Source organism: Synechococcus sp. MEDNS5 (genome assembly GCF_014279875.1).
Lineage (GTDB): Bacteria > Cyanobacteriota > Cyanobacteriia > PCC-6307 > Cyanobiaceae > Synechococcus_C.
Genome location: NZ_CP047952.1, coordinates 837,486 through 1,044,331, shown reverse-complemented (window position 1 = coordinate 1,044,331; position 206,846 = coordinate 837,486). Strand labels below are relative to the sequence as shown.

Below are 206,846 nucleotides of genomic sequence, written 5' to 3'. Positions count from 1 at the left end.
TGCACCTGGATACCTGCGGATCGGTTTGGCCTCGGGCCTGATCCTGGTGTTCGGCAGTGTGGCCAGTGCGATTGGATTGGCGCCTGCTGCGAGTCGCTGCCAGCGACCCGCAGCGACGCATCAGGCTCTCATCCCTCAGCTGCGCAGCCTCAAAGCCAACGGACTGTTTCTGCGGGTGGTGGCGATGTACCTGCTGGGGTGGGGAGCCCTTCAACTGATGCAGCCTGTGTCGATCATCTACCTCTCGGATGCCCTGCATCTCCCCCATCGCTGGAGCACGTTCTTGCTGATCCCGTTTCAGATCAGCGCCATGGCAGGACTCTGGATCTGGAATCGGGTGGCCGCACAACGAAGCCGCTTGCTGGCGCTTCAGGCCGGTGGTTGTGGCTGGATCGTGTTCTGCATCATCGCGATGGTGCTGCCGGCGCTCCCCATCAGCGGAAACGCGCTGGCCGCTGCCAATCGAACCCAGCTTCTCGCCTTGCTGGTCACCCTCGTGCTGCTGGGTCTCTGCGCTGCCACGGCCTATTTGCTTCCTTGGGCCTTTCTGCCGGAGGCTGTAGATGCGGAGCCGAACCATCCCGCCGGTCTGATCACAGCCTTCATGGTTCAGATCCAGAAGCTTGGAAGTGCCGTTTCAGTGTTCCTGCTGGGCCTGATACTCAGCTGGAGTGGCTACGAAGCAAGCCTGGGAGAAGCCCAGCCTGAGCGAGCCCTGGTCATGATCCGCATGAGCATGGGGCTGATTCCCGCTGTTCTGGTGATGCTCTCGCTCTGGGTGATGCGCGATTGGAACAGGGTGCGGTCGCGCCTCTTGCATCGCTAGCGATTCGCCAGAAGCCTGGACTCCAGACTCTCCGCCGCACCCGCCTCGAGGCCGATCACGACGAGCTCAAGACCGGAGCCTGCTGCAGGCGTCCAGGCATGGTCTGGAGCTGCCTCAAACCAGCTGTCCAACCTGGGACCCACCATCTGGATCTGCAGAGGGAGGGTCTTCCCTGGAAGCCAGACACGACCCTTGAGGCGGATCACATGATGGGTGCGGACAAACTCCGGCAGGAGCTGCTCAAGCGTTATGCGATCAAAGGGTCCTTCCAGACGGATCTGACCACTGATGGCCTCCACATGGCTGTGGTCGTGATGGCTGTGGTCGTGGTGGCTGTGGTCGTGGTGGCTGTGGTCGTGATGCCCGGCTTCGTCAGCGTGCTCAGCGCGATGGCTCGATTCAAGGGACTCAAGGCCTAGCACCAGAGCCGGATCAACCTGTCCACGACTGACGGCCAGGGTGCCCGCACCGGGACGCAGCCGCGGCTCGATCGCCTGCAAAACGGTTTCCAGTTGGGAAGGCTGCAGACAATCGGAACGGCTGATCAGCACCAGATCTGCTGCTTGGAGCTGGTCTTCGAACAGATCCTCGATGGCAGTGAGGTGGTCAAGGCTCTGATCCTCTTGCCGCTGACGTTCCAGCGCCTCAGGATCACCCACGGGACTGCCTCCACTCATGGCTTCACCATCCACCACGGTGACGACCCCGTTCACATGCACACGGCGGCGGATGGCAGGCCACTCGAGAGCCTGGAGCAGGGGACGGGGAAGAGCCAAGCCACTGGTTTCAACGACAATGCCATCAAGCTGATCGGATCGTTCCAGAAGCGTTTCCATCGTTGGCAGGAAATCGTCCTGAACGGTGCAGCAGAGGCAGCCGTTATTGAGTTCCACAAGACGGCCCTCCACCTCCTCTTCTGGACAGAAACCACAGCTGCGAATCAGATCTCCGTCCAAGCCAACGGTTCCGAACTCATTGACCATCACGGCAAGTCGTTGACCGCTCTGGGTGAGCAGGTGCCGCAGAACTGTGGTTTTGCCGGCGCCGAGGAAGCCGGTGATCACCGTGACGGGAAGTCGCTTGGCCATCAACGGCATCCCAGTGATTCTCTGGTGCTCACACCACTGAGACTGTTCACACCGCTGGCGCGTCCACAGAGAGCTTTGAGCTGGGGAAGATCGATCACGGCATTCGTGAAATCGGTTCCATCGATCTGAGCGTCGTTAAAACGGCTCTGCATCAACATCGCGTTGGTGAAGTTCGCATCGCGCAGGTCGGCCCCATCGAAGCGGCTGGAGAAAGCCACCACATCTTCAAGATCGGCACCGCGAAGATCAGCCCCCTGGAGTTGCGAGGTATTGATCACAGCCCCGCGGAGATCGGCATCCCCAAGGTCAACCTCGCGCAGGTCGGCTTTGAGAAATTCCTTTTCCTTCAGATCCCGACCGTGCATGTTGGACGAGATGTCCTGAACCGCACGCTGACCGCGCAGCTCCGGGGCGGTGATTGCCTCTACTGAGGGTCCACCGACAAGAACGGCAGAGAACACCAGCAATCCGGCAAGCAAGACCGTGGTCAGTTGGCGCAGCGAATGGCGAAGAAACGCGGAGACAGGCATGGGGGGAGAGACCTCGGCGGGTGCCGGAAGCAGCTGCCGTAATTTGAACGGTCACGTTATGGCAGAGATCTGCCCAGCCACGTGTCATGGCCAAGACTCTTCGGGTGGTGGTTCCGCCCCACCCACTCATTGCCCACTGGCTGACGGTGCTGCGCCATGAGGGAACTCCGGCAGCTCTGTTTCGCACAGCCATGGAGGAGCTCGGCCGATGGCTGAGTTACGAAGCGCTTCGCGACTGGTTGCCGCACCGAAGGGAGGTGGTGAAGACACCTCTGGCGAGCACAGAAGGAACGATGATTGAGGCGAACGTTCCCCTGCTTGCAATCCCGCATCTCCCTGGAGGCCTGCATCTCTGGGAGGGTGCACGCCAGGTGCTTCCGAATGCTGATCTATGCCTCGATGGCGTGCCCTCCGGCATCGAGGCCCAAGCGGGTGTTGTGTTGCTTCTCGATCAGATCAATGATGGTGAAACTGTGCTCTCGATCCTGAATCGGTTGCAGCAAGAACAGGTGGATGGGCGTCGCTTGCGTGTGATCACCACGATTTGTGCAAGCCCGGGGTTGAAGCGCATTGGTGAGGCCTTCCCTGACATCACTATTCACACCGCCTGCATCGATGCTGATCTCGATGAACAGAATCAGATTCTTCCGGGAATCGGTGACCCCTTGCAAAGGCTGGGGATCAGATCAACGCAGGCCACCTAGGGTTCAACGAGGAATTAGAGGGCCATGGCGCGTCAGCAAGACTCAACCTCAGCAACACTGGCGACACTCGTCAGCGGAGCTGTTCTGGGCGCAGCAGGGCTTGGCTGGTGGCTGATCTCGGAAGCAGACCGTCGCCGGCGTCTGCGCTACAAGCGCTCGATGTTGTATGCCCCGCGCATGCAGGACGGCAGTGAGGCTCTTGGACCAGGAGAACTCCAGCCTCTTGATTCCGACAGTCAGCTGGAGGCTCGGGTAGAGCAGCTGAATGCCGCGATCGCGGATGTTCGCAAACAGCTTGAAGACCTTGGCTCCAAAGGGTGACCAGCGCGGCCGGTAGGTTGATTTCAATTTCACGCCGGAAGACGGCCTGATCCATGCTCCGCTCCGATGCCGTCACCAAAGGGATCCAGCGCTCACCCAACCGGGCGATGCTGCGGGCCGTGGGTTTCGGCGATCAGGACTTTGGCAAGCCGATCATCGGCATCGCCAACGGCTACAGCACGATCACGCCCTGCAACGTGGGGCTCGATGACTTAGCCCGGCGTGCCGAAGAGGCGGCCCGACTGGCTGGCGGAATGCCGCAGACCTTCGGAACCATCACCGTCAGCGACGGCATCTCGATGGGAACCGAGGGGATGAAATATTCCCTGGTGAGCCGGGAAGTGATCGCTGACGCCATCGAAACGGCCTGCAATGGCCAGAGCATGGATGGCGTTTTGGCTGTCGGCGGCTGTGACAAAAACATGCCTGGGGCCATGCTCGCGATGGCGAGGATGAACATCCCAGCGATCTTCGTGTACGGCGGCACCATCAAGCCGGGAAAACTGGGCGGCTGCGACCTCACCGTGGTGAGTGCTTTTGAAGCGGTGGGTCAGATCACCAGCGGCAAGATCGACGAAGAGCAGCTCACGGCCATTGAGAAAAATGCCTGCCCCGGTGCTGGCAGCTGCGGCGGCATGTTCACCGCCAACACCATGAGCGCCGCCATCGAAACGATGGGGCTCAGCCTTCCCCGCAGCTCCACGATGGCCGCTGAAGATGAGGAAAAGGCCGACAGCGCAGCCAGATCGGCCGAGGTGTTGGTGCAGGCCATCCAATCCGGCATCCGCCCCCTCGACCTGATGACCCGAGAGGCCTTCGAAAATGCCATCAGCGTGATCATGGCGGTGGGTGGCTCCACCAATTCCGTGCTGCATCTGCTCGCCATTGCCCGCACGGCCGGCGTTGAACTGGCCATCGACGACTTTGAACAGATCCGCCAACGCGTTCCGGTGATCTGTGATCTCAAACCCAGTGGCCGTTACGTCACCGTGGATCTCCACCGCGCTGGTGGGATTCCCCAGGTGATGAAACTGCTGCTGGATGCCGGTCTGCTCCACGGAGATTGCCGCACGATCGAAGGCAAAACCCTCAGGGAACTGCTCGCGGATGTGCCCTCCACGCCGCGCGCGGATCAGGATGTGATTCGACCACTTTTCAATCCCCTCTACGCCAAAGGCCACCTGGCCATCCTCAAGGGCAACCTGGCCAGCGAAGGAGCTGTCGCCAAGATCAGTGGTGTGAAGAATCCGGTGATCACCGGTCCAGCCAGGGTGTTTGAAAGCGAAGAAACCTGCCTGGAAGCGATTCTCGACAACCAGATCCAAGCCGGTGATGTTGTGGTGGTGCGCAACGAAGGCCCCGTCGGCGGTCCAGGCATGCGCGAAATGCTCAGCCCCACCTCCGCGATCGTGGGTCAGGGGCTGCTCGACAAGGTTGCGCTGATCACCGACGGACGCTTTTCAGGCGGTTCTTATGGTCTTGTGATCGGCCATGTGGCTCCTGAAGCAGCCGTGGGTGGAACCATCGGCCTGATCAAGGAAGGAGACAGCATCACCGTGGATGCCAATCAACTGCTCCTGCAACTCAATGTAGACGACACGGAATTGACACGTCGACGTAACGCCTGGGTGCCGCCAACGCCGAAGTACCGGACGGGGATTCTGGGCAAATACGCGCGACTGGTCAGTTCCAGCAGCCAGGGCGCGGTCACCGATCAGCCCTGATCAACCAAAGCCAGTCACCCTCAGCCAGGGCCCCCATGGGTTGAGCGTTCCTCGCAAGGCCGTGGGCGTTGGCCCCTTCACGGTGGTCATCCAGGCCTGAACCGATGGTTCAAGGGTGATCACAGGCCAGTGATCCCCATCGGTGGTCTCCAGTCGAAACCCTCCATCTGCGCAGGGATGAATACGTCCCCTCAGCACACAATCCGTGTCTCTGGAAGTGGCATGTGCGCCAGTTCTCTCCCCTTCACCCAGCGCCAAAGCGCCAGGCAGTGCACGGTGCTGCGGGGCTTTCCAAAACGGATGGTTCCAGGCCAAGTGCCAGTTCGGAACCACTGCCGAGGGTGCCGTTTGATCAGTGATCAATCGCTCCTGCAGCTGATGCACCGGACAGTTCGCCGGTGGAATGGCCTGGGCAACCGACAGGGCCGCTGCAGCTCCTGCCGCCTGGCCCACATTTAAAACCAACGGTTGAAGGCGGGTGGCGCCATTCGCCATATGGCTGGTGCTGATCGCCTTGTCGGCCGCTAACAAATTATCGATCTCTTCACTGACCAGCGCGCCAAACGGAATGCAGAACGGTGTGCCCGTCCAGCGCCCACCCCAACGGCAGCTCTTGGGTGCCAGGGGCCAATCAGGCCCGGGATAGTGATGGTCATTGGCGTAGTTGCCCACCGCGATCGACTGCAGCGCATCGGCTGAGTCGCGGGGCAAGGCAGCACACGAGGCACCCTCGCCAACCGGCAACAGGTCCTGCTCGAGCACTGTGGCGCGCCCCACCAAGCGCCGCCCCTCGCGCCAGTAAGGCATGGCCGCCAGCCAGGGAGCCGGACTGCCTGATTCCTCGGGAAAAGCCTGGCCGAGCTGAAGCCAGCCGCCGCTCGCCTCCCTCAGGGCTTCGGCAAACCGGAGACTGTGGGCCTGCATCTCTGCATACAGGTCCACTTCCTGCTGGGAGTCTCCGCCAAAGGCCCGTTCCAGCCCCCAGTGCCAATCGTTGCCATGCAAGGGCCAGTTGAGCATCACCAAGCCACCGGGCAGGCGCCCATAGGTGAGGGTGCGCTCCAGGCCGAAGCACTCACAGGCCTTCTCAAAAGGAGCCGGAAGCTGGGGCCTGCCAGCGGGATCGATTCCGCGGGCTGGATCCGCCTGCAGGTGATCGCTTTGCAGCTGGCCCATCACCACCCAGGTGGGCGATTGCACCGGCTGATCCTGGAAAAAGGCCTCTGAATTGAGGCGCTCCCGGCTTGGGGCGCTGGGTTCACCCCACTGCTCCTGCGCCTCCCAGCCGAAGCGGAAGGGAGCCTCTGCCAACGGCAGCAGATCACCGCGGTCGCTGCCATCGATCACCACCTGGCAACGCACGCGCCGGCGTTCAGCATCGATCTCAACCTGCAGGGCATTGATCAGCGATCCTTCCCGCTCCACCTCCAGCAAGCGGCAACGGGGCCACCAGAGCAGATTGGCCTCGGCCCTCACCCAGTCCTGCAAGATCTGCTCTGCCGTTGTGGGCCGGTAGCCGAAGCAGCTCACCCAATTGTGATCCAGCCCTTCCGGTTCACGCCGCTCCAACTCCCGCAGGAAAGCCCCCCAAAGCCCCGTTTGCCAGGGCGATAGTTCGTTGCCATCCGGGCAGCACACTCCAGCTGCGCTCACCATCCCCCCGAGCCATGGGCCAGGTGTCAGCAGAAGCGTGGAGGCACCACCCCGTGCGGCCTGAATCGCAGCAGCTACACCACCGGTGCCGCCGCCCCAAACGAGCACATCGACTGTGTCGAGGGAAGCGCTCATGCCGGGGCGGAGTCTTTGCGGCAGATCCGCAGTTGTTGTTCTTCGTGGAGATGGCCCAGGCAGCGGAAGCGCAGCCCCACGAGTTGGTCGTACAGCGGATTCAGTTTGCACATCGGCGGAATGTGCACGAGTTTGTGGCCAAACAGCACGATGTCTCTCTCAAACGGACATTGCGCAGGGATCAGACTCACGATGAAGCCCGCGACGGCCGGGTCACTGGGGTCAAGCGCATCCAACCACTGCTTCAAGGGTTCAAGCGGATGGATGCTCCGGGCGCTTGTCGAAGCGTCACACGGCTGCAAATCCTTCAGGGGTGACTGATCACAGCCGAGCAGGTCCGCCCAGTGATGGAGCAGATCCAATTCCATCGCACTGAGATGACCATCGGCTAATGACACCACAACGGCAGAGCGAAGAAACTGCTCGGCGAGGGTCCGATCTTCCGCAAAAGCCTCGGCCAGATCACTGTCTTGAGCAGGGGGCAAGCCGTCCCAGTTGAGATCGGCGTCAGGCAGAGTTTTAGAAAGGTGATCGGCCAGCGCTCTGCGCTCACCTTCGCTGAAATCGTCATCAGCCAGAGCCAGTTGGTGCAGGGCCGACAACCAGACACGCCGAACCTCTGCGCGTTGGATTGGGGATGGCATCGAAACCAGAGCGAAGAAAAGGAGGTCGTTAAGATCCAGCCCCAGAGCCAGGGGCCTCAGAGGAGAGCCGACGCGATGACCTACAGCCTCACAACGCCGCTCTATTACGTCAACGCCAAGCCCCACCTCGGAAGCGTGTACACCACGCTCGCCTGTGATGCGCTCGCTCGTTTTCAGCGGCTGGAAGGCCAAGACGTTGTGTTCATTACCGGTGTTGATGAACACGGCCAGAAGATTCAACGCACGGCCGAAACGCAGAACATCAGTCCTGCGGATCATTGCGATCGGATTTCCGCCTTGTACTCCGACCTCTGGGCGCGTTGGGACATCACCAATGATCGTTTCGTCCGCACTACAAGCCCCCGCCATCTTCCCCTGGTCCAGGACTTTTTTCAGCGCTGTGAAGCTGCAGGGCATATCCGCACCGGCCATCAGGAGGGCTGGTACTGCGTGGATTGTGAGGAATTCAAAGATGATCCCTCCGATGCCAACAATCCTGATTGCCCCATCCACCGCAAGCCGCTGGAATGGCGCGACGAGGAAAATCTGTTTTTCTGTCTCTCCCAGTTTCAGGAGCGCATTGAAACGCTGATTGCGGATCCTCAGTTCATCGCACCCACCAGCCGCCGTCGGGAGATTGAAAATTTCGTCGCAGGAGGGCTGCGTGATTTCTCCATTTCCCGGGTGAATGTGTCATGGGGACTACCCGTCCCCGGCCATCCGGGGCACACGTTCTATGTGTGGTTTGACGCCTTGCTCGGATACCTCACAGCGCTGCTGGATGACGGTGGGGCGGCGAACTTGGATCGCCTCGCAGACGTTGGCTGGCCTGCGGATATTCATGTGATCGGCAAGGACATCCTGCGCTTTCATGCGGTGTATTGGCCCGCCATGCTGATGTCTGCGGGATTGCCTGTTCCGAAACGCGTTTTCGGGCATGGTTTTCTCACCAGAGAGGGCCAGAAAATGGGCAAAGCGCTGGGGAATGTGCTGGATCCGGAAACCCTGCTGGAGCGTTGCGGGACCGATGCCGTGCGTTGGTATCTGCTGAGAGACATCCAATTTGGCGAAGACGGAGATTTTCAGCAGCAGAGATTTATGGATCTTGTGAACAACGATCTCGCCAACACGATCGGCAATCTCCTGAATCGAACTGCCTCGATGTCACGCAAGTGGTTCGATGCATCCCTTCCTCCTGTGTCGGATGGAGTTCGCTCTGACCATCCTCTGAAAGACACCACGGAACAAACGATTGTCCGCGTGCGGCAGTCGATCCCTGCACTGGCTTTTCAGAACGCGGCTGAAGCCGTGTTGCAACTGGCGATCGAAGCCAACGGTTATCTCAATGAACAAGCACCCTGGAGCCTGATGAAACAACCAGGCCACGAAGAGAAAGTGGGAGATGATCTCTATGCCGTTCTCGAATGCTGCAGGGTGATCGGCCTGTTGCTTCAACCACTGGTGCCAGGCCTCAGCTCCAGGATCCTGGCCCAGCTGGATCAGCGTCCAAGCGAGGATTGCTGGACCCAGGCGCTGAGCTGGGGCCAACTGGAGCCAGGCATCGGACTTCCGAAACCTGAGCCGGTGATGCAGCGACTTGAGCTTGAGTCCCCCCTCTGATGGCCTTGCTTACACGCCATGCATGGCTTTCAAGCTGTCTACTGGCAGGCCTTCCCTTCCTTGGTGGTTGCGCGGATGAGAACACACCGGTCGCCGTCGAGGCGCCGCCTTTCGTGTTCCGTTCACTGGAGCTTGAACAGAAAGCCAGCAATGGTCAACGGCAATGGAGCTTGTCCAGCCCGGAAGCCCGTTACGAACTGAACAAACGCTTGGTTCGCGCTCGCAGGCCCGTTGGTCTCCTGTTTCGCAATGGAAAGCCATCGTTTCGGATTCAGTCCGATCTCGCCCAAGTGATCAACGATGGGGAAAAGATCCTGCTGGAAGGGAACGTCAAGCTTCAGCAACTCACCGGCGCGAAGCTGCTGATCCAGGGAGATCGACTGCGCTGGAGGCCTGAACAAGGCGTTCTGACCATGGAACAGCGGCCCCGAGCGTCGGATCAGGAGTCGCGTATTTCTGCCCGCGAAGCCGAACTTCAACAAACCACCAATGAACTCACGCTGACGGGCACCGTTCAACTCGACCGTTGGTCCACCGCCGACCGCAGTACCCCCCCTGACAGCTTTTTGCGCAGCGGTCAAGCCCAATGGAATTTGGATTCAGGACAGCTCAAAGCCAAGGGACCCGTTCTCGGTCAGCGCAGAGATCAGGAAGGAACCGTGCTCGAGCAACTCGAGGGCCAATCACTGGATGGAAACACTCTCAAAGGAGAGATCACCGTGCAAGCACCGGTGATTCTCAAAATCCCACGCGAGAAGGGTGTGCTCAGGGCCCAGGCAACAACCTGGTTGTTCCGGGATCAGATCATCCGCAGTGCAGAGCCGTTTGAGGCCGACCTCGAGCGCACCAGAATCACAGGTGATGGCTTCAGGGCGGATCTCGGCGCAACGACCGTCGATGTGAACGGGGCCTGTGAGATCCGTCAGCCGGGGGAAGTTTTGGAGGCTGAACGTTGCCGCTGGAACTGGAACAGTGAAGACGTCTTGGCCGAAGGGAAGGTTCGCTTGCGGCGAGACGAGAACGATCAGGTCACCCGAGCCATGCGGCTTGAGGGAACGATTGGCAAGGAGGGGCGAATTTCCTTCACCGCGCCTGGATCCAAGGTGCAATCGGAAGTCAGGCTCCCTTCTGAGGGAAAGGGTGGGACTCCTGGATCCCGTCCCCAACCGAATCCAGTGTCCTTCTGAGGCGTTCGCTCCATCCCGCCAACCAACGTTCATCCGATCGGGTAAAGCAACGCTCGGACCAGCCGCCGAGCACGACCCACCCCCTGTGGCCGAGGGGTTGCACCATCACTGATGGCAAGCCTGGCAACACGGGATCAAATTCATCGCGACCTGGATAAAGCGCCGTCTTCACCAGAGAGATCAGCTCCTGGCGCTGGCTCGCCCGTTGGCAGATGGCACCGGGCACGAATGCATCCGACGTGATCAGTCCCCGTCGCAGAAGAACTTTCCCATCCCACATCACCAGCATCGAGGCGGCTGAGGTGGCTGTCAGGAACTGATGGCTACCCCAGGCCAGTTCCAAGGTCAGTGCATCATCCAGCGCCTCGTCAATGCGGAGCCCCTGCTCACCGCTGAGTTGCGCTGCTTCAGCCGGCCGGGGAATGGCACGCGTCCAAAGAACGGCAACCAACATCAAACCAACGGCTGCCATCCCAGCAAGCACTTCAGCGCGCTGAAGGGAAGGAGGAAAGTCTCCAGCCGTGAGGGCATTGACGAGCGACAGGCTCAGCACCAAGACCCCGGCGATCAGACAAAGACGAGCGGAGCCAGGCATGGTCTGCAACATGCTGCGGTCAGAACGACTCACTCTTGCTCAAATGAGGAAGCACAGACCAGCCCAAGATGACTGACGCTGAAGCCTTTGCCGCGATTGCGCTCGCCGCGGTGGCCTGTGATGGCACCCTTGGGCGTGATGAGGCCCACGCTCTGCGCCGCTCACTCGAATACCGCACGCCCTACAAGGACCGCAACGAGCAGGAGATGGCAGCACTGTTTGATCGCCTCTTGGCCCAGCTCCGCACAGACGGCGTCGAACGTCTTGTCGACGATGCCCTGCCCGTTCTGACGCCTGTTCAGCAGGAGACAGCTCTGGCGGTGGCTGTTCAGCTCACCCATGCCGACAGGGACGTCACCCCCGAAGAAAAACACTTTCTCAACAATCTGACTGGACGTCTCAATCTTCCGGAAGGACGCGCCGTGATGGTGCTGGAGGCGATCATGGCTCTCAACCGAGACAGCCTGTCCGCCTGAGGGCAGACTAATTCGACGCTGAGCATGACCATGAACCGTTTCACCCAGCTCACCGGCGGGATTCTGGCCGCCACCCTCTGCTTGCTGTTCTGCACGCCGCTGGCGCTTGCTGTCTCTCCCCAGGACTTCCCGACGCAGCCACCCGATGAGCTGGTTCTCGATTCAGCTGAAGTGTTGAGTCGATCGGGTCGCAACGAAATCAGCAATCGACTGCAGGAGCTGGACCGCTTTCACGTGGATGCTCGGCTCGTGACCCTCCGGCGCCTTGATTACGGCCTGAGTCTTCCGGCCTTCGGAGAGGAGCTGCTCAATCGCTGGAGTGAGGCAACTGCTGGATCGGACAGGCCCTTGCTGCTGTTCCTGGAGGAAAGCCAGAGCAAACAGGCCACGGTTGTCGCATCACCGGCCCTGTTGGAACAACTGCCGGAGAGCCTGCTGCGCAGCACGGGGAGAACCACCATGAGCCAACCACTGCGGGACGGGGATCGCTTCCGACAGGCCACCCTCGATGGCGTCGCAAGGATTGAGATCGTGCTCGACGGTGGCGAAGACCCTGGCCCTCCGGTTCAGGCGGAGAGGGTTGCACTACCGACCAATGTGCCAACTGCTGAAGAAACCGAAGAGAGCAATGCGTTTACTTGGGTTGTCGTTCTGCTGGTGGTCGGCACGATAGTTCCGATGGCCACCTGGTGGATTTTCTCCCGGTAACAGCACGATGGCAGGACGCAACTGGCTCGACACCTTCGGAAGGGCCAAGTCCTTCGATGTGAACGCCGATCTTGATCGCGGCTACGAAGCCGCTCTCTTGATTCAAAGCCTGGAACTCGAGTACTACGGAGACCGGCCGATCCGTCCTGATCTGGAACTCTCTGTTCCCAGTTCGGTTCAAGCGACGGTTCTCCGGAAATTCCGGGCAGCCATCAGCGTCTGTCGAGCCTCTCTGGACAAATTGGAGTATCAGCGTGGCCAACTCGATCCACAGGAGTTGCGCCAGCTCCAGCTGATCGAAAGCGTGGTCAACCGCTACAGCCCGCGACGGACGGCCTCAGCTCCCACCATCAGCCGATCTCCTGATCCGCTGCCACGGTCGCTTCTCGGAATCTTCGACACGCTGCGACGGCAGCTGAATCCCACCTCAGAAGCAACGCTGGTGGCTGGATTCCGGCGGCGGCGCGATTCCACCCTGATTTCCCTCAAGGTGCTGCTGCTCCTCATCCTTGTTCCCCTTTTGGTGCAACAAGTGAGCCGCACGTACATCATCAGCCCCGCTGTGGATCGTTTTGCTCCAGATCTGCCGTTTTTGAGTTACCCCAAACCACAACTGGAAGAGCAAGCTGTCGAGAAACTCCGTGTCTACAAGGCCGAGATCGAATTTGATGCACTCCTGCGCGGCGATTCGATTCCAACACAGGAAGAGTTGCAGAAAAAACTATCTGCGAAAGCGGAAGAGCTGAAGCAGGAAGCTGATTCAGAGAGCACCCATGCCGTCAAGAACGTACTCGCTGATCTCGCCGCCACAGTCGCATTTGTTGTGGTCTGTGTGTTCAGCCGAGAAGAATTACGAGTTCTCAGGGGATTTTTCGACGAAGCTGTGTATGGACTCAGCGACTCAGCGAAGGCGTTTGCCATCATTCTCTTCACAGACATTTTCGTTGGTTTCCATAGCCCTGAAGGCTGGACGGTTCTTCTTGATGGAATCGCCAATCATTTCGGATTCCCAGCCAGAGAGAACTTCATCCTTCTGTTCATCGCCACCTTCCCGGTGATCCTGGCGACAATCTTTAAGTATTGGATCTTCCGCTATCTCAACCGCGTCAGCCCATCCTCGGTGGCGACGCTTCGCGGTATGAATGGTGGCGGCTGATCATCCTCAAGGCCTGGTTCTTGTCTCCGGTCCAAGCCGAGGAGGCAAGAGCCGTTGGGCCGAACATTTGATCTCCTTTTGTTCTGAGGTGACGTACATCGCCACCTCACCGTCCTTGCCTGAAGATGCATTGTGGCAGGAGCGACTGCGCCTACATCGTGAACGTCGACCACCCAACTGGAGTCTTCTGGAATGCGATGGAAAACTCACTTCTGCGCTCAAGGAAGCGCCGGACAACCATGGGGTGCTGATTGATGCTCTCGGTGGATTCACGGCCGCCTATCTACAGACCAATGCGCAGCAGTGGAATGCCGCTCAGATCGAATTGCTGACCACACTGAAACAGCGCCGTCAACCAGCCGTGATCGTGGTTGAAGAAACAGGCTGGGGGGTGGTGCCCCCAACAGCCATTGGCGGACTCTTCCGCGATCGCCAGGGAGAACTGGCTCAGCGATTGGCCAGGCAGGCCAATCGAAGCTGGCTCGTCGTTCAGGGCAGAGCTGTCGATCTTCACGTTTTAGGCCAGAGCGTCCCGCTGTGACCCTTCTCAAACTCAAGCCATCCCCGCTCAGAGTGGCTTTGTTCGAACCACGCATTCCTCCGAACACGGGAAACATCGCGAGAACCTGCGCAGCCTTTGATTTGCCTTTGTCATTGATTGAGCCCCTGGGCTTCTCGATCGATGACAGACAGCTCAAACGAGCCGGGCTGGACTACTGGCCCCATGTGAACCTCTCGGTTCATGCTGATTTCAAAGCATTCAAAAGCTGTCTCGCCAAGCCGTCCCGCGTGATTGGCTGCAGCCGTCGGGATGGCGTTGCCCTGCAGAGTTTCTGCTTTCAGCAAGGGGATGTTCTGCTGTTCGGGCGAGAGGACACAGGGCTGCCAGAGCCAGTGCGAGATCAATGCGATCAGATTTTGACGATTCCGATGCCTTGCAGCGCTGGGAGTGACGGCCAGGGTGGCGTTCGCAGCCTGAACCTGTCCGTCGCCTGCGCGATCGCCTGCTTCCAGGCGGGCCTGAAACTGCAGCTGTGGTAATCCATGATCTGCCACGAGCACCCTTGCAGAGGGGTGTTCAGCCCGCTACTTTCAGCGCGATCTGATGCTGTGGCGGCGTCCTCGGATCTGTTCCTCACTTGCGCGCTGAATGAAGCCTCTGCTCCTCGCCGTGACCGCTGTTGCATCCAGCAGCGCCTTGTTCGCGATGTCGCAGGCATCGGGTTTCGCAGACTCCGATCACATCAGCTCAAAGCAACTCCTTTCGGCTCTGTCATCAGAGCCATCACAGATCTGGGTTCGACTGATCGAACCCAGCAATCTGGAAACGTTGGCGCGTGATCTTGACCTAATCCCGAGCCAGCTCGAAGAACTGAATGAGCTCAAAGCCGAGACTGATCTTGAGATCGGAACCTGGGTTGTTCTCCCTTCCACGAGCGCTGAGTCCATCAGTGCATCAAAGGCGATAGACGGAACGCAAATCAGAGACACAGCACCGCTCAAGACCCCTCCGGCTCCCGTAGAAGTCGTTGAAATCAAGCCCCAGCAGTCGCTGATGTCCTTGGTGCGAGACCATGGCATCACTCTGACGCAGTTGAAGACCTTTAACCCAGGGGTCGAACTCTCGAAGCTCGTGGTGGGAAGCAAGGTTCGTGTTGCCAAAGCCAGTGTGCTGGCTGTGCGCCCCTTACGTTCCGGCGGAGCAAGTTGGCCCGAACTTCCTGAACTCCCTGGATCCAAGCAGTTCGATGCGTCCCAGACGTACATCTGGCCCGCAAAGGGTGTTTTCACCTCTGGATACGGTTGGCGCTGGGGGAGAATGCACAAAGGTATTGATATTGCGAACAACGTCGGTACTCCAATCCTGGCGGCCAAGGATGGCGTGATTGCTTACTCCGGCTGGAGCAGCGGCTATGGCTACCTGGTTGAAATGTCCCATGGAGATGGTTCTTCAACGCGTTACGCCCATAGCAGTCGACTGTTGGTTAAAAAAGGGCAATTGGTTCCTCAAGGTGCTCGTATTGCCCTGATGGGGAGTACTGGCCGCAGCACAGGTCCTCATCTCCATTTTGAAATTCGCAAGTCTGGCGGAGCAGCCATGGATCCAATGTCCATGCTTCCATCTCGCAGAGGCTAATAAGGATTCACCCCAATCAAAACAAAATTGCCTTCCAAGCAATTTCACTTGAAGGCTTTGATTTGTTTCTGAAAAATGTCAGAGGAGAGACTTGAACTCTCGACCTCAGGGTTATGAATCCTGTGCTCTAACCAGCTGAGCTACTCTGACGAAAGGGCCTTCAGGCCAGTTGCCATCATACATCTTGAAGGGACATCCTCAGCGCATATCAATAGCGTTGAGCCTCTCTCGGAATGATTTCGGCGACGATGTGACAACAGACTTAGAAAGTGAAGCCATGCCTTCTGGCATCGCGTTGGGCCTTCGCTGTTGACGGACCGGCTGTCCGCGATGCGGTCTGGCCTTGAGCAGCAGAGCCCGGCTGGAAGGATCGCGCACTAAGGGCTGACTGCTGAGCTCACTTCGCACCTGATTCAGCAAGCGGAAGTGGCCAGTGCTGCTGAACTTTCTAAGAAGCGCCTGATCCCAGGCCATGGACGAATGAATCATCAGTACATCCTAAAAGTCGGCGAGTGCGCCATTGGGTGCATCGGGGCACACGGCATGAGCACAGAGGCGTGATAAATTGTTGCCCGCAATTGGAAGTCGTAACGACTTCGAGCTAGGTCCTCACGCTTCCTTGCCTTCCTTCGCCCGTTCATCATGACCGCCAACGGTTGTCTGCGCGTGGGCCATCCGGCCCCCGACTTCACCGCCACAGCAGTGGTTGACCAGGAATTTAAGGAGATCAGCCTGTCCCAGTACCGCGGCAAGTACGTGGTGCTGTTCTTCTATCCCCTCGACTTCACCTTCGTGTGCCCCACGGAGATCACGGCGTTCAGCGATCGCTACGCCGATTTCTCCAGCAAGAACTGCGAAATCCTCGGCGTTTCCGTCGACAGCAAATACAGCCACCTCGCTTGGATTCAGACCCCGCGGAACCAGGGTGGTATCGGTGACATCAACTATCCTCTCGTCGCTGACCTCAACAAGGAAATCGGTAACGCTTTCAACATCCTCGACGACGAGGGCAAGGCACTCCGCGGTCTTTATCTGATCGATCCCGAGGGTGTGATTGTTCACGCCACCATCAACAACCTGCCCGTGGGCCGCAACGTTGATGAAACCCTGCGTCTTCTGCAGGCCTTCCAGTACGTTCAGTCCAATCCTGACGAAGTCTGCCCCGCAAACTGGACACCTGGCGCTGCCACGATGCTGGAGGACCCCAAGGGTTCCAAGGACTATTTCTCCACCATTGATTGATCCGAGATCGTTCAACGAACAGCTCGGATTCAGGACCCTGTCGCCATCGGCGGCAGGGTTTTTTGTATGAGTCGATCAATGGCAACCGGCAGAGTGTCGGCCATCGCAAGGCGTCGCCCATCACTGACAACAACCCTGGTGAGCGTCGGCAATCCTCCTAGACGAGCTTTGAGATAGATCGGCTCCACGTAGAGCAGCGAGTCGCCGACAGGCACCACCAGGAGATTTCCCTGAACAACCTGGGAACCCGCTCTGTCCCACAGACCGAATTGCTGACTGATCTCAGGGTTCTGATTGATCAAGGCCTGAACCTGCTCAGGACCAAAGATCGGTTCATCGCTCGGGAAGCGCAGCAGGATCAATTCGCCGTAGTGATCCCCGTCACTGCGAGCGGCCAGCCAGGCCGACAGATTCGGGCGAGCCAAGGGGGTGAGCGGTTGAAGCAGCAGAAATTCGGAGCGTTCGCTTGCTTCAACCTGGGCCGTAATGTGATAAGGAGCAACCGGAATCTGCTGGCGGCCATAGAGCTCAAGGGGAACCTGCCAGACATCATCACCGCTGTAGAAAATGCGTGGCTCAGTCACGTGATAACGCAGAAGTTGCTGAACCTGCAGCTCAAACTGAGCCTGAGGAACCATCAGATGGCCCCGAAGGTTCGAGGGCATCGCATCCAATGGTTCAAATAATGTTGGAAACAATCGGCTCCATCCACGAATAATTGGATCGTTCTCTTCACTCACATAGAAATGAACGCTGCCGTTGTAGGCATCAACAATCACCTTCACCGAGTTGCGCAGATAACGCAGGGGGCGTCCATCGGGAAGCGTGGCTGCGTAGGGATACGTTCGAGAGGTGGTGTAACCATCAACAATCCAATACTGATGCTGATCCTTTGAATAACCGGAAGGAGGATCCTCAAGGGGCACGGAGACCAGATAAGGATCTCCCATAAAGGTGAGGAATGGAGCTAAAGCCTTGACTCTCTGTTTCACATCGCGCCTTAGAAGCAATTTGGATTGCGGCGTCAATGCACCGGTGTTGAGCAGTCTGGGGTCATTGAGATAAATGGCAGACCTGATGCGCTGCCACAGCGATGACAGTGAGATCCCCGCTGAGCCGGAATAATGGTTGTAGGTGTTCTGATCGCCCTCCGGATAATCGAATTCCTCGATGCGCGTGGGTGCCACGGCGTAAGGCGAAGGCAGCAAGCCGAAATACAGAGCGGCCCGGCCGATCGGCACTTCACGCTTCACATCAGCCTGGGTGATACCGAGAGAAGGATTTCCTTCGATCCTGGTGGAACTGCCCAGATCCTTGATGAAGTATTCAGGAAGACCGTCAAACGCCTTGGTGTTCACAGGGTTGAGGGTGAATCCGAACCCATGGGTGAACACGAAATGTCGGTTCTGCCAGGTTCTGGATCGCCGGGGCAGGGCCGTTTGATCCAGCTCGCGGGCCGCCATGATCACCTGCTGCCGTTCCTTGCGATCAGGGCGCAACGGATAGCGATCCACGGCAGCTCTGGCGAAGCGGTAATAAACCCTGAGCTGTTGAAGTTGCCGATTCGAAGCCAGCAGCGGTTGACTATCCCAGAGACGAATATTCTTTAATGTGCTTTCTCCTTGAATTAAATCCTCAGCTTCGAGTTGCTTTGAAGGATTAATTGGCCGTGTCGTCATGCCGCCGAGTTGATAAGCATCGCGCGTTGCTGTGATGGCATGGCGGAGAAACGGCTCTTCAAGCTGAAATTCTCGGGGGCGGACCACCATCCACTGCACCAGGGGGGCCAACAGCAGTTCGGTGAGCAGAAGCACGATCGCCAGAGCGACGAAAACCCCTCGCATTCCCCGTCGTCGTCGCGAGGGCACCCCAGGCCAGGGGAACAAGGTGGTCGCCAGGAGAACAAGAAGAACGCTGCCCCCAACCCTGAGCGGCAACACCAGATGCACGTCCAACCAGCCTGCGCCCGCCACAACACCGTTCTGGGTCCAGAGCAGCTGATGGCGCGACAACCAGAGCAGTGCAGCAAGCACCAGAAACAAGGCTGCGAGCAGCGGACGGAGCAGACGGCGTTCCTGGGTTGTCCAACCAGGAAAGCCCCAATCACTCAGGCAGGAACTGCGGGTCAGCCGGCTCCAGATCGAAGTGCTGAGAACAAGGAGCAACTGAAGCAAAAGCAACTCCAAAGCCAGAGCAAGCGCTGAAAAACGACCAAGCCCAAAGCTCACATCAGCGCCAAGCAAAGGCTCAAAACGGTTGGCATCAGGAATCGTGAGTGCCAAGGCCCAGAGCCCCCAGGCGCGGGCCGTGATCAGACAGAAACAGGCACTTCCATAGAGATGGGCCAATCCCAGTCGATGACTTCTTGTCAGTCCGATCGTGATCGTCAGGATCAGCAGAATCGAGAGGGTGAACAGCGGCCAGGTGCTCTGGAAGGGAACACTCCACCAATGCGCCAGGAGGAATGGCTGGGATAAGGCCAGCCAGGCCAGGCGGGTGTACACCACCAGCACGCTCAGGAGCACCACAAGCGTGCTGGCCAGACCAAGCGCATACGTTCTTCCCCTCAGGGCAGGAAGTTCACCCTCGGGGGTGGGCTCATAGGCCGCCATCCATCGCTGCCGCCAAATGGTCGTCACACCTACAAGGACAAGGGCGACGGCACCTCCAACACCTTGAAGCCCAAGACGTTTGAGGTACACATCCTCAAGGTTGAACTGTTGGAACCAGGCCATCTCGACCTGAAGGCGGGCCAACAGCACAAACACTGGAACCAGCAGCAGCAGCCAGCGGGCAGATGCAGGATGGCGGGCGAAAAAGGCTCGCTTGGACAGGCTCAAGTCCAGGCCGGCAGTTGCCCCAGGCTAGGACTCCGATCCGGCGGATCAATCCCTATGAGGGCATAGAAGCGATCCGACTGAAGGGTTTCCTCCTCAATCAGAGCATCAACCAGAACATCCATCTGTTCACGCCTGGACTCGAGCAGATGGATCGCTTGCTGCAGAGCCTCGGATGCCAGCAAGCGAACACGGAGGTCGATCTCGCGACCGGTGCGTTCCCCGTAAGAAGGCCGGGTATGAATCAGGTCTCGGCCCAAAAACACCTCCTGGTCCTGTCCCTCGAGAGCAACAGGGCCCAGATCGGAAAATCCGAATCGGGTCACCATCTCCCGTGCCAGTTGCGACACCATCTGCAAATCACCGCTTGCCCCTTGGGTGACCTCAGACGGTCCGAACACGACAATCTCTGCGGCACGGCCACCAAGGGCCATCACCAAACGGGCATGGAGATAAGCACGGGTCACCAAGCCGGAATCAAGCACTTCCTCATCTGGGAAAAAACGCGTAAATCCCCCCACACCACCACTGCGGGGCAGGAGAGTGACTTTGTCGACGGGATCGGCATTGGGCGTCAATGCCGCAACCAGCGCATGACCGATCTCGTGGTAAGCGATCAATCGCTTCTTGGCTCCATCCTGCAAAGGGGCAGCCGTCAGACCCATGGTGATTCGCTCAAGAGCCATTTCCAGCTCTTTGTTGCCCAAAGTTGTGGACTGATAGCGGGCCGTGAGGATGGCCGCTTCATTCAGAAGATTGGCCAGATCGGCTCCGGAGAAACCAGGCGTGCGTCGGGCCCAGTCCGCCAGGGACACGTCTTCAGCCAGTGGTCTTGTGCGGGCATGCACAGCAAGAATTGCTTCGCGCCCTTTGCGGTCCGGCAAGCCAACGGCAATCCGGCGGTCGAACCGCCCGGGACGCATCAAGGCTGTATCGAGGACGTCGGCGCGATTGGTGGCCGCCAGAAGAATGACGCCCGAGTTATCAGCAAACCCGTCCATCTCAGTGAGCAACTGGTTGAGCGTCTGCTCGCGCTCGTCGTTGCCTCCACCAATCCCTGCTCCCCTCTGTCGGCCAACGGCATCGATCTCATCGATGAACACAATGCAGGGTGACTTCTCCTTGGCTTTGCGGAACAGATCGCGCACACGGCTGGCACCCACACCCACGAACAACTCAACGAATTCGGAGGCCGCGAGGGAGAAAAACGGAACGCCAGCCTCCCCGGCAATGGCTTTCGCCAGAAGGGTCTTGCCGGTGCCGGGAGGGCCGACCAGAAGGACCCCCCGGGGAATCCGCGCTCCCAATTTGATGAACGTCTCCGGCTGCTTGAGGAAGGTCACAACCTCCTGAAGCTCGTCTTTGGCTTCTGCGATCCCGGCCACATCTTCGAAGCGCACCGTCACCTCGCTCTGCGGACTGGTGCGCGCCTGGGTACGCCCGAAGCCCATGGCCTTGTTGGCCACCTGAGCCGATCGCCTCAGCAACAGCGACAGTCCAACAACGATCAGCACGATTAACGCCAGATTGCCGGCCAGTCCGGCCAGGGCCTGTTCCTGCCGGACATCCTTGACGCGAAGAGGAGTCCCAGCAGCCTCAGCGGTCCGCAGAATTTGTTGATCGTTGGCCAGGATCGACACCGTTGTGCGACGACCGTCGGGGTAGGTGACAATCACTTCCCGACGGGCCGGTACCAACTGCAGTTCCTTCACCTTCCCCGAGGAGATCTGCTTCAGCAAAGCGCTGTAACTCGGAGGAGGCTCCGAACGGAGGCGAGAGAATGGGTTGCTCGGTTGGTCGGTTCCGATCGGCCTCTGGGCATCGAGGCCCGGCTGCGACTGACTCTTCTGCTCTGGGCTCACACCGCTGTTGCGTTGGGCCAAGACTAGCGATTTGACGGAGGGGCTCCCGAAAGTGGATCATGGCTGTTTGGCAGTAATCAGCCCGAGATGGCCGTCCCGAAGAAGAAAACCTCTAAGAGCAAGCGCAACCAACGGCATGCCGTCTGGAAAGCCAAGGCAGCAACTGCAGCCCAGAAGGCTCTTTCCATTGGCAAATCCGTTCTGAGCGGCCGTGCTCAAGGTTTCGTCTATCCCGTGGCGGAAGCCGACGATTCCGAAAGCTGATTCAGCGGAAACGGACCTCGCGAACGGCCCTTTCGCTCGTGAGGTCCACGATGATCGTGGCTCCTGGAATGCAATCGAGACAACGGCTCGGCAGAGCCACCTGAACCATTCGATTGAAATCAGAGAGTTCGTTCTCAACAAAGTTCACTCCGGTGCTTTCCAAGAGCGTGTTCAATTGCTGACGCTTCCAGCGCGCGGAGGCATCAACGTTCTCGATACGCAGATGCCAGAGCTCATCGAGCATGGACCAGATCGTTGCGTACTCTCTGAGCTTTCTGAGTGCTTTGGGACGCCACTGACGTTCTGAGGGCGTCAGCTGTTGCTGCATTGCCTCATCATTGTGCTCACGCACTACCGCACCGAGAAACCATCCCTCCAGCAACACCACCCGTGGCTTGGAGATGGTTGAACCGCAACGGTCGCCACGTCCTCCCCGAAGAGACTTGTCAAACCGTGGCGCCTCAAGACAGTCTCCCTGCAGCCAAGTCTGCAGGCATCGTTCCATTCCGATGAGGTCATGACTGCCAGGCAAAGCCCGGGGGACTCCCCACGGATTCCCGGCCATGCTGCGTTCCAACTCATCTGCAGGCCAATAGAAGTCGTCGATCGATAGATGCTCCACCGACCAGCCGAGATGGTCGGCAGCATGTTTGATCCAGCTGCAGAGGGTGGTCTTGCCACAACCCGGCAGGGCGCTGACCCCGAGCAACGTCGGGGCATTCTCGGCATGGGCCTGTTCGACTCGGGTCAGAAGCGGAAGAGCCAGGGACGCAATCCAGGCGTCATCGACAGGAACAGCCCAATGATCCCGCACCAGGCTCAAACCGCCACGGGCCTGCCAGTGGCGCCACCAACATTCCGGATCGGGCCAACCCAACAGCTCCAGCAGGGCATGCCCCCCGAGAGGTGCGTCCGGTCGAATGTTACGAGCCAAGCTTGAAAGCCTCAAACACAACGGCGTAGACGGTTCCAATCCGCAGATTGTCGAGAGCGAGCCACCCCAGAGGCCAAGGATCCATCCGCACCCTGCTCCGCAACCGCACCAGAACTTCTAAAACCGCCACCATCATCAGAACGGCGATGGGGCGCTCCTGACCCGATTTCTGGTACCAGTACATCGTGACGTTGCTGCCCACAATGAAACCGAATAGCAAGGCCAGCAGTCCCACACTCCTGCGACGCCAAGGACCGACCAGCGCCTGGGACAGATGAGCTCCCACCCGACGCTGAAGCCGGTCGTATCGCGTGACATGCAGCGTCATTCCTGACCCAGATCAAGCAGCATCTCCAAATACTTCAGCGTGACCCGGCCGCCTTCACAAGGGGGGCCGCTGTGGATCTGACACGAGGTTTCAGCTCCGAAATGATCCAAAACAGCCGTGGCATGGTGATTGTCCATGGGCAGTTCAGGATCCCAAGGGGATGGAGTCAACAGGCAGCGCAGTCCTGCCGCACGAGCCGAACGCAAACCTGGTGCTGAGTCCTCCAAGGCGATCGCGCAGTCTGGATCAACACCACTGAGTCGTAGAGCAAGCTGATAAGGCTCTGGATCCGGTTTTGAACAACGGACATCGTCCGCTGTCACCCAACCGCAGAAAGGGCCTGCGCTGAAACCATGCAGGACCTCTAAGAGCGCCTGAACGGAAGCAAGTCCGCTGCTGGTGACGATCCACTGCTGAACACCAGCCTGCTGAAGGTCCTTGAGAAGCCGCAGCACTCCTGGCCGCCACCGCACTGCACCGGCGCGAATCAAGTCGAGGTAGTGACGCTGCTTGGCCTCACGTAACCGTTGGAGCAGATCGGGCGACAGAGACACAGAGCACCGCTTGGCAAACCGCTGCATGCGCTTGGTACCCCCGGGAATGGTCAAGAGCTCGGCATACAGGTCAGGGTCCCAGTTCCAGTCGATACCCAGCTCGGAGAAGGCACGGTTGTAGGCCACCCGATGGCCGGACATCTCCGTGTCAGCAAGCGTCCCGTCCACATCCCAAAAGACGGCTTGCAGTCGAGACATTGCAGCGATTCAGCATGGGTTCAGCCTGAAGGAACACCATCGGTCGCGGAACCCCCCACAATGCATCCATCGGAGATTGAGGGATGGTTGAGGTCGCCCGACAGCAGCAGTGGCGCCTGCCGCGGCCCATCGATGGCATCCCCCTTGATCGCATTGCTTTACCCCAACCGCTCAGAGCTGTTCTTTATCGGCGCGGCCTCTCAACAACAGAAGACGTGGAGTCTCTCCTGAGCGATCAGGACCCGCCGGCTCCCCACGACCACTTCCCCCAGCTCGCCCCAGCGCTTGCGCGCCTTCAGACGGCATGCCGGACGGGGGAGTCTCTGGCCGTTTGCGGTGATTACGACGCCGACGGCATGACCAGCACTGCCCTGCTGCTGCGTGCCTTCCGCTGTCTTGGTGCCAATCCGAAAGCAGCCATTCCAAGCCGGATGGACGATGGCTACGGGTTAAACCCGGGGATGGTGGAACAGCTCCATGCGGAGGGGATCAGGCTTTTGATCACCGTCGACAACGGAGTAGCTGCAAGGGAGGCACTGGAGCGCGCCGCAGACCTCGAGGTGGATGTGATCCTCACAGACCACCACACCCTTCCGGATCAGCCTCCGAAAGCCAAGGCCCTGATTCATCCGGCCACAACCCCTGAAAACTCGCCGTATCGCGGTCTTGCAGGCGTGGGTCTCGCCTACATCCTGGCCCGCACACTGGCGTTGGAGATGAACAGGCCCGAAGCGATTGGCAGCTCCCGAGACCTCTTCTGCATCGGCACCGTGGCCGATATGGCACCCCTGACAGGGGCCAACCGCAGTCTGCTGAAGGAAGGGTTGAAACACCTTCACCGCAGCAGTTGTCCGGGTGTGCAAGCTCTGCAGCAGCTGGCTGGACTGGGTGATCGCCCCCTTGTCGCCGATGACATCGGTTTCCAGCTGGCACCCAGAATTAATGCGGTCGGCCGCATCGGTGATCCTGTGCTGGTGGTGGACCTTCTCACCGCGGAAGATCAAGACCAGGCCTACGAACTGGGACGCCGTTGTGACGTCCTCAACCGGCAACGCCGCGACCTGTGCGATGCGATCGAAGCGGAAGCCATTGCGTTGCTGGACAGCGACCCATCGCCCTTACCGCCTTTCGTTCTGTTGGCTCAAAGCCATTGGCATCACGGGGTGATCGGGATCGTGGCCGCCCGTTTGGTTGAGCGTTATCAAAGGCCGGCCGCCCTTCTTGCGGCAGATGGGGACGGATTCATGCGGGCATCCGTGCGGGCTCCAGAGGGTTTCGCGGTGGATGAAGCTCTGAAGCACTGCGGCCATCTGCTGGAACGCTTTGGCGGACATCCCGCAGCAGGAGGCTTCACGGTTCAGGTGTCAGCCGTGACAGAGCTCCACGACGGGCTGAACAGGCTGGCCGCAACCTGGATCGATAAGAGGGGTGAGGGGTTGCTGGTGGAACCGGAGGCACTTCTAACGCTGGAGGAGATCAACCATGACCTCTGGGCAGGCCTGCAGAAGCTGGAACCCTTTGGCGCAGGACATCCCAAGCCACTGTTCTGGTCCAGAGGTTGCCGGGTGTTGGAACAACAACCACTGCGCGGCGGGCATCGACGCCTGACCCTGGAGCAGAACGGCACGGAACGTCAGGCCATCATCTGGCGATGGCCCGCCGCCGCTGCGATTCCGCAGACGATTGATCTGACCTACAGGCTCACCCAGAATCACTGGCGTGGGGAGACCCGGTTTCAGCTGGAGATCCAGGCCCTGCGGATTCACCATCCGGTGATGGAACTCAGTCGCGGATCTGGGGTTTACAAGATGCAGCGTTTGGGACCGAAAGCCCTCGAAGTGTTGAATCCCGCCGGTGAGTCTTTGATCTGCAAGATCAACGACATCGGTGCGCTGGAGAGTGAAGACAGTCGGGCCCGGCACCCCTACGTTGCGGGCCTGCTGCAAGAGGCCTGCGTGGGTCTCGGCCTTTGCCCATGAGTCCGGACAGTCGCCAGGAAACCGCCCTGATTCCAGGGACTTTGCGCTCCCAACGCCAGTTGCTGAGCTTGGTGCGTCATTTCATCAGCCTGGTGGTTGTTGGCGTGCTGATCGGCTTGGCCTGCCTGCCGCTCAACCTTGTGGATCGCGTTCAGGAAAAGCTTTATGCCCTGATGCCCACGAATGCAGCCAGCCCATGGACACTGCCCGGTGTTCTTCTGGCGCTGGCACCGCTGGTCGTGATGCCTGTCCTCCTGATGCTGCAGCGCGGTCCGTGGCATGAGGGAGCAGGGTCCGGAATTCCGTCCACGATGAATGGATTAAAGGATCCTTCACTGCTGCCAAGGGCGATGGCGGCTCCAGGCACGGTGCAACGCGGCCTGCTCTGGTCGATCGCCACCGTGGCCATGTTTCCCCTGGGAAGGGAGGGGCCTGTTGTGCAGTTCGGTGCCGCAGTGGCCAGAGCTTGCCATCAGCGTTTCAAGGGTTGGCTGCCGTCTCTGAGCGAACGGCAGATGGTGGCCATCGGTGGAGGCGCCGGCCTGGCCGGGGGCTTCAACACCCCTCTGCTCGGAGCCGTTTTCATGCTGGAGGAGCTTACGGCCGATTACGCCATTGTGACCATCTGGCCTGCTCTGGTGATCAGTGTTGCGGCAGCAGGACTGTCGAACATCGGCGGGCAACCGATGTTCGGCCTTGGCGTTCTCAACATCGTGACGCCGGAGTTGGAACAGCTGATGATGGCGATCCCGATTGGACTTGTGGCCGGCCTTGTTGGCGGCCTGTTCAACAAGGGACTCGTCTGGCTCACCCAGAGACTGTCGGCATCAGTCAGGCAACGGCCTCTGCGCACGGGCCTCTATCTCGGTGGAGGTCTGAGCCTGCTGGCTCTGATGAGCTGGGGAACATCCACCTCCGATGGTGAATCTCTCGTACGCCAACTGATCGAGCAGGGAATGCCAAATCCGCTTGAAAACGAAAGTTACTGGCTGACAGGCGTAACCAGTCTTTGGATCACCGTTGTCCGGGTGATTGCTCCGATGCTGGCTCTCAGCCCGGGAGTTCCTGGAGGCCTGATCGATCCCTCGCTGACCTTCGGAGCTGTTCTGGGTTACACCGTCTGTGCGATCGCCGGTTACAGCGGTCAACTGGGAATCGGATTGGGTCTTGCGGCAGGGCTTTCAGGGGCGACCCAGCTCCCCCTGGTATCCATCATCTTTGCCTGGCGTCTCGCCGGTGATCAGCAGTTGTTCGCCGGCGTGGTGCTGGCGGCTGTTCTCGCCTCATACACGGGGCGCCTGGTGTGCAGGGATCCGGTGTATCACGGGTTGAGCAAGCTCAAACGTCAGAGTGCGCCGCGGCGGTAGAAGAGGATGAAGATCACTGCTGGACCTGCCAGGGTGATCAAGGCCAGTGCACCGAAATTGGCGATCAGGTGGAAATCGATTCCCATGGGTCGAATGCTGGTAAGCAACAGTTTGCCGTGTATAGGTTACGAGCCTTCCGCTCGGCCACAACGCAACCAAAAACAGACCGTCATCATGAGTCGCCATACCCTGAACTGGGCCTGCCTCCAGCACTGCGGCGCCTGCTGCAAGCTGGCCCCGGAGGAACGTCAGGAAGCGATCGAAGCCCTGACACCTGAACAGCAGAGCCAATACCTGGCGATGGTGGGGCCCGACGGATGGTGCATTCACTTCGACAGCGGTGCCAGGCGATGTCGCATCTATGAAGAACGCCCGGATTTCTGTCGTGTCGCCAGCCTTTGCAGCCTCTTCGAGGTTCCCAAAGACCGCGCTGACGCCTTCGCCATCGCCTGCTGCCGCCAGCAGATTCGTTCGGTTCATGGCGGACGCAGTCTGGAACTGCGTAAGTTCGAACGTCTGATTCGATCCACGCCTCCATCGCGATGACCGACGCCGGAAGCTCTCAGCGTCCAGGGTTCACAACCGTTCTGGTCAGTACTTTCACCACTGTGTTCCTGGCGGAACTTGGAGACAAAACACAGTTGGCAACGCTGTTGCTCTCCGCAGAATCGGGTCAGCCTTGGTTGGTCTTCGGTGGTGCCGCTCTGGCACTGATCTGTTCCAGTCTTGTCGGCGTGCTCGTTGGCCGCTGGCTGTCGTCGGTGCTGCAACCAGAACGACTGGAACAGATGGCAGGTCTCCTGATGGTGGGACTTGGCTTGTGGCTCGGATCCCAGGCACTACGTTCGGTCCTGGGCAGCCATCCCCTCTGAACGCACCCGGTCGCCCCTCAGCTCAATCCATCCAACCCAACGATGAACCTCACGCTGCTGCTTTCAACCTTCGTCACCGTGTTTCTGGCTGAGCTCGGCGACAAGACGCAGTTGGCAACCGTCGCCATTAGCGGCACCTCTGATCGGCCGTTGGCGGTCTTCCTAGGATCGTCCAGCGCCCTCGTGATCGCAAGCCTGATCGGAGCGGTAGCGGGAGGCTCCCTGTCGACAATCATTCCAGCCGATTGGCTCCAGCTGCTGGCATCCGTTGGGTTCCTGGTGATCGGACTCCGACTTCTCTGGCCGAAGCTGAAAACAGAGAGCAGCATCATTCCCGAACGGGACTGAACAAAACCCAGGCAGGGCATCGGCCCGTAAGATCAAATGGATAAAGGAGGTTGCGCAGTTCCTCTGCTGCTTGCGCACCTGCGTTGTCACCCTCCCGGTCCTGAAGGCCGGTTCCTGATTCCGTTCTGATGAAATTCACGGTCGCTGATCTGCTCGACCAGGTTCCCTCCGATGGAACCTTGGAAACGGCAAAGCTCGAGAAGATCCTGAGGCTCACCAATCGATCAGAAAAACAGTCTCTCGCGTTGGCACTGCAAGCTCTCACGCGCCTCGGGATCCTGAGCACCGATGACAGCGGAGACATCCAACGCTGCATCTCCGATGACCTTGTAGAAGCCCGCCTTCGTTGCAGCAGCAAGGGCTTTTGTTTTGCAATCCGCGATGATGGCGGTGATGACATCTATATCCGCGATCACCAGTTGAATCATGCCTGGAACGGCGATCGCGTTCTTGTGCGCATCACCCGGGAAGGAGGTCGCCGTCGTTCTCCAGAAGGAGGTGTGCAATGCATTCTCGAACGGGCCACCACGAGCCTTCTGGCGGCTGTCGAACAGCAGGAGGACAAGCTTGTGGCTGTCCCCCTCGACGACAGGATTCTGGCGACCATCGAGCTTCCCTCCGAGGATGCAGGCCACGCGGACACTCCCGCGGATGAAGCGGTCGCCGAAGTCATTCTTGACCGCTACCCCGTCGCGCAGTTCTCTGCCCAGGGCCATGTCTCCCGTGCATTGCCTCTCAATGGCGGAGCTGAGGCGGATCGGGACCTGATGTTGACCAAAGCCAACCTCCATCAACGGCCCAGCCCACCACGCGCATCACTCAAGGCACCCGCAGCCAAAAAGCGGCTGGATTGCACGGATCAGCCGGCATTGCTGCTCACAGGCTGGTCGGCAAGCGAGGCTGTCTCGCTGCCGGCAGTTCATGTCATCCCCCACGAGGGAGGGACGCGTCTTTGGATCCATGCGCCAGCCGTAGCGGAACGGCTGACCCCTGGGAACAGTCTCGACCAGTGGCTGCTGGACCAGTCAGAGAGCATCTGCCTTGGCCAGCAATGGCTTCCGCTTCTGAGCCCAGCGCTAACAAAGGCCAGCGCTTTTCGCGTCGGCGAAGTTCAGGATGCTGTCACGCTTCGGCTGGATTTCGGCCCTGACCGTGAATGGAAAGACTGGGAGTTCTCATTAACCAAGATCCGTCCTGTTGCTGAGATCACCAGCGAACATCTGGCTGCCCTCGAAGCACGCAAACCGAAAGCCCGGGCGATTCCAGCGGCCTTGAAAGCGATCAAAGAGCAGATCAGCCAGCTGGAAACTCTGATCTTCTGTGCCAGAAACGCCCATGAGTGCGAAAAGGCTGCAGGTTTAATTGAACTGGATCTGCCCAGGCCTCAGCTCGACACCCTGGGAGATTTGAATCCGCTCGCCCCAGATGGTGATGCAACCAGCTCGACAGAACCGCTGAATCCTGCCGCTCCGGAATCGGTCATGGCTGTGCTGTTGCGCACGGCCCACCGGGTCTGGAACTCCCACAGCCAGGATCTGCGTCTCCCTGCGGTGCTTCTGAGTGCCCCACCCGCCGACGACTCCGCTCTGACGGATGTCGCCAAAGCGGCCATTGCCCTTGATGTTCCTCTCGAACTCGATGAAGACGGAACGCCGTCCGCAGATGAACTTGCCAAGGCTGTCGCCGGTTGTGAGTCGAGCCGCGTACTTAATCTCCAGCTTCGGCATGCACTGCCCGACAGCACCTACCGACTCAGTGATGCTGCAGCGACGACTGGAAGCCTCCAAACCGATGACAACAGCACTGATGCCGAGACAGAGGTTGCATCCTCAGCAGAGGTTGATGAACCGGCCAACAATGACGCAGAGACATCCGGTTCTGTTTGGGCTCAATCCCTGGCTCCCTGGTGTTGCCCGACTCTTCATTACGCCGATGTCCTGAATCAGCAGGTGCTGTGTCACCTGCTCAACGAGGGCAAGGACCGGCCCAGCGTGCGTCACAAAGACAAGGTGCCGATCGGACGCCAGGGGGCAAGCGATCAGATCACCTGGCCCCTTTTCACTGCCTCGCAGGATCAGAAACTGTCAGAGCTGTTCCGGGAACGGATCGTCCAGCGTCTGAATACAGGCCGACGTCAGGTGGCAGAGCTACGCAAAGACGTGGTCGCCATGGCTCAAGCCAGAAGTGCCGAACCGATGGTGAATCAGGAGCAAACCGGCGTGATCAGTGGTGTGCAGAGCTATGGATTCTTTGTGGAGATCCCTCCATCGATGGTGGAAGGGTTAGTGCACGTCAGCTCATTGAATGACGACTGGTACGAATACCGCTCCCGGCAGAATCGACTCGTGGGTCGACGGAGTCGCAGGGTTTATCAACTCGGCGACCAAGTGAAGGTGAATGTGCTGAAAGTTGACGTGCTGCGAAACCAGATCGACCTGGAGGTGGCGCTCAACGACGATTCTTCGCACGAATCCACGGAAGCCGATCCCCTGCCTGTGGCCGTGTCAGACGCATGAGCGCCCCTTTCGTCATCGGCGTCAGCGGCGCATCGGCCCAGCAATTAGCTGAACGCAGCATTCAATGGCTTCTCCGGGCTGGGCACAACGTGCACGTGATTGTGAGCCGGGGAGCCCACGAAGTTTGGAGAGCTGAACGGGGCATCGCCGTCCCGGTGGATCCCTGCCAGCAGCACCAGTTCTGGCGTGACCATCTCGATGTGCAGAGCGGCGAGCTGATCTGCCATCGCTGGGATGATCAAGCCGCTGTGGTGGCCAGTGGCAGTGTGGTGACCCGGGGAATGGTGGTTGTTCCCTGCTCGATGGGAACCGTGGGGCGCCTGGCGGCTGGACTGGCAGGAGACCTGCTGGAGCGCAGTGCGGATGTGCATCTCAAGGAAGGCAGGCCCCTTGTCATTGCCCCGAGAGAAATGCCATGGAACCTGATTCATCTGCGCAATCTCACAACGCTTGCCGAAGCTGGAGCCAGGATTGCGCCGCCTATTCCAGCCTGGTACACCCAACCGGAATCCCTCGACGACATGCTCGATTTTCTCGTCATGCGCCTGTTTGATGGCTTGGACGAGTCACTCACAGAACAGAACCGTTGGCAGGGACGAAGGCCATGACCGCGCTGCAACGGCTGCTGCTGATTCCATGCCTGTCACCCTTGCTGCTCACATTGCTGGTCGCAGGGCTGAATCTCGGGAAGGGAGGCAGCCTTCGGATCCTCACCTGGCAGCTACCCACCCTGCCCATCGGAGCATGGATGGCTATCGCAGCCGCAACGGGCGCTGCGCTGGGCTCGGGTGGTGCCTTGGCGGCATCTCCCCAACCACCAACGCTCCAGCGGGAGGTGCGACAACCCTTCGAGTGGCCGCCTGAGCCTTCAGAACCGCTGGAGCCCCCGAAGCCTCCCTCTGATGCCGCATCCGTGACATGGCCTGAGCGGGATGTGCGTGACCCAGCGCCGACGGTCTCCGTGCCCTTTCGTGTGATCCGACGGGGCGACTCTGAAGCCGAGACGGTGCCTGCGGCCGGTCCCGATCATGGGGCAACCACGACGGCCGAAGCATCCAATGCAGCAGGAACATCCAATGCAGCAGGAACATCCAATGCAGCAGGCCCGGATGACTGGAATCAGCCTCTTAGTGAGGACTGGTAGCCCGCGGCTGGTGAGGCATCACCTGAGCTGTCTACAGTCCCGCCAGTGACCGACATCCGGTGAGCGAAACCCCTGCCAAGCCGAAAGGCGAGACCAAACCCGCTGGTGAAGGCAAAGCAAAACCTGCCGCCAAACCCAAGCCCGAAGACAAACCCTTCGCCTCCTTCATCCAGGACGACTTTCTGCCTTCGCTCTCGAAGGCTCTGGCTGAACGAGGCCATACTCCAGTGAGCCTTTCCCTCTGCGAAGGTGAGAGGCCCGTGGTGGGAGGTTTGTGCTGGATGGTGAAAGGAGAGCTCAGCAGCGAGCGCAGGTTCTGGGTCTGCTTCGAATCCGAAGCCATCACCTCCGGCAAAACGATTGCCCTTGCCGAGTCCGGAACCGAACCGAGCCTGCTGGAGTCGTTTCTGATCGACGAAAAGCGAATCAACCTGGCGCTCCTGCAATCGAGATTGCTCCAGCGGCTCAACGGTCAGAAATGGCTGGGGGGCAACTGAACGACGCGCTTCACAGAGACCCCATCAAGCTCACGGTGCCACTTACGATAGTTAGCACTGAGCAAAAACAGATGGTGCCTCCAACCGCCGTCAACGACGCACCTTCAGCAGGATCAGCCGTTGCCGTCAAGGACCCGGCCAAGGACACGATCCTCACGCCGCGCTTCTACACAACGGACTTCGAAGCCATGGCCGCAATGGATCTGCGGCCTAACGAAGCGGAACTGGAGGCCATCTGCGAGGAGTTCCGCAAGGACTACAACCGTCATCACTTTGTTCGCAACGAAGAATTTGATGGTGCTGCAGACAAACTCGATCCGGAAACGCGTCGCGTTTTCGTTGAATTCCTCGAGCAGAGCTGCACATCAGAATTTTCAGGGTTTTTGCTCTACAAGGAGCTCAGCCGTCGGATCAAAAGCAGAAATCCACTTCTGGCTGAGTGTTTTGCTCACATGGCCCGTGATGAAGCCCGTCATGCTGGATTCCTTAACAAGTCGATGAGTGATTTCGGCTTGCAGCTCGATCTGGGCTTCCTGACCGCCAACAAGAAATACACATTCTTCAAACCCAAATTCATCTTCTACGCCACTTACCTTTCTGAAAAGATTGGTTATTGGCGCTACATCACGATCTTCCGTCACCTCGAGAAGAATCCCGACAGCAAGATTTTTCCGATTTTCAATTTCTTCGAGAATTGGTGCCAGGACGAAAACCGCCACGGTGATTTCTTCGATGCCTTGATGAAGGCACAACCCGATACTGTCCGTGGTTTACGGGCTCGCCTCTGGTGCCGCTTCTTCCTGTTGGCTGTCTTCGCGACCATGTACGTGCGTGACGTCGCTCGCAAGGAGTTCTACGAAGCCCTTGGTCTTGATGCGCGTGATTACGACCGGTTGGTGATCGACAAAACCAACGAGACCACCGCCAGGGTTTTCCCTGTTGTCTTGGATGTCAAGAACCCGAAGTTCTACGCCGGGCTTGAGAACCTTGTGACCAACAACGCTGCTCTGGACGCTGTGGATGCCAGTGCTTCACCTGCACCGATCAAGGTGGTGCGCAAACTTCCCCACTGGATCGCCAACGGGGCGCAGATGGCGTCCCTCTTCCTGATGGCACCCGTGCGCAGCGAACAGTTTCAACCCAGCGTGCGCTGATGCAAACCAACACGATTTCTGCAGTCGGGATTCCGAATCTTGATCCCGGTTGTTCGCCTTGGGAGCAGCGCCTCAACACGTTGTTGAACGCCGGCTTGGGAGCCGGCGCTGATCTCGTTGAAGTCTTTCTCGAGCGCACCGACCATCTGGGTGTGCTCGCTGAGCAAGACAAGATCACCAGCGTTTCGCCGGCCTTCGGCATGGGGGCTGGCATCCGGGTATTCCGGGGTGCGCGCGATGGATTCGTCAGCACCAACGATCTCAGTGACGCCGGTTTGGCCGAAGCACTCGATCAGGCCTTGGCCATGCTTCAACTGGAACGATCCAGCCTCTCCAGTTCCAACGCCTTTCAGGGTCTAAGCGCCCTCAGAAATTTCGCTGCGACGAAAAACGATTGGTTGGACAGCACGCCCAACCTCGATGTCATCACCCAGCGACTGCTTGAAGGGACGCAATGCCTGCAGCGCCTTGGCCAGCATCTTGAAGTCAGGCGTGGAAGCTTTTCCCGCGACTGGCAGGAAGTGCTCGTTGCTGCCAGTGACGGCACCTTCGCTCGCGACATCAGGTTGCATCAATCCAGCGGCCTCAGCGTGCTGGCTGCAGACGGTGACCACCGGGCCAGTATCGCCCGCCGCTATGGGAGCACTGACAAACCGAATGATCTGTGCGACTGGAACATCGAAGCCTCCGCACAGGAGGTCTGCGGCAGTGCTTCCACCATGCTTCGCGCGGAGTACGTGGACGGTGGCCAAATGCCTGTGGTGCTCGCCAACCGTTTTGGTGGCGTGATCTTTCACGAAGCCTGCGGCCACTTGCTGGAAACAACCCAGATCGAACGCGGTACCACGCCATTCGCTGAGTGCATTGGCGAATCCATTGCCCATCCAGCCGTCACAGCCATCGATGAAGGGTTGAGTGATGGGGCCTTCGGCTCCATGTCCATGGACGACGAAGGCATGGAGCCACAGCGCACAGTTCTGATCGAAAATGGGGTGCTGAAGCGTTTTATCAGCGACCGCGCCGGTGAACTACGCACTGGCCACGCCCGCACCGGCAGTGGTCGTCGCCAGAGCCATGGATTCGCGGCCGCAAGCCGGATGCGGAACACATACATCGCTGCCGGTCCCCACAGCATCGATGATCTGATCGGATCCGTGGATCGTGGCCTCTACTGCAAATCCATGGGAGGCGGCAGTGTCGGCCCCACAGGACAGTTCAACTTCTCCGTTGAAGAGGGCTATCTGATTGAAAACGGAATCCTGGGCAAACCCGTGAAAGGCGCCACCTTGATCGGTGAGGCCAAGGAGGTCATGCCGCGGATTTCGATGTGTGCCGACGATCTCGATCTTGCTGCCGGCTATTGCGGTTCGGTGAGCGGGAGCGTCTTTGTCACCGTGGGCCAACCCCACATCAAAGTTGATTCCATCACTGTTGGAGGCCGCTGATCATGGGAAGTTCACCTCTGAACGTGTCGGCTCTGCGTGATCGGCTCCACCAGCTCGCATCCCGAGAAGGTATTTCTCAATGGGATCTTGGAGCCAGCCGTAGCAACAGTGCATCCGTTCAGGTGGATCGCGGTGAAGCCAAACAGTTGAAAGCTTCACAACGCAGTTCCATCACCGTGCGCGTCTGGAATCGGGAAGGTCTGGTGGGCATCACCAGCACATCAGATCTCTCAGATGCAGGCCTGGAAAAGGCACTGATGGGCGCCCATCAGGCCAGCGCCTTCGGGAACATTGATGAGGTTCCCCACTTCTCTCCATTAGCGAACGCGCCGACCGAACCTCTCGATCGCCCTCTCAAGGATTCCGAAGGCATTCAATCCCTGCTCAAGCATCTTCTCGAGGCTGAAAAGGAACTCCTCAGCCGGCACCCCGCCATCGAGACGGTCCCTTACAACGGTCTCAATGAAGGGAGCAGTGAGCGCATCTACCTCAACAGTGATGGTGCTCTCCGGCAGGCACAACGCACCCAAGCGAGTCTTTATCTATTCGCTCGCGCTGAAGAGCAAGGACGGAAACCCAGAAGTGGAGGAGCGGTGCGACTGGCTCTGGGCAGCGCCGACCTGGATCTCAAGGGATGTATCGATGAAGCAGCTGAACGCACCATCAGCCATCTCAACTACAAACCGATTGATACGGGTCGCTATCTGGTGTGCTTCACACCTGAAGCTTTTCTCGATCTCATCGGTTCCTTCAGCAGCATGTTCAATGCCCGAGCCGTTCTTGACGGTGTGAGCCTGAGCAAGCCCGACACGATCGGCCAACAACTGGCCGTTCCCTTCTTCAATCTGATCGACAACGGTCTTCACCCTGCCCATGTGGGAGCGATGCCTTTCGATGGGGAAGGAACGCCAACCCGTACCCTGCGGCTGATTGGGGATGGGCGTCTGGAGAGTTTCCTGCACTCAGAAGCCACCGCCCGTGCGTTCGGTGTCCAACCCACCGGACACGCCGGTTTAGGAGCCAAGGTGTCTGTCGGACCCGACTGGTTTGAGGTTCATCGAAGTGAAGGCTGCACTCTCCCAGCCGATCACCTTGATCACCGCACAACCAGCGACCCATTCGTTCTGATCGAGAGCCTCAACGCTCTCCATGCCGGCGTCAAAGCCAGCCAGGGATCCTTCTCGCTTCCCTTCGATGGCTGGTTGGTGAATGGGGGTGAGCGCATTTCCGTTGAGGCAGCAACGGTTGCCGGCGATATCCGAGAGCTCCTTCGATCCATCGTTCAGATCGAAGCCGATCCCATCGTCACCCACGAAGGGGTGTGTCCTCACGTGTGGGTGGATGGTCTCGCCATCACCGGCGAAGCCTGATTCACTCACCGCTCAACTGCTTTGGCTTTGAAGATCCTGTTCTGGGGCACACCGGCCTATGCCGTACCAACCCTCGAAACACTCCATGAAGCAGGGCATCAGATCGTCGGTGTGGTGACCCAACCGGATCGGCGCCGAGGTCGGGGCAAACAATTGATGCCTTCGCCTGTGAAAGCCAGGGCTCAGGAGCTCGGCTATCCCGTGTTCACCCCGGAAAGGATCCGACGGGACCCGACCTGCCAGCAACAGCTGAATGCCCTGGGTGCGGATGTGTCTGTAGTGGTCGCCTTCGGCCAGATCCTGCCCAAGGAAATCCTGCAGCAACCACCTTTGGGCTGCTGGAACGGACACGGCTCTCTGCTTCCCCGTTGGAGAGGTGCGGGACCGATTCAATGGTCAATCCTTGAGGGGGATGCGGAAACCGGCGTGGGGATCATGGCCATGGAGGAGGGCTTGGATACCGGTCCAGTTCTCCTGGAGCAACGCCTGCCGATCGGCCTCCTGGAGAATGCCCATCAATTGGGAGAGCGACTCAGCAGGCTCACCGCCGATCTGATGCTGAAAGCCCTGCCTGCCATCGAGACGGCGGGCCCTGGGCCCGAGGCAGAGCGTTGGTCGCGCCTCAAGGTGCGCCGACAGCCAGACCAGGGCACCTATGCCCGCATGCTCAGCAAAGAAGACTTTCAGCTGAACTGGGGGGATTCCGCCCTGACGACCCATCGAACGGTGATGGGTCTGTATCCGGGAGCCGTCACAGTCTGGAAAGAACGCCGCCTGAAGGTGCTGGCAACGGAACCTCTAATCGAACGTCTCTCAGATGCATTAACTGAAGACGCTCGCGCCTTGGTCGGGCAATGGAGCACAGGTGCACATCCCCCCGGCCAGATTCTTCACTGCGCTGGTTCAGGCCTGGTGGTGAGTACCAGTGGCTGTCCAATCCTGATTCGTGAAGCCCAGCTGGAAGGGAAGGCTCGCAGCCATGGGCAGGCCCTCATCCAGCAACTCCAGGCAGTCCCTGGAGACACGATGGGGCTCGCGGCGAACCCTTAACGGTGACGGCTGCGCACGGGTGAGGGTGCGGTGCGCGCTCTGGGTTTCCCTGGTGGGCGCCTGCGGCCACCACTGAGATCCAGGGGGGGAGCTTTGAGCACAGTGGGTTCAAACCCTTCCACGATCTGACGCTTCAGCTCCTCACCCGTGAGCCGCTCGATCGCTCTAAGGAGAAGGGCTTCCTCGGCGGCAACCAGAGATACCGCATGCCCCGTTTCCCCGGCACGACCGGTACGACCGATTCGGTGCACATAGTCTTCCGCCACATTCGGCAGATCCAGATTCACGACATGGGGGAGCTGCTGGATATCGATGCCTCTGGCGGCGATATCCGTCGCCACGAGCACACGGACACCTCCTTGTTTGAAACCCTGCAGGGCTCGGGTCCGTGCCCCCTGACTCTTGTTGCCATGGATGGCCGCCGCGGAAAGACCTTCCTTGTTGAGACGGTCGGCCACCCGATTGGCTCCGTGCTTCGTGCGTGAAAACACGAGCACCTGACGCCAGTCCCCCGCACGAATGAGATGGCTCAGTAAATCGCTCTTGCGCGCCATGTCGCAGGGATGCACCACTTGCTCCACCGACCGCGCCGTTTGATTTTCAGGCGTGACTTGAAGATGGACGGGATCATGGAGAAGGCCTGACGCCAACTTGCGGATCGGCGCACTGAACGTGGCTGAAAACAGAAGCGTTTGGCGCTTCACAGGCATCAGCCTGATCAAGCGGCGGATGTCGTGAATGAAGCCCATGTCGAGCATGCGATCAGCTTCATCAAGAACCAGGCATTCCAGCTGGTCAAAGTGCAGAGCCCCCTGTTGATGGAGATCCAGCAACCGACCGGGTGTGGCCACAAGCAGATCGATGCCACCTCGCAAGCGATCAATCTGTGGGTTGGCCTTCACACCGCCGAACACAACATCGCTGCGGAGAGGCAGATGAATGCCGTAGGCCCTCACATTCTCTAAAACCTGGGCGGCGAGTTCCCTGGTAGGCGTGAGAACAAGAGCGCGAATCTGGCCTCGTCCAGCCCGTTTACCGTGCCGAAGTCTCTCCAGAACCGGCAGGGTGAAACCAGCCGTTTTACCCGTACCGGTTTGCGCAGCTGCCATCACATCCCTGCCATCAATCACCGCCGGGATCGCCTGTGCCTGAATCGGAGATGGGTGGGTATAACCCTTGGCCTGAAGTGCTTCCAGCAGGGGCTCACCCAATCCCAGATCCGAGAACAAAGCCTGAGGATCAGTGGGGACAGAAACTGCGCTGATTGTGGTGCCGCCGCTAGCCACACCCTACGGGGCCACCCAATCAGCACTTAATGATCGGCATAAAGCTGCTGCGCCTGGTTCCACACTTCATCGAGCTGCTGATCACTGAGCACCAGCGCCTGGGGGTGAACGCGTGCCAGCCAGGCGCGGCGTTGCACGGGGGTCTCATTGCTGAAAAAGGTCTGCTGAGCCGCGAGAACGCGAAATTTAAGAAATTCCAGGAGCACAGCTCGAACCCGCAGAGCGGAATGCTGCATCCAAAGGGCCTTCAGAACAACTGCCAAACAGCATTGTCGGGTACTTCAGGTGCGGCATGGAGATCAGTGGGTTCCTGCTGCGTCACTCTCCAAGCAGGAAGCCTGCAATCGCGATAACTCGGATGTTGGATCAGGATGCCGTCCTGATCATCCGTTGAGCCATAAAAACCACCAACCCAGTGCGGCCGTTCATTCAGACCACCTCGGAACCACACCCAGCATCGCTCGCGTTTCATCGATCCACGGTGTTGTTCACCGCTCCATTCTGAAGAACTGGGGCTACGGAGCAGCCTCGCGATGCACACACCGTTCGCAGGGACCCTCCGGGAGCACCGCACAGCGCAGGAGTGGGCTGAGTGCATTGAAGCGGCAACTGGGATCTCCAATCACCCAACCATGACGGAACCAGTGGGCATCCTCCGGTTGCTTCTGTGTCTTCACGAGAAGGACCACAGAACGCAGTTCGTAGCGACCGGAGCGAAGCCTGTAACGATGCCGTCGCTGCATCACCAGGAAACTTCTGGTGTCGAGAGAAAACCAACGGCCAGGGTGGGGAGGATCCTCCATCTCAAGCCGATCGATCGGCTGCTCGCTGCCGAACTGACGGATCTCGATGAGCATGGCTCAGGTCTCCTCAACGACTGGAGGGAGCCGAACCGAAAATCCCCAAATCATTAACACGGTCACCACAAAGAGCGTCAACAGCTCAGGGATATCAATCGTTGGGAAAACAAGCTGGATCAGCAACTTGAATCCAACGAACGCCACGGCCAAATAACCGGCCGATTCAAGTCTGGAATAGATCTTCAGCCAATGGATGAACAAACCCGACGTAAAGCGAAGTGCGATCACTCCGATCAGGGCACCTGTTATCACAAGCAGAAGTTGATCACTGATCGCCACAGCGGCAGCCACGCTGTCGATTGAAAACGCGAGATCCGTAAGGGCGAGGGTCAGAACAGTGCGGCGAAAACGCACAGTCGGTGCAGACTCCTCCAGGGTCTGTGAACCGTCCTCAGTGGCAGCAGGCCGCCAGTGCTGATAACAGAGCCAAAGGAGATAGCCAGCTGCCAGTAGCTGGATCGGCGGGAAGGCCAGCACCCATTGCGCCAGAAGAATGAGAGCAACGCGGAGCACGAATGCCATCAACACACCCAGATTGAGAGCGCGACGCTCGAGAGCTGGATCCTGCTGGGTGCGGGCAATCGCAGCCAAAGCGATGGCATTGTCTGCGGACAACAGCAGTTCCAGACTCACCAGCACAGGCAACAAGGGAAGCAGTTCACCAAATTGATCAACGCCATCCAGCCAGGGGGTTAGGGAAGGCAGTGCAGCTGTGTCCATCAGCCCACCCTAGAAATGGGACGCGCCGACCAGTGGCATGAAAACCCAAGCCCAGCTTTGCCATCACAACGACCAGCGCTGCATTGTTCGCGTGGAAGCCTTTGACGGCGACACGTCACTGGGCAGTGCCCTGGGTGAGGCGCCCACGGCAACCGAAGCAGAAGATCAGGCCATCGCCAGGCTGCGGCAACGCCTGGGAACGCCCAAGGCAACGACAGCCAGCAGCAAGGAGCTTGTGCGCCGCAACGGCCAGGAAGGGGATCGAACTGCACAGAAGGCAACGCCTGTCTCTGAGCCGCAAACTGCCCCTGCGATCAACCCCCCTGAGCAAGACACCCAAACCAGCGCTGTCAACGAAGCGCCCACTGATCCCGACGATTGGAGCGAAGAACTCACCGCAATCGACCTCGAGTTGCAACGCATCGGCTGGGATCGAGCCAATGAATCCATTTATCTGGAGCGAGCATTTGGCCACAGCAGCAGACATCGACTCACCCGCTTCAGTGATCTCGTGGCTTATCTCAAGCGTCTGCGTGAACTTCCAGCCTCGAGCGATGCACGAACGGCGGCGATACCCTTACGCCGCTCAGATCTTGTGAACCAGTGCGATGAGATCCTGAAGCGCCTCAATTGGCAGCAACAGCAAGCACGAGAGTTTCTCCAGAACCACTTCCAGGTGGGATCAAGGCAGCAACTGAGTGATGAACAACTGCTTGGATTCAACATGCTGCTGGAAGAGCAGTTGCTGCCATAGCCGAGAGCCCCAGTAAAAGTATCGAAGAACCCAGCTCCATCGGACGACAACGACCGCCTCATCTTCGATTCAGCGCTAGAACAGCTCTGAGGCAGCCAATGGGTATGCGAATCGCCATCAGCGGAGCCCATTCCCAAGGGAAAAGCACATTGGTTTGGGACTGGGTGAAACGTCATCCTCACTACACGCGAGAAGAGGAACCCTTTCGAGCGCTTCATAGCGAGGGATATGACATTCAATTTCGCCAGGAATGCAATCGCCTGCATAACGGCATTCAGATGTATTACAACGCCAGCCGAGTGAATGCCTATCAATCCAGCGACGAATGCGTGATCTTCGATCGCGCGCCAGTGGATTACATCGCATACTCGCAATACACCGCTGACTACGGCACCACTGACATCAACGATGCATTCGTTGAAGCCATGGTTCCCAGGGTGAGAAACATACTTCAGAACCTGGATCTAATCGTTTTCATCCCCATCAGCGACCAATGGCCTGTGGAGATGGAAGACGATGGAATTCGCCCTATTGACCTGCCCTACCGCAGTGAGGTTGATGCCATTTTCAAACAGATCTACCGCGACCAGCGATTCAATGTGATGCCCTCGCTGAACGCACCGCAACTGATCGAACTTTGGGGATCCCGCGAGGAGCGGCTTGACCGCATTGAAAAAGTCATCAGGGCGTGAAGGCTCCACGCCTCAGGCCGCTTAGGCTGAGGTCGAGCCCGTTTCTGACTCATGCAACGCCGTCTGCTGGCTCCACTGCTTGCCTTGTGGCTGGTGTTCGGCCTCCTGCTTCCCTCCGCTGAGGCAGCGATGGATTACGCCAAACAGGTGCTGATCGGAGCTGATTTCTCCAACCGGGACATGCAGGGGGTGACCTTCAACCTCACCAACCTGCGCGAGGCTGATCTCTCTGGCAGTGACCTGCAAGGGGCCAGCTTGTACGGCGCCAAGCTGCAGGACGCCAACCTCAGCCGCACCAATCTCCGCGACGCCACGCTGGATTCCGCCGTGCTCAACGGCACGGATCTCACCGATGCCGTTCTGGAAGACGCCTTCGCTTTCAACACCCGTTTCATCGACGTCACGATCAGCGGCGCGGACTTCACGAACGTGCCTTTGCGTGGTGATGTGCTCAAAACCCTTTGTGCTGCGGCTGAGGGCACCAACCCCGTCACTGGACGGGACACCCGCGACACCCTGGGCTGCTGATGAGCTTTGACCCGCGCAGCCTCGAACGGCTGAAGAAACTGGGCCGGGAATTGCCGCAATCGCTGCCAACCCCCGCAGAGAAGCCCAAAGACGCCTCGCGCGCCAGCGAGCGTCGTCACAAGGTGGAAACCGAAGACAACCCCCAAGTTCTGTTCCACGAACTGATGAAGGTCAGCGGCGATGGAACCGTTCCAGAGCACCTCATGGATCGTCTTCGCCAGGCGGAGACCAAAGCCGAAGCAGAACGCCGGCAACAGCCACGGGGAACAACACCCAGCTCCTCACCCCATGAGGGAGCTCTCCCTCCGGCCCCAGCGGCGGCTCGCAACGCCGGCTCAGGAAAAAACACCCGTCCTCAACGGCCCGCCGTGGCACCCGGCAGCGAAGAGGAAAGCCTGTATGTGGCGTTCGGGCAGCTTCTGCTCGAAGACGATGACGCCGGCTGAGGCCATCCACAACCTCCAGCAGATCTCATGGAAGGAATGGCGGCAGCTGCTGGCCTCTGGTCATCGCCACCTCGAAAGCCATGGCGTACAGATCCAGGACAGCGTCGTTCCTTATGACCCCTGGCCAAGGGTGATTCATGGAGCGGACTGGGACGGACTCTGCGCAGGCATTTCGCAGCGTCACCGGGCCATTAATTGCTTTGTTGCCGACGTTTACAGCCGCCAACTGATCCTCAAGGACGGCGTCATCGCCAGAGAAGACATTGAAGGATCACCGCTCTGGCAGTCCGACCTGCAAGGTCTCTTTCCACCAGACCATTGCTGGTGTCTGATCAACGGATTGGATCTGATTGGTGGCAGCCGGCAAGGGTGGCGGGTTCTGGAAGACAATCTTCGCCGGGTCGGAGGCCATGGCTACGCCATCCGCATCCGCGAGGCTTCCTTGGCAGCTGGACTGCCACAGAACTCAGCCCAGTCACCCCGGCCAGTTCAGCAAGGTCTGCAGCAGCTCCGCGCTGCGCTGCATCAGCTCTGCTCCCATCAGGATGATCCACTGATCGTTTTGCTCACCCCCAGCACCATAAGCACCGAGATCAGTGAGCACCGCTTTCTGGCTGCAGCCATGGGGATTGCACTGGCGCGCCCAGAGGATCTGTATTGCGATCAGAACCGGGTATTTCTCCGACAAAACGGACAAAATCTTCCCGTTGATGTGATCTACCGCCGCAATGAAGATCGCATCGGCAGGGAGTCCGATGGATCCAGTGCCTGGCTTGGAGTGCCAGGTCTACAACGGGTGGCCGCTGCCAGAAACGTTCAGATCGCCAATCTCCCTGGGGCCGGGATCGGCAGCGACAAAGCTCTGTATCGACACGTTGGCGCCATGATCCGCTACTACCTCGGTGAAGAGGCCCTGATCGAGCAGGTGCCAACGTTCAGTTGCCAGGAACCGAAAGAACTGGAGCATGTGCTTCACCACCTCAATCAGATGGTGGTGAAGCCGGTGGATGGTGCCGGAGGTTTCGACATGCTCCATGGTCCAACCGCCTCCGCAGCTGAATGCGATGCGATGACGGCGTCTCTGCAGGCACACCCTGAGCGTTTCATCGCCCAACCAGCGCAGATGCTGCACACCCTGCCGACGTTGATTGGGGAACAGCTCAAGCACTGCGCCGTTGATCTCCGGCCCGTCTCTTTGCTTGGAAACACGCCCCAGGTGCTTCCAGGAGCGCTCACCCGCGTGGCGCCCCCTGGCTCCTCGATCGTGAATCTGAACCGCGGCGGCAGCCTCAAGGACACCTGGATTCTCGACGACGCGGCATGAACATCTCCCGCTGCCGGATCATTGCTGTTGGCAAGGTGCGCAAGGGCTGGGTGCAGGAAGGGGTGGCCCTTTACCTCAAACGTCTCCAGGGCCTCCAGGTGGTGGAACTCAAAGACAGCACACCCGAGAAGGAAGCGGAGGCGATTCGCTCCTCGCTGCGAGCGGACGAATGGCCGGTGATGTTGATGGAGCAAGGCACACCACTGGCTTCGATCCCCTTTGCTCAACAACTCGAGCGTCTGGGCAATGAACGCCTGGCTTTTGTGATCGGTGGCGCCGATGGACTCACTGATGAGCTCAAAGCTGCAGCCCGCTGGCAACTGAGCCTCTCACCGATGACCTTCCCCCATGAACTAGCTCGGCTGCTGCTGCTCGAACAGCTGTTCCGAGCTCAGACCATTCTTCAAGGGAGCCCGTACCACCGGGCGTGAATGGACTTCAGCTCAAGCGTCCGCGGTCAACGCTTCTGCCCAGGCATCCCGGCAGCGCCACCAACGCAGATACCCCAGCTGACGGACGTGGGGCAACAGTTCACGCATCATCTCGGCAGCGGCGGAACCAGCAGGGTTGGGATGCTGCCGCGCCAGCCGGTAGTTGGCGCAGAACGCACCGAACGTTCCCTTTCTCACTCCTTTCTGCCGCTCCAGATGCGCTTGCAGCAAGGCATCGGAGCGGTGGGTGCTGACCTCAGTGGCGGCGGCTGGGGCTCCGTAATCCTGATCCCCAGGCAGGAGATCTTCACCGGTGAATCCACACACGTCACCGGCGGCGAGTGCCGCCCGATTATCAGCATCAAAGGCTTGCACCGCTTCACCTCCCCGCTGCTCGAGCTCCTGACGGCTGATTTCGGCGATGTCCTGATCACGCCAGTCGAACAGATCACCCACTCCGTTGGAACGCACGATATCGACCATCTGGCGGCGCAGCATCCGTTCACAGGCAGCAGCCTGAAGGCGGTCATGCTCCGTGCGTTGCGGCTGGCGCAGCGCCCATTCCGCATTCAAGAAGAACGCTGAGGTTGTTCCTTTGCGATGCCCTCCAGCGCTCTGCTGGGACGCACCCATGATCTGCTCGGGTGTCACGCAGGGATCAGCACCCATCTCATCGGCCATGGAGCAGCTCCCTTTGTGCTCAGACTCAGGAATTAGAGCCTATGGCCTGTCGGATCTGCAACACCTCCATCAGCAGCTGCAGAACCATCACACCCAGACCGAGCCAGAGCAGCTGCACCAGCATGGATTGGGCCAGAGAAGAGGTTCCCATTGAAAACAACACGAAACCGAGTCCATTAAGGGTGGTGAGCGTGGCCCAGCAGCGCCGCTGCAGATCGGCTGGCACAAGAGCCGGCAATCGGTCCAGGGTGAGCGAGGAGGTCATGATCGACCACAGACCGATAAGGAAGGCTGCCAGCAGGAGCTGCTGCGGCGTGCGGGCGGCGGCATAAAGCCAGGCCCCGGCGGCCCCAATCGCAGCCACCCCAGGCAGAAGCAGAGCTGTGGGCCAGGTACTGGGCAGGGTGAGCACCAACAACGCAGCCACAAGCCCTCCGAATCCCATCACCCCGAAGGAGGCACTGCTCATGGACGCACTGAGCCCGACCCGGCCGGAGGCCACCAGAGGCTCGTACAACGCCATCGGCACCTGAGCCGCCCCGGTTAGCACGAAGCCCAGGGTGAGGGCGATCAGTGGAGCCCAATGAATCCGTCTCAGCCCTGTATCGGCAATGGCGAGCTGACGTTCCTCCCCTCGCAGCTCCATGGCCCGCAATCGCCGCTGCCCCCTGGCGACCAACCAGAGCGTGGGAATGGCCAGTCCGGTGGCGAATGTCGCCATCACCACCCAAGCCCCCGCAGCAGAACGCGGTGCCAGCCAGGCCACGGCACCGGCTCCAAGAAGCGCCACCAGGGCTCCACCGCCAAGAACCACCGCCACCGCCTGACGCTGTCTCCGCGCAGGAACCCCGGCGATCGCCAATCCCGGAAGACCACTCATCAGATGTCCCGCACTCCAGCCCGCCAGCACTCTCAGCCCCCCTTCCCCGAGCTCGCCGCTTTGAATCGCTCCCAACCAAAGGCACACCACCGCTGCAATCAGAGCGATTCGCAGGCTGCGCAACAGCTGAGCCTTGCCCTGCAGCTGCGCCTGATGCACGCACCCGAGCACGTAGCCGACCATGTTGAGAGCGGCCAGGCCTCCAAGATCAGCCTGAGGAATCCAGTCCTGTACAACCATCTCGCGGCCGATCACACCGAAGTCGGAGCGAATCAGGCCGAGACCGATCCCGACACCGCACCCACCCGCCAGCACGCGCAGGAGATGGGGTTCTGGAGGCAGAGGCGTTGATTCAGCGAATACTGAGGGTTTCATCACAGCTCAGACCCTCCATGGCGTCAGGGTCACCGGCTGGAATTTGGCGATGCTCATCGTCCAGGCGCGTCCACACATTGCCCGCAAACCTGCGCGGAAAGCCTCTGTATCGCCGCTGTTCAACCAGGCTGCTTTCAATGCTGGAAGGTCCTCGGGCAAACGCTCCATCGCCAGCTCCACCAGCAACAGACTTTCCTCCGCGCAGGCTCGCTTCAGAACACCGTCATCACTGCGTTGCCAGACGCGCAACAGCAGCTCCAGAGCCAGGCCGTGGGCCGCCTCTGTTGGCTGATCGGCAACGGCTTCATCGGCCTTGAGTGAACGACCAGCGAGTGGGAGCGCTCGCGCCCCTCCCTGTTCAATCAGGGCCAAAGCCACGAGATAGGGAGTCTCAGCCATTGGAGCGCGTGCAATCCGGGCATCCTCACTGATCGGAACCGCATCGGCACAACCCAAGTCCAGAAAAATTAGAACATATGTACTAATATGGAGGTCTGCCTTGCTCGTTGCGTCTCTGTGGCGTTCGATCGCTCCTTCAGCCAATCACCGCAGCCCCTGCGCTCCCAGCGCCATCCGCTTCTCCTGCCCCTGGCTGGCGAACGGGTGGCCGCAGGCTTTCCCTCCCCCGCGGACGATTACGTGGAGGTGGGAATCGATCTCAACGACCAGCTGATCCGCCATCCCACCAGCACGTTCTTTCTGAGAGTGAGCGGCGATTCCATGACCGGCGCCGGCATTCACGACGGCGATCTGCTGGTGGTGGACCGCAGCCTCGACCCCAGACCAGGCCGGGTCGTGGTGGCGGTGCTCGATGGCGGTTTCACACTCAAGCGACTGGCACGCCATCGCGGTCGACTGCGACTGGAGGCCGCCAATCCCGACTATCCCCCCCTGGAGCTGGAGGGCTGTGGCGACATGCAGATCTGGGGTGTCGCCATCCATGTGATTCACCCCCTTTAAACACCATGAGCCGGGTCACTGCCCTGATCGACGCCAACAATTTCTATGCCTCCTGTGAACAGAGCCTCGATCCGTCCCTGTTGGGACGCCCCGTCGTGGTGCTGTCCAACAACGACGGCTGCATCGTGGCCCGCAGCGCCGAAGCTCGGGCCCTCGGCATCGCCATGGGCACCCCCTACTTCAAGGCGAAGCAGGCGCTGGAGGCCCAGGGCGTCGTGGTGCGCAGCTCCAACTACGCCCTCTATGCCGACATGAGCCAGCGGCTGATGAGTCTGCTGGAAAGCCAGGTGGAAGAACTCGAGGTGTATTCCATCGATGAGGCCTTCGCTCGCATCAGCCGTCCTGCGGATGGCGATCTACGACCCTGGGGCCGACGCATGCGGGCCCTGGCACGGCGCAATCTGGGGCTGCCGATTGCCATCGGACTGGGAGCAAGCAAAGGCCAGGCGAAGCTCGCGAACCGACTGGCGAAGGTGGAGGCCAGCCATGCCGGCCTGTTCGATCTCGGAAACTGCGGCGACAGGGATCACTGGCTGGAGACGATCGCCATCGAGGATGTGTGGGGAATCGGCCGCAAGCTGGCCCGCTGGTGTCGCCTGCGGGGCGTCCGCAATGCGCGGGAGCTGCGCGACATGGCCAGTGGGCCACTGCGTGCCAAAGCCGGTGTAGTGGGACTACGCCTGCAACGGGAACTGCAAGGTCACGCCTGTCTCCCCCTCGATCTCACCCCGGCACCCAAACAGGAAACCTGCGTCAGCCGCAGCTTCAGTCGGCCGGTCACCTGTGTGGAAGAGCTGCGCGAAGCCGTGGCCACCTATGTGGTGCGAGCGGCCGAGAAACTACGCCGGCAGAATCAACGGGCCGCAGCCCTGAGTGTTTACACCCGCACCAGCCCGTTCGTACCGGCCTTCTACAGCCGGAGCGCCAGCACCTCTCTCGACCTGCCAAGCAACGACACGCAGGTGCTGCTGCAGGCAGCCCTTCCCCTGGTGGAGCGCATCTTTCAACCCCATCGGCAACTGGCAAAAGCCGGAGTGCTCATGCAGCACTTGCAGGGCACCGAGCAACTGCAGCACCACCTGCTGGCGCCCTGCAACGCTGTGGATCAGGCACGTCGGGAGGTGCTGATGCGCACCATCGATCAGCTCAACCAGCGCCATGGACGGGGAACCGTTCAGTGGGCCGCCTGCGGCCTGCATCCGAGCTGGGCGATGCGGCGTGGGCAGCTCGGCCGCGCTGCCACCACCCGCCTGAGCGATGTGCCGGTGGTCCAGGCCTGAACCGGACGTCAGCGGGGGAGGCGACCACCTTGCTGACTCCATCTTGAAAGTGACGGCCATCGATCGCGCCGGCTCGGGCGAAGCTGGCCTTCAGCTCCTGCAATTGGAACGCTGCCGCCTCAGGGAATACAACAGAACAGAGATGTTGTGACAGGATTTGGCGACACAAATTAGGGGATGAGAGTGCTGCAAAAAGGTTCAGTCATTGCAGCGCTGCTTCTGTTCGGTCAACCAGTTGTTGCTGCTCCGGCTACGAGCGAGCCGCAGGTCACGCTCAAACTCAAGAACGGCGACACGCTGAAGGGTGTACTGCTTCCGGACGAGACCACAGAGGCCATCACGATTCTCCTGCATCCGGTGCTCGGTCGTCTGCGCATTCCGGCCACAGCCCTGATCACCGAACCACCAGCGAAACCATGGAAGCTGAGTGTGTCCGGTGGACTGTCTGCCAACAACACAGACAGCGATCTCTCCGCCGGTGGAACCTTTCAGCTCGACACCAGCTATAGCGAGGGCGCTGACAAGGTGGCCCTGAAAGGACGCGCCACCTATGAGGTGTCACGGGACCAGGGAGAAAACGCAAGCACAACGGACACCAACGAAGGCGATGGTGAGCTGCGCTACACGCGAAGGTTGGGGAATCGCCTGAATGCCTACGCAACAACCACATTCAATTACGACATGCTCAACACGATCGGAACCGACGTGTTTGTGGGGTCCGCAGGCCTGGGCTACGACCTGATCAAGAACAAAACCACAACCCTGAATGTCTCTGTGGGCCCCTCCATTCAGCAGATCTGGGGTGGCCCGGGATGTGAAGCGGATCCAATCTGCGGACAGGCCTTTGCTGCCGGCACCGCCAGAGCACAGCTGGAATGGAAACCGAGCTCACTCGCCAGCATCACAGTCACCAACAGCTACACAGGCGCCTACGTCAATGGCATTGCCACCAACAACACCTTTTCGGTTGCACTGAAGATCTTTCCCATGGGAAATCAACGACTGTTCACGTCACTGAACGGACAGACGATCTTCAACGCACTGCAAAGCCCGAAAATCAACAACAGCGTCTCCATGCAGCTGGGGATCAAGCTGGATTGAGCTCAGGCCTGCTGCAGCAGCTGCACTTTCTGAGCACGACTGCTGTACAGAAGCACCATGCGCTCCCCATGGGCATTCAGTCCTGTCTGCTCCCGCAACAGATCGATGCTGGCCAGCGCCAGTCCACAGGTTTCGCAGAACAGCACCGGGAGCGTGCCGCCATGGCCCGACATCCGCTGCAGATCGAGGGCCTGACGGGCAGCTCGCTGCGCCTTCTCAAGGCCCAAGCGCTCCACCAGTGCCGGCCAGAGCCCATTCACAGGCTCACAGGTACTGAAATCAGTTGAGGAACCCGTCATCAGACCGGTAATTGCTCAATAGCCACCACGATCATCTGCGGCGTCACCGGAATGGTTTCCAGGGCATCGTCGTTGTCGAGGTAGGCCTCGAAAGACGCGAAACGCTCGATGCGAGGTTCAGCACCTTCGACTGCACAGGCCTTGATCCAGTCGTTGTCGTCGGGCTTCACCGCCACGTACGCCTGAAGGGCTTCCTCCACGTCACCACCATCCCCAATGCCCTCCCCGTGCCAGATCGCCTCGAAAAATTCAGACATCTCAAACAGGGAACAGACGACGGTTGCGGTTGGCGATCGCCACCAACGACAGCATGACCGGCACTTCCACCAGCACGCCCACCACAGTGGCTAAGGCAGCACCGGACTGCAAACCGAACAGACTGATCGCGACGGCAACAGCCAGCTCAAAGAAATTCGAAGCCCCGATCATGGCTCCCGGGGCAGCAATGACACGCGGCTGCCCCCAGAACCGCATCCACTGCGCCGTGATCCAGAAGATCAGATAGGTCTGAAGGATCAGAGGCACGGCAATCAGCCCAATGGCCAGGGGATCCGCCAAGATCGAGCCGGCCTGCACCATGAACAACAGCAGCACCGTGCCGATGAGGCACACCACGGTGAGCGGTTTCAGACGCTGCTCAAGCGTGCTGATGCGAGTCGAAGACCGCAGAAAGACCCGGGTCAGCCAGCCGGCCGCCAGAGGAACCACAACAAACAATCCGACAGCCGCGATCAGGGTGTCCCAAGGGACAAGAACCTCACTCACCCCGAGCAGCAGGGCTGCAATCGGAGCGAACGCAAACACCATGATCAGGTCGTTCACCGCCACCTGCACCAGGGTGTAATTGGCGTCTCCATCGCTGAGACGACTCCAAACGAACACCATGGCCGTGCAGGGGGCCACGCCGAGCAGAATCATGCCGGCCACGTACTGATCCCCGAGTTCAGCAGGAATCCAGTGAGCGAACAGGAAGCGGATGAACAGCCAGGCCAGCGCTGTCATCGTGAGCGGCTTGATCAGCCAGTTCACCGCAACGGTGATGAGCAGACCGCGCGGCTGACGGCTGAGACCTCCGATCGCGGAAAAATCCACCGCCAGCATCATCGGGTAGATCATTCCCCAGATCAGCAGGGCGATCGGGAGGTTGATCCCAGCCACTTCAAGCGATGCAATCGCCACCGGCAAGGCGGGAACCGCTGCACCGAGGGCCACACCGGCAATGATCGCCAAAGCGACCCACAGACTGAGATAGCGCTCGAAAACACCCATCAGGCTTTCAGGAGTTCGATGGGATTGTCGCTGACGCCAGGTTTCGCCGAGCAAACCGATGCATGGCTAATCAAAGAAAAGAGTTCCAATCCCCCTATGCAGACCCTCGAGGAGTACTGCCAACCGTTCAAGGGGGCTGAAACGCCTTGGCCTCCACTGCCGCTGCCTGCCGACGAACGGGAAATCTGGTGGAGACGATGGTGCGATACAACACCACCCTCTGAGGTCTGGAACCGGCTGCGTCTTGACCTGCCCCAGCTTCTGCTCCAACCCGGCACAGGAGTGCGAGAGGGAGAGGCCTACAGACGATTGGTGCTGCAGGGGACTGCGCCTCTCGCCGAGGACATGAATCAGGCTCCTGTCTTGAAGGATCCCGATGGCTTGACGCTGGAGATCGCTGAGCATCCAACCGGCGCGATCCCCGTTCTCACCCTCAAGGATCACGACGATTTCGTGCTGATCGTGCGATGTCTCGCCTTTCGCTGTGAAGACGTGCCGGTGTTAACCACGGTGCATGCCCAGGCCATCAGCGGCTTGATTCACTGGGGACTGATCCGCGATCTCAGTGCCAAGACGCGGTGCCAAATCCTGCTGCTGCATCGTGCGCCCTATGCCTCACTTCCGGCAGAGCGCATTCCTGACCATCCCGACCACGATCGTTGGCTGAACCAATCCCAGCAGTGGAGGCGCGAACACGAGCTGGCGCACATCGCCTGCAGGCGACTGGTGGGCGAGATGCGCATCAATTTGTTTGACGAACTGATCGCTGATGCCCTCGGAATGCTGGCCTCGCTCGGAACCTTTGATGCCGATCTCTTTCGGCAGGCGCTTGGACTCTCCGCAAACGGGGCGCCCCATGATCAGGCCAGAGCGCATGTGTATGTGTCGCAGCTGCAGCTCAGTGATCAAGGCGCGGCATGCCGGATGGTGCTCAAGCGAGCACAGGAACTGGAGACACTGCTCAGAACAGAACAGTGGCCAGACGAGTCCATGCCTCTGCTGCAACGACTCTGCAGGAGCCGGTTAAATCAGGCGCTCATGGCTGATGCATCCGAAGCCGCAGGAGCGATGCCGTCGCCGTAGCCAGCGCAGCGCTGTTGATCCAGATGCAGGATGTGGCGGCGTTCGCTGTAATACAGCTCCTGGAATCGCAGTGCTTCGGCATTGAGATCGTCGAACATGGCTTGAATCCGCTGCTCCATGTCGACATTTTGGGGCTGGTGCTGCTCACGCTCTTCATCGATCAGCACGGCAATGCAACGTTCAAGCGTCTGAAGCCGCTGCCCGGCCCAGGCCTCAAGCAGGTGACGGCAGCGCTTGTGGCTTTTCTGACGCTCGAGCATGGCGGCCGTTCCCCGCAGCTGTTCCATCGGCCGGGACAGGGCGACCTTCTGAAGCTCGCCTGGTTCCAGCAGTGGTGTGAGGCGTGTCACGAGGGTGCTGTTTTCCAGAAGCAGTTGATCGGTGAGGAGGCGGGGCAGATCCAGATCAGCCAGTTCATCACCGCGATCCTCACCACGGCTGATTGATTCCAAGCGCACACTGCCAAGGTTTCCTTCCTCCAGCTCCGTGAGGCAAGACCAGAGCAAACGGTGGTGCTGCAGGGCGAAGTCCTCGAGTTCACGTCGGCGCAACTCCTGCCGAATCGCGCCACGGTATGAGGGGCAATGCAGGTAAAGGCGCAGGATCTCCGCTTCACAACGCTCTCGCTGACTCGCTTCCCCGGATTTCTCATGACGGGCTGAGCGTCCATGCCAGCGCTGGCCCTGAACCTGCTGACGCAGGTCCTCCTCCAGCTGAAGAGCCAAGCGCCCCTGACCGCCGCTGAGGCGCTCGGACACCTGCTGGATGTAATGGGTGCGAATCGCCGACTGAGGCAGCTTGCCCAGCAGTTCCACGAGGGCGGAAACAGAGCGTTGGAACTGATCGGCCTTGCTGAGATCCCGTCCCTCCAGCACCTGCTCGATCTGCCAGTCGAGCCAGAGCGGTGCCTGGTCCAGAAGGGCCCTGTAGTCACCGGCTCCATGGTCCTTGAGGAATTCATCGGGATCCTTTCCAGAAGGGAGGTGAAGAACCCGCAGCTCAAGCTGTCCCTGAAGGGCCAGCTGTTCCACCTCGCCAATGGCGCGATTGGCAGCACGAACGCCGGCACCATCAGCATCGAAGTTCAGCACGATGCGCTTGCCATCACAGCAGCGGCACAACTGGGTGATCTGCTGGCTGCTCAAGGCCGTGCCCAGAGACGCCACGGCGTTGGTCACGCCCGCAGCATGCAGGGCGATCACATCGAAGTAACCCTCCACCACAACGGCACGGTCGTCCTTGCGGATTGCTGATGCCGCCCGATCAAGGCCGAACAAGTGCTTGCCCTTCTCAAACACCTCGGTTTCCGGAGAGTTGAGGTATTTGGGTTCGGTGCCATCAAGGCTGCGACCGCCGAAACCGATCACCCGTCCCTGGCGATCTTTGATCGGCACCATCACCCGATGCCTGAAGCGGTCATAGAAACCATTGCCGCCTTTCCTGGGCACCACCAGGCCTGCAGCTTCGAGATGCCCAGGATCCAGTCCCTCCACCTGCTGGAGGTGCTTCAGCAGACCATCCCACTGATCCGGCGCATAACCCAGTTCAAACTGCTCAAGGGTGGCGTCACTGAGTCCACGCTTGTCTTGGAGGTAACGCAGCGCATCAGCACCGGATGCAACCTTCAGCTGGCTCCGAAACCAACCAGCCGCCAACGCCAGCACCCGATGCAACGTGTCCCGACGCGACAGCTGTTGTTTCAGACGCTCCTGCTGGGGACCGTCCACGGTCTCCACAGGCAATTGATAACGACGGGCAAGATCCAGCACCACATCGCTGAAGCTCTGGCGCTGAAACTCCATCAGAAACTTGATGGAGTTGCCGCCGGCACCGCAAGAGAAGCAGTAATAGAACTGCTTCGCCGGCGACACCGTCATCGACGGCTTGCTGTCGTCGTGGAAGGGGCAGATCCCAACAAACTCTCTGCCCTTCTTCTTGAGCACAACGTGCTCACCCACCACATCAACGATGTCGGCGCGCTCCTTGACGGCCTCGATGGTTCGGGGATGCAGACGGGCACTGACCATTGGCCCATTGTGGAAGACCCTGGCGCTGGCGACGAGAAATCCGTTGTTGAAAACCGTTCGACCCGACGGGTGGCAAGGTTGTCGGAGTGATTGCGGACCTGTTGATGCGGAGCCTGCTGGCAGCGATCCGCGGAACGCAGTCGCCCCATGAGTGGAAAGCCTGCACCTATCTGCTGGGTGCAGCTCTGGCCTTCAGCTTGATGACGGTGTGCGTCAAGCACCTCGGCGGCCGTTTGCCCGTGGCGGAGATTGTGTTGATCCGATCACTGATCAGCATCGCGATCACGCTGACGATGCTCGCGCAGGTGAACGTCTCGCCCTGGGGGCATCAGAAAGGACTCCTCCTGGTGCGCGGGGCGCTCGGCACTATCGCGCTGCTGCTCTTCTTCCAGGCCCTGGCCAGCTTGCCCCTCGCGGCAGCGACGCTGATCCAATACACCTATCCCACGCTGACGGCACTCACAGCCTGGGCTCTGCTCAAGGAACCGATCCGCAAACGCATTGGCCTGGCCATCGTGCTGGGCCTGATTGGAGTGATCCTGGTGGTTCAGCCCGAATGGATGGGGCAATCTGTGGCAGGACTCCCTGCCATGGCTGCGCTGATTGGACTTGGGGGAGCCCTGATGACAGCCCTGGCCTACGTGAGTGTGCGCCAGCTGTCCGTCAGGGAGCATCCACTGGTGATTGTGTTTTATTTCCCCCTGGTTTCTGTGCCAGCAACGCTGCCGCTCCTTGTGAACCGCCTGGTCCTCCCAAGTGGCATGGACTGGGTCTGGCTCGTCGGGGTCGGTCTTTTGACCCAGATGGGTCAGATCTGGCTCACCCAGGGGCTAGCAGCACTGCCAGCAGCACGCGCCACATCGATCAATTACGTCCAAGTGGTGTTTGCCACGCTCTGGGGTGTGCTCTTCTTCGCAGAGCCGATCACAGGAACAGTGATTGTTGGAGCGCTTTGCGTTCTCGGAGCCACACTGATCAGCCTGAGTGCCCGTCAGTCGATGGCGAGGGGATAGGTGATCCAGGCCTGGGATGCACCATCGTCAGACCCGCTGGGAATCGCCAGACGCCAGCTTTCACCCCGTTCACCCCGTTCGAGGTACAGCTCGAACGCACTATCGACCTTGACGGCATCTCCGGGCAGCCGCCAGTCGAAGCGACCGGTGAGATGCACGCCTTTCTGCTCACCGATGCGGATCGCATCCTGATCTTCAAGCCGCACTCTGCTCACCTCGGGAACACCGGCCGCCTCCAGATCGAGGGAACGGGCGATGGACGTCTGCGTGAGCTGGATCTGCTGGCCCAGCGCACTCAGCAGCACGGAGCGGGGAGGCTGATCCGAAGCAACGCATGCAGACAGGCCGGCACTGATAATCAAAAAAACCAGCACCGACGCCGCAGTCCGGAGCCAGCGACGAAACGGCACGTGCATGGAGGACAGGCTCGACAGATCAGGCAGCATGGCTTCAACAGGAACTCTCCCATGATCGGCTGGCTTCAGGGGGAAAGGATCCAGAGCTGGGAGCAGGGTGGTCGACGTGGGGTGGTGATCGCCTGCGGCGGAGTCGGCTACGAGGTGCAGCTCACCTCCAGAGATCAGAACCAGCTAGTGGATGGCAGCGGCTGCACGCTCTGGGTGCACCAGGTGCAGCGGGACGATGGATCCACCCTGTTCGGATTCTGCGAACAACAGGAACGCGATCTGTTCCGAACCCTCATCGGCGTCAACGGGGTTGGTCCGCAGATGGCACTGGCCTTACTCGATTGTTGCCGCGTTGAAGAGCTCGTGGCTGCGATCGTTGATGGTGACCTGAAACGCCTCACCCAGGCGCAGGGTGTGGGCAAACGCACCGCTGAGCGGATCGCGGTGGAACTGCGTGATCGCCTCGGTGCCTGGGCACCATTGCAGGAACCGAGCCTGTCCCTGGTGGACCGCAGCGACGTGAAGGAGGTTCCTCTCGGCGAACCATGCCTGAAGGAACTTCAGATCACCCTCGAAACGCTGGGGTATGAGGATCTTGAAATCCGCAGGGCCATGCGAGCCGTGGCCTCAGGAACCGAGGTTCCTGCAGAGGATGACGGTGACGCCTGGTTACGGGCAAGCCTGAAGTGGTTAAGTCAATCCGCTTAGGGCCCCGCGGCAGAGTAAATTGTTTGTTTGCACTGTCAGGGCCAGACGCCGCGCATGTCGCTCGATACCACCGAAAAGCAAGAACTGATCAACGCTCATCAGACTCACGCCACCGACACTGGATCGGCTGAGGTTCAGGTGGCCATGCTCACAGAGCGCATCTCGAAGCTGAGCAGCCACCTACAGCAGAACATCCACGACTTCTCATCCCGTCAGGGTCTTCTGAAGATGATCGGCCGGCGCAAGCGCCTGCTCGGCTACGTGCGAGGCAAGAGCGAGAAGCGTTACAGCGACTTGATCGCCAAACTGGGCATCCGCGGCTGATCCGCGGTTCCAGTTATTTACTGAGTCATGGCCGAACGACGCGATCCCCTACCGTTTGAACCGCGCCGGTCGGAACCCAGCCCTTCTGTCAATCAACCGATTCCCAAAAATGTGGCCAATCGCATGGCCCGCAGGGTGGCCATCGCGACCGGTTTACCTTCCCTGATGGGGATGGGTGTTTTTGTTGGCAGCTACGTGCTGGTGAGTCGGGGCATTCTTGACATCCCCCCAGGAATCACTCTGGTCACATCCGGCTTGTTCTTTCTTCTTGGCCTGGTCGGGCTGAGTTTCGGAGTGTTGTCAGCGAGCTGGGAACCCCAACCCGGAACGCTGCTTGGCATCGAACACATCAAACCCAACTTGCAGAGACTGCGCAGTTCGATTCGAGCCCAGAAGCAGAGTTGAAATCACTCGCTTCAATGCCTCGTTTTCAGACCAAATTTCAAACCAACAGCGGATCACTGCAACTGACCCGGAAGGAGCTTTCCAAGAGATGCTTCTGTGCAGCTGCAACATCCCGAACGCAGAATTGGGGCCCCAAGCGCACATAGCGCACATCCGAGCCCCGTCGCACGGCGGCCACCACCGGCACGCGCACGCCGAGTTCATCCTGATCGGGACGATACGCCTGCAGGCATTCCCTCAGCTTGTGCTGAACAGCCACATCACTGGCCTGATCGGCATCCAGCTCCACCATTAACAGGCGCAAATCATCGATGGCGCGGCAGTCATCCACAATCAGCTGGACACGCTCGTCGCGGCGATCAACAGCGGCCCAAACCAGCAGGCGGGCTTCGGCAATCAGATGATCCGCAAGCCGTGCGTAACTCTTGGGAAAGACCACCGCCTCACAGGAACCAGTGAGATCCTCCAGTTGAAGCACCGCCATGCGGTCACCCTTTCGCGTCGTCACCTGACGCATTTCGCTCACCATGGCAATCGCACTCACCTTGGCCTTATCCGCTTGCTCCTCGAGGCCAGCGAGCCCGATCGGAGCCAGCAGTCGGGCCGGAGGGGTGAGCTGCTTGAGCGGATGGTCAGAGAGGTAGAACCCAACCAAATCTTTCTCAAGCTTGAGCTTTTCACTGGGGTGATAGTCCTTCACCGGCGCAGCTTTGGGCGCCAGGCTGAGGTCAGATGGAGCCTCGGCATCCCCGTCTGCAGAACCTGCCATCAGATCGAAGAGATTGCCCTGACCACTGGCGCGATCCCTGGCACGGGAATTCGCCCAGTCCAGAAGCAGATCGAGATCAGCGATTAACTGGGCACGGTTGGCCTCTGGCTCAAGGGCATCCATCGCACCGCAGTGAATCAGTGATTCGAGGCTGCGGCGATTGATCACGCTGGAGGGCACGCGATCGCACAGATCGGCGAGGGACTCAAAAGGTCCATCCGCATCTCTAGAACGAATCAGGGCACGGATCGCTCCGTCGCCAAGATTGCGCACCGCGGAGAGGCCGAACAGGATGCGTTGATCGCGGGGGGTGAAGTCGGTGCCTGATGCGTTGACATCCGGAGGCATCACCTCAATGCCCATCGCGTTGCAGTTGGAGATGTAACGCTGCACCTTGTCACTGGCACCGGCATTCACCGTGAGCAGCGCAGCCATGTAAGCCACCGGATAGTGCGCCTTGAGATAGGCGGTCTGATAAGTCACCGCCCCATAGGCCGTGGAATGACTCTTGTTGAAGCAGTATTCAGCGAAGAGCACCATCTGGTCGAAGAGTTCATCGGCCACCTTGTCGTCGACACCGCGCTCGGAGGCACCCTTCACAAAAATGCCCCGATGCTTCTGCATCTCCGACACCTTTTTCTTGCCCATGGCCCGGCGCAGAAGGTCGGCTTCCCCCAGGGAGTAACCCGCAAGATCCTGGGCGATGCGCATGATCTGCTCCTGATACACCATGATTCCGTAGGTTTCGCTGAGAATCGGCTCAAGGGTGCTGTGAGCGAAGTCAATCGCCTCCCGTCCGTGCTTCCGGTTGATGAACTTGGGAATCAGGCCGGCATCGAGGGGTCCTGGGCGATACAGCGCCAGGATTGAGGAAATATCCTCCAGAGAAGACGGTTTGAGATCGCGCACGATCTGACGCATCCCGGTCGACTCCAGCTGAAAAATGCCTTCAAGGTCACCCCTGGCCAGGAGATCAAAGGTTCCCTGATCCTGGGGAGGGAGCTGATCGGGATCAATCCGCTCCCCAGTGCTCTGGGCAACAAGCTCAAGGGTCTTGTCGATCATTGTGAGGTTTTTGAGACCCAGGAAATCCATCTTGAGGAGACCCATCGACTCCACGTCCTCCATGAAGTACTGGGTGATCACCTGACCGTCGTTGTTGCGCTGCAGAGGGACCAGCTCATCAAGGGGATCCGCGGCAATCACCACACCGGCAGCGTGCACACCGAACGTCTTGTTGGTGCCCTCAATGCGCATGGCCATATCAACCCAACGTTGTACGACAGGGTCCTTGTCGTACTTCTCCTTGAATTCAGGGTTCGGCGACTCATCACCGATCATGGCCTTGAGCTTGGCTGGTTTTCCGCGAACCACTGGGATGAGCTTCGCCAGGCGGTCGGCATCGCCGTAGGGAATATCCAGCACCCTGGCCACATCCTTGAGCACAGCCTTCGACGTCATCCGGTTGAACGTGATGATCTGCGCCACTTTTTCCTCGCCATAACGGCGCGTGACGTAATCGATCACCTCGCCCCGGCGTTCAATGCAGAAGTCGGTGTCGATATCAGGCATCGACTTGCGTTCCGGGTTCAAGAAGCGCTCAAACAGCAAGCCATTACTCACCGGGTCGATATTGGTGATTCCAAGGGCGTAAGCCACCAGCGAGCCAGCAGCAGAGCCGCGGCCTGGACCGACAGGAATCCCCTGATCTCTCGCGAAACGGATGTAATCCCACACCACAAGGAAGTAGGTCGGAAATCCCATCTGCTCCATGATCTGAAGTTCATGGGCGAGACGATCGGCATAGGTCTCATCGATCGCGTCGTTGCTGGACAATCCAAGCCGGTCACGCAGACCCTGCTCAGTCACTTCGCGTAGATAGGTGACCGGCGTATGCCCCTCCGGAATCGGAAAGCGGGGCATCTGGTAGCGACCAAGAATGTCGTACTCCTCGACTTTCTCCGCCACGGACACGGTGTTGGCAATCGCTTCCTGCACCACAGCAGGATCGAGGTGATCGGCAAACAACCGACCCATCTCCTCTTCACTCTTGAGATATTCAGTGCCGGTGTAACGAAGGCGTTTCTCGTCGCTGATCAGCTTGCCCGTGAGCACACAGAGAAGGGCGTCATGGGCTTCCACATCATTGCTGGTTAGGTAGTGGGCATCGTTCGTGGCCACCACCTGAATTCCGAGCTCATGGGCGATCTTGACGATCTCCACATTCACGATGCGGTCTTCGGGAGAGCCGTGATCCTGGATCTCAAGATAGAAATCCTCGCCGAACACCTCTTGGTACCAACGGGCAACGTCCCTGGCCACATCAGGCCTCTCTCGCATGATGGCCTGAGGAATCTCACCGCCAAGGCACGCGGTTGCCACGATCAGGCCCTCGCTGTGTTGCTTGAGAAGGTGCTTGTCGATGCAGGCGCGAGAGAAGATCCCCCGACCACGCATGCCGCGCAGGTGACTGATGCTGGTGAGCTTGACGAGATTCCGATAACCGACGGCATTCTTCGCCAGCACAACCAGGTGATACCGCCGCTCCTTTTTGGGTTGTGGGTCATCAATGGAGCCATTGATGACATACATCTCATTGCCGATGATCGGCTTGATCCCCGCACCCTTGCAAAGCTTCAGGAGTTCCACAGCCCCGTACATCACGCCATGGTCCGTTAGAGCCAGTGCCGGCATGCCCAACGCTTTGGCACGCTCCACCATCTGGGGCAGTTGGGAGGCACCGTCCAGCAGGCTGTAGTCGCTGTGATTGTGAAGGGGAACGAAAGCCATACCCACAGCCTAAGCGCCGGCGCAAGATGCAGCGGTCCCGCCGACTCGCCGACACCGCATCTAGTGCATTCAACCTGGGATGAACGCCGCCTCCGGACGGGTTTTCATCACATCAGCGACCTGTTCGTACTGATGAGCCACCTGCAGAAGGAGAGGCTCCTCCAGCACGTTTCCGATCAGCTGCACTCCGATCGGCAGTCCACCGGTATCGAAGCCGCAGGGGAGGCTGATCGCCGGAAGGCCTGCGAGGTTGGCCGGAATCGTCAACAAATCAGACAGATACATCGCCAGAGGATCATCGGCGTGAGCACCGTTCCTGAAGGCTGTGCCTGGAGCGGTGGGCGTGAGCAACACATCCACAGACTGGAACGCGGCATCAAAGTCACGCCGGATCAGCGTGCGCACCTGCTGGGCTTTCTTGTAGTAAGCATCCACATAGCCCGCCGACAAGGCATAGGTACCGATCAAAATGCGTCGCTGAACCTCACTGCCGAATCCTTCGGCACGGCTGCGGGCGGTCATGGCAGCCAGTGAGGCCGCGTCATCGGTCCGGTATCCATACTTCACACCGTCGTAGCGGGCGAGGTTGGCCGAAGCCTCCGACGGTGCAATCACGTAGTAGGTGGCGATCCCGTCGTTAAAACGCGGACAGCTCACGTCCACCAGTTCCGCTCCCAGAGCCTGAAGCTGCTGCGCCGCTGCGAGAACGGACGCTTTCACCTGAGGATCCAATCCATCCTGCTCGAAGCATTCCTTCACCAGTCCAACTTTCAGACCTTCCACTGGACGCCCCAGTGCCGCGCAGTAATCCGGAACGGGAGCATCGAGACACGTGGAATCGCGGGGATCCGCGCCGGCCATCACCTGAAGCAGTTCCGCTGCGTCGGCAACGGTGTGGCTGAAGGGACCGACCTGATCGAGGGAGCTGGCAAAGGCAACGAGTCCATAACGACTGATGCGTCCATAGGTGGGCTTCAGACCGACCACACCGCAGAACGATGCCGGCTGACGAATGGAACCGCCGGTGTCGGAACCGATAGAGGCCAGACACTCGCCGGACGCCACAGCCGCGGCACTGCCTCCGGAACTTCCTCCGGGAACATGCTCAGGATTCCAGGGGTTCGCCGTCGGACCGAAGGCGGATGTCTCCGTGGATCCACCCATGGCGAACTCATCGAGATTCGTCTTACCGAGCAAAACGGCTCCGGCCGCCCAGAGGCGTTCTGTCACCGTGGACTCATAGGGAGGCACGAAATGCTCCAGCATCCGACTGGAACAGGTGGTGCGCACACCCCGTGTACAGAGGTTGTCCTTGATGGCCAGAGGTATCCCCGCGAGCGGAGGTAAGTCCTCACCGGAGGCCCTGGCTTCGTCGACGCGATCGGCATCAGCCCTAGCCCGCTCCGCGGTGACCTCAAGGAAAGCATGAAGTCCAGGTTCTACCGCTTCAATCCTGGCCAGATGGTGGTCGGTGAGCTCCCTCGCTGAAACCTCTCCGCTCGCCAGTTGCTGACGCCATTCGGCGATCGCCATGGTCAGGATTTTCGTGCAGTTGAGACGCTATCAGCCAGTCGAGAGACAAAAGGCCCTCTCAGGACTGGGACTCGATCGTGAACGGCTCTGTGCGACGGCAACGGATCAATGAATGCTCGATGGCTGCAGGCGACTCCGACGAGAGATCTGCAAGAAAACCTTGGAGGGCTTCCTCAAGACTGGAACGACGCACAAAAGGCCCGTACCAATAGGTCACATCAGGGCTCTGCGTCTGCACTCTGGCCCACCAAGCGAATCCAAGACCGTTGGCAAGGGAGCGCATCGGTCTGTTCAGCGGGCTCATGGCGGAGCGATGAAGTCGATGCCATTGTGCCTCGATTCAGAACTCCTGGCTTTCAAAGTTCAACACTCCCATCGAAACTCGGTGTTGCCAGATCGGTCGAACGTTCAAGTTGAAGATCAAGCACCGTTTCCTGCGCCGTCACGCCACTGTCGGGCTTGGGTGCTGCCAGCACTTTGGGGCGCACGATCTGGGGTGAAGGGTTCTGACCGCGGAGGCCTTTCATCCAACTGCGACGGGCCACCTCATAAAGACAAAGGGCGGTCGCAACCGACGCATTAAGGCTCGGCGTGATGCCTCGAAGGGGAATGCGGATCAGCTGATCGCAATGGCGGCGCGTCAACATCGACAATCCTTGGCCCTCTGAACCGGTCACCACCACCAGCGGACCGTCCAGGTCAACCTCCTCAAGCGTCTGGTCGCCCTCTTCAGCAAGACCCACCACCCGGTAGCCCGCGTCTTTCAGGGTTTCCAACGATCGGTTCAGGTTCACCACCCTCGCAACGGGGAGGTGCTCCAGGGCTCCAGCCGCCACCTTGGCCACAGACCCGGTCAATCCCGCACTACGGCGCTGCGGAAGCACCACGCCGTGGGCGCCGAGGGCCTCTGCTGAGCGAACGATGGCGCCCAGATTGTGGGGATCAGTCAGACCATCTAGTGCCAACAGCAAAGGAGCTTCCTGAAGGGCGGCACACCCCTCGACAAGATCAGCAAGATCCAGGGTGTCGGCAGCAGCGGTCTGCAGGGCGATGCCTTGATGAACAGCGCCACCGGTCATCTGAGCCAGTCGGGCCCACGTCACCTCCTCCACCAGCACCCCGGAGGACTTGGCGTCTCTCAGCAGCTGCATGAACCGCGGTGCGCTGCGCATCTCACTGGTGCACCAGATGCGGTGAATGGGACGACCGGCTTCCAGGGCTGCCTGGGTGGCGTGACGGCCCCAGAGAAGATCGTCAGCAACGGGATCAGCGGAGTGAGAACTGGCTTCGCCTCGGGGCTTCTCCTCAAAACGACGATCCGGGCGGCCAGAGCGGTCAGGGCGGCCGGGGCGGTCAGGGCGGTCAGGGCGGTCAGGGCGCTCCGATCGCTGCGGTCGGCTACCCAGCGGCAGTGCACGGTTGCGTTCTGAGAAGCGACGGTCGTTACTGCGTTGATCGCGGCGTCCTCGTCCAGCACCATCCAGCGAGCGCACGCCTGCACGCTCTCCGGATCGTCTGAAGTCGCGGGAATCACTGCGTGCAGGCCCTCGTCGCCTTGCATCCCCGTCGTCGCGCTCACCACGCCAGGGGGATGCATCACGCTCATCGCTGCGATCACGTCGACGCAATCCTGCCCCTCCCTCGTCCATACGAGACGACCTGCCACGTGGTCCGCCTCGGGACGGACGTCCGCCACCAGGGCCTGCGCCGCGGGGAGGACGGGACGGGCGGCGGTCAAAGCGGGAGCTCATGGGATCGATGGTTATGACAGGGATGATTCGGTCTCCTCAAGGCGATCCAGAAGCTGGGCTAGCCGAGCCGGATTGTGAAGAAAGAGCCAGCCCACCATTGTCTCAAATCCCGTGGCCTTTCCATAAGCGGCAGGGTCGCCACCGCGGGGCCCCTTCCCGGCACGGTTGCGGCCACGACGCACGAGATCGCATTCCAACTCGGTGAGCAGGGGCTGAAGGCGTTCTAAAGCGAGCGCCTGCGCATCAGCTCGAACCTCCGACACCACAGCGCGGTGGAGGTCTGCAGAGCGGCCCGGTCTGCGACAGTGACGCAACCGTTGATGGAGTTCCCAGACCGCATCACCGAGCCAGGCGAGCTGGAGAGGACCTAGATCTGCGGATTGCGAAGGAAGGGCCTGCTGCAGCCGGATCCAGTCGCTCAAGCGGCCAGCTGGGTGAAGGCCGTCTGAAGATCGTTCACGAGGTGCAGAAACTCTTCAAGCCTGACCAGCTTCACCGTTTGGGTGACTCGGGCATTGCCCACCATCACGAAACTGCGTTTGGCGTCTTTGCACTGCTTGGCAAGCTGCACAAGAGCACCCAGACCGGATGAATCGAGGAAGTCGATCTTGCTCAGGTCGAGAACCGTTGGGGAGGCATTGGCCTTGAGAACATCCGCCACATAGCTGAGAAACTGCTTCTCGGAGTAGGCATCCAGCTGTCCGGTGAAGTGAAAAACCAGACACCCATCCTTCTGCTCGAAGCCGCCACGTAGGGAAACAGTCAGTCGCTGGAGTTCAGTGATGGGAACAGACCCCCTGGATCGCGTCGTGCGAAGTGTAGGGATGCTCACCAGCACAGACCACGGATCAACGGCGATCCGACATCAGTGTGACGAATCGAGAGAAATGATGATCCGCGTCGTGGGGACCAGGACTGGCTTCTGGGTGGTATTGAACGCTGAAGACCGGTTGGTAACGATGGGCCATCGCCGCAACCGTGCGGTCGTTGAGATTCAGATGGGTGATCTCCACCTGGTCCAGGGGAAGGCTTGAAGCATCCAGAGCAAAACCATGGTTCTGGCTGGTGATCTCCACCTGACCCGTGGTGCCGCAGGGATGGTTGAGTCCGCGATGGCCGTAGCCGAGCTTGAACGTTTCGCCACCGATGGCCAAGCCGAGAATCTGATGACCGAGACAAATTCCGAACAATGGCAGCGTTCGATGCTCCAGAAGACCACGGGCCAAATCGATGCCATGGGTGACGGCCGCGGGGTCACCCGGTCCGTTGGACAGGAACACACCATCGGGCTCATGGGCCAGAACGGTGTTGAGATCCACTGAGGCAGGCAGCACCGTGACGGCACAACCATGACTCACAAGCCGATCGAGAATGGCCCTCTTAATGCCGAAATCAATCGCCACAACACGGAAGGGCCGCTCGCCACGGCTGGGTTGCAGACGGCGGTCAAACGCCACGCTGCAGGGTTTCTCCCAGTTGTACGCCTTTGGCGTGGACACCCGATCGGCAAGGTTGAGCCCCTCCATGGAGGGAGCAGCGCGAAGCTCCTCGCGCAGATCGGCCGGGGTGCGCCCTGAGGAAGAGATGATGCCGTTCATGGCGCCCGTTTCACGCAGATGGCGCACCAGGGCACGGGTGTCGATTCCCTGAATGCCAACCACACCCTGCTGTTCCAGCCAGGCCTGCAGACTCCGGGTTGAGCGCCAATTGCTGGAAACCGGAGACAGCTGACGGGCAATCAATCCACGCACGTGGGCGTGATCTGCCTCTTGGTCGTGATCATTCACGCCGGTATTGCCCAGCTCTGGGTAGGTGAACGTGACCAGCTGACCCGAATAGCTGGGGTCCGTCATCACCTCCTGATACCCGGTCATCCCCGTGTTGAAGACCACCTCACCCACGACACTCCCCAAAGCTCCGCAGGCCAAACCCTGGAACACGGTTCCATCAGCGAGCATCAGCATCGCCGTGTTCGCGGAAGAGGCTTCAATCATTGTCGAACCGATCCCTTCAGCACGTCGGACACCTTCATTCTTCCTTGGCAGGGGACAGAGCATCGCGTAGCTGTTCCATGCGGGACCATGGAGAGCCCTGGGCGAGGGCAGCGAGAGCCTTCTGGGCAGCGTGCCTGAAATCGCTTTCCACACCAGCGACCCAGAGCACAAGCGCTGTGTTGAACGCCACCACCTCGTTCTGCGCCTGACTGCCGCGCCCCTTCAGCAGCTCCTCAAGGATGGTCTGGTTACACATCAGATCACCACCGCGCAGGGCTTCGAGCGGTGCCTGATGCAAACCCAGATCCTCAGGAGCAATCCATTCCGAGCGCAGATGGCCCTTCTCAAGGATGCGCACAGGATTGGGGCCGACCAGGGAGGCCTCGTCCAAACCGCCTGATCCATGCACCACCACAGCCCGGTCCTGCCCCAACGAGCGCAGAGCCTCGGCCATCGGGTCAAGCAGATCATCGGTCGCTACACCGAGCACCTGGCCATCGGGGCGCAGGGGATTGACCAGAGGGCCAAGCAGGTTGAATACCGTCCTCACCCCCAGGCTCTTGCGCAAAGGGGCGAGATTCACCAGTGCGGGATGCCAAGCAGGAGCGAACAGAAAGGTCACTCCGGTGGCTGGTAAGGCCTTCACAACTTGCGCAGCGGGAGCCTTGAGATGGAGACCTAACCCCTCAAGTACATCGGCAGAACCGACCTTGCCACTCGCACTGCGGTTGCCATGCTTCGCCACGGTGGCGCCGCAGGCGGCAGCGGTGAACGCCACAGCTGTGGAAATGTTGAAGGTGTCCGCGCCATCTCCACCGGTGCCACAGGTATCCACCATGCGCAGGGACGGTCGTTCACAAGGCAGAAGGCTGGCCTGGCGCAGCACGGTCGCCATCGCTCCCAGTTCGGTTCCATCCACTCCCCTGGACCGCAGGGCAGCAAGGAAAGCACCTGTCTGAACAGGTGTAAGCCCTTCCTCAAGCCAGGCTTCCATCAGCTCTGTGGCCTCGGCATGACTGAAAACACCGCCGTTGAGCAGATGATCCAGACGCTTGGACCAGGAAATGGGCGAAGAAACCATGAAATAGAGCCTGTGACGATTCACGGCGACCCGTGAACAGAAAAAAACCCGGGTGCTTGAGCACGCCGGGCCGGGTAATGGGGATCAATCCACTATTACCCAGAATGAATCCGGTGACCAGTTCTTCTGGCATCTCTGTGTCCCGGCGTCACGGACTGTCGGATTGCTGAGCATCGAATCCCGATCCCACCTCGTCCGCTTCGGACTGACCGGGACGGAAGCCAGCGGACCAAAGCCCCCGCGCCCGGCTGTTGAGGTCATCGCGGGACATGCCCCAAAAGGTCAACACTCGATCGAGATCATGACGAAGGGAGGCAGCGCCAGGAAAGGTCTCGTAGCGCATGAAAAGCCGTGCCAGGTCAGTGACGTCTTGGTCGCCTGGGGGTTCGCAAGCCAAAAGGCGATCCACCGTGTCGCGGTCGATCGCCTCGAGAGGATGGTTCTGATCACCGGAATCGGACACGCTACGAACGCGATTGGCCGCAGCCTGACGCATCGACTGATGCCTAGGTTGTTGTCTGTTCAGGATCTCCGATGGCCGCCTTCCGCCTCGATCTGATCGGCCGCTACCTGAAACCTCACCGACGCACGGTGATGCTGGGCGCCATCGCTCTTGTGGTGGTGAACATTCTCAGCGTCACCATTCCCTTGGAAGTCCGACGGGTGGTGGACGACCTTCAGAACGATTTTGCGCTGTCGGATGTGCTGACCCAGGCCGGCTGGATCGTTCTCCTGGCGAGTTCGATGGCGGTGGTGCGGTTGATTTCCCGTCAACTCGTGTTCGGCGTGGGGCGGCAGGTGGAGGTGGAGCTGCGCCAGAAACTCTTTGACCAGATGCTGCAACAGGAGCCCGGCTGGGTTCAAAAAACCGGCAGTGGGGAGGTGATCAGCAGAGCCACCAGTGATGTGGAGAACGTTCGCCGGCTGCTTGGTTTTGCCGTGCTCAGTCTCACGAACACCGCGTTGGCCTACGCATTCACCCTGCCGGCCATGCTGGCGATTGATCCAGGACTCACCGTGGCAGCCATTGCGCTTTACCCCGTGATGCTGGGATCCGTCCGACTGTTCGGACGAAGAATGATGCATCAGCAGCGCCGGCAGCAGGAGGCGTTATCAGGTCTGAGCGAACTGATCCAGGAAGACCTCTCAGGCATCGCCGCCATCAAGATCTACAACCAGGAAGATCAGGAACTCGATGCGTTCAGTTCCCGCAATCGCCGCTATCGCGATTCCGCGATCCAACTGGCCAGATCCCAAAGCACTCTCTTTCCGCTGCTTCAGGGAATTTCCTCAATCTCTCTTCTCCTGCTTCTGGCCCTCGGCAGTGGCCAGCTTCAGCAGGGGACACTGTCGATCGGCGGGCTCGTCGCCCTGATTCTGTATGTGGAACGGCTGGTCATCCCGACGGCTGTGCTGGGCTTCACCCTGAACACCTTTCAGACCGGCCAGGTGAGCCTCGAACGGGTGGAGGAACTCCTCTCGAGACAACCTTTGATCCGCGACAGCGGCCAACTGACCACCCTTCAACAGCCAGTGCGTGGCGAGCTTGAGGCCCGCAACCTGCACATCCGATACGAAGACAGTGCTCAGGACACGTTGAACGGACTCAGCTTCCGCATTCGAGCTGGAGAACTCGTGGCTGTGGTGGGACCCGTCGGGTGCGGAAAGACGACCCTGGCAAGAGCCCTCGGCCGAATGGTGGACGTACCGGCTGGAGAGCTGTTCCTCGATGGCCACGACGTCACCAGACTTCGGCTCGAAGATCTGCGCGCTCAGCTCGCTCTCGTCCCCCAGGAGGGCTATCTCTTCACAAATACCCTTGCGGACAATCTCCGGTACGGGGAACCTCAGGCCTCCATGGACAGGGTGGAGTCCGCTGCGGAGCAAGCGCGATTAATGAGCGATGTGCGGGGCTTCCCAGACGGGATGAGCACCCTCGTGGGAGAACGGGGAATCACACTCAGTGGAGGCCAGCGTCAGCGCACAGCCCTGGGCCGGGCTCTGTTGATGGAATGTCCTGTGCTGGTGCTCGATGATGCGCTCGCTAGCGTGGACAACAACACGGCCGCAGAAATCCTGACATCGGTGCGACGTCAGACCCAACGGACCGTGGTGATGATCAGTCACCAGCTCTCTGCTGCTGCTGCGTGCGATCGCATCCTCGTGCTCGAGGAGGGACGCCTCGTGCAGCAAGGCCATCACAACCAACTGATTCAAGAAAAGGGGCTTTACCGCAGTCTCTGGGAGCGGGAACAGGCCGAGGAACGGCTGGAATCTGTGGCCTGACGCAAAGCTTGCGCAATGAACGGCGGACAAAGCTGCCGCTCTCGGCTTAGCTGAGTTCACTGCCCTGGAATCATGACGTCAGGCAACGACACCCCCTTTCACGTTCGCTGCACGCTCACGTTCGGTGATATCTACGGCCAAATCCTGGCCTGGATGGCTGTGATCTTCGTGAGCCTCGCTTCAGGACTTGCGCTCATGGGATCGTCAAGACCTCTGTTTGCCCTGGTGGGTGTGGGACTGATTCTCGTTCTGAGCCTTCCATTCCTGCTCTTTGCCTTTGTCACCACTTTGCTCAACCACATCCGCCTGGATCCAGGATCAACGACCTAATTTGGGTTCTGATATGTCCTTGCCATGCTTCCCAACTGGTTGACAGGGTCCACTGGGACACCTGAGCAGGGTGATGGCATTGAGCGCCATGTCGTGCTCGGTTCGCCACTGCGGGCGCCCCTGATGGACGATCAGGAAGAGATCGTGTTCGGCTGCGGCTGCTTCTGGGGCGCTGAGAAAGGGTTCTGGAGACTTCCAGGCGTGATTTCAACGTCTGTGGGGTACGCAGGCGGGCAGACGGATCATCCGAGCTACGACCAGGTCTGCAGCGGCCGAACCGGTCATACGGAAGTGGTGCGCGTGGTGTGGAGCGCACCTGCCATCGATGTGAGTGACTTGCTCAAACTCTTCTGGGAGTGTCACGACCCCACCCAGGGAGATCGCCAGGGGAATGACCGCGGCAGTCAGTACCGATCGGCGATCTACACAACGAATGCCCGCCAGATGCAGTTGGTTCAGGCCAGCCGTGCCTGGTATCAGAACGCCTTGTCGGAAGCTGGGCACGGTGAGATCACCACGGAGATCGCCGCCGATCGCCCTTATTACTTCGCCGAGGCTTATCACCAGCAATATCTGGCGAGGCCAGGGAGCAGGCCTTACTGTTCGGCCATGCCCACGGGTGTGCGTCTCGGGAACTTCGATGGAGCCGATTACCGGCTGCCGGAAAAAGTTTGGAGTCACTACGACTGGTCGATCAGCCATTGCGTGCTGCGTGGTGACAACAGTCCGATCGCGCTGAACCCGTGAACCGAACCCTCCCGGATCGCTGGGTCATCGCCATCCTGGCCGCGACGGTACTCATGGTGTTCACCCTGGCGTTCTCTCTCCGAGCACCATCCACGGATGGCCAGCCCTTCCTTTGGCGAGACTCGGGGCCAAAGCTCGATCGAGGTCCGACCAAGCCAGGAACCCTCGCAATTTGACCACGAAAGTTCTGTGTCATCCCCTCCCAAGCCATCCGCAAGGCGTCGCCTCCATCCCCTGCCCAAGGGGCTTGTCGAGCTCTACGGGCTGATTGCCGTGCTTGTGGTGCTGATCCCGGAATGGATCGCTGACGGCACGATCAACCTTGGTGAGCGGGGAGCGAAAGCGCCGTTGCCGATGACGTCGCGGGCCTGGAGAACCTTGCCGGAGCTGCAGCTGGCCTCCATGGCGATGCGAGAGCTGCGGGAGCTGTCCAGAGAACTACGGATCTGGGGGTACGCAGGCGACTCAAGAGAGCGGCTCACCGCCCGTCTTCTCACTCGGATCCACAGACGGATCAAAACCGTGGATGCCTTGTGATAACTTGATTCTGACGGGGCGTAGCGCAGCTTGGTAGCGCACCACTTTGGGGTAGTGGGGGTCGTGGGTTCAAATCCCGCCGCTCCGATTTCACCGTCGCCTTCAAGGCATTGAATCCCTCTTCGGAGGGATTTTTTTTTGCTCAGGCCTGGGCCATCACGTGCAGACGCGCATCCCGCAACCGACGTTGATGGGAGATGAGCGATGGATTGGCCTTCAGTCCCGTGAGCTGACGTTTCACCTGACGATCAGGCAAGGCAAAGAACACACCCCCATCAGTGAACTGGATCACCCCTTCCACCACATCAAACACACGGGCATTGGCGGTGATTGTGGCCAGTGGCTGGAGAGCCGCATAGAGATGCAAGCTTACAAAAGCTCGCCCACTGGCATTGCCCATCTGATGGATCAGCCGATGATCCACCGTTTGAATCTGACCAGGCTTGTAATCACTCTGGCGATCAAATTCAAGTTGGGATCCATTCAGCCTAAACAGCGAATGCGTTGCAGGTCCAAAAGACTGGACTACCCCCCAGTGGGCCGTTCCATGATCATGAATCGCACTAAAATCTCCAGGGATCCAGCTCATAACCATGAGCTCAACAAAATCAGATTTCCAGATCAATCGCCGCCCGTAACTATCTTCAACCGGGTGGCTGAAATCTGCCCATGGCAGGAGATCCTGCTCAATAAGTCCAGCATCAGCGACAGAACGCTCGAGACGGGCAAGGCTCGAGGGGGGCTGCTCACCAATTGATGCAATCAGCGCTTGCAGACGCCAAGACATGCCAAGCACTGATCCAGGCACAGCCATCTCAGACCAACAAGCACTGAAGGATCACAACATCGTGCCACGAATTCCCAAGAAATCCCACCTCTTTCTGAATGCCGACATGCTCAAAGCCATGCCTCAAGTGAAACGCCACACTCTGGTCATTCTTGGACACAACTTTGGCCACCAAATGTCTGTAACGCATCTCTCGTGCTTGACCAATCACAAAACCCTGAAGCTTGGAACCCAATCCCCTTCCCCGTGCAGACGCATGCACATAGGTTGATGTTTCTGCCGTGAAGCGATAACCCCAGCGCGGCGAATAGGCTCGCAACTCCGTCCACCCCAGCACCTCCCCTCCAAGTGTGAGCACCCAAAAGCCAGACCTCTCGCCGCAGGCGCTCAACCGCTGCCGAAAGGACTCTGCCGTGATCAAGCCGGCGTCCATGGTGACGCCGCCCTGGTCAACCGACTGCTGGTAGATCGCTGCCATCGCTGCTGCATGGTGAGTCTGGGCTGACTCGATCAACAGGTCGCCTTCGGACTGACCGAAAAGCCGCATCCACCCCAACAATTGCTGCATGGCATCTGGACCACCCAGGTCAGTCACCCTTGAAAAACCGCCAATGTTGCCCACATTGATCTCGCTCACCACGGGCTCTCCCCTGTCACCAGTGAGAAAGTCGTAACCAAGCACCCGCATCCCCATCGATCGATACGACGGAGCCGTGGATGCAACGACGCAACGCTCGTCCTCCGAGACCGCTTCCAGTTCACAAGCGGCATCAAAGGACACATTGTTGATCCAGTGACCACTCCTCGAGCGACGGCGATACCCGGCGATGACCTCCCCATCCACCACCAGAACGCGTTTGTCGCCCTTGCAAGTGCCAGAGAGAAACGGCATGACCAACCATTCCTCGGAGACATCACCGATCAAGCCCATGACAGGTTCCAGAGAGGGAAAGGTCTCGACCTCGCGCAACCCCTGACTCAACTGCACAGCCCGACCGGATCGACGCAAGCGGGATACACCTCGGCCTTGGGTGCTGTTCGGTCGCTTGATCACGACGTCTCCCCAGAGATCAAGAACTTCAGCAAGGGCCTCAGACGAGCGGATCAACCGTGATGGTGGGGTGAAGGATCCAGCGATATCAGCCAGGAACCAAGAAGCCAGCTGCCGGATCTTGCTGGAGGGCCGGTTCAGAAAGCGCGTCAATGGCTCAAGCTGCCGCAGCAATTAGAGGTGACGGGGGGGAAAAGGCTTCAGCGTTCTACAGAACAGCAGGTCAAAGCGCTCTGCAGGCAGGAGCTGCAGAGCGCTTTGAGGCTCCGCCGTCCAGAGGCTGGCCGCAGCTCGGTCGCTGAGGCGAAGAGCAGAAAGCCTGCCTGAGTCGCCTGTTTCCAATGACGCTCGCAGGGCGGGCAGAGGGAGGTGAAACGACTCAAACGCCTGATCTCTGGCCAAGGCCTGATAGAAGCGGATCACGTCAGATCCGGGCTGATCGCGATAGGCCAGGGCATCGCAGATCACACCAATGCCCACCGTCATACGGACGGCGAAACGACGTTGTCCCCCTGCATCAAGAGATCAGCCTTGCTGCTGGTTTCACGCTTGTCCTCAGCGACTTGCGTCCCGGGCGCTGGCTTACCGAAGGTGGTGATGGCAATCCCCACCAGAATCACAACCCCAGCGATTAACTGCTTGCTGTCGGGGATGTTGTTATTCACAAAGTAGGCAAAAGTGAGGCCTACAAGCGGGGCAGGCGAAGCCCAACGTCCCATGCTCACAGAGCTCAACTCGGCAGACGCTTTATACCAAAGCCATTGGGACACAACGATGATTAAGCCGGCATAGACCACCATCACCATCCATAACGAGCCAGCGAAAACATCCGCGAAGTGATGAACACCGAACAGATATATCGCAACGAAGAAGAAAATCACACTCCCCGATAGATTCCTAGCGAAGAGCAACACAGGCATCGAAATTTTTCTTGCGACAAGCTTTTTGCCGATAATTGAAACAATCGAAAAGACAAATGTGGAGGCAATCATCATCGCATCGCCTTTGTTCACATTGCCACCGGTACTGAACAACACAATCATCAACACGCCGACAATGATGAAGCCATTGCCAATCCAGACAGGCCTTGCCAACACGGTTCCCAGAGCAAGGGCACCAATCAACGCGTACAGAACCGGGGCCATGCGGCCGATGAGGATGGCGTTGCTGGCAGTGGTGTATTCAAGTCCAGTGAAAATCAATGCCGAGATCAGGGCTGTCAGAGCACCATCCAGAAGCATCAAGCCTTTGATCGACCAGGGCAGCTCAGAAATCTCCCTCAGAATCGATGCCGGTTTGAACAAGGTCAGCACGAGCATCGCGGCGCAGAAATTACCGACCAACAGCACGTTGCAGGGCGATAACGCCTGATCGAGTCCGCCACTGAGACTCATGGCATGAACGATCAGGAACGAAACGATCACCGGGCGAAGTGATGCCAGAGATCGCGAGAAAAGAACCTCGAGCTGGGGAGAAAGCATGAACTCAATGGATAGACGAAACAACGAAGACGTTCAGAGCAGCGAGCGGTATGTGGATGGGTCGGCACGCAGTAACAGGAGATCATTCAACTTCAGCACTTCCCCGCGGATCTCCAAAGGCAGGGCAACGCGATCAAGCACTCTGTCGTTGACAGCATCACCCTTCTCATCAACAAGCAGAAGATCCAGTTCCTGTCCCTGTGCATTGCGGGTATGGAACATGGCTGGCACTCCTCCACTAATGCAGCGGACGGCACAACCGAGGTGGGTCTTACCAGCACCGGGTTTCATCACACCGGAAAAACATTTGGCGTCGATGATCTCGCCTTTGAGCGCGAAGGTCCCCAGGGAATTCGGCTCGGTGGGAACCGGTTGGTCCGAAAGGGGTGCATCCAGGACCCCGGCGCGATTGGTATTCATCACCGTCAGAGTGCCATTCGAAAACAGGGCGCCGCGAAGTTTCACCCACTCACCGGTCTTATCCATCACCGATGCAGGGGGGGCGAGCTTACGGGTGCTGGCGAGAAGAACCCTGGAATAGGCAGTCTCGCCTTCCCCATCAGGCCTCGGGATCAGCACTTGCGGTGCACCAGGACCATCGAGGAGCAGCCCACTGATCTCCCGGGTTGGTTGCCGCCAGCCAGGGCCGAACTGGTCCTGCAGGGCCGGAACCACAATCGAAAGAATCAACGTGAGAACACTGAGGCCGAACACAAGCCAAATCACAAAGGCACGCAGCTCTGGCGGCAGTGGCAGGTAATGAACAAAGAAGGGTGTATTGCGCTGTGACATGACGATCAACTCACTGCATTGAGAACGGGCTGGAGCGCCACATACACCCGGCCCTCTTGAATGCGAACGGGGAACACCGGTACACGTTCGGCAAACGGGGGTGGGGAAACACCGGTTTCAGCGCGGTACTCCCAGCCATGCCATGGACACACCACACAGCCATGGCTGAGGCGACCGTCGGCCAGAGGGCCGTTCTGATGGGCGCAGACATTACTGAGGGCGTAGACCGCATCGCCCTGACGGAACAGGGCGACACGCTCACCGCGGATCACCACCGGTGTGCCGCACTCGTCGTCAAGATCATCGAGCGCCATCACATCCACAAACCCCTCCACAGCGAAAGCATCCGGTGAGGAATCAAGGGACCGATCGGCCTTGCGTTCCCGCCAGCCACTGATGAGATGGAGCCCGATCACGCACACGAACGACACCAGAGCCAGCGCCGTTAGCCAAGGGTCACGGTTGGTCTGAAGAGGACCAAGGAGGATGTGTCCGACAAGCAATGCATAGGCGACATACACAGCCATGTGAATTCCCTTCCAGATCGGCGGGGTGAGATTCACAAGCCAGAAGTCGTGGCTGGTGGCCGCCATCACGAACATCACCAGCAGAGCCCCAAGCCCGAGAAGTTCAAACGGGAAAAAGGTGAGACTGTCGAAATGGCGATTCCCCACGAAAAGGGACACAAGGGGATCGAGATCGCCGAAATCGTTGTACCAGGGCAGGGCACCAAAGAACTGAAAAGGAATTTTGGGAACAGACAGTCCGAGGGCTTGAAAAGGTTGAGCTGGCAAACGGAAGCCATGCACATGAAACAGTGCCAGCAGAAAAGCGAGAACACCCATGTGTCGCCGGTTAAACAGCAGCACGTGAAAACGCTTGTTCAAACGACTGAGGGGACCGATGCAGAGGATGATGCTCAGAAGGATGAAGGCGGCGCTTCCATAAGCCCTGATTTCGACCCCTTCCCATTCAGCAACGGAACCAACAGCACGATTCAATGCATAGGTGATCTGGGTGAACACCAGCAGATAGCCCATCACCAGGGCAAGAAGAATGCCGTCGTAAATCAGTTTCTTACGGGTCCACTGAACGGCTTGATAGGGATGACCCATGATCAGCGACTCTCCTGAAACAGGTTGGAAGGAAGCGCTGCCAGATCAACGGATCCAAGGGTTTTGGCCAAAGGAAGGCTGCGGAACAGAAGCTGGCCGGGGCGATCAGGGGAAAATTCACTTGGCAAAGGCAAGGCAAGGGCCGATTCGCCAGAAAGCTCACCGAGAAACACCGCCGAAGGGAGAGTTTCATCAGAGACATCGCCGCTGGTCCACAAGACCTGCACCTGGGCCTCGGGTTGAATTTGCTGGGGTTGGATCAACAGCGTTGGCTGAGCCGATGATGCCTCTTGATAACCGAGCAGAACGGGACGTCCATTCACCTTGACCCGAACGCTTCTGGAAGCCGAAAGCGACGCAGTTGAAAAACCGAGTGACTGATATAGCGGGGCTGATTCAGAGGACGAAACGGGGACAGCCGGACGGAGAGCCAAAGCCGAAACAGACAGCACAAGTGCAAGAACCGCAATCAGCGGAAACAGCCGCCTGTGCGTGATGCGATGGGATCGAATCATGACCGCAAAGCAAGGCGATGGGCATTGCGCTCCCGCGGTGGCCCCTGACGGCGCAACCAGCGCACAAGCAGAAGCGGCCAGAACAGTGACACGCCGGGAATGATCACCAATCGGAACAGGGGGTGAGACCACCCTTTGGCAGACGGATCAATCGCCTGCACACCAAACAGTGAGAACAGAATGGCAATCAACAGGCCTGCATACCAATAGCCCTGCACTGCATGAAGGGCCAACAGAACCAAAGGAAACAAGGAATCAGCCAAAGCTTTGAGCCATCAGGTCTTTTCTAGGGAGACTCCCTGGGCCTGACAATCCCGATGATTTATTTCTTGGGAAGATGGGTGATCACAAGGTGGCGATGGGCGTCAATCTTGAGCCAACCCTCATCCCTGAGAAGGCCGATCACGCGAGTCACCGTTACGCGTGTGGTGCTCAAGGCGCTCGCCATTTCCTGATGGGTCAGACGAAGATTCAGGCGCAATCCTTCATCACAGGGCTGACCGTAATCCTGAGCCAGCAATTCAAGAAAGCCGCGAACCCGTTCTTCAACGCGGCGTAAGCCAAGAAGCGAGAGCAGATATTCCGATTGCCTGTAGCGCAGAACAACAGCATCGAGAAGTGCTCTGGCCAGATCTGACGATTCGCCAACTTCCGCCATCGTCACGCAAAGGAGATCACAATCCGTGAGAGTGACGGCTTCATAGGCCTCAACGGTGCTCAGAGGTTCACCGAACGGCTCATTCGGTCCGGCCAGGCCCAGCAAAAGCTCGTCACCATGAACGGAAACAGCACCGAGCTTCACCATGCCTCTCACCACCAGCCAAAGGCTGTTCTTGAGCAATGGCACCACACTTCCCGCGGAAAGATGCACGAGATTGCGCTTCTGAAAACTGTTCTCCAGAAGCTCAAGAAAGCCGTCACGACGGCTGGAAGCGGACTGAGGAGCAGAGACCATGGCTGAAGCTCTCGATACAACAAAGTGTATGGAGCACAACATCCCTCGCAGGCAAAGAGATGGGGATCAGTGCTTTAAGGCTCTCCTAAAAAATCAGAAAGATAAAGGAAACATGAAAAAGGAGGGGTTGCCCCCTCCTCGTTCATCCGATCAGTGAAGGTGATTCAAAGAATCACTTGCCGATCTTGTTCACAGCAGCCTTGGCCTTGCTGAGGATGCCGCCTTTCAGAGGAACAAAGCCGAGCTTGGGGGCCTGGTTCTGGGCCTTGTCGCTCAGCATGAAGTTGAAGGCTTCCTTGATGGCATCGGTGTTCTTGCCGTTGCCGGTCTTGTAAGCCAGCACCCAAGTGAGGGTGGCGATGGGATAAGCACCCTTGGCGGAAGGGTTGGGGTTCTTGCCAGCCAGGTTGGAATCAAGCTTGATGCCGTTCAGCGCGGTGGCACCAGCCTTCACAGAGGGCTTGAGGTATTCACCAGACTTGTTCTGCAATGCAGCAGCAACAACATTGCCCTTGATGTAGGACTGGTTGACGTAACCGATGGCGCCAACCTTGTTCTGAATGGTGCCAGCGACGCCGGAGTTGCCCTTGGCACCCACAGCGTTCTTACCGGGCCACTTGACAGACTTGCCGGTGCCCAGGGTCCACTCGGAAGAGAAGGCCTGCATGGAGTTGGTGAAGGCCTTGGTGGTGCCGGAACCGTCGGAACGGTGCACCCAGGTGATGTTGCCGGGGGCGCAACCAAGCTGCTTCCAGTTGGTGATCTTGCCGATCGCCACCTGAACAGCCTGCTTTTGGGTCAGCTTGAGGTTGCAGCCGGGCTTGTTGTAACCGAAGGCGATGGTGCCACCCACCATGGGGATCTGCACCACACCGCGCTTCACCTTGGCCATGTCCTTGGGCTTCATCGGATCATCAGAAGCACCGAAGTTCACGGTCTGGTCGATGAAAGCCTTACGACCGGAACCGGATCCAACAGCTTGATAGTTGACCTGAGGACCACCGGCCTTGGCCAGCTCAGCGAACCAGCGCTGATAGATCTTGGCGGGGAAAGACGCACCAGCGCCGTTCAGACGATCAGCGGCAGAAGCGGAAACGCCGGCTCCAAGAGCCAGCAAAGAGGAAAAAATGAGAGCCTTCTTGGCGAAGCTCATGGGAAGCCTGGGAGAAATCGGCGTCCTAGGAGTAGCTAACCGAAACGGATTTGGTCGTTAGCAGTAGGTTAAGGATGTTCGCGAAGCCAGTTCAGGGCCGCCAAGACTCATCTTTGGTCCAAGGCGAGCTGCATGAACGCGAGCCCGATCCGCTGCTCTCAAAAGGAAGACGGGTCGACACGCTGTAACGGGTGAGCCAACGATTCACCCGACTGCGCTGACACGAAGGAACCTCATTCAGGAGTTGGGAAAGTTCCAATGCTCCAAGACGTTTGAGCTCGCGTACATCGACGTGCCACAGGCATTCCGCTTCCCGGATCAAACGCGCCCAGGTTCTGACCTGCTGCCATCGCTGAAGGCGCAAACGAACGGAATGGCGGTGGGTCGACGCTTTCATACCGTTAGGGTGGCCCCTGCGGTGCCCTGTTCAGCAAAAAACCCGTGTGGCTTCGGACTGCTGAAGCAAATCAGGATGCTTGTGGCAACACAGCGTCCACCGGCACCACGGTGAAGGGAAGCTCCCGCTCCTCCCGCTCCGAAAGCCGCCTGGCCCAGGCGCCCTTGACGGGTTCGTTCCAGCGGAAGCCTGCCTCTTTGGCCAGATGGCGCTGGTCGTAGGACACCTGGGCACGCACGAGACGACGCGGTTCTAGGGCATGGGCAATCAGCAACTCCAGGTCGTCGCAGCGCTGAAACACCTCAGCCAGATAAGTGCAATCCGTTAGAGCCCGATGCGCTGACCACACAGGAATTCCATAGGCCAGGGCAAGGTCGATCACCGAAGGCCTGGCTCTCAGATTGCGCGCTTCAGGCCAACGGATGTCTTCGAGGGTGCAAAGCCAGGGACGCTTCGCCTCTGGCAAAGCACCGCGACCGAACCACTGCCGATCAAAGGCTGCGTTGTGAGCCACCAGATAATCCGCGCTCTCCATCAGGTGCTCAAACCAAGCCAGCCCATCACCCCAGGGCTGATCCACGCGGCTGACCTCTGCCGGGATTCGATTGATCGACTCAGCGGGATTGTGATCGACCGGCAGCAGACACGACATCTGAGCCAGCACCTGACGATGGGGGACGGAAAACAGAATCGCTCCAAGTTCGAGGCACTGATCACGATCGGCATCCAGCCCTGTCGTTTCGGTGTCAACAATCAGCAGACGGGAAGGGGGCACCTCCGGAGAGAGTTCTGAGATGGCCGGCTGCTCGCTCGGGCGCAGGTGATGGGACGGCGATTGAAAACCCTGCAGAAGATCCAATTGACCAGACTCCAGGGCACTGTCAGTCATGGGAGGGGGCCATCAGATCTCAGCGAGCTCATTCTCTCGTCAACGGCAATCGCTTCCTAAGCTCAAATCAGTGCTGGTATCCAATGGCTTTGAAGATTGGCGATGCAGCCCCGAGCTTCGCTCTCGAAGATCAAGACGGTCAGATGCGCCGGCTTGAAGACCTCAATGGCCGGATTCTTGTTCTGTTCTTCTATCCGAAAGACGACACTCCAGGCTGTACAGCGGAAGCCTGCACGTTCCGGGATCACCACGGCAATCTCACAGCACTGGGGGCTGAAGTTTGGGGAGTGAGTGGTGATGACGCCGTGAGTCACAGGCGGTTCGCAGAACGCCACCAATTGCCGTTTCCGCTTTTGAGCGACAAAACTGAAAGCCTGAAAAGAGCCTTCGGAGTGCCCAAAACCTTCGGACTCCTTCCGGCAAGGGTGACTTATGTGATTGATCAGAAGGGAATGATCCAACTGGTTTTCAACAACCTTCTCGATGGACCGGCCCACGTGAAGGAGGCAGAGTCGGTCGTGCGCGCTCTGGCCGCAAGGTGAACCGTTGGCAGCGACGTGAACAGTGCTGGTGTCTGTGGCCGACAGACTCCGTCCGCGGGCTCGTGGACTTTATCGGTGGTAGTTATCTCGCCACCAGTCCCCAGATTAGCTACCGACGCCTCTTGGAATGGTTGGCGGATGAGGGCTATGCCGTTCACGCCTGGAGTTACGTTCCTGGCTTCGACCACCAGCTTCAGGCCCGCGAGGGTTGGCAGCAGCTGAGGCAGTGCCGACGCCTCCTTGAGGAGCGGCTGAACAACTCGTTCATGCCGTTGCGACTGGGCCATAGTCTCGGCTGCAAGCTCCATCTCCTCGCTCCGGATGATGGGCGCGGCTGCAGCGGTCTTGCAGCACTGAGCTTCAACAACTTCAAGGCCGACCGCTCCATTCCCCTGCTCGGGACCCTCGCTCCGAAGCTCGGTGTGGTCACTGAGTTCAGCCCAGGTCCAACGGAAACGCTCAACATGATCGAGCGTTTTTACAGGCAGGACCGCAATCTTGTCGTACGTTTCGGAGACGATGCCCTCGATCAAAGTGATGATCTGATTCAGGCTCTCCAGCGCAGACCCGGGGACCAAAGCCGCTTCGTGCAGACATCAGGCGATCACCTCACCCCCGCGAGTGCAGGACTCCGGCAAGGACTTCTTGGCGACTGGGCTGATGACCCAAGTCGTAGCCGACGGATCCGGCGGTTGGTCGACCTTCTGGTTGCGTGGGCCTGAGATCAGGCCCTCAAACGATCCAGCACGGAACGATCTTCCAGGGTGCTGGTGTCACCTGTCACATCCTCCCCAGCGGCAAGCGCTCTAAGAATCCGGCGCATGATCTTGCCACTGCGCGTCTTAGGAAGGGCATCGCTGCAGCGGATTTCATCGGGGCGAGCGATCGGACCGATTTCGGTGCCCACATGGGCCCGCAACTCAGCGATCAGGGCATCACTGGCTTCGCGATCTGTCTCAAGGGTGACGAACGCCACGATGCCCTCGCCTTTCAGATCATCAGGACGACCGACCACAGCGGCCTCAGCCACCGCAGGGTGACTGACCAAGGCTGATTCGATTTCCATGGTGCCGAGACGATGACCGGAGACGTTGATGACGTCATCCACGCGTCCCATCACCCAGAAGTAACCATCAGCATCCCGTCGGGCGCCATCGCCTGCGAAGTAGATGTGGCTGCCATCCTCAGGACGGATATGTTCCCAGTAGCTCTGGCGGAACCGCTCAGGATTGCCATGAACGGTTCGCATCATCCCTGGCCAAGGACGGCGCACGATCAGGTAACCCCCTTCATTGGCGGCCACACTGTTGCCATCGGCGTCCACCACATCGGCTTCGATGCCGGGAAGTGGAAGGGTCGCTGAGCCGGGCTTGGTGGGGGTGGCTCCGGGGAGAGGGCTGATCATCACACCACCCGTTTCGGTCTGCCACCAGGTGTCGATGATCGGGCAGCGGCCACCGCCGATCACATCGCGATACCACATCCAGGCTTCGGGGTTGATGGGTTCGCCAACAGTTCCGAGCAGTCGCAGGCTGCTCATGTCGAACTGATCAGGCACGGTCCGGCCGTTCTTCATGAAGGCCCGGATCGCCGTGGGAGCGGTGTAGAAGATCGTGACCCCATGCTTCTGGATCAACTCCCAGAAAGCTCCCGGTTTGGAAGGTCGTGGAGCTCCCTCGTACATCACCGTGGTGGCCCCATTGGACAGCGGGCCGTACACGATGTAGCTGTGACCGGTGATCCAACCCACATCCGCTGTGCACCAATACACGTCGTTATCGCGGAGATCGAAGATCCACTGAAACGTGAGATGGGCCCACAGGTTGTAACCCGCGGTGGTGTGCACAACACCCTTGGGTTTGCCGGTGGATCCCGACGTGTAGAGCACAAAGAGCCGATCTTCGCTCTCCATCGGCTCGGCGGGGCATTCGCGGGACTGACCATCCACCAGCGCATGCCACCACTGATCGCGGCCCTCCACCATGTCCACTGGCTGTTTGGTGCGCTGCACCACCAGCACGGAGGTCACCGATGGGCAGGAACCGTCGGCGAGAGCAGCATCAACGGCAGGTTTCAGAGAAACGGGCTTGTCCTTGCGGAAGCCACCGTCGGCGGTGATCACGGCCTTGGCCTCACCATCGATCAACCGGTCCCGAAGCGCTTCTGCAGAGAAGCCTCCGAACACCACTGAATGGGGAGCTCCGATGCGAGCGCAGGCCAGCATGGCGATGGCCGCTTCCGGAACCATCGGCATGTAGAGGGCCACCAGATCCCCTTTGCCAATGCCCATGGACTTGAGCGCGTTGGCTGCCTTGCACACCTCAGCATGCAGTTCTCTGTAGGTGAAACGGCGGACATCGCCGGGTTCCCCCTCCCAGATCAGGGCAGTCTTGTCGGCCGTTTCACCGTGAAGATGGCGGTCAAGACAATTGTGAGAGAGGTTGGTGGTGCCTCCCTGGAACCAGCGAGCGAAGGGAGGGTTGGACCAATCGAGGACCTGATCAAACGGTGTGAACCAATCGAGTTCCTGGCGAGCCGCATTGCCCCAGAACGTTTCCGGATCCGTTCTGGCCGCATCGGCCATGGCCTGGTAGGCATCCATGCCTCCAATCCGGGCTGACTGAGTGAGCTCAATGGGCGGAGCGAAAACGCGCTGTTCCTTGAGCACGCTTTCGATCGTGGAACCTTCGCTCATCGCCAGCAGCCGCTTGCAGTGTCTCGGCAAGGTTATCCAGCACGAAGCGCCATCGACAGTGCGTCGTTGCCAAGCGTTGCCAGGTTCCTTTCACCTTGATTGAACCCAGAAGCCAGCAGCTGCAGAATGCGGAAAGGAGCAGATTGGCTCGCATGCCTGAGCCGGCGTCAACGCTTTATGGAACCTCAGTTCCTGAGGCATTTCTTTTCGACCTGGATGGTGTCCTTCTGGATACTGAACCCCTGCATGCGATCGCATGGCAGCAAGCGGCATCACACTTTGGGACTGTTTTGACCGATGCACAGCTTGCGCAGCTGCAAGGCCAGCGTCGGCAGGAGAACGCCCGGCTGGTCTGTTCCTGGATCAGTCAGCCCATCAGCCCCGAGCAATTGCTCGCGGTGCGTCAACCGCTTGCCACTGATCTGATGACCGCAGCCCCGGCGATGCCGGGAGCCGAGTCTCTCGTGCGGTACATCCGTTCCCTGAATCGGCCGATGGCACTGGTCACCAGCAGTGATCAAAACTCCTTGCGACAGAAGATCCGTCACCATTCCTGGGTGAATCTGTTGCAAGTGCAGGTTTGTGGAGACGACAGCGCACTGAAGGCTGGAAAACCGGCTCCAGACCCATACCAGCTGGGAGCCTTGAAGCTGAATGTGCGACCGGAGAATTGCTGGGCTTTCGAAGACTCCGATGCCGGTTGTCGATCGGCGCAACTCGCTGGCTGCAACGTGTGGCGCCTCATGCCATCGGTTGGACTTTCTAAGCCCATCAACTCCGAGGGAATCACCAGGATTCAGGCACTCTCCGAGGTGGAGAAGCGCTTGCGAACAGTGTTCAGTACAGGCGACTGAGCACAAAGTCAGGCAATTCGAGCAAGGCCGTGCGGCAAGTGGATTCCGGCAGCCAGCTCAGGGCCTCGCGGGATTCCTGCGCAAAACGTTCAGCAAGCTGACGGGTACGAGCGATCGCATCGGACTGACGCACGATCCGAAGGGCTTCATCGAGATCACCCTCGTTGCTGAATTCCCTCTCAATCAACACGCCGAGAGAAGGATTTTCTTCGAGCGCGTAAAGCGCTGGAGCGGTGAGGTAACCGCTGGACAGATCACTGGCCGCGGGCTTGCCGAGCTGCTGATCACTCCCAGTGAAATCGAGAATGTCGTCAACGACCTGAAAGGCCAATCCCAGTTGCCGGCCGTAGTGGTAAAGAGATTCCAACTGAGGCTCGGTACAACCACTGAGAACGCCGGCCGCCCTGGCGCTGTTGGCAATGAGGGAAGCTGTTTTGCAGTAGCTCTTCTCGAGGTAGGTCTCAAAGGTCTGCCCAGTGTCGTATCGGAACAATCCCTGCTTCACCTCTCCATCAGCCAGATCCATGATCACGCGGCTTAGGAGCTTCACCACATCGAGATTGTCCAGATTGGCAAGGTGCCAGCTGGCCTGTGCGAACAGAAAATCACCAGCAAGAACAGCGACGCGATGGTTGAAACGGCTGTGGACCGTTTCCACACCCCGTCGCGTTCCCGCTTCATCCACCACATCGTCGTGAACGAGAGAAGCCGTGTGGATCATCTCCGTGATCTCTGCCAGACGTCGATGCCTCGGCGAGAGCTCTCCATCAGGGGATAAGCCTCGTGAAACGAGGAGCACGATCCCCGGTCTTAATCGCTTACCCCCAGCGCTGAACAGATGTTCAGCAGCAGCTTGCAAAATCGGATGTCCTGCACCGATCAAACTGCGCAGATCGCTCAGAAGAATCTCGAGATCCGCCTCGACCGGCTGCAGCAACTCGGTGACGGTGGTCATGGGTCCCCTCGGTGGCGAGATCCTAGAAGGCATCGACCGGAGACTGCAGAAGAATCTGTTCGACCTGCGGGCATTGCCCCAGCCAGGGCGTCGCACGATCAGCGAATCCCTGCGGATCCGATGTCACACAGATGCGGGTGGCCTCCAGGGCCAGCGGCTGATCGAGGCCACCTGGCAACGGCTTGCCGAGAAGAGCATCGAGCTGGCTTGCCACTCCCAGTGCTGGATCGATCAATCGGATCGAATCAGGCAACAAGTTGGAGAGGAGGGGAAGGAGCAGCGGGTAATGGGTACAACCCAGCACTATTGATTGCACCGAGGCCTCCAGAAGAGGCTGGAGATAGCCAATGGCTGCACTGCGCAGATCGTCACAGCTCAGGTCCCCTGCCTCGATGAGCGGAACGAAGTCCGGACAGGCCTGCTGCACCACAAGCGTTCCCGGATGAAGGGCTTCGATGCTTTCTCTGTAAGCACCGGATGCGACGGTCGCTGGAGTGGCCAACACACCCACCCGCGACTCCTGCACCATGGCGGCAGCGGCGCCGATGAGACCGACCACTGGAACACCGGCCTGCCCTTCAGCCACATCCCGGGCGAGAGCATTGGTGGTGTTGCAGGCCATCACCACAGTGGTGACCTGCTGATGACGGAGCCAGCCGACGACTTCGGAAGCGATAGCGCGGATCTCGGATGGAGAACGACTGCCGTAGGGGACCCGGGCCGTGTCTCCCAGATAGATCGTGGGGACTCCCCCATGGCGTTCGAGCACACGCCGAAGCACCGTTAGCCCCCCCAGGCCGCTGTCAAACAAACCGAGACGGATGGTCAACGGACCCCCTGCAGATACTCAAGAATGCCGGCTGCAATCGCCAGTGCCAGCCTGCGGCGATGGGACGCTGTGGCGAGCCGAGCTGCATCGATATCACCAGTCACAAATCCCGTTTCCACCAGAGCTGCCGGCATGGTGGTGCGTCGAATCACAAAGAATCGGCCCCGACGCACGCCTCGGTTCGGGCTGCCTGGCGACACATTGAGCACTTGCTGCTGGATATGGGCCGCAAGACGGGCCGATCGCGGATCGGAGAAGTAGAAAGTCTCGATTCCGTTCACATCCGGGCGCGACATGCTGATCGCATTCGCATGAATGCTGACGAACGCTGTGGCCCCAATCCGATTCGCCAGTGAGACCCGTGGTGGCAGGTCTACATCCACTTCAGCCGTGCGCGTCAGGGTCACCTGAACGCCTTTGGCTTCCAGAAGGCGGGCGACCTGCAAGGAGATATCGAGAACGATCTCAGCCTCACGAATTCCGTTGATGCCCACAGCACCGGGGTCAGGACCTCCATGGCCTGGATCCACCACAACCCGGTAGCGCCCTCTGGCTACGTCAGGCAAGCCCGCAGCGTTCACAGGTGTTTGTGTCGGCCGGATGCGCACGCCGCCCCAGCGCCCGCTGCTGGCACGGTTGAGATCCCCTTCGCCGATCGACCGCAACCCCTGGGTGGGAAGCCCCTCAAACATCAATTTCCATCGATCCGGTGCCGTCCCCACCAGCCGCAGGTTCCCGGGGTCAAGCGTCACCCCCTGCTGAAACTCGATCACAAGCCGGGTGGCTCCAGGCGTTGGCTTGCCAAGGCGGATCTCACGAACCGGCCCCGACCCTGGAATCCGCCTCGGACGGCTGAGCTCACCAGGAAAATCAATCCAAACCCGCGGCCCCTGACGACGATCACCGGCCTCGAAGAACGCGTCCAGACGCGCACCGGTGGACGTGCGCAGCTGCAGAACCCCATCCTTTCCAAAGGACCAGGCCGCTAAAGCACTGGCCGCCCGAACGGGCAAGCCCACGAACCATCCCGCCGACTGCAGAGCAGCAGCAAGTAGCAGTGCGGTGAAACGACGGGGCAGCCGGGGCATGACCAAGCTCAGAACACCGTGGTTCGGCGGTGCTGCAGGCAAGGCATCTGACTGCGAATGCGCGCGAGGTGATCCAGATCCACTGGAGCGACGGCAGCGCCCTGGGACACACCGGCATCGGCCAGAACGGTGCCCCAAGGATCGATCACCATGGAATGACCATGGCTGAACCGACGAGCGCCATCGCTGCCTGTCTGCGCTGGAGCGAGCACATAAGCCGTGTTCTCGATCGCACGGGCCTGCAGCAGCACCTGCCAGTGGTCTTTACCCGTGAAAGCCGTAAACGCAGCTGGAATCATCAGCAACTCGGCTCCGGCGCCGACGAGATGGCGATAGAGCTCAGGGAAGCGCACGTCGTAGCAAATGGACACCCCCACCCGACACAGTCCAGGCACATCCACCACCGGAGGAAGGGTGTAACCAGGGGTGAAACTGCTGGATTCCCTGTAGGAACTTCCGTCGGGCAGGTCCACATCGAAGAGGTGGATTTTGTCGTAACTGGCAAGGATTTGACCATCCCGTCCCACCAACTGAGCTCTCTGCCATGTGTGAGCACCATCACCCACTGGAACGGGAAATCCCCCGCCGAGAATCACCACCTGGTAGCGACGCGCCATGGTGATCAGGAACTGGGACGCCTGATCGGCGAGTGCCGGTGCGATCGCGAGACGCTGCTCAGGTTCACCGATGAAGGCGAAATTCTCAGGAAGTCCGATCAGCTCAGCGCCCCGACGGGCCGCCAGATCAATCTGTTCTTCAGCAGCACTGAAGTTGGTCTCGGGATCTGACGTGCTGGTGAGTTGCACGGCAGCCGCCAGAAAATCACTCACAGCCATCGAATGCGGTCGATGCAAATGGTATGGCTGCTCAGACGTGGATGGCTCTTAAAACCCCTGGTTCAGTCTGCGTTGGCACCACACTCAACTGATCCAGACCGGCGCAGCAACTGAAATCGGCGTCGTGATTCCCCAGGCGCGTCAGTCGCTGGCCGTGGGACGCGACGCGCAAGCAGGCCTCAGGGTCGTGCTTCCACTGCGCCCAAAGGGCCAGGGCCGCCTGCAGTTCATCGTTGGCGACCTGGGCTCCTGAAGCCACCAGTGCCTCGGCCAGTGCCCCTGCCGCCAGAGAATCCTCAAGTGAATAGGTGCCTTCCCATCCACTGCCCACCATCCACAGACGCTCCGGTTTGTCGTGCAGGAGTCGCTGCGCCACCGCCAGGCGGTTGGGGAGAGCCACCGTCATCACCACGGACACATCACGCACCCGCTGAAGAGCGCGCGTGCCATTGGTGGTGCTCATGAACAGGCGTTTTCCCTGCACCACTTCCGGAATCACAGCAACAGGAGAATTCCCGAGATCGAATCCTTCAAGCATCTGGCCGCCTCGCTCTCCCAGCAGCAAACGGGATTGCTCAGGCCAGTTTCGCGACTGCAAGCGCAGCTCATCCAGATCGGCGAAGGCCTGAACCGCCTCGGCTCCGTTATGGAGTGCCCAGGCGATGGTGGTGGTGGCACGCAGCACATCAATCACCACAGCAGCATCAGGTCCATCCGGCGCGCCAATGGCATCAGGAACATCGGCCGCCACATGGAAATAGGAAAGCTGCATGGCCACGCTCATGATCCGCGTGCGTCACAGTACCGAGACCACCCACCGCTGAGGTGTTGTCTTCATGGCTCTGTTCCGCCCCGGCCCCGGCACCCGGGATCTGCGTTCCTTCATCCAACTCTTGGAAGAGCGTGGACAACTGAGGCGGATCCAGGCTCCCGTCGATCCCGATCTTGAACTGGCCGCCATCGCCGATCGCGTTCTGGCCAATGGTGGGCCGGCGCTTCTCTTCGAGAACGTGATCGGCTCCTCCATGCCGGTGGCCGTGAACCTGCTCGGAACGGTGGAACGGGTGGTGTGGAGCATGGGCCTCGAGCGGCCAGAGCAACTGGAGGAGCTTGGAGAGCGGCTGGCCCTGCTGCAACAGCCCCGTCCTCCCAAAGGGCTTGGAGAAACCAAGAAGTTCGCGCGGGTCTTCTGGGATCTGGTGAAAGCACGACCCGACCGGGATCTGCTGCCTCCATGCCGCCAACAGATTTTCAAAGGGGATGAGGTTGATCTCGGCCAGATCCCTCTGATCAGGCCCTGGCCAGGGGATGCAGGCGGCGTGATCACCCTCGGACTGGTGATCACCAAGGACCCGGAAACCGGAGTGCCGAACGTTGGCGTGTATCGGCTGCAAAGGCAATCGGTCAACACCATGACGGTGCACTGGTTGAGCGTGCGTGGTGGTGCGCGCCACCTGCGCAAAGCCGCAGCCATGGGCAAAAAACTCGAGGTAGCTGTGGCCATCGGCGTGCACCCACTGCTGGTGATGGCCGCGGCCACTCCGATCCCCGTGCAACTGAGTGAGTGGCTTTTCGCAGGGATCTATGCGGGCGAAGGGGTTCGGCTCTCACCCTGCAAGACCCTCGATCTGCAGGTCCCAAGCCACAGCGAGGTGGTGCTGGAAGGAACGATCACTCCTGGTGAGGTCCTGCCTGACGGCCCCTTCGGCGATCACATGGGGTTCTACGGCGGCGTCGAAGACTCCCCCCTGGTGCGCTTCCACTGCATGACACAGCGCCGTGATCCGATCTTCCTCACCACGTTCAGCGGCCGGCCACCAAAGGAAGAAGCGATGCTGGCGATCGCTCTCAACAGGATCTACACGCCGATCCTGAGGCAACAAATTCCTGAAATCAAGGATTTCTTCCTGCCTATGGAAGCCCTCAGCTACAAGCTGGCGGTGATCTCGATCGACAAGGCCTATCCAGGGCAAGCAAAGCGGGCGGCCATGGCCTTCTGGAGTGCACTTCCCCAGTTCACGTACACCAAATTTGTTGTGGTGATCGACAGCCATCTGAATGTGCGTGATCCCAGGCAGGTTGTTTGGGCCATCGCTGCTCAGGTGGACCCGCAGCGGGATCTCTTTGTGCTCGAGAACACGCCATTCGACACCCTCGACTTCGCCAGCGAGCAGCTTGGCCTGGGCGGACGCATGGCCATCGATGCCACCACCAAGATCGGCCCGGAGAAAAATCACGACTGGGGAGAGCCCCTGAGCCGCCCCGAGGATCTCGAACAACGGGTGTCAGACCGGCTGGAGGAACTGGGGCTGGACGATCTGGCGGCTCAAGAGCCGGATCCGAGCCTGTTCGGCTACGCCCTCGATGCTCTCCTGCAGAACCGACCCATAGGATCGCGGGCATCCAAACCTTCCTGAACCACGTGACGGGATCCACCGCCGCTGCCCGTGAATTGAAAGCAGGCGGAAGCCTCAAGGGGCGTGTCAGGGTCCCGGGAGACAAGTCGATCTCCCACAGGGCCCTGCTGTTCGGAGCCATTGCCGAGGGTGAAACCACCATCGAAGGCTTACTTCCTGCGGAAGACCCAATCAGCACCGCCGCCTGCCTGAGGGCGATGGGAGCTGCCATCAGCCCGATTGCTGAAGGTGACTTAATCCGCGTCACCGGAGTCGGCCTCGATGGACTGCAGGAGCCAGACACCGTGCTCGACTGCGGCAACTCCGGCACCACCATGCGCCTGATGCTCGGGCTGCTGGCAGGCCGTCACGGGCGCCACTTCGTTCTCACCGGTGATGCCTCACTACGCAGACGACCGATGCAACGTGTGGGCCACCCCCTGGCCATGCTCGGCGCCGAGGTCCGAGGCCGTGGTGATGGCAACTATGCGCCGTTAGCGGTGCAGGGTCGCCGGCTGCGGGGGGCCGTGGTGGGAACCCCTGTGGCCAGTGCCCAGGTGAAATCGGCATTGCTGCTGGCGGCACTCACCGCCGAAGGTGCCACCACAGTGATCGAACCCGCTCCCTCCAGAGACCACAGCGAGCGCATGCTGAAAGCGTTCGGAGCCGATCTCAGCGTGGGAGGAGAAATGGGGCGACACATCCTTGTGCAGCCAGGTTCTCAGCTGAAGGGACAGCACGTGGTGGTCCCAGGCGATATCAGTTCGGCAGCCTTCTGGCTGGTGGCCGGTGCCCTGGTTCCAGGCGCTGATCTCACCGTGGAGAACGTGGGGTTGAACCCCACCCGCACCGGCGTGCTGGATGTGCTGGAACAGATGGGAGCGAAGATCGAGGTGCTCAACCGCCGCGATGTGGCTGGAGAGCCCGTCGGCGATCTGCGCGTGACCTGCGGCCCACTGCAACCATTCCGCTTCGGGGAGGAGATCATGCCCAGGCTGTTGGATGAAGTGCCGATCCTCACGGTGGCGGCCTGTTTTTGCGACGGCGAAAGCCACATCAGCGGAGCCGCCGAGCTTCGAGTGAAGGAAACAGATCGCCTGGCCGTGATGGCCCGTCAACTCAAGGCCATGGGCGCTGACATCGTTGAAACTCCCGACGGTCTGGTGATTCGCGGAGGCCGTCCCCTGCGAGGGGCGGAGTTGGACAGTGAAACGGATCACCGCGTGGCAATGAGTTTGGCGGTGGCATCGCTGCTAGCCAGCGGTGACTCAACACTGGATCGAAGCGAGGCCGCGGCGGTGTCTTACCCCTCGTTCTGGGATGACCTTGCCCGACTGCGGACCTGACCTCGGACCACTGCACGCCTATCCGACTGCGGACGGGAGTTTCAGCCTGCAAAGCGAGCGGTTTGGTGAGGCCTTTCACAACTCCGCCGGGGCCCGCAACGAAGCCATTGCCAAGTTCGCCGTGCCAGCCCAGCTGGAGCGATTCCGCAACGGGACACCGCTCAGGGTTCTGGATGTCTGCGTCGGGCTTGGATACAACAGCGCCGCGGTGCTGGAAGCGCTGCCCTCACCAGCTCCAGAGCTGATGTGGTGGGGGCTGGAGCTTGACCGGCGACCTCTGGAGCTGGCCTTAGCCCAGCCGGAATTCCGCAGCAGCTGGTCGCCATCCGTCCTGCAGATCCTCGAACAGATGCGTGATCACGGGGGTTGGCATCACAACCGAAGCAGCGGCGAGCTGCTCTGGGGAGACGCCCGGCGCATGCTGCAGGAGATCCCCGGAGACCAGTGTTTTGATCTGATCCTCCAGGACGCCTTCTCACCGCAGCGCTGTCCAGAGTTATGGACTGAAGAGTTCCTGGCAGACCTGGCCGGACGTCTGGCAGCAGGCGGACGTCTGCTGACCTACAGCCGTTCAGCGGCGGTGAGGGCCAGCCTGCGACGAAACGGTTTGACGCTGTTGTCGCTCCTGCCAGCTCCCGGTGAACGGCCAGGCTGGAGCAGCGGCACGATGGCCGTGCGGCCCGGACCGCCGATTCCAGTTGCTGGACCGGGCTGGAGAGCGCTGTTGGCTATGGAGGAAGAGCACCTCCACACCCGTGCTGCCGTGCCTTTTCGTGATCCCAGCAGCGCTGACGACAGCGCTGTCATCCTGCGGCGACGGAGCCTGGAACAGGCGAGCTGCAACCTCGAAGCGACCAATGCCTGGCAAAGGAGGTGGCGGCAAGACGCCACCAGCTGATGCCGGTAGATTCCCCGGGTTCGTTCTGCAGACCATGCTCGCCGTTGCCGTTCTGGCCGCAGGAAAAGGCACTCGAATGAAGAGTGCGCTGCCGAAGGTGCTGCAGCCCCTGGCAGGAGCCACGCTGGTGGAACGGGTGCTCGCCAGTGCCAGAACGCTGGCACCAGAACGCCGGATCCTGATCGTGGGGCATCAAGCCGAACGCGTGGAGGAGCAACTGAATCATCTCGGAGGTTTGGAATTCGTTCTCCAGCAACCGCAGAACGGAACCGGACACGCCGTTCAGCAATTAATCGCTCCCCTTCAGAGCTTTAGCGGGGAATTGCTGGTCCTGAATGGAGACGTTCCCCTGCTTCGGGCCGAAACCATTGAGCAGCTGGTGGCAACGCACCGCAACAGCGGTGCCGACGTGACATTGCTCACTGCGCGGCTGGAGGATCCAACTGGATACGGGCGCGTCTTCGCCGATGACGACGGGCGGGTGAGCGCCATTGTTGAGCATCGTGATTGCACGGAAGCGCAGCGACGCAACACCCTGACCAACGCCGGCATCTACTGCTTCAACTGGAGCAAGCTCCTGGACGTGCTGCCCAACCTCAGCACCGACAACGACCAGGGTGAGCTGTATCTCACCGATACCGTCTCAATGCTGGAGCGGGCCATGCATCTGGAGGTGGCGGATGCCGATGAAGTGAACGGAATCAACAACCGACGTCAGCTGGCCCAGTGCGAAACGCTCCTCCAGCAGCGCCTGCGCGAACACTGGATGGATCAGGGCGTGACCTTCGTGGATCCAGCCAGCTGCACCCTGAGTGAGTCCTGCCGGTTTGGACGCGACGTTGTGATCGAACCCCAGACCCATCTGCGCGGTGTGTGCAGCATCGGCGACAACTGCCGCCTCGGACCTGGCAGCCTGCTTGAAGATTCCGAGCTGGCCGAAAATGTCACCGTGCTGCATTCGGTGATTCGCGGCGCCAAAGTCGCCCGAGATGTGGCGATTGGCCCCTTTGCCAACCTGAGGCCGGCGGCAGACATCGGTGAAGGTTGCCGTATCGGCAACTTCGTTGAAGTGAAGAAGAGCACCCTGGGCGCGGGCAGCAAGGTGAACCACCTGAGCTACATCGGTGATGCAGAGCTTGGAGCAGACGTGAATGTGGGCGCTGGAACGATCACCGCGAATTACGACGGTGTCAACAAACACCGCACCGTGATCGGAGACCGAAGCAAGACGGGAGCCAATTCGGTTCTGGTCGCCCCGGTCACCATCGGCAACGATGTGACGATCGGTGCTGGTTCCACGATCACCAAGGATGTTGCGAATGGTTCCCTGGCCCTGGGGCGTGCCAAACAATGGGTGAAAGAGGGCTGGAATTCCTGAAAAAAACGTGATTGTGCTGGATTAAGAGTCAGCGATTCCGCATCAAATTGCGCCTCTGAGAAGAAAAGATCAAGGAAGAATTAACCCCCAAGAAACTTATTCAAATCACCAGATTCTCTTCACGAACTGATGATGGCAAAAGGCCATTCATGCGTGAGGTTGGAAGTATCCATCCACTGGATCCATGCACGATCACAAGCGCTACACCGTGCGCTACCGCGATGCCAACAGCAATCGCATCGAAGGCTGCTATTACGCCGGCGATGCTTTTGAGGCTCGGGTCCTGGCCATGGAGATGATCAAGTACATCAAAGACCATCCCAACGCCATCGATCTGATCCGCTGCGAAGAAGGCCACTCCAGCCTGGTTGCCGCCTGATCACCCGATCAGCTTGGTCTGCAGGGGAGGAATCAGGCGCTCCAGCGCCACTCCACGGCTGGCCTTGAGAAGCACTGTGTCTCCAGGCTTCAACCAACCCGCCAGAGGAAGGGCCGCCTGTTCAGGAGTCTGAACCCTTTCAAAACGGGCGAGGGAGCCAGCGGTGGCTTCCATCGCGTCGCCTTCTTCACCGCCTGCGACGACCACCAGTCCATCAAGCTTGAGGTCAACAACCTTCTGAGCCACCCTCTGGTGCAATTCAACGCTGCGACTGCCGAGCTCCAGCATGGTTCCCAAAACCGCAAAACGACCTCCCGGTTGGTGAGCGAGCAACTCCAGGGCTGCAAACACCGCTTCCGGTGACGCGTTGTAGGTCTCATCGAGCAGGGAAACGCCGCCCACAGCCAGGCGTCTGTTCCGTCCGCCCGTCATCGCAACATCGATGGCCTCGAGGGATTGCAGGGGCACCTTGAGTTCCAAGGCGACCGCCAGAGCCAGCATGAAATTACGGGCATTGTGTCGCCCCTCGAGAGGACAGCGAAACCGCATTCCTTGAAACGCGAGCAACTGATCCTCCAGCTGAAAATTACCCACAAGATCGGGAGCCGGAAGAGCTCCTGAGGTCAGTCCACTCACCTCAGGGCCATCCTCGGGCTCATCCCCCTCGAGGGCCACGCGCAAAATGCGGCCCGTCCAGCACCTCGACAACGCATCCTCCAGAAGCGCATCACCAGCCGGAATCACCACAACGCCACGCGTTGACAGTGCCGCGGTGATTTCACATTTGGCGGAAGCAATGGCCGCACGGCTCCCAAGCCGTCCGATATGCGCCGTGCCGATATTGGTGATCACAGCGATCTCCGGTTCAGCACAACACGAGAGACGTTCAATCTCACCGGCTCCACGCATGCCCATCTCCACAACCACCGCCGCATGGCCGCGGTGGGCACCAAGAAGGGTGAGGGGCACACCGATGTCGTTGTTGTTGTTGCTATCGCTGGCTTGCACATCGCCCAGGGGAGCCAGCGCCGAGCGAATCAATTCACGGGTGGTGGTCTTTCCGGCCGATCCGGTCACCGCCACCACGGCTGCGTTCAGTTGGCGGCGATGGAGGGTGGCCAGCTGTTGGTAGGCCTCGAGCGTATCCGCCACTTTCCAGTGCAGCAGGCCGCCTGGTACTGCATGGGCGCAATCGCTGGCCACGAAGGCAGCCTGAGCTCCTCTCTCAACAGCAGTGCTGAGAAAGCGATGACCATCGAATCGCTCCCCCCGCAGTGGGATGAAAAACGATCCTGGCTCCAGCGTGCGGCTGTCGGTGCAGACCGGTCCGAGGGCCTTGGACAGATCCGGTAATGGCCCACCCGTCCAGAGGGGCTGCCCCCAGAGCTCCACCAGCTGGGAGAGCTGCAGTGTCACGGTGTTTTCTGCGGATCGAACATGATCATGCCTCTGCCGACGCGGGATGGCCTTGCCAGCAGATGGTGGCCAGCATCCTCAAGGGTGAGATCGTCATACCCCTCCTCCTGAAGCTGTTGCCACCAGGCTTCAGCGCGATCATGCCGTTGGGATGGCGCAAGGGCCAGCCACTGCTTGGTATCAAGCGTGAGCACAGCCCCATTGCGCTCCGGAACCGGTTGCGCTGTCAGCAGCAGACCCTCCGGGATGGCGGAATCACGATCCACAGCAGCGAGAAGGCTTAGGAGGGGCGTGACCTGCAACAGCGGGGGCTCCGGCTCGGCGGCCACAGGGTCAGCAACCACAGGGTCAGCAACCATGGGATCGGGTAGCTCAGGCTCCGGGATCGCTGCCAGAGGTCTGGCCTCGGGCAGCGGTGTGGTGAGAATGCGCTCGATGCCTGGAGGCTCGGGGTCCTCCCCAGGTGCTAGCGCTCCCTTGAGTTGCAGTCCCCCCAACACCAGCAAGGAGACGACTAGCACCAGGAGCAGCGGCCAGAACAACGGGGCCAGATCCTGGGGCCAGAACCCCGGTGTGGAGAGATCTCCCTCTCGATTGCGTCGCCAGAGTTCCTGAGCCCGAAGACGCAGATCGGCCAGCGCAGCGGGCACATCACGGCGCAAGGCTTCCCATGGACTCTGGTAGGGAGCTGGTAAGGCGCCTTTGTCCTGGGGTTCAGCCATAGACGATCATCGTCGCTGTTTGCCGAGCAGCCTGGCGAGAGGGTTGCGACTGGTGCGCACCGGCCTGGAAGCACCGAATTGCTCGCTGCTCTCAATGGGGCCTTCATCAGAGGGTGAGAGAGCCTGTGGGGATCCACCGTGACGGGAGGGATCGGCCTCCTGCCCCTGGGAGAACTGTTCCACCGCAGCGGCATCAGGACTGGGCTCCTTGAGACCGCAGACGTCGCGGTACAGATGGTCGTACTCCAATGCTGAGCGGGCCCAGCTGTAATCCTGCTCCATCCCGCGCCGCTGAAGCTCCTTCCAACTCTCCTGATGGCGGAAGGCCTCCCAGGCCCTAACCAAAGCGGTATAGAAATCCACAGGTTCAAACCGGTCAAAGCAGAATCCCGTTCCGGTCTTCTGCCGGGGATCGTGGGGAGGCACCGTATCCACCAACCCGCCGACCTTGCGCACCACAGGCACGCAGCCGTAGCGCATCGCATAGAGCTGGCTAATGCCGCAGGGTTCAAAGCGGCTGGGCATCAGGAAGGCATCGCTTCCTGCATAGATCAAACGCGAGAGAGCGTCGTCGTAGGCAAGGAAGACAGCAACACGCCCTGGGTGGCGTGAGGCCAGTTGCCACAGACCGGACTCCAGACCGCGATCCCCGGTTCCGAGAACAACAATCTGCGAGTCGGTGTAGGCGAGCAGGCGATCGGCCACTTGCAGCAGCAGATCCACTCCCTTTTGATCCACCAGACGGCTCACCATGCCCACCAGGAAGGTGTCAGGGTTCACAGCCAGTCCCATGCGTTCCTGCAGGACCTGTTTGCAGGTGGCTTTCCCAGCCAGGTTGGTGGAGCTGAAGTTCTCGGGCAGAGCCTTGTCGGTAGCTGGATTCCAGGCCTCTAGATCGATGCCGTTGAGAATGCCGCGCAACTTTCCTGAGATGTAGTTGAGCAAACCCTCCAACTTCTCGCCGTATTCAGAGGTGCGAATTTCCTGGGCATAGGTGGGCGACACGGCGTTAACCCCCTCGGCGTAAAGAAGCGCAGCCGCCATGGTGTGGTCTCCCTGCATGTACCAGGGACACCAGGTGATGCGATCCAGCTTCCAGCGCCAGGGTCCCTGGTACTTGAGGTTATGGATCGTGAACACCGTGCTGATCTCAGGGTCCTGGTGCATCCACACCGGAATCATGCCGGTGTGCCAGTCGTGGCAATGCAGAACCTGGGGCTTCCAGACGTTCCAGGAGAATTCGGCCGCTGCACTGGCAAAAAAGGTGAACCGCCAGTCTTCATCCTCGCCGCCGTAGATCCGCTCGGGATCGAAGACGGGGTGACCCACCAGGTAAAGCGGTAAACCATTCGTGGGGTGTCGCGTCTCGAAGACAGCGAATTCCGTGCCCATGGTCTGGGCCCGCCAGATCGGTTCCGCAGGGATATCCAGAGAGCTCCAGAGCTTGCCGTAGCCAGGCATGATCAGGCGCACATCGTGACCGAGCTGCGCCAGGGCCGGCGGCAGCGAGCCGACCACATCGCCCATGCCGCCCACCTTCACCATCGGTGCACATTCAGCGGCAGCAAAGAGCACGCGCATGGTCAGTCAAACCGGTTGGGCGGCGCGACTTTAAGCGTATTCAGCTGGGTTCAGAGGTCGGTCAAGGGAGCACTGTCACCGGAGTGCCGACCCGCACCATCTCAAAAATCTCCTGAACGTTCTCTTCGTAGAGACGCACACAGCCATGGGACACGGCCCGTCCCACCGTCCAGCGGTAGGGGGTGCCGTGAAACCCCGCCACCGTGCAGCCGTCGATATCGAGATACTGCTCACCATCCCAGCCTGTGCGGCCCTTGCAGTCGCGATGGAATCCGATCCAACGGGATCCCAGCGGGTTGGTTTCCACCTCGGGGCCCAGCAGTTCACCGCTTACGGGATGGGTCCATACCGGCTCCTTCACCATCTGCATCACCCGGAACCGCCCGGCAGGAGTTTCCCAGCCGACCGTGCCCACGGCCGCAGGGAATCGGCGCGTTAGCAAACCATCGTGGAGCACAAGCACCTGCCGGTGCTGGCGATCGAGCACGAGCTGCAGACCCACACGCTGCAAAAGATCCGAAGGGACGCGGGCCATCGAATCGGCATCGCTGACCGGTGCCGCAAGGGGAGGAATCGGATCCGGTTCCCGTTGTGCTGGAGCCTCATCGACTTCAGCCTTGGAAACTTCCGCCGCCTGAACAGACCGCATCAAGGGCAGCGGAGTGAGCGCAGCCAGGGCGAGCAGTCCGATGGTTGCTGGAAGGATGCGTTGGAGCATCGCGGCGCCGAAACGAGGTGAACGATGCAACTTTTTTAGCTAAGGGAGCCAGGGGGAGCCTGAGAAATCAGGATCCCGCTTCTCAAGGAACGCGTTGCGCCCCTCCTGCCCCTCCTCCGTTCGGTAGAAGAGATGGGTGGCCTGACCGGCCAGTTCCTGAATGCCTGCCAGGCCATCGGTTTCGGCATTGAAGGCGGCTTTCAGGCAGCGAATCGCCGTGGGGCTGTGCTGAAGGACCTCCTGAGCCCAACGCACGCCTTCGGCTTCGAGCTTGTGCAGCGGAACGATGGCATTGATCAATCCCATTCGCAGGGCCTCCTCCGCCCCATAGCGACGGCAGAGAAACCAGATTTCCCTGGCCTTGCGTTGACCCACGACCCGGGCCAGATAGCCCGCACCGAAACCGCCATCAAAGCTGCCGACCCGCGGGCCGGTCTGTCCGAACACGGCATTCTCTGCGGCAAGGCTGAGATCACAGAGCAGATGCAGCACCTGCCCCCCACCGATGGCATACCCAGCCACCAGGGCGATCACCACCTTGGGGAGGCTGCGAATGATCCGCTGCAGATCGAGCACATTCAGCCTAGGCAGGCCTTCCTCATCGAGATAGCCGCCATCACCACGCACACTCTGGTCGCCGCCGGCGCAGAAGGCGTAGCCACCGTCATCCGCAGGACCAACGCCGGTGAACAGCACAACGCCGATGCTGCTGTCATCGCGGATGCGGGTGAAGGCATCACAGAGTTCCACCACCGTGCGCGGGCGAAAGGCGTTGCGCTTGTGCGGGCGATTGATGGCCACCCGCGCGATGCCCGGCTGGGCTCGATCCAACAGCACATCGCTGTAGTCCCCCCAGGGGTGCCACACCACGCCCGGATCACCAGGAAGCACGGATCGGGAGGTGGGATCAGCCATAGAGGCGGAGAGGATCAGTCTTCTTTTGTACTGCCTTGATCACCGCAGAGCGCCTGCTGCACCTGTCGCCGCAACGTCTGCCGCAAAGCGGCATCAGCAATCCGGTTCGTGCAGACCCGCAGCAGCACTGGTCGCCTCTGGTCCAGTCCCCACTCCAGGGCATGGGGCAAATCCTCAAGGCAGGCCAGCTGACGGGTGGGCACACCGTGAGCCCTGGCCAACGCCAGCGGATCCACCGCCTGGGGCATGGCGAACAGATGGTCGAACTCAGCTGCCGAGCCGGTTGGAATCGGCAGTTGCCCGAAGATGCCGCCGCCGCCGTTATCAATCAGCAGCACCAACAAAGGTGGTGCTGAGGCCGACGCCAGCAGCCAGCCATTGCTGTCATGCAGGAGAGCCAGATCGCCAGTGAGCAGCAGCAGGGGGCCGAGCTCCCGAGAAAGACCGACGGCAAGGGACAGGGTCCCATCGATGCCGGAGGCTCCGCGGAAACTGAAGCAACGGCGTTGGCCGGAATCTGCAGCCGCAAAGGCCTGCCAGTCCCGCACGGGACTGCTGGCGGCCAGCATCACCGGCAGGGCTGGCGGCAACAACCGAGGCAGACGCCGCATCAAGGCCGGTTCGCTGACGGGGCCTGCCTGGGGGAACGGCTGGGCAAGCGCACGCTCCACGACCGCCTCCAGAGCACGCCAGGCCGTGAGCAAGGCGCTGGGGCATTCCCCAGAGCACACCTGCTGGGGGGAGAAACTTTGCCACCAACTGGAGAGCCCAAGGCTGCACTGGTCTGCCAGGCCCAGGGGGTCGAGGCCGCGGCAGTCTCCCTCGCTGATCAGCAGTTGGCCTGGTCCCAGCGCGCGCAGCCAGGCTTCAAGCCGGCGGCTGGCCGGGAGAGGACCGAGGCGCAACACCTGAAGCGACGGCTTAGGCGTGGGCAATCCGGCCGGCAACATCAGGTCCCAATGGCGGATCACCCCCGGTAGGTCCTGGGGTGCAGCAGCCAGAGGATCCAACAGAACAGGCCAGCCGCTGGTGAGGGCCAACTCCTGCAACGCCCGCTGGTAAGCCGGAAGGTCCGCCTTCAGACCACGCCAGGGTCCTGCCACCACCACGCCCGGACGGGACCAGTCCGGAACCGGACCATCCCAGGGTGTGGGGAGTGGCTCAGCAGGACAACGCTCGCCACCAACGCCAGACAGGGGTTGCCACGCCGACCAAAACGCCTGCTGCTCGCTCTCGCTGGGATGGAGTGGTTCCTCAAACGGCACATTCAGGTGCACGGGCCCAGCCGATCCCAGCGCCCTCTCCCAGAGCGTCGACGCCAGGGTCTGCAGCTGAACGTCGCCCTGGTGGTGAAGCCCCTCGCCTGGGGTGCTCAGAAACGCGCGGCAAACAGGAGCAAGAAACTGCTCCTGATTCACGGTTTGGTTGGCGCCGCAGTCCTTCAGGCGCGTCGGTCGGTCGGCCGTGAGCAGCAGCAGGGGAATGCAGGAACGATCAGCCTCGACGGCTGCGGGCAGAAGATTGGCCACAGCCGTCCCAGACGTGGTGATCACCGCTGTGGCACGACCGGACGCCAGGGCGAGCCCAAGGGCATGAAAACCAGCTGAACGCTCATCGATCGCGGTCACCAACGTCAGCCCCCCCTGCCTGGCCAAGCCGCCGGCCGCAAGGGCCAGAGGAGCGGAGCGGCTGCCAGGGCAGAGAACAATCTGCTGAAGTCCCCGGTGCTGCAGATGGGCCAGCAGGCTGACGGCGGCCCTGAGATTGGCGGTGGCGTGGCTCAGACCAGTCGTCGGCGCTGATGCGATCCTCGTTCAGCGTCTGCCCCCTGGGCCCCCCCTCGATGCCCAGCCAACCCGATCAGTCCGACCCACGCCGCAGTGGCTGGTTCTCCCTGCTCCTGTGGGTTCTTCTGGCACTACTGCTGCGATGGCAGGTGCTGGAACCCCGTTGGATCCCATCGGGGTCGATGCTGCCAACCCTGCAGCTGCAGGATCGGATTCTGGTGGAGAAGCTGAGGCCGCGATTCGATCGCGCCACACACCAGACGCTGCCCCTCAACAGCATCGTCGTGTTCGGCGTCCCCCCCCAGCTCGTGGCTGCAGGCTATGACCCGGATGCAGCGCTGATCAAACGGGTGGTGGGTTTGCCAGGCGATCAGCTCGAGGTCCGCGATGGACAGCTGCTGCGCAACAACAGTGTGGTGAACGAGCCCTGGCTGAACGAAGCGATCAACTACGCCATGCCGCACGTCACCGTGCCGGATGGAGCGTTGTGGGTGATGGGCGACAACCGCAATGCCAGCCTCGATTCCCACCTGTGGGGACCCCTACCAGACAACCTTGTGATTGGAACAGCGGTTTGGCGTTACTGGCCACTGGCACGGTTCGGTCCGATTCGGTTCTCACTCCCGGATGCAGCTGTGATGCAGCACACAGCTGCGATAGGTTCAGGGTCCTGACAGAGAGCGGCGGGATGTTCAACCCAGAATTCCTGACCACAGACAGCCAGGACGGACAGCCCGTCAACGGATTGATTCAGTACCTGCAGGATCAATCTCCTGATGTACTGCAACGTGTGGCGAAATCAGCCAGCAACGACATTCAGGATGTGATCCGTCACAACGTGCAGGGGCTGCTGGGGATGCTTCCCGGAGAGCAGTTCGAGGTGAAGGTCACCGCCAATCGCGACAACCTGGCCAACATGCTTGCTTCCGCAATGATGACGGGATACTTCCTGCGTCAGATGGAGCAGCGCAAGGAACTGGAAGAAGCGATGTTCGGCGACGATGAGATGGCCATCGGCCCAGACGACGAACTCAATCTGTGAACGGGTCCTGCGGCACCAGCTTGGTGCGCAGCAGCGTTCTGTCGATCCCTGCAAGAAAGGTCCAGCTGGCCTGATCTGGAGCCCAGGGCCTCTGGAGAAGCTCCTCTTTAAAGCCAGCGGCCACCTCAGGGGTGAACACAAGAGGGGCGCTGTAGTGCGCCGGCACAAGCCAACGCATGGAGTCAAGGCCTGCCAATGCATCCAACCAACGGAGCAAGGCTTGGCGAGCCCTCGGCAGTACTAACCGCTCCAAAACCGGAGCGACCTGCAGACGCGGTGCAGGGTCCCCCATCAAGGCCGCCGCCGCCTGTTGCCAGCCGTCCTTCCAGGAAAAAGGATAGAGCCCGAAGTGCTCACGGGGCGAGCGCAAACCGGGACGAAACGCCTGGCGAAGCACCTGTTGCAACGAAGGAACGTCCAGCGGTTCCGGCCTCAAGTAGGAGGCGAACAGCACAAGCCGGGCCCAACCGCGACGGCGTGCTTCAACTGAATCCAGAAGCGGCTCATCGCCCCGCTCGCGGGCATGGAACAACAGCGGGGTGGGGTCTGGATCGAACACCGCGGAGGGCTCAGCACTGATCCCCACCAGTGCATCGGTCACCAGAAGGGCCCCGGAAGGACGGTGAAAACAGCTGATCTCCTGAAATCGCCCCACGCCGAGGTCCAGTGGACCGAGAGAGACCCAGTTGCAGATCTCTGGATGGGGCACCCCGTCGTCGAGCAGAACCCGGGTGCGACGTTTCGGCACTCCTAACCAGCTGAGGGGAAGTTGCACAGGGAAACTCCACTGGCCAGGGCACACCCACAGATCGGCCTGCGGGAACGCGCGAGCCAGGGGGCCAAGAGGAAGCTTGTGCTCGAGCCCCGATGCCGTCGGCATCACGATGGTCTGCACGGGGCCATGCACAGCCTCAAGATCCGCGAGTTTCTTCAGCAGCTCCCGGGTGGGCGGCAGGGGATTCACCAACATCAACCCGCCGGGAACCCTCACCACCGTGAGACGAATCGGCACAGCCACGTAATACACCCCTTGAAGCTGCTCAAAGCTCCAGACCTCACCGGAAATAAGCTCTTCGGCATGCGTGGCTCGCCGGCCATAGGGGTAGAGCGGCAGCAGCGGCCACCAGGGCCAGTGTTGGTCCTCAGATTCAACGCCGTTTGCTCTCACCAAGACCAAGTTCAATCCCCACAGTCTGCTGAGTTATGCGGATAACCAAGGCGACGTTAAGTCGACCTTTCGAGATTAGTGCGAGGTGTTGACCGATCTTCAAAGTACAAGGCACAACCTCGTTCCTCGAATCATTGCTTCAGCGCAATGCCAAGGGTTCAATCCGGCCATCCTTCTCGATACCAAGTTGAATCGGTCTTGGAGCTCCTAAAGCAGGCAGTGTCACTTCAACCCAAAGGGTGCTGCCATCCGTTCGGATTGAAGGATCCTTGACATCGGGTGGAATAAAAAAGGCTAATTCTGGCCCAGGATTAACTACCAGCGATCCCTCACTCAGCCGGATTTCTCCGAGATGATTGTTTAATCCTGCTCGAACCTTCTGTACAGCCTGAAGCCGATCCGCCTCAACGCGAAGCTTCACATGTTGCCAGGATCCAACTAGGTCAAGGGTAGAAACGTCCGACCTGGTCGGAACAAAAGGCACCACCATATTCAAGGTGATGTAACGCCCTCGAATCGGCAGGTTTGGATCAACTGGTGCCGTTGGCACCCAGGCTCTAGGACTGATCTGACGATCGAACCAAAACAGCAACCCAGTTGAAAGCATCAGGGCGGCTTGAACACCAGCAAGTAGAAGACCTGGTCTCCATCGAACTCGACTGTTCATGACATCTATGACGGAGGATTGGGAGGAAGATTGGGAAGCAGAGCTTGTCGCAATCTGTTTAAGCCCCATCCACCAACTAAAAAGAACATGCCAAGCCCCAAAAGGGAGAGTGAGCGATCAAAACGACCGATCACCTCAGTGAAATAGAAGCCAATCAGCGTGGTAGCGAGCAGAACGATGCCGATGTTCACCCGCTCTGCTCGGGCCTCAGTACTTCCCCAAAGCATCAAGCCCACAGACCCGACCCCCCACCAAGCAAAACTCAGCACACTGAATCCTTGAACCTGGATCACAAGATCGAGGACCATCCAGATCGCTGCAAGAGCCAGGGGCCAAAAGCGATGGGGTCGTAGCCACCAACCAAGGATGACCGGCCCACCCAGCGTCACGACCCAGACCAGCAATGACAACCAAAGCGGCTGTCCCAAAGCAGGTAAATCCATACCCGTCGCCACTACAGCCCAAGTCACTGCTGCCGGCACCAGAGCAAGACCACCTATCCACATCAACACCGAGCGAGCGGGGGTCAATGGCGTTCGATCAGGTGCTGTGAAATATGTCAAAGCAGTCAGAAGTGCACCAGCAGCAATTGGAACGACGGCCCAGTCCGCTTCAGAGCTCGAAAACCGATCCACTTCGACGATGATCAGTGCGCTGATCCATCCAGGCAGAAGCAGTGAAAGTAAGGCCAATTGGGGCCACTGCCGCAACAACATCCACCCGGCTGCGGCTCCAAAGGACCAGAGCAGTAGGCCCCAACGGAACGACCAGAGGACATCGAGGTGGAAAATCTGAGCGCAGAGAAACACTCCCGCACCAAAAGCCATCGTGCCAACTGCGTGCAAGCCAAGTGCCATCAGCTGAAAACGCTCAGAAAACCAAGCACCACCAGCGTGAAGAGCGATCACGATGAACAGAAGCAGGCTCACGCGCCACAACGGTGGCATCTGATCCCAGTGAGCTGAGACGAAAAGCAGTAAGCCAGCAGCCAACAGCAGTGAACCCAGCAGAATCGTTAAACGAATTGGCACAGTCAAATGACGCACCGATGAATGCTTTGACTGATTGAGCTGGGAGTCTTCCCATCGCTGAATCGCTTCGGCCATATCGGCATCGATCAGCTCAGCTTGCAACCACCGGCGCAGCTGATCACTTAACGATTTGGAAGGATCCATTCAGAAACCACGCTGACATTCATTGTAAAAGCCCCGCTCAGCTGGCTTGACGAATTCTCCTGAAACTTGATGAACAGTCTTTTGCTATCAACATCGTTTCGGTAAAGATCCAGTCCTTGAAGGCTGATGACTTCAGGCTTCAAATCTCTGCCCTTGACGTCCTCAAAAATCAACTGTTGAAGGCAACGCTGGGGTTCAGTTGTATCTCAGCATTGCCCTGAGCTGATAACCCGGCTCATCGCGATAGGTGATGTTGTTGATGCGCCAGCTGCCCTTGCAGTCTTGGTTCATCTCTGAACACGTCGAATCGAGAAAGCGGCCATCACGCATCGGCGTGAGTGCTCGGGGCTGCAGTTGCACACCATCCAGCCCACTTGCACAAAATTCCAGGGACAACTCAGGGACAAGCCCCTCAGACCACTTCCTGTGACTGAGAGCTATGTGGCAGCAGCGGCCAGAAACCCCAGCGCTGATCAGCAGGATTCACACCAGCTCCAGCCACCACGCTCCCCATCAATGCAGTGATTCTGCAGAGGAATGGATCAGACCAGGGGGAAAGCACCAACCGCGGCGCAGAACAGCACTACTCTCTAAGCAAGTGGTGCGTTTATCTGTATGCATTTAAGGCATGATATTTGACCAGCTATTTAACTGATTCGAAGTCGCCTGGCATCCAGCTTTTTTCGAACCATGGTTCAAGCGGGCCGTAAAGACGAAGGATTGCGTTGTATCCCTTGCCGGGCATGGTCTGCACCCAATTACCGTCTTGTCCTTCCGGTGCCTTGGGGCCGAAGTAAACGGTCGCAGACCCATCATCATTTAGTTTCACGCCTTTTGAGTTGCTATCCAAACCACCGGTAACTTGATCGGTTTCGAGGATCGAACGTGTCTGATTGTCGTAGACCATGAAGGACCAGAAGTCTTTGGCCGGGATCGGAGCTGGCAACGTCACCTTGTAGGTCATCGCTCCATTCAGAGGCACGCCATTGCCATCAGTGGTTGCCATCGCATAGACCGAACCCTTGCCAACCATTGGCTTGACCATCATCGGGGTGCTGCCCGTGGCGTAGTAGTAAAAGATCAGGCGATCATCTAACACTCGCTCGCCATTGTTGAGAAACTCATGGCTCCCTCCAGCCAGAGGTGAATACCACTGACGCTTCCCGGGATAGAAGTAAACCTCTTGATTGCGAGGGCTGAAGACGACGGTCCTGGCATAGGCATTGGCGATGGTGGAAGCCTCGGTGAGGATTGTCTTCATCCGATCGTCCGGCTTGAACGTCTGTCCTTTTTTGATGCCAATCGCTCCAGCCAGCCCTACTAGCTCAGGATCCCAAGCGGTCGCGGGCTCATACTGAATCACTTCATTGAGCTCGTCATAAATGCTCGCATCATTGGCATGAATAGTGTTGTATTGCTTGTTTGACAGATTGATAAACCCAGTCGGCTCGGGATTGTTGGCGTCGGCAAGCGGGTAAATCTTGAAGGTTTTCTTGAAGGCCTCAATGGCCTCTTTGGTTTCACCGGGCTTGGCGGCAATACGCATCAACGCCCAATGACGATAGGTCGATGTCTTGGAGACGAAATATCCTTCGGGAATCTCCCCTTCATAGTCAGGGCCCACCAAGAGGTATTTGCCTCCCTTGCCCTTGTCGGCACCGACCACCCCCAGGTCCGTGACATAACGGAAGAAGGCATCATTCACAAAACCGAGAACCGGTGTGCCGATCTCGATCACCACGGGTCCGTCTTTCACATCGATTTCCGCATGCACGTAAGGCGTGGTCGTCTGTGGCGTGAGCCACAGGGAACGGGCATTCATCAACTGCTCAGTGATCCCTATTGAGTGGTTGGGCTTAAGACCGATTTTGACGTGCCCGTTCAGCATTCCATACATCGAAGCGGCTGGCGTTCCATTGATGAACAGTTCGACCGCACGGGAGATATCTACGAAGTAGCTCACTTTGGAGGCAGTGTCCTTCGTTGGAAAACCGTCTTGAAATCTCAGTTCACCGAGATAGCTGCTCTCCATCTTGTCGGGAGTTAGCAATACCTCGGGAACCTTCGCTTTATAGGTTGGACTCTCCTGCGCTTGAAGGGGTGAAACGGCAATTGATCCTGCAAGACATGCGGCGGTGAGGATGAAGTGCTTGGTTTTCATTCTTTAATGTCCTAATTGTTGAGTTGGAATGCCTGAAGACATTGATGTAACAGGAAGGACTGATCTCGCACCCCGAGTAGCCCTTCTGGTAGCAGCCCCTTGGTGGGGCTTTCTCATGCAATCGTTAGTTCACAGGCATGATGTCCTGCAAGGGATAGGTCTGATCGAAATAGGCCTGAGTCGGTCCGTAAAAGCGCAGATAGGAGAACCAGCTCTCCTTGGGATTGGTCTGAATCCAATTGGCTTTTTTAACGCCGTCCGGCAATTCAGGGCTGAAGTGCATCGTCACTGAACCATCGTCGTTCTCAATCAGACCTGTTCTTGAGCTCAGTGCAGCCCTGCCTTCATCGTTGAGAATCAGCGTGCGCGAATTGACGTCATAAACCACAATCGACCAGAACACCTCCGCAGGCGCGTTGGGCGGCATCGTCAGCTTGTAGTGCTTGTCGCCTTCCAAAAAGTTGCCATTGCCATCCTTGTAAGCCGTCCGGTATTGCTGTCCGATGCCTGCCTTCTCAATGTAATAAGCCTTGCCCCTTGAAACAGCCTCCCAGGTAAAGGCAGCCCTGCGATACAGCTGATCCATATCACCATCTCGGTCATCCACCGTGACCACCATCAGCTGATCCCAGTTCGTGCCCTTGTAAAGATCATTATTTGAGAAGGGCTTGTCAAAGGTGATCGATTTGAGCATGGCCTCACCGATCACGGCAGCTTCTTTCAAGATCTCAGCCTGAGTCGCCGTGAGCTGTAAGGGTTGGCCCTTCTCCAGACCAAGCGAAGCGAGCATGCTCAAAAAGAAGCGATCGCGATCTTCAAAAACTTCGCGATCCATGATTTTTTTCAATGCCTTCCAGTAGACCATCCCATGGGGCTGCCATTGCCCCCACTCCGTGCTTTCATCCACATCAATGATCGGATTCAGGGTGGGATTGGCACGTTCTGCATAGGGAAAGATGCGGAAACTTGATAACAGCTGATCCGCCTCAGCAGGATCAGGCATCAGAGCCCTGATCCCAAAAAACGCAATGTTGGAGCCATTGCGAATGACGGTGTACTCCTTGGTATCCAAACCATCGGGGATGGCCATCTGAGGCGCAAGGACGAGCAGCTTCGCGCCATTGCCCTGATCCGGACCAGACATCCCGAAATCATGAATGCCACGCTGTCAGATGTCATTGACAACCCCTGCTGACAGTCCTTTGGGAATGTCAAAAACCAGTGGCCCTGTTCTAGAGAGATCGGCAAAGGCAACCGCATAGGGAGTCGTGGCATTTGCCGTCAGAATTCCCTGCTTCGCTTTAGGAGAGGTGAGCCGCACAATCTGGCCATCTTTGGCACCGAAAAGCTCTTCATGGGACTCAAGCCATCGGGCATAACTGACAATCGGAACGGCCCAGATGTACGCCTGTGTTGCCTTTTGAAAATCGAGCTCATTCTTAAGAGTATCGATGGTCTCAAGACTGGGGTAACCGCCTGCAAAACCGCCCTTGGTGAATGTGAGTTCACCAATGCGAGATTTCAGTTTCTTAGGTGAACTTTCTCCATAGGCCCTAAATTCACGGGGGCTGAGTTCATCTTTGATGGTTGTGACATCAACGGATTGAGCATGGGCGATCGGTCCTCGCTCAGCCAATCCGCCAAACAAAAGGCCCAAGGTCAAAGCGATCGGGAGAGCACGCATGAAAATGAAAAAACTCTGGTTTGAGTCGTTTTTATTTGATTGAAACGATACTCAAGCCACAAAAAAATTTGGTCCTGATCGTGCATTCTTTTGCAGGTTGATCCACATCTCGATGCCTCGGTATCTGAGCATCCGTTGGTGTTTAACGGGTTGCTCAAGCCGTGCTGACAAGGGGGTAGTCTCTCACCAGAACGAACTGATGCTTAGCCAAACCCAGGGTTCATACCCTTAAGCCGTTCAGGCTTAATTTCCATAGAACTGAAACATAAGTTAGCCGGCAGGCATGAAACGCCACAATCAAGCCAAAATGAATTGATATCAAAGGTCCGATGAACGACCACAGCCAACAGCAGTTACCGGCTCTGGAGATGGTGCGGGCTCATGCGGTTCCGCTGCTGGCCGCCATCAGCAGCCTCAGCCTTCTGGCAATCGCCGTCTTGTTGATCCCACAGGCCGTGAAGATGCACCGTTATAACCGTTGTGTTGATGTTCAGATCAGCATGCGACAGGCAATCAACCCTGGAAATCGGAACAGCCCCGGCCAACTGCACTACCTCAAAGCAGTCGAACACTGCGAAGGCCGATGAGCGCAATGGCTTGCAGATTCCAGCAGTTGGCGATGGGTATCACTGTGATTGGCCTGTTCGTTGCAGCTCGGCCTGAACCAGGGTGGAGCCATAGCAAAGGAATTTATGCCACCCAAGCAGAAGCTAAAATCCGCGCGCAACAAATCGGCTGCACAACTGTGCATCAAAACAATGGGAAGTGGATGCCCTGTGCTGATGAGCGCGAACTCCACACACAGCTGCGCAAGCAATGAGTCAACACTTTTCACGAAGGGCACGCAAAGTTCATCGTTGGCTCGTTCCGATCGCCGCTCTCCCATTGCTGATCACAGCCGGCACAGGGTCTCTTTACAGCTTGCTCTTGGAGCAAGAGATTGATGCCTTCTGGCTTCTCAAGATCCACACGGGGAACTTTGGTGTTCTGAACCTCCAGCCCTTCTATCCAATGCTGCTCGGAGCACTCACCGTTATCGTCACGGTTTCTGGTGCACTGATGCTTTTCAAGCCACAGCGGTGATGCAACGTTCGTTCAAGTGATCTCTCTCAAACAGATCAGCAGCGCGCAAAGACGGAGGTTGTGCAGAAATTCACGGGCCTGCTCGAAACTTCACCTTTGAAATCGAGTCTTTCCGCAAGGATCCGCCTGTTACTGCAGTAATTCTGCAGGCACCAATGAGTCAGCGAACGGTGGCAGGAAGAAGCCAACGTCCATAGCGGGCATACAAAGCCGGAATCACCACCAGCGTGAGCATTGTGGAAGTGATCAAACCTCCGAGCACAACGATGGCAAGGGGCTGAAGAATTTCATTACCGGCGCCAAAAGCAAGAGCCAACGGCAACATGCCCAGTGATGACGTCAGTGCCGTCATCAAGATTGCGTTGAGCCTCTCCAGGCTGCCATTGCAGATCAACTCCATTTGCGGCTCACCGCGTTGATGGCGTCGATTGAAGTTGTCCACCAGCAGAAGGCCATTGCGAACGGCGACTCCAAACAAGGTGATGAAACCGATGAGTGAGGCCACCGACAGCACACCGCCGCTGAGCAGAACAGCGACCAGACCACCCACAAGGGCAAGGGGAAGATTGATCAAGATCGCAACCGTGGCAGGCCACGAGCCCACCACAACCAACATCAACAAGGCGATCAGAACCGCAGCCAAACCGCTGTAGACAACCAATGCGCGGGTTGCGCGTTGTTCAGATTCGAACTGGCCTCCGTAGCGAATGGCGTACCCAGCCGGCAGCGTCACCGACTTGCTCACCTGGCTGCGAATGTCATTCACCACCGGCCCCAAGGGGCGGCCGGCAACGTTGGCTGACACCACGATCCGTCGAGCCACATCCTCACGGTTGATCTCGTTCGGGCCACGGGTCGACTTCACCACCACAAAGTCGCCGAGCGGTTGCAGTACACCTGAAGCGGTTCGAATCGGCACACTGCGCAAGGCATCCAGATCACCACGTTGCAAAGGAGACAGGGTCACAACCAGGGGAAAGCGGCCACTGGCGGGCTCAGCAGGACTGATGAGTGCACCATGCAGGGCAACGTCTGTCGCTTCCGCAAGCGTTGCAAGACTCACCCCTTCCTCAAGTGCCCGTTCACGATCAATGGTCAGCTGGATCTGGGGCACCGGCAGCAGAGGCTCAAGTTGCAGATCCACCACGCCTGGAACCTCCCCCACCACATCGCGAACCTGTTCGCCTAGACGGCGCAGTTCATTCAAATCAGGGCCCGAAATCTTGATGGCGATGGCACTGCGTACGCCAGAAAGCACTTCATCCATCCGATGGGAGATGAACCCACCGATGTTGGGGGCCACACCAGGTAGAGCAAGAAACGCCTCACGTATACGCGCGATGGCAGCAGGGCGATCCGCCATGGCCTGATCAATCAATTCCAGATCCACATGAGCGATATTCACTCCTGCACCATCGGCATCTCCTGGTGCACGCCCGGAGCGCACTTGAATCCAGCTCACATCTGCACTGGACTGGAGACGTTCTGAGAGAACCTTGCCTGCGCGGGTTGTCATTTCGAGAGACACACCGGGGTAGAGAACCATTGAATTCACAAGCGACTGCTCGCGAAACTCCGGCAGGAACACCCGCCCAAGGCCTGGAAGGATCAACACAGCAGCCAGTACAAAAGCCATGGCAAGGGCCAAAACGCGACGTGGCTTGGTTCAAGCGATGTTGAGAATCGGCTTGTAGAGCCGCTCCGCTGTGCCCTCAACCCAAGAGGTGTTCGCCGGCAGCGGCGCCCGACTCAGCAACAGAGCACACAAGGCCGGTGAAAGAGTGAGCGCCACAAGCGTCGACGCCACAATCGACAGAACGTAAGCAATGCCCATCGGCATAAAAATGCGCCCTTCCACGCCCGTGAGCGTGAAGATTGGAGCAAACACCACAACGATGATCAGGGTGGAAAACAGCACCGGCTGACGGACTTCCACAGAAGTGCAAAACACCACGTCCAAGGGGTCTTGGGGCAGCGGCAACTGCCGATTGCGGCGCAGCCCCCGATAGCAGTTCTCCATGTCAACGATGGCATCGTCGACCACCGATCCGATGGCCACCACCAAACCACCAAGGGTCATGGTGTTGAGCTGAAGCCCAAGCCCGCGCATCAACAACAGACCAACCAACAACGACAACGGAATGGCACTGAGAGTGATCAAAGCAGTGCGCCAGTTCATCAGAAACAGCACCAACACAGCCGCCACAATCACAACGCCCAGCAGCAGTGATTCGCTCACATTGCGGATAGCAATATCGATGAACTGGGCCTGACGGAACGTCTGGCGCACCTCCACACCCTTCGGCAGGGAGGCATTCAGCTGTTCAACCCGTTGTTCTACAGCTTGCGTCAGCTGCGGAGTGTCCACATCGGGTTGCTTGTTGATCATCAACACCACCGCTGGCTTGGCATTGAAGGTGGCTTCGCCACGCCGCAAGGCAGCACCGGGGCGGATCTCAGCGACATCGCCCAACGCGATGATCTGATCGGTCGCTGAACGCAACGGTGCCCTTTCCAAATCAGCACTGGCCGTGCTGAAGGAGGGAGGAAGGATTAAACGTTCTTGCCCGCCAGCAATCTGAACACCACCGCGGCCGTTGAACTGTGATGCGCGAGCTGCCTCAACGACATCAGAGAGAGCAAGATTGCGCTGCTGCAGAGCCTCCAGATTCAGCTGCACTTGTGTCTGCGGCAGGTCACCGCCGTAGATCGTCACCTGAGCGACGCCAGGGATGGCGAGCAGCGCATTTTCATAGGTGGTTTGAACCAACGAGCGCAATCGCAATTGCTCCTCTGCCGTCGCCGAATCAGGCAGCGTGAAGGCGTATTGGAGAACGGTGCCGAGGGGCGAAAGGGGCGGGGAGATGTCCGGCGAATCGGCCGACGCTGGCAACTGGGTGCGGAGCTGCTGCAAACGTTCCGACACCAACTGCCGGGCGTTCTGCAACTGCGATGCATTGCGAAACACCACCTGCACCATCGAGAGGCCAGGCTTGGATGCCGAGCGCACTACCTCAACACCCGGCAAACCATTCACAGCCGCCTCAATGGGCGCACTGATCTGGCGCTCAACCTGCTCCGGTGCAAGACCAGGAGCAGCCGTTTGAATCTCCACCTGTGGTGGCGCAAAGGGGGGGAATACATCCAGAGGCATCTGAACAACGTTCAGAACGCCCCAAACACTGATCAGAATCGAGCAGCCAACGACAAACCAACGGCGTGCAATCGAACCACGCAGGATGGCATTGAGCAGCTTGGTCAACATTGATGCATCCGATCAACCTTGCTTGGATCCAGAACCACGACTGCGAACTCCGACCACCACACCGAGAATGAACAACACAGCAACAACGATGCCTCCGGGGAGAATCCATGCAGGGGCACTGTTTTGTACAGGCTCAACTGCAGCCTGGCCCGATTCGGCCACTGCGGTGCTTGTTGGACTCTTTTCAACCGGAACACGATCCCGCTTCTGAGACTCGGCGTAAAGCGAAAGAGCTCCTGAAACAACCACCTGTTCATCGGCAGTCACACCCTCCAGAACAACAATGCGGTCGTTCGTTGCCGCCCCGAGACGTACGAACACCGGGTCGTACGTGCTGCCGCTGCGTACAAACACCAGAGGTTTCCCAGCAGCATCAACAACAGCAACGCTCGGCACCGTCAATTGCCCATCAGGCCCGCTCTGGGGAGCATCCGTGATGATCCCAAGGAGCTGATCCTGATCAGGCGATGCCTTCACCTGATCAACCTCACCGTTCTGGACAAACTCATCACCATGACCGGAGTGGGCCAAAGCAGCTGGGGTGACAAGCCCCTGAGCACTCACGCAAAGAACAGCACAGCAGAGAAACAGTGCGCGCACGTTGTTAAGGCAATGTCACTCCCATTGTCGTGAAAATTTCAGATTCACACGAGCTGCTTAAACAAAGAAGCAAATTCAACCTTGCGAGCCGGCGAAGGGGCCTTAACAAACAGCCTCCGTTGCCCACCATTGCTCACTACTACCCAAAATCCAGGAACAACTGAAGGATGGGCCCCCAGACATGTGCATGCCACAAGGAACCAAGTGACCGCAGCGGTCAGCAGGGCAAGCGACTCAACCTCTGAACCTAGGATTGACAAGCGGGGGGGGAATGACTGGTCATGCCCTCCCAAGCACCCTTCATCCGTGTAGAAGACTCATCAATAGAGCCAAATTGAGCAAGTTCTAGAGGAGTTGGCTGCAAAGTCTTTGCCAACTGAAGAAGATCAGCTGCCAACTGGTAATCCCCCTCAAGATAAAGCACCTTGCAAAGTGAAATCACCTCTCCATAATCAGCAGCAGAAGATCCATTAATAAGACCACGTGCGGTGCCTCGGGAGACAACTAATTGCAGTTCAATACCCATAGACAAACCATAACCAATGCGGCAATGCACGAATCAAGAACTACAGGATCAGTGCGGAATCAAAACATCATCCCGGCTTCCGATCCAAGCCAATTATTGATGCGTATCAAGCCATATTGACCTTGGGATAATCATCAAAACACAACTTAATATCTGCACTTGGCTCCTTGCCTGAAGCAAACAGCCAAAAACGATCCGTTCATCAGTGAATGGGTGAAGCCTGGAAGTTCCAGCGCTCCCCATCCTCAAGCCACAGTTCCCAGGCCAGACGTGATCCATCGCGAAGCTGCAACTGCCCCCCGAAGCCCGCAGGAGAGGCCTGATAGAGATCGGTCATCTCCTGCGCAGGCTCTCCATCGCGGGTGAACAGCACCTCCACTCTCTTGCCGATCCGCTGACCAAGGTCTCCGCGGAGCTCCTCGATGGTCATGCCTGGACACTGCTGAAATCCAACACCAGATCGCCGAGATCGTCGCGGCTGATGCTGAAGCGGAAGTCATCAAGGGTGCCGCTCCACAGACCCGCGGAGGCATCCGCCTCCAGCCCCACAGGCGCTTCCACGCTGTGATCAAAGAGGGTCTGGAAACAGTGCGCCGCCACCCGCGCCGCCTGATCGGCATCCATCTCATCGAGCTCGTGGGCTGCCACAGGGCAGCCCTCGAGCAGTTCTGCATCAATCACATTGCCCATTCCCACATCGGCAACCAGCGCTGCCAGCGCGTCCTGCATGCCGGATCCAGCCATCGTCAATGTCACACCAACAGGGCGATCAAAGCACTTCCCCTGCTCGATAGCGTGTGGCCTCCTCTCTCCCGCGCGCCATGACGGCCAGGTCACTTCCGAGCACGGGTGCAGTAACCGGCCTGAAGGAAACCCTCGACTTTTTCCGCGACCCGCAGTTCGCGCAGAAACGGTTCACGTCCCATGGCGATGTGTTTGAAACGCGGCTGCTCAACCAGCGCCTCGTTTTCATCCGCGGGGAACAGCCGATTGCCGATCTGTTCGCCCAGGGGGACGCCCTCGAAGGTTGGTGGCCGGAGAGCGTGCGCCAGCTTCTCGGCAGCCGCTCGTTGGCCAATCGCAGCGGAGAAGGTCACAAGGCGCGCCGCCGTGTTGTCGGACAACTGTTTTCCGCAGCAGCCCTGAGCCGCTACACCCCCTCGATCGCCACTCTGGTGGAGGAGTTGGCAGACGATCTGATCCAGGCCCAGTCCCCGGTTCAGCTGGTGCCCTGCATGCGTCGCTTCGCCTTTGCCGTGATCGCCACCACCGTGCTGGGCCTGGATGCCAGCGACCGGCAGGCCCTGTTCGCCGACTTCGAAATCTGGACCCGGGCCCTGTTCTCGATTCCCATCGCCATTCCTGGCACGCCCTTCGCCAAGGCCCTGGAGGCCAAGAAGCGCCTGCTGGGTCGCCTGCAACAGGTTCTGGCTCAGAGATCAACGGAGCGGGGAGGCCTGGATCTGCTCAGCGGTGGCCTGGATGAAGCTGGGATTCCTCTCAGCGATGACGATCTTGTGGAACAACTGCTTCTGCTGCTGTTCGCCGGTTACGAAACCACCGCGTCGTCGTTGAGCTGTCTGATGCGCGCCCTATTGCTCAACCCCGACGTGGAGCAATGGCTGCTGCCGGAACTGCTGGATCAGTCCTGGCCCAACCTGGACGGCCGAAGCTGCCCTCGACTAGACGCCACCGTGCTGGAGGTGATGCGCCTGACGCCGCCAGTGGGAGGGTTCTTCCGCAAAACCAAGGACACCGTTCAATTAGGGGATGTGGAGATACCAGAGGATCGGGTGATTCAGGTGGCGCTTTCACCAAACCTTGGCGATGGCTCCTGCGACCTGGCGGACATCAGGCCGCAACGGCACCTGGATGGATCGTTCACCCAAACCCTGTTGCCCTTCGGCGGCGGGGGACGAGTTTGCCTGGGCAAGGCGTTGGCAGAGCTGGAGATCCGTCTGATGGCGGTTGGGCTGCTGCAGCGCGTGCGGCTGGAGCTGGCGCCGGATCAAGACCTGACGCTTCAGCAGATCCCCAGTCCCTCACCTCGAGGAGGGTTACTGGTAACAGCATCCGCCCGCGACAGGTCGTGATGAAGCAAAAGGGGATTGCTCAGGGATCGTCCTGTGACGCGCTGGAGTTGGTGAGGGTCTGGTAAAGCCTGAATCCACCCCAGCCCCACAGCAGAGACCAAAAAACAAAGGTGATGGCGGTGCCGATCTGGCCGTTTTCCAGGGAATAAACCCCGAACTCGATCAATCCGGCATCGATCAACGATCCACCAACGCCCCAGCCAAGAACCCAGGCGAAGAGAAACCCGATGGCCTGCAGATTTCCTGTCATGAATCAATCAGGGGTTGTCAACTCTTGAAGAGTTCGTCGGTCATTTCCCGATAAGGCTTGAACGATGCTCCAGGGCGACGCTTGCGAACCGGAAGGGTGTTGCCGGGGAGCAGATTCTCGGGTGCGTAAGTCACCAGAACCACCTCAGGCTTGCGGCTCTCCTCAGCAGCCAGTTCACGGGCGATGGCCTCAGCGGTGGTGAGCGACTCACCGGAGGCCACTGGATCTGCAGCGATAACTTGTGGCTCGGGCAGAGCTGGCTCGGGCAGCGCAGGCTGGGGGAGTGGCCGCAGAAGCACCAAGCCCACAGCCAGAACTAGCAGCGAGGCAATGGTTCCGCTCAGGCCGGGCAGGCGTCCGTAGAAATTCCAGACCGTGCCGGAAACAGCAAGGCCCAGAACACCAGTGGCGGCGGCGGCAGGCCCGGCCAGGCGACGGACGAGTGCGATCACGGGCTCTGCAACAAAACTCAATCCTGTCGAAAAAAAGAAGCAACTGCGGGAGGCCGCAGGTCAGCCATGAATGATCCGGAACAAGGCCACCTCGGCGCAGAGACCAGGCCCGAAGGCCAGGGCCAGGCAGGGGCCAGGGTTCGCTGAGTGGCGCAACCGCTGCAGAATGAAAAGCACTGTGGCGCTGGACATGTTGCCGTGGTCGTGCAGCACGGCCCGTGATGTTTGCAATTGCTCGGGGCTCAGTTCCAGCACCTCAGCGCAAGCCGAGAGAATCCTCGGCCCGCCGGGATGCATGGCCCAGCTGCTGATGGACGCGGGAGTGAGATCCCAACCGCCCAACCAATCATCCAACCAGGGGCGCAGGGCCTGCGCCACGGTCTGCGGCACCTGAGGCGAGAGGCCCATGGAAAACCCATGATCAGCAATTCTCCAATGCATCAAGCCAGCGGATCCTGGGATCACGGTGGACCCATTGGTCTCCAGCACAAGAGCCGGAAACGAGATCGGCCGTTGCGCCGACGCCACCACGGCAGCGGCACCATCGGCGAACAGGGCATTGGCCACAACCTGTTCAGGATCGCCGCCGTACTGCAGATGCAGGCTGCAAAGCTCCACGCAGCAGATCAGTACCACGGCGTCGGCATCGGCTTCAGCAAACGCCCGGGCCACCCGCAGGCCATTGAGCGCTGCATGGCAGCCCATGAAGCCCACATGGGTTCGCGCAACATCGGCACGCAACCCAAGCCGATCGATCAGGGCCAGATCGACCCCCGGAGCCTCAAAGCCGGTGCAGCAGACCGTGATCAGATGGGTGATCGTTTCAACTGCAACCCCAGACTCAGAAAGGGCCGCTGAGCTGGCTTTCAGCGCCAGCTCAGCGGCATGGCGCTGAAACTCGGCCATCCGCTCCCCAGTGAAGGGGTTGGAGCCGCCGTAGAAGGGCACCCTCTCCAGAAACGAACCGTCGTTGGCGTGATCAGCGATCAACACACTGCCGCGGCGACTCACGCCGCTGCGCTGATGGATGCGCTGGAGCAGGGCTGTCTTCCGGCTGTCGCCACCGCTGACATGCTCCGCCAAAGCAACCGCCTCATCTCGAGTGATGGACCCCTGGGGAACGGCCGTGCCGATGCCGTGCAGCGTGAGGGCCATCAACCGATCTCCGCTGGGGGCACCTGCACGCGGTTCACGCGGCGCACGATGCGCTCCGGGAGTCGCGGCCAGACCCTGCAGAGGCTGAACAGGCCGGAGGTGAGCAGCGGACGCTGCAGCACCGTGGCCAGAGCCCGGCAAACCCGCTGCCGCCGCACGACCAGGGACTCCAAGGTCTGCAGCCAGCGACGCTCCAGGTCTGGGCTCCAGTCGGCCAAACCCTCGACCACAAACGGTGCGGCAGCGGCGCCAGCAGTGAGTGCCCAAGCCATGCCCTCGCCGGTGAACGGTTCCACGTAACCGGCGGCGTCCCCGATCAGCAGACAGCGGCTGCCGGCAACCGCTGGAGGACGGCGCGTCAAGGCTGGTGTCAACTGCCACTGCCCGGCCATGAGATCGGCAGGCAGGTCGAATCCCGCAGCCATGAGAACGGATCTTGCCGCTCCCGCGGCGCCTCCTGCAGCCGCAACGCAGGAGCGATCGAAAGCCGCCGCCAGGTTCAACGCTCCATCCTCCCGTTGCACCAATCCCACATACCCCCCGTTACCCAGGGCCATATGGATCACGTTGTTGGCGTAACCATGGGCCGTGGGCGGCAACACACAGCCAGCCCCCACCCGGGATGTGGCGATGGTTTCAACGCTGGAATGCTCGGGGCTGCAGTGGTTCACCAGACCTGCCGCCACGAGCACAACCCTGGCTTGCACCTCCTCCTGTAGCCCGCCGGCAGCTGATGTGAGCCGCACGCTCCGCGTTGCGGAACAGGCCGCACCGAGCTGCCCCCGCGTCTGAAAGCGGATCGTGGCACCAGCCGCAGCGGCAGCCTCCAGCAGGGCCTGATCAAAACGTTCCCGGGAGAGCACCCAGCCACCCGGCAGGGAGAGAGCCGCGGCCTGGCCGTGGAAGCCAATGCGCAATTGCTGCAGCGGCTGGGCACCGCAACGCGCCATCAGATCGCCCTGGCCCACAGCCTCCAGCACCCCTTGGGCCTGCGCGTTGAAACAACATCCGCACACCTTCCAACGGGGAAAGCTGCGCTTTTCCACCACGAGCACGTTCAGTCCCCTCCGGGCGCAGTCGAGAGCAGCGAGCCCGCCAGCGACACCGCCGCCGATCACCACCACATCCCAGATCCGGCTCATCACAACGGAGGACTCCAGATCAGCCGCTGGCGCTCAGGCCAGAAGCGCTGAAGCTTTGCCCCGGAGAGCCCCGCCCGCTCGGCCAGCTTGAGAAGTTCCTGGGGAGTGAATGCCGCGCGCACCGACAACGGGCCATCGGTATGCACCACCCATGAACGGCTGAGCAAGCGCGTTCCCCCCCAGGCCAGGGCATAGCCGAGTCGACTGCGGATCAGATCGTCGACGATCACCAGACGCTTGGCGCGCGCTGCCATCACCCGAAAGAGTGTCACCACAGCGTCATCAGGGAGGTGGTGGGCGAACAGCGTGCAATACACAACATCAACTTGATCCTGACCTGGCTCCGCGAGGGCATCGGCCACGCTGAACTCCACCTGTCCACCTCTGCGTTGGGCATTGCCGCGGGCCAGGCGGATCGCCTCGGGATTGAGATCACAGGCGCGGATCTCCAGCGCCAGCCCTGAGCGCCTGGCCATCCGATCGAGATCAATGGCGATATCGCCGCCGCCGCAGGCCAGCTCCAAAACGCTGATCGGTTTTGAAGCCGATGCATGAAGCGCCTGCAGCGAACGCAGCAATCCGGAGGAGCTGCGGCTGATCGCGTTGATGCGGCGCAGACCGCGAAGGGCACGCGCATGCTCTGCGGGATCCAGCCCTGGCTGATCCATCACCTCGGGCTGCCGGTCGCGTTGATTCAGTGCCTGACCCCAGCGCATGCATTGCTCAGGCGTTCTTCCTGACGCTAAGCACGCGGACAGCGATGGGCATTGTTAAGGTTTGTATCTCGCGGAGCCAGTCATGACCGATTACACCCCTTTCATCATCGGCATGGTTGTTTTTGGAGTCGTCATCACGGCCGCTGTCGTTTACGTGCTGTCTCAGCCAACCGACCTGCCCTCACTAAAGAAAAAGGATTGATCGAATGGCTGGTTCATTGTTCCCACTGGTTTACGCAGCTTGCTTGGTGTTTCTGCTTCTCCAGGCTTTCAGAATGATGCGTCCGGGCAAAGCAGTGCTAACTCGTGCCATGCAACGCAGTGATCGCACCGGGCTGGTCACGACACACCCTGAGTTGCTAAACGAACAAGGCGAGCTCACCAAAGACGATCTGCTTGTTGTGCGTTTTCCCGATCAAGGTTCATTGGAAAGTTCCGCGAATTGATAGGTCGTCATGGTCAGCCAGCTCACAGCAATCAACATCGCCAAAATGATCACCATTGCGATTGTGATCGGCTTGATTGCATTGGTCGGCATTTCAGACCAGCGACAGATTCTCTACGCCTGCATGCACATTAGTTACTGCGTATGGTGGCTCGTTGAACAGCGGATCTATCCAGAACGAAGAACTTTTTTATTCCAGGAAAAGGTTGGCCCCGTCGGTGTGATCAGTGCCATAATGATCATTGGTGTTTTCTACTCACTTCCGGCTTTTCTGGCCTTCTTCAATTCCGACCCACTCACGATTGTCGCCACAGCAACTGCCATACCCTTGTTCTACTTCGGCAGTTTGATCAACACATCGGCTGACGTTCAGAAAATGACGGCCAAAACATTGGGTCTCGATCTAGTCAACAATGGGATTTGGAGCCAGGTTCGCCATGTGAACTACAGCGGAGATTTGATGCGCTATCTCAGTTTTGCTGTTATCGCAGGCTCGGTATGGGCCTATCTGGTCCCTCTTGCGATTACCGCACTTTACCTTCAACGCATTGGTGATAAAGAGAAATCGATGAATGAAAAATATTCCGGTTTCGCGGCTTATCGTCAGCACACCACACGTTTAATTCCTTGGATTTGGTAGCGAACGAGCTGCTGAGTTATTCACAAAATGACCAACATCACTTGCACGTACAGCGGTGATCTCCATTGTGAGGCCACCCATTCGGGATCTGGAGCCACACTGAGCACCGACGCGCCCCTTGATAACGAAGGAAAGGGAGAGGCGTTTTCGCCCACCGATCTCCTGGCCACTTCGCTGGGCACCTGCATGCTCACGATCATGGGAATCACCGCCCGTAGCCGCGGTTGGTCGATTGAGGGAGCAAGCGCCAACATTGAAAAAGTGATGAGCGCCGACGGACCAAGACGCATCGACACCCTGCGCGTGACCCTTCAGCTCCCAGAGCAGCTCGATGACGACCAGCGCGCACTCCTGCAGCGGGTTGCAGAGCAGTGTCCTGTGAAACGCAGCATCGTTCCCTTGATCAACGCCGAAATTCACTGGGCCTGATTCTTCCGCTACGCACTCATAACGCCTGCGCCAGAACGGTTGTCAACGCGGTATCCACACTCAAGGTCCGACCGCCGAGATGCACTCTTTGAGCGCCCATTTGCTCGGCCAGCATCAGCTCGAAGGGCACAAAACCACCCTCTGGACCGATCATCACCACGGCGGGCTGCGTTGCAACAGTCGACAGGCCAACACCAGCGTCCTGGTGAGCAATCCAGCAAGGCCGGCCCTGGCAGATCTCAGGCAACCGGTCTTCAACAAAAGGGCGGAACAGCCGGTGGCGGTGCACCTGGGGAATGATCGTGTCGCGGGAGCGCTCCATTCCCATGCGCAAGGCCTCATCCACCTTGGCGTCTGAAAGCAGAGGGCTCTGCCAGTAACTCCTGTCCACCCTGGCGGTGTGGATCAGATGGAGATGGCTCGCACCGAACTCCGCCACGGTGCGCAGAATTCTCCTGAGCATTTTGGGCCTGGGTAAGGCCAGAACAAGATCAAACCGGTGACGCGCAGGTGGCGAATCGACCAACTGCACAGTTATCAGCACAGCATCGGCATCGATCGCTTCAATGCAACCCGTGCCGAGCCGGCCTCCCAGCAATCCAACCCGCAGGGTGTCCCCTTGCTGGGAGCGCAAAACCTTGCGGATGTGCTCAGCACGGCGATCCCTGAGTCGAACACGCTGAGCATCGATCCACTGGTCGTCACTCTTGAGCAGGATCAGGTTCATGGGCCTCATTCATGCCCTCAGGCAGCAGGAGAGATGGCAACGGCTCAGCTGCAGTCGGCGGCAATCCTTCTCCGCAAACGGCAGACCATGTCAAGCGACTGGCCCTGTTCAAGTCCCTCCTCAAGAGCTGACACCACCCTCTTGGCAATCTGATCCAGCGTGGCCTCCCGTTGGGAGGGATCACGCAGTCCGGCCTCCAGCGAACCCTCAAGCATGCCGATCTCGAGCATCGAGACCCCCTTGCGTGGAGCACCCAACATGCCGCGATAGTCGTAGGGGTAGGCGCCGAATTCCTTGGCCAGCGCTTCATCCATCACCGAGAACCCGAAGGCCACGGCGGGAATGATTCCTGCACCGATGCCATGGGGCGCATAGGCGTCGTAATGGATCTCCACCACGTAGCCGCCCTTGGCTGCATGTTCGCCCCCCACACTCCAATTCGTGCGGGGGTCCTCGCCATTGCGGATCGTGCGCACCCCAGGGTCATAAAAGGTGATATCCAACCCCTGGCGTTTGCCCTCCGCCACAACAGCCTTCGCTGTGCGCAGGTTCCAGTAGAGCTCGTCAGTGATGCCGGCTTGCATCGGAGCTGCACCACCGATGTCAACCGCACGACCAGGCGTTCCTGACCCATACATTCTCTGGGAATCCGCATGGCCGGCAAGCACCAGAATCGGCATGTCCTTCTTGGGCATGCGATCGCCGACCCAGTTCTTGCCTCGCCCGGGCGTGGGAGGCAGCGGCGGCAATTGCGGCTCATTGCGCACAGGCGGAGCTGGCTTCATGCTCTCGAGAATGTCCATCAGCCCTGCCTCCGCAGCAAGCGGTACGGCAAGGACACCCACAAGAGCCAAGGCGATGCGACGCATGCGTTTCAGCGTGAGTGACCCATGGTGCCCGCTTGCCGCTCAGCTGTCACCCTTTGCTTCGTCAATGCCCTTGCTAAGTGAGGACAAGACGTGAATGCCCCGATGGCGGACCTGATCAACCTGCTGGTGGCCTGGCGCTGGCCTGGCGCCTCAGTTCTGATCGCACTGGCTGTGAGCCGAGCCTTGATCAGCGTTGCCCGCCATGGGATCAGGGTGGAGATCTACACCCGCCAACCCATCCTTGTGGGAACAGGTCGGGCACCTTTGAGAGCGGAGGTCGGAAAAGTACGGATTTGAGATAAGAGGTAACTTGGTTTGCTGGTTTCAGCGGGGAACAGCCGCTGATGGAAACGGGGAAAGAACGGTGCAAATCCGTCGCTGTCCCGCAGCTGTGAAGCTTCGCCCCCACGCGAAGTCAGTCAGAACGCCCGCCAGGCCATTTCACGACGAGGATCGACCTTGACTTTTTCCACTCCTGGAGCAGCTGTGCGCAGGGCAGGCCTGGTTGCAGCCCCCTTGCTGCTCAGCGCTTCGCTTGCGGCACCAGCCAGTGCCCACCATCCCTTTGGCATGGGTGAGAGCACAAACCTGACGGCCTGGCAGGGACTGCTGAGCGGAATCGGCCATCCGCTTCTTGGCCCTGACCATCTCCTGTTCCTCCTGGCGATTGCCTTCATCGGCTTGCGCCGCCCGATGGCCTGGGTGATTCCCCTCCTGGCCGTGGGTCTCGGAGGAAGCGCCCTGTCGCAGTTCATTCCCCTCTCCGATGCCATCGCACCTTGGGGCGAGGCTCTTGTGTCCCTGTCCCTGGTTGCCGAAGGACTGATCGCTCTCACCCTGTTACCGGCGCAGTGGCTGCTGCCGCTGATCGGCCTCCATGGATTCCTGCTGGGCAGCACGATTGTGGGAGCCGAGCCCACACCTCTCGCCACCTATTTCCTCGGCCTGCTGATTGGTCAGGGCGCATTGCTGCTGCTGGTCACGGCATGCTCCCAGGGCATTGTTGCCAAGCTGGGTGAGCAAGGACGCCGTCTCACTGCTGGCATCTGGATGGGCATCGGCCTGGCATTCGCCTGGGTTGCCTTGATCGACTGAATCAACATTGAACAGCAAAACATTGCTGCTCTCTTCTCGGCCGACATCAAGATGTCGGCCTTTTTTATTAATCTGATTCAACCTGAATCAGAAGCTCAGCGTGAGTCCAGTCCCAACATGGTGCTGGAACCCAACTCCCCAGCCATTCCCAGCTTCGGTGCTGTAAACAGGCTCCCAATGGGCAAACAACACAACATTCTCAGCCACTGGGTATTCCAGCTCGATCTCACCACCCCAGTCCGTCCGTTGAGACAGGCCTGAGTAACTACCTGGGTTGTAGAAACGTGGACCGCCAGACAGGGTGATATTGAGGAGGTCAACATTTAAGCCGAAGCCGAGCCAGGGGTCGGTGTAATTACCGATAAAGGTGCCGTCGCTTTCCCATCCCGTGCGGTTTTCAACAGAAACAAAGATTCCGTCAACCATGTCTTCCAGACCATCACCGAGAGCGAAATTCACATCGCCATCGCCAAAGGCGTAGATCACCTCAGCGCCCACTTCATTTTTCAAGCCGGTACCGAAATCCTCACCCTCATCGCCCGTGACGTAGTACGGCATCCAGGCCACAGAGAACGCAAGACGCTCATTCGGTTGATAACGGGCCTCAAGAAATCCCTTGATATCCGTGCGGCGAAACGGAGCACCTGAGCCGTGGGAATCTCCATGGTTTGCATGGCCGGACTGAACATCGTCGTGATGATCTTCTTCATGGTGCTCCTCAACATGAACGCGGCCGTAGAAGTGTTCAGCTTCACCCCACACCAACGATGGGCCCATGGAGGCTTCGATCGCGAAGCTGCCGTTATTGGGAAGTCCCCATTCCAGAACAACCCCGAACTGGCCATCAATCGCGTAATGCTGAGGGCGGCCATCCAGATTGTTCTCAAATCCTCCATGGCCTTCGATCGTGATGATCGGAGTGGTGCGGACTTCACCAGCAGGCAGTTCTTCACCACCTCCTCCATGACCGCCATGGGCCTGTGCACTGCGAATGGCAGCATCGCCAGCCATCAACAACGCCAGGGCCCAGATGGTGTTCAGCACAATTGAACGATAGTGAGCCATTGGGAGACGAAGAGAAATGGGGAAAAAGGAATGAGAAAAGAGAGTGATGAAAAAGGATCAAAGATGAACACGATCAGTTGATCGCAGCCCACTGCTTCTGCAACTGATCAGCCGCCTTCTTGTCGCACTGCCCTCCCTGGGACACCACGAAATTGCACACATTGCCGGTGGCTGTCTGAATCAGGCTTTGCCCAGGAGCCTGACCTTCGCCGAACAACGGTTGCTTGGCCAGAGGCACACCGCTGGAGCGACTGATCCGGCGCATCGTTTTCGAAGGAGGCAACGCGTCGGGGAAGATCACCTTGGTGCCAGAAGCCTTGAGGGCCTTGCTGATGGCACGCAGGCTGGAAGGACGCATCCGACCACCGGTGGCGTACTCATCAATCACCGGAAGTTCACGGATGCCATAGCGCTTGGCCAAAAACGAAAAGCCTCGATGGCCCGTTACCAGAACGCGCTGCGCTTCAGGAACAGTGCGGATCTGAGCACCAGTCCAGGTTCCCAAGGCCTTCAAGACGGAATCCATCGATGCCCGCCTGCGATTGATGGCGGCATCTTGCCGCCCCTGAAACAGCGGCCTCAACTTTGAGGCTGTGGTGTTCACAATGGCCGCCGCATTCGACGGGTCGTGCCACAGGTGCGGATCCTTCAGGGGATTCTTCGGTACAGCGATCTCACCGATCGACACCACAGGGCCACCTGCTTTGACGCCATTCAGCGCTGGCGTGAGGTTGTAGCCGTTCAGAAGAACCAGATTGGCCTTGCTGAGATTGGAGCGATCGGCAGGACGCAACGCCAGGGTGTGGGGATCGGCGCCGGCAGGAATCAAACAGACCACCTTGGCCTGATCGGCCACCAACAATTTGGTGATGTCACAGAGCACCCCGTCTGCAGCAACCACGGTGGGAGCCGATGCGGCAGCGGCAATCAGCAGCCCAGGCGCAGACGGAAGAAAAGGGACGAACAAGAAGAATGCATGAGCTCTCTAAAAATGATAATCATTCTCATCTCCTTGTCCACGCCTGCTTCATGCAGCCAACTTCAATTTCGGCAGGCACAGAAGCGCCATGCATGCCACCCCGATCAGATGACCGGGAGGCAGGTTCAGAGGCACCGCCAGCAAAAAACCAATGGCACTGAGAGCCAGTCCCACAAAGGCGGACTGCACCATGGCCGCTCTCAGACTGCCCACCCGACGCAAGCCGGGCAGCACAGGTGCACAGAGAAGACCAATCACCAGGATCACGCCGACAGCCGCCATCGCACTCACAATCACCATCGAGGTCACAAGAGCCTGGATCAGTTGCAGACTGCGCACCGGCAAACCAGCGGCTTGCGCACCCTCAGGATCCACCCCTAGAAACACAAGCTGGCGGTAGCGCGTCAGCAACAGCAGCGCCATCGCCGAGGCCGCCACCAGCACCCGGGTCAGATCCGACCAGTCCACGATCAGGAGATCGCCGAACAGCAAGCCCTCCAGATCCAGGCGCAGGTTGAGAAGCGGAATCAACAGCACTCCCAACCCGAGAAACCCAGCCAGCACGGTGTTGATCACGGCCTCCTGACCTGCGAGTTGCCCCCGCTGCAACCGCTCCGCCAGAAGGGATCCCAGCAGACCGCTCAACACACCACCGATCGCAGGGTCCACACCCAACGCCACAGCCAACGCCACACCCGGCAGAACGGCATGGGAGATGAGATTCGCCTGCAGCACCCGCCTCTGCGTCACCAGCAGGGTGCCGGTCACCGGACAGAGCACGCCAACCAGCAGAGCCATCAACAGCGGCAGAAGCCAGAGATCGAGTTCAGTCATGGCAGTGCGCTCCAGGATCGAGCTGATCGCCGAGCCGGTGCCGGATCTGATCAGGCGATCCGTCGGCCAGAACGCGGCCGTCGAGCACGATCACCCGGTCGTACTGATCCAGTGCCGACCCCCAGTCGTGACTGCTAACCAGCAGGGTCTGACCTGCATCAGCCAGTTGCCGCATCAGCTGAAGCAACTGCCCCCGCGACGGTGGATCAATGGCGGCACAGGGTTCATCGAGCAGCAGCACCCGGGACGGCTGCACGAGCGCTCGCGCCAGCAGGACTCGCTGCTGCTGACCTCCGGAGAGGGCATCCAAGCGACGACCGGCCAGCGCTGTGAGACCAACCCGTTGCAGTGCCGCATCTCTGTCACAACAGCCATAAGACCTGGATGGCACCGATCCGAGATCCACGAACTCCCGCACCGTGATCGGAAACGACCAGTCAATCCGTCCGCGCTGGGGCATGAGCACCACTTGGTCGCGGCACGTCTGCACAGGAACGCCATCACAGAGCACCCGGCCGGCAGTGGGGGCCAGCTGCCCTTGCAACAGATGCAGAAGGGTGGATTTCCCGGCACCATTTGCGCCCACTAAAGCCGTGAGCGTGCCTGGCTGGAGTGTCAGAGACACGTCTTGAAGAACGACGCGATTATCAAAAGCAGCCGACACCGAGTCGGCAACCAGGGGAGCATCCCCCATCCATGATGAGAACGATTCCCATTCAACCTATCGAGGCCCTCTGGTTCTGGCAGCCCAGGCACCACCGGCAGGGAGCCAACGCGCCAGCACCGCCGGCTGATCAAGAACGGTCAGATTCAAGGTGCGTCCGTTGATCAGAGCCACCCGGCCATCGTCCTCCCCTGGGCGGCGCACGACCGTGAGCAACTGATTGCTCACCGGATCAAAGTCGAGTTCAGCACCGGAGCTGAGACGCCAGTTTTCGAGGGATCGCTTCAGAAGGGTGCGGCCTTGGGCATCGAGCAGCAGCAGCCGGTCTCGAGCCTGCTGTCCCGCCTCACGCAGCACGAGCCACAGATGCTCGCCACCGTTGTCGCAAGCGGCTGCCATCACACCAGCCTCGCCCAGCCACACCTGCCGAGGCGGACGCCCGGGGATCACCAGCTCAACCGAGCGGCGGTAATCGGGCCAGTGCCGCACCAGCAGCGCACGGCCAGACCCAGAGCAGAACGCCTTCACCTCACGGCTGCCGGGCAGGGTCTGACGTGGTGCAGCTCCTGGCTTAGCCTCCAGAGACAACAGCTCAAGCCCCTCGAACGAGGGAAGCACCAGCCCCGTGCCATCGGGGAGCAAGCGCAGGGCACCACTGGCCTCAAACGCAAGGCGGCGGCGATCCGAGCCTTGCTCAAGAATCCAGATCCGATCACTCCCGGGTTCAAATCCCCCGAGCTGAATCAACAGATCACCGCGTTGATTGGCACTGAGATGCACGAACAGCAGGGAACCCGATTCCAGGGTCTCCAGCGCACCGAGTGCAGGGTCGCCCAACCCCGATGACACGCCGCTGAGCGAGCGCTGATCGACCCGGCGGAGCAGCACCTGCTGGGTCAGTTCAGCGTCATCGCCCACCACAGCCACACCCCGTCCGTCACCGAGGGGCTCCACCTGGAGAATGCGCTGCTGCGCCGGCATCAAGGGACGCCAACGGCCATCGCGGAGCCGCATCAGCAAGCGCTCGCCGTCGTCCTCTGGTGCCACAGCGAGAAGAAAGGGCCTGGGATCCCACCACAGCGATTGCGGCTTCATCGGCAGGCGGCGCAGGTCCTGGCCACGCAGATCCAGCCGCACAGAACCTGAAACAGGCTCGCCGGACTCCATAAGAAGTCGCATTCGGTTCTGCTGACCGAACCAGCGATGGGGATACCTTGGTGCCAAGGGACTCTCCGCCACCGTGGCGCGATCCATCGGTCGGCTGAACGTCACATCCAGAGCGGCGGCGCCGGAGCGGATCGGCTGCACCGCCACCGACAGCAAACGCGGTGGCCTCCGAACCAGCAGCTGTTGCTGCAGCAGTGCCACTCCGGCCAACAGCGTCAGGCTGGCGGCAAGCCAGCGCCCCTTGGATCCAGCGAATCGGCCTGTCATGGTTCAAGCGGGCGCTCAGGCCTTGGAATCGCTTTGATGCTCAAGGGTTTGACCACATTGGTCGGCACACCGTTTCGGTCCTGCACCGTCATCGTTCCCTCAATCTCAAGCCATTGATCCGGCACTGGATCCGATCCTTCTGGCCAGTCCACAGGCAGTCCAGCGGGCGTGGCATCGGCCAGACAGCAACGCACGGTGAGACGGGCCAGCTGCGCAGGCTCCCCAGGCCGCGCCAGTACGAAACCACTGATCCGCAGCGGATCGCCGGCATGCAGATCAGGATCAGGCTGACTGCGCAACAAACGCACCCATTCCGTCAGCGTGCGCTGCTCGGGGGGCAGGTAAAAACTGAGCTGGGGAGCCTCAGGGAGACTGTCCTGACGGTTGGCTGCCAGGTCACTGAAGGAGGGGGCCGGGGGGAAGGCCAGCATCAGCAGCGCCACGCCCACTGACAGCAGCACGCCCAGCGGAACAGGTCCACCCCGACGGCGCCGGGCACCGCGCAGCTGGATCAGCGCCAGCAGCATCAGAACCGCTCCGGCGACAGTCACCACAGCGTGGAACGCCGCATTGAGCAGCAGATCCAAACGTCCAGAAAAACTGCTCCAGAGCAACAGCCAGCCCCACAGCCCTAAGGCCAGAGGCATCAACCAGGGGGATCGGCGCAGGCGTTGCAGCAGAGACATCACAAGGTGAGCAACTCAGAGCTGAAGAAAATTGACCCACTGACCGATCAGCAACACCAGCAACGAGGCCGCCACCGCGGTGATGGCAATCGCCCTGGGTGTGAGCAACACAGTGAACAGTCCAGCCAGTTTGAGATCAACGACAGGACCGAGAAGAAGAAACGCCAGCAGTGCCCCAGGGGTGACCTGGGCGGCAAACCCCAGGGCGAGAAAGGCATCCACACTGGAACACACCGACAGCACCAGGGCCAGCAGCATCAGAGCGATCACCGACAGTGTCGGCGCACTGCCGAGTGCCAGAAGCCAACTGCGGGGCAACCAGGTTTGAACCACCGCCGCCAGGGCGCTGCCCAGCACCAGCAAGGTGAGCAGGTTGAGAAATTCCCGGGTGCTGTGGCCAAGCAACTCCCCGGGCCTAAGCCGATCAGCGGATGTGGGCAGATCAGGGATCGACGCGCTGCCCCCCACCAGACCGCTACCACGCTCGAGCAATCCAACCCGCGACAGCGGTTGCGTGAGGCGCCTTTCCTCCAGCAGAGCTGGATCCAAGAGCCGGGATTCAGCCAGCAATCCCAACAGCATGCTGAGGACCAAGGCGATCAGGAAAGCACCCAGGGGCCGCGCCCAGAGAAGCCAAGTCTTATCGGGAAACGCGGCCCAGGTACTGGCCAGCACGATCGGATTGAGAACCGGAGCCGCGAAGAGAAATCCAAACCCGGTTCCCAGGGGTGCTCCGCTGGCCAGAAGCCGTCGGGCCACAGGCACATTGCCGCACTCACAGGCCGGCAGAGCGAAGCCGAGAAGTGCCCCCACAATCGGTGCAAGAACGGCATTGCGCGGAAGCCTGCGAACCCACGCCGACTGGGGAACGAGCCACCGAGCGATCCCGGCAATCGCCACTCCCAGCAGCAGGAAGGGGAGAGCTTCGATCAACAACCCCTGAAAGATGGCCCAGGCCGTGGAGACACGCGTCATTCCAGGCCTCTACAATCAGCTCCAGCCTTGGGACGACTGCTCCTCCACATAGGCAGCGACATCGGCGATCTCCGATTCACTGAGCACATCCACAAAAGCTGGCATGGCATTGCGGCCGTAGGTGACCTGGGCCACGATCGCTGATTCATGGGCACCGAGATAGTTAGGGAGATGGGCTTTGAGATCAGCCTCCCGCAGGGTGCGTTCCGCTTTGATGATGTTGCCGCCACCGGAATGGCAGGCGGCGCAGTTGGTCGTGAAGATCTGACCGCCGCGCACCGCATCGGTGGCATTGGCGGACAGCGGCGCCATCAGGCCGATCAACAGAGCCAGAACGAGCGAAGCAACGAAGCGCATGGCAAGCCATTCGGATGAACTGATTGTTCAGAACCTCTCAAGGGGATTCACGAATGGCTCAGATGATCGTCATGCAATGACATGGGGCCAGATGGGGTCAGCCCCCCAGGCCGTGACCATGGCTTGCACAGGGCATCCATTGGCTGCCCATGGCGTGGGCACCCTTGCACCCAAAACCGGGGGCTGCGGCCTCCGCTTCCTCCCGGTTATCGAAGAGAGCCTTCACCCCAAGGGAGCTCTGATCGGATTGCGCAGGCTTATCAGACAGCAGCATCCCCGTGTGGTCATCCCCGGGGACGTGATGGGCACGGGCCGACGCAACACCCACCAGGGTGAGCAAACCCAAGAGCGCCATTGCGCTTCTGAGCCTGAGACGGGTGGACTTGAATTGCATCGGATGCAATGAAAGGTTTAGGGATCTCATTCTCTATCAATAAGGACGAGAAGGGAGATCCCTGTCACCAATCAGCGTGCATCGAAGGGTGCGGACGAGTGGTGGAGAACGATCCGAAGTGTGCCATTCATCTCACGCACGAAGGTGAAGGTCTTCTCCACGTAGCCCACCTGCCCCTTGGCATCTGTAAAGCGCACCAGTCCCATGCTGTTGGCCGTGTTGCCGAACAGCTGGATCACGTAATCCTTCACCTCACAGCTTTTCCAATGGCGATAAGTGGCAAAGCCCTGGTTCTTGCCGAACGCGGGAATGGAAGGATCAGGACCCACGAAATAAGCCAGAGCCCCGGCGCGGGTGGAACGGAAGGTGTCCTCCCCTGTGGTGTAAGTGGGCTTGAACGCGATCGGGCCGTAGTCGAAGCCATAGGCCGCATCAATCACCGCAGAAGCCTTGGCCTTCGCGGCGGCGTAGCCACCGGTCTGATACGCATTGCTGATCGCAAGCACAGCCGCACACCAGCCACGCTGAGCCTTCATCACCTCGTCTTCAGTGACCATGGCGTTGAACACCTGCACGACAGGATCCGAGGACGCAGGCAGGGGGGCCAGAGCGCTTGCCCCAAGAACCGCAGCAGCAGCGATTGACCAACGACGACCAAGCATGTGCAGATTTCAATTAAAGATTTCTTAGCAGCGATTGCTGAAATCCACCACTTCACTTCTCAGCAGCTTTTGGCATGGTGATGAGGTCACCGGAAGAGCATGCGTCGCTACTGGACCGGACTGCTGGCCGCCGTGCTCTTCGGCTGTAGTGCTCCCTTGATCGCGGGGCTGGCCTCTGAGGGTGGTCCCCTGGCCGTCACCGCCCTGCTCTACCTCGGAGCCAGTGCCGTTCTGCTGCCGCTGCAACACTTGCGATCCCGCGCAAAGGCAAGCCCGAGCGCGGAGGAAACTCCGGTTCAGCCCTCCGACTGGCCGAGCCTGGCACTGCTCACGCTTCTGGGGGGAGTGGTCGGCCCCCTCTGCCTGGTGCTGGGGCTTGAACGGCTCTCCCCCGCGACAGGGTCGCTGCTGCTGAATCTGGAATCCCTGTTCACGCTGATCGTGGCGGTTCTGATCGGCCGCGAGCACCTGGGTCGACGCGGGTTCGTCGCGGCCGCACTCACCCTGGCCGGAGCCTTAATCCTGAGCGGAGGCCACCTGGATGGCGGTTCTCTTGGCGGCGTGGTGTTGATCGCCCTGGCCTGCCTGGCCTGGGGGCTGGACAACAACCTCAGCCAGGCCCTGAGCCTGCGTGATCCTCTGCAGATCTCCTGCATCAAAGCCCTGGGAGCCTCAATACCACTGCTGGTGATGTCAGCCGTGTTCCAGCAATCCTTCCCTCCGATGCGGAGCAGCCTCGCGTTACTGGTGATTGGAGCACTGGGCTACGGCATCTCGATCTGGCTGGATCTGATCGCGCTGCGTCAGCTCGGAGCGGCACGGGAAGCCGTGCTATTCGCCACTGCGCCGTTTGTGGGAGCCGTGTTTGCCGTGGCGGTGCTGGGCAGTGCCCTGAGCAGCACCCTGGTGCTCGCAGCGGCACTGATGGCCGGAGGCGTGATCCTGCTGATCGGTGAACACCACAGCCACCGGCATCACCACGCGGCGATGCATCACAACCACCGCCACCAACACAGCCTGGAGGATCCCGATCCCCATCACCACCATCAACACCCAGAAGGCGCGCCGCTATGGCATGCCCATGAACACGCGCATGAAGCGATGGAGCACACCCATCCACACGTAAGCGACCTCCACCATCGCCATGGCCACAAGCCGTCAGAACCGCCTCAAGCCTGAGGGTTTCCACGGCGCAGAATGCCGTGGCGCGGTGCCAGCAGAAAGGCCAGCAGAAAAAGACCGGTTTGCACAAGAACGATGCATCCCGCCGTGGAGCTGTCGGTCCAGTAGCTCACATAAACCCCCAGCAGACTCGACAGCACACTGCTGCCGATCGCCAGCCAGGTCATGCGATCAAAGCGATCCGTGAGCAGATAGGCCGTGGCTCCGGGGGTGACGAGCATGGCCACCACAAGGATGATGCCCACTGTCTGCAATCCGGCCACCGCCGCCAACGACAGCACCGAGAGAAGCAGGTAATGCAAGGCGCCCGTGTTGATCCCGATCGAACGGGCATGGGTGGGGTCGAAACAGAAGAGCAGCAGATCCCTGCGGAACAGCAGCAGCAGCACGATCACCACGCTGGAGATCACGACGGTCTGGAGAATGTCGGCGGACGAGATCCCCAGAACATTGCCGAAGAGGATGTGGGTGAGGTCGATGTTGCTCCGCGTCTTCGACACCAGCACCAGCCCCAGGGCGAAGAAGCCCGTAAACACCAATCCGATCACCGTGTCTTCTTTGATCCGCGACTTCTGCTTCACGAAGCCGATCGTGGCCACCGACCCAACGCCGAACACGAAGGCACCGAGAGAGAAGGGAAGCCCCAGCGCATAGGCCAGCACCACTCCCGGCAGCACCGCGTGGGAGACGGCATCACCCATCAGAGCCCAGCCCTTGAGGGTCATGTAGCAGGAGAGCAGACCGCAAACCCCTCCCACCAGGGCGCTGATCAACAGCGCCTTGACCATGAAGGCGTGGCTCAGGGGTTCCAGGAGAAGGTCCATCAACCCAGTCTCAGGGAGAGCTGTTCCCTGTGAGCAGGTCAGGGGGCAGGCCGCCGAAGGTCAAAGACAGGTTTTCGGGTGTGAACACTTCCGATGTTTCGCCGTAGGCCAGCACGGTTTTGTTGATGAGCACCACGAGATCACAGAAATCACGTACGTGGGTGAGGTCGTGCGTGGAGATCAGAATCGTGCATCCCTCTCGTCGGAACTGCAGAAACAGGTCAGCCATCAATTTCTCGGTGCGCACGTCCACGCCGTTGAACGGTTCGTCGAGAAGCAGCACATCAGCGCGTTGAGCGATGGCGCGGGCCAGGAAGGCACGTTTGCGCTGACCACCGGAGAGGGTGCCGATCGGTCGACGGCTGAGGTCCAGCAGGTCAACCCGTTCGAGAGCATCACGAACCGCCACCCGATCGGAACTGCGGGGGATCCGCAGAGCATTCATCGATCCGTAGCGCCCCATCATCACCACATCCCACACCGACACCGGGAACTGGCAGTCCACCTCTTCGCTCTGGGGCACGTAGGCCACGGACTGCTGCCGCTGGGCCTCAGCGATGCTGCAGCCATTGATCCGGATCCGTCCTCGCGATGGGCGGATGAATCCCGTCAAAGCCTTGAATAGCGTGGACTTGCCGGCACCATTCATGCCCACAAGCCCGCAGATGCATCCAGAGGGAAGCTTCAGCGAGGCGTCGTACAGCGCCACCGTGCCGTTGTAATCCACACAGAGCTGCTCAGCAGCGATGCGCATCGTCATGGCGTTGGATCGGCGGAAGTCCCCAGCCCTTCTCGGATGAGTTTCACATTGTGGCGCTGCAGATCGAGAAGGGTGGAGGCAGGACCGTTGCGATCCGACAAGGAATCCACGTAAAAATTGCCACCGAAACGGCTGCCAGCAGCACGTGCCACCTCCCGTTGGGCTCGATCACTGACCGTGGTCTCACAGAACACAGCCGGAACCTGGTCTCGCTTAACTCGTTCAATCAGCCGGGCCATGCGACGCGGCGTGATCTGACTTTCAGCATTGACTGGCCAGAGATAGGCCTCATCCAGTCCGTAGTCGCGTGCCAGATAACTCAAGGCCCCCTCACAGGTCACCAGCAGGCGCTGTTGCTTCGGAAGTGATTGCAAAGCCTTGCGCAGTTCGCGATCCAGCTGCCTGAGTTTGAGCTTGTACGCCTTTCCATTCGCCCGGTAGGTCGGCGCACCCTCTGGATCAAGCGAGGAAAAGGCCTTAACGAGTTGGTCCACATAGTGCTCGGTGCGCTGCGGCGACATCCAGGCATGAGGATTGGGCCGGCCGGCATAGGCATCGTCCTGAATCAAGAGAGGCTGAATCCCTTCCGTGAGCGTGACCGTGGGGACATCTCCGGCCGCAGCCGTGAAGCGCCGCGCCCAGAGCTCCAGGCCCAGCCCGTTCTCCACAATCAGATCCGCGCGGGACGCCCGTTCAATGTCACTGGGCGTGAATTCATAGCCATGAATTTCTGCACCGGGCTTGGTGATGGATTCCACGTTCAAGCGTTCACCAGCCACGTTTCTGGCCAGATCAGCCAGCACGGTGAAGGTGGCGAGAACCCGGGGGCGCTGATCCGAGTCGTTGAGAGATCGTTCCGCCTCACGAGGCGATGAACAGGCCGCCAGCAGACAACAACCGATCAATCCGGGGACGATGGTGCATCGGATCAGGACGCTGCGCAGATCGCAATTCGGCAAACGCTTCTTTGAAAGCGTCTTGAGTCTAAAAGCGATCAACTCACGCACGAATCCAGGCATCCGCGGATGCCCGATCATCGAAATGACGCAACTCGCCTGGCATCAGCAGACCGACCACTGAACTCAGCAACGCCAGCCAGCGCGCTTCTGTAATCAGCGCCAAACGCTGCACATGGCGCCCATGGCGGAGGCCGAGGCGTAGATCATCCACAGCAGCCTGCGGTTCCCATCCCACCAGTTCACGGGCATCGAAAACGAGCCGCAACCGATCACCAGTTTGTTCGGCGATGGCGGCCTCGAGCTGCGGGATGAAATCCACATAATCCTGATGACTGAGGCGGCCCCGGGCAAACACGGTGATCACGGATCCATGAGCCACATCAACCGATTCCAAGGTGAAGCCATGGGAGGAGGTCACTGTCATCTCATTCACTGCAACTGAAATCGTTGTAACCCCTCTCGCTTCTCGCAGAACACTGCAAAGGGTGAGGATCTCCACCCACCCAATCAATCATTGAAGTCGTTGTCGTGCTTGTTCATCGCTTCAATCACCAGATCATGAATCAGAAGCTGTGTTTCCATTCCGCTGTGATGCACAACCAAGCGCTGGATCACGTAGTAAATGATCAACATCAGCGGAAGCATCAGCACACAGATGATCTCAAACATGACGCGATTCTTCTGACTGATATTTTTCAGCTAAGAAGTCAGAGAATCGGGTGATTGATGCGATGGCCAACCATCGTGATCGCCACCATCAACAGCACAACGGCGATCGATCCCACCCAGTCGACGTGAGCGATCGCCTGCAGAACAAGATGTGAAATGTTGCTCGACATCTGCAATCGCCCGAACCCCGCGAGCCCATTCAACCGCCACCCGCAGAACCGGCACAAGGGCGAGGATCCGGCACTTCACATCTCTTGACCCGAGCGCGTCAAACGTGGACGAACCAGCAACCGTCCCGCGGCAACTGGCACTGTGACAGTTCAGGCGTAAGAGTGACCTTGTGTGAGGAACGGCAGCACCAAAGAGTCGAAACAAGGTCAGACGTCTTTGCGTTACCGGCCCTGAACCCCTGCCTTTCGGCGGGGTTTTTTTATGACACCAGGGCAGTTCACGAAAAAGGCGTGACCCACACCACATATGGAGCACAGAACGAGACAAGCATCCGAGAGAGGGACTCATCGATTGATTCGCCCTCTGTCAACCCTAGATCTGGGGCTTGCGCAAATCCTCACACCAGGCCTATTGATGAATGCGTGAATGGCACTGGAGAAACTTCTCTCTAGCGTTCATCCAACGGCCGGGTGATGGGGCCTTATGACACCGGCGAAGAATCCTCCGACATTGTTTCGGAGGATTTTTTATGCCGTCTGCAGCGCTCCGAGCAGTACTTCACGTCGTCCCACACATCCTTCCACTTGCGTCGCCACTGGAAAGGACGCCCGCAAACAGGACAGATCTTGCTGGGGCGATCGCGAGGGCGGGTCATCGGTTGATGCAAGAACGCTGGATGGTGATCAATAGCAGTGCAGGCGCACCAGCTCCACCACGCGCCGAGGATCTCGTTCCAACTGATAGGCCTCGTCCTCGGCCGCGGCCACGCTGGGGGGCTGATCTGAAAGAAGCAGGGCATACGCGTCCGTCTGCAATCCCCCCCCAGCACAATCCTGGGCAAGGTGCACCATTTCATGAGCCAGGGTTTCCACAGCCCGGGCCTCGGTGTTCACCAGAGCGGTGGATAAACAGAACACATTGGAACCGGTGAAATACTCCCCGGCCTTCTTGACGCCGTCACAGAAGGGGCGTTCGATCAGCATTGCGCCTGAAGCCGCCGCAACCGACAGGAGCAGGGAATACAAACCAGCCATCGCGTGACGATCCCTTGCCAATCGGCTTAAGATATGCACACGTTGAGCCACCAGGCTGCAGTCCGCTCCGCACCAGGCAACGGGGGTGTGGACACTGTGGAGTTCAGCTATGAACACCCTTCAATTGACCAAATCTCGTCAGATCAAGGCTGAGGCCCTCAAAAAGGCCCAACAGGCGATGGCGAAAGACCAGCGTGACGCTGAATCACTGGATGCCAATCAGCCCGAAAAGGCTGAGCGCAAAACCACTGAGCTGCGTTATCGCGGGTATCGCTACAGCATCTGACGCTCTTTCGCACCCCATGGCTATCACTGGTGAATAAGCGCCGGTGATCGCCATGGTCATTCACCCCGGACGGCCCCTAAGCACCGAGCTTCGGCGTTGTCTGGCGGAGAGCGGATTGTCTTGCTTGATGACCGTGGCCCGATTGGGGGGCGAGCCATCGGAACGTGCCATTGCTGGGATCTGCGCCATCCGCGACCACCTTCTGCAGGTGGACTGTGATCTGCAACAACGCCCAAGCCTCACACCCGCGGCCATGGCGCAAGCCGTCAGTGCCTGTGATCCCGATCCTGAATGGAAAGAACGCATTCTGAGGGGAATGACGCTCGTCGCCATGTTCGACGGCAACCCTGACCCCCAGACCCTCTCACTGCTGGATGCTGCTGCCGAGGCGTTCGGGATCGATGCCCGACCAGTGAACAGCTACAGGAACGTGATGCTGGATCGCCAGTCGATCGTTCGCTTCGACATCGCCCGGCGCGGCTTTTTGCGGCAGGCGATTGAAGCCACGGTTCGTGATGGTGGTCTTCCAGCGTTTGTGTCGACCCTCAAGGTGCTCAGCGGCCACGAGGACCGCGCCATGGTGGAGCGCTTCCAGAGCCTGCGCGGCTACCCACCCGGCAGCTTCGGCAAGGCCTATGCCGACTTCATCGAGCGCAATGACTTCGCATTTCCCGGAGCCTTGGGAGGACCACCACCACCGGTGTTTCGCCATGACTGCTGCCACGTGCTCGGAGGCTATGGAACAACGGCCGCCGAGGAAGGCGGCGTGGTGGGCTTCCAGGCCGGTTTCGAGCGCCTGGATCCCTTCGATGTGATCATGTTCGTGATGGCTGAGTTCGAACTCGGTATCGGCGTCTCTCCTTTCATCCCTGGAGAGTGGAAACAACTGGATCCCGACAGGGTCTTCGCAGGCCTTGAGCATGGCAGTCATGTGAACACCGACCTGATTCGTGACATTGATCCATGGGATCACTTCAGCGACCCGCTCGAGGTGGTGAGGGATCGCTTCGCGATTCCTGCGAGGGGTCGAAGCGCTGAATACCCCAAGTCCACGTCGGTCAACCATTGAATGGCCACCATCCGCCTCCTGGAACTGCTGATTCTGCTCAGCTTGCTGAGTGGATTTCTCGGGCTGCTGCTTCGCCGCAACCTCTACTTGAAGGTGCTGGCCATGGATGTGATGGGCGGATCGGTGGTGTCGCTCTTTGTGCTGGTGGCGGCCCGCACCGGTCTGCGCAGCCCGATTCTCTCCAACGGCGAGACCGATCAGGCTCTGGCCGCTGTGGCAGACCCGATTCCCCAGGCCGTGATCCTCACGGCGATCGTGATCGGACTCTCCACCCAAGCCCTGCTGCTGGTGGTGATCAGCCGCCTCTCCATCCGTGATCCTCTCCTGGATGTGCGCACGTTTGACAGGGACGACGCGTGTTGATGACCCCTGAGACGATCCTGATATCCCTGCTCACCCCGGCTGTGGTGGTGGGCTGGCTACTGGCGCCTTATCTGCTGGCCTTTTTCGGTGCTTTAGTGCCGGCGCTGGGGGAATTGCCCCTGATGCTCTGCTGTCTGGCCACGGTGCTGATGGCCCTGCCGTCTCTGCTGCTGGGCGAAAGCATCAGCCTCAACCTGATCGGCAGCAACGGCATCAGCTTGAGCATCGATGGCACGGCTGCCTGGTTTCTTCTGCTCAATGGCGTTGTGCTGGGGGCCACCCGTTTGGCCAGCCGCAAGCTTGAAGGAGCCGCTGGCCCCCTGGTGCCTACTGTGATGCTCGGGGGACTGAACACCTGCTTCGTGGTGACAGACCTGATCAGTCTGTATGTCGCTCTGGAAGTGGTGGGCATCGCGGCCTTCCTGCTGCAACTGCGTCGGGAGGCGCCGCGTTCGTTCTGGATCGCACTCCGGTATCTGCTGGTCGCGAGCACGGCCATGACCCTCTACCTGATTGGCACCGGACTGGTGTATGTGCGCACAGGCAGCTTCAGCATGGAGGCCTTGGCAGGCCTGGAACTTGGCAGCGCCCAGGTGCTGATTCTTCTCGGACTCTTCAGCAAGGGTGGATTGTTCCTGCCAGGGCTCTGGCTGCCTCGCAGTCATGCGGCGGCCAGGCCGGAGGTGGCCGCGCTCCACTCAGGGGTCGTGGTCACCGCTGGGGTTCTGCCTCTGCTGCGGCTGATGCAGATCGACTCGGGGCTGGCACCACTCATTCGCTGGATCGGCATCGCCAGCGCAGTGCTCGGCCTCTTGCGCGCGCTCACCGAAACCGACCTGCGTCGACTTCTGGCCTGGAGCACGTTGTCCCAGATGGGGCTTGTGGCCCTCTCTCCAGTGGCTGGAGGACTGATGGCCTTCGCCCACGGTCTCGGTAAAGCCCTGCTGTTTCTGATGAGTGGAGGCGTGGACTCCACCGACCTCAACACCTGGCGTCAGCGTCCACTCCCGGCCAGGTTGCAGGTTCCCCTTTGGATCGGATCCCTCTCGATCGCAGGCTTCCCCTGGTTGATCGGCTCCACCGCCAAATCGGAGCTTGAGTCTGCGTTGCCGCCGTTCTGGGCCGCCGCCGTGCTTCTGGCTTCGGTCGGCAGTGTGGCGGTGTACGCCAGGCTCTGGGGTGCTCCGTGGTGTGCCCCCGGCGAAAGCGCCAGCAGTGAGGGCACAGTCAAGGCACCTGCAGGGGGCAGCATCAGTCTGCTCGTGGTGGTGTTGATCAGTGCATCGGCTCTGATTAGCCTCGCCGTTGCCCCCACCCACGACGGCCAAAAGCTCGCCGTGACCGGACTGGTGTTCGCCCTCGGTCTGCTGCTGGATCGGGGTCTGCAGCGGTGGCGACCTGCACTGGAACGACGCTGGCCTGAACTGGAATCACTCCAGGATCTGATCGGCAGCCTGGCTGTGGTTGGAGCCGGAATGCTGCTGAGCCTGCATGTCTTGGAGGGATGGGGATGACCGTGGTTCTGAGCCTGGGATTCCGATTACTGCTGTGGGTGCTGCTCACAGGTGAAACAAACAGAACCAACCTGCTGTTCGGCTTGCTGGTGGCAATCCTGTTGCCGCGAGCGCACCACCACGGCGAACGTGTCGCGCCGCTGCTCAAGGCGTTCGGGCAAAGTTTGGTCGCCATTCCCCAGGCCTATGGCGAAGCTATGGCGCTGATCCTTGCCGGTGGAAACGAACAGTGTGATGAGACAGAGCATCGTGCCAGCGGTACTGCCACACCGCTGGTGGTGTTTCTGGAACTGCTGGCGATCACCCTCACACCCTTCACCCTGGTGCTCGACCTGGTGCGCGTTGAGGATGCGGTGGAGGGATCACACCATCGCTACAGGATCCATCGCTTACGCCCTGCCCAACGCCGGGGGCAGGCGCCGGCTGGCGGGAGGGCACCGCAATGACCTTGCTTCTCTGGGGGATGGTGGTCGCCCTGTTGATCCCGATCGGCCTGCTTTGCCGCAACGGCAGTGTGTGGGATCGACTGGCGGCGTTCGGAAGCATCGGCACGAAAGTGGCGATGCTGGCCCTGGTGGTGGCAGTGATGCGCGGGGATCGGATGATTGCCCTGGTGGGGGCACTGATGCTCAGCGCCGGTGACGCCGGAATGCTTTTGCTGGCCAGGCTTCTGGAGGAGAGAGAATGATGAATGTCGTGCTCTTGAGGGAGGCTGCAAGCCTGCTGTTTCTGATGGCGGGACTGTTTTTCTGGTTCTGGGGCAGCTGGCCTCTGCTGGAGGTGCGTCCCCTGCTCGACCGCCTGCACAAACTCACGGTTTCCGACTCCCTCGGATCGCTGCTGATGCTGTTGGGTCTTCTGATTCGACGTCCCGACTGGTGGCCGCTCTACGGCCTGGCCATGCTGGGATTGATGCTCTGGAACACGATCTTCGGCTACGTGGTGGCCCGTGGGGTTCACCAGAGCCGACCGCAGAGGGCCAAAGCGCGGGAGCTGGGTGATGCTTCCTGATTTCGATCTCTCCCTGTTGAGCCTTCAAGGCTCCCTTGGGCTGCTGCTGCCGATCACCGCTCTGCTGCCCCTGGTGTCGGTGCTGATGGTCTGCCAAGACAATCCCTACCAGGCCCTGATGCTGCGGGGCGTCTTCGGATCAGTGGCCACGCTGCTCTACGTGCTGCTGGGTGCCCCGGATGTGGCTCTCACCGAAGCAATGGTGGGAACCCTGCTATCCACCACCCTTTACGTGATCGCCCTGCGCTCGTCGATGACCCTGCGCCTCGAGGATCGGCGTCACGCTGCGGTGGATGGTGCCACAGAGGGAACCATTGAGCGATCGGTCGACGCTGAAGCCCAGATTCTGAGCCACTGGATCCAGCCCTTGCACCTGCGGCTCAGGTTGGTGCGCCAGGGTTCAGCACCCCACGGATGGCTGGAGGATCAAGGTCGTCTCACGATCGTTCAGCCATCCCTGAAGCAACGTCTCCAGAACAGCCCGGGCTACGAGCATTGGCGCAAGAGCGGCGGGGTGCTGATCCCATCAGAGGAGCCGACACCATGATCTGGCTCTATGTGCTCGCAGCCATCGCGCTCTTCGCAGCACCGCTGACAGGACCGTTGCCTCAGGTGGGTGGCATGGGTGAACTGATCAGCGGGCTGGCGGCCGAAGGAGACGTGCCCAATCTGGTGTCGGGGGTGATCCTGCACATCCGCTTGTTCGACACTGTCGGCGAAGTGGTGGTGTTCACCTTGGCGTCCATTGGTGTGCGCATGCTGCTGATTGACGAACCCCTACGCACGCGGATCCGGAGCCTGAGCGACATTCCCTCGCGGGTGGTGTGCGAACAGGTGGCGACGCTGGCAGCCCTAGTGGCGGTGGAGCTGGCGCTGCGAGGCCACCTGAGCCCGGGCGGTGGATTCGCCGCAGGCGTTGCCGGCGGCACCGCCATCGGCCTGGTGCTGATCAGCGGCGGGAGTGAACGCAGTCGTCGGCTCCACGAACGCTGGCATGCCGATCTTTGGGAAAAAGCGGCGGTGATGGGGTTCGTGGTTTTGTCCTTCCTGGCCCTCGAAGGACTGTCCCCAGGGGCCGGTGAGTTTGGAAGTCTGCTGAGTGGAGGCTGGATCCCGCTGCTGAATCTGCTGGTGGCCCTGAAGGTGACCCTGGGCTCCTGGGCGATGATCCAGCGCTTCGTGCAACACCGAGGCCTGCTTTGAGCGCATTAACAGATTGCGAGTGCGCATGTGCTGACAGGCGAGCACAAGCGTGTGATCTGCAACAAATCGTTTGATTCAAGCCCGTAACTTGCGTTCATTCGTAATTGGAGATCTCGATGAACGGCAGCATTCAGCTCAGCACGGAACAACGGTTTCAGATCGAACAGTTCAACCGGGCCCTCGATACCACCCAGGATCCTGATCAACTCCGGCAGCTTGCCAAGCAATTGATGCAGGCCTGGCAGACCCAGAAAGCTGCCACCAGCTGGATCATGCGCCAGGGCCCACCCCCGTTTCTCCGCGGTGGGCAGTGCTGAGGAGTCCGCTTGTTCCGTCACATTGCCCAGTCGGCGTTGACTAGCGTTGAATCCGCAAGGTTTCAACGATGGTTGAGCTGTACTTAAAGGCCAAGTTGCATAGCCGCATCACCGTCGACAGCTACCGCTCGGTCCTGATGCTTCAGGAACTTGATGATCAGGACCGACGCTTGCGCACGGATCTCCTCCGTCAGGTGGACAACGGCTCGATCAAACTGATCCATAGCTGCGCCTGATGTGATTGGTCTTTCAACCCAACGATCCCAGGTTCTGGCGCGCTCTCCTGGGCGTCCTGTCCCTCATCGTGGGCTGTTCACTCGCCTGGGTCATCTTGCAGCTCTGATGATCACGGCCTGGCTCGCTGTCTTCACTTGCGCCAATCCTGGTGCGGCCACGTTGGACGACGAGGACATGATCCAAAACCAAGATGCTGAAACGGTCGACTTTGACCCCGATGCGCCAACCATGAAAGCTCCTCCCCCGGATGCATCCGAGAGGTGAGCCTTCGTCCGCGGTCTGTGTCACCACACGCGCGGACCAATTCATTGTGTCGCCAATCACACGCGTCTGTCTCAGACGACACAATTTCTACAGATCCTGACGCTTCAGTTGACGTCAGCTCAGAACAGCCCAGAGAAGTGCCAGGGCCACACCCACGGTGCCGACTCCCAAGGCGACGAACACAATGAAACTGCCTCCCGCCAACAGCATCAGCCGACGGAACGACTGCGGAAACAGCAGATACACCGCGAGGCCAGCGGCCACAGGCCACATCGGCGGGATCAGTAAGAACACACCCGTCAACACCACGAGGCGCGTGCGCAAGCGCTGATCACGTTCGAGAGCAAGTCGCTCACCCTGCTTCTGCGCCGCCAGCTCTTCCCGTTCCTCATCGCTGAGCCAGCGCCCCATCGCCCGAGCCTGCTCAAGCTCCTCCTCGATCTGCTTTCGGGACATCGACGGGTTCATCAATTCAATGTAACGGCGTTGAAGGCAATCCTCAGCTGGTGCCGCGACGTTCGCCCGCACGCCAGGAGCGCTCCAACGACGCACGAGCTTGATCGAGATCGGTGGACCCAAAACGATTCTGCGTCGTTAATCCTGCCCGGAAGGGCAGCGTCATCCGCCAGAACCGCAGGGCCGCTGCCAGAGCCACGACCCCCCAGGCGACAAGAATCCAGCGTGGATCGTGCACGTGACTCTTTAAAACACCATCATGGGGTGATCTTGAGTCCACTGCGGCTGACCCGATACCACCATGGACGGACGACTGCTTCTGAGTGGAATTGGGCTGCTTGTTCTCGCTGTGACGGTCTATGAATACGTGCTGCTGCAGGGCCTGGCTCCCGGAGCCTGAGCTCACTCCTCGGCCTCGCACGCATAGCTGATCACGCTGCCACGCCGCTCGCGGAAGTCGGGATGTAGGGGATCCTCCACCTGCCACCACCAACGCCCATCGGTGTAACTCGGCGTCCCTGCATTGTTGGTGCGAGGAAGCTGAAGCGTCACGCCGCGCCAGTGGAGCAACACGCCATCACCCGGCACAGTGCCTGCCGCGCTGTTGGGCAGCGGAGCCGCCGTCACACCAATCGCTTCCCGTCCAATGCTGAGGGCTTCCGCCGTGAGCCGATCGCCATCACAGATCCAGGCCGCCGAGACAGGTTTCAAGGGCAAGGCGATGCAGAGCAGAAGCACGAAGCTCGAGGCAAGCCATTGCAGACATCGAGCCACAGCGCGAGGGAGAACACGTCAGAGTAAAAGAGTCGCACCCTTGTGCACCTCACGTCGATGCTTCCTCCCTTCTCTCCTTTTTGCCCGATCAGCGCCGCGAAGATCGCAGGTCTCAAAGCCACAGTGACTCTGCTGCTGGTGCTGCTGATGAAGTCCAAACTTCTGCGCGTGAAGATGTCGCTTCTGGGTTCCTTTCTTGGCTTGATCATGCTGACCGGGTTCCTTCTGAGCACCGGCGTTCTCACCCTCGTTGCCGGAGGCGCTGTGGCCTATGCCGCCAGCCGGAGCAAAGCATGACAACACCGGAAACGAACGCAGGTCCAAGCCCGGAGCTGATCCTTGCGGCATCTGCGGGATGGGTGGCCGTCGTGCTGAACGTGGTTCCAGGCCTAGGGGCGGGGTACCTCTACCAACGCCGCTGGAAGGCTTACTGGATCACCTCGGTACTGGCCACCGCCTGGTTTGTTGCTGGTGCAGCTCTGGGCTTGAACGCCGAGCCAGACGCCGAGCCCCAGACCCAGCTGATCGGGCTTCTCGGGCTTGTGCTCTTGTCGGCGGTTACTGCCAGCGAAGCCGGCCTGGCGGTGAAGCGAGTCCGTGGTTCCGACTGAACCTGCCAGAGACGCCGACGCGATTCTTCGGTTCTGGTTTGAAGACTGCCGCCCCTGGCAGTGGTTCCGGCAAAATCAGCGCTTCGACCAACTGATTGGCAAGCGCTTCGGGGCTCTCTGCCTATCGGCGCAAGCCGGCGGTTTGAGCGATTGGGAGCAAGGGGCTTCTTCCGCACTCGCTCTTGTGCTTCTGCTGGATCAGTTCAGCCGCCATGTTTGGCGTGGAGAGTCTCAAGCCTTTGCTGGGGACGCACGCGCCGTGAGCCTTAGCCGCGAGGCACTGCGGCAGGGCTGGATCCAAAGTGAACCGGAATGTGCCCGGCGGCAGTTCTGGTTGATGCCACTCCTCCACAGCGAAGAGATCGCCACCGTTGAGAGCGCAATCCCCCTTCTTGAAGAATGGGCAGACCATGCCACGGCGAGGATCGCGCAACGCAATCTCCAGGTGCTGCTCCGGGAGGGACGCTATCCCTGGCGCAATCAGTGAGCCAAAAAAATGGGCAAGCCCCTCAGCTCACCCGCTCGACGCACTGGAAGGTGTTTCACTTCCACTCTCACTTTTTAACCAATCATCCGATCGATGTGTATCCAATGGAACGTTGTTCGAACAAAAAACTCATGACGACCGAGTGAGAATGATTATCGTTAATTATTCTCGGTACAGCTCGCAAAGCTGAGGTTGAGCTCATTACCAATGGGCGATAGTGCGCTCCCAACCCGTCAGTCGCATCGTTTCGAAAGCCTTGATGGCGTTGACGCGCAGCAGTCGTCTCCGATGCTCAGGGGTGGCCTGGCCAGGAGCAATCAACCGCCCCGTTTCCACCCAGACCCACTCCGCGTGGGACGTCGGCATGGCTTGTTGAAAGCGCACAACAAGACCTTCCTGCCGGTTCAGCAACCAGCCCTGTCCGCCAGTGACCTGGGGTTTCTGGCGCTTGTCTGGTTTGGAAGTCCACATGGGTGAATCCTGTCGGGATTCCCTGGGACTTGAACGAGCTCTTTAGCAATCACGCACAAGACGGATCAGCCATCAACGGCTCTGATGGCATCGCTCCATCACCCGATTGAGAACCTCAACCTTGACGGAGGCGCGATCCCTGGCCACATAGATCTCAGCCTGGTGTTTGGCGCGGCCCCTCAGCTCCACCTGCTGAATTTCGGGTTCAAGACGAGTGATCAGAGCGTCGATTTCGCTGAGAGGGTCATGGCCGAAGTCATCGATCGCAAGCAGTTCTCGATCCAGCGCCAGAAGCAGTTTTGTAGCCTTGCTCATGGGTCGATGCATGCGTCTGCAAGGTAGCTATGTCTGCATGCCACAGCCCGACAACACAGCTGAGGTCAGCCAGAGCGAACACAAGGGCCAGATGATCGCCTGCGCCTTGTGCCAGAGCACTGGCCCGGTGCATTACCGCGTGCGCAGCAGCGTGATCAAAGACTGGACCTTGATCTGCCCGCAGTGCTGGTCGCGGATTGAACACCAACCCGGTTATCAGTACGGAGGCACACGCAAGGCCAGCCGCCGGCAGCGAAAACGCTGAGTCCTCAGCTCAGCTCCACACCCTTGCCGCGATAAAAGGCGAAACGCTCGCGAATCTGTTCCGCCTCGGGCTTCGGGGACTCATAACTCCACACCGCATTGCTGATCACCTGATCATCGACCACCACATCCCAGTAACGGGCGGTGCCTTTCCAACCGCACGCCGTGGTGTGACTGGAGTCGCGGAAGTAGTCGGCGTGCATCGACGCCCGCGGGAAATAGGGATTGCCATCCACCATCACGATGTCGTCGCTCTCGGCAAGCACCGTGCCGTTGAAAACAGCCTGCATCGAATCGTCCTGATCAGGCCTCATGATGGCGCCGACTCCAGAGAAGGGTCTGTTCCAGAGCGGTACGCCAGGCTCCAGGAGCAAAGGTATGGCGCCGGCCATGGCCCGGCAGCAGCAAGGCCACATCAAGATCCAGCAGCCGCTCCACAGACGCAAGCTGGGTTGCAAAATCCCACCAGCAATAGCGCGCTGAAGCCACCACCACCCGATGCTCGGGGTTCCACCAGAGGTGATCGCCACTGAACAGCACTGCGCGTGCATCCCCCAGCAATGCACAGAGCGATCCCTGGGTGTGCCCAGGGGTGGGGATGAGCTGAAGGCCTTCGACAATCGGCACCGCATCGCTGCCCGTGATCAGCTGTTCCGCCTGCGGGGCCGCGTCAGCATCAGCCGCATGAATCCAGCGGTCACTTCGAAACGTGCGGGCCCAGCGCTCATGATCCGCCACATCGTCGCGGTGGGTCAGCACGATGAAGCGCAAGCCACCCAGGGCCTGGATCCGACGGGCCAAAGGTGCGCTCCATCGCGGAACATCCACCATCACGTTGCCGGAGGGCCGGGTGATCAACCAACTGCAGGCCCCGAAACTCCGCCGCGACGCCCAGCCGCAGTAATAGACCTTGCCCTGGGGATGCTCCTTGATCAGAGCAGGGAAGCCATCAACCGGAGTGGTCTGGCGCAAACTGCGCTCGGTTTCGATAGCAGCCACAGGGCAGGCCTGCAAAGCCAGAAGCGCCTGCTCTGTGGCCTCCTTGCCAACAGGCTGGGCATGCACGCTCGCCCGCTCACCCTCGGGAGCGAAATGATCGGGATCAAATTGCCAGCAGGTGCCGCAGTTGATGCAGCGGTGGTTGATGCGGAACACCGGTGTGTTCAACGCAGAGCTTTTGAGCGAGGGCGATCGAGAAGTTTCATCGGCCAGAGCGCAAGCGGCATGCCGATGCGGAAGGCAACCTTGAGCAGCCAGCGTTTCATGGTGCGACCTGAGGGGTCACCTACAGCGTGGCTGATCGCTCCACGCCCATCAAGGCCGGACGCGAGGATCGTTACGCCGTTTCGATCCCATGACATTTCTCCCCGCAGCCCTGATGCTGGCTGCCGCCACAAGCCCGCCGGCCCCCGTCACGATCGACTCCCCATCGATTCAGGAACGGCTCGCTTTCGTGCGTGATTTCCGCGTGGACATCACCGAAGGGCAAACGCAGGCGGCTTACATCCAGACCCACCATGAGCTGCTCGATCTGTACTGGCGGCACCTGGCTAACGACGCGGCTTCTGAGATGCAGCCCGTGACCCTGCTCCCCCGAGGATCTCGCTTTTCAGCTTGCGGCCGGACCAGAGCTCGCAATGCCTACTGCCCCGAATCAGCGGAGATCATTCTTGAGCCACGGAGCATCGGCAAACGTCAGAGGCTGAGCCGCAATGTGCGTCAACGCCTCGTCGCACTCACGATCCTTGCCCATGAATGGGGACATCATGTGAATCACAGCTCCTCACGCGGAGCCTTCAGCAATCGCGAAGAAGATGCTGCTGACTGGAGAGCGGGTCGTTATCTGGCCTGGCTGATGGACAACGGAGCGCTACCTGTGAAGGACTTCACCGATGCAGCCAATCTGTTTTTCAGCATTGGCGATTTTCACCTGCAATCACCCCACAACAACCCGAAAGCGCGATACACAGCTTTTATTGCCGGTGTGGAAGCCGAAGGTGTTTCTTCCGAACGCCAGAAGGGTTGGGTGATGGACACGGCCGAAACCTTCTCGAAGGTGCTGCAACCGAACCCCGAGTCGCCTTCAAAACGGGTTCAAGCGCGCGTGTATCGCTTCGAAATCGAGCGGGGCGGGCAGATCGCTGGCAACATCCTCACGGGATTGTTTGGAGCTGCCAGCTGTGCCCTGGGCTCAGCCGATCGCTGTGCCAACTCTCTGCAGCAGGTGGGGAAAGCCAAACCCGATGGTTGGTACCGCCTGCGCCAACTCAGCCTCGATTGTGTGAACCGCAGCTTCGACATCGAAGGCGATGGCATCCGCCGGCAGCCGATCCGGAACGACCGCAAGGGACAAGCGCAACGGATTGCCAACAGAACCTGCCCTGCCCTGGTCGCTGACTTCAAAGCGGTACCGCTGCCAACACCGCGGTAGCGCCGTTTGAATAACAATGAACGCATCTGGATGTTCTTCATGGCGCGCCTGATCCCCCTGATCACGTTGATCCTGTTGTTGTGCATGCCAGGCCAGGTCTCGGCCGGTTCGCTGGAGGTGACGCTCCACGCCATCAGCGCTGAGGGGGTTGGAGAACCCATCGGCAGCGTGAAGGCCCATGACAGCGACCAGGGGCTGGTGATCACGCCATCACTCCAGGGATTCAGCGAGGGTGAGCACGGGTTCCACCTGCATGCCGGCGACTCCTGCGAGGCCGCCATGAACGCCGATGGCGTGATGGTGGCGGGTCTCGCCGCCAAAGGGCACTGGGACCCCGACGAAACCAACACCCATCTCGGACCGTTCGGAAACGGTCACCGCGGTGACCTCAGCAGGCTTGTTGTGGATGCCGACGGCAACACCACGACCACTGTGGTAGCCCCCCGACTGAGCAGCTCCGATCTGCGTGGACGGGCCCTGGTGGTGCACGCCGGTGGTGACACCTACAGCGATGTTCCACCGCTCGGTGGTGGTGGAGCCCGCATCGCCTGCGGCGTGGGCTAACGGATGACAACCCCTGGAACCGTTCTGATCACCGGTGCCTCCAGCGGCATCGGCCGGATCACGGCCCTGCACCTGCTGGAGAGGGGCTGGACTGTGCATGCAGCCGCACGACGGCTTGAGGCCATGGAGGATCTACGAACACGCGGAGCCTTCGTGCATGCGCTTGACATCACCGAGGCCGAGTCGCGGCAAGCGCTCAGCCACATGATCCAGGAACACGTCGGTGCTCTCGATGCCCTTGTGAACAACGCTGGATATGGAGCGATCGGCCCGATGGAAACCATGCCGCTTGATGCGGCACGGGCGATGTTTGAAGTGAACGTGTTCGGGCTCATGGGCCTGACCCAGGCGCTGCTTCCGGCGATGCGCAACCGCGGTCGGGGCCGGATCGTGACTATCTCCTCCATCGCAGGACAGTTCGTGACGCCGGGAGCCGGCTGGTATGGCGCCAGCAAGTTCGCTGTTGAAGCCATCAGCGACGCCCTGCGCATGGAGCTGCAGAGCTTCGGCGTGAAGGTGGTGGTGATCGAGCCGGGATTGATCCGCACAGGATTTGAAGCCGTCAGCAAGCCATCACTCGAGGCCGGTGGCGATGATCCGGTGTGGGGATCGATGATGCGCAACGTCGCAAGGGCGTGGGCCGAAGGCTTCCGACAAGGGTCCGATCCTGAGGTGGTGGCCGCCTGCATCGAGCGAGCTCTCACGGTGGCTGATCCAAGCCCGCGCTACCGCTGCGGCAGCTCGTCGGAAGCAGCTTTGATTCAGCGTTTCATCCCTACGCGCCTCTGGGACGCCATGGTGCGCCGTCAGATGATCGGCGACTGAATCAACACGCGATCAGAAGCTCTGCTGGGTCTGGCCGGCAAAACGGCCTTCGTAGTGCTCCTCGCCATCCAGCTCCTGAAAGATGAATTGGCAGATGGCTGTGCCAGGAACCACGGCCAGAGGGGCCGGCCCAAAGTTGCTCATCTCCAGCACCTGCTGACTGTTGATCCCTGGCCCCATGAAGGGAGCACTGATGTGCACCATCAGCCCCAAACGCGCGAATCGGCTGCGTCCCTCCAACCAACCGCACAATCCCGGTCCAAGCCTGAGGCGCTCTCGCGTGATCCCCAGGATTGTCTCGCCGGGCATGATCAGGATGTGCTCCCCTTCGGACACCTCCACCTTGTCGGTGAACTGCCGGTAGTCGGTGTGCTCGCACACCGCAATCACCTCGTGCACTTTGCGGAACACCCGGAAGCTGCCGGCCAGGGTGAGATCCACTGAGGCTGGCCCCACAAGCTCAGGGTTGAAGGGTGTGATCGTGATCACCCCGGAGTCAATCGCCTGAAGAATGGCCTGACGTCCCAGAACTGCCATGGGCCTTCTTTACGGGGGTCAGAGTCTGGCCGAAGAATCAAGAAACCATTCCTTGTGCCATCATTGTTGATGTGAAGTAGGTCGACCGTTCGTCGCCTGCACGCCGAGAGAGCCTGAAAACAGACCATTCAGCGCGATCCAGATACCTCAACGGAGAAACCACCATGAAGAGTCCTTCCATTCAGGGACGACAACCTTTTGTGTTGTCAAATCACCAGCGTTCCCTTAATCCATTGAACAGTCAGCCCACCCACTGCAGTCCGTCAAACGAGGGGCAACGGAACCAGTCATCTCAGCTCATCAGCTGGGATGAACTGTTCGGCCAGCGTTGATCCCTGATGCGCAGACAAGGTGCTCTGCTCCTCGTGCTGGCGGGATGGGCCATTGGATCCTTTGCCCATCCCGTCACCCCCAGTGAAGAGCTGCGTCTACCGATTGGAGGTGCCCCATCAGAAACCCGCCAGATCCGTGTGGAACCGCTCGGAGCTCTCGACCTCGAACGGGAATTCAGGGCGCTGCAAGGACGGGAACTTCGGACCAGGCGCATCACGATCCTGCCCGGTGGATCGGTGGCCTGGCATGAACACGAGCAGAGGCCTGGGGTTGCTTACATCCTCAGCGGCACACTGGTGGAATACAGGCAAGACGGTGCTGGGGTTCGGGCGATCGTGCGAAAGGCAGGAGACGCTGTCTTTGAATCAAGCGGTGTTCTGCATGGCTGGCGCAACACCAGTGGAACGTCAGCCACCGCAGTGGTGATCGACCTCGTTCCTCAAGGGAACTGAACGGATCAACCAAACGTTGATCCGTTCCAACCCCAACAGCTCGCCGGCACATCCTCAAAGCCGATGTAGATCCGGTTTGCTGGAATCCCCGTTCGAGCACTGATCAGATCGCAGAAGGCCGCGGTCATGGCTGGGGGCTGTAAGGCACCGATGGACTTCACCTCCACATAGGCGCAGGGTTCGGCACTGCCGGCGAAGGTCATCGGCACAGCGGTCTCCAGCAGCGTCATCACATAGGCTTCGGGCTTGCCCGTCTGCTCCGCCAGTAACGACGACAGCTGCTGAAGCAATCCCTCGCCATCGTCGACAGATGCCAGAGACGTACGCAGATTGATCAGGGGCATACGGCGCTAAGAGCTCGACAAAGTAATGAACATCGAGGGGTGTCCTCGTGTATTTACGGTCTACACCCGTTCCGCCCCTCAGGTCTGCTGGGAGTCCCGGAAGGCCTGAAGCTTATCCATATCTTTCTCCTCATCGATCGTGTAGTCGGTGAGAATCAACGCCTTGCCGATAGTGCCCAAGGCATATTCGATCCGATCGAGGTCGTTCCGTCCCTCGCCATCGTTGCGCGCGGCGCGGATCACAGCTGGGCTGAGCTGGTTGGCCATCCGCTCGATCGCATCAGCGATGGCCCTGGCCTGGTTGAGGGGATCGGTGGCATCCATGGCGCGTCCGCATGCACCGAACAACTCTGCCAGCAGCGACCTTCGGGCGTCGATCCGCCTTGGACGCCATCCTGAAGCGAGATGTCGGGAACGCAGCGATGCTGCTCAATGCCTTCGACCTGGAGACCAGCAGCGGTACCCGCAACCTGGAGCTTCGCGCCGGTGCGTTTGCAGGTCTGGGAATCGAAGCCGATCTCCTGGCGGTGTCGTCCGAAGGCCTGACGGATGACTCAGCACCGGACATCTCAGCACCGGACGCCTTCCTCACCCGACTGCAACGGGCCTACGGGCTCAGGCTTCAAAGCACACAACGCGCCGTGGATCTCAGCGGAAGCCTGGTGAACAGCTGGGTCAGCGCTGAGCTGAGGCTGCGCCCTGTCCCCGCAGGACCGGGGGGCCGCCCGGTGAACAGCCACTTTCAGCGGGTGGCTGTGGTGGCAGGAGGTCTTGGCGATGAACAGGAGCGCGATCAACCCTGGACTGCGTTCAACCGCCTGTTCTCCCTTCTGGCCATCCTGCCGATGCAGGGGATCCACTGCCGCACCGTGGCCGCCCCGCTGTTCGGACTCCATCCCAGCGGCCCCGACGCTGCCGCCGATTATCCCCATCTGCTGGAAATCTGCAAACAGGCCTTCCGGCATCTGCCTGAACTGCACCGGCTGATCCTGTTCGATCGTGATGATCAGGTGCTGCGCCCGCTCGGCGCCACCATCGACCGCACGATCCAGCGCAAGGATCCCCATCACACCCTGGTGGAGCTGCCCCAGGATCTGGCCGCCCTCGAGAGCCTGCGCCATCTGTGCCGCTTTGTCCTGGAGGACGACAGCCTGAAACGACTGCGGGTCGCAGCGGACCTCACGGAACTGATCCAGCTTCTGCAGAGCGATCAGGTTTCACCGATCTCCCTGGGGCTGCATTCCCGCCGGTTGCTGGAGCGTCTTGTGACGCATTGCCTGCATCAGTGCGGAGACCACCAGCAGCGAGGCCTTAACAACGGCATTCAGCAGCTGCGCAGCCTGGGGCTGGACCCCTGGCTGCTGAGCTGCATGCACCAGGTGCGCACCTTCGGGAATTGGATGGGGCATCCGCAGGACACGGGCCGAAGCCGCCGGGTGGAGCAACACGACGTTCTGGCCATGCTCTGTTCCCTGCGGCGGATCCTGGCGGACTACCCCTGGATCACTCCGCCTGTATCACCAGAGCGTGAAAGTTCTGCATATGAGCCGTGAGCAGTTTCTCGAACACCCGGAACACACCAACGATTTCCCGGGCACCAAGGCCCACCCCCTCCGGCACGATGTGCTTGTAGATGAAGGTGATCACCCAGGCACCACCGTCGTCCTTCTCGGCACGGGCATGCACGGGAAATTCATCGATCAGATTGCAGGCCCTGAGCACCTGAGCCTCGGTTGCCTCGCCGTAATTGGCGCTGTAACGGAAGACAAACACCTGATCGGTTGGGCTGGCGTACACCTGCACAGGGCGTCCATCCGACCAGACCGTGGTGGTCACGGCCACGTCAGTTTCATCATCCTGGTTGCGCACCCGGTTGGTCTCGGCTTTGTAGAAGGCGCCATCGAACAGCGACGTGACGTTGTCGGGGGAGAGCTGCTCAAGGGTGAACTCCATGGACGATCAAGAGAGAACGGGCTCTGCCTTCATGCTGAACGCGGTTCAGCGGCCGCGCCATCGATTCCAGACTCTGCGGTGCCAGGGCGTGACATCTCTGGGGAGAGGAGGCTCACCACGCTGACGACGCTCCAGCTGCTCCACCTCAATCTTCAGCTGCCTGAGAACAGGGATCAGCAGCAACCCGGCGATCAGGCCCACGAACAGCAGTACGGGAAGCAGGGTGACCAGCCAGATCGTGGCGACAACGGCGACACCGATTGCAGCCAGTTGTTGGATCCACTTTGGCCGGCGAGGGCCCGGCAGCTGCTTCATGGCGAGGGGAGCATCTGCTTCAGCCTGCCACTAACGATGGCCGCTGGCTCGGAAGCGAGACGAGCGACTGGTGATGCCGTGCTTTGTTCGGCGTCCGCTCACGCGCTTGCGCCACATCCGGAAGGAAGAGGGTTTCAGCGCATTGCGCATGATGGCGATCACCTCCGGTTCGCCGATACCGAACTGAGCCTGGATGGCCTCAAAAGTTGTGCGGTCTTCCCAGGCCATTTCAATGATCCGGTCGAGATCGACGGAATCAAAACGATCGACGGGACGACTCACAGCAGATCCAAGGCCCGGAGCACATCCACTCGGATGCCGCCCAGGCGCGCCCAGGCCTGGAGCGCATCGGCTTTCGAGCCGTAGGGACGCCAGTCGTTCTCGGCAAGACGACGCTGCATCTGCCTGGCCACCCGATCCACCACCAGACGATCACTGGGCACAGAGATCCTGATGGGCTTGCCGTTCAGTTCGTGAATGAGCTCGCTCGCAGGCATGGGTAAGAACGCTGATTGTGCCTTTTGATACAGGGCGCAACACTGAAGGGAAGGTTTACGGAGTGCAGTATGAATCAGTCCTCAACCAAGCCGGCAAACGTTAGGAAGCAGCAGGATCTGCTGACGACTGCCCAGCCAACCGCTGAGTGCCGCCTGCGCAATGACCGTCAGAGCTACTTCGCCATCACACGTGAGCTCGTGCAGGCGCAGTTCGTTCTGGCCGATGGCGTGCTGAGCCAGCGCCTCTGGCAGGAGGTCGCCGACCGTGACCTGGAGGTGGGTCGCATCCTCAACCTGTTGTATGGCAGCTGCTTTCAGGACGACGTGGCCGAGATGACCGCGCTGGATGATGCCTTCCTAGCCCTGCACATGAGCTAAACCGAATTCAATAATAACGGCCGGGATATTCGCCAGGGTGATCCACGCGGGTCACCCGGACGCCATCCACGCTGCGGCCTGAGAGCAGCAGCAGATCACCGCCGGATACTGCGTAACCAAGACGCTGGGCCAGCAGGGCCACCTCATCAGCTGTGACGGCGGCCTGCACCTGCGCCTGCAGGCGAGGGTCACGGGCAAGTTGGGCCAGAAACGCCTGCACAGGGGAAGAGGTCATCGCGCCGAGCAGGAGCAGAAGGCTCCATCGTCTTTGACGGCGCGCCAACCTGGAGGTGCTCAGCTCCTCACCAGCCGCCATGCACGACCAACGGGCAGCGTTGCTGCAGCACAACATCGGCCGATGGGCGGGGTGCTTCATCCGTCTCAACGGCGATGGCCACGAGCAGACTCGCTTTCCCACATCCCTTTCGGTGAAAGAGTGCGACGGCCTGATTCAGACCTGTCTCTCCTACGAGCACACCGGCCAGCAGCGGTCGATGACGTTTCAGACCCTGCCACCCGCCATGCAGGTGAGCCCCAACGGTGGTTGGTCCCTTGGCCCCACCAGCATCACGCCCAGGAGCTGGGTGGCGGAACTCTGCGTGGTGCACCAGCAAGAGCGCAGAAGGATTGTGGTGCGTCATGGAGTGAGCGGATTGGAGCAGGTGGTGTACGTGGTGGAAATCGAAGGCACCAGGAAACCTGAGGCACCAACGGAGCCACTTCAGTGCCGAGCGCACAGCGCGGCGGACCTGCTGATCTGGGAGCCCGAAGAGGGTGTTGAACTGCTCCTGGACCAACGCGATCGGCAGGCGGGCGACGCCACGGCCTGCGGACTTTGCTGGACCCTTCCAGATGGAACAGTGCGGCAGATGGTGCGTCGCTACGACGCCAACGGAGGCCTGCTGCCCTTAAGCCAGGCCTGGCCATGACGCAGCAACGTTGCATTCCTTAACAAAGGGTCGTAACGTTCCGTTAACTGGTTAATCAACATGGATTCCACTTCAACGAACAAAGACGCCTGGTTCCAGGACGCTGCTGCCGCACAGATCAAAGGTGAGCGCATGGCAAGCGCTGAACTGCTGAACGGTCGTGTGGCCATGCTCGGTTTCGTGATCGGCGTTCTCACCGAAGCCCTTACCGGCCACGGCATCCTCAGTCAGATCACCTTCGGTGTGCTTGGCCTGAGCTGATGCCCTTTCCAGGTTCATGATTCGCTTGATCAACAACCCCAATCGCGTGAACTCCGAGAAGTTCAACTCCCTGATGGCCTGATCGAGTCCGCAGTCCACCCAGTTCTCGCCACGTTTCTCGTCAGTCGTGAAACCTCCTCAAGGGAGTGGCGAAGTATGCAGCTGAGGGGCAGGCACATCAGTCGCACTCTCGCCTCTTTTAACCAGAGCAACAATGCGCCTTAACACGGATTGCCTCAGCTGCTCAGGCCGACGACAGTGTGCATATCGAGATCGGAGGCGCTGATGACAGCCGACACTCCACCCCAGCCCAAACCCGAAGCAGCCTGAGTCAACCGGCCCCTGCTCCAACAGTTTCCACCCATCCGTAAGGTTTCGTCCCTCGGCAGGCAATCACTGGTACGCCACGTCGACCGACACTCCACTGCATCGTTCCGGCTGCATTGAGCAGCCACAGGTGCCCCGGAGCCCCAAAAAGCCTTTCCTCTGGACTTCAGGCCCCAGGCGCCCAACGGCTAGACGCTTCTCCATCCTCCAAGTGCTGTCGCCTCCTCCTTGAGGAAGAGGCGACTTTTCAATTGGATGGATCCGTGTCGTCGCCTTGTTTGCGGAAGGCGACGATCCGGGCATCAGCCCAACGGGCGAAGAAATACACGCCCACAAACAGAGGTACGTAAGCGGTCCACATCCGATCTGGGGCCAGGCCACTGTTGTTAATCACTGCCAATCCGCCATATCCCACAACGAAGTAGATCACCGCACGCCGGATCGCTCCGACTTGTTGAGGATTCATGGTCACAATCCACGGTCCATCAGCCTAGGGAGCCCCTGGGCGAGAAATCGAGCCTATCCGCTACCACATCCGAGGTAAAAAAGCGAGAAACGGGCGGGCGGGCGCTGAATTCCGCAACATAGTGTTACGGTTCACGCCTCCTCGATCGCTCCGGATGTTCACGCTCGACAAGGCTCGTCAGATTTTCCCGGAGACCATGACCGCCGACGCCGTGCCGGCCATCACCGCACGGTTCAAGCTTCTCAGCCCTGAAGACCAACTGGCCCTGATCTGGTTCGCCTACCTGGAGATGGGACAAACCATCACCGTTGCGGCACCTGGCGCAGCCCGCATGGCGCTGGCGAAGCCCACCCTGGATGAAATCGTGGCGATGAGCTTCGACGAGCAAACCAAGGTGATGTGCGACCTGGCCGCCAAGATCAACAGCCCGGTCTCCAGCCGTTATGCCTTCTGGTCGGTGAATGTGAAGCTCTGCTTCTGGTACGAGCTTGGAGAGTTCATGCGTCAGGGCAAGGTCGCGCCGATTCCCCAGGGTTACAAGCTTTCGGCCAACGCCAACTCGGTGCTGGAAGCGGTGAAGAAGGTGGAGCAGGGCCAGCAGATCACCCTGCTGCGCAATTTTGTGGTGGATATGGGGTATGACCCCGACGTGGACGACAGCAAGGTGGTGGCTGAGCCGATCGTGGCGCCGACTCCGGAAGATCAGCGTGAGGAGATCTTCATTCCCGGCGTGCTGAATCAGACGATTCTCAACTACATGCAGCTGCTCAATGCCAACGACTTCGACAACCTCATCGATCTCTTCCTCGATGACGGCGCCCTGCAACCTCCGTTCCAGCGTCCGATCGTGGGGCGCGACGCCATCCTCAAGTTCTTCAAGCGCGACTGCCAAAACCTCAAGCTGATTCCTCAGGGTGGCTTCGGTGAACCTGCCGACGGTGGCTTCACCCAGATCAAAGTCACCGGCAAGGTGCAAACCCCTTGGTTCGGCCGGGAAGTGGGCATGAATGTGGCCTGGCGCTTCCTGCTCGACGACAACAACAAGATCTACTTCGTGGCGATCGACCTGCTCGCTTCACCCGCCGAGCTGCTGAAGCTTGGTGGCAAGTGATCCCTCAGGGAGACGCCGCTGGAGGGGATTACAACTGGCGGGGCTGATCGCCTCCGCCTGGTTGTTCACACTCATTGCTGGACTCCGCCTTCCCTTCCAGCAGCTCCACCCTTTGGCCCTCGTGGCCTTCGTGATGCTGCGCAGCTTTCTGCACACCGGGCTGTTCATCGTGGCGCACGATGCCATGCACGGCACCCTTGCTCCAGCAAACCGCCGCAAGTTGAATCGAAGGATCGGCCAAGGCTGCCTCTTGGCCTATGCGGGCCTGAACTTTGAGACGTGCCTGAACCATCACATTCAGCATCACCACTCGCCTGGATCTACCAAGGATCCCGACTACTGCAACGCGGCTGATCCCTCACCCGTTGCCTGGTATGCACGCTTTCTCAGTCACTATCTGAACCCGATGCAGTTGCTCAAGCTGGCGTGCTGCATGGCCCTTTTGCTGTTGATCATGCCCGCCAATCAGCACCAGCCACTGCTCACGTTGGTGTTGATCTATGTGCTTCCTTTGATCATCAGCTCCTGGCAACTTTTTGTGGTGGGAACTTTTCTGCCGCATCGCAAAAATCCCCACAAAACTGATGGTTTCCATCAGCCCATCAGCCTCAATCTTCATCCGATTCTGTCGTTCGCAGCGTGTTACCACTTTGGCTATCATCGCGAACATCACAGTTATCCAGCAGTGCCCTGGCATCAGCTCCCAGGAATCCGCACTGCAGTCGCCCAAACCTGAACCTGGTTCAGCACCCCTGTCCCCAACCCTCAACTTTTCAAAACCATGTCAGCAGCTGACTGGACACACCAGGAACAATCAATCGCTAAACACGCCTTTGAAGCGGGCAAGCAGCGCTCGATTGAAGCTCTGATTTTGATACTGAAAGAACAAAGCGCTCTGCTCGACTCACCCGAATCCATCTGGAAGTATCACGATTTCCTTAGCAGCGAGCGTTATCAATACGAAGGCCGAGCCGAATTCGATACAGCCAATATTCTGTTTAATCTGGCCGATATGATCAAACAGAATTTAATAAGTTACGAAGATCTTGAAGGCCTTGAGCAAACAAAGCTCAGCAAGATCAAAGCCATGGCCATGTTCTGAAATCAGCCCAGGCTGAACTCATGCTGTTCAACTGAGGAATGCATTGAATTGGCCTTCGGTTGAATCCTGATCGAGGCCGGCCTCAGAGCACAGGCCAGGGCACGGAATGGCTGATGCACGCCCTCCACAATCAAAGTTCCCATGGGATGGGAGTGGGCAAGATTCAGCTTCATCATCAAACAGGCTGTGAAACGGAATCTGCGTCGCCGCGATTCCTTGTTGCAGCCTCGCGGATTCAATGGCTCTTGACGAGCCAAGTAAAGGAAATCTTCCAGGCCGTACTTGAAAAGTTGTCGCCGTTGTCACGGCCGACTTTCCCTGCCCCTCTAACCATGAGCTGATCGACATGTTCAGCCATGACCAGCGAACAGGCCATTGAATTGATCGGCTCCGCTGTGGACTACAGCCAACAACGCAGCAAGCTGCTGGCCAGCACGGAGCGATTGTCCGACGCTGAGGCCATCCGCCGAGAATTCGATGAATGGCTCAACCCCACCGGGGATTGCCTGCCCCTGATGCCATGCCCGCGGCCAGAAGCGAGCTGATTGCCCCCTCAATTCATCACTGTGTATCCGCATGAACGACACGGCAGTTGACGGCTTCGCTATGAAGAGTCTGTAGCAACAGCTACAAGAACACGTTCACCTCACCTTTGGTGAGGCGCAGTTCGACTCAGGCCATGGAACGGGGACCTGAGCTTGCTTCGAGGAACCATCATGACGCTCACCTATCGCGGCCAGAAGTACGTGCCGAATCACACTGCAGCCACACGGCAGCAGCCTGTGGTTCTGAAGTACCGCGGTCTCAAGTTGGCCAAGTGAACTGATGCCGCCACATGGCGGACCTGCGGCCCTGCTCAGGCAGGGCCTTTTCATTGCTCTTCCCACAACGCCTGATGACAGCAGGCCGAAAGCAATGGCATTTTGAAACCATGAAACAGCGCTCCCTGCTGCAGCGGCTCGGCTCTTATCTGATGGGGCTGGTAGATGAGTACTGGACCATGCGCGAACCGCAGAGCTATGGCGAAGAAGCCCCCAGCTGCACGGTGCGCTGCGACGACGAGCACTGCGATCGTGCGGACTGATCAAAACGACCCGGTGGTGGTTGATACCAACCATCAACAAAAGGGTGTCGATCTGCTCAATCAGCGCCCTGAGCCGCTGAGGCGCTGAAGTGACCATTGGTAACTTCCGCTCAATCCATGGATCCGTTTTGAAAGCAACGCCTTTGCAATCACTGATTGCCGTGGAAGCCCATTGCATCCACGGTGCCTGGCAACTGGTGAGCTACCTGGTAGAGGAGAAAATCAGTGGCAACACCTTCAGGCCGATGGGTGACCACCCCATGGGCTACGCGCTGTTCACCCCGGCCGGACGGGTGTCGTTCACGCTCACCGCTGAAGGCCGCAAACCAACAACCGACCTCGAGGGCGACGCGGCTCTACTGAGCAGCCTTGTGGCTTACTCCGGCACCTACAGGCTGGAGGACGACCGCTGGATCACTGCGGTGGATGTGGCTTGGAAGCCGGAATGGGTGGGCACGGAGCAGACGCGCTTCTTCTCAATCGACGCCAACGAGCTCACGGTTCGCACCCCATGGCGGGTGATGCCCAACTGGCCGAAACAAGGCCCGACCCGCAGCATCGTGATCTTCAAGCGCTGCAGCTGAACCTTGCTCACTGCAGGGGATCAATCAGGCCATACAGCAGCGCCATGACCGCCATCTGGGTGCGGTCGCGGGCACCGAGCTTGTCCATGGCGTTGCCCACATGGGTCTTCACCGTTTCCACCGAGAGGCCAAGCAGGGTGGCGATGGCGTTGTTCTTGAGGCCGCGTGCCACCCCGGCGGCCACCTCCAGTTCGCGCGGGGTGAGTTCCTCCACCAACGGCGGCAGATCGGGTTGCGGAGTGGAGGCAGCGATGCGGCGGATCTGCTCGGGGAAGTACACACCGCCATCAGCGAGGGTGCGCAGGGCATTGATCAGATCACCGCGGCCGGTGCCCAGGCTGGATTTGAAGATCACACCATCAGCGAAGGCTTCCATCGCCTCCTGCACCACCGTCTGGGTTTCGCGCACCAGCACGATCAGGAGCTGACAGGTGGGCAACTCCGCCTTCACCCGGCGAAGCAGGTTGATGCCATAGCCGGATTCGAGATCCGAGCTGCAGATCAGTAGATCCGGCTGGGTGCGCATCACCAACTCCAAGCCTTCGTCTTCCGTGGTGGCGGCACCCACCAGGCTCGCGGCAATCGCATCAACCAGCACGAACGAAACCAGCGCCAGGCGGTCGCCGAACACCACAACAATGCGGCGCTCCTTCAAGAACGCAGAGGCCTGCGCGATCGCCTCCTGATTGGCACGGGAGTCGAGCCGAAGCTCCATGGTCGCCACACGGATACCCGGTTTTTAGCGCGGATGCTCCGGACGCACCTGCTGGGGATCACGCCACACCACGCCGCGGATGCGGGATGGATAGCGCGCACGGGCCAGCCGCCAGGCCTCCAGAGCATCGGCCACCTCCACGGTGTGGGTGGTCAGCTGACCATCGCGCTCAAGGATGAGGTCGTAGGCGGGGGACATCGCGCTGGATCGTGCAGCCCCTTCATTGAGGCAGAGATCGGCGGGTTGCACATCCCTCAACTGAGGGAGAGGGCTGCAGCAGGCACGCCGTTTTCACTTTCAGCGGTCTGCGGCCGATCGGCAATGCGCGATTTCACTGATTGCACTTGTCGCCTGGAACACCAACACTGTGTTCATTGAGATCGGAGGCACCCATGACGGCCGACACTCCACCCGAGCCAACGCAAGAAGCTCGCTGACTTTCTGGCCCCTGCTCCAACAGTTTTCACGCATCAGAGAGGGATCGCCCTTCGGCAGGCACTGAGGTTCGCCACGTCGATCGGCACTCCATCTGCACCGTTCCAGGTGCCCCACGGAGTCAACCACCCTCCCACCTAGGAACCTGGCCCCAGGCGCCACAGCCAGTCGCTTCGACCCTTTCTTTCAGTCCACTTGCTGGAGGTTGAACAACCGTATGGCAACACTGAATTTCGCAAGGTCGTGATGCACAAACGAGCGCGTTAGGCCGCCTTTCCCTCCAAGGGAAGACGGCCTCCACAAATCAGCCCAAGGCTGATTGCAACCCCCGCAGGTCTCCCACCAACAGAGACTTGCGGGGGTTTTGCCTTGACGGTCCTGGGAGGACAGCACCGTCAATAACGCTCCAGCACCCGGGTGGTGCCGTCGTGGGAGATGGCCACCACCACATAGGGGTCGGGGTCGACCCCCTCAATCTCCATCCCGGGAGAACCGATCGGCATCCCCGGCACCGCCAGGCCTTGAATATCAGGCCGTTCAGCCAGCAGACGCTGAACCGACGCCGCTGGAACATGGCCGTCGATCCCATAACCCGCAACGCTGGCGGTGTGGCAGTAGGCCTGGTTGGGGTCGATGCTGTCGTTGATCTGATCGTTGATGCGAAAGCCCGCTGCTTCGAGGTGCCGTTCCCATTGCCGGCAGCACTCACAACTGGCTGAGCGGACCACGGTGATCACCGGGCCCTCGGCGTCAGCCCACAACGGCAACGGCGAGGCGAGCATCATCGCCAACACCAGTACGAACACCAGCCGCAACCAGCGACGCCGAAGCATCTCAGGAGTGATGAAGTTGCCGGAGCAGCTTCGCGGCGAGGATGCAAGACAAGCGCCGCTTCACCAGCAAATCGCAGATCCAGTCGAACAGGGGCGGGGCATCGTCCACCGCGGCGAGCCGTTGTTCGAGGTCTTTGAGTTCCTGCTGATCGCGGCAGCCGCGGAGGGCATCAATCAGGGTTTCTTCTGTTGGCACGAATGCCAGTGGAGTCGCCACCATGCGCGAAGTGATGCACATCTCCCTCACTGCTAAAGCATCAGGAACCCCCCTGTCATCAGGCTTCAGGGAAACGTGCCGAAATGCGCAAGCCAACCTCCTGTGATGGCGACTGCGGCCGGAGGGCTTCGAGACCGGTGGTGATGGCTGACACCAGCAGCAGGGCGGCAAACCCCTGGCGCAGCCTGCGCTCAGAAACGCGGGACACCCAACGCTGGCCGAGGAGGATGCCGATGCCACCACCGAGCAGCAACGGCAGCAACAGGGGCACACTCGCTGCCGGCCAATGGCCATGACGAACCAGGGCCATCAAGGAACTGGCGGAGATCACCAGCAAACTGGTGCCGGAGGCAAGGGTCATCGGCAGGCGGGCCAGCAGCACCAGAGCGGGAACGATGGCGAAGCCCCCACCCACACCAGCGATCCCCGTGAGCAGGCCCACCCCCAGCCCCTGCATCAGAAGCTGAATCCGGCCCTCCCGGTCAGCCGCAGGCGTCGACGCCTGTGGCTGACGCAGCATCAACCCGGCCGCCGCCGTGGCCGCCAGGGCAAACAGCGTCAGCTGCAGTGAGGGAGCGATCACACCGCTGCGCACCCAGCCCGCACCCAGCCAGCTGCCGGCAAGGGCGGGGATGCCCAGCCACAGGGCCGGTCGCCACGCCACCCGCCGCTGCTGCAAGGCCGGGATCAGGTTCGCCAGAGCCAGGAGCAGCACCACCAGCAGCGACAGCGGCACGGCCTCGCGCAGCGGCAGGGCCAGACCCGTCACCAACAGTGGCAGCAGCAGAATCGAGCCACCGGCACCGAGCAGGGCCAGCAGGGCGCCGATCAGAACACCGCCGCCGAGGAGCAACAGCACACTCAAAGCCGCACCCGATTCCAGGGCATCACCGCCAGCAGCCGAGCCATGCCGCAGAAACCGCTGATGCCGGCAAACACCAATCCCGCGCCGACAAACCAGCTCAAAGCGATCCAGGCAGGGGCCAGAACCTGGCTACCGATCAACCCCAGCAGCACCAAACTGCCGGCCGCGATCTGCACCTGGCGCATCAGCGGCAGGGGAGCACCGGCCTGACGCTCCACTGGCAGGCCCGCCTGCTGCCAGCCCTCCAGGCCACCCTCAAGATCCATCACCGTGCGGCCTGGCCAGCGCCGCTCCACCAGCGTTGCGGCCTGGGCGCTGCGGTTGCCGCTGTGACACACCAACACCAGATCACCCTCCGGCAATTCAACGCGTTCGATTCTGTCGAGGGGAATGCAGCGGCTGCCAGGGATGCGGCCGCCGGCCACCTCCATCGGCTGGCGCACATCCACCACCGTCACGGAGGCCAGACGGGCATGCAGAGCAAGGGGAGACAGGTGTTGAGACATCACAGACACGGAGAGAGAACAGAAGAGACAAGGGGCTCAGCAGCTCTCGAGCGGATAGCCCTCATCCGCCCAGCGATGCAGACCGCCGCGCAGATTGGCAACACGGGGCCAGCCGTTGCGCTGCAGCTGCTGGGTGGCGAGCGCCGAACGACTGCCGGCGTAACAGACCACCACCAGCGGGCGATCCCGAGGCACTTGCGCCTGGCGTTCACCAAGCTCTGAGAGCGGCAGGTGAACGCTTCCAGGCACCCGACCATCGGGGCCCTGCCATTCCTCGATGGAGCGCACATCGAGCAGGGTGAGCTGATCGCGATGGGCACTCACCCAGTCGGGTAGCACTTCATCGAGACCGGCATAGGTGCGCTGCAGCGGAGCCCAGGGCTCCTGGGGTTCGCTCGTCTGCGGGGGGCGACCACTGCGCAGGTTGCCCGGCACGGCCACATCGATCCGGTGAGGGTGGGGCAGGCGCAGATGGTCCATGTGCAGCACGAAGTCCTGCTCGCGCGCAGCCCCGCCGAAGCGCGGGTTGAAGCGCCGCTCCTCCGCCACGCTGGTGACGGAACGGCCGCTGTAGTCGTGGCCGGGATAGAGCAGGCAGGTGTCCGGCAAGGTGAGGATCTGGCCCTGGATCGACTGCCAGAGCTTGCGGGCACTGCCCTGCTGAAAATCGCAGCGGCCGCAGCCGCGGATCAGCAGGGCATCACCGGTGAAGGCCATCGAGGCGTCGTCAAGCACATAGGTGAGGCAGCCATCGGTATGCCCCGGTGTCGCCCGCACCATCAGCGAACGGCTGCCGAAAGGGATGCGGTCGCCATGGGCGAGCGGCCGGGTGACGAAGTCAGCCCCGGCAATGGCCGACAGGCCGATGGCGCAGCCGCTGGCGGCACGGAGGCACCAGCTGGCGGTGACGTGATCTGCGTGCACGTGGGTATCGAGGGAGGCCACCAGCTGAAGCCCCAGCTCACGGATCAGGGCCAGATCACGCTGCTGGCGTTCGAACACCGGATCGATCAGCACCGCTTCGGCGGTCGCAGGATCCGCCAACAGGTAGGTGAAGGTGCCGGTGTCGGCATCCTGGAGCTGGCGAAACAACAGGGAGCCAACCCCGGCGGCGAGCTTGGCCAAGGACTCAGCCATCAGACCCTGCGAATGCACTTATGACTTTACACGCATAAACTCGTAACGCCATAATCAGCACAAACGCCGTACCGCCGTGGCTGACGCAAAGCCGGGAGCAGAGCAACTCGCCGAAATCAGCCGCTTCTTCCGGCTGCTGAGTGAACCGGCCCGTCTGCAGCTGCTCTGCGAGCTGCGCGACTCACCCAGCGACGTGCAGACGCTGATGGAGCGCACCGGCTTTTCCCAGTCGCACATCAGCCGGCAGCTCAGCCAGCTGAGCCAGGCCCGGCTGGTGCGCAGCGAGCGCCAGGGGCAACGGCTGATCTTTCACGCCGATGATCCCCTGGTGGATGACCTCTGCGCACTCGTCAGCCAGCGGCTGCGGCAAACCCTGGAAGCCAGGCTGCAGACCCTCGCCCCAAGCGCTCCCAAGCACTGATTGCGATCCATCATGGAGATTGCTCCATCGCGGTGCCTTGATGCCCTCGCTTGATTTCGACGGCGACTACGGACGCAGCTATCGCCAGAGCATTCAGAACTCCATTCCCGGCCACGAGGTTCTGCACGAGATCGCGGTTGCAGCGGTGCAGAGCACAGCCAGCGATGCCCAGCAGGTGCTTGTGGTGGGCCCCGGCCCGGGCGATGAACTCCCCCCTCTGCTCAACGCCTGCAGGGATGCTGCGCTCACCGTGCTCGAGCCCAGTGCCCAGATGCTGGAGCAGTGCCACCACACCCTGGCCGATCACCCCGGCAGCGCGCGCTGCCGGCTGCTGCAGCACAGCCTGAATGGGGCCCTCGAGAGCGAGCTAACTGGCGCCCGCTTTGATCTGGTGGTGTGCCACAACGTGCTTCACCTCCTACCAGGCGAAGAACAGGTCGTGATGCTGCAGCAGCTCAGGCAGTGCACAGCGGATGGCGGCGTTCTGCTGCTGAGCGCCTACAGCGAAGCGGAGGCCCCCGAGAGCCAACGCTTGGTGTTCAAGGTGGCGCGGCAACGGCTCCTGGATCGCGGCGTGCCACCGGAGACGCTTGAGGCGATCTTCGACAGCCGCAACAAGGTGGTGTTTTCCCTGGATCCAAGCCGGCTCTCAGGGGTGCTGGCGCAAGCCGGCTGGCCTTCTCCGCTGCAGCTGTACCAGGGATTGTTCAGCCGCCTCTGGCTGTGCCGGGCGCAGCCCTGATTCAGGCCGTTCGATAGGCCTCGAGGAAAGAGCTGCGCACCGCCTGCAGCAGGGAGTCTGGAAACGACAATCCGCTGCCTGCTGCATAGCGGGCGATCGCTTCATCAAGCTGATCGTTGAGCACCAGACACTGGGCTGCTGAGAGGGCCAGGGCTCGTTGATACACAGCGGCATCCCTTTTGCCGGCATGGAACAGGCGGCAGCCTTCATCGATCAGGTCTCGGAGCACAGGATCACGCAGATCGATCAACTCAGCTCCCTGCAAAACGATCCGCCGCTCGCGGATCACCTGGCGCACGCGCTGGAAGGAGGCTTTCGCGAAGGCGTCCCCCAGCCGATCAGGTGCCTGCCTGCGCTCGCGGATCTGAATCAACGCATTCAGGAGCTCAGCCGCCTTGAACACCGCCAGATCCCTGCGCTGCTGAACACTCAACGCACTCAGCGCAGGCAAGTAGGCATCCACAGCATCAAGGTAAGCAGGCGATTTCTCACGGAACGCCGGTAAGGATCGCCATTGCATCAACCCAGGCAGTTCGGATGCCCTTCTTCTAGCGGCGTGTGGATGGCTCAGCTGCAGAGCCATCCCGCCCACCATCTCCACGCACAACGTCGCGAATGCAAGGGTGATTGGCGCCTTCCTGGGCTGGCTGGCCTCCCGGGTGATCCTGTGGGCCTCCCGGCCTCAACCCAGAGGTGAGCGCTGAAGCCATCAGCGCTTCAGTTCAAGACTCAAACGCTCGGCTTGCATCGGAGCTGATGCCACAGGCAGAGCTGTGATGTTGAAGGTTTGGGTGGTGGCAACGGGCCCAAAACTGCAGCGCATCCGCGCCTGTTTCCACGACTGACTGATGCGGCTTGGACTCTCCACCGTTCGGCTCATAAATGTCACGGAGGGATCCAAGGCATCACAAATCACCTGCGACGCCTCCCCTGAATCCTTGGGCGTGATTCCAATCTTGAAAACCAGTTCTGTGCCGGGCTTGTAAGTCACATCCAGGCTGTTCCAGAACTGCAAGCGCTCGCCTTTGCGCAGGGTGAGGGTGGTTTCCCCTGGCTTGATGGCCTCGGGTGAAAAGGTGAAGCGGTGCAGAGGCTCACCGCCCATGCAGCCGGTGACCAGGGCCAGCGAGCCCAGGGCGAGACCCCAAATCGGCAGTACTTGAAGGCGCATCGCTGACCAGCCGCTGCTACAGAGCTAGCCAGGGGTGCTGCTCGCGTCAGGCGGGCTTGCGCTGCCCCTTTTGTAGCGGCAGTTGGATGGCTATGACGATGGAGCAACGGCTGACCTACCCGTGCCATCGCCCACTGAACGCACCAGCAGACCCGCCCGCCACCTGCTGGCTCCGCTGGCGGCGGCCGTGCTTCTGGGCGCGTGCAGCCAGCCCAGCCCGGATAGCGCAGCCCCCGCGCCAGATCCTGCGGCATCAGCGCCGGCCACAAAGACAGCGACCGAATCCAGCTCCAGACCCAAGGGCTGGGACAGCGTCAATATCACCCAAGGCACCATTACGTCAGCCCTCATTTGCGGGTGACGCAGATATAGATCGCGTGGATCACAGCCACAGGCCACATGATGGCCATGAATGGCAGCCCCAGACCTCCGAAGCTGAGCAACCAGAAGAGCAGATTGAGCCAGAACGCACCGGTGAGACCCACCTGGGTGGCGACCGCCAGGGGCGGCAAAAAAAAGGCCAGGATGATGCGAAGGAGGTCGCCGAGCGTCATGGGTCTGAAGATGACTCCCACTTGCTAGCCAATCCCCCCGTTTAGGGATGCTTCAGCGGCGCTGAAGGCAATAGCGCCCGGAGCTGAACCAACCAATCGGACAGCCATTGCCTGTTTTCTCGATCGCCTGCCGTTGGTTGCTGGGGCTGCTCAGGCAGTAGCTGCCCGATGCGTAAAACCCGATGGGGCAGCCATTGCCGACTTTTTCAATCGCTCCTCTCACGTTGCCGCTCTTGCTGGGAACGCAGTAATCGCTGGAGCTGTAATACCCGATCGGACACGAGCCGACCTTGGGCAACGGACGCACCGGCTGCTGGGCCAAGGCACTCGGGAGGCACGCAGCGGCAAGCCCCAATGCAACAACGAGCGTGGCTGGACTCCGCATCGACAACCTCATTGTCCCGTGAGCGATGGCGGCGTGAACGTATCGGCCACCGCCACGATCCAACGGGCGGCGGCAGCCGTCACCTGTTCCTTGGTGACGTTGAACTCCAGGTTGTGACCCTTGGCGAGCAGATCGGGAATGATCGTCTGCCAGGCCATACCGGCGGCACTGGCGTTGAGATCACCGATCAGCACAAAGGCCTTGGCGGCACCGGTGACTGCATCGGTGTACTCGGCATTAGCGGACACCTGGCTGCGGTACCAGTCGCTCACCTGATCACGCTGGGCCTTGCTCAGAAACGGCGGCGCCCCCACCAGATAGGCATCGAGCACCAGCATCGGACTGGGCACGCTCTGGCCGGGATGCTTGAGCGCAAACCAGGCCTGGCCGATGGAGGCGGCATCGGGCCAATGGCAGAGGATCGCGGCGTCCTGGCTGTCGAGCGATCGCTGCGCCGCCAGGTCATCGATGCGTCCTAGCAACTCCGCGCCAGTGACCGGCGGCTCGGTGCGGGAGTGTTCAGCCCGGGCCTCATTGATCGCCTCGGCCACCGCCGCTTCGTTTTCATTGAGCTGCTCGAGGGCCCGCTTGAGATTGGCGTCGGCATCGGCAGGGCTGGGCACGAGCACAACGAGCAATCAGCCTTCCAGCCTCTCACCGGCAAGGCGGATTCAGCACTCATCCAACTTTCAGAGACTTCAACCAGGCCAGCACTCCGGTGATGAACAGAGGGGTGGGAACCATTGCGTGAGCGGACGATTCCCCTCAGATTGCGCTGGAAGATTGACTTTGTCCTCCCTCAGTTGAGGGAGCTCAATGGAGGCCGGCCTCCCTCAGTCGAGGGAGGCAATGCTTCAACGCAGTCTTCAGGCTGCAAGTTGTGTTGCCTGAGGCCGACGAAGAGCTTCTCCATGGGACAGCCCGGCATTAATCCACCGGAACACTAGAACGATCACACCCATGCCAACCGCTAGCGTTGACAGCAATGACAGCACTGCTGGCAGTGTTCAAGCCATGGCCACCCTCACGATCCGCAACCTTGATAACGCCGTGCGCGATCGGCTCAGGCGACGCGCCGCCGAGCATGGCCACTCGATGGAGGAAGAGGTGCGCCAGATCCTTCGCCAAGTGGTTGAACCCACGAAACCAGCGGCAACCAAAGAGGGATTGGGCTCACGCATTCACAACCATTTCGCCCGCCTCGGGGGCCTTGAGCTGGAGCTGCCAGCTCGCAACGACACCCCAACCGCGGCAAGCTTTGAGCCGTGATCGTTCTCGACACCAACGTGCTGTCGGAACTGATGAGGCAGCAACCGGCTGAGGCCGTTCTGGCCTGGGCGGATCAACTCTGCCCCCAGGAGGTGGCCATCACCGCCATGAATGAAGCCGAGATTCTGAACGGCATCGCCCGACTGGCCGACTCACATCGCAAGCAACAGCTTGAGCAAGGTTGGGACGCCCTGCTCAAGTCCGTGCTCCAGCACCCGGTGCTTCCGTTCAACAGTGATGCGGCGCACTGGTTTGCAGCCCTGGTGAGCCATCGCGAAGGCATGGGCCGGCCGATCAGCACCGCTGACGCCGTGATCGCCGCCACAGCTCTTGCCCATGACGGGCAACTGGCGACACGCAACGCCTCTGATTTCACAGCCATCGGCCTGGACTTGATCAATCCCTGGAGCCTGGATGGCCGATCCATCTGATCCCAGCAACTGCCCCTGCGTCCTCGGCATCGACGCTGCATGGACGACCCACAATCCCAGCGGTGTGGCCCTGGCGCAACGAGCCGCTGAGGGGTGGCAGTGTCTGGCCCTGGCCCCCAGCTACGACGCCTTTCTCGCCATTGCCGCTGGGGAACCCTTGGATACGAGCCGAAAAGCCCAGGGCAGTGAACCCGATCCCGCCGCACTGCTGGCGGCCTGCCAACAACTGGCGGGGCAGCCCGTGGACTGCGTGTCGGTTGACATGCCCCTGGCAACAACACCGATCACCAGCCGGCGCGCCGCCGACACCTCCATCGCCAGCCGCTTCGGGCCGAAGGGTTGCGCCGTGCACAGCCCATCAGCCGAACGTCCCGGTGCCATCGCCGATCAGCTGCGCGAACGCTTCGCCGAGCTCGGCGTTGCCCTGCACACCACAACTACGGCTCGCAAAGGGCCGGCCCTGATCGAGTGCTACCCCCATGTGGCCCTGCTGGCCTTGCTCAAGCGCGACTATCGTGTGCCCTACAAGGTGAGCCGCTCAGCCCAGTACTGGAAGGCGGAGCAGCCACCGATTGCTGAGCGGTTCAGGCGCCTGCTCGGGGAGTTCACCGCCATCCACCAAGCCCTCAGCCAGCGCATCAGCGCCATCCCGCTCACCCTGCCCCAGCCCAATGAGGTGACCACGCTCTCGTCACTCAAGCCGATGGAAGACATGCTCGATGCCCTGATCTGCGCCTGGATCGGCATCGAACACCTCGACGGCCGCACCGTTGGCCTGGGGGATGCCACCGCGGCGATCTGGTTGCCGGCAAAGCTGATGGAGTGAGCAGACTATGGAGGAAAGCGGCAGCCCCCTCTCCGCACCCATCAACGAACCATGATCAGCGCCCTGCTCAACATCCTCTGGGTAGTGCTCGGAGGGTTTGTGATGGCCCTCGGCTGGTGGCTAGCAGGCCTGCTCTGCGCAATCACGATCATCGGGCTGCCCTGGGCACGCTCCTGCTTTGTAATCGGAAGATTTTCGCTCTGGCCGTTCGGGCAGGAAGCTGTGAACCGCAGAGACCTGAGCGGCCGGGGAGATCTGGGCACCGGTCCGCTGGGGTTGCTCGGCAACGTGCTCTGGTTTCTGGTGGCTGGCTGGTGGCTGGCGATCGGCCACCTCAGCTCCGCCCTGGCCTGCTTCATCACCATCGTGGGCATTCCCTTCGGGATCCAGCACATGAAGCTGGCCTTGATCGCCCTGGCGCCGGTGGGGATGACGGTGGTGCCAGCAACTGGATCACGGTGAGCAGCCCCTAGGGCTTTTTCTCTGAGGAAGCGTGGAACTCTCAGACGCATCACCACCGATCCACAAGCAGAGTTGAGAGCGCAGGTTGCGAACGTCCAAAAAAAAGGAGGGGCCCTAATCCCTCCTCGCAAGACGCATTGCCCCCCTTCTCCAAGAGGGAACTCCACCAATGTGATGGAAGAAATACCTACGCGTCGTCACCATCACGACAAAACGACTCTGATGTGAGGCAACCAAGAACTTCGAGGACTCCCTCGGTCCTCCAGCGATGTCGGTGAGACGTCAGCCCGTCTACGACAGGAACGGAGTGACCTCTCGTATTGCTCGCTTCCGACACCCCTTCAGGATGGATCAGGGGTCATGCCGTAGGCCGTTGCCGGCGTAGGGCGAAGTGTCGGGCCTTTCAAGCTGCTGGGGCCAAGGTTCCAGGAGATGGCGCCGGATCGAGGGCAAGCCCATGGATGGTGCGAAAACTTGTAGAGCAGTGGCTTAAAAAGTCAGGCGACTTCTCGATTGTGCTGCGGTGGAGTGTCGGCTGTCATCAGCGCCTCCGATCTCGATGAACACACTGTCAACGCGCCGCCAGCACTTGGCTACCAGCCTTAACGCTCATTGCCTCCACCCCTGAAACCGGCGAAAGTCAGAACGGCGTGCCTGAAGAAACAGCAGTCAGCGCAGATGTGGCCTTCGCCATTGGCGCCACGACTGATGCCGACCGACTGGTCAAGCCAATCCTTGTTGACTCAGCAAAGTCTTAGAAACAAATCACCCATTCGGGGGAGGAAATCGCCTGGGGTTCCAGCGACATTGATTGCAGAACTTCATCAACTTATGGCTACAGAACAAAAGCACTACGCACGCTCATCATTTTCCAAGGGTGTCACAAAGCTAGGGATTTCAATTCTGCAGACAGCAAAGCAGCCTGAAAGAGCATTTCAACACGGCCGATATTTTGGAATTCCAGCCAATACCAAACTGGCAAAAGACACTTTTGAGAGGGCTCTGGCCACCCCAGAAGTGAAGAACCTACTGGCCAACCGGCCTTCACAAACATGGCCAGATCTTGAGCAAATGGCTGCCATGCCCAAAGGGAGTCTTGGATGGTGCGTGCATCGCCGATTGGAGAAGCTTGGGATCTCTTTTTTAGTTGATCAGTCTCAGGTGCCCGAATCCCAAACGGATGAAGAGTTCGTCATAACGAGAAGTACGCGTTTGCACGAAATTCACCACACGATTCTTGGTCTACCGATCACAGTGGCCGGCGAAGCTGCTGCGACGGCGTTTTATGCAAGCACTGGCTCAAGCCCCTTTCATATCGGAATTCTTTCATCTTGGATGCTGCGTGGTGCCTACGAACCAGGTGAGCGCAGGCTGATCTGGGATGCAATCGGTTTCGGCATTGCAATTGGCCAGGAGGTTCCTGAACTGTTCTCGCCTCGCTGGGAAGAAGGCTGGGAAAGGCCGATCACCGATTGGCAGGATGAACTGGGACTCAGTGAGCTCCTGAAAACCTCTCCATTCCAGGATGAATTTGCAAACATCTATGGATTAAACCTCGAATGATTGAGGTCTGAAGATGCGGGCTCTGCCGTGTGGTGGGCCATGGGAGAGGACATCAATCCTCAACAGGCCCTCTGGCAGATCCCGCCCACGACCATCGCCAGCCTCAAGCACCACCATGGCCTGCGCGCTGGCGGTTACAGCCAACCCCACCGCCGACCCACAGCTCTCCACCTTCCCTTGCCAAACCCTCTGGTGAGATTCAAGGGCGCTTCAGGCATCGACACCGCCAGGGGAGACCACACCCCCCCGGTGGTATGGCCCTGGCCCTGCTGGATGGTCCACCGCGTCCGGGCAGCGCCGCTGCAGCCCTGGATCAAGCCAAGGCCAACGCCAGCTTTGCGCTGCGCGACTCGCCCCGCTGGACGCTCGCCGCCAGAGATGCCGATCTGCAGTTCCCGGAAGCGGCCATCAGCTTCTCCTGCTCTTTGGGCGTACCGATCAATGCAACGGACACGCCCAGACTGCTGCTGCTGATGCGCCGCAGCATGACGGACCTGGGGCTCGCCACCTACCCCGCCAAGAACCGCTACCAGCGCCAGCGCCCGTTCATGGTCAACAACCAACCCATCTGCACGCCTGCGGATGAACAGGGCTTACGCGGCGACGGCTCCTATCCCTCGGGCCACACTGCGGTGGGCTGGGGGTGGGGATTGATCCTGAGCACGATCGCGCCGGAACGCAGCGACGAACTGATTGCCAGAGGCCGGGCGTTCGGTGAAAGCCGCAGCATCTGCAACGTGCACTGGCACAGCGATGTGCAGGCCGGTGAGTTGATGGCCTCGGCGACCACCGCCAGGCTTCACGCTGATCCTGTCTTCCAGGCTGATCTCCAGGCAGCACGTCAGGAAGTGGAGGCGCTCAGAGCCAGGCAGGCCCAGCCCAATGGCGACTGCACCCTGGAGGAGGCAGCCTTGGCGAATCGCCAATAAGAGCAAAGGGCAGGGGCACTCAGCCGAGCGACTCCAGCACCTCAAGCGCATCCAGCTCCACAACGAGAGCGCAGCATCGCTCAATCCATTCATCATCGAGCAGCATCGCTCGGGACGTGATGTTGGGATCCATCTGCCAGTTGTGGAGAAAGAGAACGGAACTCAGGCAACGCAAAGCAGCGAGTTGAACATCAGCCCAGGCATCGCTGAGGGTGTAGTCCTTCACGCCATGAGTCCTCAAACTCTGATGCCAGAGGGCACAGAGCTCGCGCAGCTGTCCCCGCCTGGCGGGCATCGGCACGCTGCCGCCGATGAGGAAGGCGAGATCCATCGCAGCCATCGAGCGGGTGGGGGTGCCCCAGTCGAGCAACACGACGTCACGCTGCGAGACATTCCTGGCGAACAACACATTTTCAACCCGCAGATCGGCGTGAACCAGGGTTGCCGGCCGCTGGGCGATGGCCGCATCGATGGCCTGCGAGTGCTCGATCACCAGAGCGATCGCCTTGAGCGCCTCAGGTTCAACACGCAGCTCGTAATCATCGAGGAAGCTGCGATAGAAGGCTGACAGCGTTTCGCTGCTGCCCTTGAACCAGAACTGATGACGAGGCAACCAGTCGTGGTTCAGTAAGGCTGAGGACGTCCAGAATCGGGCATGCACCCTGGCAATGGCATCGAGAACTCGGGAACAGTCCTTGGCGTTGACACCGCGGACCTGGTTCCCGACCGCCATTGCCGAGAGATCCTCCAGCAGCAACCAGCGCCCCGCATCGCTGGAGCCATTGCCCGTTGCGTAGGCGTGAGGCACCAACGACGCCAGCTGAGGAGCCAACGAGCGATAAAAACCCACCTCCCTGCCGAAGGAATTGAGATGAAGGGCCAGTTCCCGACCAACAGGATTCTCACTGTCGATCTTGAGAATCAACGAGTCCGGCAGAGCATCGGAGGCTCCTCGCGGCTTGAGGCGCATCGTGTTGGACACAAAGCCCTGAGGCACTCCCAGAGGTTCAATGTCGAGTGCCTCAACGCCGATATTTAAGTGCGCGCTGAGCCACTCCGAATCAATGGCATCGCCAGAAGGAAGAACCGGCATCAAAGCATCAGCTTGCGCAACACTGAACCATTGAACCCTCAAGAGCAGAAACAAGCTGATGCAGCGCGGCTGCCTTCCTTACAGTCTCTGCCAACAGCACACAGCCCATGGCCAAGCTTGCAGAACTCAAGCTCAAACGTGTTCAAAAGCTGAATACGGCCGACAGCTCAGTCGTGATCCGCAAGCACAAAGAAGTGCTCAATTGGATGATGCGAACGTTCGGGCTGGACACCTACGGGTTGATCTGGGCGCAGTTCTTCAAGGGAGTGGGGCTGGGAGCCCTGGCTATTTGGCTGTTGCTGCGTGCAGCACAGTGATCGCGTTGTGGGCTATTGGTCATCCTCCTCGGGTGCCGACATCACCCCTAGACAACAACTGAAGGAGTCATTTCGATCGTGCTGCTTAAGGTGAGGCTGGCATGAAAAATTTCAAACACCGTATCGATACGCTGCGCTTCAAACTTAGAGATTTCCAATGTCACAGCGAGGTGATCAAGGAAGCGTCGCTCCTCTGGTTCAAAGGGGCCATCGGAACGCATCAGTTCTGAGGCCATCGCATAGGCCGTCATGCACTGCGCTTTCGTAAGACACTTCGCTGCCTGAAGCATCATTTGATGAGCCCCGACAGAGCGTCGTAACTCCAGGAGTTCATCCAACAGAGCAATCATTTCGCCATCAGCCATTCGACAAAAAGGCTCGCGATAATCCAAGGCATGACGAAAGGCCCGCGTGCCCGCTTTTGTGAAATGACTGTCCCAGGACACAGCTGCAAACCCCACAGCTGCAAACGCCGTTAGAGAATCCATAACCAGGTGATGGAGAACTTTCGTTATGGCTTCGGCTCAACAACCGTTGTTGTGGCAGCCAATACAAGCTTGAAGCCTTAAGTGATTATGCCTATCGCTCAAAACTCTCGAAATCAAAGCCAAGGTCATTCCTGTCATCGGCTGGTGTGTTGATTCCGCTTCAATTGCAACCAGATCGCTTTCTCCAGCGCAGTCAGCTTTGGTGCTGTCTCATTCAGCACGGAGGTGGCACGACTTTTTGCGGTGTGGATGTACTGCGTTGTGCGGTCAAACTTGTCGAATGACATAACCAAAAGCGAATGCTCCCTCAGTCGTAGTCACTTTCATCCGACAACTGATGTGTCAGTGATGACTGAATGGCTGATCAACTCTGCTGCATCAAGCCTTAGATGACCGTTGAGCTGTAGACCGCATCTCATGCGCAAGCAAATCCTTGGCCAGAAGGGTGAGGGCAACACCCATCAGGGCAAGAGCCGAACCCTGATTGCCGTCAGACGCAACCGCTACATTCCGAGACAACTCCAGATGTTTTTCCCAAGAAAAATGCATGAAGCCCAGTCGTCAGAGCATTTATAAACCGATCAGCTCTTCCGATGTGAGTGATCAGCCGCACTCAGAAACCTTCCGTAATGACAGCAATGTATTGAGCTGACCATGATTCCCTGCCATTGGTTGCAACCACTACGTTTTTAATTTGCTGCATCCAGAGTTCTGGATTACGTTCCGCTTGCAAAGCCACAAGCCAATGGAACCGATCGCGTTGACTCTGGGCCAGAAATTTGAAATCGAAAAGTTCTCACGCGAGATTGACAACTCCGACGATCTGCAGGCATTGCGCAGTATTGCCAAAGACCTTTTAGTCGCCTGGCAACAGCAGCAAGCCGCCTCAGCCTGGGCTCTGCGTCAGACCCAGGGACTCTGAATTCTGTTCTCACCATTCCGATTTCTCCGTTTCGAAGAACATTGAACAACAATCAAATGGTCACCACAATCACGATGGAAATTGATGCATTGCGTCTACTTCACCGTTCTGTGGCAGAAGCTTACGCAAACTGGCCCGGCGGCGATCCCAACGAGCAGGCCTGCCTGCTCAAGATGAAAACCCAGCTGTATGCAGCCTTGATGGATCATCTCCTCGACTGCGGTTCGATCTGAAGGATCCAGAAAATAGCACCGGGTTGATAGACAGGTTCCAACGGCAAGATGTTGGGAACCTGTCCATGGGCAAAACAATCAACCGTTGCCAGTTTGAAGGCAGACCCGGAGAACAGAAATGGGCTCAGAACCCGAGGTGATCACCTGCGCAGCCGAGCCCCATCCCACAGATCACTCGCGAGGATGTCTCTGAGTAACTGGAGCACCGCTTGCTTGTTGTCATTCCAAGCAAGCTGATTGATCGCGATCAGATATTCATGTTGCACGCCAGTTCCCCTGATGCGTGACGCCACAATCGATACGTCGTCGTAACCAAGTGCAAACGCAGCATCCGGCGAAGCGCCAAGAATGCCCTCGGAAACAAACAGAAGAAAATCAAACAGCACCGGGCTGAAATACTCTTCATCCGCACGCAGATCACCGCAAGCCACCATCTGTTCTCTTGTTTGCGGTGTATACGTCACAAACGCGAAACACAGGGGATGACCTGTGTTCTGAAGATACAAACCCCTGAAACGTTGACGGCTCATCAGGGAGATTCCCGACGCATCACTGATTTCTGCTGAAAGGCATAGAAGGTTAGCCGGCAGCACCATGAGCAGAGACGTGTGTGGAGCGTCCTCTCAGCCATGACTGCTGAATGCCAAAGCCCTCATTAGGTTGTGAACGATCATCTCAAATCTTGGCGTGCGCACAAGCAAGCGGTTGGTTGCCTTCATGGCAGGCCTTCTTGGCGTCATCCTGATCTCTGGGGTTCCGTTATGGGCTGAACCTCAGCGTACGAACCATCAACCCCTTGATCTGCGCTACGAAAGTTCCCTTCCGGTGATTCCCCTTGAGGATCAGCCGTTTTATCCCGAGTTAGTGCAACGTGCTGACCTCTGGCGGCATACCCCCCTGGGACAGGTGGTGGGGAATTCACCCCAAGAGACCCTGCTCAACTTCTATGCCGTCATGGCCGACGTCGGCCTTCTGATCGAAGATGTTGAAACCTCCCATCGCAATGACCCCGGGCTGTTCTGGAACCGTCAGGCCAGGGCCGAGATCGAGGAGGTGGAGGTGCTCTTCAATGCGGCGGTGGACGCTCTCGATGGCTCGTCATTTCCGCTCGGCGTTCGCCCCTACCTCAAAGACGAAGCAGCCATTCAGCTGAAGCATGTTCTCGATTTCATCTTGAACAGCAGCCGCCAGATCATCTCCATTCCAGACGCCAATGCCATGAAAGCGCTCAATGATGAGCGCTCCAAAGACACCCAGTCGTGGACTCTTCCTGGATCTTCCATCGTTCTCACCAGTGAGCTGGCTGACAATCCGATCAACAGCAATTTTCTGTTCTCGGCCGCCACAGTGGCGAATGTCGGTGCCATGTACGAGCAGGTCGAGCAGCAGGTTGAAGATCTCAACGACCAGGAGTTCTTCACCCGCTCCTTCTACCAGGATTTTGTCCACACTCCCGGTCGCCTGTTTCCGCCCAAGTGGTACTTGAATCTCCCAGCTGGAGTTCGCGCCAGGCTTGAAACCGAAGTGCTGTTCGATCAGACCCTCTTCCGGCTGGCGCTTTCGATTGTCGCCATTCTGCTGCTATTGCTGCTTATTGGGGCTCTTGCACGCTTGCTGATCCGCTCCTACAAGCCTGGAGCGAATGATGCGGCGCAGATCTGGACGCGCGATTCCCTGGCCTGGACACGGGTTGTGCTGGTGCTGCCGATGGTGGTCGCCACCAAAGCGGTTGAACTGTTCATTGACCTCTACCTGAACTTCACCGGCACACCGCTGGTGGTGCTCACTGTGCTATTCGAAGCGGCCTATTTCAGCCTGTTCGTTGTGCTCGTGTTCCTCTTTTTTGAAGCGCTGGGGCGCTCATTGTCGGAGGGCTTGGTGCGTCTCTCGGGGGATCAGGACATCTGGCAACTGTCGAGAACCAGCAACCGGGTGATGCCCACCTGCAGGATCATCTCCGGCGTGGTGGCCGTTGCCCTGATTTACAAACTGCTGCTGCAGCTGGGGCTCTCGCCCACGCTGGTGCTCGCACTCTCCACCGTTCCGGGCCTGGCGATCGGCCTCGGCGCCTCCAAGCTGCTGAGCAATCTGTTTGCCGGGCTATCTCTGCAGACCGATCGGCCGCTGAGGGTCGGAGAGTTCTGCGAGATCGGCGACAAGCAGGGCTTTCTCACAAAGATCGGGCTGCGTTCGGTGGAGATCGCAACCGCCACCGGCAAAGTCACGATCCCCAATGCCGTGGCTGAAGACTGCATCGTCAACAACCTCTCCCGCAATCATGCGGAACCCGGATCTCCCCAACTCCAAGGCTTGGATCTGAGCCTGGAGCTCGACACCAAAGCACCGTTCAGTCCCGATCAGATGGCTGATCTCCTGGCTCTGGCAAGGAGCTACGCCGAGAACCGGCCGGATCTGATCAACCCCTGCCTCACTGTTGAGCTGAACCCAGGATCGCCGCAGCGCTTGCGTTGCATCGCTTTGATTCACGTTGTGAACTGGCGTGACTACATCGCCCTGCAGGAATCACTGTCGCTGGCTTTCAGCCAGCTCATCGACAGGGTCGATCTTTCTCACTTCGTGCTTGGGGTGTCGTACGACAGCTCAGATCAACAGCTTGCGGCCATTCCCGGAATCCTTCGCGGGATCATCCAGCGAACGAAAGGGTTTGAACTCAGAGCATGCCGGCTGCTGGACATCGCCGAGTTCAGTTACAACTTCAAATGTCATCTCTTCTGTCAGACCCTGAGCTACAAGCAGTTCAAGGATTCGATTGATGTGATCAATCGTGAGCTGTTGCACGAGCTGGCAGCGGCTGAGATCGTGATTCCCTTCCCCACCGCCATCGAAATCCAGAGGGATGATGGCTGAAGACCAAGGCGTTCGGCGCTGATCGCGCGCCATCAGCGGCGCCAACTTTGGCCAAGATGAAGGAAGAGCCGATGAGCATCTGCCCATGATTCGCGCCAGAGCTGCCGTGGCCTGGGCTCCCGGGGAACCCCTCGATGTCACCGAGATCGACGTGGCGCCGCCCCAGGCCGGGGAGGTGCTGCTGAAGGTGGTGGCCACAGGCGTGTGCCACACCGATGCCTACACCCTTTCGGGGGCAGATCCCGAAGGGCTCTTCCCCGCGGTGCTGGGCCATGAAGGCGGCGCCGTCGTGGTGGAGATCGGCGAGGGAGTGAGCTCCGTGGCCGTCGGCGACCACGTGATTCCGCTCTATACGCCGGAATGCGGCAGCTGCCGCTTCTGCCGCTCCGGCAAGACCAATCTCTGCCAGGCGATCCGCACCACCCAGGGGCGGGGGCTGATGCCCGATGGCACCAGCCGCTTCTCCAGGAACGGTCGGATGATCCATCACTACATGGGCACCTCCACCTTTTCGGAGTACACCGTGCTGCCGGAGATTGCGGTGGCGCGCATCAACCCGGAGGCACCACTCGAGAAGGTCTGCCTGCTTGGATGCGGTGTCACCACCGGCATCGGTGCCGTTCGCAACACCGCCAAGGTGGAGCCGGGCAGCTCAGTGGCCGTGTTCGGTCTGGGCGGCATCGGCCTCGCCGTGATCATCGGTGCCGTGCAGGCCGGTGCCGAACGGATCATCGGCATCGACATCAACCCAGCCAAGTTCGCCATCGCCGAGCAGCTAGGTGCCAGCGAATGCATCAATCCCAAAGACCTCAACGCCCCGATTCAGGAGGTGCTGATCGAGCGCACCGATGGCGGCGTCGACTACTCCTTTGAGTGCATCGGCAACGTGGAGGTGATGCGCGCAGCCCTGGAGTCGTGCCACAAGGGCTGGGGTGAATCAACGATCATCGGCGTGGCGGGTGCTGGGCAAGAGATCAGCACCCGTCCCTTCCAGCTGGTCACCGGCAGGGTATGGCGCGGTTCCGCCTTCGGGGGGGTGCGCGGACGCTCCGAACTGCCGGGTTTTGTGGAGAACTTTCAAAAAGGAGAGATCCCTCTTGACACCTTCATCACCCACACCATGGGCCTCGACGCGATCAACAACGCCTTTGCGTTGATGCACAAAGGAGAGAGCATTCGCTCCGTCGTTCATTTCTGAAGGTCCCGTCCCCAACCCATCGCCATGGAACTGATCAGCTCCCATCACTGCTTTGGCGGCGAACAACGGCGCTACCGACTGCACGCCGAAACGCTGCACAGTGACACCACGGTGAGCGTGTATCTGCCCCCCGCCGCGCTCAGCGCAGAGTCGAGTGTCGCTGCCCTGCCCGCCCTGATCTGGCTGTCAGGTCTCACCTGCAGCGATGAAAACGCGGTGCAGAAGGCGGGAGCCCAGCGACTGGCCTCCGAGCTCGGGCTGGCCCTGGTCATGCCCGACACCAGCCCCCGTGGTGATGCGGTGCCCAGTGATCCAGGGGGACACTGGGATTTCGGCCATGGCGCCGGCTTCTATCTGGATGCCGAGCAGGAGCCATGGCACCAGCACTACCGCATGCACAGCTACGTGGTCGAAGAGCTCCCGGCCCGGCTCAGCGCAGCCTTGCCCCTGGACCCCAACCGCCTGGGGCTGGCTGGTCATTCCATGGGCGGTCATGGAGCCCTGGTGCTGGGCTTGCGTCACCCGCAGCGCTTCCGTTCCGTTTCGGCGGTGGCACCGATCTGCCATCCCAGCGCCTGCCCCTGGGGGCAGAAGGCCTTCACCCATTTCCTCGGAAACAGCGCCGAGGCCCAGGCCCGCTGGCGAGCCTGGGATGGCGTGGCCCTGCTCGAGGATGGTCATCGCCGGGAGGACTGCCTGCTCGTGGATGTCGGCTCCGCCGATCCCTTTCTGGAAGAACAGCTGCGCCCGAGCGACCTCAAGGCAGCGGCCGAGCGCTGCGGCCAGCCGCTCACGCTCACTGTGCATGAGGGCTACGACCACAGCTACTTCTTTGTGGCCAGTGTGATCGACACCCACCTGCGCCATCACGCCCGGGGGCTGGGGCTCTTCAACGGATGAGTCAAGGCCTCAGGGCTTCAACTGATCCAACAGGGCGCGGGTCAGCGCCAACTCGCAGCGCGTCGTGAAGATGCCGTAGCCCGTGCCCTGAAACGCGACAGATTTGGCATAGGCACACACTTTGCGGCGTTCGTCCCGAAATGCCGCGGCCTGTGCCGCTGGATCAGCACTGGTGTTGTAGAAACCGGTGAGATTGTCGCGCCAGAGGGTCTGAAACACCTCACTGGGCACCGCACGGGCCTCCTGCGCCACCGCTTCAAGAGCCTGCTCCAGGCGCTGGTCCATCGCCTTCAAAGCCGCAATCACACAACCCGTTTCCTCCACGGTGCTCTGCGCTGAGGAGCACCCCTCAGAGGCCCGCGTTGCGGGAGGCAGCAGACACAGGAGCGAAGCGGCGAGAACCAGAGGGAGGGGGGCAGAGGCGCGCATCTGAGCTTGCAGGCGATGGCTTTCTTCATCCTGCAGACCCTTCAGACTGAAGCCAAGTACGCCCCCCACCCATGCTGCTGATGCGGGCTTATCAGCGGCTGCTCCAGGGCCTGGCATTGGTGTTGCCCTTTCCCCAGCCCCGCAAGCTCATCGGCGCCGGTGCCCTGCGGTTGCTGCCGCCGCAGATGCGCGGCCGCCGCTGGCGCCGGCCGCTGCTGGTCACCAACAAGCAACTCCTGCAGCTGCGGTTGCCCCAGCCCCTGCTGGCGGAACTCGAACGGGCGGGGCGACCCTGCTGGGTGTTTGATCGAGTCCCGGAGAATCCCACCATTGCCAGCGTGGAGGCCGGACTGCAGGCCTACCGCGCAGGCCACTGCGACAGCCTTGTGGCCGTTGGGGGCGGCTCAGTGATCGACTGCGCCAAGGCCATCGGCGCGCGCGCGGCCAACCCCTGGCTGAGCTGCCGGGCCATGGAGGGGCTCTTCCGGGTGATCCTGCCGCCACCGCCTCTGGCCTGCGTGCCCACCACCGCCGGCTCCGGATCAGAAGCGTCGATCGCAGCGGTACTCACCGATGGAGATCGGCAACGCAAACTCGCCATTGCCGATCTCAAGCTGCTGCCTGCGATCACGGTGATCGACCCGGAGTTGATGCTCGGCCTGCCGCCCGCGATCACGGCCGCCGGTGGCCTCGATGCCCTCACCCATGCGGTGGAGGCCTACATCGGCTGCAGCGGCACCCCCTTCAGCAATCGTCGCGCCATTGATGCGATCAGCGCCATTACCCGCTGGTTGCCCCGGGCCCACGCCAACGGGGACGACCTCGAGGCCCGCCTGCAGATGGCCCTTGCCGCCCATGCCGCCGGTGAGGCTTTCACCCGCACCAATGTGGGCTATGCCCATGCCCTGGCCCATGCCCTCGGCTGCTTCTACGGCATCCCCCATGGCCTTGCCAATGCGCTGGTGTTGCCGAGTGTGCTGCGCTTTTCCCTTCCGGCCTGCGAGCACAGGCTGGCCGCTCTGGCCCGCGCTGCAGAGCTGGGCACAGACCAGACCAGCGATCACGATCTCGCGTTGGGCTTCATCAGCTGGGTGGTCGCACTCAACCAGCAGCTGGGAGTGCCTTCTTCCATTCAACCGCTACGCAGCGTCGACATTCCCCGAATCAGCGCCGATGCCTTCAAAGAGGCCCATCCCGCTTATCCGGTCCCGCGTGTGATGCGCCGCAGCGATTGTGAAGCCCTGCTCACCCAGCTGCTTCCTGATGCGGCGTCGCCGTCTGGTGCATGGTTTCAATCAACGCCTCCGGCAGAGGCTGGCTCTCCTCCGGGGGAATCATCACCTCGAGGTAAGCAGCGCCATCGTGGGCATTGATGGCCGCCAGCGCCTGCTCCAGCTCCGCCACCGTTGACACGCGGCCGCACCACCATCCCTGGCAACCGAAAGCCTCGGGAAGCTGGGCATAACGCCAGGGAGGCAGATCGTTGTAGGCATGACCGGTTTCGCTGAGCAAGGCCTCCACCCCATAGAGGCCGTTGTTGAGAACGATCACCACTGGCTTGGCCCCGGTGAAGCCCATCACAGCGACCTCCTGCACCGTGAGCTGGTGGGCCCCATCACCGGTGACCAGCACCACCCGGCGTTCGGCATCGGCTAGGGCACAGCCGAGGGCAGCGGGCGTCGCCCAGCCGATCGATCCCCAGAGGGTCTGCGTTTCGATGGCCACCCCGTCAGGCAATCGCATGGCGTTGAGCTTGAGCAGAGAGGTGCCGGTGTCGGTGATCAGCAGATCGGTGGGGCGCAGAAACCGCTGCAGGCGTGGATAGACATTCGCCGATGCCGTGGGCTGATCCCCCTCACCACTCAGAGGAAGCAGGGGCTCTGGCTGCACCGGCCGCTGCTCCCCCCAGTGGCTGGCTCTTGAGTCAGCCGCCTGAAAGCGCTTGATCAGCCCAGCTAGCACTTCGCTGAGGCTCACGCTGGTGAACACCTGATCACCGGCCTGCACCCAGTCGGCATGCAGGGAAATCACCCGCCTTGTGTCCAGATGACCGCTCCAGAGACCGGTGTTGAGGTCCTCCATCACCAGTCCGCCCACGTCGATGAGCAGATCGGCGTCTTCCACCACACCCTGCAAAGCAGCAGGAGTGGAGCGCACGCCGTTGTACATCCCAAGGAAGGCGGGATGCCCTTCACTGAGCAGGGCCTTGTCCATCGGCGTGGTGGCATAGGCCAACCCTGAAACCTCGAGGAACGTTGCAAACGTCTCCACCAGTCCGAAACGCTTGAGAGTGACCGTGGGCATCACCAGCGGACAGGATGCCTCCGCCATGCGCTCCATCACCAGATCGAGTACAGCCTCCAGCTCCACCGCCACACTGGCGTGTTGATCGATGCTGCCGATCGGCGTCCCCTGGATCGGCGTGCCGGTGATCGGCATCAGCGCCAGGTCCATGGGCACGGTGAGATAGGCGGGCCGTGAATCCTCAAGGGCCTTGTCGATCACCCGCTCCAGCTCCACCACCACGTTCTCGGGCGTGAGCCGCGCACTCACACAACCGGCCGCAGCCGAAATCGCCTCGAAGCGGTCGTAGCGGGTGTCACCAAGGGTGTGATGGCAGATCAATCCCTGGCGCACAATGCGCACGCTCGGGGTTCCCACCAAGTGGAACACAGGCAAGCGCTCGGCCATGGAGCCCATCACGCCATTAAGGGCACTGAGTTCACCCACGCCGTAGGTGGTGCAAAGGATCCCTGCACCACGGCGACGGGCATAGCCATCGGCGGCGTAAGCCGCATTCAGTTCATTGGCAGACGGAACCCACTGCAGCCGCGGATGCACTTCCACCGCGTCGTTCAGAGGAAAGGAATAGTCGCCCGGCACGCCGAACACATGGCCGATGCCGAGATCCGCAAGCCGATCCAGCACGTAGGTGACAACCGAAGGAGGCATCAGCGCCGTGGCACATTTGCCTCAGTGTGGCGCCTACGCCGTGCGGATCAACAGCTCCGAGAGACGCCAGAGCTCTCCAGCCTTCGCCAGATCGGCAGCCTCTGCACTGGTCTGCGCTGCAGAGAAACGATGCATGCCGGGTCGCACCAACCGGTTGCTCCAGTAGCTGAATCCAGGGGAAGCGTAGGCAGAGTCTGTGATCAGGTCTGCCAGCAAACCGCCAGCCGATGCAACCGATTCTGTCACCCGCAGCAGATCCCGCGCCACCAACGCGAACAACGCCATCCCCAGAGGATTGCTCTGGCGGTTGTGGCGGAAGAAACCCTCACGGCTGCGCTGGATCACCAGGCCTGGGCTCCAGGTGAGCACAGGCATGGCGCCCGCGAGCTGGCGATCCATTTCGCGCCCCAACAACACATTGCAGAGCTTGCTGTCTTTGTAGGCCTTGTCGCCATCAAAACGGGCTTTGCCATCAAGCATCACAAACCCCGTGCCGGCCCGCAGTCCTGCCAGATCGCCCAAATCCGCCGGTTGGCCCACACGCCCGCCCCCAGTGGCGGGGTTGTGCACATCGGAGGCGGTGATCACCACCCGCGGCTGCGATCCAGCCCGCAACAGCGGCAGCAAGCCCGTGGCGATCAGTTGGTGAGCCAGCTGATTCACAGCAAAGGTGATTTCGATGCCCTGGGGCGAGAACACCGGCGCCCCGGCCCCCGCCCGTTGCTGCCCGGCATTCAGCACCAGGGCATCAAGGGGTTCAGCCCGCTCCTGCAGCTGATCACAGGCGCTCTGCACACTGCCAAGGTCGGCCAGATCGGCAACCAGGCAGGTCACCTGGCTGGACGTTGCACCGGCAGCAAGCAATTGCGCGCGAGTCTGCTGGCCGCGCTCAGAGCTGCGGCAGAGAAGTGTGAGTTGATGACCACTGGAGACCAACCGGCGGGCGGCCTCCAGGCCGATGCCGGAACTCGCCCCAGTGATCAGGATCCGCTTCATGCCAGCCATTTCATGACAACCACGGCCAACGCAGCCCCAGGGCGTCCGCCGTGTTCATCACCTGGGCATTCAGGGAGCGCCCCAGCAGCACCTGGGGTTCATCGGGCCGGATCGGAATTACCCGGTGCTGAGCCCTGCCGGCAGGATCAGCGCAGCGCACCACCCCGCGCCGCAGCAGGGAATTGGCCGCTTCCAAGCCGCACACATAGGCCCGCTCCTGGCAAAGCCCCTTGGCACCGAATTCCCGCGGCCCCATCCGCACCCAGTCACCGGCGCACACCAACGAAGGGATCGCCGTCTCCAGCGGCGGCCGCTGCCGGAAGCTCCCTGGAGAGAACCAGGCCACCGACCCCGGGTAGCGTCGTACCTCAGCCTCCAGCACGTTGGCGGTGTGAAAGGCGGGATTGGCCACCGGCAACAACTCGCGCATCAGCAACGCCACGATCTCCTCATCGCTGAGGGCCGCGATCGCCGTGGCGTTGTAGAAGTCGCTGGCGATCACCGATCCCTGGGGTTGCTCTCCTGCCCACAGCGCAGCTTCCGTTTCCTTCTGCAACTGATCGAGCATGAAGAAGGTGCCTCCAGCCCCCTGCAACGCCTCAAAACGGGAGAACACGTTGGCTGGGTCAGCAACCTCCAGGTAGGTGTCTAACCACAACCGCACCGACACCACATCAATGGCTCCGAGACTGCCGGCATCCACCAGTTCCGGAGCTGCGGCAGCACAGGCCGGTGAGTTCGCCATCAGTGCTCCCATCCCCTTGGCACCCACCGTGAGCACCACCGCATCCACTCCGTCGATCACGGCGTTCTCACCCGTAGCCAAAGCACGGGTTTGCACTGACGCAATGGCCTTGGTGTCTGGATGGAGGTTCAAACCTGTGGCCAGCGTGCCGCCCAGCACCTGCAGGCCATGGCGATCGATCAGCCGCTGCGCCAATGGCGCAATCAACTGTTCCGCGATGCTTCTGGCCCGGATCCAACGCACATCGAAGGAATCCTGATGGGCAAAGGAGTAGTAATAGAGAAGCTCCATGGTCACTGCCGCCGACAGTTCCTCCGGCGGCTTGAACAAGCCCACCAGAAGCGTGGGGCGAAGGAAGTCGTTGATCATCCGCTCACTGATTCCGAGGCTTCGGAACAGGGTCAGCGCATCGAGGTTGTCGTAGCGCTCAAATACCGCCTCACTGCGGTTGAGATCGAGCATTGCGTAGAGGAGCCCGGCAATGCTGAGGCGATCAGCCACGGGCAGCCGCTTGAAGTTGGTGGTGGTGGCCAGCACCTGCCCGATGGGACTGGGCCAGAGCAACGCATCGCCGAACACCGGCGCTGTGGCCTCCAGCCCATCGGGTGACCAGAAGGCGCTGGTGGTGAACTCCGTGAACACATCGCTGAGCCCTAGTTCAGCAGTGAGGGCATTGATGTTGGGGTAGTCCTTCCAGAACCCGCGGGTGCCGGCTTCAAAGGGTTTGCCGCTGCTGGTGGTGAGGGGCGTGCTGCCTGTAGGGTCCTCCACCCCATCCAGCAGCGTCACGCGCAAACCTGCTTCACAGAGGGCCTTGGCGGCACCCCAGCCGGCCCAGCCGGCGCCGATCACCACCACGTGCGACGAACTGGGAGTCGCTGGACCTGCATCTGTCATGGTCCGCTCCTGCAGCCGATCCCAGCCCCCACGCTAGGCAGTGCCGGCGTCAGCCTCGCCAGACTCCACACAAGCTTTTCCAGATCCCGCCCCACCTGATGATCACCGCCCTGCTGCTGTTGCTCTCCCTCAGCCCTTTGAGCGCAGCTCCGGTGAGTCGCGACGATCCCGAACAAGCAGACACCCGCAAAAAAAGCATTTCCACGGCCGCCGGTTCGGCCGTGGTCGTCACCGCCAACCCCCTAGCCAGCAAGGCCGCTCTGAGCGTTCTCGCCGGCGGTGGCCATGCCGTGGATGCCCTGGTTGCAGCACAGGCAGTACTGGCCGTGGCGGAACCGCAGAGTTCCGGACTCGGAGGCGGAGGCTTCCTGTTGCACTGGGATGCCCGTCGCCAGGCCCTGGAGGTGTTCGATGGCCGTGAAACAGCACCGGAGCGCAGCCGCCGCGACGACCTGCTCCAGCCTTCCGGTGAACCGCTCTCCTATCGGGCGGCCACCCGCAATCCGGATGCGATCGGCGTTCCTGGCACCGTGGCCCTGCTCTGGGAGGCTCATCAGCAACTGGGGCATCGGCCCTGGTCCAGCAACCTTCAGCCCGCCATCGGTCTGGCCCGCGAAGGGTTCCTGCCCAGCCCGCGACTGCGCAGATCCATCGCCCTGGCCAAGCGCCTCGGCACCACCCACAACCCGGCCTTCCAGCAGCTCTACCTGCCTGGCGGGAAACCGTTGCCAGCAGGCCGTCTGTTCCGCAACCCTGCCCTGGCCCGCACCCTGGAGACCCTGGCCCAGCAGGGGGGTCGTGCCTTTTACGAGGGGCCGTTAGCCCAAAGGATCCAGCGCGGGGTCAACGCCCTGAAGGTTCAGGCCCCGGCGTTCAAGGGTTGGACCGCAACGGATCTGGCCTCCTACGCCGTGGTGCGCCGAGCCCCCCTCTGCCGGGTGGAGATGAAGCACCGCGTCTGCACGGTGCCCCCACCGAGCAGCGGCGGACTGGCGGTGTTGCAGACCCTGGCCCTGCTCGATGCGACCGGCGGCTTCAACGATCCATCCATCCCACAAAGCTGGCGCCATCTGGCCCTGGCGGAATCCTGGGCCGATGCCGATCGCCTCTACTGGGTTCACGATCCGATCGATGGCCCCATCCCCACCGAGGGATTGCTGGATCCGGCCTACATCCGGGCCCGTGTGCAGGCTATGCAGACCTCACCCGCGCGCTTGCCACAGCCCGGTCTGCCCCCGGGAATGAAGCGGTTTCCCTTCGGTCGCCCGGGGCCCGGGCCGGAGCTGGGCACCTCCCACGTCACGATCGTGGACGCTTTAGGCAACCTCGCCAGCTACACCACAACCGTGGAGACCGTCTTCGGCAGCCGCAATCTGGTGGAGGGCATGGTGATGAACAACCAGCTCACCGATTTCGACTGGCGGCCCGTGGTCGGGGGCCTCCCTGTGGCCAACCGCCGCCGTCCAGGGCGCAGGCCGGTGTCGTCAATGGCGCCAACGATCGTTTTCAACGCAAACCAGCCTGTTCTGGCGCTGGGCAGCCCGGGGGGAAAGCGGATCCCCCACTACATCAGCCGGGTGCTGCTGGCAGCACTACAATGGCAGGAGCCACCGGCCCAATCGGTCGGGCTGCCCCTGCTCTCTCCCCAGGGAGACACCCTGGTGATCGAGAAAGAGCCGCCGCTTCCCTGGCCCATCGATCCCGATCAGCTCGAAATACCTGGCCGCACATTGCGCCTCCAAAGGCTGGGCAGCGGCATTGGCCTGGTGCAACGGATCGGCGATCGCTGGCATGGAGCTGCTGACCCCCGCCGGGAAGGAACAGCCCTGGCCCTGCCCTGAGGCCCATGGCGCTCCCGCGATTAGCGCAAGCCATCGCTGGGTTTGGGCTCGCCAAACGGGAGGGTCAGCAGCGTGAGTCAGCGACGTAGCGCCCGCATGCCGTCCCGAACCCGAACATCGCGGAAATTGGGAACGGCTGCGCCGGTGGAGCGCGTGATCGCCAGGATCAGAGCGCCGATCAGGGCCAGGTTCATGAAGAAGCTGGCATCGATCGGAAAGGTGTGAAAAATCAGGGTGGTGGGCACCAGAAACACCAACAGCAAGGAGGCACCCAGACGGGTGTTCGTGCCAAACACCAAAAGCAACGAGCCAGCGATCAGGATCACGATCGCAGCCACCAGCAGCGCTCCGGCCAGGGGCTCGGCAACTCCCTTGGCTGTGATCGAGGCAGCGGTGGCCGAAAAGTTGCTGAACTTGCCAGGCAAGGCATTCACGAACACCGCTGCCAAACACAGCCGGCCCAGGAAGTCGAGCGCCTTGGAGAGGGCCAGGGGATGGAACATCTCGATCAGGAAACCGGACCAACCGGATTTGTAGCGGATCGAACCCTAGAACCCGGCCCTGCCTCAATGCAGGCAGCAGCAGAAGCCGCTACAAAGGCGCAAATCCCTTGCACTGTCAATGCCATGGGGCGATCCCCGTTCCTCCCCTTCCTGCTCGGGACTCTGCTGCTCGGCGCGGCTGTGCCTGAACAGGCTCTGGCGAACATCAAGGAGGAATACCAGCGGGCCCACACCTGCGACTACTTCCAGGCGCCCTTTTTGAGCGATGTGGGGCTTTACAAGGAACAGAAGGTGCGCTTCTGCATTAGTGCCGATCAGTCGGAGCTGATCTACGTGTTGGCAATGGGCACCTCCTGGGTGGTGCCCTTCAACCGCGAGTACCGCATCGATGGAGTCCGGCGTTTCTACACCCTCGAGAACGACGATCTGGTGCTCTACCAGAAGGAGGACGGCGTAGTGAAGCGCACGGTGCTCGGCCGCAAGCGCTGACAGAACTTTCATCCATCAGCAGGGTTTCACTTGATCCATTCCGTGGTGGGGAGTCCTTCCACGGAGGCCACCATCACCCAAACCACAGTGGGCTGATCCCCCTCGTTCTCCACGTAATGGGGTTCCGACATCCCCTCGATGAATGACTCCCCGGGCTTGAACACACTGCTCACCTTCGATCCATCGGCTTGCACCCGGGTGTTGAGCAGATCACCTGAATTCTCCGCCTGCACATACACCAACATCGGTGCAGGGTGAGTATGCAGTGGAATCTTGCCGCCCACAGGGATCTCCACCCGGAACAGACGCAGTTCCGGCTTGCCTTCGGGGTATTGCAGCGGAGTGCCGTTCAGCGATTCACTGCCGCTGAACACCTCCTTGATCTGAACCTCACCTGGGGCAGACGCTGCTTTCTCGGGTTTGCCGGCCTGCTGCGATCCACCCGTACATCCGGAGACCGCAGCAGCCGTGATCGAGCACACAGCAAGGGTGGAGAGCAGTCGATGCAGCATCTGCTTGAAGATTGTCAACGGTCCGGTGCAGTGTGGCCTACGGGCCTGAAATACGAAGTCGGGCGATGATCGATGCACCTGTTCTGAAATCATGGCCAGCTTCGACAAGAGCACTCCCTTCATGCTGCTGGCACGCATTCACGTAAAACCTGACTGCGTCGACGCCTATCTCGAGCTGGCGCGCGCCACCGACGCTGCAGTGCAGGCGAGCGAACCAGGAATGCTCCATCACACCTTTGATCGGGATCCCGATGACCCGCAGGCCTTTGTGTGGTCAGAGCTGTACGCCAACGACGCCGCCTTTGCCGCGCACGTGTCGAATCCTCCGGTTCAGGAGTACCTGCAGAAGCACGCCGAACTGGGCGACGACTTCAGGGTGGAGGTGTACGGAACGGTGGGAGACGAATGCCGCACCTTGATGCAATCCTTCGGCCTCCCCCTGAAGATTTTTGAATCCCAACTGGGGTACAGCCGGGTGTAACAGAACTCAGCGCGCCAACTGGAAGCCGGCTCCTGGCTGCACTGGCACACCGCCATTACAGAAATTCGAGGCGAACACCTCCTTGTCCTGAATCGTCCAATCAGGCTTGTTGGCCTCGTACCAGGCCAGGCTGTCGCTGTAGCAGGTGTTCCAACGGGAGGATTGTTCGGCGATCGGCCGCAACGACAGTGCGATCGATACCGAACTGGCTGTGGCAATGAGGCCCAGCACCGGGAACAGATGGGCGTTGATCATGTCGCGGGTGTTGGACATCTCGAGCAGAAGCGTTGGGTTCATTGTGAACCGCGTCGCCGGCGAGCGATCCTCCCCAACCTGGGGATTTTTCGTTTCCAGGAGTGATGTCGAAATGAAATTTCCTTGAGGAAAGAATCAGACCAACGCTTAAACCGGTTGCATTCGCTTCAAGCCCATGGCGTTTGTCAGCCGCATCTGCGCCACCTCCCGCGGATCCACCATCGATGCCGTCGGCAATGGTCGCTACCGCGTCTGCGACCGCGACTCCCATTGCGCGGAAGTGAACGGTCTCTGGCAGGCCTACGAAACCCTGCGCCAGCAGGAGCAGCGCCCTGGGTAGCGCCACACCGCTTCTGCTGATCCATCCAATTGGCGTTGGGCTCTCCAGCCGCTTCTGGGACCGATTCATCCAGCACTGGAGAGCCTTAGAACCTGAGCGCACGCTGCTGGCACCGGACCTCCTGGGTTGCGGCAGCGCTCCCTGCCCGCCGCAGCCACTCACCCCCGACGACTGGGCGCAACCTCTGATCGCCAGCCTGAGGGAACGTGGAACCCAGCCTGTGGTGCTCGTCTCCCAGGGAGCGTCCCTGCCGATTGCCCTCGCCCTGCAGGCGCAAGCGCCTGAGCTGGTGGCGGCACTGGTGGCCATCAGCCCGCCAGGCTGGCGCGTGCTGTCGGAACCTTTCCCGCAGAAGCGAGCCCAGCAGCTGTGGACGCTGCTGTTCAGTGGTCCACTGGGCGGTTTGTTCTATCGCTATGCCCGCCGCCGCGATTTCCTCGCATCGTTCTCGCGGAAAAATCTCTTCGCTGAGCCGGACGCGGTCGACGACGAATGGTTGGAGACGTTGCAGGCCGGCTCGCGAGCCATGGAGAGCCGTTGGGCCGTATTCTCCTTTCTGGCGGGCTTCTGGCGGCGCAACTGGGAACCCCAGTTCACAGGTCTCACGGTCCCGGTGCAGGTGGTGTTCGGTCAGTCGGCCACAGGCATCGGCCGCTCCCGCAGCTGGGATGATGTCTCAGAACGCCTGGACACCTACCGCCGCAAGCTTCCAAACGCAGCCATCGCCACGCTCGATGGCCGCAACGTGCTGCCCTACGAATCCAGTGCTGCCTGCGTGGCCTGCGTGCAGGGCTGGCTTCAGGCCACCAACTGCTGATACGCCTCGTTCACGCGGCGAAAAGCACTCGCCGATCCACCCACATCCGGATGATGGCGCTTCACCAGACGGCGGAAGGCCTGCTTGATCTGCTCCTGGGTGGCACCCACCCTCAAGCCCAAAACCGCCAACGCCTCTTCCTCCGCGCTCACTGAAGCAGCTGCAGGCTCGCGATCCGTTGTGCGCCGGTCACTGCGGGTGCGCCGGGTCTGGCGGCGACTGGCCTGTGTCTGGCGCTGACGAAGCTCGCTCACAACCCGCGCCGGATCCTCATCAAGCCATTCGCTGGCGCGCACGCCGTAAAGCGCGAAAGCGGCCATCACCGCAGCCGTTTTCTTGGTTGTTCTCGGTCCAACGGCAGCAAGCAGATCGGTCCCCAAGCCGCTCACCAGTCGATCCAGTCGCTGCTGCAGGCTCAAGCGCGACGGGAAGCTGTTGCGGTTGAGCTCATCAATCAGCCCCTCAAGCGCACCCTGACGCAGCTGACTCCATCCCGGCTGCCTGGCCAGGGCCGCACCCCAGGCCTGCACCTGCCCCGCACTGATCCGCGCAGGAGCCTGGGCTGAGGGCTGCTGCCACTGGGAACGACGCACGCGCTCGAGTTCCTGCTCTAAACGCTTGATGTCCCTTCGCAGGGCATCGTTCTCACGCAGAAGCGCCTGCACATTGCTGGTCACCTTGTGCGGGGTCCAGTGGCGCGGATCAAAACCCATGACTTGCGAACTCAGCTCACCAAGGGAGCACCTCACCATTGGCGTGCCAGAAGGTGCCGCTGGTGTCAAGATTGAGCGCATCGATGCGCGCCAGAAGACCGCTCACGGCCTGTTCAGGACTGATGCCCCTGGGGTTGAAGCCGATCATGCGAGTGCTCACCAAACCTGGATGCAGGATTGCCACGGCGATGCCTCGCGATCGCAGGTCATGCGCCAGCGACTTGCCAGCGCTGTTGAGCGCCGCCTTCGACATGCGGTAGCCGTAGGAGCCTCCGGAGGTGTTGTCATCGATGGAGGCCATGCGGCTGCTCATCAACGCCAGCTTGCCGCCGCTGGGCATCTGTCCCACCAGCGCTCGCACCAGCCGCAGAGGGGCGAGAGCATTCACCTCGAACTGATGGCGGATGGAGGCCTCGTTCAGCTGGTCGAACCCGATCGACTCCAGAACGCCGGCATTGAGAATCACCCAGTGCAGAGGCAGGCCATCGAGACGGCGGGTTAAGTCCGCGGGCATCCCCGGGTCCGCCTGATCCAAACCGGCCTCGATGCGCACATCAAGAGCCTGCAGCTCCAGCGAAGGCTCACGGCAGGCAGCAATCACATCGAAGCCACGGTCCCGCAACTGGCGGCAGTACTCCAGGCCGATGCCGCGATTGGATCCTGTGACAAGAACCGACGCCATCAACCAGAAGCAACCCACCCACATCCTGCCCATGCAGCGGCTCCATCGCCTGAAGACGGCTTGAATGGCGCGATCCAGGCCTGGATTGATGACCGTTGAACCACCTGCCCGACCTCCGCTGATCAAGCTGCTGCTGCGGGCACTGCGCATTGCCGCCAGCACCGCGGCCCTGGTGGAAGCGCTCCGCAATGACTGGCTGGGTGCGGGGCTGGCCGGCCTGGCCTGGCTGGTGTTCCTTCAGGTGGAACGGTCCCGGGCTGCAAGCGACACAGTGGAGCCGAGCGACCCATGAGCACCCGGATTCCGATCGAGCAGCTGGCCGCCTTCGCGGAGGCGCCGTTTCAGGGAAATCCCGCCGCCGTTTGTTGCCTGGACGCCTGGCTGCCGGATCAGCTGATGCAGGCGATCGCCACGGAAAACAACCTGTCGGAAACGGCGTTCCTCGTCGGCAGCGAAGGGGACTATCAACTGCGCTGGTTTACCCCGAGCTGTGAGGTGGAGCTCTGTGGCCACGCCACCCTGGCAGCCGCCGCTGTGGTGTTCCGCCGGGAACCGCAACGAAACATCCTGCAGTTTCAATCCCGCAGTGGTCCCCTCAGCGTGCACCGCGAGGAGGATCAAATCACCCTCGACTTTCCCGTGCAGCGGGCTCACCCATGCCTGCCGCCAGCAGGCCTGCAGGAGGCCATCGGCGCCACACCCCAGAGCTGCCTGCAGGGGGTGGATCTGATCGCCGTGTTCGCCGATGAAGACACGATTCGAACATTGCATCCGGATCCGGAGCGCGTGGCCGCCCTCCCGGGGCGAGGCTTGATCGCCACCGCTCCAGGCAAACACGTTGACATCGTGAGCCGTTTCTTCGCTCCGGGGTGCGGCATTCCTGAAGACCCCGTGACCGGATCCGCCCACTGCAGCCTCACCCCCTACTGGTGCGAAAGACTCGGCAAGACTGTGCTCAACGCCCGTCAGTTGTCCGCTCGCGGCGGCTCGCTGCGCTGCACGCTGCAGGGAGAGCGTGTGCTGATCAGTGGGCGGGTGATTCCCTACCTGAGCGGCAGCATCCAGGTGTAATACCTCACCTACCTACAGGCATCCCACTGTCAACGGCGGCTGATCCAGCTCCATGCCAACCAAACGATCAACGCCAGCAGCACCCAGGGCAACAGAGCCCGCAGCAGGAGCGCCGCCAGGAACAGCACCAGCACACTCACAGCCGTGCGCTTCACAAGCGCCTTGCTTTCATCGGTCATGTACTGCCAGCGCGGGAGGAGAGCCATGGATCCAGGTCGTTGATCGCATTTTTAGCTCCCTTGCGCCCAAGACGTAGCGGCAATTTGCAGGCAGCATGACTCCATGACCCCCCAGCTCCTCCAGCTCAGCACCGAAGCCCCCTTCCAGTGCCTGTCGCTCACCGCCGATCTGCATCGATTTGTGCAGGTGCATGGCGAACGCGACGGAGCCGTTGTGGTGGCAGCGCAACACACCACCACCGCCGTGATCGTGAACGAACTGGAGGAGAGGCTCCTGCTGGATCTGCAGCAGTGGCTCCGGCAGCTGGCACCTCCCACCTCGTCCTGGAAACACAACGACCTGGAGCTCCGGCCGGGCATTCCCGACGATGAACCCCGAAACGCCCATGCCCACCTGCAGGCCCTGCTGCTCGGCCATCAGACAACGGTGACGGTGCGCAACGGCGCGCTGCAGCTGGGCCGTTACCAGGACGTGATCCTGGTGGAGCTGGATGGCCCGCGCCAGCGCAGCGTGGCGCTGCAGTGGCTTTCGGCCTGATGCTGGGTCCTGACCCCCTGGGCCCGCACACACCGGATGCCGCCGTCAGCGCGGATGAGGAGGCGATGCTGGCGCGCATCACGGCAGCAGCCGCTGACCACGAACGCCTCGGCGTGCCTCGGTCCGTGATGGACCAGCTCAGTGGCATCGGCTGGCTGGGGCCGGTGGCGGCTGCCCCGCAGCAACGGGAGCGGGCCGAGCGGCTGGCCATGGCCGACGCAGCTGTGTGGTTCTGCTGGTCACAGCACCAGTCGCCTCTGCGCCTGCTGCAGGCCTCCACGAATCAAACGCTCAGACAGCGCTGGCTGACACGTCTGGCTTCGGGAAGCGCAGTTGGCGCCACGGCTTTTGCACACCTGCGCCGTCCGGGTCCCGCCACCCCCGTGGCCTCCCCCTGCAGCGATGGCTGGGAGCTGCAGGGCCATCTCGACTGGATCACCGGTTGGGATCTGGCCGATGTCGTCGCCGTGCAGGTGCGCGCCGGCCAAGCGCCCCACGCCCCTGTGCTGGCGCTGCTGCTCGACAAGCAGGCGCCCATCTCCCTGCCCCGTGGACTCACACCGGAACCACCCCTGGAACTGCTGGCCATGGGCGGCACCTGGAGCCGGCCGGTGAACCTGAACCACTGCCGGATCCCCGCAGACTGGGTGATCGGAATCACTCCGATCGCTGCGTGGACGCAGGCCGATCAAGCCCGCACGCGCCTGGCCAACCCAGCCGCCTTCGGCCTGATCCGGGCAGGGCTGGGCGATCTGCAGCAGCAGGCCCAACATCGCCGGGCGGACGGATGGATCACCGCAGCTCAGACCCTGATGGAAGACGCTACAGAGCTGCGCAGGCGTTGCTATGTGGCCGCCGACGATCCGGACAACCTCAGCGACAAGGCTCATCACGACCTGCGTGCTTCAGCGTTGGAGATGGCGGAGCGCTGCTGTCGCGCCGCGTTGGTGAGCCATGCCGGTGGAGCCCTTCGTGATGGTCACCCCAGCGGCCGGCGTTTGCGTGAGGCTCTGTTCCTTCAGGTGCAGGCCTTGATCACACCGGTTCAGGACCGCTTGATCGCAGGCCGAGATTATTCAGCTCACCTCAAGCCACACTGTGAACAGCTCTGATAATTGACGACCACCTGTGAGGCTTGTCTCGATCCCACCGGTCCTGATCACCGAAGACGGCAGCACTGTGCAGAACGCCGTAGACCGCCTGTCGTCCAATGTGTTTCCCCAAGCAACGCTGGCGCAGCTGCTCGCCACTCTCTTGCTGGTTGGCGTACTTGCACTGGCGGTGGGGGTGCCCATCGCCAGGCGACGCCGGCACGTGAGGCAGTTTGAACAGCGCATTCGCGAACGCCAGGATTCGCCGAAGAGCTGATGCTCTTCAGCCCTTCACGGTGTGGACCACAAGCCCGGAAACCGGATCGGTAACGCCCAGTTCCGGGGAAAGCTCCTCGAGCAGATCCCTCACTGAATTCAGGTGTTCAATCATCAGCGGACGTGCCGCCACAAGAGACTCCTGGCTGTCCCAGAGAGCCACGAAGCAGTAGGCGCGCTCGCCTGTTCGCGCCAGATACCGCTCACGCATTCCTTTGGGAGAGACCCAGGCCTCCACAGCACCGAGGTACTGCTTATCGCACCCCTGCTTCACTACGACGCGAACACAATTGAGGAAGTCCGCCATGAGATTGGAGCGAGTCTTGGCGCATCCTCTCAGAATTGTTGCCCGCGACGACGACCCAAAGGCTCGATCCAGTGGTCGCGAACCACGCGGTGCTGCAGCACGCGATTGGACACCCTGCAACCGAGATTGACGATCCCCTCATCCACCAGCCGACCGAGGCGCACCGCAGCGGCTTCTTCCGTCCGGGAGAATCCGTGTTGATGGGATGTGAGCCACTGCATCTCATCTTCCGTGATCACGCCCGTGGACAGGGATTCGAGAAAAAGCTCTCCGACGGTCATCAGCCCGATGTAACGAATTTGTTACATCCTGGCAGGTGCCAAAGCGCATCGCGGGATCGGTTTTTCCTTTTTGCAGCAGAAACAACAGCCGACGATCGTGAACTTTTTTTAAGGTGTTGTTACTTAAGCGCTGTTCCATGCAGCTGTCCCTCAGCCAAAAATTCGAGGTCGAGTCGCTCAAGCGCTTGATCGACACCACCGACAACGTTCAGGAGTTACGGTCCCTCGCTCGCGAGCTTGCCGACCTGTACATGCGCCAACGCGCAGCCACCGCCTGGGTGATCGCAGAACAATGAAACGACGCAACTGGTACAGCCTCTTCAGTCAGCTTCCCGACGCTGAGCTCGAGAAACTCGCACTGCTCCGCTTGCTCGAATGCAGCAACGGGGTGATTCAACATCAGTTCCGCGATGGCCATGAGGACGCCCTCTCCCCTGAGGAAACACGGGCGGCGATGGCCTTCTCGATGCGCTGCATCAAATCCATGGAAATCCCCCTTGGCGACGAGATCATCCGCTTCGAAGGCGAGACGGCTGACCTCTTCCAGGACATCCGCACGCTGTATGTCAATGGCATGAAACGCAACGACCCGGCGGCACGAGAGGAATTTTTCCTGGCTTCAAGCGCCAACCTCCAAGCCATTGGCTTGCCCCGACTGGAGCAGGCCAAACGCCGCTTGTTCAACGATTGCTATGAACTGCCCGTGCACACCCTCGACTGGGGCCTGGACTACATCAGGGGCTTTCTGACTTCCAGCCGCCGCTGAGCAAGCCGATGCTGGAGTACGGATCTCCCCTTGCACCCCCATTCCAGCAGGCGTAAGACAGACATATCCAATTCTTCAGGAGTCACGCGATGACACCTTTAACAAGCGCTTGCGCATGCCCAGATTGCATCTGCACCGTGTCCGAAAGCGAAGCCGTCCTCATTGATGGCAGTACTTTCTGCTCGGAGGCCTGCGCCAGCGGACACAAAAACCAGGAACCCTGCCACGGCAACGGGGCCTGCGGCTGCACCTGCAACGCCTGAGCCACGCCCCTTCAGAGCTCAAACACGGTTCCCAAAAGGTCGGCCGGATGAGCGAAACGATCTTCCCGGCCGATTTCGAGCTGCACCAACATCACGCCATGGGCGAAGAAACGCAGCGCCGAGAGCACAGCGAGGCCAACACAGATTGGGCAGTGAAGTATTCCCATGGGATGAGCATCGACCCCTTCCGAGGCAACAGCACCATTGCTTGCCATTTCTTGACCAAAGCCACTCTTGCGGCTAGTACAGATGTACTGCGCTATCGAGTGATGGAGTTCTGGAGTGTCCTCAGTGTCAACGACCTGCAACCCAGTCGCGGATCAAGCGTTTGCATCACTTGCCAGCACTTCCGCTACAGCTGTGACCAACAGGGACGCACGCTGCTGGGCTGCGACCGGCAGCATCAGCAACTCCCTCAGGGCACACACCTCACCCACCACTGCCTGCAGTGGGCTCCGCGCTGGCATCGTCAGGCTGGATGGGCACCGGAAGTGGCCTGAGGGCACCACAGCTCAGAAACCGAAAGCCACCGTGCAGGCTGCATTCACCAATTGCGCCTCCCCGCGACTCTCAGGGGAATGACCATCGAGAGTGCCGCTCCTGCAGTCGGCACGCATCGGCGCGCCATCAACCTTGAACGTGATCACATTGCCATTGGCGCGAATGCTGTCGTAATCCAGCGCATACGAACTGTCGGGCACAACAATGGTTGAGCTGCTGGCCTCGAAGGCACGACTCACAAGGTCACTAATCACGGCAGCGCCAGCAAGAGCGCCGAAGGTATTCCAACTCCAGCGGTTGGCAAACCCGGGCCCATACCAACGACCGTGATGGCCATACCAGTGGCCCTTGCTGTAACGGTGGTGATAGTGATAACCACCGCCATGGTGATAACCACCGCCATGGTGGTAGCCACCTCCGTGGTAGTGGTGACCAGCCCAGACAGAAGACGTGGAAGGCCCCTGCAAACCCAGAAGGCTCAACAGCAGAATTTTCAACCCAATCCGCAACCGACGCATCGATCAAGCTCCACTGACCTACTCACTTACAGACTTAGACACGCATTCACGCTCAGGTTGACGTTCCGAGGCAGGCCTGGCGGATTCTTCTTCTGCGCTACCCGATGGGGAGCACCAACGCAGCCCAACCGAGCCTCATCCGCATTCCTTTCTCAAACTCCATGCACCCTGACCAGTTGCCACCAATCGCCGGGCGGGAGCAGACCATCCAGTCCCTCAGGCTGAATCGCTCCAGGCCATGGATTTCACAAATCAACAGCACTCTCGAAGGCCAACAGGCCGCCTTCGCCTGTGCCCTGCACATGCATCAACCCACAGTGCCGGCAGGAGCGGATGGAGCTCTGCTCTCCCACCTTCAGTACATGTTCGATCGACCAGGGGAGGGGGACAACCACAACGCCGAGCCCTTCGCTCAGTGCTACCGGCGCATGGCAGAGCTGATCCCCGAACTGATCAGCGAAGGCTGCAATCCCAAAATCATGCTCGATTATTCCGGCAATCTGCTCTGGGGCGTGGAGCAAATGGGCCGTGATGACATCACCGAGGCCCTCCGCTACCTCGCCTGTGATCACCAGATGCAGGGCCATGTGGAGTGGCTCGGCACGTTCTGGAGCCATGCCGTCGCACCCTCCACCCCGATTCCGGATCTGGCCTTGCAGATCAGCGCCTGGCACCACCAATTCGCCGATCTCTTTGGCGACGAGGCGTTGCAGCGGGTGCAGGGGTTCTCCCTTCCGGAGATGCACCTCCCCAATCACCCCGACACCCTTTTTGCTCTGGTGAAGGCTCTGAAGGAATCCGGTTATCGCTGGATGTTGGTGCAGGAGCACAGCGTGGAGCAGTGCAACGGCACCCCCCTCGATCATGCCCAGCGTTACCTCCCCAATCAGCTCATTGCCAGAAACTCCCGCGGCGAAGAGCTCAGCATCACAGTGCTGATCAAGACCCAGGGATCCGACACCAAGTTGGTGGGCCAGATGCAGCCGTGTTACGAAGCCATGGGGCTGGGATCGCAGCAGCTCAGTGGCAAGACCGTGCCATCACTGGTGAGCCAGATCGCCGATGGGGAGAACGGCGGCGTGATGATGAACGAGTTTCCCGAGGCGTTCCGTCAGGCCAGCCGCCGGGTCCGGGATGGGGAAGGCAACGTCACAGCGCTCAATGGGTCGGAGTATCTGGCGCATCTCGATGCCATCGGCGTGGAAGACAAGGACTTTCCCCGGATTCAGGCCGTGCAGCAGCACAGGCTTTGGCAGGAGGTCGGTGATGCCGTTCAACCTGAAGCGATGACCTCAGCGATTGCGAAGCTCACATCCCTTGGGGAAGGGTTTTCGATGGAAGGAGCGTCCTGGACCAGCAACCTCAGCTGGGTGGATGGCTACAGCAATGTGCTGGACCCGATGCAGGCCTTGAGCGCACGCTTTCATCAGCGCTTCGACGCGACTGTTGCAGCGGATCCATCGGTGACCGCCAGCTCTGCCTATCAACAGGCCCTGTTGCATGTGTTGCTGCTGGAAACCAGTTGCTTCCGCTACTGGGGTCAGGGCCTATGGACCGAATTTGCCCAGGAGATCAACCGTCAGGGGGAAGCCGTACTGGCTTCCATGCCATAACAACCTGTGGGCTCAGCTCCCAGACCTGGATCGACGGCGCACAACCCTGCGCCCGTCAGGGGTCTGCTCAACTTCAGAACCAGCACTGGAGGCGGAGCTCTCCTCATTGAGGGTGACATCCTGTCCCTCGGGCTCACTCTCAGGAGGCTCCTGCTCGGCAATCAGCCCCACCACCACCGCGGCCTGAATCTGATCGCTCAGATCGCCAATCACCATCAGAGCCTTGAGGGTGAGCTCCAGTCGTGATTCCCGTGGCAGACCCGGGCGCAGCTTTTTCACCGAGCTCCAGAGCTCAAGCGCCACTTCTCTGAGGAGTTCCTTGTCTGCCATTCCAGGGACGAGCGATCCGATCGTTGTAATGAGCTCAACCTACCGTTCAGGGTGAAACAGGCCGTTCAGCGGATTGAAAAGGTCGGCTCAACGCGAGTGACCACCGCACCGGGGCAGAGATCGCGGGCAGCACGCTGGGCCTGCACGGGGTCTGCTGCTTCCAGCCTGATGATCATCGGGCCGTGCATGGAACCGCCGTAGCGGCGTAGATGAACTTCGTAGTCAGTCATGGGAGGCTCCCGAACAGATCGGGGAGCGATCGTCCCCGTGGCTTGAGCCTCGACCCGCCCTAGAGAAATGGCACTGAAAACTGGATGAGCAGCGGCTGAAAGCTCGCAGAGCACGTCAGAATGGCTTCATGCCTTTCACTCTTGTTTACGACGGCGGTTGTCCGTTCTGTCGGCATTTTGCCCTTCGCAGCGAGCTGCTCGGGGGTGTGCCCGACCTCGTGATCCGTGACGGCCGCAGCGATCATGAACTCAGAGCCATGCTCAGGAGGCGCGGTTACAACATCAGCAACGGCGCCGTACTGATGGACGGTGAGCAGATCTGGCATGGCAGCGAAGCCATCACCATGCTGTGCCGGAATCTCACCCCGAGCGATCCACTCCTGCGGGTTCTTCATGGCGTGTTCAGCAATTCAAAGCGAGCGAACCTTCTCTATCCAGGGCTCCTCGCAGCTCGGCAGATCGCCTTGGGCCTGAAGGGACTTCCCCTCGACCCCGATTACCGCGGAGCCTGAGAACTCAGGCTCTTCTCAACAGCTGACGACACTGCATCTGGGTGAAGGTCAACTTGGTGAGCGAACTCCTCAAGTTCAGCCTGCAATTCCAAAAGCATCAACGCAAGCGAACGGGCAAGGTCCCTGCCGAAGCTGGTCTCCATATGGGGTCTCAATCAGGGACTCATCAGTTGTAAGTGAGCTGTTTCAGCTGCCGTGGATTGTGTCAACGTGCCGTCACAGATGGACTTCAGCCGTGTTCTCTCTGCCAGCGGCTGTAGTTGGCGGCAGAAAACTTGTGGCCATGGCGCAGACCCACTTTGGCGACACAGATCGTGTCGCCATCGCAATGGTCCAATTCGCGTCGGATGTCGTCATTGCCACTGGCTTTAGCCAAGAACGTCTCCAGCTGTTTCATCGACATGGTCAGAACCTCCAGAAGGGGTTCTTCATCAGTAGGAGCACCAGCCGTGTATCGGGAGATACGTTGGAATTTCTTCCCGTGCCCAAGGCCCCCTCACAGGAGCAAACCGGGCTTGGGCGATGGATGACGCACAGGAACCGGAAGAGGCCTGCCTGGACCCTGCTGAGGCAGCACTCGGTAGCGCACGCGCGTCTGCACCTGGGATGCGCAGTGGGTGATCAGACCCACCAGGAGCACCAAAACAAGACCGGTGGCTGTGCGCTGCGTCATGCGGAGACCTCTCGCCTGGGCCAGATGCTGAGAAGCAACAGCGCAAGAGAAACGGCGGCCATGGGGCCATTGATCACGGCGCCCGGAGCTGTGGCCGTGGTCGGGATCGGACGCAACGCCGGCATGTAAAGGGCTCTCACGCCGTATTCGATCAATGTGAGCAGATAAAACAGGGGAATCATGCCTCGGTAGCGCAGCAGAACCAGCAGTTGCAGAAACGCCAGAATCAGCTGACTTAGACCCCAGAGAGCGAACAGCCCCACGATGGTGGCAGCCGCAGGTTCTGAGTAGGCATTCAGGGGAATGTGGGCGATCGACTGCGCACCACCATCGGCAGCCAGCAGGTGATGCTGACTGCGCCAAAGGGTCACCAGCATCAGCGGGATGAACAACCAGAGCGCCAGACGACGCCCTGGAAACACATTGGTGATGAGAGGCGGAAGAATCAGCCCTGGGTCAAGACGAGGCATGCGCTACAAGCGATTCATCGCCGGCCAACGATCACCGGCGGAGTCCCTCCGGCAACTCCCGGCAGCCCAGGAACCACTTGAGTCTGACCATCCCACTTGTCAAGGAAGAGCTTGTACAACACCTGGTCATCAAGGCTTTTGTTCAACGTGTCGTAGCGAAGGGCCTCCTGTTCAGCGATCTTCACCTCGGTCTGCGCCCGCAGAAGCTGCTGTTCAGCGATCTGCTTCTGCTCAATCGCCGCCCGGTATTCCTCGGCGATCTCAAGACCGGTGAGATCAAGTCCCACCACTTTCACGTAATCGAACTGATCAAGTTCCTCG

Annotated in this window: 272 protein-coding genes, 2 tRNA genes, 2 pseudogenes and 1 riboswitch (2 of these 277 cut by a window edge); of the genes and pseudogenes, 129 read left to right on the top strand and 147 right to left on the bottom strand. The window is 60.2% G+C overall.

The genetic code is table 11. The annotated features are described in order from the left end of the window. On the top strand, window positions 1-826 hold the 3' portion of the coding sequence (locus SynMEDNS5_RS05580; protein WP_186585488.1) for an MFS transporter. The gene continues 542 nt to the left of window position 1, outside the view; the window shows 826 of its 1,368 coding nt (coding positions 543-1,368); its start codon lies beyond the left edge, outside the window; it ends in the stop codon at window positions 824-826. Here SynMEDNS5_RS05580 and cobW read toward each other — a convergent pair. Together cobW and SynMEDNS5_RS05570 are read right to left on the bottom strand one after the other, a co-directional pair. Then, a complete protein-coding gene (gene cobW, locus SynMEDNS5_RS05575) occupies window positions 823-1,914 on the bottom strand; it encodes a cobalamin biosynthesis protein CobW (protein WP_186585486.1) in 1,092 nt (363 codons plus the stop codon). The two genes, SynMEDNS5_RS05580 and cobW, sit on opposite strands and share 4 nt — an antisense overlap. Then, window positions 1,914-2,444, bottom strand: a complete 531-nt coding sequence (locus SynMEDNS5_RS05570; RefSeq protein ID WP_186585484.1) for a pentapeptide repeat-containing protein — start codon at window positions 2,442-2,444, stop codon at window positions 1,914-1,916. The genes cobW and SynMEDNS5_RS05570 overlap by 1 nt, the downstream gene beginning before the upstream one ends. Before the next feature lie 86 nt (window positions 2,445-2,530). Between SynMEDNS5_RS05570 and SynMEDNS5_RS05565 the strand changes: the two genes are divergently transcribed. From SynMEDNS5_RS05565 to ilvD, 3 genes are read left to right on the top strand one after another with little or no spacing between them, the layout of a single operon-like run. Then, on the top strand, window positions 2,531-3,148 hold the full coding sequence (locus SynMEDNS5_RS05565) for a uracil phosphoribosyltransferase (protein WP_186585482.1): 618 nt from the start codon (window positions 2,531-2,533) through the stop codon (window positions 3,146-3,148). A gap of 24 nt (window positions 3,149-3,172) precedes the next feature. After that, window positions 3,173-3,469, top strand: a complete 297-nt coding sequence (locus SynMEDNS5_RS05560; RefSeq protein ID WP_186585480.1) for a hypothetical protein — start codon at window positions 3,173-3,175, stop codon at window positions 3,467-3,469. Window positions 3,470-3,522: 53 nt separating this feature from the next. Next, on the top strand, window positions 3,523-5,193 hold the full coding sequence (ilvD, locus tag SynMEDNS5_RS05555; protein WP_186585478.1) for a dihydroxy-acid dehydratase: 1,671 nt from the start codon (window positions 3,523-3,525) through the stop codon (window positions 5,191-5,193). On the opposite strand, the gene SynMEDNS5_RS05550 is transcribed toward ilvD, so the two are convergent. Both SynMEDNS5_RS05550 and SynMEDNS5_RS05545 read right to left on the bottom strand, forming a co-directional pair. Further along, the gene (locus tag SynMEDNS5_RS05550) at window positions 5,194-6,981 is read right to left on the bottom strand and encodes an FAD-dependent oxidoreductase (protein ID WP_186585476.1); all 1,788 of its coding nucleotides are present in this window, start codon (window positions 6,979-6,981) and stop codon (window positions 5,194-5,196) included. It lies immediately after the preceding gene. Beyond that, window positions 6,978-7,625, bottom strand: coding sequence for a Mo-dependent nitrogenase C-terminal domain-containing protein (locus tag SynMEDNS5_RS05545; RefSeq protein ID WP_186585474.1), 648 nt, complete (start codon window positions 7,623-7,625; stop codon window positions 6,978-6,980). Before SynMEDNS5_RS05545 ends, SynMEDNS5_RS05550 begins: the two co-directional genes overlap by 4 nt. Window positions 7,626-7,700: 75 nt before the next feature. Between SynMEDNS5_RS05545 and metG the strand changes: the two genes are divergently transcribed. Together metG and lptC are read left to right on the top strand one after the other, a co-directional pair. Next, a complete protein-coding gene (metG, locus tag SynMEDNS5_RS05540) occupies window positions 7,701-9,245 on the top strand; it encodes a methionine--tRNA ligase (RefSeq protein WP_186585472.1) in 1,545 nt (514 codons plus the stop codon). Further along, a complete protein-coding gene (lptC, locus tag SynMEDNS5_RS05535; RefSeq protein WP_186585470.1) occupies window positions 9,245-10,432 on the top strand; it encodes an LPS export ABC transporter periplasmic protein LptC in 1,188 nt (395 codons plus the stop codon). Before metG ends, lptC begins: the two co-directional genes overlap by 1 nt. Here lptC and SynMEDNS5_RS05530 read toward each other — a convergent pair. After that, on the bottom strand, window positions 10,362-11,027 hold the full coding sequence (locus tag SynMEDNS5_RS05530; RefSeq protein ID WP_186585468.1) for a cofactor assembly of complex C subunit B: 666 nt from the start codon (window positions 11,025-11,027) through the stop codon (window positions 10,362-10,364). The genes lptC and SynMEDNS5_RS05530 overlap by 71 nt on opposite strands. Window positions 11,028-11,095: 68 nt before the next feature. Here SynMEDNS5_RS05530 and SynMEDNS5_RS05525 point away from each other — a divergent pair, with 68 nt between their 5' ends. The 6 genes from SynMEDNS5_RS05525 to SynMEDNS5_RS05500 all read left to right on the top strand — a co-directional run bounded on the left by SynMEDNS5_RS05525 (window position 11,096) and on the right by SynMEDNS5_RS05500 (window position 15,504). Continuing rightward, entirely contained in the window at window positions 11,096-11,503 is a 408-nt protein-coding gene (locus SynMEDNS5_RS05525; protein ID WP_186585456.1) for a tellurite resistance TerB family protein, read from the top strand. 30 nt (window positions 11,504-11,533) lie between these two features. Further along, window positions 11,534-12,211 carry a photosystem II repair protein Psb32 gene (gene psb32 / locus SynMEDNS5_RS05520; protein WP_186585454.1) on the top strand — a complete coding sequence of 226 codons (678 nt, stop codon included), beginning with the start codon at window positions 11,534-11,536 and terminating at the stop codon, window positions 12,209-12,211. Between the two features lie 7 nt (window positions 12,212-12,218). After that, window positions 12,219-13,367 carry a proton extrusion protein PcxA gene (gene pxcA, locus SynMEDNS5_RS05515; RefSeq protein ID WP_186585452.1) on the top strand — a complete coding sequence of 383 codons (1,149 nt, stop codon included), beginning with the start codon at window positions 12,219-12,221 and terminating at the stop codon, window positions 13,365-13,367. Beyond that, entirely contained in the window at window positions 13,354-13,908 is a 555-nt protein-coding gene (locus SynMEDNS5_RS05510; RefSeq protein WP_186585450.1) for a bifunctional adenosylcobinamide kinase/adenosylcobinamide-phosphate guanylyltransferase, read from the top strand. Before pxcA ends, SynMEDNS5_RS05510 begins: the two co-directional genes overlap by 14 nt. A 32-nt stretch (window positions 13,909-13,940) precedes the next feature. Beyond that, the gene (locus tag SynMEDNS5_RS05505; protein WP_255440337.1) at window positions 13,941-14,408 is read left to right on the top strand and encodes a tRNA (cytidine(34)-2'-O)-methyltransferase; all 468 of its coding nucleotides are present in this window, start codon (window positions 13,941-13,943) and stop codon (window positions 14,406-14,408) included. A 109-nt stretch (window positions 14,409-14,517) separates the two neighbouring features. Then, on the top strand, window positions 14,518-15,504 hold the full coding sequence (locus SynMEDNS5_RS05500) for a M23 family metallopeptidase (protein ID WP_186585439.1): 987 nt from the start codon (window positions 14,518-14,520) through the stop codon (window positions 15,502-15,504). Window positions 15,505-15,580: 76 nt separating this feature from the next. On the opposite strand, the gene SynMEDNS5_RS05495 is transcribed toward SynMEDNS5_RS05500, so the two are convergent. Beyond that, a tRNA-Met gene (locus SynMEDNS5_RS05495) sits at window positions 15,581-15,654 on the bottom strand. Between the two features lie 48 nt (window positions 15,655-15,702). After that, window positions 15,703-15,993, bottom strand: a complete 291-nt coding sequence (locus SynMEDNS5_RS05490) for a hypothetical protein (RefSeq protein WP_186585437.1) — start codon at window positions 15,991-15,993, stop codon at window positions 15,703-15,705. A 153-nt stretch (window positions 15,994-16,146) separates the two neighbouring features. Between SynMEDNS5_RS05490 and SynMEDNS5_RS05485 the strand changes: the two genes are divergently transcribed. Continuing rightward, window positions 16,147-16,746, top strand: coding sequence for a peroxiredoxin (locus SynMEDNS5_RS05485; RefSeq protein ID WP_186585435.1), 600 nt, complete (start codon window positions 16,147-16,149; stop codon window positions 16,744-16,746). Between the two features lie 29 nt (window positions 16,747-16,775). Here SynMEDNS5_RS05485 and SynMEDNS5_RS05480 read toward each other — a convergent pair whose 3' ends face one another. Together SynMEDNS5_RS05480 and ftsH are read right to left on the bottom strand one after the other, a co-directional pair. Beyond that, window positions 16,776-19,586, bottom strand: a complete 2,811-nt coding sequence (locus SynMEDNS5_RS05480) for a UPF0182 family protein (protein ID WP_186585433.1) — start codon at window positions 19,584-19,586, stop codon at window positions 16,776-16,778. Then, a complete protein-coding gene (gene ftsH, locus SynMEDNS5_RS05475) occupies window positions 19,583-21,391 on the bottom strand; it encodes an ATP-dependent zinc metalloprotease FtsH (RefSeq protein WP_255440373.1) in 1,809 nt (602 codons plus the stop codon). Before ftsH ends, SynMEDNS5_RS05480 begins: the two co-directional genes overlap by 4 nt. A gap of 141 nt (window positions 21,392-21,532) precedes the next feature. Between ftsH and rpmF the strand changes: the two genes are divergently transcribed. Next, window positions 21,533-21,709 carry a 50S ribosomal protein L32 gene (rpmF, locus tag SynMEDNS5_RS05470; protein ID WP_186585431.1) on the top strand — a complete coding sequence of 59 codons (177 nt, stop codon included), beginning with the start codon at window positions 21,533-21,535 and terminating at the stop codon, window positions 21,707-21,709. 1 nt (window position 21,710) lies between these two features. On the opposite strand, the gene SynMEDNS5_RS05465 is transcribed toward rpmF, so the two are convergent. From SynMEDNS5_RS05465 to SynMEDNS5_RS05455, 3 genes are read right to left on the bottom strand one after another with little or no spacing between them, the layout of a single operon-like run. Continuing rightward, window positions 21,711-22,643, bottom strand: a complete 933-nt coding sequence (locus tag SynMEDNS5_RS05465) for a kinase (protein WP_186585429.1) — start codon at window positions 22,641-22,643, stop codon at window positions 21,711-21,713. Beyond that, complete coding sequence (locus tag SynMEDNS5_RS05460; protein WP_186585427.1) at window positions 22,633-22,971, bottom strand: DUF565 domain-containing protein; 339 nt, start codon at window positions 22,969-22,971, stop codon at window positions 22,633-22,635. Before SynMEDNS5_RS05460 ends, SynMEDNS5_RS05465 begins: the two co-directional genes overlap by 11 nt. Then, window positions 22,968-23,723, bottom strand: coding sequence for an HAD-IA family hydrolase (locus tag SynMEDNS5_RS05455; RefSeq protein WP_186585425.1), 756 nt, complete (start codon window positions 23,721-23,723; stop codon window positions 22,968-22,970). The genes SynMEDNS5_RS05460 and SynMEDNS5_RS05455 overlap by 4 nt, the downstream gene beginning before the upstream one ends. Before the next feature lie 83 nt (window positions 23,724-23,806). On the opposite strand from SynMEDNS5_RS05455, the gene recJ reads away from it, so the two are divergent. Continuing rightward, complete coding sequence (recJ, locus tag SynMEDNS5_RS05450; RefSeq protein ID WP_186585423.1) at window positions 23,807-25,702, top strand: single-stranded-DNA-specific exonuclease RecJ; 1,896 nt, start codon at window positions 23,807-23,809, stop codon at window positions 25,700-25,702. Further along, window positions 25,699-27,069: a chloride channel protein gene (locus tag SynMEDNS5_RS05445; protein WP_186585421.1), complete on the top strand. Its 1,371-nt coding sequence runs from the start codon at window positions 25,699-25,701 to the stop codon at window positions 27,067-27,069. The genes recJ and SynMEDNS5_RS05445 overlap by 4 nt, the downstream gene beginning before the upstream one ends. On the opposite strand, the gene psb30 is transcribed toward SynMEDNS5_RS05445, so the two are convergent. Then, window positions 27,048-27,155 carry a photosystem II reaction center protein Ycf12/Psb30 gene (psb30, locus tag SynMEDNS5_RS05440; RefSeq protein WP_006041509.1) on the bottom strand — a complete coding sequence of 36 codons (108 nt, stop codon included), beginning with the start codon at window positions 27,153-27,155 and terminating at the stop codon, window positions 27,048-27,050. The two genes, SynMEDNS5_RS05445 and psb30, sit on opposite strands and share 22 nt — an antisense overlap. 88 nt (window positions 27,156-27,243) lie before the next feature. Here psb30 and SynMEDNS5_RS05435 point away from each other — a divergent pair, with 88 nt between their 5' ends. The 11 genes from SynMEDNS5_RS05435 to fmt all read left to right on the top strand — a co-directional run bounded on the left by SynMEDNS5_RS05435 (window position 27,244) and on the right by fmt (window position 37,465). Continuing rightward, the gene (locus tag SynMEDNS5_RS05435) at window positions 27,244-27,615 is read left to right on the top strand and encodes a YkgJ family cysteine cluster protein (protein ID WP_186585419.1); all 372 of its coding nucleotides are present in this window, start codon (window positions 27,244-27,246) and stop codon (window positions 27,613-27,615) included. Then, window positions 27,612-27,941, top strand: a complete 330-nt coding sequence (locus tag SynMEDNS5_RS05430) for a TMEM165/GDT1 family protein (protein WP_186585417.1) — start codon at window positions 27,612-27,614, stop codon at window positions 27,939-27,941. Before SynMEDNS5_RS05435 ends, SynMEDNS5_RS05430 begins: the two co-directional genes overlap by 4 nt. Before the next feature lie 42 nt (window positions 27,942-27,983). Then, the gene (locus SynMEDNS5_RS05425; RefSeq protein WP_186585415.1) at window positions 27,984-28,289 is read left to right on the top strand and encodes a TMEM165/GDT1 family protein; all 306 of its coding nucleotides are present in this window, start codon (window positions 27,984-27,986) and stop codon (window positions 28,287-28,289) included. Window positions 28,290-28,417: 128 nt separating this feature from the next. Further along, window positions 28,418-30,805 (top strand): RNB domain-containing ribonuclease, encoded by a 2,388-nt coding sequence (locus tag SynMEDNS5_RS05420; protein WP_186585413.1) that lies wholly within the window; start codon window positions 28,418-28,420, stop codon window positions 30,803-30,805. After that, on the top strand, window positions 30,802-31,413 hold the full coding sequence (locus tag SynMEDNS5_RS05415) for a flavin prenyltransferase UbiX (protein WP_186585411.1): 612 nt from the start codon (window positions 30,802-30,804) through the stop codon (window positions 31,411-31,413). The genes SynMEDNS5_RS05420 and SynMEDNS5_RS05415 overlap by 4 nt, the downstream gene beginning before the upstream one ends. Further along, a complete protein-coding gene (locus tag SynMEDNS5_RS05410) occupies window positions 31,410-31,949 on the top strand; it encodes a hypothetical protein (protein WP_186585409.1) in 540 nt (179 codons plus the stop codon). The genes SynMEDNS5_RS05415 and SynMEDNS5_RS05410 overlap by 4 nt, the downstream gene beginning before the upstream one ends. Window positions 31,950-32,008: 59 nt before the next feature. Next, window positions 32,009-32,446 (top strand): DUF2996 domain-containing protein, encoded by a 438-nt coding sequence (locus SynMEDNS5_RS05405; protein WP_186585407.1) that lies wholly within the window; start codon window positions 32,009-32,011, stop codon window positions 32,444-32,446. 71 nt (window positions 32,447-32,517) lie between these two features. Further along, on the top strand, window positions 32,518-33,600 hold the full coding sequence (gene acsF, locus SynMEDNS5_RS05400; RefSeq protein WP_186585405.1) for a magnesium-protoporphyrin IX monomethyl ester (oxidative) cyclase: 1,083 nt from the start codon (window positions 32,518-32,520) through the stop codon (window positions 33,598-33,600). Beyond that, a complete protein-coding gene (locus tag SynMEDNS5_RS05395) occupies window positions 33,600-35,045 on the top strand; it encodes a TldD/PmbA family protein (protein ID WP_186585395.1) in 1,446 nt (481 codons plus the stop codon). Before acsF ends, SynMEDNS5_RS05395 begins: the two co-directional genes overlap by 1 nt. 2 nt (window positions 35,046-35,047) lie before the next feature. Next, the gene (locus SynMEDNS5_RS05390) at window positions 35,048-36,415 is read left to right on the top strand and encodes a TldD/PmbA family protein (RefSeq protein ID WP_186585393.1); all 1,368 of its coding nucleotides are present in this window, start codon (window positions 35,048-35,050) and stop codon (window positions 36,413-36,415) included. A gap of 27 nt (window positions 36,416-36,442) precedes the next feature. Continuing rightward, window positions 36,443-37,465 (top strand): methionyl-tRNA formyltransferase, encoded by a 1,023-nt coding sequence (gene fmt, locus SynMEDNS5_RS05385; RefSeq protein ID WP_186585862.1) that lies wholly within the window; start codon window positions 36,443-36,445, stop codon window positions 37,463-37,465. Here the strand turns inward: fmt and SynMEDNS5_RS05380 are convergent. Genes SynMEDNS5_RS05380 through SynMEDNS5_RS05360 form a run of 5 tightly spaced genes read right to left on the bottom strand, consistent with a single transcriptional unit; the run spans window position 37,462 to window position 40,331 of the window. Next, the gene (locus SynMEDNS5_RS05380) at window positions 37,462-38,751 is read right to left on the bottom strand and encodes a DEAD/DEAH box helicase (protein WP_370593575.1); all 1,290 of its coding nucleotides are present in this window, start codon (window positions 38,749-38,751) and stop codon (window positions 37,462-37,464) included. The genes fmt and SynMEDNS5_RS05380 overlap by 4 nt on opposite strands. A 26-nt stretch (window positions 38,752-38,777) precedes the next feature. Then, window positions 38,778-38,987 (bottom strand): hypothetical protein, encoded by a 210-nt coding sequence (locus SynMEDNS5_RS05375; RefSeq protein ID WP_186585380.1) that lies wholly within the window; start codon window positions 38,985-38,987, stop codon window positions 38,778-38,780. Window positions 38,988-38,998: 11 nt separating this feature from the next. After that, the gene (locus tag SynMEDNS5_RS05370) at window positions 38,999-39,223 is read right to left on the bottom strand and encodes a hypothetical protein (protein WP_186585378.1); all 225 of its coding nucleotides are present in this window, start codon (window positions 39,221-39,223) and stop codon (window positions 38,999-39,001) included. A 43-nt stretch (window positions 39,224-39,266) separates the two neighbouring features. Next, window positions 39,267-39,608 carry a DUF6464 family protein gene (locus SynMEDNS5_RS05365; protein WP_186585376.1) on the bottom strand — a complete coding sequence of 114 codons (342 nt, stop codon included), beginning with the start codon at window positions 39,606-39,608 and terminating at the stop codon, window positions 39,267-39,269. Between the two features lie 3 nt (window positions 39,609-39,611). Then, on the bottom strand, window positions 39,612-40,331 hold the full coding sequence (locus SynMEDNS5_RS05360) for a hypothetical protein (protein WP_186585374.1): 720 nt from the start codon (window positions 40,329-40,331) through the stop codon (window positions 39,612-39,614). 37 nt (window positions 40,332-40,368) lie between these two features. On the opposite strand from SynMEDNS5_RS05360, the gene SynMEDNS5_RS05355 reads away from it, so the two are divergent. The 6 genes from SynMEDNS5_RS05355 to SynMEDNS5_RS05330 all read left to right on the top strand — a co-directional run bounded on the left by SynMEDNS5_RS05355 (window position 40,369) and on the right by SynMEDNS5_RS05330 (window position 44,506). After that, window positions 40,369-41,085: a hypothetical protein gene (locus SynMEDNS5_RS05355; RefSeq protein WP_186585372.1), complete on the top strand. Its 717-nt coding sequence runs from the start codon at window positions 40,369-40,371 to the stop codon at window positions 41,083-41,085. A 104-nt stretch (window positions 41,086-41,189) separates the two neighbouring features. Beyond that, entirely contained in the window at window positions 41,190-41,777 is a 588-nt protein-coding gene (locus tag SynMEDNS5_RS05350) for an ATP-binding protein (protein ID WP_255440336.1), read from the top strand. A 51-nt stretch (window positions 41,778-41,828) separates the two neighbouring features. After that, window positions 41,829-42,305, top strand: a complete 477-nt coding sequence (locus SynMEDNS5_RS05345; protein ID WP_011932996.1) for a pentapeptide repeat-containing protein — start codon at window positions 41,829-41,831, stop codon at window positions 42,303-42,305. Further along, on the top strand, window positions 42,305-42,751 hold the full coding sequence (locus tag SynMEDNS5_RS05340) for a hypothetical protein (protein WP_186585367.1): 447 nt from the start codon (window positions 42,305-42,307) through the stop codon (window positions 42,749-42,751). Before SynMEDNS5_RS05345 ends, SynMEDNS5_RS05340 begins: the two co-directional genes overlap by 1 nt. Continuing rightward, entirely contained in the window at window positions 42,738-44,075 is a 1,338-nt protein-coding gene (locus tag SynMEDNS5_RS05335) for a circularly permuted type 2 ATP-grasp protein (protein ID WP_186585365.1), read from the top strand. Before SynMEDNS5_RS05340 ends, SynMEDNS5_RS05335 begins: the two co-directional genes overlap by 14 nt. Beyond that, on the top strand, window positions 44,072-44,506 hold the full coding sequence (locus SynMEDNS5_RS05330; RefSeq protein ID WP_186585363.1) for a 23S rRNA (pseudouridine(1915)-N(3))-methyltransferase RlmH: 435 nt from the start codon (window positions 44,072-44,074) through the stop codon (window positions 44,504-44,506). Before SynMEDNS5_RS05335 ends, SynMEDNS5_RS05330 begins: the two co-directional genes overlap by 4 nt. Window positions 44,507-44,518: 12 nt before the next feature. Here the strand turns inward: SynMEDNS5_RS05330 and SynMEDNS5_RS05325 are convergent, their stop codons facing one another. The 3 genes from SynMEDNS5_RS05325 to SynMEDNS5_RS05315 are packed head-to-tail and all read right to left on the bottom strand — an operon-like array spanning window position 44,519 to window position 46,841. After that, complete coding sequence (locus SynMEDNS5_RS05325) at window positions 44,519-45,187, bottom strand: hypothetical protein (RefSeq protein WP_186585361.1); 669 nt, start codon at window positions 45,185-45,187, stop codon at window positions 44,519-44,521. Between the two features lie 25 nt (window positions 45,188-45,212). Continuing rightward, the gene (locus tag SynMEDNS5_RS05320) at window positions 45,213-46,442 is read right to left on the bottom strand and encodes a YbfB/YjiJ family MFS transporter (RefSeq protein ID WP_186585359.1); all 1,230 of its coding nucleotides are present in this window, start codon (window positions 46,440-46,442) and stop codon (window positions 45,213-45,215) included. Window positions 46,443-46,448: 6 nt separating this feature from the next. Continuing rightward, a complete protein-coding gene (locus tag SynMEDNS5_RS05315) occupies window positions 46,449-46,841 on the bottom strand; it encodes a hypothetical protein (protein WP_186585357.1) in 393 nt (130 codons plus the stop codon). Between the two features lie 117 nt (window positions 46,842-46,958). Here SynMEDNS5_RS05315 and SynMEDNS5_RS05310 point away from each other — a divergent pair, with 117 nt between their 5' ends. From SynMEDNS5_RS05310 to SynMEDNS5_RS05295, 4 genes are read left to right on the top strand one after another with little or no spacing between them, the layout of a single operon-like run. Then, window positions 46,959-47,402 (top strand): LexA family transcriptional regulator, encoded by a 444-nt coding sequence (locus tag SynMEDNS5_RS05310; protein ID WP_186585347.1) that lies wholly within the window; start codon window positions 46,959-46,961, stop codon window positions 47,400-47,402. Between the two features lie 5 nt (window positions 47,403-47,407). Next, window positions 47,408-48,682 (top strand): Y-family DNA polymerase, encoded by a 1,275-nt coding sequence (locus SynMEDNS5_RS05305; RefSeq protein WP_186585345.1) that lies wholly within the window; start codon window positions 47,408-47,410, stop codon window positions 48,680-48,682. Then, window positions 48,660-48,833 (top strand): hypothetical protein, encoded by a 174-nt coding sequence (locus SynMEDNS5_RS05300; RefSeq protein ID WP_186585343.1) that lies wholly within the window; start codon window positions 48,660-48,662, stop codon window positions 48,831-48,833. Before SynMEDNS5_RS05305 ends, SynMEDNS5_RS05300 begins: the two co-directional genes overlap by 23 nt. Window positions 48,834-48,859: 26 nt before the next feature. Continuing rightward, a complete protein-coding gene (locus tag SynMEDNS5_RS05295; RefSeq protein ID WP_186585341.1) occupies window positions 48,860-49,783 on the top strand; it encodes a DUF481 domain-containing protein in 924 nt (307 codons plus the stop codon). A 2-nt stretch (window positions 49,784-49,785) separates the two neighbouring features. Here SynMEDNS5_RS05295 and SynMEDNS5_RS05290 read toward each other — a convergent pair whose 3' ends face one another. Genes SynMEDNS5_RS05290 through arsB form a run of 3 tightly spaced genes read right to left on the bottom strand, consistent with a single transcriptional unit; the run spans window position 49,786 to window position 51,351 of the window. Continuing rightward, the gene (locus tag SynMEDNS5_RS05290; protein WP_186585339.1) at window positions 49,786-50,082 is read right to left on the bottom strand and encodes a hypothetical protein; all 297 of its coding nucleotides are present in this window, start codon (window positions 50,080-50,082) and stop codon (window positions 49,786-49,788) included. After that, a complete protein-coding gene (locus SynMEDNS5_RS05285; RefSeq protein WP_186585337.1) occupies window positions 50,082-50,339 on the bottom strand; it encodes a hypothetical protein in 258 nt (85 codons plus the stop codon). The genes SynMEDNS5_RS05290 and SynMEDNS5_RS05285 overlap by 1 nt, the downstream gene beginning before the upstream one ends. Window position 50,340: 1 nt before the next feature. Continuing rightward, window positions 50,341-51,351 (bottom strand): ACR3 family arsenite efflux transporter, encoded by a 1,011-nt coding sequence (gene arsB / locus SynMEDNS5_RS05280; RefSeq protein WP_186585335.1) that lies wholly within the window; start codon window positions 51,349-51,351, stop codon window positions 50,341-50,343. Between the two features lie 18 nt (window positions 51,352-51,369). Here arsB and SynMEDNS5_RS05275 point away from each other — a divergent pair, with 18 nt between their 5' ends. Continuing rightward, window positions 51,370-52,434, top strand: coding sequence for a hypothetical protein (locus SynMEDNS5_RS05275; protein ID WP_255440335.1), 1,065 nt, complete (start codon window positions 51,370-51,372; stop codon window positions 52,432-52,434). Here the strand turns inward: SynMEDNS5_RS05275 and dnaG are convergent. Further along, window positions 52,380-54,461 (bottom strand): DNA primase, encoded by a 2,082-nt coding sequence (gene dnaG / locus SynMEDNS5_RS05270; protein ID WP_186585333.1) that lies wholly within the window; start codon window positions 54,459-54,461, stop codon window positions 52,380-52,382. The two genes, SynMEDNS5_RS05275 and dnaG, sit on opposite strands and share 55 nt — an antisense overlap. Before the next feature lie 104 nt (window positions 54,462-54,565). Between dnaG and SynMEDNS5_RS05265 the strand changes: the two genes are divergently transcribed. Next, window positions 54,566-55,474, top strand: coding sequence for a DMT family transporter (locus SynMEDNS5_RS05265; protein ID WP_186585331.1), 909 nt, complete (start codon window positions 54,566-54,568; stop codon window positions 55,472-55,474). Here SynMEDNS5_RS05265 and SynMEDNS5_RS05260 read toward each other — a convergent pair. Beyond that, window positions 55,453-55,920, bottom strand: coding sequence for a hypothetical protein (locus SynMEDNS5_RS05260; protein ID WP_186585329.1), 468 nt, complete (start codon window positions 55,918-55,920; stop codon window positions 55,453-55,455). The genes SynMEDNS5_RS05265 and SynMEDNS5_RS05260 overlap by 22 nt on opposite strands. A 21-nt stretch (window positions 55,921-55,941) precedes the next feature. Between SynMEDNS5_RS05260 and ruvA the strand changes: the two genes are divergently transcribed. From ruvA to SynMEDNS5_RS05245, 3 genes are read left to right on the top strand one after another with little or no spacing between them, the layout of a single operon-like run. Further along, window positions 55,942-56,589 (top strand): Holliday junction branch migration protein RuvA, encoded by a 648-nt coding sequence (gene ruvA / locus SynMEDNS5_RS05255; protein WP_186585327.1) that lies wholly within the window; start codon window positions 55,942-55,944, stop codon window positions 56,587-56,589. 54 nt (window positions 56,590-56,643) lie between these two features. Next, complete coding sequence (rpsO, locus tag SynMEDNS5_RS05250) at window positions 56,644-56,913, top strand: 30S ribosomal protein S15 (RefSeq protein WP_011932977.1); 270 nt, start codon at window positions 56,644-56,646, stop codon at window positions 56,911-56,913. A 27-nt stretch (window positions 56,914-56,940) separates the two neighbouring features. Then, complete coding sequence (locus tag SynMEDNS5_RS05245; RefSeq protein ID WP_186585325.1) at window positions 56,941-57,318, top strand: PAM68 family protein; 378 nt, start codon at window positions 56,941-56,943, stop codon at window positions 57,316-57,318. A 37-nt stretch (window positions 57,319-57,355) separates the two neighbouring features. Here the strand turns inward: SynMEDNS5_RS05245 and SynMEDNS5_RS05240 are convergent, their stop codons facing one another. The 9 genes from SynMEDNS5_RS05240 to SynMEDNS5_RS05200 all read right to left on the bottom strand — a co-directional run bounded on the left by SynMEDNS5_RS05240 (window position 57,356) and on the right by SynMEDNS5_RS05200 (window position 67,732). After that, complete coding sequence (locus SynMEDNS5_RS05240; protein WP_186585323.1) at window positions 57,356-60,877, bottom strand: DNA polymerase III subunit alpha; 3,522 nt, start codon at window positions 60,875-60,877, stop codon at window positions 57,356-57,358. Window positions 60,878-60,946: 69 nt separating this feature from the next. After that, the gene (gatA, locus tag SynMEDNS5_RS05235) at window positions 60,947-62,410 is read right to left on the bottom strand and encodes an Asp-tRNA(Asn)/Glu-tRNA(Gln) amidotransferase subunit GatA (protein WP_186585321.1); all 1,464 of its coding nucleotides are present in this window, start codon (window positions 62,408-62,410) and stop codon (window positions 60,947-60,949) included. Between the two features lie 58 nt (window positions 62,411-62,468). After that, window positions 62,469-62,693: a DUF1816 domain-containing protein gene (locus SynMEDNS5_RS05230; RefSeq protein ID WP_255440334.1), complete on the bottom strand. Its 225-nt coding sequence runs from the start codon at window positions 62,691-62,693 to the stop codon at window positions 62,469-62,471. A 73-nt stretch (window positions 62,694-62,766) separates the two neighbouring features. After that, entirely contained in the window at window positions 62,767-64,161 is a 1,395-nt protein-coding gene (gene rlmB, locus SynMEDNS5_RS05225; protein ID WP_186585317.1) for a 23S rRNA (guanosine(2251)-2'-O)-methyltransferase RlmB, read from the bottom strand. Between the two features lie 11 nt (window positions 64,162-64,172). Beyond that, a complete protein-coding gene (locus SynMEDNS5_RS05220) occupies window positions 64,173-64,583 on the bottom strand; it encodes a Mini-ribonuclease 3 (RefSeq protein ID WP_186585308.1) in 411 nt (136 codons plus the stop codon). Next, window positions 64,580-64,987, bottom strand: a complete 408-nt coding sequence (locus tag SynMEDNS5_RS05215; protein WP_255440372.1) for an STAS domain-containing protein — start codon at window positions 64,985-64,987, stop codon at window positions 64,580-64,582. Before SynMEDNS5_RS05215 ends, SynMEDNS5_RS05220 begins: the two co-directional genes overlap by 4 nt. A gap of 22 nt (window positions 64,988-65,009) precedes the next feature. Then, window positions 65,010-66,155 (bottom strand): glutamine-hydrolyzing carbamoyl-phosphate synthase small subunit, encoded by a 1,146-nt coding sequence (gene carA, locus SynMEDNS5_RS05210; RefSeq protein WP_186585307.1) that lies wholly within the window; start codon window positions 66,153-66,155, stop codon window positions 65,010-65,012. A 34-nt stretch (window positions 66,156-66,189) separates the two neighbouring features. Continuing rightward, a complete protein-coding gene (gene trpD / locus SynMEDNS5_RS05205; RefSeq protein WP_186585859.1) occupies window positions 66,190-67,236 on the bottom strand; it encodes an anthranilate phosphoribosyltransferase in 1,047 nt (348 codons plus the stop codon). A gap of 148 nt (window positions 67,237-67,384) precedes the next feature. Then, on the bottom strand, window positions 67,385-67,732 hold the full coding sequence (locus tag SynMEDNS5_RS05200) for a DUF3288 family protein (RefSeq protein WP_186585301.1): 348 nt from the start codon (window positions 67,730-67,732) through the stop codon (window positions 67,385-67,387). Between the two features lie 38 nt (window positions 67,733-67,770). Between SynMEDNS5_RS05200 and SynMEDNS5_RS05195 the strand changes: the two genes are divergently transcribed. The 6 genes from SynMEDNS5_RS05195 to SynMEDNS5_RS05170 all read left to right on the top strand — a co-directional run bounded on the left by SynMEDNS5_RS05195 (window position 67,771) and on the right by SynMEDNS5_RS05170 (window position 71,224). Continuing rightward, complete coding sequence (locus SynMEDNS5_RS05195) at window positions 67,771-69,522, top strand: ABC transporter ATP-binding protein (RefSeq protein WP_186585299.1); 1,752 nt, start codon at window positions 67,771-67,773, stop codon at window positions 69,520-69,522. A gap of 72 nt (window positions 69,523-69,594) precedes the next feature. After that, on the top strand, window positions 69,595-69,852 hold the full coding sequence (locus tag SynMEDNS5_RS05190) for a hypothetical protein (protein ID WP_186585297.1): 258 nt from the start codon (window positions 69,595-69,597) through the stop codon (window positions 69,850-69,852). A 24-nt stretch (window positions 69,853-69,876) separates the two neighbouring features. Further along, window positions 69,877-70,599, top strand: coding sequence for a peptide-methionine (S)-S-oxide reductase MsrA (gene msrA, locus SynMEDNS5_RS05185; RefSeq protein WP_186585295.1), 723 nt, complete (start codon window positions 69,877-69,879; stop codon window positions 70,597-70,599). Beyond that, window positions 70,596-70,775: a hypothetical protein gene (locus SynMEDNS5_RS05180; RefSeq protein WP_186585293.1), complete on the top strand. Its 180-nt coding sequence runs from the start codon at window positions 70,596-70,598 to the stop codon at window positions 70,773-70,775. The genes msrA and SynMEDNS5_RS05180 overlap by 4 nt, the downstream gene beginning before the upstream one ends. A 13-nt stretch (window positions 70,776-70,788) precedes the next feature. Continuing rightward, window positions 70,789-71,136 (top strand): hypothetical protein, encoded by a 348-nt coding sequence (locus SynMEDNS5_RS05175; RefSeq protein ID WP_186585291.1) that lies wholly within the window; start codon window positions 70,789-70,791, stop codon window positions 71,134-71,136. Between the two features lie 14 nt (window positions 71,137-71,150). Next, window positions 71,151-71,224, top strand: a tRNA-Pro gene (locus SynMEDNS5_RS05170). A gap of 54 nt (window positions 71,225-71,278) precedes the next feature. On the opposite strand, the gene SynMEDNS5_RS05165 is transcribed toward SynMEDNS5_RS05170, so the two are convergent. The 12 genes from SynMEDNS5_RS05165 to SynMEDNS5_RS05115 form a co-directional block, all read right to left on the bottom strand. Beyond that, on the bottom strand, window positions 71,279-71,761 hold the full coding sequence (locus tag SynMEDNS5_RS05165; RefSeq protein ID WP_255440371.1) for a cysteine dioxygenase family protein: 483 nt from the start codon (window positions 71,759-71,761) through the stop codon (window positions 71,279-71,281). 190 nt (window positions 71,762-71,951) lie between these two features. Next, entirely contained in the window at window positions 71,952-73,127 is a 1,176-nt protein-coding gene (locus SynMEDNS5_RS05160; protein WP_186585286.1) for a GNAT family N-acetyltransferase, read from the bottom strand. 21 nt (window positions 73,128-73,148) lie between these two features. Beyond that, complete coding sequence (locus SynMEDNS5_RS05155; protein WP_186585284.1) at window positions 73,149-73,460, bottom strand: hypothetical protein; 312 nt, start codon at window positions 73,458-73,460, stop codon at window positions 73,149-73,151. After that, window positions 73,457-74,398 (bottom strand): DMT family transporter, encoded by a 942-nt coding sequence (locus SynMEDNS5_RS05150; protein ID WP_186585282.1) that lies wholly within the window; start codon window positions 74,396-74,398, stop codon window positions 73,457-73,459. The genes SynMEDNS5_RS05155 and SynMEDNS5_RS05150 overlap by 4 nt, the downstream gene beginning before the upstream one ends. 90 nt (window positions 74,399-74,488) lie before the next feature. Continuing rightward, window positions 74,489-75,247: a hypothetical protein gene (locus SynMEDNS5_RS05145; RefSeq protein WP_186585279.1), complete on the bottom strand. Its 759-nt coding sequence runs from the start codon at window positions 75,245-75,247 to the stop codon at window positions 74,489-74,491. A 5-nt stretch (window positions 75,248-75,252) separates the two neighbouring features. After that, window positions 75,253-76,362, bottom strand: a complete 1,110-nt coding sequence (locus SynMEDNS5_RS05140; protein WP_186585277.1) for a Rieske 2Fe-2S domain-containing protein — start codon at window positions 76,360-76,362, stop codon at window positions 75,253-75,255. A gap of 2 nt (window positions 76,363-76,364) precedes the next feature. Next, window positions 76,365-76,685 carry a hypothetical protein gene (locus SynMEDNS5_RS05135; protein ID WP_186585267.1) on the bottom strand — a complete coding sequence of 107 codons (321 nt, stop codon included), beginning with the start codon at window positions 76,683-76,685 and terminating at the stop codon, window positions 76,365-76,367. Between the two features lie 188 nt (window positions 76,686-76,873). Then, window positions 76,874-77,140 carry a hypothetical protein gene (locus SynMEDNS5_RS05130; protein WP_222929782.1) on the bottom strand — a complete coding sequence of 89 codons (267 nt, stop codon included), beginning with the start codon at window positions 77,138-77,140 and terminating at the stop codon, window positions 76,874-76,876. A gap of 59 nt (window positions 77,141-77,199) precedes the next feature. Beyond that, window positions 77,200-77,832, bottom strand: a complete 633-nt coding sequence (locus SynMEDNS5_RS05125) for a Crp/Fnr family transcriptional regulator (RefSeq protein ID WP_186585260.1) — start codon at window positions 77,830-77,832, stop codon at window positions 77,200-77,202. A 172-nt stretch (window positions 77,833-78,004) separates the two neighbouring features. Then, on the bottom strand, window positions 78,005-78,985 hold the full coding sequence (pstS, locus tag SynMEDNS5_RS05120) for a phosphate ABC transporter substrate-binding protein PstS (RefSeq protein ID WP_186585259.1): 981 nt from the start codon (window positions 78,983-78,985) through the stop codon (window positions 78,005-78,007). 91 nt (window positions 78,986-79,076) lie between these two features. Further along, window positions 79,077-79,382, bottom strand: coding sequence for a hypothetical protein (locus SynMEDNS5_RS13085; RefSeq protein ID WP_255440331.1), 306 nt, complete (start codon window positions 79,380-79,382; stop codon window positions 79,077-79,079). Window positions 79,383-79,452: 70 nt separating this feature from the next. After that, the gene (locus SynMEDNS5_RS05115; RefSeq protein ID WP_186585258.1) at window positions 79,453-80,271 is read right to left on the bottom strand and encodes a 3'-5' exonuclease; all 819 of its coding nucleotides are present in this window, start codon (window positions 80,269-80,271) and stop codon (window positions 79,453-79,455) included. 83 nt (window positions 80,272-80,354) lie between these two features. On the opposite strand from SynMEDNS5_RS05115, the gene SynMEDNS5_RS05110 reads away from it, so the two are divergent. Then, a complete protein-coding gene (locus tag SynMEDNS5_RS05110; protein WP_186585257.1) occupies window positions 80,355-80,813 on the top strand; it encodes a peroxiredoxin in 459 nt (152 codons plus the stop codon). Beyond that, window positions 80,810-81,535, top strand: a complete 726-nt coding sequence (locus SynMEDNS5_RS05105) for a DUF1350 family protein (RefSeq protein WP_186585256.1) — start codon at window positions 80,810-80,812, stop codon at window positions 81,533-81,535. Before SynMEDNS5_RS05110 ends, SynMEDNS5_RS05105 begins: the two co-directional genes overlap by 4 nt. Before the next feature lie 2 nt (window positions 81,536-81,537). Here the strand turns inward: SynMEDNS5_RS05105 and acs are convergent, their stop codons facing one another. After that, complete coding sequence (gene acs, locus SynMEDNS5_RS05100) at window positions 81,538-83,508, bottom strand: acetate--CoA ligase (RefSeq protein ID WP_186585255.1); 1,971 nt, start codon at window positions 83,506-83,508, stop codon at window positions 81,538-81,540. A gap of 152 nt (window positions 83,509-83,660) precedes the next feature. Here acs and SynMEDNS5_RS05095 point away from each other — a divergent pair, with 152 nt between their 5' ends. Continuing rightward, entirely contained in the window at window positions 83,661-84,362 is a 702-nt protein-coding gene (locus SynMEDNS5_RS05095; protein WP_186585254.1) for an HAD family phosphatase, read from the top strand. Here the strand turns inward: SynMEDNS5_RS05095 and sds are convergent. Genes sds through SynMEDNS5_RS05070 form a run of 5 tightly spaced genes read right to left on the bottom strand, consistent with a single transcriptional unit; the run spans window position 84,346 to window position 88,842 of the window. Continuing rightward, window positions 84,346-85,317: a solanesyl diphosphate synthase gene (gene sds / locus SynMEDNS5_RS05090; protein WP_186585253.1), complete on the bottom strand. Its 972-nt coding sequence runs from the start codon at window positions 85,315-85,317 to the stop codon at window positions 84,346-84,348. The genes SynMEDNS5_RS05095 and sds overlap by 17 nt on opposite strands. Window positions 85,318-85,339: 22 nt before the next feature. Further along, entirely contained in the window at window positions 85,340-86,146 is an 807-nt protein-coding gene (murI, locus tag SynMEDNS5_RS05085; protein WP_186585243.1) for a glutamate racemase, read from the bottom strand. Beyond that, the gene (locus SynMEDNS5_RS05080) at window positions 86,143-87,234 is read right to left on the bottom strand and encodes an N-acetylmuramoyl-L-alanine amidase (RefSeq protein WP_186585241.1); all 1,092 of its coding nucleotides are present in this window, start codon (window positions 87,232-87,234) and stop codon (window positions 86,143-86,145) included. The genes murI and SynMEDNS5_RS05080 overlap by 4 nt, the downstream gene beginning before the upstream one ends. Before the next feature lie 8 nt (window positions 87,235-87,242). Further along, window positions 87,243-88,064, bottom strand: coding sequence for a carbon-nitrogen hydrolase family protein (locus SynMEDNS5_RS05075; protein ID WP_186585857.1), 822 nt, complete (start codon window positions 88,062-88,064; stop codon window positions 87,243-87,245). Window positions 88,065-88,101: 37 nt separating this feature from the next. Next, window positions 88,102-88,842 (bottom strand): 2-phosphosulfolactate phosphatase family protein, encoded by a 741-nt coding sequence (locus tag SynMEDNS5_RS05070; RefSeq protein WP_186585239.1) that lies wholly within the window; start codon window positions 88,840-88,842, stop codon window positions 88,102-88,104. A 64-nt stretch (window positions 88,843-88,906) separates the two neighbouring features. Between SynMEDNS5_RS05070 and SynMEDNS5_RS05065 the strand changes: the two genes are divergently transcribed. From SynMEDNS5_RS05065 to SynMEDNS5_RS05045, 5 genes are all read left to right on the top strand, one after another. Further along, on the top strand, window positions 88,907-90,487 hold the full coding sequence (locus SynMEDNS5_RS05065) for a UbiD family decarboxylase (RefSeq protein ID WP_186585237.1): 1,581 nt from the start codon (window positions 88,907-88,909) through the stop codon (window positions 90,485-90,487). Window positions 90,488-90,492: 5 nt separating this feature from the next. Then, window positions 90,493-91,812 (top strand): 3-phosphoshikimate 1-carboxyvinyltransferase, encoded by a 1,320-nt coding sequence (aroA, locus tag SynMEDNS5_RS05060; RefSeq protein WP_186585235.1) that lies wholly within the window; start codon window positions 90,493-90,495, stop codon window positions 91,810-91,812. After that, window positions 91,787-92,710, top strand: a complete 924-nt coding sequence (locus SynMEDNS5_RS05055) for a tRNA (5-methylaminomethyl-2-thiouridine)(34)-methyltransferase MnmD (RefSeq protein WP_186585233.1) — start codon at window positions 91,787-91,789, stop codon at window positions 92,708-92,710. Before aroA ends, SynMEDNS5_RS05055 begins: the two co-directional genes overlap by 26 nt. A 34-nt stretch (window positions 92,711-92,744) precedes the next feature. Further along, window positions 92,745-94,088 (top strand): bifunctional UDP-N-acetylglucosamine diphosphorylase/glucosamine-1-phosphate N-acetyltransferase GlmU, encoded by a 1,344-nt coding sequence (gene glmU / locus SynMEDNS5_RS05050; protein ID WP_186585856.1) that lies wholly within the window; start codon window positions 92,745-92,747, stop codon window positions 94,086-94,088. Between the two features lie 184 nt (window positions 94,089-94,272). Next, window positions 94,273-94,467, top strand: a complete 195-nt coding sequence (locus SynMEDNS5_RS05045) for a hypothetical protein (RefSeq protein WP_011932937.1) — start codon at window positions 94,273-94,275, stop codon at window positions 94,465-94,467. Here SynMEDNS5_RS05045 and murF read toward each other — a convergent pair whose 3' ends face one another. The 6 genes from murF to menD all read right to left on the bottom strand — a co-directional run bounded on the left by murF (window position 94,468) and on the right by menD (window position 101,564). Then, window positions 94,468-95,883, bottom strand: a complete 1,416-nt coding sequence (murF, locus tag SynMEDNS5_RS05040; protein WP_186585231.1) for a UDP-N-acetylmuramoyl-tripeptide--D-alanyl-D-alanine ligase — start codon at window positions 95,881-95,883, stop codon at window positions 94,468-94,470. Then, window positions 95,880-96,605: a hypothetical protein gene (locus tag SynMEDNS5_RS05035; protein WP_186585229.1), complete on the bottom strand. Its 726-nt coding sequence runs from the start codon at window positions 96,603-96,605 to the stop codon at window positions 95,880-95,882. Before SynMEDNS5_RS05035 ends, murF begins: the two co-directional genes overlap by 4 nt. Before the next feature lie 6 nt (window positions 96,606-96,611). After that, window positions 96,612-98,186, bottom strand: coding sequence for a glycogen synthase GlgA (gene glgA, locus SynMEDNS5_RS05030; RefSeq protein ID WP_186585227.1), 1,575 nt, complete (start codon window positions 98,184-98,186; stop codon window positions 96,612-96,614). A 61-nt stretch (window positions 98,187-98,247) separates the two neighbouring features. Continuing rightward, a complete protein-coding gene (locus SynMEDNS5_RS05025; RefSeq protein WP_186585225.1) occupies window positions 98,248-98,904 on the bottom strand; it encodes a L,D-transpeptidase in 657 nt (218 codons plus the stop codon). A 39-nt stretch (window positions 98,905-98,943) separates the two neighbouring features. Continuing rightward, on the bottom strand, window positions 98,944-99,819 hold the full coding sequence (gene menB / locus SynMEDNS5_RS05020) for a 1,4-dihydroxy-2-naphthoyl-CoA synthase (protein ID WP_186585214.1): 876 nt from the start codon (window positions 99,817-99,819) through the stop codon (window positions 98,944-98,946). A 14-nt stretch (window positions 99,820-99,833) separates the two neighbouring features. Further along, window positions 99,834-101,564, bottom strand: a complete 1,731-nt coding sequence (gene menD, locus SynMEDNS5_RS05015; RefSeq protein WP_370593588.1) for a 2-succinyl-5-enolpyruvyl-6-hydroxy-3-cyclohexene-1-carboxylic-acid synthase — start codon at window positions 101,562-101,564, stop codon at window positions 99,834-99,836. A 98-nt stretch (window positions 101,565-101,662) separates the two neighbouring features. On the opposite strand from menD, the gene lepB reads away from it, so the two are divergent. Together lepB and SynMEDNS5_RS05005 are read left to right on the top strand one after the other, a co-directional pair. Then, window positions 101,663-102,280 carry a signal peptidase I gene (lepB, locus tag SynMEDNS5_RS05010; protein WP_186585212.1) on the top strand — a complete coding sequence of 206 codons (618 nt, stop codon included), beginning with the start codon at window positions 101,663-101,665 and terminating at the stop codon, window positions 102,278-102,280. Window positions 102,281-102,294: 14 nt separating this feature from the next. Then, window positions 102,295-102,648 carry a DUF760 domain-containing protein gene (locus SynMEDNS5_RS05005; RefSeq protein WP_186585210.1) on the top strand — a complete coding sequence of 118 codons (354 nt, stop codon included), beginning with the start codon at window positions 102,295-102,297 and terminating at the stop codon, window positions 102,646-102,648. Here SynMEDNS5_RS05005 and SynMEDNS5_RS05000 read toward each other — a convergent pair. The 7 genes from SynMEDNS5_RS05000 to SynMEDNS5_RS13080 form a co-directional block, all read right to left on the bottom strand. Beyond that, a complete protein-coding gene (locus SynMEDNS5_RS05000; RefSeq protein ID WP_255440328.1) occupies window positions 102,638-103,819 on the bottom strand; it encodes a DUF4336 domain-containing protein in 1,182 nt (393 codons plus the stop codon). The genes SynMEDNS5_RS05005 and SynMEDNS5_RS05000 overlap by 11 nt on opposite strands. Before the next feature lie 136 nt (window positions 103,820-103,955). Further along, entirely contained in the window at window positions 103,956-104,423 is a 468-nt protein-coding gene (locus SynMEDNS5_RS04995) for a hypothetical protein (protein WP_186585208.1), read from the bottom strand. A gap of 65 nt (window positions 104,424-104,488) precedes the next feature. Then, window positions 104,489-105,658 carry a DUF2157 domain-containing protein gene (locus SynMEDNS5_RS04990; protein ID WP_186585206.1) on the bottom strand — a complete coding sequence of 390 codons (1,170 nt, stop codon included), beginning with the start codon at window positions 105,656-105,658 and terminating at the stop codon, window positions 104,489-104,491. A gap of 195 nt (window positions 105,659-105,853) precedes the next feature. Next, window positions 105,854-106,018, bottom strand: coding sequence for a hypothetical protein (locus SynMEDNS5_RS04985; protein ID WP_186585204.1), 165 nt, complete (start codon window positions 106,016-106,018; stop codon window positions 105,854-105,856). 283 nt (window positions 106,019-106,301) lie between these two features. Next, window positions 106,302-107,819, bottom strand: coding sequence for a DUF1254 domain-containing protein (locus SynMEDNS5_RS04980; RefSeq protein ID WP_186585202.1), 1,518 nt, complete (start codon window positions 107,817-107,819; stop codon window positions 106,302-106,304). 124 nt (window positions 107,820-107,943) lie between these two features. Further along, window positions 107,944-108,963, bottom strand: coding sequence for a DUF1214 domain-containing protein (locus SynMEDNS5_RS04975; RefSeq protein WP_255440327.1), 1,020 nt, complete (start codon window positions 108,961-108,963; stop codon window positions 107,944-107,946). Window positions 108,964-108,987: 24 nt separating this feature from the next. Then, a complete protein-coding gene (locus SynMEDNS5_RS13080; RefSeq protein WP_255440326.1) occupies window positions 108,988-109,503 on the bottom strand; it encodes a DUF1254 domain-containing protein in 516 nt (171 codons plus the stop codon). 329 nt (window positions 109,504-109,832) lie between these two features. Between SynMEDNS5_RS13080 and SynMEDNS5_RS04970 the strand changes: the two genes are divergently transcribed. The 3 genes from SynMEDNS5_RS04970 to SynMEDNS5_RS04960 are packed head-to-tail and all read left to right on the top strand — an operon-like array spanning window position 109,833 to window position 110,586. Beyond that, the gene (locus SynMEDNS5_RS04970) at window positions 109,833-110,090 is read left to right on the top strand and encodes a hypothetical protein (RefSeq protein ID WP_186585200.1); all 258 of its coding nucleotides are present in this window, start codon (window positions 109,833-109,835) and stop codon (window positions 110,088-110,090) included. Window positions 110,091-110,122: 32 nt separating this feature from the next. Then, window positions 110,123-110,323: a DUF3721 domain-containing protein gene (locus tag SynMEDNS5_RS04965; RefSeq protein ID WP_186585853.1), complete on the top strand. Its 201-nt coding sequence runs from the start codon at window positions 110,123-110,125 to the stop codon at window positions 110,321-110,323. Continuing rightward, complete coding sequence (locus SynMEDNS5_RS04960; protein WP_186585198.1) at window positions 110,320-110,586, top strand: hypothetical protein; 267 nt, start codon at window positions 110,320-110,322, stop codon at window positions 110,584-110,586. The genes SynMEDNS5_RS04965 and SynMEDNS5_RS04960 overlap by 4 nt, the downstream gene beginning before the upstream one ends. A gap of 160 nt (window positions 110,587-110,746) precedes the next feature. On the opposite strand, the pseudogene SynMEDNS5_RS04955 reads toward SynMEDNS5_RS04960, so the two are convergent. From SynMEDNS5_RS04955 to SynMEDNS5_RS04935, 5 genes and pseudogenes are all read right to left on the bottom strand, one after another. Continuing rightward, a pseudogene (locus SynMEDNS5_RS04955) lies at window positions 110,747-113,851 on the bottom strand (efflux RND transporter permease subunit). Window positions 113,852-113,863: 12 nt separating this feature from the next. Then, complete coding sequence (locus tag SynMEDNS5_RS04950) at window positions 113,864-114,451, bottom strand: efflux RND transporter periplasmic adaptor subunit (RefSeq protein ID WP_186585196.1); 588 nt, start codon at window positions 114,449-114,451, stop codon at window positions 113,864-113,866. Between the two features lie 247 nt (window positions 114,452-114,698). Then, on the bottom strand, window positions 114,699-115,007 hold the full coding sequence (locus SynMEDNS5_RS04945; RefSeq protein WP_186586042.1) for a hypothetical protein: 309 nt from the start codon (window positions 115,005-115,007) through the stop codon (window positions 114,699-114,701). Window positions 115,008-115,179: 172 nt separating this feature from the next. Beyond that, window positions 115,180-115,407 (bottom strand): hypothetical protein, encoded by a 228-nt coding sequence (locus tag SynMEDNS5_RS04940; protein WP_186585194.1) that lies wholly within the window; start codon window positions 115,405-115,407, stop codon window positions 115,180-115,182. Beyond that, a complete protein-coding gene (locus SynMEDNS5_RS04935) occupies window positions 115,404-115,721 on the bottom strand; it encodes a hypothetical protein (protein WP_186585192.1) in 318 nt (105 codons plus the stop codon). Before SynMEDNS5_RS04935 ends, SynMEDNS5_RS04940 begins: the two co-directional genes overlap by 4 nt. Window positions 115,722-115,798: 77 nt before the next feature. Here SynMEDNS5_RS04935 and SynMEDNS5_RS04930 point away from each other — a divergent pair, with 77 nt between their 5' ends. After that, complete coding sequence (locus SynMEDNS5_RS04930; RefSeq protein WP_186585190.1) at window positions 115,799-117,070, top strand: cytochrome P450; 1,272 nt, start codon at window positions 115,799-115,801, stop codon at window positions 117,068-117,070. Window positions 117,071-117,089: 19 nt separating this feature from the next. On the opposite strand, the gene SynMEDNS5_RS04925 is transcribed toward SynMEDNS5_RS04930, so the two are convergent. From SynMEDNS5_RS04925 to SynMEDNS5_RS04905, 5 genes are read right to left on the bottom strand one after another with little or no spacing between them, the layout of a single operon-like run. After that, on the bottom strand, window positions 117,090-117,320 hold the full coding sequence (locus tag SynMEDNS5_RS04925) for a hypothetical protein (protein ID WP_186585188.1): 231 nt from the start codon (window positions 117,318-117,320) through the stop codon (window positions 117,090-117,092). Between the two features lie 17 nt (window positions 117,321-117,337). After that, the gene (locus SynMEDNS5_RS04920; RefSeq protein WP_186585186.1) at window positions 117,338-117,772 is read right to left on the bottom strand and encodes a hypothetical protein; all 435 of its coding nucleotides are present in this window, start codon (window positions 117,770-117,772) and stop codon (window positions 117,338-117,340) included. Window positions 117,773-117,832: 60 nt separating this feature from the next. Continuing rightward, window positions 117,833-118,927: a type III polyketide synthase gene (locus tag SynMEDNS5_RS04915; protein WP_186585184.1), complete on the bottom strand. Its 1,095-nt coding sequence runs from the start codon at window positions 118,925-118,927 to the stop codon at window positions 117,833-117,835. After that, on the bottom strand, window positions 118,927-120,069 hold the full coding sequence (locus SynMEDNS5_RS04910; RefSeq protein ID WP_186585182.1) for an NAD(P)/FAD-dependent oxidoreductase: 1,143 nt from the start codon (window positions 120,067-120,069) through the stop codon (window positions 118,927-118,929). The genes SynMEDNS5_RS04915 and SynMEDNS5_RS04910 overlap by 1 nt, the downstream gene beginning before the upstream one ends. After that, window positions 120,069-120,785 (bottom strand): class I SAM-dependent methyltransferase, encoded by a 717-nt coding sequence (locus SynMEDNS5_RS04905; RefSeq protein ID WP_186585180.1) that lies wholly within the window; start codon window positions 120,783-120,785, stop codon window positions 120,069-120,071. Before SynMEDNS5_RS04905 ends, SynMEDNS5_RS04910 begins: the two co-directional genes overlap by 1 nt. Before the next feature lie 206 nt (window positions 120,786-120,991). Here SynMEDNS5_RS04905 and SynMEDNS5_RS04900 point away from each other — a divergent pair, with 206 nt between their 5' ends. Genes SynMEDNS5_RS04900 through SynMEDNS5_RS04890 form a run of 3 tightly spaced genes read left to right on the top strand, consistent with a single transcriptional unit; the run spans window position 120,992 to window position 122,299 of the window. Beyond that, window positions 120,992-121,231 (top strand): DUF2973 domain-containing protein, encoded by a 240-nt coding sequence (locus SynMEDNS5_RS04900; protein ID WP_186585178.1) that lies wholly within the window; start codon window positions 120,992-120,994, stop codon window positions 121,229-121,231. Between the two features lie 9 nt (window positions 121,232-121,240). Then, the gene (locus SynMEDNS5_RS04895) at window positions 121,241-121,870 is read left to right on the top strand and encodes an isoprenylcysteine carboxylmethyltransferase family protein (RefSeq protein WP_186585176.1); all 630 of its coding nucleotides are present in this window, start codon (window positions 121,241-121,243) and stop codon (window positions 121,868-121,870) included. Window positions 121,871-121,897: 27 nt separating this feature from the next. Then, window positions 121,898-122,299, top strand: a complete 402-nt coding sequence (locus SynMEDNS5_RS04890) for an OsmC family protein (protein WP_186585174.1) — start codon at window positions 121,898-121,900, stop codon at window positions 122,297-122,299. Window positions 122,300-122,315: 16 nt separating this feature from the next. On the opposite strand, the gene SynMEDNS5_RS04885 is transcribed toward SynMEDNS5_RS04890, so the two are convergent. Beyond that, complete coding sequence (locus SynMEDNS5_RS04885; RefSeq protein WP_186585172.1) at window positions 122,316-123,026, bottom strand: 16S rRNA (uracil(1498)-N(3))-methyltransferase; 711 nt, start codon at window positions 123,024-123,026, stop codon at window positions 122,316-122,318. Window positions 123,027-123,070: 44 nt separating this feature from the next. Then, window positions 123,071-123,895 carry a dehydrogenase gene (locus SynMEDNS5_RS04880; protein ID WP_186585170.1) on the bottom strand — a complete coding sequence of 275 codons (825 nt, stop codon included), beginning with the start codon at window positions 123,893-123,895 and terminating at the stop codon, window positions 123,071-123,073. Between the two features lie 102 nt (window positions 123,896-123,997). Between SynMEDNS5_RS04880 and SynMEDNS5_RS04875 the strand changes: the two genes are divergently transcribed. Both SynMEDNS5_RS04875 and SynMEDNS5_RS04870 read left to right on the top strand, forming a co-directional pair. Next, entirely contained in the window at window positions 123,998-124,192 is a 195-nt protein-coding gene (locus tag SynMEDNS5_RS04875) for a hypothetical protein (RefSeq protein WP_011932903.1), read from the top strand. Window positions 124,193-124,197: 5 nt separating this feature from the next. Next, a riboswitch (cobalamin riboswitch) is annotated at window positions 124,198-124,346 on the top strand. A gap of 8 nt (window positions 124,347-124,354) precedes the next feature. Continuing rightward, a complete protein-coding gene (locus SynMEDNS5_RS04870) occupies window positions 124,355-124,990 on the top strand; it encodes a HupE/UreJ family protein (RefSeq protein WP_255440323.1) in 636 nt (211 codons plus the stop codon). Between the two features lie 87 nt (window positions 124,991-125,077). Here the strand turns inward: SynMEDNS5_RS04870 and SynMEDNS5_RS04865 are convergent, their stop codons facing one another. From SynMEDNS5_RS04865 to SynMEDNS5_RS04820, 10 genes are all read right to left on the bottom strand, one after another. Continuing rightward, on the bottom strand, window positions 125,078-126,055 hold the full coding sequence (locus SynMEDNS5_RS04865; protein ID WP_370593574.1) for a hypothetical protein: 978 nt from the start codon (window positions 126,053-126,055) through the stop codon (window positions 125,078-125,080). Between the two features lie 73 nt (window positions 126,056-126,128). After that, window positions 126,129-127,022 carry a metal ABC transporter substrate-binding protein gene (locus SynMEDNS5_RS04860; RefSeq protein WP_186585168.1) on the bottom strand — a complete coding sequence of 298 codons (894 nt, stop codon included), beginning with the start codon at window positions 127,020-127,022 and terminating at the stop codon, window positions 126,129-126,131. Between the two features lie 60 nt (window positions 127,023-127,082). Next, window positions 127,083-127,868, bottom strand: a complete 786-nt coding sequence (locus tag SynMEDNS5_RS04855; RefSeq protein ID WP_186585166.1) for a metal ABC transporter permease — start codon at window positions 127,866-127,868, stop codon at window positions 127,083-127,085. Beyond that, complete coding sequence (locus tag SynMEDNS5_RS04850) at window positions 127,861-128,562, bottom strand: metal ABC transporter ATP-binding protein (protein ID WP_186585164.1); 702 nt, start codon at window positions 128,560-128,562, stop codon at window positions 127,861-127,863. Before SynMEDNS5_RS04850 ends, SynMEDNS5_RS04855 begins: the two co-directional genes overlap by 8 nt. A gap of 27 nt (window positions 128,563-128,589) precedes the next feature. After that, window positions 128,590-129,966 (bottom strand): hypothetical protein, encoded by a 1,377-nt coding sequence (locus SynMEDNS5_RS04845; protein ID WP_186585162.1) that lies wholly within the window; start codon window positions 129,964-129,966, stop codon window positions 128,590-128,592. Beyond that, window positions 129,963-130,652: a TIGR03943 family protein gene (locus tag SynMEDNS5_RS04840; protein ID WP_186585160.1), complete on the bottom strand. Its 690-nt coding sequence runs from the start codon at window positions 130,650-130,652 to the stop codon at window positions 129,963-129,965. The genes SynMEDNS5_RS04845 and SynMEDNS5_RS04840 overlap by 4 nt, the downstream gene beginning before the upstream one ends. A 15-nt stretch (window positions 130,653-130,667) precedes the next feature. Continuing rightward, window positions 130,668-131,627 (bottom strand): permease, encoded by a 960-nt coding sequence (locus SynMEDNS5_RS04835; RefSeq protein ID WP_186585158.1) that lies wholly within the window; start codon window positions 131,625-131,627, stop codon window positions 130,668-130,670. Between the two features lie 15 nt (window positions 131,628-131,642). Beyond that, window positions 131,643-131,984, bottom strand: a complete 342-nt coding sequence (locus SynMEDNS5_RS04830; protein WP_186585156.1) for a c-type cytochrome — start codon at window positions 131,982-131,984, stop codon at window positions 131,643-131,645. A 97-nt stretch (window positions 131,985-132,081) separates the two neighbouring features. After that, window positions 132,082-132,339, bottom strand: a complete 258-nt coding sequence (locus SynMEDNS5_RS04825; RefSeq protein WP_186585154.1) for a DUF3721 domain-containing protein — start codon at window positions 132,337-132,339, stop codon at window positions 132,082-132,084. 110 nt (window positions 132,340-132,449) lie between these two features. Next, complete coding sequence (locus tag SynMEDNS5_RS04820) at window positions 132,450-133,040, bottom strand: hypothetical protein (RefSeq protein WP_186585152.1); 591 nt, start codon at window positions 133,038-133,040, stop codon at window positions 132,450-132,452. A 99-nt stretch (window positions 133,041-133,139) separates the two neighbouring features. On the opposite strand from SynMEDNS5_RS04820, the gene SynMEDNS5_RS04815 reads away from it, so the two are divergent. Then, on the top strand, window positions 133,140-134,219 hold the full coding sequence (locus SynMEDNS5_RS04815) for a DMT family transporter (protein ID WP_186585150.1): 1,080 nt from the start codon (window positions 133,140-133,142) through the stop codon (window positions 134,217-134,219). Here the strand turns inward: SynMEDNS5_RS04815 and SynMEDNS5_RS04810 are convergent. The 8 genes from SynMEDNS5_RS04810 to SynMEDNS5_RS04780 form a co-directional block, all read right to left on the bottom strand. Continuing rightward, on the bottom strand, window positions 134,210-135,046 hold the full coding sequence (locus SynMEDNS5_RS04810; protein WP_186585148.1) for a metal ABC transporter permease: 837 nt from the start codon (window positions 135,044-135,046) through the stop codon (window positions 134,210-134,212). The two genes, SynMEDNS5_RS04815 and SynMEDNS5_RS04810, sit on opposite strands and share 10 nt — an antisense overlap. 10 nt (window positions 135,047-135,056) lie before the next feature. Then, window positions 135,057-135,800 carry a metal ABC transporter ATP-binding protein gene (locus SynMEDNS5_RS04805; RefSeq protein WP_186585850.1) on the bottom strand — a complete coding sequence of 248 codons (744 nt, stop codon included), beginning with the start codon at window positions 135,798-135,800 and terminating at the stop codon, window positions 135,057-135,059. A gap of 2 nt (window positions 135,801-135,802) precedes the next feature. Continuing rightward, window positions 135,803-136,825 (bottom strand): metal ABC transporter substrate-binding protein, encoded by a 1,023-nt coding sequence (locus tag SynMEDNS5_RS04800; RefSeq protein ID WP_255440321.1) that lies wholly within the window; start codon window positions 136,823-136,825, stop codon window positions 135,803-135,805. Continuing rightward, complete coding sequence (locus tag SynMEDNS5_RS04795) at window positions 136,806-137,189, bottom strand: STAS/SEC14 domain-containing protein (RefSeq protein ID WP_186585146.1); 384 nt, start codon at window positions 137,187-137,189, stop codon at window positions 136,806-136,808. The genes SynMEDNS5_RS04800 and SynMEDNS5_RS04795 overlap by 20 nt, the downstream gene beginning before the upstream one ends. Before the next feature lie 83 nt (window positions 137,190-137,272). After that, complete coding sequence (locus SynMEDNS5_RS04790; RefSeq protein ID WP_186585144.1) at window positions 137,273-137,434, bottom strand: hypothetical protein; 162 nt, start codon at window positions 137,432-137,434, stop codon at window positions 137,273-137,275. A 38-nt stretch (window positions 137,435-137,472) separates the two neighbouring features. Beyond that, window positions 137,473-137,604 (bottom strand): hypothetical protein, encoded by a 132-nt coding sequence (locus SynMEDNS5_RS13075; protein WP_255440319.1) that lies wholly within the window; start codon window positions 137,602-137,604, stop codon window positions 137,473-137,475. A gap of 482 nt (window positions 137,605-138,086) precedes the next feature. Further along, window positions 138,087-138,260, bottom strand: a complete 174-nt coding sequence (locus SynMEDNS5_RS04785; RefSeq protein WP_186585142.1) for a DUF2256 domain-containing protein — start codon at window positions 138,258-138,260, stop codon at window positions 138,087-138,089. Window positions 138,261-138,288: 28 nt separating this feature from the next. Next, window positions 138,289-138,639, bottom strand: coding sequence for a hypothetical protein (locus tag SynMEDNS5_RS04780; RefSeq protein ID WP_186585140.1), 351 nt, complete (start codon window positions 138,637-138,639; stop codon window positions 138,289-138,291). Window positions 138,640-138,748: 109 nt separating this feature from the next. On the opposite strand from SynMEDNS5_RS04780, the gene SynMEDNS5_RS04775 reads away from it, so the two are divergent. The 11 genes from SynMEDNS5_RS04775 to SynMEDNS5_RS04725 all read left to right on the top strand — a co-directional run bounded on the left by SynMEDNS5_RS04775 (window position 138,749) and on the right by SynMEDNS5_RS04725 (window position 144,638). Continuing rightward, complete coding sequence (locus SynMEDNS5_RS04775) at window positions 138,749-138,925, top strand: hypothetical protein (protein ID WP_186585138.1); 177 nt, start codon at window positions 138,749-138,751, stop codon at window positions 138,923-138,925. A gap of 52 nt (window positions 138,926-138,977) precedes the next feature. Further along, entirely contained in the window at window positions 138,978-139,994 is a 1,017-nt protein-coding gene (locus tag SynMEDNS5_RS04770; protein ID WP_186585136.1) for a TerB family tellurite resistance protein, read from the top strand. Beyond that, window positions 139,995-140,357, top strand: a complete 363-nt coding sequence (locus SynMEDNS5_RS04765) for a cation:proton antiporter subunit C (protein WP_186585134.1) — start codon at window positions 139,995-139,997, stop codon at window positions 140,355-140,357. Then, entirely contained in the window at window positions 140,357-141,871 is a 1,515-nt protein-coding gene (locus SynMEDNS5_RS04760; RefSeq protein ID WP_186585132.1) for a proton-conducting transporter membrane subunit, read from the top strand. Before SynMEDNS5_RS04765 ends, SynMEDNS5_RS04760 begins: the two co-directional genes overlap by 1 nt. Then, complete coding sequence (locus tag SynMEDNS5_RS04755; RefSeq protein ID WP_186585130.1) at window positions 141,868-142,317, top strand: Na+/H+ antiporter subunit E; 450 nt, start codon at window positions 141,868-141,870, stop codon at window positions 142,315-142,317. Before SynMEDNS5_RS04760 ends, SynMEDNS5_RS04755 begins: the two co-directional genes overlap by 4 nt. Beyond that, window positions 142,314-142,559, top strand: a complete 246-nt coding sequence (locus tag SynMEDNS5_RS04750) for a hypothetical protein (protein ID WP_186585119.1) — start codon at window positions 142,314-142,316, stop codon at window positions 142,557-142,559. The genes SynMEDNS5_RS04755 and SynMEDNS5_RS04750 overlap by 4 nt, the downstream gene beginning before the upstream one ends. Then, on the top strand, window positions 142,559-142,882 hold the full coding sequence (locus SynMEDNS5_RS04745; RefSeq protein ID WP_186585117.1) for a monovalent cation/H(+) antiporter subunit G: 324 nt from the start codon (window positions 142,559-142,561) through the stop codon (window positions 142,880-142,882). Before SynMEDNS5_RS04750 ends, SynMEDNS5_RS04745 begins: the two co-directional genes overlap by 1 nt. Continuing rightward, a complete protein-coding gene (locus SynMEDNS5_RS04740) occupies window positions 142,872-143,429 on the top strand; it encodes a hydrogenase subunit MbhD domain-containing protein (RefSeq protein ID WP_186585115.1) in 558 nt (185 codons plus the stop codon). Before SynMEDNS5_RS04745 ends, SynMEDNS5_RS04740 begins: the two co-directional genes overlap by 11 nt. Next, entirely contained in the window at window positions 143,426-144,085 is a 660-nt protein-coding gene (locus tag SynMEDNS5_RS04735) for a Na(+)/H(+) antiporter subunit B (RefSeq protein WP_186585113.1), read from the top strand. Before SynMEDNS5_RS04740 ends, SynMEDNS5_RS04735 begins: the two co-directional genes overlap by 4 nt. A 116-nt stretch (window positions 144,086-144,201) precedes the next feature. Then, complete coding sequence (locus tag SynMEDNS5_RS04730) at window positions 144,202-144,402, top strand: hypothetical protein (RefSeq protein ID WP_186585848.1); 201 nt, start codon at window positions 144,202-144,204, stop codon at window positions 144,400-144,402. A 68-nt stretch (window positions 144,403-144,470) separates the two neighbouring features. Next, entirely contained in the window at window positions 144,471-144,638 is a 168-nt protein-coding gene (locus tag SynMEDNS5_RS04725; RefSeq protein WP_186585111.1) for a hypothetical protein, read from the top strand. A gap of 379 nt (window positions 144,639-145,017) precedes the next feature. Here SynMEDNS5_RS04725 and SynMEDNS5_RS04720 read toward each other — a convergent pair whose 3' ends face one another. The 3 genes from SynMEDNS5_RS04720 to SynMEDNS5_RS04710 form a co-directional block, all read right to left on the bottom strand. Further along, window positions 145,018-145,359: a hypothetical protein gene (locus tag SynMEDNS5_RS04720; protein WP_186585109.1), complete on the bottom strand. Its 342-nt coding sequence runs from the start codon at window positions 145,357-145,359 to the stop codon at window positions 145,018-145,020. Between the two features lie 43 nt (window positions 145,360-145,402). Continuing rightward, window positions 145,403-145,597 (bottom strand): hypothetical protein, encoded by a 195-nt coding sequence (locus SynMEDNS5_RS04715; protein ID WP_186585107.1) that lies wholly within the window; start codon window positions 145,595-145,597, stop codon window positions 145,403-145,405. 164 nt (window positions 145,598-145,761) lie between these two features. Then, entirely contained in the window at window positions 145,762-146,133 is a 372-nt protein-coding gene (locus SynMEDNS5_RS04710; protein WP_186585105.1) for a hypothetical protein, read from the bottom strand. Window positions 146,134-146,190: 57 nt separating this feature from the next. Between SynMEDNS5_RS04710 and SynMEDNS5_RS04705 the strand changes: the two genes are divergently transcribed. Genes SynMEDNS5_RS04705 through SynMEDNS5_RS04695 form a run of 3 tightly spaced genes read left to right on the top strand, consistent with a single transcriptional unit; the run spans window position 146,191 to window position 147,231 of the window. Continuing rightward, the gene (locus SynMEDNS5_RS04705) at window positions 146,191-146,430 is read left to right on the top strand and encodes a hypothetical protein (protein ID WP_186585096.1); all 240 of its coding nucleotides are present in this window, start codon (window positions 146,191-146,193) and stop codon (window positions 146,428-146,430) included. Continuing rightward, complete coding sequence (locus SynMEDNS5_RS04700; protein ID WP_186585094.1) at window positions 146,427-146,744, top strand: hypothetical protein; 318 nt, start codon at window positions 146,427-146,429, stop codon at window positions 146,742-146,744. Before SynMEDNS5_RS04705 ends, SynMEDNS5_RS04700 begins: the two co-directional genes overlap by 4 nt. Then, window positions 146,731-147,231: a DUF924 family protein gene (locus tag SynMEDNS5_RS04695; RefSeq protein WP_186585092.1), complete on the top strand. Its 501-nt coding sequence runs from the start codon at window positions 146,731-146,733 to the stop codon at window positions 147,229-147,231. The genes SynMEDNS5_RS04700 and SynMEDNS5_RS04695 overlap by 14 nt, the downstream gene beginning before the upstream one ends. Before the next feature lie 201 nt (window positions 147,232-147,432). On the opposite strand, the gene SynMEDNS5_RS04690 is transcribed toward SynMEDNS5_RS04695, so the two are convergent. Next, window positions 147,433-147,702 (bottom strand): DUF1651 domain-containing protein, encoded by a 270-nt coding sequence (locus tag SynMEDNS5_RS04690; RefSeq protein ID WP_186585090.1) that lies wholly within the window; start codon window positions 147,700-147,702, stop codon window positions 147,433-147,435. A gap of 72 nt (window positions 147,703-147,774) precedes the next feature. Beyond that, window positions 147,775-148,017, bottom strand: coding sequence for a hypothetical protein (locus SynMEDNS5_RS04685; protein ID WP_186585088.1), 243 nt, complete (start codon window positions 148,015-148,017; stop codon window positions 147,775-147,777). Between the two features lie 10 nt (window positions 148,018-148,027). Here SynMEDNS5_RS04685 and SynMEDNS5_RS04680 point away from each other — a divergent pair, with 10 nt between their 5' ends. Next, on the top strand, window positions 148,028-148,282 hold the full coding sequence (locus SynMEDNS5_RS04680; protein ID WP_255440314.1) for a hypothetical protein: 255 nt from the start codon (window positions 148,028-148,030) through the stop codon (window positions 148,280-148,282). Window positions 148,283-148,286: 4 nt separating this feature from the next. Here the strand turns inward: SynMEDNS5_RS04680 and SynMEDNS5_RS04675 are convergent, their stop codons facing one another. Both SynMEDNS5_RS04675 and SynMEDNS5_RS04670 read right to left on the bottom strand, forming a co-directional pair. Then, window positions 148,287-148,571: a DUF427 domain-containing protein gene (locus SynMEDNS5_RS04675; protein ID WP_186585086.1), complete on the bottom strand. Its 285-nt coding sequence runs from the start codon at window positions 148,569-148,571 to the stop codon at window positions 148,287-148,289. A 13-nt stretch (window positions 148,572-148,584) separates the two neighbouring features. Then, complete coding sequence (locus tag SynMEDNS5_RS04670; protein ID WP_186585084.1) at window positions 148,585-149,436, bottom strand: MBL fold metallo-hydrolase; 852 nt, start codon at window positions 149,434-149,436, stop codon at window positions 148,585-148,587. A 199-nt stretch (window positions 149,437-149,635) separates the two neighbouring features. Here SynMEDNS5_RS04670 and SynMEDNS5_RS04665 point away from each other — a divergent pair, with 199 nt between their 5' ends. The 3 genes from SynMEDNS5_RS04665 to SynMEDNS5_RS04655 are packed head-to-tail and all read left to right on the top strand — an operon-like array spanning window position 149,636 to window position 152,101. After that, a complete protein-coding gene (locus SynMEDNS5_RS04665; protein ID WP_186585082.1) occupies window positions 149,636-150,712 on the top strand; it encodes a Zn peptidase in 1,077 nt (358 codons plus the stop codon). A gap of 39 nt (window positions 150,713-150,751) precedes the next feature. After that, window positions 150,752-151,276, top strand: coding sequence for a superoxide dismutase family protein (gene sodC / locus SynMEDNS5_RS04660; RefSeq protein ID WP_186585080.1), 525 nt, complete (start codon window positions 150,752-150,754; stop codon window positions 151,274-151,276). A 3-nt stretch (window positions 151,277-151,279) separates the two neighbouring features. Further along, window positions 151,280-152,101: an SDR family NAD(P)-dependent oxidoreductase gene (locus tag SynMEDNS5_RS04655; protein ID WP_186585078.1), complete on the top strand. Its 822-nt coding sequence runs from the start codon at window positions 151,280-151,282 to the stop codon at window positions 152,099-152,101. A 12-nt stretch (window positions 152,102-152,113) separates the two neighbouring features. Here SynMEDNS5_RS04655 and dcd read toward each other — a convergent pair whose 3' ends face one another. Continuing rightward, on the bottom strand, window positions 152,114-152,638 hold the full coding sequence (dcd, locus tag SynMEDNS5_RS04650) for a dCTP deaminase (RefSeq protein WP_186585068.1): 525 nt from the start codon (window positions 152,636-152,638) through the stop codon (window positions 152,114-152,116). A gap of 338 nt (window positions 152,639-152,976) precedes the next feature. On the opposite strand from dcd, the gene SynMEDNS5_RS04645 reads away from it, so the two are divergent. Beyond that, window positions 152,977-153,423 carry a cupin domain-containing protein gene (locus SynMEDNS5_RS04645; protein WP_186585066.1) on the top strand — a complete coding sequence of 149 codons (447 nt, stop codon included), beginning with the start codon at window positions 152,977-152,979 and terminating at the stop codon, window positions 153,421-153,423. 5 nt (window positions 153,424-153,428) lie between these two features. On the opposite strand, the gene SynMEDNS5_RS04640 is transcribed toward SynMEDNS5_RS04645, so the two are convergent. Both SynMEDNS5_RS04640 and SynMEDNS5_RS04635 read right to left on the bottom strand, forming a co-directional pair. Further along, on the bottom strand, window positions 153,429-153,767 hold the full coding sequence (locus SynMEDNS5_RS04640) for a phenylpyruvate tautomerase MIF-related protein (protein ID WP_186585061.1): 339 nt from the start codon (window positions 153,765-153,767) through the stop codon (window positions 153,429-153,431). A 78-nt stretch (window positions 153,768-153,845) separates the two neighbouring features. Beyond that, window positions 153,846-154,091, bottom strand: coding sequence for a hypothetical protein (locus SynMEDNS5_RS04635; RefSeq protein ID WP_186585060.1), 246 nt, complete (start codon window positions 154,089-154,091; stop codon window positions 153,846-153,848). Window positions 154,092-154,102: 11 nt separating this feature from the next. Here SynMEDNS5_RS04635 and SynMEDNS5_RS04630 point away from each other — a divergent pair, with 11 nt between their 5' ends. Next, entirely contained in the window at window positions 154,103-155,320 is a 1,218-nt protein-coding gene (locus SynMEDNS5_RS04630; protein WP_186585059.1) for a DUF4145 domain-containing protein, read from the top strand. On the opposite strand, the gene SynMEDNS5_RS04625 is transcribed toward SynMEDNS5_RS04630, so the two are convergent. From SynMEDNS5_RS04625 to SynMEDNS5_RS04610, 4 genes are read right to left on the bottom strand one after another with little or no spacing between them, the layout of a single operon-like run. Next, window positions 155,271-155,720, bottom strand: a complete 450-nt coding sequence (locus tag SynMEDNS5_RS04625; protein WP_186585058.1) for a hypothetical protein — start codon at window positions 155,718-155,720, stop codon at window positions 155,271-155,273. The two genes, SynMEDNS5_RS04630 and SynMEDNS5_RS04625, sit on opposite strands and share 50 nt — an antisense overlap. Window positions 155,721-155,765: 45 nt before the next feature. Beyond that, window positions 155,766-156,035: a hypothetical protein gene (locus SynMEDNS5_RS04620; protein WP_186585057.1), complete on the bottom strand. Its 270-nt coding sequence runs from the start codon at window positions 156,033-156,035 to the stop codon at window positions 155,766-155,768. Between the two features lie 30 nt (window positions 156,036-156,065). Next, window positions 156,066-156,317 (bottom strand): TIGR03643 family protein, encoded by a 252-nt coding sequence (locus tag SynMEDNS5_RS04615; protein WP_186585055.1) that lies wholly within the window; start codon window positions 156,315-156,317, stop codon window positions 156,066-156,068. Further along, window positions 156,314-156,532: a hypothetical protein gene (locus SynMEDNS5_RS04610; RefSeq protein ID WP_186585053.1), complete on the bottom strand. Its 219-nt coding sequence runs from the start codon at window positions 156,530-156,532 to the stop codon at window positions 156,314-156,316. The genes SynMEDNS5_RS04615 and SynMEDNS5_RS04610 overlap by 4 nt, the downstream gene beginning before the upstream one ends. Window positions 156,533-156,601: 69 nt before the next feature. Here SynMEDNS5_RS04610 and SynMEDNS5_RS04605 point away from each other — a divergent pair, with 69 nt between their 5' ends. Continuing rightward, a complete protein-coding gene (locus tag SynMEDNS5_RS04605) occupies window positions 156,602-156,910 on the top strand; it encodes a hypothetical protein (protein ID WP_186585051.1) in 309 nt (102 codons plus the stop codon). A gap of 7 nt (window positions 156,911-156,917) precedes the next feature. Here SynMEDNS5_RS04605 and SynMEDNS5_RS04600 read toward each other — a convergent pair whose 3' ends face one another. Beyond that, window positions 156,918-157,145, bottom strand: coding sequence for a Nif11-like leader peptide family natural product precursor (locus SynMEDNS5_RS04600; RefSeq protein ID WP_186585049.1), 228 nt, complete (start codon window positions 157,143-157,145; stop codon window positions 156,918-156,920). 79 nt (window positions 157,146-157,224) lie between these two features. On the opposite strand from SynMEDNS5_RS04600, the gene SynMEDNS5_RS04595 reads away from it, so the two are divergent. Both SynMEDNS5_RS04595 and SynMEDNS5_RS04590 read left to right on the top strand, forming a co-directional pair. Then, window positions 157,225-157,839, top strand: a complete 615-nt coding sequence (locus SynMEDNS5_RS04595; protein ID WP_186585039.1) for a DUF3598 family protein — start codon at window positions 157,225-157,227, stop codon at window positions 157,837-157,839. A 60-nt stretch (window positions 157,840-157,899) separates the two neighbouring features. Beyond that, the gene (locus SynMEDNS5_RS04590) at window positions 157,900-158,100 is read left to right on the top strand and encodes a chlorophyll a/b-binding protein (protein WP_186585037.1); all 201 of its coding nucleotides are present in this window, start codon (window positions 157,900-157,902) and stop codon (window positions 158,098-158,100) included. Between the two features lie 574 nt (window positions 158,101-158,674). On the opposite strand, the gene SynMEDNS5_RS04585 is transcribed toward SynMEDNS5_RS04590, so the two are convergent. Further along, complete coding sequence (locus tag SynMEDNS5_RS04585) at window positions 158,675-158,893, bottom strand: hypothetical protein (RefSeq protein ID WP_186585035.1); 219 nt, start codon at window positions 158,891-158,893, stop codon at window positions 158,675-158,677. A 154-nt stretch (window positions 158,894-159,047) separates the two neighbouring features. Here SynMEDNS5_RS04585 and SynMEDNS5_RS04580 point away from each other — a divergent pair, with 154 nt between their 5' ends. Genes SynMEDNS5_RS04580 through SynMEDNS5_RS04570 form a run of 3 tightly spaced genes read left to right on the top strand, consistent with a single transcriptional unit; the run spans window position 159,048 to window position 161,106 of the window. After that, entirely contained in the window at window positions 159,048-160,004 is a 957-nt protein-coding gene (locus SynMEDNS5_RS04580; protein ID WP_186585007.1) for an orange carotenoid-binding protein, read from the top strand. Then, entirely contained in the window at window positions 159,994-160,740 is a 747-nt protein-coding gene (locus SynMEDNS5_RS04575) for a fatty acid desaturase (RefSeq protein WP_186585002.1), read from the top strand. Before SynMEDNS5_RS04580 ends, SynMEDNS5_RS04575 begins: the two co-directional genes overlap by 11 nt. 45 nt (window positions 160,741-160,785) lie before the next feature. Further along, window positions 160,786-161,106, top strand: coding sequence for a hypothetical protein (locus tag SynMEDNS5_RS04570; protein ID WP_186585001.1), 321 nt, complete (start codon window positions 160,786-160,788; stop codon window positions 161,104-161,106). A gap of 2 nt (window positions 161,107-161,108) precedes the next feature. On the opposite strand, the gene SynMEDNS5_RS04565 is transcribed toward SynMEDNS5_RS04570, so the two are convergent. After that, the gene (locus SynMEDNS5_RS04565; protein WP_186586041.1) at window positions 161,109-161,249 is read right to left on the bottom strand and encodes a hypothetical protein; all 141 of its coding nucleotides are present in this window, start codon (window positions 161,247-161,249) and stop codon (window positions 161,109-161,111) included. A gap of 213 nt (window positions 161,250-161,462) precedes the next feature. Here SynMEDNS5_RS04565 and SynMEDNS5_RS04560 point away from each other — a divergent pair, with 213 nt between their 5' ends. The 4 genes from SynMEDNS5_RS04560 to SynMEDNS5_RS04545 all read left to right on the top strand — a co-directional run bounded on the left by SynMEDNS5_RS04560 (window position 161,463) and on the right by SynMEDNS5_RS04545 (window position 162,774). Then, window positions 161,463-161,651, top strand: a complete 189-nt coding sequence (locus SynMEDNS5_RS04560; protein WP_186585000.1) for a hypothetical protein — start codon at window positions 161,463-161,465, stop codon at window positions 161,649-161,651. Between the two features lie 171 nt (window positions 161,652-161,822). After that, complete coding sequence (locus SynMEDNS5_RS04555; protein ID WP_186584999.1) at window positions 161,823-161,927, top strand: DUF4278 domain-containing protein; 105 nt, start codon at window positions 161,823-161,825, stop codon at window positions 161,925-161,927. A gap of 110 nt (window positions 161,928-162,037) precedes the next feature. Continuing rightward, complete coding sequence (locus SynMEDNS5_RS04550) at window positions 162,038-162,190, top strand: hypothetical protein (protein WP_186584998.1); 153 nt, start codon at window positions 162,038-162,040, stop codon at window positions 162,188-162,190. Between the two features lie 89 nt (window positions 162,191-162,279). Further along, window positions 162,280-162,774: a lipocalin-like domain-containing protein gene (locus SynMEDNS5_RS04545; protein WP_255440312.1), complete on the top strand. Its 495-nt coding sequence runs from the start codon at window positions 162,280-162,282 to the stop codon at window positions 162,772-162,774. Window positions 162,775-162,781: 7 nt separating this feature from the next. Here the strand turns inward: SynMEDNS5_RS04545 and SynMEDNS5_RS04540 are convergent, their stop codons facing one another. From SynMEDNS5_RS04540 to SynMEDNS5_RS04510, 7 genes are all read right to left on the bottom strand, one after another. Further along, window positions 162,782-163,489 carry a response regulator transcription factor gene (locus SynMEDNS5_RS04540; protein ID WP_186584996.1) on the bottom strand — a complete coding sequence of 236 codons (708 nt, stop codon included), beginning with the start codon at window positions 163,487-163,489 and terminating at the stop codon, window positions 162,782-162,784. A gap of 24 nt (window positions 163,490-163,513) precedes the next feature. Continuing rightward, window positions 163,514-163,738, bottom strand: coding sequence for a hypothetical protein (locus SynMEDNS5_RS04535; protein ID WP_186586040.1), 225 nt, complete (start codon window positions 163,736-163,738; stop codon window positions 163,514-163,516). Window positions 163,739-164,319: 581 nt separating this feature from the next. Continuing rightward, window positions 164,320-164,757 (bottom strand): DUF411 domain-containing protein, encoded by a 438-nt coding sequence (locus SynMEDNS5_RS04530; RefSeq protein ID WP_255440311.1) that lies wholly within the window; start codon window positions 164,755-164,757, stop codon window positions 164,320-164,322. 1 nt (window position 164,758) lies between these two features. Next, window positions 164,759-164,977 carry a hypothetical protein gene (locus SynMEDNS5_RS04525; protein WP_186585844.1) on the bottom strand — a complete coding sequence of 73 codons (219 nt, stop codon included), beginning with the start codon at window positions 164,975-164,977 and terminating at the stop codon, window positions 164,759-164,761. A gap of 55 nt (window positions 164,978-165,032) precedes the next feature. Continuing rightward, the gene (locus tag SynMEDNS5_RS04520) at window positions 165,033-165,839 is read right to left on the bottom strand and encodes a sulfite exporter TauE/SafE family protein (RefSeq protein WP_186584994.1); all 807 of its coding nucleotides are present in this window, start codon (window positions 165,837-165,839) and stop codon (window positions 165,033-165,035) included. Continuing rightward, window positions 165,836-166,345 (bottom strand): rhodanese-like domain-containing protein, encoded by a 510-nt coding sequence (locus SynMEDNS5_RS04515; RefSeq protein ID WP_186584993.1) that lies wholly within the window; start codon window positions 166,343-166,345, stop codon window positions 165,836-165,838. The genes SynMEDNS5_RS04520 and SynMEDNS5_RS04515 overlap by 4 nt, the downstream gene beginning before the upstream one ends. 36 nt (window positions 166,346-166,381) lie before the next feature. After that, the gene (locus SynMEDNS5_RS04510; protein ID WP_186584991.1) at window positions 166,382-167,482 is read right to left on the bottom strand and encodes a rhodanese-like domain-containing protein; all 1,101 of its coding nucleotides are present in this window, start codon (window positions 167,480-167,482) and stop codon (window positions 166,382-166,384) included. A 76-nt stretch (window positions 167,483-167,558) separates the two neighbouring features. On the opposite strand from SynMEDNS5_RS04510, the gene SynMEDNS5_RS04505 reads away from it, so the two are divergent. After that, window positions 167,559-167,903, top strand: a complete 345-nt coding sequence (locus SynMEDNS5_RS04505; RefSeq protein ID WP_186584990.1) for a metalloregulator ArsR/SmtB family transcription factor — start codon at window positions 167,559-167,561, stop codon at window positions 167,901-167,903. A gap of 40 nt (window positions 167,904-167,943) precedes the next feature. After that, on the top strand, window positions 167,944-168,645 hold the full coding sequence (locus SynMEDNS5_RS04500; protein WP_186584989.1) for a bifunctional 2-polyprenyl-6-hydroxyphenol methylase/3-demethylubiquinol 3-O-methyltransferase UbiG: 702 nt from the start codon (window positions 167,944-167,946) through the stop codon (window positions 168,643-168,645). A gap of 1 nt (window position 168,646) precedes the next feature. Here SynMEDNS5_RS04500 and SynMEDNS5_RS04495 read toward each other — a convergent pair whose 3' ends face one another. From SynMEDNS5_RS04495 to SynMEDNS5_RS04475, 5 genes are all read right to left on the bottom strand, one after another. Continuing rightward, a complete protein-coding gene (locus SynMEDNS5_RS04495) occupies window positions 168,647-169,165 on the bottom strand; it encodes a hypothetical protein (RefSeq protein WP_186584988.1) in 519 nt (172 codons plus the stop codon). 189 nt (window positions 169,166-169,354) lie between these two features. Continuing rightward, entirely contained in the window at window positions 169,355-169,816 is a 462-nt protein-coding gene (locus SynMEDNS5_RS04490; protein WP_255440310.1) for a hypothetical protein, read from the bottom strand. 347 nt (window positions 169,817-170,163) lie between these two features. Then, window positions 170,164-170,370 (bottom strand): YqaE/Pmp3 family membrane protein, encoded by a 207-nt coding sequence (locus SynMEDNS5_RS04485; protein WP_186584987.1) that lies wholly within the window; start codon window positions 170,368-170,370, stop codon window positions 170,164-170,166. Window positions 170,371-170,422: 52 nt separating this feature from the next. Continuing rightward, window positions 170,423-170,755, bottom strand: coding sequence for a hypothetical protein (locus SynMEDNS5_RS04480; protein ID WP_255440309.1), 333 nt, complete (start codon window positions 170,753-170,755; stop codon window positions 170,423-170,425). An 8-nt stretch (window positions 170,756-170,763) separates the two neighbouring features. Then, window positions 170,764-171,378, bottom strand: a complete 615-nt coding sequence (locus SynMEDNS5_RS04475) for a hypothetical protein (protein WP_186584985.1) — start codon at window positions 171,376-171,378, stop codon at window positions 170,764-170,766. Window positions 171,379-171,715: 337 nt separating this feature from the next. On the opposite strand from SynMEDNS5_RS04475, the gene SynMEDNS5_RS04470 reads away from it, so the two are divergent. The 6 genes from SynMEDNS5_RS04470 to SynMEDNS5_RS04445 all read left to right on the top strand — a co-directional run bounded on the left by SynMEDNS5_RS04470 (window position 171,716) and on the right by SynMEDNS5_RS04445 (window position 176,235). Beyond that, window positions 171,716-172,024 (top strand): Arc family DNA-binding protein, encoded by a 309-nt coding sequence (locus SynMEDNS5_RS04470; RefSeq protein WP_222929781.1) that lies wholly within the window; start codon window positions 171,716-171,718, stop codon window positions 172,022-172,024. Beyond that, a complete protein-coding gene (locus SynMEDNS5_RS04465) occupies window positions 172,021-172,455 on the top strand; it encodes a type II toxin-antitoxin system VapC family toxin (protein WP_186584984.1) in 435 nt (144 codons plus the stop codon). The genes SynMEDNS5_RS04470 and SynMEDNS5_RS04465 overlap by 4 nt, the downstream gene beginning before the upstream one ends. Continuing rightward, window positions 172,439-173,281, top strand: coding sequence for a DUF429 domain-containing protein (locus SynMEDNS5_RS04460; RefSeq protein ID WP_186584982.1), 843 nt, complete (start codon window positions 172,439-172,441; stop codon window positions 173,279-173,281). The genes SynMEDNS5_RS04465 and SynMEDNS5_RS04460 overlap by 17 nt, the downstream gene beginning before the upstream one ends. A gap of 51 nt (window positions 173,282-173,332) precedes the next feature. Continuing rightward, window positions 173,333-173,743 (top strand): YccF domain-containing protein, encoded by a 411-nt coding sequence (locus tag SynMEDNS5_RS04455; RefSeq protein WP_006041019.1) that lies wholly within the window; start codon window positions 173,333-173,335, stop codon window positions 173,741-173,743. A 708-nt stretch (window positions 173,744-174,451) separates the two neighbouring features. After that, window positions 174,452-175,306 (top strand): Coq4 family protein, encoded by an 855-nt coding sequence (locus tag SynMEDNS5_RS04450; protein WP_255440308.1) that lies wholly within the window; start codon window positions 174,452-174,454, stop codon window positions 175,304-175,306. Between the two features lie 254 nt (window positions 175,307-175,560). Continuing rightward, entirely contained in the window at window positions 175,561-176,235 is a 675-nt protein-coding gene (locus SynMEDNS5_RS04445; RefSeq protein WP_186584980.1) for a phosphatase PAP2 family protein, read from the top strand. 19 nt (window positions 176,236-176,254) lie between these two features. Here the strand turns inward: SynMEDNS5_RS04445 and SynMEDNS5_RS04440 are convergent, their stop codons facing one another. Continuing rightward, entirely contained in the window at window positions 176,255-177,328 is a 1,074-nt protein-coding gene (locus SynMEDNS5_RS04440) for a phosphotransferase (protein WP_186584978.1), read from the bottom strand. Window positions 177,329-177,435: 107 nt separating this feature from the next. Here SynMEDNS5_RS04440 and SynMEDNS5_RS04435 point away from each other — a divergent pair, with 107 nt between their 5' ends. Continuing rightward, window positions 177,436-177,645 (top strand): hypothetical protein, encoded by a 210-nt coding sequence (locus tag SynMEDNS5_RS04435; RefSeq protein WP_186584975.1) that lies wholly within the window; start codon window positions 177,436-177,438, stop codon window positions 177,643-177,645. A 47-nt stretch (window positions 177,646-177,692) separates the two neighbouring features. On the opposite strand, the gene SynMEDNS5_RS04430 is transcribed toward SynMEDNS5_RS04435, so the two are convergent. After that, window positions 177,693-178,091, bottom strand: coding sequence for a tellurite resistance TerB family protein (locus SynMEDNS5_RS04430; protein ID WP_370593573.1), 399 nt, complete (start codon window positions 178,089-178,091; stop codon window positions 177,693-177,695). A gap of 787 nt (window positions 178,092-178,878) precedes the next feature. Here SynMEDNS5_RS04430 and SynMEDNS5_RS04425 point away from each other — a divergent pair. Both SynMEDNS5_RS04425 and SynMEDNS5_RS04420 read left to right on the top strand, forming a co-directional pair. Next, entirely contained in the window at window positions 178,879-179,055 is a 177-nt protein-coding gene (locus tag SynMEDNS5_RS04425) for a hypothetical protein (protein ID WP_186584971.1), read from the top strand. A 56-nt stretch (window positions 179,056-179,111) separates the two neighbouring features. After that, the gene (locus tag SynMEDNS5_RS04420) at window positions 179,112-179,288 is read left to right on the top strand and encodes a hypothetical protein (protein WP_186584969.1); all 177 of its coding nucleotides are present in this window, start codon (window positions 179,112-179,114) and stop codon (window positions 179,286-179,288) included. A 140-nt stretch (window positions 179,289-179,428) separates the two neighbouring features. Here SynMEDNS5_RS04420 and SynMEDNS5_RS04415 read toward each other — a convergent pair whose 3' ends face one another. Next, on the bottom strand, window positions 179,429-179,818 hold the full coding sequence (locus SynMEDNS5_RS04415) for a hypothetical protein (RefSeq protein ID WP_186584967.1): 390 nt from the start codon (window positions 179,816-179,818) through the stop codon (window positions 179,429-179,431). A gap of 157 nt (window positions 179,819-179,975) precedes the next feature. Between SynMEDNS5_RS04415 and SynMEDNS5_RS04410 the strand changes: the two genes are divergently transcribed. From SynMEDNS5_RS04410 to fghA, 3 genes are all read left to right on the top strand, one after another. Further along, a complete protein-coding gene (locus SynMEDNS5_RS04410) occupies window positions 179,976-182,156 on the top strand; it encodes a mechanosensitive ion channel family protein (RefSeq protein ID WP_186584965.1) in 2,181 nt (726 codons plus the stop codon). Window positions 182,157-182,241: 85 nt separating this feature from the next. Continuing rightward, on the top strand, window positions 182,242-183,354 hold the full coding sequence (locus SynMEDNS5_RS04405) for an S-(hydroxymethyl)glutathione dehydrogenase/class III alcohol dehydrogenase (RefSeq protein WP_370593572.1): 1,113 nt from the start codon (window positions 182,242-182,244) through the stop codon (window positions 183,352-183,354). 24 nt (window positions 183,355-183,378) lie between these two features. Further along, window positions 183,379-184,254: an S-formylglutathione hydrolase gene (fghA, locus tag SynMEDNS5_RS04400; RefSeq protein WP_186584963.1), complete on the top strand. Its 876-nt coding sequence runs from the start codon at window positions 183,379-183,381 to the stop codon at window positions 184,252-184,254. 9 nt (window positions 184,255-184,263) lie between these two features. Here fghA and SynMEDNS5_RS04395 read toward each other — a convergent pair whose 3' ends face one another. Next, entirely contained in the window at window positions 184,264-184,683 is a 420-nt protein-coding gene (locus tag SynMEDNS5_RS04395) for a lysozyme inhibitor LprI family protein (protein ID WP_186584961.1), read from the bottom strand. A gap of 71 nt (window positions 184,684-184,754) precedes the next feature. Here SynMEDNS5_RS04395 and SynMEDNS5_RS04390 point away from each other — a divergent pair. Beyond that, window positions 184,755-185,903 (top strand): annotated as a pseudogene (locus SynMEDNS5_RS04390) (iron-containing alcohol dehydrogenase); the annotation flags it as partial. Window positions 185,904-185,928: 25 nt separating this feature from the next. Here SynMEDNS5_RS04390 and SynMEDNS5_RS04385 read toward each other — a convergent pair. The 3 genes from SynMEDNS5_RS04385 to SynMEDNS5_RS04375 are packed head-to-tail and all read right to left on the bottom strand — an operon-like array spanning window position 185,929 to window position 190,273. Then, complete coding sequence (locus tag SynMEDNS5_RS04385; protein ID WP_255440305.1) at window positions 185,929-187,635, bottom strand: alpha-keto acid decarboxylase family protein; 1,707 nt, start codon at window positions 187,633-187,635, stop codon at window positions 185,929-185,931. Window positions 187,636-187,668: 33 nt separating this feature from the next. After that, window positions 187,669-188,631 carry an SDR family NAD(P)-dependent oxidoreductase gene (locus tag SynMEDNS5_RS04380; RefSeq protein WP_186584957.1) on the bottom strand — a complete coding sequence of 321 codons (963 nt, stop codon included), beginning with the start codon at window positions 188,629-188,631 and terminating at the stop codon, window positions 187,669-187,671. Window positions 188,632-188,641: 10 nt separating this feature from the next. After that, a complete protein-coding gene (locus SynMEDNS5_RS04375; RefSeq protein ID WP_186584955.1) occupies window positions 188,642-190,273 on the bottom strand; it encodes an FAD-dependent oxidoreductase in 1,632 nt (543 codons plus the stop codon). 98 nt (window positions 190,274-190,371) lie between these two features. Between SynMEDNS5_RS04375 and SynMEDNS5_RS04370 the strand changes: the two genes are divergently transcribed. Beyond that, window positions 190,372-192,114: a gamma-glutamyltransferase family protein gene (locus SynMEDNS5_RS04370; RefSeq protein ID WP_186584946.1), complete on the top strand. Its 1,743-nt coding sequence runs from the start codon at window positions 190,372-190,374 to the stop codon at window positions 192,112-192,114. Between the two features lie 77 nt (window positions 192,115-192,191). On the opposite strand, the gene SynMEDNS5_RS04365 is transcribed toward SynMEDNS5_RS04370, so the two are convergent. Further along, the gene (locus SynMEDNS5_RS04365) at window positions 192,192-192,617 is read right to left on the bottom strand and encodes a DoxX family protein (RefSeq protein WP_186584944.1); all 426 of its coding nucleotides are present in this window, start codon (window positions 192,615-192,617) and stop codon (window positions 192,192-192,194) included. A 123-nt stretch (window positions 192,618-192,740) separates the two neighbouring features. Here SynMEDNS5_RS04365 and SynMEDNS5_RS04360 point away from each other — a divergent pair, with 123 nt between their 5' ends. After that, window positions 192,741-193,106: a hypothetical protein gene (locus SynMEDNS5_RS04360; protein ID WP_186584942.1), complete on the top strand. Its 366-nt coding sequence runs from the start codon at window positions 192,741-192,743 to the stop codon at window positions 193,104-193,106. A 26-nt stretch (window positions 193,107-193,132) separates the two neighbouring features. Here the strand turns inward: SynMEDNS5_RS04360 and SynMEDNS5_RS04355 are convergent, their stop codons facing one another. Beyond that, window positions 193,133-193,636, bottom strand: a complete 504-nt coding sequence (locus SynMEDNS5_RS04355) for a cupin domain-containing protein (RefSeq protein ID WP_255440302.1) — start codon at window positions 193,634-193,636, stop codon at window positions 193,133-193,135. A gap of 73 nt (window positions 193,637-193,709) precedes the next feature. On the opposite strand from SynMEDNS5_RS04355, the gene SynMEDNS5_RS04350 reads away from it, so the two are divergent. Next, the gene (locus SynMEDNS5_RS04350; protein ID WP_186584940.1) at window positions 193,710-194,099 is read left to right on the top strand and encodes a putative quinol monooxygenase; all 390 of its coding nucleotides are present in this window, start codon (window positions 193,710-193,712) and stop codon (window positions 194,097-194,099) included. Window positions 194,100-194,105: 6 nt separating this feature from the next. Here the strand turns inward: SynMEDNS5_RS04350 and SynMEDNS5_RS04345 are convergent, their stop codons facing one another. Continuing rightward, window positions 194,106-194,396: a hypothetical protein gene (locus tag SynMEDNS5_RS04345; RefSeq protein ID WP_255440300.1), complete on the bottom strand. Its 291-nt coding sequence runs from the start codon at window positions 194,394-194,396 to the stop codon at window positions 194,106-194,108. A gap of 133 nt (window positions 194,397-194,529) precedes the next feature. Here SynMEDNS5_RS04345 and SynMEDNS5_RS04340 point away from each other — a divergent pair, with 133 nt between their 5' ends. Then, window positions 194,530-194,694: a hypothetical protein gene (locus SynMEDNS5_RS04340; protein WP_011932767.1), complete on the top strand. Its 165-nt coding sequence runs from the start codon at window positions 194,530-194,532 to the stop codon at window positions 194,692-194,694. Beyond that, window positions 194,687-195,511 carry an alpha/beta fold hydrolase gene (locus tag SynMEDNS5_RS04335; RefSeq protein WP_370593587.1) on the top strand — a complete coding sequence of 275 codons (825 nt, stop codon included), beginning with the start codon at window positions 194,687-194,689 and terminating at the stop codon, window positions 195,509-195,511. Before SynMEDNS5_RS04340 ends, SynMEDNS5_RS04335 begins: the two co-directional genes overlap by 8 nt. On the opposite strand, the gene SynMEDNS5_RS04330 is transcribed toward SynMEDNS5_RS04335, so the two are convergent. Both SynMEDNS5_RS04330 and SynMEDNS5_RS04325 read right to left on the bottom strand, forming a co-directional pair. Next, entirely contained in the window at window positions 195,493-196,224 is a 732-nt protein-coding gene (locus tag SynMEDNS5_RS04330; RefSeq protein ID WP_186584938.1) for a J domain-containing protein, read from the bottom strand. The genes SynMEDNS5_RS04335 and SynMEDNS5_RS04330 overlap by 19 nt on opposite strands. Window positions 196,225-196,240: 16 nt before the next feature. Beyond that, window positions 196,241-196,906, bottom strand: coding sequence for an SDR family oxidoreductase (locus SynMEDNS5_RS04325; RefSeq protein WP_186584936.1), 666 nt, complete (start codon window positions 196,904-196,906; stop codon window positions 196,241-196,243). Between the two features lie 64 nt (window positions 196,907-196,970). Between SynMEDNS5_RS04325 and SynMEDNS5_RS04320 the strand changes: the two genes are divergently transcribed. Together SynMEDNS5_RS04320 and SynMEDNS5_RS04315 are read left to right on the top strand one after the other, a co-directional pair. Next, on the top strand, window positions 196,971-197,198 hold the full coding sequence (locus SynMEDNS5_RS04320; RefSeq protein WP_370593570.1) for a hypothetical protein: 228 nt from the start codon (window positions 196,971-196,973) through the stop codon (window positions 197,196-197,198). Next, complete coding sequence (locus SynMEDNS5_RS04315) at window positions 197,195-197,977, top strand: PhzF family phenazine biosynthesis protein (RefSeq protein ID WP_186584934.1); 783 nt, start codon at window positions 197,195-197,197, stop codon at window positions 197,975-197,977. Before SynMEDNS5_RS04320 ends, SynMEDNS5_RS04315 begins: the two co-directional genes overlap by 4 nt. 29 nt (window positions 197,978-198,006) lie before the next feature. Here SynMEDNS5_RS04315 and SynMEDNS5_RS04310 read toward each other — a convergent pair whose 3' ends face one another. Beyond that, window positions 198,007-198,183 carry a hypothetical protein gene (locus tag SynMEDNS5_RS04310; protein ID WP_186584932.1) on the bottom strand — a complete coding sequence of 59 codons (177 nt, stop codon included), beginning with the start codon at window positions 198,181-198,183 and terminating at the stop codon, window positions 198,007-198,009. A gap of 76 nt (window positions 198,184-198,259) precedes the next feature. Between SynMEDNS5_RS04310 and SynMEDNS5_RS04305 the strand changes: the two genes are divergently transcribed. The 3 genes from SynMEDNS5_RS04305 to SynMEDNS5_RS04295 are packed head-to-tail and all read left to right on the top strand — an operon-like array spanning window position 198,260 to window position 200,062. Further along, on the top strand, window positions 198,260-198,694 hold the full coding sequence (locus SynMEDNS5_RS04305) for a secondary thiamine-phosphate synthase enzyme YjbQ (RefSeq protein WP_186584923.1): 435 nt from the start codon (window positions 198,260-198,262) through the stop codon (window positions 198,692-198,694). After that, window positions 198,679-199,806, top strand: a complete 1,128-nt coding sequence (locus tag SynMEDNS5_RS04300; RefSeq protein ID WP_186584921.1) for an acyl-CoA dehydrogenase family protein — start codon at window positions 198,679-198,681, stop codon at window positions 199,804-199,806. The genes SynMEDNS5_RS04305 and SynMEDNS5_RS04300 overlap by 16 nt, the downstream gene beginning before the upstream one ends. A 16-nt stretch (window positions 199,807-199,822) precedes the next feature. Continuing rightward, window positions 199,823-200,062 (top strand): hypothetical protein, encoded by a 240-nt coding sequence (locus SynMEDNS5_RS04295; protein ID WP_186584919.1) that lies wholly within the window; start codon window positions 199,823-199,825, stop codon window positions 200,060-200,062. A 6-nt stretch (window positions 200,063-200,068) separates the two neighbouring features. Here the strand turns inward: SynMEDNS5_RS04295 and SynMEDNS5_RS04290 are convergent, their stop codons facing one another. Then, complete coding sequence (locus SynMEDNS5_RS04290; protein WP_186584917.1) at window positions 200,069-200,368, bottom strand: hypothetical protein; 300 nt, start codon at window positions 200,366-200,368, stop codon at window positions 200,069-200,071. A gap of 29 nt (window positions 200,369-200,397) precedes the next feature. Beyond that, complete coding sequence (locus SynMEDNS5_RS04285) at window positions 200,398-200,649, bottom strand: hypothetical protein (protein WP_186584915.1); 252 nt, start codon at window positions 200,647-200,649, stop codon at window positions 200,398-200,400. Between the two features lie 137 nt (window positions 200,650-200,786). Between SynMEDNS5_RS04285 and SynMEDNS5_RS04280 the strand changes: the two genes are divergently transcribed. From SynMEDNS5_RS04280 to SynMEDNS5_RS13065, 4 genes are all read left to right on the top strand, one after another. Further along, a complete protein-coding gene (locus tag SynMEDNS5_RS04280) occupies window positions 200,787-200,945 on the top strand; it encodes a hypothetical protein (protein WP_186584913.1) in 159 nt (52 codons plus the stop codon). Continuing rightward, on the top strand, window positions 200,942-201,415 hold the full coding sequence (locus SynMEDNS5_RS04275; RefSeq protein ID WP_186584911.1) for a hypothetical protein: 474 nt from the start codon (window positions 200,942-200,944) through the stop codon (window positions 201,413-201,415). Before SynMEDNS5_RS04280 ends, SynMEDNS5_RS04275 begins: the two co-directional genes overlap by 4 nt. A gap of 89 nt (window positions 201,416-201,504) precedes the next feature. After that, window positions 201,505-201,678 (top strand): conjugal transfer protein TrbI, encoded by a 174-nt coding sequence (locus SynMEDNS5_RS04270; protein ID WP_186584909.1) that lies wholly within the window; start codon window positions 201,505-201,507, stop codon window positions 201,676-201,678. Between the two features lie 47 nt (window positions 201,679-201,725). After that, window positions 201,726-202,178, top strand: coding sequence for a hypothetical protein (locus SynMEDNS5_RS13065; protein ID WP_255440299.1), 453 nt, complete (start codon window positions 201,726-201,728; stop codon window positions 202,176-202,178). A gap of 12 nt (window positions 202,179-202,190) precedes the next feature. Here the strand turns inward: SynMEDNS5_RS13065 and SynMEDNS5_RS04260 are convergent, their stop codons facing one another. Beyond that, the gene (locus SynMEDNS5_RS04260) at window positions 202,191-202,697 is read right to left on the bottom strand and encodes a hypothetical protein (protein WP_186584907.1); all 507 of its coding nucleotides are present in this window, start codon (window positions 202,695-202,697) and stop codon (window positions 202,191-202,193) included. Window positions 202,698-202,858: 161 nt separating this feature from the next. On the opposite strand from SynMEDNS5_RS04260, the gene SynMEDNS5_RS04255 reads away from it, so the two are divergent. Further along, on the top strand, window positions 202,859-204,310 hold the full coding sequence (locus SynMEDNS5_RS04255; protein ID WP_186585834.1) for a glycosyl hydrolase family 57: 1,452 nt from the start codon (window positions 202,859-202,861) through the stop codon (window positions 204,308-204,310). A gap of 12 nt (window positions 204,311-204,322) precedes the next feature. On the opposite strand, the gene SynMEDNS5_RS04250 is transcribed toward SynMEDNS5_RS04255, so the two are convergent. Then, a complete protein-coding gene (locus tag SynMEDNS5_RS04250) occupies window positions 204,323-204,640 on the bottom strand; it encodes a TIGR03894 family protein (RefSeq protein WP_186584905.1) in 318 nt (105 codons plus the stop codon). A 65-nt stretch (window positions 204,641-204,705) separates the two neighbouring features. After that, complete coding sequence (locus tag SynMEDNS5_RS04245) at window positions 204,706-204,870, bottom strand: hypothetical protein (protein ID WP_186584901.1); 165 nt, start codon at window positions 204,868-204,870, stop codon at window positions 204,706-204,708. Between the two features lie 128 nt (window positions 204,871-204,998). On the opposite strand from SynMEDNS5_RS04245, the gene SynMEDNS5_RS04240 reads away from it, so the two are divergent. Beyond that, entirely contained in the window at window positions 204,999-205,382 is a 384-nt protein-coding gene (locus SynMEDNS5_RS04240) for a DCC1-like thiol-disulfide oxidoreductase family protein (protein WP_186584899.1), read from the top strand. A gap of 229 nt (window positions 205,383-205,611) precedes the next feature. Here SynMEDNS5_RS04240 and SynMEDNS5_RS04235 read toward each other — a convergent pair whose 3' ends face one another. From SynMEDNS5_RS04235 to SynMEDNS5_RS04220, 4 genes are all read right to left on the bottom strand, one after another. Continuing rightward, window positions 205,612-205,785 (bottom strand): Nif11 family protein, encoded by a 174-nt coding sequence (locus tag SynMEDNS5_RS04235; protein ID WP_186584897.1) that lies wholly within the window; start codon window positions 205,783-205,785, stop codon window positions 205,612-205,614. A 93-nt stretch (window positions 205,786-205,878) separates the two neighbouring features. Then, complete coding sequence (locus SynMEDNS5_RS04230; protein ID WP_186584887.1) at window positions 205,879-206,055, bottom strand: hypothetical protein; 177 nt, start codon at window positions 206,053-206,055, stop codon at window positions 205,879-205,881. Continuing rightward, window positions 206,052-206,525, bottom strand: a complete 474-nt coding sequence (locus SynMEDNS5_RS04225) for a hypothetical protein (protein ID WP_186584885.1) — start codon at window positions 206,523-206,525, stop codon at window positions 206,052-206,054. Before SynMEDNS5_RS04225 ends, SynMEDNS5_RS04230 begins: the two co-directional genes overlap by 4 nt. 14 nt (window positions 206,526-206,539) lie before the next feature. Next, window positions 206,540-206,846, bottom strand: partial view of a prohibitin family protein gene (locus SynMEDNS5_RS04220; RefSeq protein ID WP_186584883.1) — the end only. It continues 500 nt past the right edge of the window; 307 of the gene's 807 nt are visible here — the last part of the coding sequence; its start codon lies beyond the right edge, outside the window; it ends in the stop codon at window positions 206,540-206,542.

What these genes read in the sequence shown, in the direction of transcription:
- SynMEDNS5_RS04765 (WP_186585134.1), top strand. Translation starts at nt 139,995, where the DNA reads ATGGCCACCATCCGCCTCCTGGAACTGCTGATTCTGCTCAGCTTGCTG.
- SynMEDNS5_RS05350 (WP_255440336.1), top strand. Translation starts at nt 41,190, where the DNA reads ATGCGAATCGCCATCAGCGGAGCCCATTCCCAAGGGAAAAGCACATTG.
- SynMEDNS5_RS04330 (WP_186584938.1), bottom strand. Translation starts at nt 196,224, where the DNA reads ATGGGTTTTGATCCGCGCCACTGGACCCCGCACAAGGTGACCAGCAAT.
- SynMEDNS5_RS05275 (WP_255440335.1), top strand. Translation starts at nt 51,370, where the DNA reads ATGGGATTGTCGCTGACGCCAGGTTTCGCCGAGCAAACCGATGCATGG.
- SynMEDNS5_RS05545 (WP_186585474.1), bottom strand. Translation starts at nt 7,625, where the DNA reads ATGCCATCCCCAATCCAACGCGCAGAGGTTCGGCGTGTCTGGTTGTCG.
- SynMEDNS5_RS04405 (WP_370593572.1), top strand. Translation starts at nt 182,242, where the DNA reads ATGATTCGCGCCAGAGCTGCCGTGGCCTGGGCTCCCGGGGAACCCCTC.
- SynMEDNS5_RS04415 (WP_186584967.1), bottom strand. Translation starts at nt 179,818, where the DNA reads ATGAGCCGTCAACGTTTCAGGGGTTTGTATCTTCAGAACACAGGTCAT.
- SynMEDNS5_RS04305 (WP_186584923.1), top strand. Translation starts at nt 198,260, where the DNA reads ATGACCCCCCAGCTCCTCCAGCTCAGCACCGAAGCCCCCTTCCAGTGC.
- SynMEDNS5_RS04395 (WP_186584961.1), bottom strand. Translation starts at nt 184,683, where the DNA reads ATGCGCGCCTCTGCCCCCCTCCCTCTGGTTCTCGCCGCTTCGCTCCTG.
- SynMEDNS5_RS04235 (WP_186584897.1), bottom strand. Translation starts at nt 205,785, where the DNA reads ATGTCGATGAAACAGCTGGAGACGTTCTTGGCTAAAGCCAGTGGCAAT.
- SynMEDNS5_RS05240 (WP_186585323.1), bottom strand. Translation starts at nt 60,877, where the DNA reads ATGGCTTTCGTTCCCCTTCACAATCACAGCGACTACAGCCTGCTGGAC.
- SynMEDNS5_RS04905 (WP_186585180.1), bottom strand. Translation starts at nt 120,785, where the DNA reads ATGCGCTGGGGTCAGGCACTGAATCAACGCGACCGGCAGCCCGAGGTG.
- SynMEDNS5_RS04755 (WP_186585130.1), top strand. Translation starts at nt 141,868, where the DNA reads ATGACCGTGGTTCTGAGCCTGGGATTCCGATTACTGCTGTGGGTGCTG.
- SynMEDNS5_RS04270 (WP_186584909.1), top strand. Translation starts at nt 201,505, where the DNA reads ATGACACCTTTAACAAGCGCTTGCGCATGCCCAGATTGCATCTGCACC.
- SynMEDNS5_RS04440 (WP_186584978.1), bottom strand. Translation starts at nt 177,328, where the DNA reads ATGCCGGTTCTTCCTTCTGGCGATGCCATTGATTCGGAGTGGCTCAGC.
- SynMEDNS5_RS05305 (WP_186585345.1), top strand. Translation starts at nt 47,408, where the DNA reads ATGAGCCGGGTCACTGCCCTGATCGACGCCAACAATTTCTATGCCTCC.
- SynMEDNS5_RS04850 (WP_186585164.1), bottom strand. Translation starts at nt 128,562, where the DNA reads ATGGGGGATGCTCCCCTGGTTGCCGACTCGGTGTCGGCTGCTTTTGAT.
- SynMEDNS5_RS04445 (WP_186584980.1), top strand. Translation starts at nt 175,561, where the DNA reads ATGGCCCTGGCCCTGCTGGATGGTCCACCGCGTCCGGGCAGCGCCGCT.
- SynMEDNS5_RS05395 (WP_186585395.1), top strand. Translation starts at nt 33,600, where the DNA reads ATGCAAACCAACACGATTTCTGCAGTCGGGATTCCGAATCTTGATCCC.
- carA (WP_186585307.1), bottom strand. Translation starts at nt 66,155, where the DNA reads ATGATTGAAGCCTCTTCCGCGAACACGGCGATGCTGATGCTCGCTGAT.
- SynMEDNS5_RS05445 (WP_186585421.1), top strand. Translation starts at nt 25,699, where the DNA reads ATGAGTCCGGACAGTCGCCAGGAAACCGCCCTGATTCCAGGGACTTTG.
- SynMEDNS5_RS04565 (WP_186586041.1), bottom strand. Translation starts at nt 161,249, where the DNA reads ATGGGAACTTTGATTGTGGAGGGCGTGCATCAGCCATTCCGTGCCCTG.
- SynMEDNS5_RS04325 (WP_186584936.1), bottom strand. Translation starts at nt 196,906, where the DNA reads ATGGCGTCGGTTCTTGTCACAGGATCCAATCGCGGCATCGGCCTGGAG.
- SynMEDNS5_RS05140 (WP_186585277.1), bottom strand. Translation starts at nt 76,362, where the DNA reads ATGGGTCATCCCTATCAAGCCGTTCAGTGGACCCGTAAGAAACTGATT.
- SynMEDNS5_RS04855 (WP_186585166.1), bottom strand. Translation starts at nt 127,868, where the DNA reads ATGACTGAACTCGATCTCTGGCTTCTGCCGCTGTTGATGGCTCTGCTG.
- gatA (WP_186585321.1), bottom strand. Translation starts at nt 62,410, where the DNA reads ATGGCGATCGCCGAATGGCGTCAGCAACTGGCGAGCGGAGAGGTTTCA.
- SynMEDNS5_RS04780 (WP_186585140.1), bottom strand. Translation starts at nt 138,639, where the DNA reads ATGGCTGGTTTGTATTCCCTGCTCCTGTCGGTTGCGGCGGCTTCAGGC.
- SynMEDNS5_RS05190 (WP_186585297.1), top strand. Translation starts at nt 69,595, where the DNA reads ATGACGTCAGGCAACGACACCCCCTTTCACGTTCGCTGCACGCTCACG.
- SynMEDNS5_RS04925 (WP_186585188.1), bottom strand. Translation starts at nt 117,320, where the DNA reads ATGACAGGAAATCTGCAGGCCATCGGGTTTCTCTTCGCCTGGGTTCTT.
- SynMEDNS5_RS04820 (WP_186585152.1), bottom strand. Translation starts at nt 133,040, where the DNA reads ATGCTTGGTCGTCGTTGGTCAATCGCTGCTGCTGCGGTTCTTGGGGCA.
- SynMEDNS5_RS04340 (WP_011932767.1), top strand. Translation starts at nt 194,530, where the DNA reads ATGGCGTTTGTCAGCCGCATCTGCGCCACCTCCCGCGGATCCACCATC.
- SynMEDNS5_RS05340 (WP_186585367.1), top strand. Translation starts at nt 42,305, where the DNA reads ATGAGCTTTGACCCGCGCAGCCTCGAACGGCTGAAGAAACTGGGCCGG.
- pxcA (WP_186585452.1), top strand. Translation starts at nt 12,219, where the DNA reads ATGGCAGGACGCAACTGGCTCGACACCTTCGGAAGGGCCAAGTCCTTC.
- SynMEDNS5_RS04740 (WP_186585115.1), top strand. Translation starts at nt 142,872, where the DNA reads ATGCTTCCTGATTTCGATCTCTCCCTGTTGAGCCTTCAAGGCTCCCTT.
- SynMEDNS5_RS04460 (WP_186584982.1), top strand. Translation starts at nt 172,439, where the DNA reads ATGGCCGATCCATCTGATCCCAGCAACTGCCCCTGCGTCCTCGGCATC.
- SynMEDNS5_RS04975 (WP_255440327.1), bottom strand. Translation starts at nt 108,963, where the DNA reads ATGTCTGGTCCGGATCAGGGCAATGGCGCGAAGCTGCTCGTCCTTGCG.
- SynMEDNS5_RS04510 (WP_186584991.1), bottom strand. Translation starts at nt 167,482, where the DNA reads ATGGCTGAGTCCTTGGCCAAGCTCGCCGCCGGGGTTGGCTCCCTGTTG.
- acsF (WP_186585405.1), top strand. Translation starts at nt 32,518, where the DNA reads ATGGTGCCTCCAACCGCCGTCAACGACGCACCTTCAGCAGGATCAGCC.
- SynMEDNS5_RS04665 (WP_186585082.1), top strand. Translation starts at nt 149,636, where the DNA reads ATGACATTTCTCCCCGCAGCCCTGATGCTGGCTGCCGCCACAAGCCCG.
- SynMEDNS5_RS04605 (WP_186585051.1), top strand. Translation starts at nt 156,602, where the DNA reads ATGAATCAGTCCTCAACCAAGCCGGCAAACGTTAGGAAGCAGCAGGAT.
- SynMEDNS5_RS05110 (WP_186585257.1), top strand. Translation starts at nt 80,355, where the DNA reads ATGGCTTTGAAGATTGGCGATGCAGCCCCGAGCTTCGCTCTCGAAGAT.
- SynMEDNS5_RS04730 (WP_186585848.1), top strand. Translation starts at nt 144,202, where the DNA reads ATGAACGGCAGCATTCAGCTCAGCACGGAACAACGGTTTCAGATCGAA.
- SynMEDNS5_RS05370 (WP_186585378.1), bottom strand. Translation starts at nt 39,223, where the DNA reads ATGAAACGCGAGCGATGCTGGGTGTGGTTCCGAGGTGGTCTGAATGAA.
- SynMEDNS5_RS04485 (WP_186584987.1), bottom strand. Translation starts at nt 170,370, where the DNA reads ATGACGCTCGGCGACCTCCTTCGCATCATCCTGGCCTTTTTTTTGCCG.
- dnaG (WP_186585333.1), bottom strand. Translation starts at nt 54,461, where the DNA reads ATGGTCAGTGCCCGTCTGCATCCCCGAACCATCGAGGCCGTCAAGGAG.
- SynMEDNS5_RS04570 (WP_186585001.1), top strand. Translation starts at nt 160,786, where the DNA reads ATGTCAGCAGCTGACTGGACACACCAGGAACAATCAATCGCTAAACAC.
- metG (WP_186585472.1), top strand. Translation starts at nt 7,701, where the DNA reads ATGACCTACAGCCTCACAACGCCGCTCTATTACGTCAACGCCAAGCCC.
- SynMEDNS5_RS04540 (WP_186584996.1), bottom strand. Translation starts at nt 163,489, where the DNA reads ATGGAGCTTCGGCTCGACTCCCGTGCCAATCAGGAGGCGATCGCGCAG.
- SynMEDNS5_RS05005 (WP_186585210.1), top strand. Translation starts at nt 102,295, where the DNA reads ATGTTCAACCCAGAATTCCTGACCACAGACAGCCAGGACGGACAGCCC.
- SynMEDNS5_RS04250 (WP_186584905.1), bottom strand. Translation starts at nt 204,640, where the DNA reads ATGGCAGACAAGGAACTCCTCAGAGAAGTGGCGCTTGAGCTCTGGAGC.
- SynMEDNS5_RS05260 (WP_186585329.1), bottom strand. Translation starts at nt 55,920, where the DNA reads ATGCTGCCTGATCTGTCGAGCCTGTCCTCCATGCACGTGCCGTTTCGT.
- SynMEDNS5_RS04375 (WP_186584955.1), bottom strand. Translation starts at nt 190,273, where the DNA reads ATGACAGATGCAGGTCCAGCGACTCCCAGTTCGTCGCACGTGGTGGTG.
- SynMEDNS5_RS04655 (WP_186585078.1), top strand. Translation starts at nt 151,280, where the DNA reads ATGACAACCCCTGGAACCGTTCTGATCACCGGTGCCTCCAGCGGCATC.
- SynMEDNS5_RS04690 (WP_186585090.1), bottom strand. Translation starts at nt 147,702, where the DNA reads ATGTGGACTTCCAAACCAGACAAGCGCCAGAAACCCCAGGTCACTGGC.
- SynMEDNS5_RS04245 (WP_186584901.1), bottom strand. Translation starts at nt 204,870, where the DNA reads ATGACTGACTACGAAGTTCATCTACGCCGCTACGGCGGTTCCATGCAC.
- SynMEDNS5_RS04830 (WP_186585156.1), bottom strand. Translation starts at nt 131,984, where the DNA reads ATGCGCTTCGTTGCTTCGCTCGTTCTGGCTCTGTTGATCGGCCTGATG.
- SynMEDNS5_RS04910 (WP_186585182.1), bottom strand. Translation starts at nt 120,069, where the DNA reads ATGAGCCGGATCTGGGATGTGGTGGTGATCGGCGGCGGTGTCGCTGGC.
- SynMEDNS5_RS04815 (WP_186585150.1), top strand. Translation starts at nt 133,140, where the DNA reads ATGCGTCGCTACTGGACCGGACTGCTGGCCGCCGTGCTCTTCGGCTGT.
- SynMEDNS5_RS05510 (WP_186585450.1), top strand. Translation starts at nt 13,354, where the DNA reads ATGGTGGCGGCTGATCATCCTCAAGGCCTGGTTCTTGTCTCCGGTCCA.
- lptC (WP_186585470.1), top strand. Translation starts at nt 9,245, where the DNA reads ATGGCCTTGCTTACACGCCATGCATGGCTTTCAAGCTGTCTACTGGCA.
- rpmF (WP_186585431.1), top strand. Translation starts at nt 21,533, where the DNA reads ATGGCCGTCCCGAAGAAGAAAACCTCTAAGAGCAAGCGCAACCAACGG.
- SynMEDNS5_RS05055 (WP_186585233.1), top strand. Translation starts at nt 91,787, where the DNA reads ATGACCTTGCCCGACTGCGGACCTGACCTCGGACCACTGCACGCCTAT.
- SynMEDNS5_RS04360 (WP_186584942.1), top strand. Translation starts at nt 192,741, where the DNA reads ATGGGGCGATCCCCGTTCCTCCCCTTCCTGCTCGGGACTCTGCTGCTC.
- SynMEDNS5_RS05200 (WP_186585301.1), bottom strand. Translation starts at nt 67,732, where the DNA reads ATGCGTCAGGCTGCGGCCAATCGCGTTCGTAGCGTGTCCGATTCCGGT.
- SynMEDNS5_RS04550 (WP_186584998.1), top strand. Translation starts at nt 162,038, where the DNA reads ATGAAACAGCGCTCCCTGCTGCAGCGGCTCGGCTCTTATCTGATGGGG.
- SynMEDNS5_RS04225 (WP_186584885.1), bottom strand. Translation starts at nt 206,525, where the DNA reads ATGCCTCGTCTTGACCCAGGGCTGATTCTTCCGCCTCTCATCACCAAT.
- SynMEDNS5_RS04480 (WP_255440309.1), bottom strand. Translation starts at nt 170,755, where the DNA reads ATGCGGAGTCCAGCCACGCTCGTTGTTGCATTGGGGCTTGCCGCTGCG.
- SynMEDNS5_RS05285 (WP_186585337.1), bottom strand. Translation starts at nt 50,339, where the DNA reads ATGTCTGAATTTTTCGAGGCGATCTGGCACGGGGAGGGCATTGGGGAT.
- SynMEDNS5_RS04280 (WP_186584913.1), top strand. Translation starts at nt 200,787, where the DNA reads ATGCAGCTGTCCCTCAGCCAAAAATTCGAGGTCGAGTCGCTCAAGCGC.
- SynMEDNS5_RS04825 (WP_186585154.1), bottom strand. Translation starts at nt 132,339, where the DNA reads ATGGCGCTCTTGGGTTTGCTCACCCTGGTGGGTGTTGCGTCGGCCCGT.
- SynMEDNS5_RS04965 (WP_186585853.1), top strand. Translation starts at nt 110,123, where the DNA reads ATGGGTATCACTGTGATTGGCCTGTTCGTTGCAGCTCGGCCTGAACCA.
- SynMEDNS5_RS05345 (WP_011932996.1), top strand. Translation starts at nt 41,829, where the DNA reads ATGCAACGCCGTCTGCTGGCTCCACTGCTTGCCTTGTGGCTGGTGTTC.
- SynMEDNS5_RS04835 (WP_186585158.1), bottom strand. Translation starts at nt 131,627, where the DNA reads ATGACGCGTGTCTCCACGGCCTGGGCCATCTTTCAGGGGTTGTTGATC.
- SynMEDNS5_RS04680 (WP_255440314.1), top strand. Translation starts at nt 148,028, where the DNA reads ATGCGTCTGCAAGGTAGCTATGTCTGCATGCCACAGCCCGACAACACA.
- SynMEDNS5_RS05025 (WP_186585225.1), bottom strand. Translation starts at nt 98,904, where the DNA reads ATGCTCCAACGCATCCTTCCAGCAACCATCGGACTGCTCGCCCTGGCT.
- SynMEDNS5_RS04255 (WP_186585834.1), top strand. Translation starts at nt 202,859, where the DNA reads ATGCACCCTGACCAGTTGCCACCAATCGCCGGGCGGGAGCAGACCATC.
- SynMEDNS5_RS13085 (WP_255440331.1), bottom strand. Translation starts at nt 79,382, where the DNA reads ATGAAAGCGTCGACCCACCGCCATTCCGTTCGTTTGCGCCTTCAGCGA.
- SynMEDNS5_RS04230 (WP_186584887.1), bottom strand. Translation starts at nt 206,055, where the DNA reads ATGACGCAGCGCACAGCCACCGGTCTTGTTTTGGTGCTCCTGGTGGGT.
- rlmB (WP_186585317.1), bottom strand. Translation starts at nt 64,161, where the DNA reads ATGAGCTCCCGCTTTGACCGCCGCCCGTCCCGTCCTCCCCGCGGCGCA.
- SynMEDNS5_RS04745 (WP_186585117.1), top strand. Translation starts at nt 142,559, where the DNA reads ATGAATGTCGTGCTCTTGAGGGAGGCTGCAAGCCTGCTGTTTCTGATG.
- menB (WP_186585214.1), bottom strand. Translation starts at nt 99,819, where the DNA reads ATGGCTGATCCCACCTCCCGATCCGTGCTTCCTGGTGATCCGGGCGTG.
- SynMEDNS5_RS04980 (WP_186585202.1), bottom strand. Translation starts at nt 107,819, where the DNA reads ATGAAAACCAAGCACTTCATCCTCACCGCCGCATGTCTTGCAGGATCA.
- SynMEDNS5_RS05230 (WP_255440334.1), bottom strand. Translation starts at nt 62,693, where the DNA reads ATGCGCTCCCTTGCCAACGGTCTTGGATTCGCTTGGTGGGCCAGAGTG.
- SynMEDNS5_RS05490 (WP_186585437.1), bottom strand. Translation starts at nt 15,993, where the DNA reads ATGATTCATTCGTCCATGGCCTGGGATCAGGCGCTTCTTAGAAAGTTC.
- SynMEDNS5_RS04290 (WP_186584917.1), bottom strand. Translation starts at nt 200,368, where the DNA reads ATGGCGGACTTCCTCAATTGTGTTCGCGTCGTAGTGAAGCAGGGGTGC.
- SynMEDNS5_RS04630 (WP_186585059.1), top strand. Translation starts at nt 154,103, where the DNA reads ATGCACCGAACAACTCTGCCAGCAGCGACCTTCGGGCGTCGATCCGCC.
- ilvD (WP_186585478.1), top strand. Translation starts at nt 3,523, where the DNA reads ATGCTCCGCTCCGATGCCGTCACCAAAGGGATCCAGCGCTCACCCAAC.
- SynMEDNS5_RS04425 (WP_186584971.1), top strand. Translation starts at nt 178,879, where the DNA reads ATGGAACCGATCGCGTTGACTCTGGGCCAGAAATTTGAAATCGAAAAG.
- SynMEDNS5_RS04635 (WP_186585060.1), bottom strand. Translation starts at nt 154,091, where the DNA reads ATGGATGCCACCGATCCCCTCAACCAGGCCAGGGCCATCGCTGATGCG.
- SynMEDNS5_RS05070 (WP_186585239.1), bottom strand. Translation starts at nt 88,842, where the DNA reads ATGCAGCTTTCCTATTTCCATGTGGCGGCCGATGTTCCTGATGCCATT.
- SynMEDNS5_RS04940 (WP_186585194.1), bottom strand. Translation starts at nt 115,407, where the DNA reads ATGACCATCGAGGAGCTCCGCGGAGACCTTGGTCAGCGGATCGGCAAG.
- SynMEDNS5_RS04900 (WP_186585178.1), top strand. Translation starts at nt 120,992, where the DNA reads ATGGCTGGTTCATTGTTCCCACTGGTTTACGCAGCTTGCTTGGTGTTT.
- SynMEDNS5_RS04240 (WP_186584899.1), top strand. Translation starts at nt 204,999, where the DNA reads ATGCCTTTCACTCTTGTTTACGACGGCGGTTGTCCGTTCTGTCGGCAT.
- SynMEDNS5_RS04610 (WP_186585053.1), bottom strand. Translation starts at nt 156,532, where the DNA reads ATGCCTGCGAGCGAGCTCATTCACGAACTGAACGGCAAGCCCATCAGG.
- SynMEDNS5_RS04560 (WP_186585000.1), top strand. Translation starts at nt 161,463, where the DNA reads ATGACCAGCGAACAGGCCATTGAATTGATCGGCTCCGCTGTGGACTAC.
- SynMEDNS5_RS04625 (WP_186585058.1), bottom strand. Translation starts at nt 155,720, where the DNA reads ATGGAGTTCACCCTTGAGCAGCTCTCCCCCGACAACGTCACGTCGCTG.
- fghA (WP_186584963.1), top strand. Translation starts at nt 183,379, where the DNA reads ATGGAACTGATCAGCTCCCATCACTGCTTTGGCGGCGAACAACGGCGC.
- SynMEDNS5_RS05330 (WP_186585363.1), top strand. Translation starts at nt 44,072, where the DNA reads ATGAACATCTCCCGCTGCCGGATCATTGCTGTTGGCAAGGTGCGCAAG.
- SynMEDNS5_RS05095 (WP_186585254.1), top strand. Translation starts at nt 83,661, where the DNA reads ATGCCTGAGCCGGCGTCAACGCTTTATGGAACCTCAGTTCCTGAGGCA.
- lepB (WP_186585212.1), top strand. Translation starts at nt 101,663, where the DNA reads ATGCCCAGCCAACCCGATCAGTCCGACCCACGCCGCAGTGGCTGGTTC.
- SynMEDNS5_RS04600 (WP_186585049.1), bottom strand. Translation starts at nt 157,145, where the DNA reads ATGACCTCTTCCCCTGTGCAGGCGTTTCTGGCCCAACTTGCCCGTGAC.
- SynMEDNS5_RS04645 (WP_186585066.1), top strand. Translation starts at nt 152,977, where the DNA reads ATGCGCAGACAAGGTGCTCTGCTCCTCGTGCTGGCGGGATGGGCCATT.
- SynMEDNS5_RS05195 (WP_186585299.1), top strand. Translation starts at nt 67,771, where the DNA reads ATGGCCGCCTTCCGCCTCGATCTGATCGGCCGCTACCTGAAACCTCAC.
- ruvA (WP_186585327.1), top strand. Translation starts at nt 55,942, where the DNA reads ATGATCGGCTGGCTTCAGGGGGAAAGGATCCAGAGCTGGGAGCAGGGT.
- SynMEDNS5_RS04790 (WP_186585144.1), bottom strand. Translation starts at nt 137,434, where the DNA reads ATGTTTGAGATCATCTGTGTGCTGATGCTTCCGCTGATGTTGATCATT.
- sds (WP_186585253.1), bottom strand. Translation starts at nt 85,317, where the DNA reads ATGACCACCGTCACCGAGTTGCTGCAGCCGGTCGAGGCGGATCTCGAG.
- dcd (WP_186585068.1), bottom strand. Translation starts at nt 152,638, where the DNA reads ATGGCAGTTCTGGGACGTCAGGCCATTCTTCAGGCGATTGACTCCGGG.
- SynMEDNS5_RS05155 (WP_186585284.1), bottom strand. Translation starts at nt 73,460, where the DNA reads ATGACGGTGGGCATTGGTGTGATCTGCGATGCCCTGGCCTATCGCGAT.
- pstS (WP_186585259.1), bottom strand. Translation starts at nt 78,985, where the DNA reads ATGAGCTTCGCCAAGAAGGCTCTCATTTTTTCCTCTTTGCTGGCTCTT.
- SynMEDNS5_RS05080 (WP_186585241.1), bottom strand. Translation starts at nt 87,234, where the DNA reads ATGCCCCGGCTGCCCCGTCGTTTCACCGCACTGCTACTTGCTGCTGCT.
- SynMEDNS5_RS04315 (WP_186584934.1), top strand. Translation starts at nt 197,195, where the DNA reads ATGAGCACCCGGATTCCGATCGAGCAGCTGGCCGCCTTCGCGGAGGCG.
- SynMEDNS5_RS05390 (WP_186585393.1), top strand. Translation starts at nt 35,048, where the DNA reads ATGGGAAGTTCACCTCTGAACGTGTCGGCTCTGCGTGATCGGCTCCAC.
- SynMEDNS5_RS04930 (WP_186585190.1), top strand. Translation starts at nt 115,799, where the DNA reads ATGACGGCCAGGTCACTTCCGAGCACGGGTGCAGTAACCGGCCTGAAG.
- SynMEDNS5_RS04800 (WP_255440321.1), bottom strand. Translation starts at nt 136,825, where the DNA reads ATGCCTGGATTCGTGCGTGAGTTGATCGCTTTTAGACTCAAGACGCTT.
- SynMEDNS5_RS05125 (WP_186585260.1), bottom strand. Translation starts at nt 77,832, where the DNA reads ATGGTCTCTGCTCCTCAGTCCGCTTCCAGCCGTCGTGACGGCTTTCTT.
- SynMEDNS5_RS04785 (WP_186585142.1), bottom strand. Translation starts at nt 138,260, where the DNA reads ATGACCCGCCCTCGCGATCGCCCCAGCAAGATCTGTCCTGTTTGCGGG.
- SynMEDNS5_RS04990 (WP_186585206.1), bottom strand. Translation starts at nt 105,658, where the DNA reads ATGGATCCTTCCAAATCGTTAAGTGATCAGCTGCGCCGGTGGTTGCAA.
- SynMEDNS5_RS04590 (WP_186585037.1), top strand. Translation starts at nt 157,900, where the DNA reads ATGGATTCCACTTCAACGAACAAAGACGCCTGGTTCCAGGACGCTGCT.
- rpsO (WP_011932977.1), top strand. Translation starts at nt 56,644, where the DNA reads ATGTCGCTCGATACCACCGAAAAGCAAGAACTGATCAACGCTCATCAG.
- SynMEDNS5_RS04515 (WP_186584993.1), bottom strand. Translation starts at nt 166,345, where the DNA reads ATGTCTCAACACCTGTCTCCCCTTGCTCTGCATGCCCGTCTGGCCTCC.
- SynMEDNS5_RS13065 (WP_255440299.1), top strand. Translation starts at nt 201,726, where the DNA reads ATGAGCGAAACGATCTTCCCGGCCGATTTCGAGCTGCACCAACATCAC.
- SynMEDNS5_RS05570 (WP_186585484.1), bottom strand. Translation starts at nt 2,444, where the DNA reads ATGCCTGTCTCCGCGTTTCTTCGCCATTCGCTGCGCCAACTGACCACG.
- SynMEDNS5_RS04455 (WP_006041019.1), top strand. Translation starts at nt 173,333, where the DNA reads ATGATCAGCGCCCTGCTCAACATCCTCTGGGTAGTGCTCGGAGGGTTT.
- SynMEDNS5_RS05335 (WP_186585365.1), top strand. Translation starts at nt 42,738, where the DNA reads ATGACGCCGGCTGAGGCCATCCACAACCTCCAGCAGATCTCATGGAAG.
- glmU (WP_186585856.1), top strand. Translation starts at nt 92,745, where the DNA reads ATGCTCGCCGTTGCCGTTCTGGCCGCAGGAAAAGGCACTCGAATGAAG.
- SynMEDNS5_RS04770 (WP_186585136.1), top strand. Translation starts at nt 138,978, where the DNA reads ATGGTCATTCACCCCGGACGGCCCCTAAGCACCGAGCTTCGGCGTTGT.
- SynMEDNS5_RS04420 (WP_186584969.1), top strand. Translation starts at nt 179,112, where the DNA reads ATGGTCACCACAATCACGATGGAAATTGATGCATTGCGTCTACTTCAC.
- cobW (WP_186585486.1), bottom strand. Translation starts at nt 1,914, where the DNA reads ATGGCCAAGCGACTTCCCGTCACGGTGATCACCGGCTTCCTCGGCGCC.
- SynMEDNS5_RS04320 (WP_370593570.1), top strand. Translation starts at nt 196,971, where the DNA reads ATGGCGCGATCCAGGCCTGGATTGATGACCGTTGAACCACCTGCCCGA.
- SynMEDNS5_RS05295 (WP_186585341.1), top strand. Translation starts at nt 48,860, where the DNA reads ATGAGAGTGCTGCAAAAAGGTTCAGTCATTGCAGCGCTGCTTCTGTTC.
- SynMEDNS5_RS05425 (WP_186585415.1), top strand. Translation starts at nt 27,984, where the DNA reads ATGAACCTCACGCTGCTGCTTTCAACCTTCGTCACCGTGTTTCTGGCT.
- SynMEDNS5_RS04895 (WP_186585176.1), top strand. Translation starts at nt 121,241, where the DNA reads ATGGTCAGCCAGCTCACAGCAATCAACATCGCCAAAATGATCACCATT.
- SynMEDNS5_RS04470 (WP_222929781.1), top strand. Translation starts at nt 171,716, where the DNA reads ATGCCAACCGCTAGCGTTGACAGCAATGACAGCACTGCTGGCAGTGTT.
- SynMEDNS5_RS05245 (WP_186585325.1), top strand. Translation starts at nt 56,941, where the DNA reads ATGGCCGAACGACGCGATCCCCTACCGTTTGAACCGCGCCGGTCGGAA.
- SynMEDNS5_RS05360 (WP_186585374.1), bottom strand. Translation starts at nt 40,331, where the DNA reads ATGGACACAGCTGCACTGCCTTCCCTAACCCCCTGGCTGGATGGCGTT.
- SynMEDNS5_RS05320 (WP_186585359.1), bottom strand. Translation starts at nt 46,442, where the DNA reads ATGAAACCCTCAGTATTCGCTGAATCAACGCCTCTGCCTCCAGAACCC.
- acs (WP_186585255.1), bottom strand. Translation starts at nt 83,508, where the DNA reads ATGAGCGAAGGTTCCACGATCGAAAGCGTGCTCAAGGAACAGCGCGTT.
- SynMEDNS5_RS05065 (WP_186585237.1), top strand. Translation starts at nt 88,907, where the DNA reads ATGGCTCTGTTCCGCCCCGGCCCCGGCACCCGGGATCTGCGTTCCTTC.
- SynMEDNS5_RS05375 (WP_186585380.1), bottom strand. Translation starts at nt 38,987, where the DNA reads ATGCAGCATTCCGCTCTGCGGGTTCGAGCTGTGCTCCTGGAATTTCTT.
- SynMEDNS5_RS04720 (WP_186585109.1), bottom strand. Translation starts at nt 145,359, where the DNA reads ATGTCCCGAAAGCAGATCGAGGAGGAGCTTGAGCAGGCTCGGGCGATG.
- SynMEDNS5_RS04875 (WP_011932903.1), top strand. Translation starts at nt 123,998, where the DNA reads ATGGCGGACCTGATCAACCTGCTGGTGGCCTGGCGCTGGCCTGGCGCC.
- SynMEDNS5_RS04935 (WP_186585192.1), bottom strand. Translation starts at nt 115,721, where the DNA reads ATGGCTGGATCCGGCATGCAGGACGCGCTGGCAGCGCTGGTTGCCGAT.
- SynMEDNS5_RS13080 (WP_255440326.1), bottom strand. Translation starts at nt 109,503, where the DNA reads ATGCGTGCTCTCCCGATCGCTTTGACCTTGGGCCTTTTGTTTGGCGGA.
- SynMEDNS5_RS05455 (WP_186585425.1), bottom strand. Translation starts at nt 23,723, where the DNA reads ATGTCTCGACTGCAAGCCGTCTTTTGGGATGTGGACGGGACGCTTGCT.
- SynMEDNS5_RS04310 (WP_186584932.1), bottom strand. Translation starts at nt 198,183, where the DNA reads ATGGCTCTCCTCCCGCGCTGGCAGTACATGACCGATGAAAGCAAGGCG.
- SynMEDNS5_RS04345 (WP_255440300.1), bottom strand. Translation starts at nt 194,396, where the DNA reads ATGAACCCAACGCTTCTGCTCGAGATGTCCAACACCCGCGACATGATC.
- SynMEDNS5_RS04495 (WP_186584988.1), bottom strand. Translation starts at nt 169,165, where the DNA reads ATGCAATGGCGATCCTTACCGGCGTTCCGTGAGAAATCGCCTGCTTAC.
- SynMEDNS5_RS04700 (WP_186585094.1), top strand. Translation starts at nt 146,427, where the DNA reads ATGACAACACCGGAAACGAACGCAGGTCCAAGCCCGGAGCTGATCCTT.
- trpD (WP_186585859.1), bottom strand. Translation starts at nt 67,236, where the DNA reads ATGGTTTCTTCGCCCATTTCCTGGTCCAAGCGTCTGGATCATCTGCTC.
- SynMEDNS5_RS04970 (WP_186585200.1), top strand. Translation starts at nt 109,833, where the DNA reads ATGAACGACCACAGCCAACAGCAGTTACCGGCTCTGGAGATGGTGCGG.
- SynMEDNS5_RS04275 (WP_186584911.1), top strand. Translation starts at nt 200,942, where the DNA reads ATGAAACGACGCAACTGGTACAGCCTCTTCAGTCAGCTTCCCGACGCT.
- arsB (WP_186585335.1), bottom strand. Translation starts at nt 51,351, where the DNA reads ATGGGTGTTTTCGAGCGCTATCTCAGTCTGTGGGTCGCTTTGGCGATC.
- SynMEDNS5_RS04350 (WP_186584940.1), top strand. Translation starts at nt 193,710, where the DNA reads ATGGCCAGCTTCGACAAGAGCACTCCCTTCATGCTGCTGGCACGCATT.
- psb32 (WP_186585454.1), top strand. Translation starts at nt 11,534, where the DNA reads ATGAACCGTTTCACCCAGCTCACCGGCGGGATTCTGGCCGCCACCCTC.
- SynMEDNS5_RS05485 (WP_186585435.1), top strand. Translation starts at nt 16,147, where the DNA reads ATGACCGCCAACGGTTGTCTGCGCGTGGGCCATCCGGCCCCCGACTTC.
- SynMEDNS5_RS04845 (WP_186585162.1), bottom strand. Translation starts at nt 129,966, where the DNA reads ATGACAGGCCGATTCGCTGGATCCAAGGGGCGCTGGCTTGCCGCCAGC.
- SynMEDNS5_RS04640 (WP_186585061.1), bottom strand. Translation starts at nt 153,767, where the DNA reads ATGCCCCTGATCAATCTGCGTACGTCTCTGGCATCTGTCGACGATGGC.
- SynMEDNS5_RS05460 (WP_186585427.1), bottom strand. Translation starts at nt 22,971, where the DNA reads ATGACGCTGCATGTCACGCGATACGACCGGCTTCAGCGTCGGGTGGGA.
- SynMEDNS5_RS05265 (WP_186585331.1), top strand. Translation starts at nt 54,566, where the DNA reads ATGCGGAGCCTGCTGGCAGCGATCCGCGGAACGCAGTCGCCCCATGAG.
- SynMEDNS5_RS04370 (WP_186584946.1), top strand. Translation starts at nt 190,372, where the DNA reads ATGATCACCGCCCTGCTGCTGTTGCTCTCCCTCAGCCCTTTGAGCGCA.
- SynMEDNS5_RS05355 (WP_186585372.1), top strand. Translation starts at nt 40,369, where the DNA reads ATGAAAACCCAAGCCCAGCTTTGCCATCACAACGACCAGCGCTGCATT.
- SynMEDNS5_RS04620 (WP_186585057.1), bottom strand. Translation starts at nt 156,035, where the DNA reads ATGAAGCAGCTGCCGGGCCCTCGCCGGCCAAAGTGGATCCAACAACTG.
- SynMEDNS5_RS04685 (WP_186585088.1), bottom strand. Translation starts at nt 148,017, where the DNA reads ATGAGCAAGGCTACAAAACTGCTTCTGGCGCTGGATCGAGAACTGCTT.
- SynMEDNS5_RS04435 (WP_186584975.1), top strand. Translation starts at nt 177,436, where the DNA reads ATGGCCAAGCTTGCAGAACTCAAGCTCAAACGTGTTCAAAAGCTGAAT.
- SynMEDNS5_RS04760 (WP_186585132.1), top strand. Translation starts at nt 140,357, where the DNA reads ATGACCCCTGAGACGATCCTGATATCCCTGCTCACCCCGGCTGTGGTG.
- SynMEDNS5_RS04735 (WP_186585113.1), top strand. Translation starts at nt 143,426, where the DNA reads ATGATCTGGCTCTATGTGCTCGCAGCCATCGCGCTCTTCGCAGCACCG.
- SynMEDNS5_RS04995 (WP_186585208.1), bottom strand. Translation starts at nt 104,423, where the DNA reads ATGCTTTCAACTGGGTTGCTGTTTTGGTTCGATCGTCAGATCAGTCCT.
- SynMEDNS5_RS13075 (WP_255440319.1), bottom strand. Translation starts at nt 137,604, where the DNA reads ATGTCGAGCAACATTTCACATCTTGTTCTGCAGGCGATCGCTCACGTC.
- SynMEDNS5_RS04890 (WP_186585174.1), top strand. Translation starts at nt 121,898, where the DNA reads ATGACCAACATCACTTGCACGTACAGCGGTGATCTCCATTGTGAGGCC.
- SynMEDNS5_RS04705 (WP_186585096.1), top strand. Translation starts at nt 146,191, where the DNA reads ATGCTTCCTCCCTTCTCTCCTTTTTGCCCGATCAGCGCCGCGAAGATC.
- SynMEDNS5_RS04555 (WP_186584999.1), top strand. Translation starts at nt 161,823, where the DNA reads ATGACGCTCACCTATCGCGGCCAGAAGTACGTGCCGAATCACACTGCA.
- SynMEDNS5_RS04775 (WP_186585138.1), top strand. Translation starts at nt 138,749, where the DNA reads ATGAACACCCTTCAATTGACCAAATCTCGTCAGATCAAGGCTGAGGCC.
- SynMEDNS5_RS04530 (WP_255440311.1), bottom strand. Translation starts at nt 164,757, where the DNA reads ATGCTTCGGCGTCGCTGGTTGCGGCTGGTGTTCGTACTGGTGTTGGCG.
- SynMEDNS5_RS04525 (WP_186585844.1), bottom strand. Translation starts at nt 164,977, where the DNA reads ATGGTGGCGACTCCACTGGCATTCGTGCCAACAGAAGAAACCCTGATT.
- SynMEDNS5_RS05300 (WP_186585343.1), top strand. Translation starts at nt 48,660, where the DNA reads ATGTGCCGGTGGTCCAGGCCTGAACCGGACGTCAGCGGGGGAGGCGAC.
- SynMEDNS5_RS04450 (WP_255440308.1), top strand. Translation starts at nt 174,452, where the DNA reads ATGCCGACCGACTGGTCAAGCCAATCCTTGTTGACTCAGCAAAGTCTT.
- SynMEDNS5_RS05115 (WP_186585258.1), bottom strand. Translation starts at nt 80,271, where the DNA reads ATGACTGACAGTGCCCTGGAGTCTGGTCAATTGGATCTTCTGCAGGGT.
- SynMEDNS5_RS04595 (WP_186585039.1), top strand. Translation starts at nt 157,225, where the DNA reads ATGCACGACCAACGGGCAGCGTTGCTGCAGCACAACATCGGCCGATGG.
- SynMEDNS5_RS04365 (WP_186584944.1), bottom strand. Translation starts at nt 192,617, where the DNA reads ATGTTCCATCCCCTGGCCCTCTCCAAGGCGCTCGACTTCCTGGGCCGG.
- SynMEDNS5_RS04580 (WP_186585007.1), top strand. Translation starts at nt 159,048, where the DNA reads ATGTTCACGCTCGACAAGGCTCGTCAGATTTTCCCGGAGACCATGACC.
- SynMEDNS5_RS04725 (WP_186585111.1), top strand. Translation starts at nt 144,471, where the DNA reads ATGGTTGAGCTGTACTTAAAGGCCAAGTTGCATAGCCGCATCACCGTC.
- SynMEDNS5_RS05500 (WP_186585439.1), top strand. Translation starts at nt 14,518, where the DNA reads ATGAAGCCTCTGCTCCTCGCCGTGACCGCTGTTGCATCCAGCAGCGCC.
- SynMEDNS5_RS04795 (WP_186585146.1), bottom strand. Translation starts at nt 137,189, where the DNA reads ATGACAGTGACCTCCTCCCATGGCTTCACCTTGGAATCGGTTGATGTG.
- sodC (WP_186585080.1), top strand. Translation starts at nt 150,752, where the DNA reads ATGGCGCGCCTGATCCCCCTGATCACGTTGATCCTGTTGTTGTGCATG.
- SynMEDNS5_RS05525 (WP_186585456.1), top strand. Translation starts at nt 11,096, where the DNA reads ATGACTGACGCTGAAGCCTTTGCCGCGATTGCGCTCGCCGCGGTGGCC.
- SynMEDNS5_RS04380 (WP_186584957.1), bottom strand. Translation starts at nt 188,631, where the DNA reads ATGAAGCGGATCCTGATCACTGGGGCGAGTTCCGGCATCGGCCTGGAG.
- SynMEDNS5_RS05415 (WP_186585411.1), top strand. Translation starts at nt 30,802, where the DNA reads ATGAGCGCCCCTTTCGTCATCGGCGTCAGCGGCGCATCGGCCCAGCAA.
- SynMEDNS5_RS05315 (WP_186585357.1), bottom strand. Translation starts at nt 46,841, where the DNA reads ATGGCTGAGACTCCCTATCTCGTGGCTTTGGCCCTGATTGAACAGGGA.
- recJ (WP_186585423.1), top strand. Translation starts at nt 23,807, where the DNA reads ATGGTTGAGGTCGCCCGACAGCAGCAGTGGCGCCTGCCGCGGCCCATC.
- SynMEDNS5_RS04260 (WP_186584907.1), bottom strand. Translation starts at nt 202,697, where the DNA reads ATGCGTCGGTTGCGGATTGGGTTGAAAATTCTGCTGTTGAGCCTTCTG.
- SynMEDNS5_RS04285 (WP_186584915.1), bottom strand. Translation starts at nt 200,649, where the DNA reads ATGACCGTCGGAGAGCTTTTTCTCGAATCCCTGTCCACGGGCGTGATC.
- SynMEDNS5_RS05560 (WP_186585480.1), top strand. Translation starts at nt 3,173, where the DNA reads ATGGCGCGTCAGCAAGACTCAACCTCAGCAACACTGGCGACACTCGTC.
- SynMEDNS5_RS04880 (WP_186585170.1), bottom strand. Translation starts at nt 123,895, where the DNA reads ATGCGTCGCATCGCCTTGGCTCTTGTGGGTGTCCTTGCCGTACCGCTT.
- SynMEDNS5_RS05145 (WP_186585279.1), bottom strand. Translation starts at nt 75,247, where the DNA reads ATGTCACAGCGCAATACACCCTTCTTTGTTCATTACCTGCCACTGCCG.
- SynMEDNS5_RS05365 (WP_186585376.1), bottom strand. Translation starts at nt 39,608, where the DNA reads ATGCTCATCGAGATCCGTCAGTTCGGCAGCGAGCAGCCGATCGATCGG.
- SynMEDNS5_RS04865 (WP_370593574.1), bottom strand. Translation starts at nt 126,055, where the DNA reads ATGGCTCACTATCGTTCAATTGTGCTGAACACCATCTGGGCCCTGGCG.
- msrA (WP_186585295.1), top strand. Translation starts at nt 69,877, where the DNA reads ATGCTTCCCAACTGGTTGACAGGGTCCACTGGGACACCTGAGCAGGGT.
- SynMEDNS5_RS05045 (WP_011932937.1), top strand. Translation starts at nt 94,273, where the DNA reads ATGCACGATCACAAGCGCTACACCGTGCGCTACCGCGATGCCAACAGC.
- SynMEDNS5_RS04915 (WP_186585184.1), bottom strand. Translation starts at nt 118,927, where the DNA reads ATGGCCCTCACGCTGCACGGCATCGGCACGGCCGTTCCCCAGGGGTCC.
- SynMEDNS5_RS05325 (WP_186585361.1), bottom strand. Translation starts at nt 45,187, where the DNA reads ATGGCCGATGAGATGGGTGCTGATCCCTGCGTGACACCCGAGCAGATC.
- SynMEDNS5_RS04500 (WP_186584989.1), top strand. Translation starts at nt 167,944, where the DNA reads ATGCCCTCGCTTGATTTCGACGGCGACTACGGACGCAGCTATCGCCAG.
- SynMEDNS5_RS05530 (WP_186585468.1), bottom strand. Translation starts at nt 11,027, where the DNA reads ATGCCTGGCTCCGCTCGTCTTTGTCTGATCGCCGGGGTCTTGGTGCTG.
- SynMEDNS5_RS04675 (WP_186585086.1), bottom strand. Translation starts at nt 148,571, where the DNA reads ATGCAGGCTGTTTTCAACGGCACGGTGCTTGCCGAGAGCGACGACATC.
- SynMEDNS5_RS04750 (WP_186585119.1), top strand. Translation starts at nt 142,314, where the DNA reads ATGACCTTGCTTCTCTGGGGGATGGTGGTCGCCCTGTTGATCCCGATC.
- SynMEDNS5_RS05290 (WP_186585339.1), bottom strand. Translation starts at nt 50,082, where the DNA reads ATGACGGGTTCCTCAACTGATTTCAGTACCTGTGAGCCTGTGAATGGG.
- psb30 (WP_006041509.1), bottom strand. Translation starts at nt 27,155, where the DNA reads ATGGGAATCGATTTCCACCTGATCGCCAATTTCGGTGCACTGGCCTTG.
- SynMEDNS5_RS04810 (WP_186585148.1), bottom strand. Translation starts at nt 135,046, where the DNA reads ATGGACCTTCTCCTGGAACCCCTGAGCCACGCCTTCATGGTCAAGGCG.
- SynMEDNS5_RS05550 (WP_186585476.1), bottom strand. Translation starts at nt 6,981, where the DNA reads ATGAGCGCTTCCCTCGACACAGTCGATGTGCTCGTTTGGGGCGGCGGC.
- SynMEDNS5_RS05410 (WP_186585409.1), top strand. Translation starts at nt 31,410, where the DNA reads ATGACCGCGCTGCAACGGCTGCTGCTGATTCCATGCCTGTCACCCTTG.
- SynMEDNS5_RS05435 (WP_186585419.1), top strand. Translation starts at nt 27,244, where the DNA reads ATGAGTCGCCATACCCTGAACTGGGCCTGCCTCCAGCACTGCGGCGCC.
- SynMEDNS5_RS05035 (WP_186585229.1), bottom strand. Translation starts at nt 96,605, where the DNA reads ATGGCTGAACCCCAGGACAAAGGCGCCTTACCAGCTCCCTACCAGAGT.
- SynMEDNS5_RS04585 (WP_186585035.1), bottom strand. Translation starts at nt 158,893, where the DNA reads ATGAATCCTCAACAAGTCGGAGCGATCCGGCGTGCGGTGATCTACTTC.
- SynMEDNS5_RS04490 (WP_255440310.1), bottom strand. Translation starts at nt 169,816, where the DNA reads ATGCGCCTTCAAGTACTGCCGATTTGGGGTCTCGCCCTGGGCTCGCTG.
- SynMEDNS5_RS04385 (WP_255440305.1), bottom strand. Translation starts at nt 187,635, where the DNA reads ATGCCTCCTTCGGTTGTCACCTACGTGCTGGATCGGCTTGCGGATCTC.
- SynMEDNS5_RS04840 (WP_186585160.1), bottom strand. Translation starts at nt 130,652, where the DNA reads ATGTCTCTGCTGCAACGCCTGCGCCGATCCCCCTGGTTGATGCCTCTG.
- SynMEDNS5_RS04885 (WP_186585172.1), bottom strand. Translation starts at nt 123,026, where the DNA reads ATGAACCTGATCCTGCTCAAGAGTGACGACCAGTGGATCGATGCTCAG.
- SynMEDNS5_RS05430 (WP_186585417.1), top strand. Translation starts at nt 27,612, where the DNA reads ATGACCGACGCCGGAAGCTCTCAGCGTCCAGGGTTCACAACCGTTCTG.
- SynMEDNS5_RS05420 (WP_186585413.1), top strand. Translation starts at nt 28,418, where the DNA reads ATGAAATTCACGGTCGCTGATCTGCTCGACCAGGTTCCCTCCGATGGA.
- SynMEDNS5_RS04960 (WP_186585198.1), top strand. Translation starts at nt 110,320, where the DNA reads ATGAGTCAACACTTTTCACGAAGGGCACGCAAAGTTCATCGTTGGCTC.
- SynMEDNS5_RS05565 (WP_186585482.1), top strand. Translation starts at nt 2,531, where the DNA reads ATGGCCAAGACTCTTCGGGTGGTGGTTCCGCCCCACCCACTCATTGCC.
- glgA (WP_186585227.1), bottom strand. Translation starts at nt 98,186, where the DNA reads ATGCGCGTGCTCTTTGCTGCCGCTGAATGTGCACCGATGGTGAAGGTG.
- SynMEDNS5_RS04805 (WP_186585850.1), bottom strand. Translation starts at nt 135,800, where the DNA reads ATGCGCATCGCTGCTGAGCAGCTCTGTGTGGATTACAACGGCACGGTG.